We start from the raw sequence: 226,634 nt of genomic DNA on the forward strand, positions 1-226,634 counted from the left end.
GTGGCCGCGGTGACCCTGACCGGCAGCGAGCGTGCCGGCCGTTCCATCGCCGCCAACGCCGGTGGGCAGTTGAAGAAGTGCGTGATGGAACTGGGCGGCAGCGATGCCTTCGTGGTGCTGGACGACGCCGACCTGGACGCCACCGTGACCGCGGCGGTGAAGTCGCGCTTCGACAACGCCGGGCAGACTTGCATCGCGGCCAAGCGCTTCGTGGTGGTGGAGGCGATCGCCGATGAGTTCGTGCGCCGCTTCGTTGCCGCCGCCGCCGAGCGGCGCCTCGGCGATCCGCAAGACGAGGCGACCACGCTGGCACCGATGGCGCGCCAGGACCTGCGCGACGAACTGCACAAGCAGGTGCAGGCCAGCATCGCCAAGGGCGCCAAGCCGCTGCTGGGGTGCGAACCCGAGCGTGGCAGCCACGCCGGTTACCCGGCGTCGATCCTCGACCACGTGGCGGCAGGCATGCCGGCCTACGACGAGGAACTGTTCGGGCCGGTCGCGGCGATCCTGCGCGTGGCCGACGAGGCGGAGGCCGTGCGCGTGGCCAACGACACCACCTTCGGCCTCGGCGGCAGCGTGTGGACCGCCGACCGCGCCCGCGGCGAACGCGTGGCCTGCCAACTCGAATGCGGCGCCGCCTTCGTCAACGCCATCGTCAAGAGCGACGTGCGCCTCCCGTTCGGCGGCATCAAGCGCTCCGGCTTCGGACGCGAACTGGCCGAGCACGGCATCCACGAGTTCATGAACATCAAATCGGTGTATGTGGCTTGAGGGCGGGGATTCGGGAGTTGGGATTGGGGATTCGCAAATGCGGATCCCCTCCGCTGATGCATCCCTTGCAACCCAGGCGTTAAACCGTCAGGCGCAGCGCACCGCTTCAACGAATCCCCACTTCCCACTCCCCAATCCTGGCTTCACAGCCATCTTGCCCGCTTGAACGCCACATACAGCGCCACACACACCGCGGCGACACCGCCGACCATCAGCGGGTAGGCCCACGGCCAGTCCAGTTCCGGCATCTGCTTGAAGTTCATGCCGTACCAACTGGTGATCAGGGTCGGGGCGGCGAGCAGGGCAGCCCAGGCGCCGAGGCGCTTGACCGTCTCGCCTTGCGCCAGGGTGACCAGCGACAGGTTCACGCTCAGCGCGGTGCCGAGCATCTCGCGCAGGGTGTCGATGGCGTCGTTGGTGCGCACCGCGTGGTCGAGCACGTCGCGCACGTACAGCCGCACTTCCTCGGCGATCAGCGGGCCGGGGTGGCGCTTGAGGTGCGCCAGCACGTCCTGCAGCGGCGCCACGCCCAGGCGCATCTGGTTGAGCTCGCGCTTGAGTTCGTACAGCCGGATCGCGGTGTCGCGGCGGTACGCCTCGGCGAAGATGTCGGCCTCCAGCCGCTCCAGGCTCTGCCGGAAGGCGTCCAGGATCGGCTGGTAGTTGTCCACCACGTAGTCCAGCACCGCGTACAGCGCGTACGACGGGCCCAGTTGCATCAGCGAGGCCTCGCGTTCCAGCCGCTCGCGCACCGGCGCATAGGGCAGCGAGGCGCCGTGGCGCACGGTCAGCAGGAAGCGCTCGCCGAGGAAGGCGTGGGTCTCGCCATAGACGATGCGCTCGTCGATCACCTGCGCGGTGTGCACCGCCAGGAACAGCGAATTGCCGAAGGCCTCGACCTTGGGCCGCTGGTGCGCCTTGCGGGTGTCCTCGATCGCCAGTTCGTGCAGTTGGAATTCTTCCTTGAGCTGCTGCAGCACCGCGTCGCCGGGCTCGTACATGCCGACCCAGACAAAGCCGTCGTCGTGGCCGGCCAGCACGTCGCTGATCTGCTCCAGGGCGATGTCGTGGCGACGGCCGTGGCCGTCGTAGTGCACGCAGTTGATGACGCAGGCGGGATTGGCGGGCGCGGAGGCCATGGCGGGATCGGGTTCGGCAGAGGCGCGCGGGGCGAGGTGGTTGGACGGTATCAGGGCCGCGGGCGAGGGCGGGTGAGCGCCCAGGCCAGCGCCGCGTGCACCGGCAGCAACAGCGCGATCCATTGCAGGTTGAATTGCGGCTGCAGCATCGACAGCCAGTGGATCAGCAGCGCGGCGCCGGCCAGGGCCACCACCAGCCACAGCAGCACGTCGAACCAGCGTCCGGGGCGGCGCCCGCGCAGGATCGCCAGCCCGCCGACCAGCAGCGGCAGGCACAGCGGATCCAGCAACAGCAGGTTGCGGTTGCCCCAGGCGGCGCGATGCTCGCTGAAGCCCCACAGATACAGCAGGACCGCACCGCCCAGCGCGCACAGCAGCCAGAACGGCAGCGCCAGCGCGGCCAGCCAGCGCGGCCGGCGGCCCAGCGCGAGCACGCCCGCCGCCGCGGCCAGCCCGACCAGCAGCCAAGGCCACCAGTGCCGCAGCTGTTCCGGCGGTTCCGGCGGCAGCCGCTGCGGCAGCAATTGCTGGCGCGCCTGCACCAGCGGGCGGCCGGCGCTGTTGCGCACCTCGTTCAGGCTCTCGGCCAGGCGCATCGGCACGAAGGCCTCTTCCCAACGCGACAGCGGCTTGTCGGCGTACGGGCCCAGGCCCAGGTCGAAGCCCAGCCACATCCACGGCGCCGGCGAGGCCAGGCGCACCGATTCGCTGCGATAGGTGTTGCCGCGCGAACGGCCGGACAGTTGCGCGTGCAGCGCCCCGCCCATGGCCCGGTCCAGCGCGTCGCGGACCATCGTCGCGCAGTTGGCGGTGTAGTAGTCGTAGCGGTAGCGCGCGTTCTCCGGGCGCGCACGCCAGGCCAGCGCCTGCTGCAGCGCGCGCGCCTGCGCCGGCGCCAGGTCCAGCCACTGGATATCCACGCCGCGGCCGGCTTCGCGGTACTGCTCCAGGTCCTCCTGCAGCGGCAGCGCGACCAGGTAGTAGCGCATGTCGCCGGCGGCGAAGCGGCCGACGAAACCGGGTTCGCTGGGGTCGAAGAAGCCGAAGTTGTACGAGGTGGCCTGGCCCGTGCGCGGGTCGAGCACCACGATGGCGTCATGGCCGAAGCGCTCGAAGAACACTTCGCCTGGCTGCATCGTGGCCACGCCGATGCGCGGCGCCGGGTCGCTGGCGTCGGCTGCGGCCGTCGCGGCCCCTGGGGGCGGCGTGGGCGTCGGCGCGGCGGCCAGCGGCGGCGGAGCCGCCGGATCCGCGGACGGGGTCTGCGCGAAGGCCAACCCGGCCCACAGCGCCAGCAGCATCCCCAGCCAGCACGCCGCGCTGGCGCGCGGCACGGTGCGCGCGCTCAAGCGCCGTCCTGCGCGGCGGGCGGCAGGATGGTGACGTGGAAGGCCTGCACCCGGCGCGCGTCGGCCCGCGCCACGCGGAATGCGAACCGCCCCAGGGTGAGTTCCTCGCCGGTCTCGGGCAGGTGGCCGATCGCCTCGGTGACCAGTCCGCCGACGGTGTCGTAGTCGTCGTCCGGGAAGTCGGCGCCGAAGCGCTCGTTGAAATCCTCGATCGGGGTCAGCGCGTCCACCACGTACTGGCCGTCGGCCTGCGCGGCGATCAGCGAGGCCTCGTCCTCGGCGTCGTCATGCTCGTCGTCGATGTCGCCGACGATCTGTTCCAGCACGTCCTCGATGGTGACCAGGCCGGCCACGCCCCCGTACTCGTCGACCACGATCGCCATGTGGTTGCGCGAGAGGCGGAACTCCTTGAGCAGGACGTTGAGCTTCTTCGATTCGGGAATCAGCACCGCCGGGCGCAGCAGTTCGCGCACCGTGCCCGGACCGTGGTCGGCGACCACGCCGCGCAGCAGGTCCTTGGCCAGCAGGATGCCGAGGATGTCGTCCTTGTTCTCGCCGTGCACCGGGAAGCGCGAATGGCCGGATTCGACCACCTGTTTCATCAGGTCGAGGAAGCGCGCCTCCACCGACAGCGACACCATCTGTGCGCGCGACACCATCACGTCGCCGACGGTGAGTTCGGAGACCGACAGCGCGCCCTCCATCATGCGCAGCGTGTCGGCGGCGATCAGGCCATCGTGCTGCGCGTCGCGCAGCACCTCGACCAGATCGTCGCGGGTGTGCGGGTCGCCGGAGAACACCGAGGTCAGGCGTTCCAGCCAGCCGCGGCGCTTTTCGTGGGATTCCGGGGAGGAGCTACTCGGTCCGTCTTCTGACATGTTCTGTGGGTAGGCGCCCGGTCGAACGGGCGGTAACGGCAAGTCTAACAGGGCGGTCGCGACAGCATCGCGACGCCGGCCGCAGGCCGTCGACGGCCTGCCGGTCCGGGTTCAGCCGCCCTTGGGCGGCGTGTGCAGCACGTCCGGCGCCGGCGGCGCGCCCGGCTCCTCGGGCAGGTCCAGGCTGTAGCTGCAGCCGGCCAGGGTCTTGCCCGGGTGCGATTTCACCGTGGACACGCTGAGGATGATCGACTCGATCATCGGCTCGCCGGTCTTGGGGTCGCGCACGTCGCGGCTGAGCACTTCGCGGCCGAACATGGCCTTGTCCGGGGTGTCCACCGCCGCTTCCAGGTTCAGGCGCTTGGCCAGCGGCCGCGGGTCGGGCAGGTCCAGGATCGCCATCACGCTGGCGCCGGAAAAGGCGATGCGCTCGCTGCTGTAGCCGAACACCTGGATCGGCCGGGTCAGCGCGTATTCGGTCATGAACAGGTTGGACTGCGGCAGCGGCCGCCAGCCGTGCGCCACCGCCTTCAGCGGATCGGCCAGCAGCGGCGCCAGCGCGGTGAAGTCGGCCACGTGCTGGCGGCATTCCAGCAGCGCCGGCAGGTCGATGGCCGCAGTGGCGGCAGGTGCTGCAGCGGGCGGCGCGGGTGGAGCGGGTGGCGTCGCGATGGCCGCCGCCGGAGCGGCGCAGGCCAGCGCGAGCAGGACGAGCGAGGGACGGATCAACGCACGGAACCTCGAAGGAAAGCGGACTGCGGCGATCGCCGCGCGGCCACGTTACCGCCCGCGCCTGCGCTTGACCAGCACGGGGAGGTGGGCGGCACACCGAGCCCCTCTCCCCCCGGGAGAGGGGTTGGGGTGAGGGTCGGTCGTGGCAGAGGGCGTGGGATCTCGGATCAGCGCTCGCCGGCGTAGGGATCGGAGACGCCGAGGTCGGCGAGGATCTCGCGTTCCAGTTGCTCCATCGCCTCGGCCTCCTTGTCGTCCTCGTGGTCCCAGCCGAGCAGGTGCAGCACGCCGTGCACGGTCAGGTGCGCGTAGTGCGCGTTGAGCGGCTTGTCCTGTTCGGCGGCTTCGCGTGCCACGACCGGCGCGCAGATCACCAGGTCGCCGAGCAGCGGCAGCTTGACGCCTTTCGGCAGCCCCTCGGGCAGTTCCGCCGGGAAGCTGAGCACGTTGGTGGCGTAGTCCTTGCCGCGGTAGTGCAGATTCAGGGCGCGGCCTTCGCGGTCGTCGACCAGGCGGATCGCCAGGTCGGCCTCGCGGATGCGGCCCTTCAGCGCCGCGGCGACCCATTTGCGGAAACTCGTCGCCGCCGGCAGTCCGGCACGGGGCAGGGCGTAGCTGACGCCGACATCGAGGCGGACGGGACCTTTGGTCATGGCAGACGGCCGAGTACAGCGGTGGGGGACACAGTATCGCGCGTGCGGCGGCTCAGGGCGACCTTGCATCGTCGGCGCTGAGGCGGGCTTGCCTCGCACCAGCGTTCCCGCATGCGCGGCGCAACCGAACCGCACAGGTGGTCGGTGTGCGCGGTGTGCGGCTCAGGTCACGCAGGCGACCAGGAACAGCAACGGGGTCTTTTCGTCGTCGACGCGGTAGGCCACGCTGCCCATCGGGCCTCGCTGGCACTGCGGGTTGTCGCGCCGGATCTCCACCGTGGCGGCGAAGCGTGCCGAGGCCGGGAGCCATACCGCAGCCTGGCCGTGTGCGAGCAGGTCGCCGACCAGGTAAAGGCTGTCCGCCGGCACCTGCTTGTAGGCCAGCGCATTGCAGCCGAAGCGGTCGCGCGTCGCGCCGGTGGCGTCGGCCGCATCGAGCAGCGCCTGCGCCCGGGTGCCGGCGATCCACGCCAGGCGCCGCGCTTCGTCGTCGTGCGGCGCGGTCGGCGCGGCGCGGGCGATGGCTGCCGCGCGTTCGAGGACGTCGCGCGGCAGGCCGATGACGGCGCTGTCCTGCACGATCGACACGCACGGCGCGGTCAGCGATTGCGCCAGGGCGACGCGGTGTGGCGCCGGATCCTGCGCTGGCGTCCGCTCGGGCGTGTGGCCGCCGGCACTGCCGGCGACGCCGAGCAGCGTTCCCAGCAGCGCCGGCCATGTGCGGATCACGCCGACGGGCCGCTGGCACGGTCGACGACGTCGCGCTTCTCGTAGGCGTTCACGATGCGCGCCACCAGCGGATGCCGGACCACGTCGCGCGCCTCGAAGAAGGTGAAGCTGACCCCGTCCACCTCGTGCAGCACCTCGATGGCATCGCGCAGGCCGGACTTGACGTGCTTGGGCAGGTCGATCTGGGTCAGGTCGCCGGTGACCACGGCGGTGCTGCCGAAGCCGAGGCGGGTCAGGAACATCTTCATCTGCTCGATGGTCGTGTTCTGCGCTTCGTCCAGGATCACGTAGGCGTCGTTGAGAGTGCGTCCGCGCATGTACGCCAGCGGCGCGATCTCGATGACATTCTTCTCCAGCAGCTTGACCACCTTCTCCACGCCCAGCATCTCGTACAGGGCGTCGTACAGCGGGCGCAGGTAGGGGTCGACCTTCTGGCTGAGGTCGCCGGGCAGAAAGCCCAGCTTCTCGCCGGCTTCCACCGCCGGGCGCACCAGGATCAGCCGTTGCACCCGCGATTCGTTCAGCGCTTCCACCGCGCTGGCCACGGCCAGGAAGGTCTTGCCGGTGCCGGCCGGGCCGATGCCGAAGTTGATGTCGTGGGTGGCGATCTGGTGCAGGTACTTGGCCTGGTTGGCGCCGCGGCCGCGCACCGTGCCGCGCTTGACCTTGATCGCCACCTCCTGCGGTTGGTAGGCGCGCTGCGCCACCTGGTCGACATTGGACTGGTTGAGCCGCAGGTGGATTTCCTGGTCGTCGAAGACGACGTGGTCGGCCTCGGCGTACAGCGCCTGCAGCAGCCGCTCGGCCGCCGCCACCGCCTGCTCCGCCCCGGTCACCCGGTACACGTTGCCGCGGTTGGAGATCTCCACGCCCAGGCGCAGTTCGATCTGCCGCAGGTGCGCGTCGAACGGACCGGCCAGGTTGGCCAGGCGTTCGGTGTCGGCGGGATCCAGGGTGAAGTCGCGTTGCGCAGGGGTGGTCATGGCGGGCGCACGCCGCCAGCGGCAGCGTCGAAAACGAGGGGCGCAAAGGGTAGCGCGCAGCGCGTAGCCGGGCCAGTGAAGGGCGCGCGGCGACGGCGTCGGCGTGTGCACGCGGGCGCGATCGAATGCGCCCTGCGGGCCTGTGAGCACCCCGCCGCGACCCGCACGACGCGGCGATGGCAACGTTGTCCACAACGGATGTGGATCGATTATCCGAAAGCCTGTGGACAACCGAGCGAACGCCTTGCGACGCAAGGCGCTGCCCTGTGGTGGCGAAAAAAACCGCAGCGATCCGGCCGGCGCATGGCCGAGGCGTGCGGACCTTTTGGAAGGTTGCGGCGGGCCTTATCGCTGCGCACCGTCGCGGCGTGCGGCGCGGGCCTGCATCCACGCGTCCGCGATCGCCCGTGCGCCGGCAGGATCGTCCACCACCAGCACCAGCTGACCGTGGTGATCGCTGTACTGCACGGCGATGTCGATGCCGGCGGCGCCCAGCAGGCCAGTCAGCAGGCCGAGTTGTCCCGGCGTTTCCTGGTCCAGGCGCAGCAGCACCACGGGGCGCTCGGCGGCGACGCGGATGCCGTGCGCCTGCAGCGCGTCGCGCACCGGTGCGGCAGCATCGAACAGGAAGTGCGCGACCGCGTGGCCCTCCACGCGCCATGCGCCGCCGCCTTCGATGCTGATGCCGGCCGCGCCCAGTGCCTGGGCCATCGCCGCCAGTGCGCCGGGGCGATCGTCGAGATGGATCTCCACGTCCTTCATCGCAGCGCCTCCGCCGGCGCCTCGCCGTGCACGACCGTCGCCTCCCAGCGCACCGCCACCGCGCAGCTGTTGGCGATGAAGCACTGCGCGTGCGCCTGTGCGTGCAGCGCGTGCGCGCGGGTCGCATCGCTGTCCGCGGCAATGGTCACCCGCGGCGCCAGCGCCACCTCGCGGAAGCGTCCGCCCCGGCCGGGATGCAGCTCCAGCCAGCCCTGCGCCTGGTCGTCGTAGGCCAGCACCCGGATGCCGGCATGTGCGCACAGCGCCAGGTAGGTGAGCATGTGGCAGGCGGCGAGGGCACCGACGAACAGGTCTTCCGGATTGTGCAGCGCCGGGTCGCCACGGAACGCGGGATCGGCGCTGCCGGGCAGTCGCGGCTTGCCGGGAACCTGCAGGGTGTAGTCGCGGCCGTAGCCGGCGTAGTCGGCGGTGCCGCCGCCGCGGTTGCCGGTCCAGTGCAGCTGCGAAGCGTAGTGGTGGAGCGTGTCGGTCATGGTGCCTGCCTCGTGTGGGAGCAGGCACGGTAGGCGCCAGCGTAGCGCCATGCTTCGTCTAGAATCGAAGCATGAGCGAAGCCACGCCGCTGTCCCGTGTCGCCTTCCTGCTGGGCGACGCCGCGCGCAGCCGCATGCTGGCGGCGTTGATGGGCGGACAGGCACGTACCGCCACGGAACTGGCCCTGGATGGCGGGGTCGCACCGTCCACCGCCAGCCGGCATCTGACGCAGCTGGTCGAGGCCGGCCTGCTCGCGGTGGTGCGCCAAGGCCGGCATCGCTATTTCCGCGTGGCCGATGCGCAGGTTGCCGCGGCGGTCGAGGCGATGATGGGACTCGCGCCGCCACAGACCCGGCGGGTCGGCCCGGCGGATCCCGGCCTGCGCCGGGCGCGGGTGTGCTACGACCATCTTGCCGGCGAGCTGGCGATCCGCTGGCGCCAGCAGATGGAGACGCGCGGGTACCTGCTGTGCAGCGACGGCATGGTCCTGAGCGCGTCGGGCGTGGCCTGGTGCGCGGCGATCGGCATCGACGTGGCGGCCTTGCGCGGCTCCCGGCGGCCGCTGTGCCGGCCGTGCCTGGACTGGAGCGAGCGTCGCGACCACGTCGCCGGCGCGCTGGGCAGTGCCTTGCTCGCGCATCTCCTCGGCACCGGCCTTGCGCGGCGGGTGCCGGATTCGCGGGCCGTGCAGATCGGCGCGCGCGGCGAACGGTTCCTCAGCGCGCTCGACTAAGCCGTGCCCACTCGGGCCGCGGCGTCGTCCTCGGCCAAGTGCAGGCGGCCGCGCAGCGAGTTGCTCAGCGCCTCGGTGATCGTCACATCGACGAACTGGCCGATCAGGCGCGGGTGGCCGGGGAAGTTCACCGAGCGCATGTTCTCGGTTTTGCCGGTCAGCTCGGCCGGGTTCTTCTTCGACGGACCTTCCACCAGCACGGTCTGCACGCTGCCGATCATGCCCTGCGAGATCTGCTGCGCATGCGCGTTGATGTGCGCCTGCAGCCGCGCCAGCCGCGCGTGCTTGACCGCCTCGGGGGTGTCGTCTTCCAGGTCGGCGGCGGGCGTGCCCGGGCGCCGCGAATAGATGAAGGAGAAGCTCTGGTCGAAGCCCACGTCCTCGATCAGCTTCATGGTCTTGTCGAAGTCGGCGTCGCTCTCGCCGGGAAAACCGACGATGAAGTCCGAACTTATCGAGATGTCCGGACGCACCGCGCGCAGCTTGCGGATCTTCTGCTTGAACTCCAGCGCGGTGTAGCCGCGCTTCATCGCGCTGAGGATGCGGTCGCTGCCGGCCTGCACCGGCAGGTGCAGGTAGTTGGCCAGCTGCGGCACGTCGCGGTAGGCCTCCACCAGCGAGTCGCTGAACTCCAGCGGATGCGAGGTGGTGAAGCGGATGCGGCCGATGCCCTCGATCTGCGCGATGCTGCGGATCAGCAGGCCCAGGTCGGCATGTTGCGCTTCCTCGCCGGCCTCGGCGTCGGCGTAGGGGCCGCGGTAGGCGTTGACGTTCTGGCCGAGCAGGTTGATCTCGCGCACGCCCTGCGCGGCCAGTTGCGCCACTTCCACCAGCACGTCCTCGAACGGCCGGCTGATCTCCTCGCCGCGGGTGTAGGGCACTACGCAGAACGAGCAGTACTTGGAGCAGCCTTCCATGATCGACACGAAGGCCGACGGGCCTTCGGCGCGCGGCTCCGGCAGGCGGTCGAACTTCTCGACTTCGGGGAAGCTGATGTCCACCTGCGACTTGCCCGATTCGCGCCGCGCGCGGATCAGCTCCGGCAGCCGGTGCAGGGTCTGCGGGCCGAACACCAGGTCCACGTAGGGCGCGCGCTTGACGATGGCCTCGCCTTCCTGCGACGCCACGCAGCCGCCAACGCCGATGATCACTGGCTTGCCGCCGGCCTTCAGCGCCTTCCAGCGGCCGAGCTGGCTGAACACCTTCTCCTGCGCCTTCTCGCGGATCGAGCAGGTGTTGACCAGGACCACGTCCGCTTCTTCGGGGTTGTCGGTCAGTTCCAGACCTTCGGACGCGGCGAGCACGTCGGCCATCTTGGCCGAGTCGTACTCGTTCATCTGGCAACCGTGGGTCTTGATGTACAGCTTGCCGCGCACCGGCGCGGGTGCGGCGGCGGGGCCGGCGGAGGGCAGGGGATGCAGGACGGTCCCGGGCATGGCGCTTAATCCAGGCGGGTGGAAAGGAAGCCGGCTAGTTTACCCGTGCCGGCGCGCGGGCGCAGGTCTAAGCGTGGCCGACAAACTACTGCGCAGCCGCCAGGCGGGCGCGGACGGTGCCCGGAATCCTCATGTGCCACACGTACACTGCGGTTTCTCCGCGCCGTCCGCACCCACCTGGCAACTGCGCGCGACGTCGTGTCAGCCACGCTTAACTCGCTGCGGCATCCACCGCCAGCGCGCGCTGTACCGCCGGCCGCTCGGCCATCCGCGCGGCGTAGGCGCGGGTCGGCGCCGGCGAATCGAGCAGGCCGAACTGCAGCATCCAGCCCAGCGCGCTGCCCCACAGCACGTCGGCCGCGCTGCAGCGCGCGCCGAGCAGGTAGTCGCCGCGCGCCAGTTGCGCGTCCACCACGGCCAGCACGGTGTCGCAGTCGGCATAGGGCGACATCGCCCGCGGCGGCGGTTCGCGCTTGAGCGCGCGGTCGACCAGCGCCGGTTCGAAGCAGGCGCCGTAGAACGCCAGCCAGCGCAGATAGGGGCCACGCAGCGGGTCGCCGATCGGTGGCGCCAGTCCGGCTTCGGGATACAGGTCGGCCAGGTAGGGGTAGATCGCGCCCTGCTCGGTGACCACCGCGCCGGCGTGCACGATCGCCGGCACCTTGCCCATCGGGTTGATTGCCAGGTACGCCGGCGTCAGTTGCGCCTGCCGCGCGAAGTCGATGCGCTCGATGGCGTAGTCGGCGCCCAATTCCTCGAGCAGGATCAGCACGCCGCGCGAGCGCGACTGCGGATTGTGGAACAACGTGATGTGGCGGTCGGCGGTCATGGGCGGCTCCTGGCTGATCGGTGCGGACAGCCTAGACCCCATTGCGGACAGATCTTGTCCGCAATAGCGTGTGCCGATGTCCTCGCCCGCCGCCCGCCTGTTGCGCCTGATCGCCCTGCTGCAGACGCGCCGGCTGTGGTCCGGCGCCGAGCTGGCCGAGCGGCTGGGCGTGGACCGGCGCAGCCTGCGCCGCGACGTGGAGCGGCTGCGCGCGCTGGGCTATGCGGTGGAGGCGGCGGCCGGGGTGGGCGGCGGCTACCGGCTGGCCGCCGGCGCGCAGATGCTGCCGCTGCTGTTCGAGGAGGACGAGGCGGTGGCGGTCGCGGTGGCGCTGCGCGCCGCCTGCGCCAGCATGGCCGGCCTGGAGGACACCGCGGTGCGGGTACTGGCCAAGCTCGAACCGCTGCTGCCGGCGCGGGTGCGCCAGCGCGCCGAGGCCTTGCAGGGCGCGACCCTGGCGCTGGGCCAGGACCCGCTGCGGCCGGACACGCGGGTGCTGATCGGCGTCGCCAGCGCCTGCCGCGACCGGCGCCTGCTCGGTTTCGCCTACCGCGACCACGGCGGCCGCATCAGCCAACGCCTGGTCGAACCCTTGCGCCTGGTCAACGCCGGGCGCCGCTGGTACCTGCTGGCCTGGGACCGCGATCGCGCCGACTGGCGCACCTTCCGCGCCGAGCGCATCGCCGCACCCTTGCAACTTGGTGCAGCGGTGGCGTTGCGCCTGCCGCCGCAGGACGCGGCGGCCATGGTCGACGCGGCGATCCGCTACAGCCCGCAGGCGCTGGGCTACGCCCTGAGCGTGCGGCTGCGCGGCAGCGCCGCCGACCTCGGCGCACGCATTCCGCTGTGGTGCGGCACCCTGCAGGACGAGGCCGAGGGCCATTGCCGGCTGTCGCTGCTGGCCGACGCGGTGCCGTGGCTGGCCGCGCAGTTGCTGACCATCGGCGTGCCGTTCGCCGACCTGGAGGCCACGCCCGAGGTGCGGGCGGCGCTGTGCGGGGTGCTGAACGCGTTGCTGGAGCAGGTGCCGGCGCCCGTGCCTGCGGAACAGGTGCCTGGACCTGCCGCCGCCTAGGTCGCCATGCCGTCCTGGGGTGGCGCGCACTTGGCAAGCGTCGGGGAAGTTGGGACACTCGCGGCCATGAAGGGGATGCTGTGGCTCCTGGGGCTGGGACTCGCCACGTTGACGGCTGCGCCGGCCAGCGCCGGCACCCTGTACAAGTGCACCGGCAGCGACGGCGTGCCCAGCTACGGCAGCAAGCGCGTGTCCGGCGCCAACTGCAGCGTGATCGGCCGCTACACCCCCGATCGCCGCGCCGCGCGTGCCACACCGGCGCCGGCCAGGGCCGGCACCGAGCGGCCGCCCAGCCGCGGCGTCATCGCCACCGCCGGCACCGTGGCGCCGGCGACCTTGATCAGCGCACCGGTGGCCGCGCCGGCCCCGGTCACCGCCAACGCCGTGCCCAACCGGGTCGCACCGGTGCCGCCCAGCAACAGCGGGGCGCCACGCCGCCTGGTCAGCGGCCAGCTGTACTCGTACATGAAGGACGGCGTGCGCCACTACACCAGTGCGCGCCCGACCCAGGTCGCCAATCTCGGCGCGGTGCGCACCATCCGCTACAGCTTCATGGAGACCTGCTACGCCTGCGCCAACCCCGGGGTCAACTTCGGTGCGGTGCGCCTGAACACCACCGCCTACCAGAGCGAGATCGCCGCGGCCGCACGCGAGTACGGCGTCGACGAGGCCGTGGTGCGCGCCATCATCCATGCCGAATCCGCCTACAACCCGATGGCGCTCAGCCGCGCCGGCGCGCAGGGGCTGATGCAGCTGATGCCGCCGACCGCGCGCCGCTTCGGCGTCAGCGATTCGTATGATGCAGCGCAAAACATTCGCGGCGGCGTGCAGTACCTGGCGTGGCTGCTGAAGCGCTTCAACGGCAATCTCAGTCTGGCCGCGGCTGGCTACAACGCCGGCGAAGGCGCGGTAGACAAACACGGCGGGGTGCCGCCGTACAGCGAGACCCAACGCTACGTGCAACGGGTGGGCGTGCTCGCCGAGCGCTATCGCGGCGTGCTGGCGACCGCGCATTGAGCCTGTCCGCGGCCTTGGCGTGGGCGTTCCGGACTCCATTGTCGACGCGTTAAGGGTTCCGCTACACTGCAGTGGATTCAGTGCGGCTCGACCCCCACCGAGCTGCTGGCAGCCTCACGCTACCCAATCACAGATCGGAGTGCCGGATGGCCAACGATGGGGTCAACGATTCTGTAAATGCAGGACGCCGCCGCTTTCTCACCGCCACCACGTCCGTCGTGGGCGCGGTCGGCGCGGGGTTCGTCGCGGTTCCTTTCATCAAGTCCTGGAATCCGAGCGCAAAGGCCAAGCTGGCCGGCGCGCCGGTCACCGCCGACATCAGTGCGCTGCAGGAAGGCCAGCGCCTGATCCTGGAGTGGCGCGGCCAGCCGATCTGGATCGTCAAGCGCTCCAAGGCGATGCTCGACGCGTTGCCGTCGCTGGACAGCCGGCTCAAGGATCCGGAGTCCACCAACAAGGACCAGCAGCCGGACTATGTGCTGAAGAACCCGGAGTACCGCTCGATCAAGCCCGACGTCTCGGTGCTGGTCGGGCTGTGCACGCACCTGGGCTGCTCGCCGGAAATGGTCGCCGAGATCCGCCCCGAACCCTACGACCCCGACTGGAAGGGCGGCTATTTCTGCCCCTGCCACAAGTCGCGCTTCGACATGTCCGGCCGCGTGTTCCAGGGCGTGCCGGCGCCGATCAACCTGTTGGTGCCGCCGCACCACTACCAGGACGACAACACGCTGGTGATCGGCGTGGATCCGGGCGCATCCGCGAAGGGAGGGGCGTAAGTCATGGCCGACAACATCCTCACCCGCACCGCGGGCAACGTGTTCGACTGGGTCAATGAGCGCGCCCCAGGGCTGATGCCGTTCTACCGCAAGCACGTCAGCGAGTACTACGCGCCCAAGAACTTCAACCTCTGGTACTACTTCGGTTCGCTGGCGCTGGTGGTGCTGGTCAACCAGATCGTCACCGGCATCTTCCTGACGATGCACTACAAGACCAGCGCGGCCGAGGCGTTCAACTCGGTCGAGTACATCATGCGCGACGTCGAGTGGGGCTGGCTGATCCGCTACATGCACTCCACCGGCGCCTCGTTGTTCTTCATCGTGGTGTACCTGCACATGTTCCGCGGGCTGATGTACGGCAGCTACAAGAAGCCGCGCGAGCTGGTGTGGATCCTGGGCATGCTGATCTACCTGGTGCTGATGGCCGAAGCCTTCATGGGCTATGTGCTGCCCTGGGGGCAGATGTCGTTCTGGGGCGCGAAGGTGATCATCTCGCTGTTCGGCGCGATCCCGGTGATCGGCAACGGCCTGACCGAGTGGATCATGGGCGACTACCTGCCGTCCGACGCCACCCTCAACCGCTTCTTCGCTCTGCACGTGATCGCGCTGCCGCTGGTGCTGCTGTTGCTGGTGGTGCTGCACCTGGGCGCGCTGCACGAAGTCGGCTCCAACAATCCCGACGGCGTGGAGATCAAGAAGGGGCCCAAGGGCAATCGCTGGAACGCCAACAAGCCGGCCGACGGCATCCCGTTCCATCCGTACTACACGGTCAAGGACATGGTCGGCGTCGGCTTCCTGCTGATGATCGGCGCCTTCATCATCTTCTTCGCGCCCGGCTTCGGCGGTCTGTTCCTGGAGCACGACAACTTCACCGAGGCCAACCGCCTGGTGACGCCGGAGCACATCAAGCCGGTCTGGTACTACACCCCGTACTACGCGATGTTGCGGGTGGTGCCGAACAAGCTCGGCGGTGTGCTGGTGATGTTCTCGGCGATCGCGATCCTGTTCCTGGTGCCGTGGCTGGACCGTGCCAAGGTCAAGTCGATCCGCTACCGCGGCTGGATCTCGCGGGTGATGCTGGGGGTGCTGGCGGTGTGCTTCGTCTGGCTCGGCGTGATCGGCTCCGGTCCCGGCACCGAGATCATCGAGACCTACATCGGCCGCGTGCTGACCGTGCTGTATTTCGCCTTCTTCCTGACGATGCCGATATGGACCTCGCTGGATCGAACCAAGCCGGTCCCGGAGCGGGTGAGCAGCCATGACTAAGCGCCTGATCGCTGTGCTCGCCGGCTTCGCCTCGGCGCTGCTGCTGTCCGCCTCGGCCATGGCGGCCGAGGGCGGCGCCACCCTGCAGGCCGGCAACGACCTGGGCGACCGCGCCTCGCTGCAACGCGGCGCCAAGCTGTTCATGAACTACTGTTCCGGCTGCCATTCGCTCAAGTACCTGCGCTACCAGCGCATGGCCGAGGATCTGGGGCTGAGCGAGGACGAGGTGATGCACAACCTCAACTTCACCGGCGCCAAGATCGGCGAGCACATCGAGACGGCGATGCCGCACGATGCGGCGGCCAAGTGGTTCGGCAAGGCGCCGCCGGACCTGAGCCTGATCGCCCGCGTGCGCGGCACCGACTGGGTCTACACCTACCTCAAGTCGTTCTACCTCGACCAATCGCGGCCATTGGGCTGGAACAACAAGCTGTTCGCCAACGCCTCCATGCCCAATCCGCTGTGGGACCTGCAGGGCCTGCAGCAGCCGGTCTACGGCAAGGCCGAGCAGCCGGGCGTGGACAAGCCGGTGGAGCGGCTGCAGCTGGCCACGCCGGGCAAGCAGAGCCCGGTCGAGTTCGACCAGACGGTGCGCGACATCAGCAATTTCCTCGAGTACGCCAGCGAGCCGGCGGCGCTCAAGCGGCAGAGCCTGGGCGTGTGGGTGGTGCTGTTCCTGGCGCTGCTGACCTTCCTGGCCTATCTGCTGAAGAAGGAATACTGGAAGGACGTGCATTGAGCGCCGGCCGTTTCGGCCGCGCCCCGGCTGCACCGTTGCTGAGCCGATCCCCTGTTCATCCTATTGGCTTTTGTGAGCGAGGGTTGCACACTCAGGGGCCGTGACGACCGTCCGCAATGTGCGGGCGGCGTCGATGCGGCCGGCGGATTCCGGCCGTCGGAGAGCCTTGAATGGCGGCGAGTTTGCGCATGCGAAATACCTTGACGTTGTTTTCCTCCACGGATGATGTCCTGTGCCACCGCGTCCGCCTGGTGCTCGCGGCCAAGGGCGTGACCTACGATTTCGTGGCGGTGGATCCGCAGAATCCGCCGGAAGACCTGATCGACCTGAATCCCTACCACTCGGTGCCTACGCTGGTGGAGCGCGAGCTGGTGCTGTACGCCGCCTCGGTGGTCAGCGAGTACCTGGACGAGCGCTACCCGCATCCGCCGCTGATGCCGGTCGATCCGCTCTCGCGCGCGCGGCTGCGCCTGGCGATGCTGCGCATCGAGCACGACTGGGTGCCGCAGGTGCAGGCGATCCAGCTCGGCAACAAGGCCCAAGCCGAAGCCGGGCGCAAGCGCCTGAAAGAACTGCTGACCGCCTCGGTACCGCTGTTCAAGGCCAGCAAGTTCTTCCTCAATCCGGAGATGAGCCTGGCCGATTGCGCGATGGCGCCGATCATCTGGCGCCTGCAGGCGCTGGACATCCCGCTGCCGAAGGACGGCAAGGCGATCGAGGATTACGGCAACCGCATCTTCCGCAATCCGGGGTTCATCCGCAGCCTGACCGACCAGGAAAAGAAACTGCGCGACCTGCCGGCATGATGCTGTCCGCCGCGCGGTCCCCGCTGTCTTTGGAACTGTACCGGCGTTGCGCGCCGGCACGTAGAATGGGCGCATGAGCGACGACACTTCCCGCATGACCAGCCATCGCCCGTACCTGCTGCGGGCGCTGGTGGAATGGATCAACGACAACGGCATGACCCCGCACATCCTGGTGGATGCGGGCCTGCCCGGCGTGCAGGTGCCGCCGAGCGCGGTCAAGGACGGGCGGGTGGTGCTGAACATCGCCGAGCGCGCGGTGGTGCGTCTGCAGATCGACAACGACGGGGTCAGCTTCACCGCCCGCTTCGGCGGCGTCAGCTACCCGGTACAGGTGCCGATGGCCGCGGTGCTGGCGGTCTATGCACGCGAGACCGGGCAAGGCATGGCGCTGCCGGACGACATCCACGGCGCCAGCGAGCCGCCGGGCGACGACACCCCGCCACCGCCGCGGCCGGGCGGTTCCGACGACGCCGGTAAGCGTCCGCGCCTGCGCGTGGTCAAGTAAGCAGGCAATGCGCGGCCTCGGTGGCCGCGCGCGGTACCCGCGTCTTAGTGTTTCCGCTATGCGCGCATCGCGCACGGCGTTCTGGCATAGGAGCGGCTTCAGCAGCGACAGCCGTGACCGTTCACGCCCGTCGCGGCTGAAGCCGCTGCTACGACAGGCGGATAGATCCCAGCAGTCGCGGTCCATTTCCAGGTGGCATGGCGAAACGGTTTGCGCGCCGCCTTTGCCGCTGCATGAGAGGCCGCACGTCATCGCTGCGCAGCCGTGGCGCATGGCTCTCAGTCGCGCTGCGCGCGGACGTCCTGCAGGCTGCTCACGCTGGCCACCGACGGCCCGGTGAACGCGATCAGCTGATCGCCGAGCAGCACCAGGCGCCCGCTGTGGCGGTCGGTGCCGTCGTAGGAATAGTCGAAGCGGAAGCTGCGCTCGAAGCCGAGCCAGCCACTGGGCAGGCGCCGCAGGCGCAAGCCGGTGCCATGCACGCTCTGGTCCAGCCATTGCACGTCGGCGGCCTTGCAGGCATTGCGGCCGAGGATTTCGGCGCGTTCGGCGGCGGCACGCGAGGCGTTCCAGAACGCGAACACCGCCGCGCCGGCGATCATCAACAGGATCAGGCTGGGCATGGCGCCACTGTAGCGATGCGCCGGTAGGGGGGCAATCTGGTGTGGGGCTGGGATTCGGGATTCGGGATTGGGGATTGGCAGGTGGGTCGGTGGCTGCCGGGGCGATGCACTGCCGGGGCGATGCCGCGTCAGCGCACCTGCAGGGGTTTCGGGGCACCGAGCCGAAGGGTTTTGGCAACCACCATCCTGCCGAGCAAAGGTTGCACGGCGCGTCGATCGCGCAGGTGCGCATCCGCGCGAATCCTGTTTTGGAGGCGGCGACGTCGTGGTTGGACGCTGCGTCGCAGTTCTAGGATTGTGGCTCGGTCTTGGGCGCGTCTTTGCTGGGCGCGGCGGGTTGTGGTGGAGCAGGCACTGCGGCGGGCGCCAGTGGCGGGGACGGCACGTTCGGGGCGGTGGGCGGTGCTGCAGGCGTGCCGGGTGCCGCGCTTGCTGGAGTCGCGGTCGCCGGCGTGATCGGCACTGCAGCAGGAGCGGTGGGCAGGGTCGGCGGCAGCAGCTGCGCCTGCGGTTGCAGCTTCAGCAGGGCCGACCAGTCCTGGCGGTTGAAGTCGCACAGTTCTTCGTGGCCAGGCGTGCATTCGAGCGCGGCGCCTTCGTCGTTCTGGTCCTGCGCCAGCGGCGCGTCCAGTTGCAGGCGCCCGCTGCGGTCCAGCTTGAGCTTGCGCATGGTCACCGCGTTGAACACGTTGCCGCCGATCAGGTACAGGGTCTGGTCGCCGCCGACGTTGGCCGCGACCACGATGTCGCAATGCGATTCCCAGGGCAGCGGGCGGCCGCGTGCCAGCGCCTCGCGCAGGCCGGCGGCGCCGACCGGCTGCCGGCGGCCGCGCAGGAAGCACAGCAGGTCGCCGGGGGCGGGCTTTTCCTGCTGCGGGTCGGCGAAGCGATAGGGCAGGCCGTCGGCGCCGGCCTGGTAGGCGGCGCGGATGTAGTCGATGTGGCGGATCGAGGTGTGGAAGCCGGCCACGCCGGCGCGCACCATCACGTAGGAGACGAAGGCCGCCGACCAGGGGTTGTCGACGAGGAAGGCGCGGCAGTCGTTCTCCCGGTAGCGCGACCCGTCCAGCTGCTGGCAGCTTTCGGCGCCGTCGAACCGTCCCATCGCGCCCAACGTGCCGCTGTCGCGCCAGTACGCGGCCACGCGCTGCCAGGCTTCGATGCCGTCGTCGGCGAGGTCGGCGCGTTCGGCCTCGGTGACGCGCAGGCCGGCGAGGCGGCCGTCGCGATCGATGAACGGACGCCACCACAGCCGGTGTTCGTTGCAGGCGGTGCGCACGATCGCCACCGCCGCCGGGGTCAGGCCGAAACGCGGCGGCAGATCGCAGACTTCCGCGGCCGCGGCGCGGCCGGCAGGAAACAGGGCGGCGACACACAGCAGCGCGAACCAGGGGCGGAACATCGGCGAACTCGGCGGGCAGGAGGAGCGCGCAGCGTCGCAGAGCGGCGTTGGCGAGGCCGTGAAGTGTAGGGCGCGGCGTGCGGGCCGAGGGCAGGTGGTGGTGTCCCACTGGTGGCGGTGGTGGCCGGCGTAAGGGCGCTACGCAGCGGCCCCCCGTGTCTTGGCCTGCACTGCCCAGCGACGGGCCTCATCCAGCCAGGCTGGAAGCATCGACGTCGGCGCCGTGGGGGCGCCAGGTGGGTCCACCTCCGCCACCGGCATGGGATGGGCCACGCGGCGCCGCTGCGGCGCGGCGTCGTCGCTATTGCGGCGGCGGGCCGAGTTTCAGCGACAGATCCACGGCCTGCACGTGCTTGGTCAGCGCGCCGATGGAGATGCAGTCGACGCCGTCCTCCGCGATCGCGCGCACCGCCTCCAGGTCGACGCCGCCGGAGACTTCCAGCGGGATCGCGCGGTGGAACGGGGCTCCCGCGGCGATCGCCACGGCGGCGCGGCGCTGTTCCGCGGTGAAGTCGTCGATCAGGATGCGGTCGCAGCCGGCCTGCAGTGCCTCGCGCAGTTGCTCCAGGGTTTCCACCTCGACCACCAGCGGCAGCGCCGACCACTGCGCACGCGCGGCGGCCACTGCCGCAGGCAGCGAGCCGGCAGCGTGGATGTGGTTTTCCTTCAGCATCACCGTGTCGTACAGGCCGATGCGGTGGTTGCTGCCGCCGCCGCAGCGCACCGCGTACTTCTGCGCCAGGCGCAGGCCGGGCAGGGTCTTGCGCGTATCCAGGATGCGCGCGCCGGTGCCGGCGACCGCGGCCACGTAGGTGGCGGTGGCGGTAGCGGTGGCCGACAGGGTCTGCAGGAAGTTCAGCGAGGTGCGCTCGGCGCTGACCAGGGCGCGGCTGCGCCCGTGCAGCAGGGCCAGCACGGTGCCGGCGGCCACGTGCTGGCCTTCGGCCACCTGCCAGTCGATCCTGACCTGCGGATCCAGCGCCTGGTGGCAGGCGTCGAACCAAGGGCGGCCGGCGATCACCGCGTCCTGCTTGCACAGCAGGTAGGCGCTGTCGGCGCGGTCGGGCAACAGCGCGGCGGTGACGTCGCCGCTGCCGAGGTCCTCGGCCAGCGCGCGCGCGACGTCGGCGGCGATCAGCTCCGCGGCGGGCGCCTGCGGCGGCGCCGTGTCGCGGCTCATTTGGCCGGGAAGTCGGCGAGCTGGGCGGTGCCGATGGCTTCTTCGGCCAGCAGCACCGGAATGCCGTCGTCGACGCGGAACACCTGCTTGCGGTCGCGGGTGATCAGGGCTTCGCGCAGCGGTTGCGCCTGAGCGCTGCCATCGGCGCGCTGCACGCCGCCGGCGGCGATGGCGCGGTTCAGCGCCTCCAGGCCGCGCGCCTCCAGCAGCGCCAGCGGTTGGCGGGTGTCGGGCGAGCACAGCAGGTCGAGCAGTTTGCGGTCCATCCGGTCTTCGTCTTGCGTGGAAGACGGCTAGAATACGTCTTTAAGGCAGGGGACGGCCATGACCTCCAAGCAAACCGCGCCGCTCGTCGGCATCGTGATGGGTTCCCGCTCCGACTGGGAGACCATGCAGCATGCAGCGCAGAAACTCGATGCGCTGGGCGTGCCCTATGAAGTGAAGGTGGTGTCGGCGCACCGCACCCCCGACGTGTTGTTCTCCTATGCCGAGCAAGCGGCCGGGCGCGGCCTGCGTGCGATCGTGGCCGGTGCCGGCGGCGCTGCGCACCTGCCGGGCATGCTGGCGGCCAAGACCGCGGTGCCGGTGCTGGGCGTGCCGGTGCAGTCCAAGGCCCTCAACGGCATGGACTCGTTGCTGTCGATCGTGCAGATGCCGGCCGGCATCCCCGTGGCCACCTTCGCGATCGGCAACGCCGGCGCGGCCAACGCCGCGCTGTTCGCCGCGGCCATGCTGGCGCACGACCACGCCGAGATCGGCACCGCGCTGGGCGACTTCCGCCAGCGCCAGACCGACGACGTGATGGCCAAGGACGATCCGCGCCAATGACCACCGTCGGCATTCTGGGCGCGGGGCAGTTGGCGCGCATGATGGCGGTGGCCGGTGTGCCGCTGGGCCTGCGCTTCGCGCTGCTGGATCCGGCGGCCGATGCCTGCGCCGGGCAGGTCGCGCCGCTGCGGGTCGGCGACTATGCCGACCAGGCGGCGCTGGCCGCGTTCGCCGACGCGGTCGACGTGGCGACCTTCGATTTCGAGAACGTGCCGGCGGACAGCGCCGCCGCCCTGGCCGGGCAGGTGCCGGTGTTCCCGAGTCCGGATGCGCTGGCCGTGGCGCAGGACCGCCTGGCCGAGAAGACCCTGTTCCGCGAGCTCGGCATCCCGGTGCCGGCGTTCGCTGCGATCGACACCCGCGCCGATCTGGACGCGGCGCTGGCGCAGGTCGGCACGCCATGCATCCTCAAGACCCGCCGGCTCGGCTACGACGGCAAGGGCCAGTTCCGCATCGCCTCCGCCGCCGATGCCGATGCGGCCTGGGAGGCGCTGGGCGCGCAGGCGGCCAGCGTGGGCCTGATCGCCGAGGCGTTCGTGCCGTTCCAGCGCGAGGTCAGCGTGGTGGCGGTGCGTGGCCGCGACGGCGAATTTCGCACCTGGCCGCTGACCGAGAACTGGCACGTGCATGGCGTGCTCTCGGCCAGCCTGGCGCCGGCGCAGGCCGATGCCGCGCTGGAGCAGGCGGCGGTGGCGCACGCGCGCGCCCTGGCCGAGCGCCTGCAGTACGTGGGCGTGTTCGCGCTGGAACTGTTCTGCCGCGACGGCGAACTGCTGGCCAACGAGATGGCCCCGCGCGTGCACAACTCCGGCCACTGGACCATCGAAGGCGCGGAGACCTCGCAGTTCGAGAATCACCTGCGTGCGGTGCTGGGACTGCCGCTCGGGTCCACCCGGATGCGCGGCCATGCCTGCATGCTCAACTGGATCGGTGCGATGCCCGACGCCGCGCCGGTGCTGGCGCAGCCCGGCGGGCATTGGCACGACTACGGCAAGGAGCCGCGCGAGGGCCGCAAGGTCGGCCACGCCACCCTGCGCGAGGACACGCCCGAGGCGCTGGCCCAGGCCCTCCAGGCGGTGGGCGCGCAACTGCAGCGCGACGCCCAGGTCGCCCCGGTGATCGCCGCCCTGCGCGGCCAGCGCTGAACCAGCAGCAGGAGGCCCAGCTCACGCTGGGCCAGGAACCGGTGGCCACTGTCGCCGCTCCTGCCAATCCCCAATCCCGAATCCCGAATCCCGAATCCCGGCTCAACGCAGATTGGACGCCGCGAACTCCCAGTTCACCAGCTTCCAGAACGCCTGCAGATAGCGCGCGCGGTCGCCGGGATAGTCGGTGTAGTAGGCGTGTTCCCAGACGTCGCAGGCCAGCAGCGGCGTGTCGTCGCCGGTCAGCGGCGTGCCGGCGTTGGCGGTGCTGACCACGGCCAGGCTGCCATCCGGACGTTGCACCAGCCAGACCCAGCCCGAGCCGAACACCGCCAGCGCCATGCGTTCGAACTCGGCCTTGAACCGGGCGACGTCGCCGAAGCTCTTGGCCAGGCGCTCGCCGAGCGCGCCGCCGGGTTCGCCGCCGCCGCGCGGGCGCAGGCAGCGCCAGTAGAACTCGTGGTTCCAGACCTCGGCCGCGTCCTGGAACAGCCGGCCCTGGGCGCGCCGCAGCAGGTCCGGCAGCGCCAGTTCCGCCAGGTCGCTGCCGGCCAGCCGCGCATTGAGCCGTTCCACCAGGGCGCGCTGATGCTGGCCGTGGTGTTGTTCCACCGCCGCGGCGGACAGGTGCGGGGCCAGCGAAGCGGCGCCGTAGGGCAGGGGAGCGAGTTCGATGGGCATGGATCCTCGGGCGGTTTCGGGTGCGTGTCGCGGTACTGCCGCGCGCAGGGCTTACACTATGCGGCTACGCGAGAGTCTAGCCGACCGCCAAGGTCGTTCTTTCGCCCCAGCAGGAGAGAACCCGCATGCAGGTGATGGAGCGCATCCAGGCCGACGTCGAACGCCATCCCATCGTGTTGTTCATGAAGGGCACGCCGCAGTACCCGATGTGCGGCTTTTCCAGCCGCGCGTTGCAGGCGCTGCTGGCTGCCGGCGCCGACCGCCTGCACACCGTCAACGTGCTCGACGAGCCGGAGATCCGGGCCAACCTGCCGCGCTACTCGAACTGGCCGACGTTCCCGCAGCTGTTCATCCATGGCGAACTGATCGGCGGCTGCGACATCACCATGGAGCTGTTCGAGTCCGGGGAGCTGCAGCGCATCGTGACCGAGGCCTACCAGTCGTGAGCGCGCCTGCGTCGCCGCAGGCCGGCGCGCTGGCGCAGCGGGTGATTCTGGTCAGCGGCGCCGCCGGCGGGCTCGGCAGCGCCGCGGCGCTGGCCTGCGCGCAGGCCGGGGCCACGGTGGTCCTGCTCGGGCACAAGCCGGCGCGCCTGAACCGGGTCTACGACGCGATCGCCGCGATCGGTGCCGCGCCGCTGCTGTATCCGTTGGACCTGCTCGGCGCCACCCCGGCGGACTACGCGACCCTGGCCGAGCGCCTGCAGGGCGAGCTCGGCCGCCTGGACGGGCTGCTGCACTGCGCCGCGGACTTCGCCGGGCTGACCCCGTTCGAGCATGCCGATCCGGCCCAGTTCGCGCGCGCCCTCCACGTCAACCTGACCGCCGCGGCCTGGCTGACCCAGGCCTGCCTGCCGTTGCTGCGGCAGGCCGAGGATGCTGCGATCGTGTTCGCCGTGGACGATCCGGCGCGGGTCGGCCAGGCCTACTGGGGCGGCTACGGCGCGGCCCAGCATGGCCGCCGCGGCCTGCTGGCGAGCCTGCACGGCGAACTGGCCGCCTCGCGCGTGCGCGTGGCCGGCCTGCAGCCGGGGCCGATGCGCACCGCCTTGCGCGCCCGCGCCTATACCCATCAAGAAGACCTCGACGCGGTCGACCCGGCGCGTTACGCCGGCGCCTGCGTCGAACTGTTGTCGCCCGCCGGCGCCGCGCACCGCGGCGCGATCTGGAATCCCCTGGCATGACCATCCTTTCGGCAGCGCTGCTGCTGTTCCTGATCCTCGACCCGCTGGGCAACATCCCGGTATTCCTCAGCGTGCTCAAGCCGCTGCCGGCGCGGCGCCAGCGCATCGTGCTGGCGCGCGAACTGCTGATCGCGCTGGGCGTGCTGATGGGCTTCCTTTGGGGCGGCAAGTACGCCCTGGAAGTGATGCACCTGCGCCAGGAGTCGGTGGCGATCGCCGGTGGCATCGTGCTGTTCCTGATCGGCATCCGCATGATCTTTCCGCGCCCGGAAGGGCTGATGGGCGAGATCCCCGACGGCGAGCCCTTCATCGTGCCGCTGGCCATCCCGCTGGTGGCCGGCCCCTCCGGCATGGCCGCGGTGATGCTGATGGGCAGCAACGAGCCGACCCGGCTGGGCGAATGGAGCCTGGCGCTGATCCTGGCCTGGCTGGCGACCTCGGCGCTGCTGTTCTCCGGCACCCTGCTGTACAAGCTGCTCGGCATGCGCGTGCTGACCGCGGTCGAGCGGCTGATGGGCATGCTGCTGGTGGCGATCTCGGTGCAGATGTTCCTGGACGGCCTCAGCGCCTACCTGAAGCTGCCGGTCGCCGGCTGAGCCGAGACCTGCTGCGCGGATCCGTGCCGCCGGGGAGGGCGGTATCGAGTGCAGGGACGTGGAGTTTGCAGGGGAGGCCCGGCCGCCCGTTGCCTGGGCGGGGCGGCCGCCTGTCGACCCGGTCTCGCGCCGTTCCCGGCTCACGTCACGACGTCGCCGCGGATGGCTGCCGATGCCCGCCAAAACTGGGATTCGGGTCTTGTGATGTCCGGTGATGCCTGGTTGTCACGGTTTGGCAACAAATGCGCTCTATGGTGTTAAACTCACGTTAACCCTTGCGGGGAATCGGCAAGGGTGACCAGCCCCCCCATTTCGCGGTCGTGCGTCCGTACCCGCACGGCTTGCCACGCGCATTTCGTCAAACTCCATCGAGGCTATTGCAATGATTCAACCCCGTCTGCGGATGTCCAAGCTCACCCTGGGCCTCGTCGCGGCGCTGGCCGCTGCGCCGGTGTTCGCCCAGAGCACCTCCGCCGGTGTCGGCGGTGTGGTGACCCATGGCGGCCAGCCGGTCGCTGGCGCCGAGGTGACCATCACCCACGTCGAGTCGGGCACGGTCAGCCGCGCCACCACCGATGCCGCCGGTCGCTACAACGCGCGCGGCCTGCGCGTCGGCGGTCCGTACAGCATCACCATCACCAAGTCGGGCGACGGCACCAAGACCGAAGACGGTGTGTACCTGAGCGTCAACCAGAACGCCACCATCAACGCCGACCTGACCGGCGACATGGCTGCGCCGACCACGCTGGAAACGGTCAACGCCGTCGCCATCGCCACCGGCTCGGAAGTGTTCAGCGCCACCAAGATGGGCTCGGGCACCAACGTCGGCCGCGAGCAGATCGAAGCGCTGCCGTCGATGAACGGCAACATCCAGGACTACATGCGTCTGGATCCGCGCGTGGCCTTCGTCGATCGCGCCTCGGGCACGATCAGCGCCGGCGGCCTGAACCCGCGCTACAACTCGATCAACATCGACGGCGTCTCGGCCAGCGACACCTTCGGCCTGGAAGGCAACAACATGACCACCCGGCGCCAGCCGGTGTCGATGGAGGCCATCGAAGCCATCGACGTCAACCTGTCCAACTACGACGTCAGCATCGCCAGCGCCGCCGGCGCCACCGTCAACGCGGTGACCAAGTCCGGTACCAACGAGTTCCACGGCTCGGTGTACGGCAGCTATCGCGATGGCGACTGGTTCGGCGACAACCCGGACGGCAGCAAGTTCAACGGCTTCACCAAGGAGAAGACCTACGGCGCGACCTTCGGCGGCCCGATCGTCAAGGACAAGCTGTTCTTCTTCGCCAACTACGAGAAGTTCCAGCAGGACGCGCCGGGCCTGGACCTGGGCAGCACCGCGCTGGGCAAGGCCAACGCCAAGTACGGCATGGCCGACGTGACCCGCGCCCAGCAGATCGCCAAGAACTACGGCTTCGACGCCGGCACCCTGGACAGCGACGGCAACACCGACCTGAAGGAATACGCGCTCAAGCTCGACTGGAACATCAGCGACAACCACCGCGCCAGCTTCCGCTACAGCAAGCTCGACCAGAGCAAGCTGCGCATCAACGGCGCCGGCAGCTCCAGCCAGGCTTCGCTGAGCTCGTACTGGTACCAGCATGAGAAGTCGGTCGAGAGCTACGTCGGCCAGCTGTTCAGCGACTGGTCCGAGAACTTCTCCACCGAGTTCAAGGTGTCCTACCGCGACTACTCCGCGATCCGCGTGGTGCCGACCAACGCGCCGAGCATCGCCGTGTACTTCGACGGCACGGTCGCCAACCCGACCGGCGACGTGCTGTACCTGGGCACCGAGACCAACTCGCAGGGCAACATCCTCACCACCAAGACCTGGAACTACTACGGTGCGGGCACCCTGACCCTGGACAACCACAACCTGAAGTTCGGCGTCGACTACAGCACCAACGACATCTACAACCTGTACGGCCGCAACACCTGGGGCGTGTACACCTTCTTCGGCCTGGACAACTTCGCCAGCGGCCGCTGGAGCTCGTACCAGCTCAACCAGGAGCGTAGCCCGGGTTCGATCGCGGCCGACTACAAGAACAGCAACCTCGGCCTGTTCGTGCAGGACACCTGGTACGTCAACAACAACCTGACCCTGACCCTGGGCCTGCGCGGCGATCGTGCGAGCGTGAGCCCGGATCCGACCTACAACGCTGCGGCGCAGGCCTACTTCGGCTACGACAACAGCAAGATCTTCAACGGCGATTTCCTGATCCAGCCGCGCTTCGGCTTCAACTACACCTTCGACACCGACCGTCCGACCCAGCTGCGCGGTGGCGTGGGCCTGTTCCAGGGCGATGCGCCGCAGGTGTGGATCGGCAACAGCTATTCCAACACCGGCTTCAACTACAACGCCTACAGCTACACCGCCTACAACCCGGCGCTGCCGTTCAGCCCCAACAAGGACACCCAGCCGGTGCCCAACGCCCCGGGCTCGGCGACCCAGGGCGTGAGCTTCGTCGGCAACGACTTCAAGCTGCCGTCGCTGTACAAGGCCAACCTGGCGCTGGATCACGAACTGCCGTGGTACGGCATCGTGGCCTCGGCCGAGTTGCTGGTGACCAAGGTCAAGGACGGCCTGTACTACAAGAGCCTGAACATCGGTCGCGTCAACGGCCCGGGCCAGGATCCGAGCCCGGCCTACTACGGTCCGGACGGCCGCGCGCTGTACTGGAGCCCGTCGCAGACCGGTCGTCCGTGGGCCACCGGCAACAACCGCTACAACCGCAACCAGGCGTATAGCGACGTCTACCTCATCGACAACACCGATAAGGGCAAGACCCAGCAGTTCACCGTGTCGCTGTCCAAGCCGTTCAGCGAAGGCGGCGATTGGTCCTGGAGCCTGGGCTACACCTACACGCACGCCACCGAAGTCGGTTCGCTGACCAGCTCCACCGCCAGCTCGGGTTGGGGCTACCAGTACGCCTTCAACGCCAACTCGGACACCGAGAACACCTCGCGCTACGAGATCAAGGACCGCATCTCCGGCTCGCTGGACTGGAAGCACATGTTCTTCGGCGACTACGAGACCCGCGTGGGCCTGGTCTACGAAGGCCGCAGCGGCCGTCCGTACAGCTACGTGTTCAACGGCGACGCCAACGGCGACGGCCGTTCGACCAACGACCTGTTCTACGTGCCGAAGGGCCCGGGCGACGTGCTGTTCGGCACGCTGAGCAGCACCGGCGCGTTCACCGCCAACCCGGCGCTGCAGCAGCAGTTCTTCGACTGGCTGGCCAAGAACCCGCAGCTGGCCAAGTACGCCGGCAGCTACGCCCCGGCCAACGGCTTCCGTTCCGGCTGGATCAACACCTTCGACGTGCGCATCACCCAGCAGCTGCCGGGCTTCTTCAAGGGCCACAAGTCCGAGGTCTGGCTGGACATCCAGAACGTCGGCAACCTGCTGAACAAGAAGTGGGGCCGGATCTACGACTACGGCTTCTACGCCGACGCCCGCGTCGCCAACCTGCAGGGCATCTACCAGGGCAAGTACGTGTACAACACCCTGTACACCGACCAGCCGACGGCCGCCAATGCCGACGCCGACGGTTTCAACACCGGCGTGTCGCAGTGGTCGCTGCAGTTGGGCTTCCGCTATCAGTTCTGATCGCGGCGCAAGCTAGCTGAAGCGTTGGAAACGGCCGGGGCGACCCGGCCGTTTTCTTTTTGCGGGGGCTGACGTTAAAGTCGCCGGCTGACGACACCGACAAGACATTCGATATGACGACCAGCAATACGGCGGCGCGGGCGCTGCCGGTAGTGGATGCGCGGATCTACCCGCGCGGCGGCCTGGACATCCTCTCGCGCGTGGAAGTGGCGCGGCTGCGCGATGCCTCCAGCGGCGGTCTGCACGAACTGCTGCGGCGTTGCGCGCTGGCGGTGCTGACCAGCGGCAGCGCGTCCGACGACCCGCGCGCTGCGCGCGATCTGTATCCGGACTTCGACATCCAGGTGGTGCAGCGCGATCGCGGCGTGCGCATCGACCTGCTCAACGCGCCGGCGATGGCCTTCGTCGACGGCGAGATCATCAACGGCGTGGCCGAGCTGCTGTTCGCCGTGGTTCGCGACCTGGCCTACATGGCCATCGAACTCGGTCCCGAGTCGACCACCGATCTGCAGTCCAGCGAAGGCATCACCAACGCGGTGTTCGGGCAGTTGCGCAACGCGCGCATCCTGCAGCCGACCGATCCCAAGCTGGTGGTGTGCTGGGGCGGCCATTCGATCTCGCGCGACGAGTACCTGTACACCAAGCAGGTCGGCTACGAGCTGGGCCTGCGTGGCCTGGACATCTGCACCGGCTGCGGCCCGGGCGCGATGAAGGGGCCGATGAAGGGCGCCACCATCGCCCATGCCAAGCAGCGCAAGCACGACAACCGCTACATCGGCGTGACCGAGCCGGGCATCATCGCGGCCGAGTCGCCGAACCCGATCGTCAACCACCTGGTGATCATGCCGGACATCGAGAAGCGCCTGGAGGCCTTCGTCCGCATCGGCCACGGCATCATCGTGTTCCCCGGCGGCGTCGGCACCGCCGAAGAGATCCTGTACCTGCTCGGCATCCTGCTGCGCGAGGAGAACCGCGACCTGCCGTTCCCGCTGATCCTCACCGGCCCGACCATCGCCGCGCCGTACTTCGAGCAGATCGACCGCTTCCTGCGCCTGACCCTGGGCGAAGCGGCGACCTCGCGCTACGAGATCGTGGTCGGCGATCCGGTGGCGGTGGCGCGCAAGATGGCCGCCGGCATCCAGCAGGTGCGCACGCACCGCAAGGAGCAGAAGGACGCGTTCTACTTCAACTGGTCGGTGGATATTCCGCTGGAGTACCAGCGTCCGTTCGAGCCGACCCACGAGGCGATGGCCGCGCTGGATCTGCACCATGGGCGGCCGCCGCATGCGCTGGCCGCGGACCTGCGCCGTGCCTTCTCCGGCATCGTCGCCGGCAACGTCAAGGAAGACGGCATGCGCCGCATCGAGCAGCAAGGCCCGTTCGAGATCCATGGCGATGCGGACATGATGCAGGCCCTGGACGAACTGCTGCGCGCCTTCGTCGAGCAGCGCCGCATGAAGATCTCCGGCGAGTACCGGCCCTGCTACCGGGTCATGGCCTGAGCTCGATCCGGATCGTCGCGACGAACCAGGCGCCGTCGCTGCCGGTGTGCAGCGAGGCGCCTTCCAGGCTGTCCAGGCGCGTGCGCAGGGCCGACAGGCCCACACGGTGGCCGCGGCCGATGTGCGGCGCCAGGCCGCCCACCGGCACCGCGTTGCGCACGCGGATCTCCATGGCGCCGTGGCGTGCGTCGACGGCGACGCCGATCTCGCCGCCCTCGGCGCTGCATTCGATGCCGTGGTGCACGGCGTTCTCCAGCAGCGGTTGCAGCGACAGCCGCGGTATCCGGACCGGGACCGGTGTCTCGGGCACGTCCCAGTGCACGCGCAGGCGCGGGCCGAAGCGGATCGCCTCGATGTCCAGGTAACGCCTGGCCAGGTCGATCTCGTCCTGCAGGTCGACCAGGTCGGGCGCGGCCAGTGCGGCGCGGAACAGATCCGACAGGTCCATCAGCAACTGCTCGACCTGCTGCGGCTGCCGGTGCACCAGCATCACCGCGGTGTTGAGCGTGTTGAACAGGAAGTGCGGCTGCACGCGCGCGGTCAGCGCGTCGATCTCGGCCTGCTTGGCGCGCTCGACCAGTTGCTTGATGCGCACATGGTTGTGCAGCGCGGCCATGCCGAGCAGGCCGATCAGCAGGGCGATCCCGGACAACTGCAGCGACAGTGCCAGCCATGCGCCGCTGGAGAGCTGCCAGTAGTCGCCGAAGGCATACAGGATCACCCCGCTGATCAGCCAGGTCAGCGCCTGCATCAGGCCCAAGGTGGCCACGGTGATGGACAGGAAGCCGCATCCGGCCAGCGCCCGGCGCAACAGCAGCAGGCTGGCCAGGGTCAGCAGCGCGACCCACTGGATGCCCAGCGACGCCAGCCCGAAGTAGACCCAGCGGCTCCCGGCCATGCCCACGCCCGGGACCGGGGTCAGGGCCAGGATGGCGGCGATGCATTCGCCGGCCATCACGATCCAGATCAGGGTCGAGGGTTGCTTGAGGACCTGCAACTGGTCGTTGGAGTAGGCGGAGGCGGGCATCGGGGACGGAAGGCGGTGGGGCAGGGCCGAGGTGCATCATGCCGGCTGGCGCGGTGCCGCGCACGGCCCGTCCACTCCCCCATATCCGCCATCCGTCGGCAACGGCTGGCGCGGCGGCGCTCCGGCCGCTAGCGTGGCCGGCGGGAGAATCTGGGGAAGGAGATGGCGGTGCCTTGCGAGCGTGGTCTTGCCGAGCGGACGCAGCGTGGCTTCACGCTGGTGGAGTTGATGGTCACCGTGGCGGTGCTGGCCATCATCATGGCGCTGGCGGTGCCCAGCTTCACCGGCCTGATCCGCAGCAACCGGCTGACCGGCGCTGCCAACGAACTGATTGCCGCAGTGCAGTTGACGCGCTCGGAGGCGGTACGCCTGAACGGCGGCGTCAGCCTGTGCCGCAGCGACGACGGCGCCACCTGCGCCAGTGGCGGCAACTGGACCCGCTACCTGACCGTCGCCCGCGACGGCACCGTGCTGCGCAGCACGACCCTGCGCACCGGTCTGGTCGTCACCAGCGCCACCCTGGACGCGCTGGGCGACAAGCTGACCTTCGGCGCGGACGGCATCGCGCGCAACAGCAGCGGCACGCCGCTTTTGGGGGGCATCGTGGTCTGCATGGCGGTCACCAACCCCTCCAACAACGTCCGGACCGTCAAACTGATGGGCGGCAGCCGCGCCCAGGTCACCTCGACATCCGACGGCGGCAGATGCACCACCACCGGTTAACTCGGTTCCGGCAAGCGGAGACACCATGAAGCGGTTCCAGAGCGGCAGACACATGGCCGGCGTCACCCTCATCGAGGTGATGATCTCGGTGTTGATCCTGGGAGTGGGGATGCTGGGCGTGGCGGCGATGCAGACCACGGCGCTGCGCAACAACCAGAGCGCGCTGCAGCGCAGCCAGATCGTCATGCAGACCTACACGATCCTCGATGCGATGCGGGCCAACCGCAGCGCGGCGATGCTGGGGGCCTACAACACCGGCAGCATGCTGTGCACGGCGCCGGCGGCAGGCGATCTGGTGGCGAGCGACAAGGCTGTCTGGCTCAGTGGGTTGAAGACGGCGATCGGTGGCGACCCAGCCACGACATGTGGCTCCATCGCCTGCAACGACGGCAATTGCACGATCACCGTGCAATGGGACGACAGCCGCGGAGTGAACTCCAGTGGTAACGGCAACACGAGCGGCAGCGCGACCCAGACCCTGATCACGACGGCCCAACTGTGAAACTACGTATCGCGCTTACGCCATCACGGCGCCAATCCGGCTTCAACCTGATCGAACTGATGATCTCGATGCTGCTCGGCCTGCTGGTGGTGGGTGCTGCGATCGGCATCTTTCTCTCCAACCGCCAGACCTATGCGGCCACCGAGGGCTTGAGCCGGATCCAGGAGTCGGCCCGGACCGGATTCGAGATGATGGCGCAGGACATCCGCGAGGCCGGCGGCAATCCCTGCGATTCCGGATTGCCTGTCGCGAACGTGCTGAACAATCCCACGGCGAGCTGGTGGATGAACTGGGCGCTGCCGCTGACCGGTTACGAGAACAGCAACCCGTCCGGCCTCACCGTCACGACAGGCACCGACGCGATCCAGATCCTCTCCGCGGGTACCGGCGGCGCCACCGTGACCGCGCACAACCCCGCCAACCAGACGCTGACGCTCAATGCGGCGGCACCGGACCTGCACAGCAACGCGGTCATGCTGCTGTGCGACCGCCAGCAACTGGCGGTGCTGCAGGTGAACAGCGTATCCGGCACCACCGCCAGTTACGCGAGCGGCGGCCTCAATACCTGCACGCGGCTCGGACGCCTGCCGGGCGTGTGCGTTGCCGGCTCGAACAATTACACCTACGAGATCAACTCCATCCTGACCGAAGTGCGCGCGGTGCGGTGGTATGTCGCGGCCAGCAGCGGAGGAACAGGGGGTACGTCCCTGTATCAGGAAGTGGTCTTGCCGGGCGGCACGAGTCAGAAGAACGAAATCGCCGACGGCGTCACTGGCCTGCAGTTCAAGTATCTGTCCACCGGCGGCACCGCCTATGCCGATGCCAGCGCCGTGGGCAACTGGGCCAACGTGATCGCGGTGCAGATCAACATGACCGTCAGCGCCAACACGGCCGCCGGTGCAAACGCGCAGCCGGTGACGCGGACTTTCAGCACGATCGTGAGCATCAGGAACCGGAACCCGTGAACACGTCGCCATCGCCCCGCCGGCAGGCCGGCATTTCGCTCATCGTCGTCCTGCTGCTGTTGCTGGTGATGACCCTACTGGGGCTTGCCGTCTTGCGCGGCACGCTGCTGCAGGAGCGCATGTCCTCCAACATGTACGACCGGAGCCTGGGGTTCCAGGCCGCCGAAGGTGCCCTGCGCGATGCGGAGAAGGCCATCCAGAACGCCGCCAAGTCCGGCAACACCATCGGTTTCAATTGTTCGTCGGGAACGACCGTGTGCCCGGCCGTCCCCACCAACACGTATACCGGCAATGCTTCCAGTGGCTGCGCGCTGGGCACCCAGGAGTGCTGGGTGGACGGCACGGTGACGCCGACGGGCCAGGCCGTGCCGGCCCAGTACTACATCCAGTATCTGGGCCAGCGCACCAGCGAGGATCAGCTGGGTCTGGGGTCGAGCATCAATCAGAACCAGTACGGCGGCACCGGCGGCACCTCGCTGGAGCACTACTACCGCGTCATCGCGCGCAGCGGCAACCCGGCCGCGTCCAACGGTCGGGCCATCGTCGTGCTGCAGACCAACGTCACCGTCAAGTAAGGATCCCTCTATGACCAGTCGAGCGAAGAAGACGACGTACCGGGATTGGCTCCTTGCCGTGGTGGCCGGTGTGTTCATCGGTACCGTTGGCGGAGCCGGCGCCGACGTGGACGTTTCGCAGTCGCCGCTGTATGTGGGCAGCGACGTGCCGGGCAACCTGACCTTCGTGCCGTCGGTGGAATTCCCCACGGTGATCAGCAAGGCAAACCTGTCCGATACCTATTCGGCGACGAGCAGGTTCGTCGGCTATTTCGATTCCGAGAAGTGCTACAGATACCACTACAGTGACACGGAGAGCGATCGTTATTTCTATCCGGTCAGCATGCTGGGCAACAATCCGGGCAGCTATGCCTGCACCGGCGCGGGCGTGTGGGCGGGCAACTTCCTCAACTGGGCCGCAACCCAGACCATCGATCCGTTCCGCTCGGCGCTGACCGGCGGCTATCGTTCGCGCGACACGACGAGCGAGACGTTGCTGGAAAAAGCGGTTGCCGACCGCGTGGCGACCAGCAATTTCCCGCGTCGTTCGATCAGCAACAACGCGACGTTGATCGCGGGAGGGACCGGTGCGCAGTGGCAGAATTTCAACATGCGCATCGACGGGCTGGGCAACCAGATGTTCTTTGCCAACGGCAATCTGGTCGATCCTTCCTCGAATCAGCAGATTGCCTACGATCCAAGCAAGCATTCCTTGAATGGCAGCTTTCTCAGGCCGGACGGTTCCCCTTGCACCACGATTTTGAACCTGGGCTGTGTCCGCGATACGACGTTGACCTTCCAGGTCTCGGTGCGAGTCAAGGTCTGCGATGCCAGCCTCGGAACCGCCTACCTGGAAGATAACTGCGTCGCTTATCCCAGCGGGTACTACAAGCCGGAAGGCCTGATCCAGCAGTACTCCAAGCGAATCCGCTACAGCATTTTTGGCTACAAGAACGTCGACATCCAGCAGGGTGCCGGTGCCGACAGCGGCATTCTGCGCGCCAAGCAGAAGTTCGTCGGCCCGTTTACCTACAATCCCGACGAGGGGCGCCTGGCCAATGCGGCGAGCGAATGGGATCCGCAGACCGGCGTCATCTATCAGAATCCGGATACAGCCGATGCCGCCGCGACGTCGGCGATGATCGGAACCGATCCGAATTATCAGATCGTCAACAGCGGCGTCATCAATTACCTCAACAAGTTCGGCCAGCTCAAGACCGGCAAGAACGTCAAGTCGTACGACGACGTCAGCGAGCTGTACTACGCCGCGATCCGCTACTTCAAGCACCAGGGCAATATCGCCGCCTACTCGGCGCTGAGCGGAAGTGCGCAAACCAGGTACCAGCAGGCCGACGGTTTCCCGGTCATCACCAATTGGAACGATCCGATCTCCTATCGGTGCCAGGTCAACGTGATCCTCGGGATCGGCGATACCAACACGCATTACGACAAGAATCTGCCGGGCAACGGCAGCAATCTCGGTGGCGAGCCGAGCAAGCCGCAGGAAGTGACGAACGATACCTCGGTCGACGTACTTGCGCGCATGCGCCAGATCTGGCGCAAGGAAGGCTTCAACGCGACCGATGCGGCGAATCGGGCGACCGCCAGTTCGTTCAACGGTAACGGCAATTCCGCATACATCGCGGCGCTCGCCTACGACGCGCATACCAAGGATCTGCGCCCCGACAATGCCAGCGACGGCTTGCCTGGTAAGCAGACGTTGTCCACGCATTGGGTCGACGTGGTGGAGTATGGCGATTACAAGTCGCCGAACACCAATCAGTACTGGTTGACCACGAAGTACGGCGGTTTCCGGGTGCCGGAAGGCTACGACCCGGAGACCAACATCAACGCCCTGGCGGACTCCACTTGGTGGGACGGCAGTTCCTACGTCAACGGCAATACCGGCTACAAGAAGCCGGACAATTACTACCTTGCCGCCGACGCGGAAAAGATGGTGGCCAGCCTGCGCCAGGCGTTCGAGCGCATTCTGGAGGAGATGAAGGGCTCTGCAGCGTCTCTGGCGAGCAACACCACCAAGCTCGAGGCCGGGGCGCGGACGTACCAGTCGGTGTTCTATAGCGGTACCTGGCGTGGCGATGTGGTGGCGTACGACGTCAATCAGACCACCGGCGCACTGACGCAGGCGTGGAGCGCCAGCGCACAGTTCCCGGCCTGGGATACCCGGACGATCAAGTTCGTCAACTCGAATGGGAATCTGGACAATTTTGCCTACGGCAGGCTCTCCGGAACGCCGTTGTCGTCCGCGACGCAGAACCAGATCAATTACCTGCGCGGCGATCGCTCGCAGGAGAAGGCCAACGGTGGCGTCCTGCGTACCCGTACCGGCATCCTGGGCGACATCGTCAACTCGCAGCCGGTCTATGTGGGAGCACCCAACCCGCGGCTGTACACGACGGCGACGTTCAACGGCGCCAGCACTTATGCCTCCTTCGCCGCAGCCAAGTCCACGCGTACGCCGATGATCTATGTCGGCGCCAATGACGGCATGCTGCATGGGTTCGATGCCGGCACCGGTGCGGAGAAGTTCGCCTTCGTGCCGAGAGCAGCGATGACCGGACTGCTCAACTACACCGATCCGAATTACGAGCACCGCTATTACGTGGACGGCGAACTCACCGTGTCGGACGTCTACTCCGGGGGCAGCTGGCGCTCGGTACTGATCGGCACCATGGGGCGGGGCGGCAAGGGCATGTTCGCGCTGGATGTCACCGACCCCAACAACATCACGTTGCTGTGGGACAAGACCTCCACGACCACCGACCTGGTCGGACTGGGCAACAATCTCGGCAAGCCGATCATCGGGCAACTCGCCAACGGCCAGTGGTACGTCATGCTCGGCAACGGCCCCAACAGCAGCGGCGATTCGGCCGATCTCATCCTGGTGAACGCCATCACCGGTGCGTCCAGCCGTATCCAGACGGGGTCTAGCGGCAACAATGGCCTGTCCGGTGTGCTGGCCTGGTCGTCCAACAACGATTTCATCGTCGATCGCCTGTATGCCGGCGATCTCAACGGGAATGTCTGGCGATTCAACATGACCGGCGCGAGCGGTACCGCGAGCAGGCTGTTCTCCGCCAGCTATGGAGCCAAGGCGCAGCCGATCACCGCCGCGCCCACGGCGGCGAAGGACCCGGCGACGGGCCTGACCTGGGTGTTCTTCGGGACCGGCAAGTACCTGTCCAGCGGCGATCTGGGCAACAAGGACGTGCAGAGCTGGTACGGGCTGATCGACCGCGGCAGCACCATTCCTTCCAGTCGCGCCACTCTGAACAAGGTCAACATCCTGCAGGAAGGCACCGTCAACGGCTTTGCCGTGCGGGTGATCGAGGACAAGCCCAGCGCCGGGCAGGATGGCTGGTACATGGACCTGCTATCGCCTCCCGGCACGCCGCAGGGCGAGCGCATGGTGGTCTCCAACTTCTTCCAGGGCACGGCGCTGATCGGCACCACGCGTATTCCGGATTCGGGCGATGTGTGCAGCCCCAGCGGCAAGGGCTTTGTGATGGCGATCAATCCGTTCACCGGCGGCCGGCTGTCGCAATCCTTCTTCGACCTGGACGGCAGCGGCGGATCCAGCACCGGCGATACACTCAATGGCACCCCTGTCTCCGGCATCGGCCTGGACAGCAGCCCCAATAGTCCGATCTTCATCGGCAACCAGATGCAGATCGCATTGGACAATGCGAGTACGACCACGCTCGGCACCAACAGCAGCGCGCTCAGCATGAAGCGCGTGTCCTGGCGCGAACTTCTGAGGAACAATTGATGCGATCCCTGTCCTTCCCGGCCCGCCAGCAGCGCGGTTTCACCCTCATTGAACTGATGATCGTCGTGGCGATCGTGGGTGTTCTCGCGGCGATCGCGTTCGCCAGTTACGAGTCTCACGTCATCAAGGCGCGTCGCTCGGCTGCGTCGGTCTGCCTGCAGCAGGGCGTGCAGCTCATCGAGCGGTATTACACGACCAACATGTCGTATGCCAATGTGCCGCTGCCTACATGTTCGAGCGATGCGGTGCAGTTCTACGATCTTTCGTTCAGCGTCACTCCTACTGCGAACGCGTTCAAGTTGACGGCGACGCCTCGCACGGGCAGCCCGCAGGCCAAGGACACCCAGTGCGGCGCGCTCAGCATCGACCAGAAGGGCGCGCGAACCACATCCACCGGCGCGGGCGAGGGCACGTGCTGGTGAGGTCGGACGCGTGGGCGCAGCGGTAGTCGGAAAAGTGCACTCTTCACCCCTTGCGATTGTCATGAGGCCTCTATACAATGCGCCTCCCCGCCCGAATAGCTCAGCCGGTTAGAGCACTTGACTGTTAATCAGGGGGTCGTTGGTTCGAGTCCAACTTCGGGCGCCAAATCCGCATAGGCCGCGAGCAATCGCGGCCTTTGCTTTTGCGCGTCAGTCAGGGATCCGGCAGGGCATGGGTTCGGTCGCCTTTCGTGCGCGGATGCGTCCGGTGTTGTTCACCACCACCGCCGCGCGCAGCCGGCCCCGCTCGCAGATGCTGACGGTCAGATTGCTGCCGGCGCTGCGTCCGTCGGGCAGGAAGCGGATCGAGGGCCGGCCGCGATTGGAGCGCAGCACCAGGGTGCCGGCCTTCGGTGCGCTGCCTTCGCTGAGGATGCTGTCCGGCGTGGTGGGTTGGCCTAGCCGTTCCGGGTCGCGGAACACCAGCCAGCCGTGGCTCCAGTCGCTGTCGCTGCGGCAACTGCCGTCGCCGTTGGACGGACAGGCGCTGACTGGGACGCCGGAACTGATGGCGCTGCTGCGCGCCAGGGCGAAGTGCGCGCTGAGCTGGTGGGTCGCCGCCGTCAGGCGCTGGTTCGCCAGCAGCTCCCGAAATGCCGGCAGGCCCAAGCCGGCGACCAGGCAGATCACCACCATCACGATCATTGCCTCGAGCAATGTGTAGCCTTTCGGCGCAGCGTTCCGCATGTCCGTCGTCTCCCGGTGCGAGGTCGCCAGTCTCGCGGCGGGGCGGCAGGGCTTGAATGAGGGGGTTGTGCGTTCCCATGTAGGAAATCTCCCCGGCGCGGGGTCGGCCGACATTGTCGGCCTCGCTCTTCACCTTGAGGCTTGTGCATGTCCGACCGTTTCCAACTCGTATCGCCGTATTCGCCGGCCGGCGACCAGCCGCAGGCGATCGAGAAGCTGGTGGCCGGCTTCGAGGCCGGACTGGCCAAGCAGACCCTGCTTGGCGTGACCGGATCGGGCAAGACCTACACCATCGCCAACGTGGTCCAGGCGATCCAGAAGCCGACCCTGGTGATGGCGCCGAACAAGACCCTGGCGGCCCAGCTGTACGGCGAGTTCAAGGCGTTCTTCCCCAACAACGCGGTGGAATACTTCGTCAGCTACTACGACTATTACCAGCCCGAGGCCTATGTGCCGTCCTCGGACACCTTCATCGAGAAGGACAGTTCGATCAACGAGCACATCGAGCAGATGCGCCTGGCCGCGACCAAGACCCTGTTGTCGCGGCGCGACGCGCTGGTGGTGGCCACGGTCTCGGCCATCTATGGCCTCGGCGCCCCGGAGGACTACCTGTCGCTGCGGCTGATCCTGTCGATCGGCGAGCACGTGGAGCAGCGCCAGCTGATCCGCCACCTGACCGATCTGCAGTACACCCGCAACGAGTATGAGCTGCACCGCGGCAGCTTCCGCGTGCGCGGCGAGGTCATCGACGTGTTCCCGGCCGAATCCGACAGCGAAGCCCTGCGCATCGAACTGTTCGACGGCGACGTGGAGCAGCTGACCCTGTTCGATCCGCTGACCGGCGAGACCCTGCGCAAGCTGCAGCGCTACACCATCTACCCCAAGACCCACTACGCCACCACCCGCGAGCGCACCCTCAGCGCGGTGGACACGATCAAGCTGGAACTGAAGGACCGGCTCGAGCAGCTGTATGCGCAGAACAAGCTGGTCGAGGCGCAGCGGCTGGCGCAGCGCACCCAGTTCGACCTGGAGATGATGGCCGAAGTCGGCTTCTGCAACGGCATCGAGAACTACTCGCGGCATCTCACCGGCAAGGCGCCGGGCGAGCCGCCGCCGACCCTGTTCGACTACCTGCCGCCGGACGCCCTGCTGGTGGTGGACGAGTCGCACGTCACCGTGCCGCAGATCGGCGCGATGTACAAAGGCGACCGTTCGCGCAAGGAGACCCTGGTGGAGTTCGGCTTCCGCCTGCCGTCGGCGCTGGACAACCGGCCGCTGCGCTTCGAGGAATGGGAGGCGCGCTCGCCGCGCAGCATCTACGTGTCGGCCACGCCGGGCCCCTACGAGTTGCGCGAGTCCGCCGGAGAGATCACCGAACTGGTGGTGCGCCCGACCGGCCTGATCGACCCGGAAGTGGAGATCCGCCCGGTGGCCACCCAGGTCGACGACCTGCTGTCGGAGATCAACCTGCGCGTGGCCGATGGCGATCGCGTGCTGGTCACCACGCTGACCAAGCGCATGGCCGAGAACCTCACCGAGTACCTGGGCGAGCACGGGGTGAAGGTGCGCTACCTGCACTCGGACATCGATACGGTCGAGCGCGTGGAGATCATCCGCGACCTGCGCCTGGGCAAGTTCGACGTGCTGGTCGGCATCAACCTGCTGCGCGAGGGCCTGGACATGCCCGAGGTCTCGCTGGTCGCGATCCTGGACGCCGACAAGGAGGGCTTCCTGCGCTCCACCGGCTCGCTGATCCAGACCATCGGCCGCGCCGCGCGCAACCTGCGCGGCAAGGCCATCCTGTATGCGGACAAGATGACGCGTTCGATGCAGGCCGCGATCGACGAGACCGGGCGCCGCCGCGAGAAGCAGGTGGAATACAACCTGGCGCACGGGATCACCCCGAAGTCGGTGGCGCGCCCGATCGTGGATATCCTGGAAGGCGCGCGCGACGACGTGACTGAGGCCAAGTCCGGCAAGGGCAAAGGCAAGGGCAAGGCGCGCCGGGTGGCGGAAGAGCCGGCCGATTACCGGACGCTGGCGCCGGCGGAGATCGCCGCGCGGCTCAAGGCCCTGGAGCAGGAGATGTACCAGCACGCGCGCGATCTGGAGTTCGAGGACGCGGCACGGGTGCGCGACCAGATCAAGAAGCTGCGCGATGCCAGCCTGGTCGGCTAGGCAGGCCGCCGCGGCGGCCGATAACGCGGTGGGTATTGTTCTTGTCTGTCAGGTGGGCTAAGATTCGCGCCCCTGCAGCGGTGTGCCGCGGCAGAGAAGGGCGGTTAGCTCAGCGGTAGAGCACTACCTTGACATGGTAGGGGTCACAGGTTCGAACCCTGTACCGCCCACCACGACGCGAAGAGGCGTGCGTGGAAACGACGAAGCCGGCGGAAGCCGGCTTTTTTGTGTCTGCGCTGCGGCTGCCGACGGCGCCCCGCAGCACGTCGCTGGCCGCGCGGCCACGCTTGCTTTAGCATCCGAGCGGACGATCAGGCGAGGAGGCCAGGCGCATGGTGGAATACCATCATACGGTGCAAGTCAAAGGACGCTACCAGCTCGTGGCGTTGACCCGGGAGCCGGAATACAGCCCGGCCAACGTGGTGGGCTATACGGTCACCACCGACGGCGGTGCGCGCGTTGATCCGCACGACATGTCCTGGGACGAGGCACGGGTCTTCCTGGATACCCTGGTCGAGCGCGATCGGGACGCGGTGAGCGCAGAAAAGAAGCCGTCGCGGCACAAGCCGAGCACGCGGCAGCGCCGCTAGAACGCGTCATACGGGTCGAGGCAGGTGCGAGCCCGCCTGGACGACCGGGCGAGGCGGGCCGGTGCCATGGGGTTCGCCATCGGGTCATCGTGCTGGGGGTGTGCTGCGTGCCTGCCGTGCGCCGTCTTCGGCCGCCGCGGCTGCAGGCACCCATCTCGTCGCGCGGACCGCCGACGCGGCCCGTCGCAAAGCGCGGAACTCGCTCTAGAATATTCGCCAGGATGGATCAGGGAGGATAGGGCTTGTCGAATCGTAAACTCGTTGCGGCGGCGCTCGTCGTCGTGCTCACGGCCGTCTGCGGCTACTTCCTGTCCGGCTACCTGGTCCTGCTGCTGCTGAAGCTGGACACGCGCATGTTCGGGCTGGGCACCTACTACCAGTACGTGCACGCCATCGGCTTGCCGGAAGTGGCCCCCTACGTCGGCAAGATCAAGTGGGCCGGCTACCTCGGCTTTGGCTTGCCCGGCCTCGTGGCGCTGCTGATCCTGGTGCTGATGTTCAAGCCGGCCAAGCGCAGCCTGCATGGCGACGCGCGCTTCGCCGGCGCGGCCGACCTGTCCAAGCACGGGCTGTTCAAGACCAGCGGCGACGGCATCGTGGTCGGCAAGTTCCGCGGCAAGCTGGTGCGCCTCAGCGGCCAGCAGTTCGTGATCCTGGCGGCTCCGACCCGCTCGGGCAAGGGCGTCGGCGTGGTCATTCCGAACCTGCTCGAGTACCAGGAATCGGTGGTGGTCCTGGACATCAAGCAGGAGAACTTCGATCTGACCAGCGGCTGGCGCGCCAGCCAGGGCCAGGAGGTGTTCCTGTTCAATCCCTTCGCCGAGGACCGCCGCACGCATCGCTGGAATCCGCTCAGCTACGTCTCCGACGACCCGGCGTTCCGCGTCTCGGACCTGATGAGCATCGCCGCCATGCTGTACCCGGACGGTTCCGACGACCAGAAGTTCTGGGTCAGCCAGGCGCGCAACGCGTTCATGGCGTTCTCGCTGTACCTGTTCGAGAACTGGGACGACGAGCGCAACATCGGCTTCCCCGGCGGTCTCGGCACGCCGACGCTGGGCGCGATCTACCGCCTGTCTTCCGGCGACGGCACCGACCTGAAGAAGTACCTGAAGTCGCTATCGGAGCGGCGCTTCCTCAGCGGCAACGCCAAGTCGGCATTCTCCAACCTGCTGTCGCAGGCGGACGAGACCTTCGCCTCGATCATGGGCACGCTCAAGGAGCCGCTCAATGCCTGGATCAACCCGGTGCTGGACGCGGCCACCAGCGACAACGACTTCCTGCTGAACGACCTGCGCAAGAAGAAGATGACCATCTACATCGGCATCCAGCCCAACAAGCTGGCCGAGAGCCGCCTGATCATCAACCTGTTCTTCAGCCAGATCATCAACCTCAACACCAAGGAGCTGCCCAAGAGCAATCCGGCATTGAAGTACCAGTGTCTGCTGTTGATGGACGAGTTCACCGCGATCGGCAAGGTCGACATCATCGCCTCGGCAGTGTCATATATGGCCGGCTACAATGTTCGCCTTCTGCCGATCATCCAGAGCATGGCGCAGCTCGATGCCACCTATGGCAAGGACATCTCGCGGACCATCATCACGAATCATGCACTGCAGATTCTCTACGCTCCGCGCGAGCAGCAGGATGCCAACGATTACTCCGAGATGCTCGGCTACACCACCTTCCGCAAGAAGAACGTCACGCGCGGCAAGGATGTGACCCGGAGCGTGTCGGAGGAGAAGCGAGCGCTGATGCTGCCGCAAGAGTTGAAGGCGATGGGGAACGATCAGGAAGTGTTCTTGTACGAGGGCATTCCGCATCCGGTGAAGTGCGACAAGATCAAGTACTACAAGGATCGCCACTTCACCGCGCGGCTGCGTCCGAAAGTCGACATTCCGACGCTGTCGGTCTAAAAATGTGACGAAAAACACCTATTTTTTGGGCTTATTTATCAATTGAACGTTTTTTTGCCAAATGCTTGACGTGAGCATGCCCCTGCGGCACATTCTCGCGAGTATGGCGGTGCGTTGGTAACAGAACAGGAACAGGGGCGTGGGTCGAACAGGCGCACGTAAGGGGTGACATGGAAGGTTTGCTGTCAAATTCCGTTTTCTTCGGCGCTGAGCGCGCGGCTTCGGACGTTTTCCGTCGCCTGCCGCGGATCCGCGCCCGCGCCGTTCCCGGTGCCTTTCTTCTCGCGACGCGCGTGTCGCGTCGTGGCGTCGAACTTCGCCATCCAGCAGTGGGCCGCCTGCGCGCCGCCCGCTCTCAATACGTTTCCGCAATTCAGAGGCTCGCGTGAAAAGAACGCATATGTTTCGGCTGATCGCTACGTTGAGTGCCGTCGCGCTGTTGAGCGCCTGCGCAACCAGGCCGGCGCCCGACTTCCGTGGCAAGTGGAAGCCGGTCAATCGTTTCTCCGAGTCGACCATGGAGATCCCGCTGTACTCGTCGTACGTGTACCAGGCGATCCCGATGGACGGCACGCTGAAGACGATGCTCGAGCGCTGGGCCAAGGACTCGAACATGCAGTTGTCCTACGGCATCCAGTCCGACTACACGCTGTACGCTCCGGTCGCCAAGATCAACACCACCAGCATCCAGCAGGCGGTCGCCGAACTGAGCGTGGTCTATGCGCAGGAGGGGCTGAGCGTGACGGCCGCGGGCAATCGCATCCTGGTGCAGCCTTCGTCGTCGGTGAGTGGTGCGCCGGCGGCCAGCAGCAGCGCGAAGTGACGTCACCGTCGGCGTGCACGCTGTACGCCGGCAGCCACATTACGAAACCTGGTGAAGTCTGATGTTCGGTAAAAAGCCGGTCGAAAGCGAAAACGTCAACAAAGCGGTAGCGAAGGCGGTCAATTACGAAATCAGCATTGCTGATCTGGCGCGCCGCAGCGAGCGCCGTGCGTGGTGGGTCGCGTTCGGCGCCATCATCATGTGCCTGCTGCTTGGCGGCGGGTATTACTACATGCTGCCGTTGAAGGAGAAAGTGCCGTATCTGGTGATGGCGGATGCGTACACCGGCAATTCCACGATCTCGGTGCTGCGCAACAGCGGCGATGTGCAGAGTGTCACCAACAGCGAAGCCTTGGCCAGGAGCAATGTGGCGCGCTTCATCACCGCGCGTGAGTCCTACGACTCGGAGATGATGGGGCTCAATGATTGGAATACGGTGTTCTCGATGGCGCCGCGTAATACCTCGGTAGGGGCCGAGTATTTCAATCTGCACGCGCCCAACAATCCGTCGGCGCCGTACTACACCTACGGCAAGGCACGCTCGATTCGGGTCAAGATCCTGAGCATCTCGCTGCTCGGTGGCGGCGGCAAGCCCTATAACGGTGCCAACGTGCGCTTCCAGCGCAGCATCTACGACAAGAAGACCGGGCAGTCCACGCTGCTCGACAACAAGTTCGCCATCATGGGCTTCCGTTACAACAGCAACCTGGCCATGGAAGACGAACTGCGGGTGCAGAATCCGCTCGGGTTCCAGGTGACCGATTACCGCGTCGACAACGACTACTCGGCCATGCCGGTTCCGCCGTCGTCCGCCGTGCAGACGCCTGCCGTTGGCGCGGTTCAGCAGCCGGCAGCCGCGCAGACGCCGGGAGTTGCAGGACAAGTGCCGATGCAGCAGATGCAGGGCCAGCCGATGGCGCCGGGCGCTGGCGGCACGATGCCGGTTCCGCAGCAGGCGCCGATGGCCAACCCGGGCGGCGCCCCGGTCTATCCAGGAGCGCAGCCCGCTACTGCGCCTCCTGCACCCAACGTTGCACCTCAGCACAATGGTAATGGAGCGAACGTTCGATGAGTTTCCTGACGAAAACCGGTGCGGCGCATACCGCGTTGCTGGCTCTGGGCCTGTTCGCGCCGATCGCGTCGGCCCAGGTGGTCCAGCAGTACGAGTACGAGCCTGACAAGATCTATCAGGTGCGTACCGGCCTGGGCATCACCACCCAGATCGAACTGAGCCCGAACGAGAAGATCCTCGATTACAGCACCGGTTTCACCAGTGGCTGGGAACTCAGCCGTCGCGAGAACGTCTTCTATCTGAAGCCGAAGAACGTCGACGTCGACACCAACATGATGATCCGCACCGCCACCCATTCCTACATCCTGGAATTGAAGGTGGTGGCTACGGATTGGCAGCGGCTGGAGCAGGCCAAGCAGGCCGGCGTCCAGTACAAGGTGACCTTCACCTATCCGAAGGACACCAGCTTTGCCGCCGCGAGCGATGAGGTGAAGGATCAGTCGCAGCTCGACACGCGCCTGACCAAAGATCGTCATTACTACTTCGACTACGACTATTCCACGCGCTCCAAGCAAATGTGGATCGTGCCGAGCAGCGTCTACGACGATGGCAAGTTCACCTATATCAAAATGGATCTGACGCGTTTCCCGACAGGCAATTTCCCGGCCGTGTTCGGCCGCGAGAAGGAAAGCGATGAGGATTTCCTGGTCAACACCACAGTCGAGGGCAACACCCTGATTGTCCACGGGACCTATCCCTTCCTGGTCATCCGCCACGGCAAGAATGTTGTCGGCTTGCGTAGGAACAAGCAAAAGTGAACTCGAATCTACCTCCGTCTGACGAAAACTACGGCCGCGATAACGGTCAGCCGCGCAATCCGAATGCGGACGATGCGCAGCGCGAGAATCCCTATTTCGCGCGCCAGCAACAGACTGCCGATCCGGATCTGGACGCCAATGAGCCGGTGCTGCGTTCCAGCGACCTGAAGAAGCTCAATCGCAAGGCGCTGGTGTTCCTGGCCGGTATCGCCGCGCTGCTGATCCTGGCGATCTTCTGGCTGGTGAGCGGCAGCAGCACGCCCGAGCCCGCGCCGAAGCCGCGTCAGGAAGCGGTGGTCGCGCCTGCGTTGCCGCAGACCGCGGCGCCGCCGCCGGTGCAGCCGGCCGAACCGGTGCCGCTGGCCGAGCAGCCGAGCCTGCCGCCGTTGCCGCCGATGCCGACCGATCCCGATGCGCAGCTGCAGTCGGCGCCGCGGCAGGAGCGTGGGCCGTCCTTGTTGGAGCGGCGCATGGCTGGCCTGCAGCAGGACGCCGGTGGCGGCCAGGGCTTTGGCGGCATGCTGCCGGGGCAGGAGCAGGGCGGTGCACCGCAGCAGCAGGATCAGGAGACCTCGGCCAAGCCGATCGCCAACCCGGACGGTCTGCTGGTGCGTGGTACCTACATCCGCTGCGTGCTGGAAACCCGGATCATCACCGATTTCCCGGGCTTCACCTCCTGCATCATCACCGAGCCGGTCTACTCCATCAACGGCCGCCGCCTGCTGCTGCCCAAGGGATCGAAGATCCTCGGCCAGTACGGTTCCGCGGAGCCGACCGGCCCGCGCATGCAGGTGGTCTGGGATCGCATCACCACCCCGACCGGCATCGATGTCACCCTGGTCGGTCCTGGTGTCGACAACCTCGGCAGCGCCGGCCATCCGGGCCAGTACAACGCGCACTGGGCGAGCCGGATCTCGTCCGCGCTGATGATCAGCATGCTCAGCGATGCCTTCAAGTGGGCGGCGGCCGAGCACGGCCCGAAGACCACGACCACCGGCCTCAACTCCGGCATCGTCACCGAGCAGCCGTTCGAGAGCAACACGGCGCAGTCCATCCAGCGTCTGGCCGACCAGGCACTGGATCGCCGGCGTCCCGCCACCGTGACCATCAACCAGGGCACCATCGTGAACGTCTACGTGGCCAAGGACGTCGACTTCACGGCCGTGTTGCCGCGTTGACCGAGAACGAGACAGCGACGTGACGTTCGACGACTCCCCGACCGCGCAGATCTCCACGGATTTCCTGGATTACCAGTACTCGGTGCTGGGCATCCTGGAATACCTGAACTCGCCGGAAGTGACGGAAATCTGCATCAACCGTCCCGGCGAGTTGTACCTGGAGACCCTGCGCGGCTGGCAGCGGATGGACATTCCGTCGCTGACCTTCGACCGCGCGCGACAGTTCTGCACGGCGGTGGTCAACGAGAGCAATACCGGCCAGCGCATCACCGATGCCGATCCGGTGGTGTCGCTGACCTTTCCCACCGGGCAGCGCGCGCAGTTCGTGATCCCGCCGGCGTGCGACGCCGGCAAGGTGTCGATCACCATCCGACTGCCGTCCAAGCACACCAAGACACTGGAGCAGTACAAGGAAGACGGTTTCTTCCAGGAGATCCTGGAAGTGCAATCGGGACTCAGCGAGCAGGACCGCGAACTGCTCGAGCTGCGGCGGCAGCGGGATTACGCTGAATTCTTCAAGAAGGCGGTGCTGTTCAAGAAGAACATCGTCGTCGCCGGCGCCACCGGTAGCGGCAAGACCACCTTCATGAAGTCGCTGGTGAATCACATCCCGCACGAAGAGCGGCTGGTGACGATCGAGGACGCACGCGAACTCTTCATCAGTCAGCCCAATTCCGTGCATTTGCTCTATTCGAAAGGTGGACAAAGCACGAGCAACGTGACCGCGAAGAGTTGCATGGAAGCCTGCCTGCGCATGAAGCCCGACCGCATCATCCTGGCCGAGCTGCGCGGCGACGAATCGTTCTACTTCATTCGCAACTGCGCCTCCGGTCATCCGGGTTCCATCACCAGTTGCCATGCTGGCAGCATCGGGCAGACCTGGGACCAGCTGGCGCTGATGGTCAAGGCCTCGGCCGAAGGCTCGGGCCTGGAGTTCGCCGTCATCAAGCGCTTGCTGATGATGACCATCGACATCGTTGTCCATATCAAATCGCACGCGGGCCGGCGCTATATCACCGGTATCGATTTCGATCCGGAGCGCACGCATTCGGGTGGAGGGTGAATATGTTCATTGAAGTGATAAGGCGAAAATCCGCCGATTGACTTTGAATTTTTCTTCCAACACGATTGATTTGCGACATCTGCGGCGTTCTGGGCGGTTGCCACGATGCCGATGCATAAAGGAGTAACCACGGCATGTTGCCAGGCATGGAACTACTGAGCTGTCCCGAAATGGCGGTTCCGGCTGAAGTCATGCAGCACGTTGTGCGCGTTGAGTCGTCGCACAATCCGTTCGCGATCGGGGTGGTCGGTGGGCGCCTGGTGCGCCAGCCGCAGAACCTGTCCGAGGCCGTCGCCACGGCGCGGATGCTGGAGGAGAAGGGCTACAATTTTTCCCTCGGCCTGGGGCAGGTCAATCGCTACAACCTCATCAAGTACGGTCTGGATACCTACGAAAAGGCGTTCAAGACCTGTCCGAATCTGCAGGCCGCGTCCAAAATCCTGGCCGAGTGCTACAGCCGGTCCGGTGGCAACTGGGGCAAGTCGTTCAGTTGCTACTACTCCGGCAACTTCGAGACCGGGTATCGGCACGGCTACGTGCAGAAGGTCTATGCGTCGATCAACCAGGGCAGGGCGCTTGCCGTGTCCACCGCGGGTGCGATTCCGGTGATCCCGGCGGGCGGCGTGCGGCGCATGGTCACCGATTCGGCGAAGGCCGCGGCGGTGCGCGAAGTCGATTCGATCGTGTCGCGGCGTATCGACTCAGTGGCCGATCGACTTGCCAACGGGCTCGCTGCGCAAGGCCAGATGCCGGTGCGTCCCCAGGCTGCCGTTGCGGCGCCGGCGCCGCAGACAGCTGGCGCAGTGGCGGCCGCGGCGGCACAGCCGATAGCGGCAGACGCTGATCTCTATGTGATACGACCTACAGGCGCCGGCAAAGGAGTGGCGGTTCCTGCAGGTGGCGGAGCGCCCCCAGCTCCGCACGTTGCCGCACACGCGCCGCAGGCCGTGGCGGGAGCGGCCGTTCCTGGCACAAGTACGCCGCCGCCGACGTCTGGCGACGGGGCCTTCGTATTCTAGCCAGATGCAGTAGCGCTGCCATGCAAGTGGCTTTTTGATCACCCCCTGTTTTCCAGTCAAGGAGATACTCACGATGTTCAAGAACAATCAGTTGAAGTCGAACGCCAAGGTCGTCGGTAAGGCGGCGCTGCAGGCGGCGTTGTTCACCGTGGCCCTGCTCGCGTCCAGCTTCGCGATGGCGCAGGACTATGCCGGTGCCGACCAGAAGGTGTGCGGCTTCCTCGGCAAGACCAACAACATCCTGAACATGGCCTCGGTCGTCGTGGTGACCATTGCGGTCGTCTTCGCCGGCTACCAGATCGCGTTCGCACACAAGCGCGTTGCCGAAGTGGCGCCGGTGCTGCTGGGTGGCGTGCTGATCGGCGCGGCGGGTCAGCTGGCCAAGATGCTGATCGGCGACACCGGTCAGGCCGAGTGCAAGGCCACCGCGGCGGCTCAGATGATCCAGCACGTCCTGCACTATGCATAAGAACGTACTTTTCCGGGGCTGCACCCGACCGGCGATGTTTTTCGGGGTGCCGTACATCCCGTTCTTCATCGGCGCGGGCGGCGGCTTCCTGATGGGTATCTATTTCAATATGTGGCTGCTGGCGCTCATTCCGGTCATCGTCTTCGTCATGCAGCAGATGACCAAGCGGGACGAGATGATCTTCCGCATGCTCGGATTGCGCTGGATGATGAGGATGCGCGTGCGCAACCTGCAGCGTTATTCCGGCATGTGGGTGTTCTCGCCGAATGAGTACAGGAAAGAGGTGCCGGGCGCCAAGCGCTAGCTTGGAACCGGGCACCGGGTCTCGGCCCCATGCACGACGCTGATGTCGTGCATGGGGTTGTTCGGTTTTTCGTGTCGGCGCGTTGCAGCTACGAGCGCGGTCGGCGGTTCCCGGTGCATGCGCACCGGGCCTTGGCAAGACGAAACGGATTCTGAGTTATTCCCTTATGTTCATCCCGGATACTTCGATCAGCGAGTTCATCTCCATCTCCACGCACGTGGCGCCGTCCGTGCTGAAGACGACGGGAGGAGATTTCATGCTGGTCTGGCACTTGGGCGGGCTTCCGTTCGTGGGCCGCGAAGAGTGGGAGATCGAACACCGGCACAACACCTTCAATCGCATGCTGCAGACGCTGCGCGCCCCCGATTTCGCCAACGTGGCGTTCTGGGTGCACGACGTGCGCCGCCGCCGCCGCATCAAGACCTCCGGCAAGTTCAAGCAGGCGTTCAACCAGGACCTGTCGGACCAGTACTACGGCACCTTGTCCTCGCAGAAGATCATGCAGAACGAGCTGTACATGACCATGATCTATCGCCCCGTGGTAACGGGTAAGCGTCTCATGGACAAGTCGTCTAGCATTCCGCAGCTGCAGTCCGAGCAGGATCAGGCGATCGCCAAGGTGCTCGAACTCGCCGGCAACGTCGAAGCCGTGCTGAAGGACTATTCGCCCTACCGGTTGAGCATGTACGAGGCCAGCAATGGCGTGGTGTTCTCCGAGGCGCTGGAGTTCTTCGGCTATCTGATCAACCGCATCGACGAGCCCGTGCCTGTGCTGCAGGCGCCGGTGCCCGCCTATCTGCCGGTCAGCAAGCACATGTTCGCCAACAAGACCGGCGACTTCGTGATCAAGACGCCCGAGGGCATCAATCACTTCGGTGCCATTCTGAACATCAAGGAATACACCGACGGAACCTATCCCGGCATTCTCAATGGCTTGAAGTATCTCGACTTCGAGTACGTGGTGACCCACTCCTTCAGCCCGATGGGCCGGCACGATGCGCTGAAGGTGCTCGACCGCACCAAGGGCATGATGGTGTCCTCCGGCGACAAGGCGGTGAGCCAGATCCACGAGCTGGACCTGGCGATGGACCAGCTGTCGTCGGGCAATTTCGTGCTGGGCGAGTACCACTTCACCATCGCCGTCTACGCCGATACCCAGGAAAAGCTCGCGCAGCAGGTGGCCACCACGCGGGCGGAGCTGTCCAATGCCGGTTTCGTCTCGACCAAGGAGGATCTGGCGGTCGCGTCCTCCTTCTATGCCCAGTTGCCAGGCAACTGGCGCTACCGCACGCGGATCGCCAGTGTCAGCTCGCTGAACTTCCTTGGCCTGTCGCCGCTGCACAACTTCGCCCAGGGCAAGCGCGAGAACAATCCGTGGGGCGAGTGCGTCACCACCTTGCAGACCACCAACGGCCAGCCGTACTACTTCAATTTCCACGCTACGCATCCGGCGGAGAACTCGCTGGGCGAAAAGGCGATCGCCAACACCATGGTGATCGGCAAGTCGGGTACCGGTAAGACCGCGCTGATCAATTTCCTGCTCAGCCAGGTGCAGAAGTTCGATCCGATCCCGACCATCTTCTTCTTCGACAAGGACCGAGGTGCCGAGATCTTCGTGCGTGCCTGTGGCGGCAACTACCTGGCGCTGGAGAACGGCAAGCCCACCGGCTTCAACCCGTTCCAGTGCGAGCGCACCGAAGCGAACGTGCAGTTCCTGGCCGACCTCATCAAGGTGCTGGCCGGCAAAGTCGAGTACACCTCGCGCGAGGAGGAGGACATCTTCCGCGGCGTGGAAGGCATGCTGGATACGCCGATGCATCTGCGCAGCATGACCAATTTCCGCAAGAGCCTGCCCAACATGGGCGACGACGGCCTGTATGCGCGCATGCGCAAGTGGACCGCCGGCAACTCGCATGGCTGGGTGTTCGACAATCCGGTCGATACGATCGACCTGGAAAAGGCCAGCATCATCGGCTTCGACTACACCGACGTCATCGACAACCCGGAAGTGCGCGTTCCGGTCATCAACTACCTGCTGCACCGGCTGGAGGCCCTGATCGACGGCCGGCCGCTGATCTACGTGATGGACGAGTTCTGGAAGATCCTCGACGGCAAGGGTGGCCTGAAGGAGTTCGCCAAGAACAAGCAGAAGACCATCCGAAAGCAGAACGGCTTGGGCATCTTCGCCACCCAGAGCCCGGAAGATGCGCTTGCCAGCGACATCTCCGCGGCGCTGGTCGAACAGACCGCGACCATGATCCTGCTGCCCAATCCCAACGCCAGCAAGGAAGACTACATGGACGGCCTCAAGCTCACCGAGGCCGAGTACCAAGTCGTTGTCAGCCTGGACGAGCGCTCGCGCTGCTTCCTGGTCAAGCAGGGCCACGGGTCGTCGGTGTGCCAGCTCAATCTGCGCGGCATGGACGATGCGCTGTCGGTGATCTCCGCGTCGACCGACAACATCGAGATCATGCACGAGGTGCTGGAGCGCAAGGCCAAGGAGCATGGCGTCGCGCCAGACGATCTGACGCCCGAACAGTGGTTGAGCGAGTTCTATGCACGGCGCAAGGGTTCCGGAAAATCGGGCCCGGCGAGGTCGGTGTCTTCGGATAATCGGGGGGCGGCGGCGGTCAGCTGACTGCCTCGCCCAAGTCACGCATGGCGATGTTTCTACAAGATCTGTGTTGAGGTGTTTATGGACAAGACGATGAAATCCTCCAATCGCGTTCGCAACGCTGCCGCTGCAGTTGTTCTTTGCATGCTGCTGCCCGCCACTGCGTTTGCTCAGTGGAAGGTGATCGATAAAGATCAGATCAGAGAGAATGAAAGAAATACGAAGACCTTGGACGAGAAGCTCAACAAGATCCGCGGTGACAACGAGATCGGTAAGGCGGAGAAGCAAAGGTCCAGTGGCGAAGAGGTTGAAAAGCCCAAGGAGAAGCTGGTCAAGGTCGACGACAATTACGGCGTCTCTGATTGCGCGGCCAAGACTTCGGGGACGCCCGTCTCGCAGGAGCAGCAGCAGACCTGTGAATTGATCCAGCGCACGCGCAATTCGCAGTTCAACTACATGGTGGCGATGTACGACATCACCGAGAAGCGATTGCAGCGCCTGCGCGATTTGGAAGACCAGCGCTCAAAAATCGCCTCGAACCAGATCGGCTTGCTGGAAGACAACACCAACAAGCTGATCGCGCTACGCGCGCTGATGGACATCGATCGCCAGCAGACCGAGGCGGCGATGTTCGCCTACGAAAAGCGCCTGTCGTATCTGACGCAGGTGCAATCCGCCGGCGCCTGGGCTGCGATGAACGGCAAGAAGGCGCCTTCGGCCACGACGACGGGCGGCGGCGGTTTGTTCGAAGGGTTCTCGGGGTTGGGCGATTTCGCGAGCAAGTTGGTCGGTGGCGCAGTGATGGGCGGAGCCTTGCAACTCGCCAAGACAAAGCGGCCCGATGGCCTCAAGCAATTGAGTATCGAAGATTAACCACGCTGCCCGATTCATAGAACGGAATCGATCAGCAAAAAGCAGCTCAGCGATGAGCGTCGGCGTTACGGAGCGGTCATGGGATTTCTCGATAGTTTCAGCAACTACGCGTTTTTTACGCTCATCAACAACTTTCTGCGCGATGAGATCGACTATTTCCAATGGTCGCTGCTGATCCGCATGTCATGGTGGGTCACCGTGACGGCGATGAGCGCGTTGACGCTGTGGATCCTGTTGAAGGGCTATCGAGTCGCAACCGGGCAGTCGCGCGAATCGGCCATGGAACTGGTGGTGACTTCGCTACGCGCCGCGTTGATCATCGGCGTGGCGATGAGCATGGTGTCCGCTGCCAGGCCGGGCGCGACAGCAGGTGATGCGGCGATGGACGGGCTCTACTGGAGGCTGACCGACGGGCTCAGCAGTGCGATCGTGAAGACCGTGACTGGCAGCTCCGAGAGTCCCTACGCCGCGATCGATAAGAATCTCGCGCTGATGCAGGTGGCCATGACCAGCATCGACCAGATCAATACCGCTGGCGACGCCGAGCGTGAAAAGGAGAAGGATCGCGCGCGCCTCTTCACGGGTCTAGGCATGGCCGGGCCTGGCGTTGTGGGTGGATCGCTGTTGCTGCTGAACAAGCTGGCCATGGCGCTGTTCATCGGCTTTGGGCCCTTGTTCATCCTGTGCCTGCTATTTGATGTCACCAAGTCCCTGTTCCAGAAGTGGCTGATGTACGGGATCGGGACGGTCTTCTCGCTGGCGGTCCTGAGCTTCACCGTTGGTCTCGCAACGAAGGTGATTGCGGCAGTTGGTGCTGGCTTCCTCGCCACCTGGGCTGCGTCGAACGGGACGGGCGAAGGCGTCAGCAGTATGGCGTTGCAACAAGGAGGAATCGGCTTGGTGTTGAGCACGCTGATCATTACGGCACCGCCGATGGCGGCTGCATTCTTCCAGGGTACGCTGGGTCAGTTCTCGCCGTATTCGGGCTTGGGACAGGTTGGTAGGGATCCGGCTTCCGGGCGGCCTTATACGCCCCAGGCGCCTGCAACCAATAGTAACGTAAGTACTAACGCGACAACTTCTACAGTGAATACAATGAATAGAGGCGCTGAACCTGCAACTCAGGTGGCACAGCCTGGTAGTCGCGGTGCTTACGATAATAGAGTGTGAGGACTTTTATGAGGCTCTTTTCTGCTGTTTTCTTATTTCTCCTGGCGTTATCTGGGAGCTGCTTTGCCCAGACTCGATGTCCAGGTGGGGTTCAAGCAGGTAGTGCCCAATGTCTTCCTGATGAGGATTCTGCTCCAGCTCGTCCCACCGGTGAATGGATTAAAACCTGGGGTGCGATAGTGATGTCTGACGCAGGTCAGGAAGGATGGAGTTCTGTTGGGAAGTTTAGTAAAGATGATGCTGTCCAAGACGCTTTGGATAAATGTCATGCGGTGGGAGTGAGTGATTGCTCTGTCAAAATGACATATTTTAACCAGTGTGTCGCTATAGCGAATCCAGCTGAGGGCGTCGGAAGTAGTATCATTGCGGCGAAAGATGAAAAGGAAGCTGGTGAGCTGGCATCCGAGGCGTGTAGTAAGAGAGTTGGATCTAAATGTTTTGTTAAATTCACTGAGTGCACGAAACCTTTCTTTAAGAAGTATTGAATTTTATCTTGCACCGCAGAGTGGCCATGTGTGGCGGTAGAAGCGCCTGCTGAACGTTTTACAGGCCGAGGATCGGCTGTCGTAAGTAGTCAAGGGTTACGACTGATGCTCCCGGGTGGCGCATAATTTCGGTACTGAATTTTCAATAATTGGAGTCGATTTGCTCAGGCTCTATTCCAGTGAGTGTGCTGAATGCATATAAAATTTTCTGGTGAGTGATGGGTGGTTTTATAATTTCAAGCGCTGTTGGATTTCTTGGTTGGATTTTAGTATGAGAGTCGGTGCAAGGTTTTAGCGTCATTTTTCTAGTGCTCTCCTTGTGCTGAATACGTATGCAGGCATGACTCACATTCCTGCATCAACGCTACTCTAACGCAGCGTTTCGCGTGCCCGTCGCACGCGCAATCTCTGCCCGAAGGGGGGCGTTGCATGTCTCAGGCTCCATGGTGGCGCGGTGCCGTCATCTATCAGATCTATCCGCGTAGTTTCCTCGACGCCAACGGCGACGGTATCGGCGACCTGCCCGGCATCGTGCGCAAGCTGGACTACATCGCGGCATTGGGCGTCGATGCGATCTGGATCTCGCCGTTCTTCAAGTCGCCGATGGCCGATTTCGGCTACGACATCGCCGATTACCGCGAGGTCGATCCGCTGTTCGGCACCATGGCCGACTTCGATGCGCTGCTGGCCAAGGCGCATGCGCTGGGCCTGAAGGTGATGATCGACCAGGTGCTCAGCCATACCTCGGTGGAGCACGACTGGTTCAAGGAGAGCCGGCAGAGTTGCGACAATCCCAAGGCCGACTGGTACGTGTGGGCCGATGCACGCGAGGATGGGACGCCGCCCAACAACTGGCTGTCGATCTTCGGCGGTGTGGCGTGGCAGTGGGAGCCGCGCCGCGGGCAGTACTACCTGCATAACTTCCTGGCCTCGCAGCCGGATCTGAACTTCCACAATCCGCAGGTGCAGCAGGCGACGCTGGACAACGTGGAGTTCTGGCTGGCGCGCGGCGTGGACGGCTTCCGGCTGGATGCGATCAATTTCTGCTTCCACGATCCGCAGTTGCGCGACAACCCGCCCAAGCCGCCGGAAAAGCGCGTCGGTCGCGGCTTCAGCCCGGACAATCCGTATGCGTTCCAGTACCACTACTACAACAACACGCAGGCGGAGAATCTTCCGTTCCTGCAGAAGCTGCGCAGCTTGCTCGACCGCTATCCGGGGACGGTGAGCCTCGGCGAGATCTCGTCGGAAGATTCGTTGGCGACCACGGCCGAATACACGCGCGCCGGTCATCTGCACATGGGCTACAGCTTCGAACTGCTGACCGACGATTTCAGCGCTGCCTACATCCGCGAGACGGTCTCGCGCCTGGAAGCGGCGATGACCGAAGGCTGGCCGTGCTGGGCGATTTCCAATCACGACGTGCAACGCGCGGTGACGCGCTGGGGGCAGGGCGCCGAGACACCCGCCTTCGCGCGCCTGCTGATCGCGATGCTGTGCTCGCTACGAGGCTCGGTCTGCCTCTACCAGGGCGAAGAACTGGGCCTGGGCGAGGCCGAGGTACCGTTCGAGGCCTTGCAGGATCCCTATGGCATCGCGTTCTGGCCGAACTTCAAGGGCCGCGATGGATGCCGGACGCCGCTGCCTTGGGACGCCGGCGAGCAGGCCGGCTTCAGCAGCGGTACGCCCTGGCTGCCGGTTGCACCGGCGCACCGCGCGCAATCGGTGGCGGCGCAGGAGGCCGATCCGCAGTCGGTCCTGCATGCGATCCGCCGGTTCCTGGCCTGGCGCAAGCGCCATCCGGCGCTGCGCGGGGGCGAGATCGTGTTCCACGAGACGGCCGAGCCCGTGCTGATGTTCGAGCGTCGCCACGCCGCGCAAACCTTGCTGCTGGCGTTCAACTTATCTGCCGAGGCCGTTGACGTGGCGGTGCCAGAGGGCGCTTGGCAAGCGCTCGAGGTACCGGGCGTGGAGCATGGGGCGATCGGCGATCGCCTGCGTTTGCCTGGCTACGCGATGGTGTGCCTGCAGGGCGCGTGAGCGCGCGCCGAGCGCTGTCGAGGGACATGCCGCATCGCGCGCGATGCGGTTGCCACATCGCAAGGAATGACGAGCGATCAACCGATGGCCTGCCGTGCCTCGCGCCGGATGAGGCCGTATGTGCGCGGAGATGATGCTGGCGTCCGAGTAAGCGGCACTGATCGATCCGCAGGGCCAGCACCCGGGAGTGGCACATCGCGGTGGCCGCGATCCTGGCAATTGCAGCGCCGGGGCACCAGTGCACGCGCCGTCGCCGATAGCAGCGACTTCCGGGAAACTGGAGCCCGTTCGGGAAACCGGCCTCGCTCGTCCCCACGACAGGCAGTTCCATTCCCCCGCGTTGCCCGGCGCCGGCAGTCAACGCGAATCCGTCATTATCGCTACGCCGGCGAGCCACGCAGCGCCGTCACGACGTTTGCGCGCCGCTCCGATCCGAGATGCCACCTTTCCTCACCGCGCGAACGGTTGCGCGCTCCTGTGGCCTTCTGGCTGCAAGCCTGCGTTGACGATGGCGGTGTCGACTTCGACCCGCCGGCCTAGCGCCGCCTCGTCACGGTCCCGCCTCTCGGGGTGATACCAGGCCGGTCGGTCCGCAGTGCCGAATCGGATCACTGGCATGGCGCTTCCCGGCACACGGGAAGGTCGATATGTGCCCTACGGGCCGCTCAGCTTTATCTCACTCGGCAAAAAGGCCCCACTCGGCTGCGCGATCCTCCGTTCAACCGAATGCATCTTGGCGTCGCGCTAGTCGACACCACCGCAGCCGGCACCCGCCCCAAGAAAAACGCCCGCCGGGTGCGCTGGCGGGCGTCGGTTGCAGCCGCTACGCGGGCCTCAGAACTTGTAGTTCACGCCCAGCATGTAGGTGCGTCCCCATTCGACGTATTCCAGCGGGCGGTCCTTGGTGCCGGCGTACGTGCGGTAGGGCGAGTTGGTCAGGTTGCTCGCCTGCAGCAGCAGGCTCAACCCGGCCAGGGTGCTGCCGTCGGCGAAGGTGTAGCTGACCTGTGCATCGGTGACGTTTTCGCCGACCACGTAGCGCAGCGTGCGGTTGCCGTTGAAGTTGCCAATCTCGCCGATGAAGTCCGAACGCCGCCGCTGGCTGACCCGGGCCTCGAAGCCATTGCGCTCGTAGTAGGCCGTGAAGTTGTACACGTGCTTGGACAGGCCGGGCAGGCTGATCGGATCCGAGCCGACGCTGGAGGCGCTTTCGGGATCGAGGATCTTGATGTCGCTGTCGTTGAAGGTCGCGCTGGCCTGCACGCCGAAGCCGCGCAGGCTGTCGGTGAACATGTCCAGCGGCAGCGAGGCGGTCAGCTCCAGGCCGCGCAGGGTGCCGCCCTTGCCGTTCTGTGGCGAGGAGAAGGTGCCGGTGGTCTGCACCGGTACGCTCATGCCCGGCGGGCGCACATAGCTGGCGAGCAGGGCGGAAAAGTCGTAGTCGTCGCGCGACTGCGTATAGATGTAGCTCTTCAGGTCCTTGTAGAACACCGCGGCCGCCACGTAGGCCTTTTCGCCGAAGTATTTTTCGTACGACAGGTCCAGCGCGTTGGCGCGCCACGGGTCGAGCAGGGGATTGCCGCCGCTGCCGCCGGGCTTGCCGGTGGAGGTGTCGACGCCGAAGTCCAGGCCCGCGCGCATCTGGTCCACGCGTGGCCGCGCCACCTGCTTGGCTGCGGCGAAGCGCAGGGTCTGCTGGTGCGGGAACAGGAAGGCCAGGTTGAGACTCGGCAACCAGTCGTTGTAGGTCTTGCCCGCGTCGATCGGCAGCACGTTCTGGCCTGCCGGCCGGGACTGGTCGAAGTAGCTGGACTGCGAGCTCTGGTCCGCATGCTGCAGTTGCACGCCGATGTTGCCGCGCACCCCGACCTCGCCGATGTCGGTATTGATGTTGGCGCGGACCCAGGCCGTGGTGATCTTCTCCTGCACGGTCCACGACTTCGGGATCAGATAGTCCAGGTTGGTGACCGGATTGAAGGTCATGTAGCGCGCGACCGCCGCCGGCACGTTCCAGGCGGGGATGTTGCCGATGCCGGCGAAGCCCAGGTTGACGGGGTCGTACTGCAGGTCGCTGGCGATGCTGGTGTCGCCCTGCGCGCCGAGCAGGATGTTGCCCTCGGCCTGGGTCTTCTGCTTGCGCCGGTCGGCGTAGTTCACGCCCACGTCGATGTCCGAGAACCAGGTCAGCGCTTGCGGCGCCGGCAGAGTCGCCGCCAGGCGGCCGCCCTTCAGACGGTCCTCGACCTCCGGCACCTTGCCGTAGCCGGAACCGTAGATGGTGTTGGTCAGGAACAGGTCGTTCGGATTGGAGTAGTCGCGGCCGGGCGTGATCTGCGAGAAGCCGTTTGGATGGACGGTGATACCGATCGAATCGAACTGCGGTCGTGGGATCAGCTGCAGATTATTTTCGAGGTTTAGTTCGTCCCGGGTGGCCTTGGAATAGTTCAGGTCTGCCACCAGCCTGACGCTCCCCAGATTGAACTCGTTGTTCCAGCCGAACGCGTCGATCTTGTCCTTGCGCTTGTTGTACATGCCGCGGACAAGTGGATAGGCATTGTTGATGGTGCCACCGGTGAATGTACCGTCCGCGTTACGGCTGACATTCGTGAATATTGGGAGAATGGCAGCAGGATTGTTTGGATCCTCGCCATTGCCGCTCAGACTGAGTTCGAACTGATTGGCGGTGTCGATCTGCTCGGCTTCGGTATGGAACGCGTCGAAGGTGCTGGTCCAACTGCTGGATGGGCGGAACTGCACGGTCGCCATCACGCCGTCGCGTTTGTTATTGCCCGTCCGGCGCAATGCTTTGATGCCGTCTGAGAAGAAGGTGCCTTGCGGAACACCTCGGCGCGCGCCCTTGTCTGTATTTTCGGTGCTCCACGGCTCATACAGGCCGACCTGGTTCTCCTGGATCGGCATGTCGCTGTGGGCATAGCCGATCGAGAAGCCCAGGGTGTTGTCCAGGAACTGGTCGATGTAGCTGGCGCTGAAGCGGTTGCCGAAGGCGTCGACATCGGCGGCCTTGCCGAGCGAGCTCTTCTGCAGGCGGCCGCTGATCGCGATCACCCGGTCCGGGAAGCTCAGCGGGCGCACGGTCTGCATGTCGATGGTGCCGGACAGGCCCTGGCCGACCAGGCCGGCATCGGGCGTCTTGTACACGGTCACGCCGTTGACCAGCTCCGAGGGGTACTGGTCGAACTCGACGCTGCGGTTGTCGCCGGTGCTGACCACTTCGCGGCCGTTGAGCAGGGTGGTGGCGAAATCGGGCGACAGGCCGCGCACGCTGATCACCTGGGCACGGCCGGCGACGCGCTGCGCGGCCAGGCCGGGCAGGCGGCCGAGGGATTCGGCAATGCTTACGTCCGGCAGCTTGCCGATGTCTTCGGCCGAGATCGCCTCGACGATGGACGTCGAGTCCTGCTTGATCGCGATGGCGTTCTCGATGCCGCGGCGAATGCCGGTCACCTGGACCTTGTCCAGTTCGGTGACCGGATTGGCGGACGTGGTGGCGGTGGTATCGGACTGTGCAGCCGCCAGCATTGGCGTCATCGCGACGGCCAGCGCCAGCGTCAGCGCGTTGCGCTTGTGGTTCAACATTTTCCCCTCCCAGGCAATGTTGTCTTGCGAATGTCTGAACCGGCGAGGCGGCCGGATGTGCGTGTCGCGCAGCCGCAGGGCGGTGTCGCGGTTGCGCTGTATGGTAGACACGCGGCTTGGTTGCGAACGCCCGCTGCATACGTATTCACTGGCGTGCATCGCATTGGAAGCGCTTTCAGGATCGCAATGTCGTGCGCCGGGCGCTATGCCGGTGCCGACCGGCACGTGCATGCGTTGTGCAGCCGATGTCGCCATCGCACACGCGCGAATGCCGTGCGGCAGGCGATGCCGCGATGCATGCAGGCGTAAGCCTGGCCCGGTGTGACCGAGCGGGACGATAACGCCTGGCCGACGCCAATGCCGATGTCGCGCGCTCCGACGCTGCCGGTTCGTGTGCGATGGGCCGGTGCCGGGTGCAGCAGGAGGTGACCAGGCATCGGGCGCCGCCGCCGGTGTGTTGCCGGCGGCAGCTTGTGCAAAGGGAGTGCGCTAGCGTGACGTGGCCGTCCCGGCGGAGGAGGCCGGCGCCGGATCCAGCGGGACGAAACGGATCGCCTGGCCGCCGCCGGGCGCCAGCTTCACCTGCAGTTGATCGGCGCTGGTGACGACGCGCTGCTCGCGCACGAAGTCGAACGGGTTGCGCTGGTAGTCGGCGGCGTCGCCGTCGCGGTAGATCTCGGCACGGTAGCGCACGCCCGGCTCGAGGAAGCCCAGCGCGATCGGCAGCACGCGGCCGTGTTCGTCGGTGATGCTGCCCAGGAACCAGTCGCGGCTATGGCGATCCTTGCGCACGATGGTGACGTAATCGCCGATCTCGCCGTCGAGCACGTGGCTGTCGTCCCAGTCCACCGCCACGTCCTCGATGAAGCGGAAGGCGTCGCGGTGCTGCAGATAGTGCTCGGGCAGGTCGGCGGCCATCTGGATCGGGCTGTACAGGGTCACGTACAGCGCCAGTTGCCGCGCCAGCGTGCTCGGAATCGCGCGTCCGCCGCGGCCCTTCAGGCTGAGGATGCCGGGCGTGTAGTCCATCGGACCGGCCAGCATCCGCGTGAACACCAGATCGACTTCGTGTTCCGGCGGGTTCGGCGGCTCGCCCCAGGCGTTGTACTCCATCCCGCGCGCGCCTTCACGCGAAAGCCAGTTCGGATAGGTGCGGCGCAGGCCGGTGTCCTTGATCGGCTCGTGGGCATTGACCGAGAGGTGGCGCTTGGCCGCCTCCTGCACCACCTTCAGATGATGCCGGGCCATGAACTGGCCGTCGTGCCATTCGCGCCACCGCGGGCCGCCGGCCGGATTGCGCCGGTCGACCTGGCCGTCGTCGCAGACGTAGCCGGTCTTGAACGTGTCCACACCCAGCCGCGCATAGAGGTCCAGCGCCGCATCGAGCTGGTCTTCGTAGTGCTCCACCGCGCAGCCGGTCTCGTGGTGGCCGATCAGATGCACGCCCTTCTTTGCCGCGTAGGCGCTGAGGGCTTCGATGTCGAAGTCCGCGGTGGGGCGGGTGAAGTCGAAGTCGTATCCGTTGCCGACCCAGTTGCCGTCCCAGCCGGGGTTCCAGCCTTCCACCAGGACGCCGCGGAAGCCATGCGCCGCGGCGAAATCGATGTAGCGGCGGGCATTGGCGGTGGTGGCGGCATGCCTGGGGCCGCGCGCCCAGGTTTCCTGGTTCAGATGCATCGACCACCACACGCCCAGGTACTTGGCCGGGTGCACCCAGTTCACGTCGCCCAGCGCGTTGGGTTCGTTGAGGTTGAGGATGAGGTTGGAGTCGACCAGGCCGCCGGCGGTGTCGCTGATCTGCAGCGTCCGCCACGGCGTGTCGAAGGGCAGGGTGCGGCGGACCTTCCAGCCTTCCGCCGACGGCGACAGCTGCGCATGCAGGCGCTGGCCCTCGCCGCGGCGCAGCCACATGCCGGCGTAGTCGACCAGGGCGGCTTCGTGGATGGCCAGGTGCAGGCCATCCTGGCTGCGCAGGGTGAACGGCGTGTGCGCCAGCGGCACCTCGCGCAGCGGCGTGCGCCGGTGCAGGTACTCGTAGTGGATGGGCGCGCCGGCGGGAATCCACCAGGCGGTGGCCTCTGGGACGATGTCGAACTCGGTCAGTTCCTCGTCGACGATGGCTTCCTGCATGCCGGCCTGTCGCGGGAAGCTGTAGCGGAAGCCGAGCCCGTCGTCGTAGACGCGGAACACCACCGCGAAGCGGCGCTGGCGGCCGCCGCGCTCGCCCAGCTCCACGCGCAACTCGTTGTAGTGATTGCGCACGTAGCGACGCTCGCCCCAGGGCTGTTCCCAGGTCTCTTCGACGCTGCGGCTGCGCTGGTCCAGCACGGCCAGGTCGCGGTCCAGGCCGCCGTCGCGCAACTGGAAGCCCAGCCGCGAGTCGCCGATCACGGGTTCGCCCAGGCGCAGCACGCGGTAGCTGGGGCGGCCGTCGTCCAGTTGCAGCGAGACCTGCAGGACCTTGTCCGGCGAATCGACGCTGGCCACGGTCTGCGGCGCGGCGTGCAGCTGTGGTGCGGCGCACAACAGTACGCCCGCCAGCAGCGAAGCCACGCGCAGCGTCGGACGCAGTTGCGACAAAACGTGAAGCGGCAGCGGCATCTCCCCTCCCAAGGCGACCGTGGCACCACCACGACTATAGCCAGGCGTTCCCTTGCAGCCCGCGGCCTGCGCGATGAATACGTATGCAACTGCACGCGCTGCGGTGCCGCCCGTCTACCATGTCCGCAGCGCCCCGCGATGCGGAGGCGGCGACCGTAGCGCCGGCATGCCGGCCTGCGCTTCCACCATGCAGGCAAAGAGGGAGGGAGGTCGATCGGTGCGAGCCGGTCTGCCGCTTCGATGCTGAAGATGATCTGCTTGGCCGCCACCTTGGGTGCTGCGGCGTCGGCGTCTGCTGGACAGACGTCATTGCAATGGCGTGGCCAGACCGCGCAGGCCGAGGCCAGGGCCGACGGCGGGTTCGTGCTGCACGCGGCGCAGAGCACGCGCACGGTGCCGGCACAGCCACTGCGCAGCGAGACCGACAGTCCGCTGTTCGACGCGCTGTTCGCGCTGGCGCAGCAGGAGTTGCGCGACGATCAGGTGCAGGCAATCCGCGACCCGGCGTTCGATCACGGCAAGCCGTTGTCGTGCGATTGCTACCAGACCGGCGAGCGCTGGCCCTACGTGTGGACCCGCGACGTCAGCTATGCCGCGGACCTGGCCCTGGCGCGGCTGGATCCGGAGCGCACGCGGCGCTCGCTGCGCTTCAAGCTGTCGCCGATGCGTGGCGCCGATGCGCTGCCGGGGCTGTTCGTGGCGCAGGACACCGGCTCCGGCGGCAGTTGGCCGGTGAGCAGCGATCGCGTGGTGTGGTTCCTGGCCGCGCGGCACCTGCTGGACGAACCGGGCTTCGCCGCCGACACCCGCGCCGCGCTTGCCGCCACGCTGGCGCAGGACCGCGCGTTCGCATTCGACCCGCGCATCGGGCTGTACCGTGGCGAAACCTCGTTCCTGGACTGGCGCGAGCAGACCTATCCGGCCTGGACCCGCGAGGACGTCGGCTTCATCGCCAGCTCCTTCGCGCTGTCGACCAACGTGCTGCACTACCAGGCGCTGCGCCTGGGCGAGCGCCTGGCCCGGGAGCAGGGCGACACGCAGGCGGCCACGCGTTACGCCGGTTGGGCCGATGCGCTGCGCCAGGCGATCGCGCAGCGCTTCTGGCGCGAGGACCGCGGCACCTACGTCAGCTACATCGGCACGGCCGAGCACCCGGTGCGCTACGAACGCTACGATCTGCTGGGCCTGTCGCTGGCGGTGCTGGCCGACGTGCTGCCGCCCGAGCGCGCGCGCCAGGCGCTGGCGCGCTATCCCGCGGTGGAGGCGGGCAGCCCGGTGGTGTGGCCGCAGCAGCGCGAGGTGCCGATCTACCACAACCGGGCGATCTGGCCGTTCGTCAGCGCCTATGCGCTACGCGCGGCGCGGCACGCCGACGACAGTGCGCGCATCGACCTGGAAGTGCGCTCGCTGCTGCGCGGTGCCGCGCTGGCCGGCTCGAACATGGAGAACTACGAGTTCCTGAGCCAGGCCGCGCATGTCGACGACGGTCCGCGCAGCGGCCCGGTGGTCAATTCGCCCCGGCAACTCTGGTCGGTGGCCGGCTACCTGGCGATGGTGATCGAGGGTGTGTTCGGCGTGGAGGACGACGGCCGCGTGCTGCCCAAGCTGCCCACCAGCCTGGTGCCGCTGCTGTTCGGCGAGCGCCAGGAAATCGCGCTGCAGTTGCAGGACCGGCGCATCGTGTTGCGGCGGCCGGCGCAGCTGCAGGGCGATCTGCTGATTGCCGGCAAGACCCGGCGTCAGGACGGCGTGACCACCGTCAACCTGGTGCCGCGCCACAGCGGCAGCGCACCCCTGCACATGCTGACGGCCGCCGATGCCTTCGCGCCGCTGGCGCCGCCGGCGCCGCAGCTGCGGCGCGAGGCGCAGGGCTGGCGCGTGCAGGCGGCCGCAGACACGGTGCTGTATGTCGATGGGCAGCCGCGCGCGGGCAGCGCCGACGGCGCGTTGCTGCCGCTGGTCGCGCACGTGCAATGCCTGAGCCTGACCCGGCGCGGGACGCGCTGGGAGTCGCTGCACAGTCCCACCGTCTGCGTCGGCGACGTCGCGCGCGTGGAAGGTGCCGACGCCTGGACGTGGACGGCGCCGCGCGATGGCGCGTACCGGTTGAGCCTGCGCTACGTCAATGCGCATGGCCCGATCAACACCGGTGTCACCGCGGCGGTCAAGCGCCTGCAGGTGCAGTGCGGCGCGGCGCCACCGCAGACGCAGCCGCTGGTGATGCCGCACAGCGTGGGCGAGCAGACCTCCACCGCCGCCGTGTTCACGCTGCAGGCCGGGCAGCGCTGCCACGCACGGCTGGTGCCGGCGGCGAACATGAGTGCGCTGCAGCATTTCGCGCGCTACACCGGAGGGCAGGGCGGCGCCGATGGCGTGGTCAATGCCGCCGACGTCGCCGCATTGTTGATCGCGCCGATCGGCGCTGCCGGAGGTCGCCCATGAGGGACGTGGCCCGCGCCAAGCCGGCGCTGTCGTTCTGGCAGATCTGGAACATGTGCTTCGGCTTCCTGGGCATCCAGTTCGGCTTCGCGCTGCAGAACGCCAACGCCAGCCGCATCTTTCAGACCCTGGGCGCCGACATGGATCAGGTGCCGGGGCTGTGGATCGCCGCACCGCTGACCGGCCTGATCGTTCAGCCCATCGTCGGCTACCTGTCCGACCGCACCTGGAACCGCTTCGGCCGGCGTCGGCCGTACTTCATGGTCGGCGCGCTGTTCACCACGCTCGCCTTGCTGGTGATGCCGAACTCGCCGGCGCTGTGGGTGGCGGCCGGGACGCTGTGGGTGCTGGACGCCTCGATCAACATCTCGATGGAGCCGTTCCGCGCGTTCGTCGGCGACCAGCTGCCGCCGCGCCAGCGCGCCAGCGGCTATGCGATGCAGAGCTTTTTCATCGGCGTCGGCGCGGTGGTGGCGAGCATGCTGCCGTGGCTGCTGGCGCATTGGGGCGTGAGCAACACCGCCGCCCCCGGCGAGGTGCCGGCGACGGTGCGCTACGCGTTCTATCTCGGCGGCGCGGTGTTGTTCCTGTCCATCGGCTGGACCGTGCTGCGCACCCGCGAGTATCCGCCCGAGGACCTGCACGGCTTCGACGACGCCGCCGCGGCGGCCACCGCGACGCAGCCGTGCCGTGCCGATGGCGCCGCGGCGCTGTGGTGCGCGGTGGGCATCGCCGGGGCGGCGGCCATCGCCTTCAGCGACGGCGATCGCATGCTGTACGTGCTGGCCGGGCTGTGTCTCGGCTACGGCGTGCTGCAGGGCATGGCACCGCGCCTGCGCCGTGGGCACATGCTGGCGTCCATCGTCTGCGATCTGCAGACCATGCCGCAGGCGATGCGGCGCCTGGCCTGGGTGCAGTTCTTCTCCTGGTTCGCCCTGTTCGCGATGTGGATCTACACCACCGCCGCGGTCACCCAGACCCACTACGGCACCCACGACGCGACCTCGGCCGCGTACAACGACGGGGCAAATTGGGTCGGCGTGCTGTTCGCCGCCTACAACGGCTTCGCCGCACTGGCCGCGATCGCCATTCCGCTGCTGGTGCGCGCCTGCGGGCTGCGCATGAGCCATCTGCTCAACCTGTGCCTGGGGGCGGCCGGCCTGCTGTCGTTCCTGTGGATCCGCGATCCGCAGTGGCTGCTGTTGTCCATGGTCGGCGTGGGCTTCGCCTGGGCCTCGATCCTGTCGCTGCCCTACGCCTTGCTATCGGACAGCGTGCCGGCGGCGAAGATGGGCGTGTACATGGGCATCTTCAATTTCTTCATCGTGATCCCGCAGTTGGTCGCGGTCAGCGTGCTGGGCTTCGTGCTCACGCACTGGCTTGGCGGCCGGCCGCTGTACGCGCTGGCGATCGGCGGCGGCAGCCTGCTGGTGGCGGCGCTGTGCGTGCTGTGGGTGCCGTCGGATTCGGGAGCGAATGCATGATTGATCGGATGTCGCTGTTGGCGCTGGCCCTGCTGGGTGCTTGCGCTGCGTCGGTGCAGGCCCAGGCCCAGGCGCCGGCGCAGGAGGAGTTCTACGGCACGCTGGAACCGTTCGCCAGCGAGGCGGTGTACTTCGTGGTCACAGATCGCTTCGTCAACGGCGACCCGGGCAACGATCATCGCGACCAGGGCGGCGCGCATCGCACCTTCGACATCCCGATCCCGGCGCCGCCCGGCGAGAGCGACAACATCGGCTACCTCGGCGGCGACTTCAAGGGCGTGGTCGACAACGCCGGCTACATCCGCGACCTGGGGTTCGGCGCGGTGTGGATCACCCCGATCGTCGACAACCCGGACGAGGCCTTCACCGGCGGCAAGCCGATCACCTGGGGCAGCTCGCTGAGCGACCGCGGCAAGACCGGCTACCACGGCTACTGGGGCGTCAACTTCTACAAGCTCGACGAGCATCTGCCGAGCCCGGGCCTGGATTTCGCCGGCTTCACTCAGGCGATGCACGCGCAGCAGCTGAAGGTGGTGCTGGACATCGTCGGCAACCACGGCTCGCCGGCCTGGACCATGCCCAAGCGCCAGCCGATGTTCGGTCAGGTGTTCGACCGCAACGGCAAGCTCATCGCCGATCACCAGAACCTGCCGCCGTCCAGGCTCGACCCGGCGCACAACCCGCTGCACGCGTTCTACAACACCGGCGGCAACCTGGCGCAGTTATCCGATTTCAACGAGCGCAACCCGGCGGTGATGGAGTATCTGGTCGGTGCCTACTCGCAATGGCTGGGGCAGGGCGCCGACGCGTTCCGCATCGACACCATCGGCTGGATGCCGGACAGTTTCTGGCACGAGTTCGTGCGCCGCATCCGCGCGCAGCGCCCGGGCATGTTCATGTTCGGCGAGGACTTTGACTACAACGCGCACAAGATCGCCGGCCACACCTGGGCCGGCAACGCCGGCGTCAGCGTGCTGGATTTCCCGCTCAAGCAGGCGCTGGCGGCAACGTTCGGCCACGCCCAGCGCGGCTACGAGACGCTGCAGCCGGCGCTGTACCTGGAGCGCGGCCCGTACGCCAATCCGTACGAACTGATGACCTTCTACGACAACCACGACATGGCGCGGCTGGACGCCAGCGACGCCGGTTTCATCGACGCGCACAACTGGCTGTTCACCGCGCGCGGCATCCCGGTGATCTACTACGGCTCGGAGACCGGCTTCATGCGCGGCCGCGCCGAGCATGCCGGCAACCGCAACTACTTCGGCCAGGAGCGGGTGGATGCCGCCCCGTCCAGTCCGATCTTTGCGCCGCTGCGGCGCATCGCCACGCTGCGCCAGCGCAGCCCGGCGCTGCAGCGCGGCCTGCAGCTCAACCTGCAGTTGTCCGGTGACCAAGCGGTGTTCTACCGGGTGTTCCAGCACGCGGGCAGCACCCAGACCGCGCTGGTGCTGCTGAACAAGAGCGACACGCCACGCACGCTGGAGGTGCGCCGCTACCTGCAGCCCGGCACCTGGCACGACGGCTGCGACGGCAGCGCCACCGAGGTGACCGATGCGTTGCGCGCCGAGGTGCCGGCACACGGCGTGCGCGTGTTCCTGTCCGATGCGCCGATCGTGCGCCCGGACCTGCGCGCGCGGCTGCGCTGGTTGATGGCGGCCAAGGACGGCGTCGCGCCGACGCCCTGAGCGCAGCGGAAGGCGCTGTGTCGCCGCGCGGGCCTGTGGGGGGGCGCGAGGTGCGGTGAGCGCGGCTGCGTCAGGTCGCCGGTGTCCTGGGCCGATCCCGGGCGGATGCGTTGCCGCGACCCGGATCGGCCCGTCAGCTGCGCAGCGAGGAGCCGCGCAGCGCCAGCGTGACCGGCAGGGTGCGGCTGCTCACCGGCTGCCCGGCGATCTGCGCCAGCAGCGTGTCGACCAACACCGCACCGGCCAGCTTGGTGTCCTGCTGCACCGTCGACAGCGCCGGATCGACGCTGGCGGCCACCGGGATATCGTCGAAGCCGGCCAGGGCCACGTCCTCGGGCACGCGCAGGCCGTGCTCGCGCAAGGCCTTCAACGCGCCGATCGCGATCAGGTCGCTGGCGGCGAACAGCGCATCGAAGCGCTCGCCGCGGCCGAGCAGGGCCAGGGCCGCCTCGTAGCCGGACTGCTCGGTGGTGATCGCATCGACCTGGAGTGCCGGCGTGGCGTCGGCGCCGGCCGCGCGCAGCGCCTGCAGATGGCCGCGGTAGCGTTCCAGGAATTCGGGGTAATGGTTGGAGGCGTCGCCGAGAAAGGCGATGCGGCGGCGGCCCTGCGCCAGCAGATGCGCGGTGATGTCGTGGCCGCCCTGGAAGTTGTCGCTGCCGATCGACACTCCCGGCTGCCCGGGCAGCACCGCGCCCCAGCGCACGAAATGGGTGCCCTGGTCGACCAGGTGCTGCAGCCGCTGCTGCGCCTGCAGGTAGTCGCCGTAGCCGAGCAGGATCAGCCCGTCGGCCTTCTGGCTGTCGCCGTAGTCGGCGCGCCAGTTGTCCGACAGTTGCTGGAACGACACCAGCAGGTCGTAGCCGTGACGGGCGCAGGCGCGGGTGATCGACCCCAGCATCGAGTGGAAGAACGGGTTGATCAGCGAGTCGTCGGTGGTCGGGTCTTCGAAGAACAGCAGCGCCAGGGTGCCGGCATTGCGCAGGCGCAGGCTGGAGGCGTGCTTGTCGACCTTGTAGTTCAGCTCGCGCGCGATCGCCAGGATCTTGCGCCGGGTCTGCTCGTTGACGGCCGGGCTGCCGCGCAGGGCGCGCGAGACGGTGGGTTGCGACACGCCTGCCAGGTAGGCGATGTCCAGCGATGTGGCCTTGCCTTTGATGACGGCGCGTCCGATGCGGAGAAAGCGAACGCCCAGCATGCCACGGCGGCCGCTGCAGCTCTTGCTGCGGCGCAGCGAGATTGCAGGCGCGCCAACGACGCCGGCGGTGTCCGGGAACGGCCCGTCACAGGCTGCGCGCCAGCCTTGCCCGTGACCAATCGGTCGCTTTTGGTTTACTATCTGCCCACTATCTAAGCCGGACATGGTGGCCCGCGGCGACGCCGGCCGAGCGTGCGACATGAGCACTACCACCGCCCTCGCGTGAGTTCCCGCCCAAGGCTGTCCGAGCAGGCGCCCTTGTGGCGCCTTCTTTCTGTCCCGCGCTCAGTCGCGACTGCCACCACGGTGGCGTGGACGCCGTCCTCCCGTTTCCCTTTCCGCCGACTCCCATGATCACGATCACGCTCCCCGACGGCAGCCGCCGCGAATTCGAACATCCCGTCAGCCCCATGGACGTGGCCCAGTCCATCGGTCCCGGCCTGGCCAAGGCCACCATCGCCGGCCAGGTCGACGGCCGCCTGGTCGACGCCTGCGACGTCATCGACCACGACGCCAGCCTGCGCCTGATCACCGCCAAGGACGCCGAGGGCGTGGAGATCATCCGCCACTCCTGCGCGCACCTGGTCGGCCACGCGGTCAAGCAGCTGTATCCCGAGGTCAAGATGGTGATCGGCCCGGTCATCGCCGAGGGCTTCTACTACGACATCTACAGCGAGCGCCCGTTCACCCCCGAGGACCTGGCGGCGATCGAGAAGCGCATGCAGGAACTGATCGCGCAGGACTACGACGTGATCAAGAAGGTCACCCCGCGCGCCGAGGTGATCGAACTGTTCAAGCAGCGCGGCGAGGACTACAAGCTGCGCCTGATCGAGGACATGCCCGACGACGTCACCGCGATGGGCCTGTACTACCACCAGGAATACGTGGACATGTGCCGCGGTCCGCACGTGCCCAACACGCGCTTCCTCAAGGCCTTCAAGCTGACCCGCATCTCCGGCGCCTACTGGCGCGGCGACGCCAAGAACGAGCAGCTGCAGCGCATCTACGGCACCGCCTGGGCCGACAAGAAGCAGCTCGAGGCCTACATCCTGCGCATGGAGGAGGCCGACAAGCGCGACCACCGCAAGATCGGCAAGCAGCAGGACCTGTTCCACCTGCAGGAAGAGGGCCCGGGCCTGGTGTTCTGGCACCCCAAGGGCTGGTCGATCTGGCAGGTGGTCGAGCAGTACATGCGCAAGGTCTACCGCGACAGCGGCTACGGCGAGGTGCGCTGCCCGCAGATCCTGGACGTGTCGCTGTGGCAGAAGTCCGGCCACTGGGACAACTACCAGGACAACATGTTCTTCACCGAGTCGGAGAAGCGCACCTACGCGGTCAGGCCGATGAACTGCCCGGGCCACGTGCAGGTGTTCAACCAGGGCCTGCACAGCTACCGCGACCTGCCGATCCGCTACGGCGAGTTCGGCGCCTGCCACCGCAACGAGCCGTCCGGCGCGCTGCACGGCATCCTGCGCGTGCGCGGCTTCACCCAGGACGACGGCCACATCTTCTGCACCGAGCAGCAGATCGAGGCCGAGGTCACCGCCTTCCACCAGCAGGCGCTGAAGGTGTACGGCGACTTCGGCTTCGACGACATCCAGATCAAGATCGCCTTGCGCCCGGAAAAGCGCCTCGGCGACGACGCCACCTGGGACAAGGCCGAGGCCGCGCTGCGCGCCGCGCTCGGCGCCTGCGGGGTGGAGTGGCAGGAACTGCCGGGCGAGGGCGCCTTCTACGGCCCGAAGATCGAGTACCACCTGAAGGACGCGATCGGCCGCACCTGGCAGCTCGGCACCATGCAGGTGGACTTCATGATGCCCGGCCGCCTCGGCGCCGAGTACGTGGACGAGCACAGCCAGAAGAAGCATCCGGTGATGCTGCACCGGGCCATCGTCGGCTCGATGGAGCGCTTCATCGGCATCCTGATCGAGCACCATGCCGGCATGTTCCCGGCCTGGCTGGCGCCGGTGCAGGCCGTGGTCATGAACATCACCGATGCTCAGGCAGACTATGTAGACAACGTGCGGAAACTCCTTGCAAATCAAGGCTTCCGCATCGAGGCCGATTTGCGGAACGAAAAAATCGGCTATAAGATTCGCGAACACACGCTGCAGCGGGTGCCGTACCTGTTGGTGGCGGGCGACCGCGAGACGGAAAACGGCGCGATTGCGGTCCGCACGCGATCGGGGGAGGATCTGGGCACCATGTCGGTCGCCGCCTTCGCCGAACGGCTGCGCGCCGAGCAGTTGGCGTGACACCACCCTGGCGCGGACGGAGCCTCCGTCCGCGCCAGTCCGATTCCCCTGGGAGATTGCAACATCAGTACCCCTGACAACAAACAGAACCGCAAGAACCAAGAGATCCGCGTGCCGCGCGTGCGCGTGATCGGCGCAGACGGCGAGATGGTCGGCGTGTTGAGCCGCGACGAAGCGCTGGCGATGGCCGAGGAAGACGGTCTGGATCTGGTCGAGATCCAGCCGCAGGCCGACCCGCCGGTCTGCAAGATCATGGACTTCGGCAAGTTCAAGTTCGAGCAGCAGAAGAAGGCCAACGAAGCCAAGAAGAAGACCAAGCAAGTCGAGATCAAGGAAATCAAGTTCCGTCCGGTCACGGACGAGGGCGATTACCAGATCAAGCTGCGCAACATGCGTCGCTTCCTCGAAGAGGGCGACAAGGTCAAGGTCAACATCCGTTTCCGCGGTCGCGAGATGAGCCATCAGGAGCTCGGTCGCGAAATGGCCGCGCGGATCGAGGCCGATCTGGGCGAGGACATCGTCATTGAATCGCGCCCGCGCCTGGAAGGCCGGCAGATGGTGATGATGATCGCGCCGAAGAAGCGCTGATCCGCGGAGCGCAGCCCAGGATCGCGCCCCGCCGCTGGTGGGGGCGCGGTTTCCCGGCACCTGTGCCCCAGTCCCTTCTGACCTCCGAGCGCAGCGCTGCTGCGCCGTCGCGGCGTGGCCACGCGTTGCGCAGCCTTGCCGACTCCCGGCGCGCAATCGCCAGTCGAACTGCATGATTTGCAAGGCATTCCAAGCCCTGGCATAATGCGCGGCCCAGTTCATCGGGTTTGCCGCTCCCGCGGCAACAGGACCCGCCCGGATCCTCATCGGATCAAGGGCTTACAAGCCGGTAAGGGCACGGACGGAAAGTGTGGCGCAGCCACCGCCCTGACCAGTGACAAAACACCATCAAGGACATTGCAATGCCCAAGATCAAGACCAACCGGGCGGCGGCCAAGCGTTTCCGCAAGACCGCCTCCGGCAAGTACAAGGCCGGCCACGCCAACCGTAGCCACATCCTCACCAAGAAAGCGACCAAGCGGAAGCGCAACCTGCGGCAGACGAACCACGTCCGTGCCGAGGACGCAGGCCGTCTGGACCGTATGCTTCCCTACCTCTGAGGACTGAACCATGGCTCGAGTCAAGCGTGGCGTCCAGGCGCGCCGTCGTCACAAGAAAGTTCTGAACCTCGCCAAGGGTTACTACAACGCCCGTCGCAAGGTCTTCCGCGTCGCCAAGCAGGCGGTGATCAAGGCGCAGCAGTACGCCTACATCGGCCGCAAGCAGAAGAAGCGCAATTTCCGTTCGCTGTGGATCACCCGCATCAACGCGGCGGCCCGCATCAACGGCATGAGCTACAGCCGCTTCATGAACGGCCTGCTCAAGGCCGGCATCACCCTCGACCGCAAGGTGCTGGCGGACATCGCCGTGCACGACGCGCAGGGCTTTGCCGCCCTGGCGGAGAAGGCGAAGGGCGCGCTGGCGGCATAAGTGCGAGTCCCCGCAGAAACCCGCACGTCCATGTGCGGGGTTTCGGTGGGAGCAATCGCAGGCATGCAGGGGGAAGGGCGCAAGTCCTTCCCCTTTTGCGTTTTTGGGCGTCCCGATGCGGGATGCCTGCCGGGTAGGTGTGAGGTCCCGCATCGGCGGGACACGGTGGCCGCGGTTCGGCCGGAGCAGTGAGGCGCGAGTGCAATGAGTGAGATCGATTCCCTGAGCGGGCAGGCGCTGGCGGACATCGCCGCGGCGCAGAGCCCGGAGGCGCTGGAGCAACTGCGGGTCGCGCTGCTCGGCAAGAGCGGCAGCATCACCGCCCAGCTCAAGCAGCTCGGCGCGCTGGCGCCGGAGCAGCGCAAGCTGGCCGGCGAGGCGATCAACCGCGCGCGCGACACGGTGTCCGCCGCGCTGGCCGAGCGCCGTACGCTGCTGGAGACTGCGGCGCTGGACGCACGCCTGGCCGAGGAGCGCATCGACGTGACCCTGCCGGGGCGGCGCGGCGAACGTGGTGGGCTGCACCCGGTCACCCGCACCCTGGAACGCATCACCGAGATCTTCGCGCGGCTGGGCTACGAACTGTCCGACGGCCCCGAGATCGAGGACGACTGGCACAACTTCGAGGCGTTGAATTTCCCGCCGCATCACCCGGCGCGGGCGATGCACGACACCTTCTATTTCGGCGACGGCCGCCTGCTGCGCACCCACACCTCGGGCGTACAGGTGCGCTACATGGGGGAGCATGCGCCGCCGCTGCGCATGATCGCCGCCGGCAAGGTCTACCGCAGCGACAGCGACCAGACCCATTCGCCGATGTTCCACCAGGTCGAAGGCCTGCTGGTCGACGAGCACGCGACCTTCGCCGACCTCAAGGGCACCCTGGCCGAGTTCGTGCGCGCGTTCTTCGAGCGCGATTTCCAGATGCGCTTCCGCCCCAGCTACTTCCCGTTCGTCGAGCCCGGTGCCGAGGTCGACATCGCCTGGCAGCAGCCCGACGGCAGCACCCGCTGGCTGGAAGTGCTGGGCTGCGGCATGGTCCACCCGAACGTGCTGCGCAACGTCGGCATCGACCCCGAGCGCTACACCGGCTTCGCCTTCGGCATGGGCGTGGAGCGCTTCGCGATGCTGCGCTACGGCGTCAACGACCTGCGCGCCTTCTTCGAGAACGACGTGCGGTTCCTGCGGCAGTTTGCTTGAGGGCGGGGATTCGGGATTGGCGATTCGCGAAAGCGGGTCCACGCTGCTCCCGGATCTCGCTTGACCCGCTCTTACGAATCCCCAATCCCGAATTCCCAATCCCGGCTCCCCAATGAAATTCAGCGAAAACTGGCTGCGCAGCCACGTTCCGACCCAGGCCTCGCGTGAGCAGCTCACCGCGACCCTGACTGCCATCGGCCTGGAGGTCGAAGACGTCGTGCCGCTCGGCGACGGCCTGCAGCAGGTGGTGGTGGCGCGGATCCTCGAGGCGGCGCCGCATCCCGAGGCCGACCGGCTGCAGGTGTGCCGGGTCGATGCCGGGCAGGGCGAGCTGCTGCAGATCGTCTGCGGCGCGCCCAACGCGCGCGCTGGACTGGTCGCGCCGCTGGCGCTGGTCGGTGCCCAGGTCGGCGGCATCGCGATCAAGCCGGCCAAGCTGCGTGGGGTCGAGTCCAACGGCATGCTGTGCTCGGCCAAGGAACTGGGCCTGGACAGCGACGCGTCCGGCCTGTTCGAACTGCCCGACGATGCGCCGATCGGCCAGGCGCTGACCGAATACCTGGGCCTGCCCGATGCCAGCATCGAGATCAAGCTCACCCCCAACCGCGCCGATTGCTTCGGCGTGCGCGGCATCGCCTACGACGTGGCCGCGGCCTGCGGCAGCGACGTGCTGCCGCTGGTAGTGACGCCGGCCGCGGTGGGCAGCGAGCGCACGCTGCCGGTGACGCTGGAGGCGGGCGCCGATGCGCCGCGTTACTGCGGCCGCGTGGTCGAGGACCTGGATCCGGCGGCGAAGACGCCGCTGTGGATGGCCGAGCGCCTGCGCCGCAGCGGGGTGCGTCCGGTGTCGCTGCTGGTGGACATCACCCAGTACGTGATGCTGGAACTGGGCCAGCCGATGCATGCCTTCGACCTGGAGACGTTGCAGGGGCCGGTCGGCGTGCGCCACGCACGCGCCGGCGAGACCCTGACCCTGCTCGATGGCCGCGAGGCGGCGCTGGATCCGGGCTTCCTGCTGGTCACCGACGCCGATCGGCCGGTGGCGCTGGCCGGGCTGATGGGCGGCCACGCCACCCGCGTCACCGAAACCACCCGCCACGTATTCCTGGAGGCCGCGCATTTCGCGCCGGCGGCGATCATGGGCCGCGGGCGCAAGCTCGGCCTGCACACCGATGCCGGCCACCGCTTCGAGCGCGGCGTGGACCCGGCGCTGCCGCGGCACGCGCTGGAACTGGCGACGCGACTGGTGCTGGAACTGGCCGGCGGACGTGCCGGTCCGGTGGTCGAGGCCGAGTTGCCGGCGTTCCTGCCGACGCCGGCGCCGATCGCGCTGCGCCGCGCCCGCATCCTGCGCGTGCTCGGCATCGAGATCGCCGATGCCGGCGTGGAGCGCATCCTGCGCGCGCTGGGCATGGAGGTGGTCGCCTCGGCCGATGGCTGGCAGGTCACCGCGCCGAGCCGCCGCTTCGATATCGCCATCGAAGAGGACCTGATCGAGGAACTGGCGCGCATCCACGGCTACGACCGCCTGCCGACCACCTTGCCCGGCGGCACCACGCGCATCGCCATGGACAGCGAGACCCAGCTGGACGAGCGCAGCGTGCGCCGGCAGCTGCTGGCCCGCGACCTGCTGGAAACCATCAACTACGCCTTCGTCGATGTCGCGCTGCTGGACCAGTGGGGCTTGCACGACGGACGCGTGGCGCTGGCCAATCCGCTCAGCGCCGAACTGGCGGTGATGCGTCCGTCGCTGTTGCCGGGACTGGTGGCCGCGCTGGGCCGCAACGCCGCGCGCCAGGCCGGGCGCGTGCGCCTGTTCGAGTTGGGCAAGGTGTTCGCCGCGGCGGCGGACGCCGGCGCCGCGCCGATCGAGACCCAGCGGGTGGCGGCCGCGGTGTGCGGTGATGCCGATGCCCTGCAGTGGGGCCTGCCGGCGCGCAAGGTCGATTTCCACGACCTCAAGGGCGACCTGGAGGCCCTGGCGGCCGCTTCCGGCGCGCGTCTGGACTACCGTGCGTCGACGCATCCGTTCGCGCATCCGACCCGGTCGGCCGACGTCTACCGCGACGACGTGCGAATCGGCTGGATCGGCCAGCTGCACCCGCGGCTGCTGCAGGCGATGCAGATCGACGTCGACGTGCTGGCCTTCGAGCTGGACCTGGCGCCGCTGGCCGCGCGCGCCCTGCCGCGTGCCGCCGAACTGTCGCGGTTCCCGTCGGTGCGCCGCGACCTGGCCTTCGTGGTGCCGGAAGCAGTGAGCTGGGCGGCGCTGGCGCGCAGCGTGCGCGCGACGGTGGGGCCCTTGCTGCGCGAGGTGGTGCTGTTCGACCGCTACGTCGGCGCGGGGGTCGAGGCTGGTTGCAAGAGTCTCGCTATGGGCTTGATTTTGCAGGACAACACGCGCACTCTGACAGACCGCGACGTGGAGGCGGTGGTCGCCGATGCGGTGGCCGCGCTGGCGCGGGAACACGACGCGCGGATGCGTGGTTGAGAAGGACAGGGGATAGCAGGGCAATGGCGTTGACCAAAGCGGAAATGGCCGAGCGGTTGTTCGACGAAGTCGGGCTGAACAAGCGCGAGGCCAAGGAGTTCGTCGATGCGTTCTTCGACGTGCTGCGCGATGCGCTCGAGCAGGGGCGGCAGGTGAAGCTGTCAGGTTTCGGCAACTTCGACCTGCGCCGCAAGAACCAACGGCCCGGCCGCAATCCCAAGACCGGCGAAGAGATCCCCATTTCCGCGCGGACGGTGGTGACCTTCCGCCCCGGACAGAAGCTCAAGGAGCGAGTGGAGGCATATGCTGGACCCGGGCAGTAACCGCGAACTTCCGCCGATTCCGGCCAAGCGCTACTTCACCATCGGTGAGGTCAGCGAGTTGTGCGACGTCAAGCCGCACGTGCTGCGCTATTGGGAGACCGAATTCCCCAGCCTGGAACCGGTCAAGCGCCGCGGCAACCGACGCTACTACCAACGCCACGACGTGCTGATGGTGCGGCAGATCCGCAGCCTGCTGTACGAACAGGGCTATACGATCGGCGGCGCGCGACTGCGCCTGGAAGGCGAGGGCGCCCGCCAGGAATCGGCGCTGAGCAACCAGATCATCAAGCAGGTGCGGCAGGAGCTGGAAGAAGTCCTGCAGTTGCTGCGGCGCTGAGTGGCGGCGTCGCTGCCGCTAGGAATGGCCGCCGCAAACCCGCTATAATCGCCAGCTCGCTGCAAGGCGAGACCGCCATGACGGCGGAGACGCAACACACCGGGGTATAGCGCAGCCTGGTAGCGCACTAGTCTGGGGGACTAGTGGTCGTCGGTTCGAATCCGGCTACCCCGACCATCTTTCGAAGGCCCATGTCCGCGACATGGGCCTTTTTGTTTTTGGGCCGCGCTGGATGGCCGGCGGCCGCGCGGCCGGTGAACGGGCAGGCGGATTAGGCGCGAATGCCTGATTCGTGCCGGCGTCGCCACACAGGGCGATCTGTAACATCCGGTCGGCGGCCGAGCGCGTCGCCGTAGACAAAATCCGCGGCAGTGCGCCATTCCGGCGCGCGGGTATCGGCTTGCCGGAGCGCAAAGCCGCGCCAGAACTGGGAGCGACGCAGCGTCAATGCATTGACATTGATCACGTTAACATCACGTCGATGGAACGTTCACGGATGCTTGCTAGGCTGAATCACTGGACATGTAGTTGAACCCTGCTGTTACTGCGTCAAAAAAATGTCGGGTAACGCCTTGGTGACGGCAGATGGCTGTGCCATAGTGCGTTGCAACACGAAGCTTCGCTGTTGGCCAGGGCCATTCGTCCCGGGCAGGAATTGACACCGTGATCATCCTCCGGCCGGGACGGAACCCTGGCCGGCTGGGCGAGTGCGGCGCTTCGAAAACCAATCGACAGAGGGCATCAGCATCGCGCATGGGTAAACTCTCCGTGACCTTCCATTGGGCGCTGGCCCTTTTCTGCCTGGCGCTGCTGTCGGCATGCAACAGCGGGCCGGCAATGCGGTCGGATCTGCCGCCAGGCGATCCGCTTGCCGCGTCCATGGGCAAGCCGGAATACCTGCTTGGCCCGGGCGACCTGCTCACGGTCAAGGTGTTCCAGGTCGACGACCTGGAGCGCCAGGTGCGGGTGGACAATGAGGGCCGCATCTCGCTGCCGCTGATCGGCGACGTCAAGGCGGCCGGCTCCAGCGTCAACGCCCTGCAGAAGGAGATCGCCGATCGCTACCGCAACGGCTATCTGCAGAACCCGCAGGTGTCGGTGCTGGTCGACGAGTTCACCGGCAACCGGGTCACGGTCACCGGCGCGGTCAGCGAGCCGGGCATCTATCCCATCCAGGGCTCGGCGCTGACCCTGCAGCAGGCGCTGGCGCTGGGCAAGGGCGTCAGCGATGTGGCCAGCCGCGGCAACGTGGTGGTGTTCCGCACCGTCGGCGGACAGAAGATGCTGGCGCGTTTCGATCTGCGCGATATCCAGAAGGGCGCCGCGCCCGACCCGGCGATCTACGGCGGCGACATCGTGGTGGTGTACCGCTCCGATGCGCTAGTGCTGCTGCGTACCGTGGTGCAACTGACCCCGTTCGTGATGGTCTGGAGGGCCTACCGATGAGCGCCTCCACCTTGCCTCCCGCCTCCGCGCCGCATGCGCGTCCCGTGGGTGCCCCGCTGAGCCCGGCCGACATCGGCCTGCTGGATTACTGGAATGCGCTGTACCGGCAGCGTTGGCTGATCGTCGGCATCACCGGCGCCGTGGTGCTGCTGGCGCTGCTGGTGATCCTGCTGATGACGCCCAAGTACCGCGCCACCAGCGTGCTGCAGATCGAGCGCGAATCGCTCAACGTCGCCAACGTCGCCAACCTGATGCCGGTGGAATCGCCGCAGGATCGCGATTTCTACCAGACCCAGTACGAACTGCTCGGCAGCCGTTCGCTGGCGCGGCAGGTGATCCGCGAGGCCAAGCTGACCGAGGCCCCGGCGTTCAAGCCGCTGGTCGACGAAGCCCTGGAGAAGCTGCAGGACAACGGCGACGGGCGTGCGCCGACGCCGCAGGCACGTGCCGCGGCGGCCGAGAATGCGCTGGTCGGCCCGGTGCTGGATGCCTTGACCATCGAGCCGGTCCGCGACTCGCGCCTGGTGCGGATCAACTTCGATTCGCCCGACCGCGTGCTGGCCACGCGCGTGGCCAACACCTACGCCAAGATGTTCATCGCCTCGACCCAGGAACGCCGCCTGCAGGCGTCCTCGTTCGCCGCGCGCTACCTGTCCGAACGCCTGGCGCAGCTGCGCGACAAGGTCGAGGAGTCGGAGAAGAACGCGGTCGACTATTCCAGCCAGGAACAGATCGTGTCGATGGGCGAGGACAAGCCGTCGCTGCCGACGCAGAACATGAGCGAACTGAATGTGCGCCTGGCCGCGGCGCAGGACGCGCGGATCAAGGCCGAGGCGGCCTGGCGCCAGGCCGGCATCGGCGACGGCATGGGCCTGCCGCAGGTGGTCAGCAGTCCGCTGATCCAGAGCCTGCGCACCGAACAGGCCAAGCTGACCGCCGACTACCAGCAGAAGCTGGCCACGTTCCAGCCCGGCTACCCGGAAATGCAGCGCCTGCAGAACCAGATCGCCGAGACCAAGCGGCAGATCGCCAACGAGATCGCCAATATCCGCAGCGCGCTGAAGAACGACTACGAGGCGGCGCGGCAGCAGGAGACGCTGCTCAGCGACCGCATCGCGGCCCTGAAGAACGACGAACTGGACCTGCAGACCCGCAGCATCCGCTACACCATGCTGCGCCGCGAGGCCGATACCAACCGCCAGCTCTACGACGCGCTGCTGCAGCGCTACAAGGAGATCGGCGTGGTCGGCAACGTGGGCACCAACAACATTTCGATCGTCGACCGCGCCGATGTGCCGGGCAAGCCGAGTTCGCCGAAGAAGCTGCTCGGCCTGGCGCTGGCCTTCGTGTTCGGCCTGTTCCTGGCGGTGGCGGTGGCGCTGGTGCGCTACTTCATCCGCGAAGCCGAAGCCGCGGCGGCGGCCTCGGCATGAGATGCCGCAGCGCCATGGCGCGCCGCACCGCGCAATGCGCGAGCGCGTGCCGCAACGCACACGCCGGCATCGGTTCGACGCACAGTCTTCAGTGAGGTGATCCGTGGTTCAGCTAGGCAATGAGGTGCTCCATTATTTTCCAGCGCGGTTGTACGAAGACGTTCTTCTGTTGAAGTAGTCACGGGCTGCCGTGGACCTGGGGTCGGCGAGGGAGGCGCCGCAGCGGTCCACAGGCAGGCGAAATCGAGGCCCGGCGGCGTCGCATGTTCCCCCGCATGCCGATCGACCGGGTTTGGATAGGAATCCCGATCATGCTTTTGGCAGACCTGAGTAGCGCCACCTATACGACCTCCTCGCCGCGCATGCTGTCCAAGTACGCGGCCGCGGCAGACATCCTGTTGCGCGTGTCCGACCTGACCGTCATGGTCGGCGGCGCCTTGCTGACCCACCGGTTGCTGTTCGGCACCTGGATGCCGGAACCGGCGTACCGGGTGGCGATCGGCACCACGCTGCTGTACGCGGTGATCTGCTTCGCGCTGTTCCCGCTGTACCGCAGCTGGCGCGGGCGTGGCCTGCTGCGCGAGATGGTGGTGCTGAGCCTGGCCTGCGGCGGCGTGTTCGCGCTGTTCGCGGTGCACGCCTTCGTGGTGCAGTTCGGCCAGCAGGTCTCGCGGCTGTGGATCGGCACCTGGTTCGTCACCAGCCTGGCCACGCTGCTGCTCTCGCGCACGGTGGTGCGCGGCGTACTCAACCGGCTGCGCTCCGAAGGCGTGGACGTGCAGCGGGTGGTGGTGGTGGGCCTGCGCCATCCGGTGGTGAAGATCCACAACTACCTGAGCCGCAACCCCTGGGTGGGCATGCAGGTGGTGGGCTATTTCAGCAGCGACTACGACCTGTCGGTGGCCGACCATCCGCAGAGGCTGCAGTGCCTGGGCGAGGGCACCGCGGACGCGCTGATCGACTACCTCGACCACCACCAGGTCGAGCAGGTTTGGATCTCGCTGCCGCTGGGCGAGCGCGACCACATCAAGCAGCTGCTGCAGCGCATGGACCGCTATCCGATCCAGGTCCGGCTGATCCCGGATCTGTTCGACTTCGGCATGCTCAACCAGTCCGGCGACCAGATCGGCAACGTGCCGGTGATCAACCTGCGCCAGGGCGGGGTGGACCGAAACACCTACTTCGTGGTCGCCAAGGCGTTGCAGGACAAGCTGGTGGCCCTGGCCGCGCTGGCCGTGCTGTGGCCGCTGATGCTGGCGATCGCGGTGGGCGTGAAGCTGAGCTCGCCGGGCCCGGTGTTCTTCCGCCAGCGCCGTCACGGCCTGGGCGGGCGCGAGTTCTACATGTACAAGTTCCGCTCCATGCGCGTGCAGCAGGAGCCCAGTGATGTGGTGGTGCAGGCCACGCGCGGCGACAGCCGGGTGACCCGCTTCGGCGCGTTCCTGCGCCGCACCAGCCTGGACGAGTTGCCGCAGCTGTTCAACGTGCTCGGCGGCAGCATGTCGGTGGTGGGGCCGCGTCCGCACGCGGCGCAGCACAACACCCACTACGAGAAGCTGATCAACCACTACATGCAGCGGCATTACGTCAAGCCGGGCATCACCGGCTGGGCGCAGGTCAACGGCTTCCGCGGCGAGACGCCGGAGCTGCGCACGATGAAGAAGCGCATCCAGTACGACCTGGACTACATCCGTCGCTGGTCGTTGTGGCTGGACACGCGGATCATCGTGCTGACCGCGTTCAAGGTGCTCGGGCAGAAGACCGCTTACTGATGCGCCCGATGCGTCTTCCTCCCGCCGACCGTGAGCAGCGCCGGCGTCGCCCCCGCGTCGCCGTCGTTCCTGCCCTGCCTGCGCCGAATGGCGTCGCGTGCCGCACGCCGGCGCCACGCCTGGCGCCGGTCCACCGCAGGGGCGGCGCGCACTGCGCCGCCATCGCAGCGAGGTATGCATGCTGAGTGCGCCGGCCATGCCGCTGCGTGAGCAGCGCCGCAACCTGCTGATCGAGCTGGTGCTGCTGTTCGCCATCGGCTACAACTTCGTGCTGGCGGTGATCAACGCCAAGGTGTTCCGGGTCAGCCCGGCGATGACCTATGCAGTGGAACTGGCGGTCTACGCCGCCTGCTTCCTGCTCGGCCTGCGCGCGCTGGACCGCAAGCGCATGGCGATGGTGTTCACCGGGATCGCCTTGCTGGCGCTGCTGATGCTGGTGCGCCTGTTCATGGCCTGGTCGCTGGATCCGAAGTTCTTCCGCGATGCCTTGATTCCGTTCGCCTTCCTGTTGCTCGGCGCGGCCTATACCGGCTCGTTGCCGCGCATGTTCGTGCGCATGGCGCTGCTGGTGTCGCTGGTGGCGGTGTTCGAACTGGCCCTGCCCAAGGTCTACGGCGACGTGGTCAACCCCAAGAGCTATTTCGTCAATGCGCGCGGCGCCAGCGCGTCGAGCTTCTGGAACCAGGACAGCAATCTGTTCGTCAGCGCGACACGCCCGGGCGCACGCAACTTCCTGCCGTCGTCGAACCTGCCACGCGCCTCCTCGGTGTTCATCGAGCCGGTGACGATGGGCAACTTCATCATCTTCTTCACCGCCATCCTGCTGACCTTCTGGCGCTGGATGCGGCCGTGGGCGATCGTCGCGTCGGTGGCGATGATCGGCTTCCTGATCGTGGCCTCGGACGGACGCCTGGCCGCCGGCACCTGCGTGATGATGGCGCTGCTGAGCCCGTTGCTGTTGCGCATGGACCAGCGCCTGGGCTTTTTGATCTTCTTCGCGGTGATGGGCGGTGCGTGGCTGCTGGTGTGGGCCTCGGGCATCCAGAGCTACGAGGACACCACGCTGGGGCGGGTGTTCTTCACCGTCGATTCGATCCGCAGGATGAGCGCCGATGCGTGGATGGGGCTGGACATGGACCAGCCGTACCGCTACTTCGACAGCGGCATCGCCTACTTCATCTCCTCGCAGTCGGTGTTGCTGGTGCTGGCGTTCCTGCTGGCCTATTCGTTCGCGATGCTGATGCGCACCATCGAAGGGCAGTTGTTCAAGAACCTGCTGATCTTTGCGTTCTCGCTGAGCCTGCTGGTCTCCAACGGCTACTTCTCGATCAAGACCGCGGCGCTGTGGTGGTTCGTGTGCGGTTGCCTGTGGCAGATGACACCGCGCCTGCGCGATGCGCCGGCGCTGCCCGCGGCACCGACGGCGCCGGCCGCACGCATGCCGGCGGTGCCGGCATGAGCGCGCCCGCCACGGCTGTTTCCGCGTCCGTGCCGGCGCAGGCGCGCAGCGCACGCACGGGGGCGCCGCGCGATGCACGCATCGATGCGGCCAAGGCGCTGGCGATCCTGCTGGTGGTGTTCGGCCATGCCAAGGGCATTCCGCATGCCTACGTGATCCTCGCCTACAGCTTCCACGTGCCGATGTTCTTCCTGTTGTCGGGCTGGGTCGGCGAGGCCTTCGGCAATCGCCCACTGACACTGGCCACGGTCGGCAAGCTGGCGCGCAGCCTGCTGCTGCCTTACGTGGCGTTCTTCTTCGTCGCCTACGCGTACTGGATGCTGACCCGGCATATCGGCAGCAAGGCGCAACTGTGGGGCGACCGACCCTGGTGGGAGCCGCTGCTGGGCCTGGTCAGCGGCATCGGCCCCAAGCTCTACGTCATGCCGGCGCTGTGGTTCCTGCCGGCGCTGTTCGTGACCACGCTGGCGTACCTGGCCCTGCGCCGGACGCTGTCGGTGCCGGCCCTGGCCGGGCTGTCGCTGCCGCTGGCCTGGGGCTGGGCCTGCTGGTTTCCGGGGCAGGACATGCGCCTGCCGTTCTCGCTGGACGTGTTGCCGGTGGCGCTGTGCTTCTTCGCGATCGGCGCGCTGGCGGCGACGCGGGCGTACTGGTGGCCGGCGCGGCCGGGCGGCAATGCGCTGGCGGCGGTGCTGCTGGGTGCGGCCTGGTTCGCGATCGCCTGGCACAACGGCCGCGTCGACGTGAACATGCTCAAGTTCGGCGATTCCCCGCTGGGCTTCCTCGCCGCCAGCCTGCTCGGCAGCGCCATGGCACTGTGCGTCGCCGGGCTGGTGCAGCACTGGGCCTGGCTGCAGTGGATCGGACGCAACACCTTGCTGATTCTGTGCACGCACACCTTGCTGTTCTCGGTGATGGCCGGCGTGGCCGCCCGCACCGGCCTGGTCCGCGGCGATGCCTGGGGACCGGCCTGGGCGGTGTCGGTGAGCGTGCTGGCGGTGCTGGCCAGCGTCCCGATACGCGCGGTGCTGGTGCGGATCGCGCCGTGGATGATCGGTGTGCGCCGCAGCGCGGCCGCAGGAGCGACGGCATGAAGGTGGTGCATGTGGTGCGCCAGTTCCATCCATCGGTGGGCGGCATGGAGGAGGTGGTGCTGAATATCGCGCGTCGCCATCTGCAGCAGGGCCAGGACCAGGTCGAGGTGGTGAGCCTGGAGCGGGTGTTCACCGATCCGCAGCAGCGCCTGGCTCCGCGCGACACGCACCAGGGCGTGCCGATCGTGCGCTTGCCGTATCGCGGCTCCTCGCGCTATCCGCTGGCGCCGTCGGTGCTGGCGGCGGTGCGCGGCGCCGATCTGCTGCACGTGCACGGCATCGATTTCTTCTACGACTTCCTGGCCCTGACCCGGCCGCTGCACCGTGTGCCGATGATCGTGTCCACCCATGGCGGTTTCTTCCACACCACCTACGCCTCGCGCCTGAAGATGCTCTGGTTCAAGACCCTCACCCGCGCCTCGGCGCTCGCCTACGCACGGGTGGTGGCGACCAGCGAGAACGATGGCCGGCTGTTCTCGCAGGTGGTCGCGCCGCAGCGGCTGCGGGTGATCGAGAACGGGGTGGACGTGGACAAGTTCGCCGGGCAGGGCAGCGCCACGCCCGGGCGCACGCTGATCTACTTCGGGCGCTGGTCCGTCAACAAGGGCCTGCTGGAGACCCTGGATTTGGTACGCGTGCTGGCCGCGCAGGACCCGGCCTGGCAACTCATTGTGGCCGGGCGCGAATACGACTTCAGCGTGGCCGACCTGCAGCAGGCGATCGCCGAGCGCGGCCTGCAGCAGCGGGTACGCCTGCAGGTGGCGCCGACCCAGGCGCAACTGGCGCAGTTGCTCGGCAGTGCGCAGTACTTCGTGTGCCTGTCGCGGCACGAGGGCTTCGGCCTGGCCGCGGTGGAAGCGATGAGTGCCGGGCTGCTGCCGATTCTCAGCGACATCCCGCCGTTCGCGCGCCTGCACCGCGAGTCGGGGCAGGGCGTGCTGGTCGACCCGGTCGACCCGCAGGCGGCCGCGGCCACGGTGCGCGCCTTTGCCGCCGGCACCGACGCGGATTTCGCCGCGCAGCGCGACGCGGCGATGGCCTATGCGCATCGCTACGACTGGGACCGCGTGGTCGGCGCCTATCTGGACGAGTACGACTTGGCGCTGGCCGGCGCGGGGGGCGGCCGATGAGCGGCGAGCGCCAGCGCCACGGCGCGGTGCAGCAGGCCGCGTCGACAGTCACCGTGCTGCTGTCCACCGAGCGCCCGACCGCGACCACCAATCCCTACCTCACCCAGCTCTACGCGGCGCTGCCGCCGCAGGTGCAACTGCGCTTCTTCTCCATGCGCGCGGCGCTGCTGTCGCGCTACGACGTGCTGCACCTGCATTGGCCGGAGTACCTGCTGCGGCATCGCACCGCGCTCGGCACGCTGGCCAAGCAGGTCTGCATCGCCCTGTTGCTGTTGCGCCTGCGCCTGGCCGGGGTGCCGCTGGTGCGCACCCTGCACAACGTGGCGCCGCACGAGGACAAGGGCTGGCGCGAACGCCTGCTGCTGCGCTGGATCGACCGCCAGACCGCGCGCTGGATCCGCATCAACGCGACCACGCCCGCGCGCGCGCCGGCCACCGACACCATCCTGCACGGCCACTACCGCGACTGGTACGCGCCGCTGCCGCAACCGCCGCGCGTGCCCGGGCGCCTGCTGCATTTCGGGCTGTTGCGCCCGTACAAGGGCGTGGAGACGCTGATCGCGACCCTGCAGGCGCTGCCCGATCCGCAGCTCAGCCTGCGCATCGCCGGCAATCCGATCGACGCGCAGATCCGCGGCGTGGTCGAGCGCGCCTGTGCCGAGGATCCGCGTATCAGCGCACGGCTGCAGTATGTGGAGGACGCGGTGCTGGCGCAGGAGATCGGCGAGGCCGAACTGGTGGTGCTGCCGTACCGGCAGATGCACAACTCCGGCACCCTGCTGCTGGCGCTGTCGCTGGCGCGTCCGGTGCTGGCGCCGTGGAGCGAGGCCAATGCCGCCATCGCCGACGAAGTCGGCGCGCAGTGGGTGCAGCTGTACCGCGGCGAGCTGGATGCGGCGCAACTGGCGCAGGCCCTGGCGCAGGCGCAGCAGTTGCCGGCCGATGCCGTGCCGGATCTGTCGCGGCGCGACTGGAACGGCATCGGCCTGCAACACTACCGCAGCTATCTGCAGGCCCTGACCGCAGGCGGCGGGGAGGGCGCATGAGCAGCGCCGAGACCCCGCGGCCAGCGGCGCCGCAACCCGGGCTGGGCGCGCGCGCGGCCGGCGGTGCGGCGGTGACCATGGCCGGGCAACTGGCCAAGATGGTGGTGCAGTTCGGCGGCATCGTGCTGCTGGCGCGGCTGCTGACGCCCTACGACTATGGCCTGATGGCGATGGTGACGGCGATCGTCGGCATGGCCGAGATCCTGCGCGACTTCGGCCTGTCCTCGGCGGCGATCCAGGCCAAGCACGTCAGCCGCGAGCAGCGCGACAACCTGTTCTGGATCAACAGCGGCATCGGCCTGCTGTTGGCGATCGTGGTGTTCCTGTCTTCGTCGTGGATCGCGCACTTCTACCGCGAGCCGGCCTTGCTCGGCATTTCCCAGGCGCTGGCGGTGACCTTCCTGCTCAACGGCATGACCACGCAGTACCGCGCACACCTCAGCCGCGGGCTGCGTTTCGGCCAGGTCTCGCTGAGCGACGTCGGCGCGCAGGTGCTGGGCCTGCTGGCCGGCGTCGGCGTGGCCCTGGCCGGTTACGGTTACTGGGCGCTGGTCTGGCAACAGGTGGTGCAGGCGCTGGTCAACCTGCTGATCGCCGGCGCCTGCGCGCGCTGGCTGCCGCGCGGCTACCGGCGCGACGCGCCGATGCGCACCTTCCTGAGCTTCGGCTGGAACCTGATGGCGGCGCAGTTGCTCGGCTACGCCAGCCGCAATGTCGGCCAGGTGATCATCGGCCATCGCATCGGCGCCGAAGCGCTGGGCCTGTACAACCGCGCGTTCCAGCTGCTGATGATGCCGCTGAACCAGATCAACGCACCGGCCACCTCGGTGGCGCTGCCCGTGCTGTCGCAGTTGCAGGACGACCCGCCGCGCTTCGGCAACTTCCTGCTGCACGGGCAGACGGTGATGGTGCACCTGATCGTGGCGCTGTTTTCCTTCGCCTGCGCGCTGGCGATGCCGCTGATCGTGCTGGTGCTGGGCGAACAGTGGCGGCCGGCCGTGCCGCTGTTCCAGGTGCTGACCCTCGGCGGCATCTTCCAGACCGCGTCCTACGCCACCTACTGGGTGTTCCTGGCGCTGGGCCTGATGCGCCAGCAGCTGGTGTATTCGGTGGTGGGGCGGGTGATGCTGATCGCCTGCATCTTCGCCGGCTCGCTGTGGGGCGTGATGGGCGTGACCGTGGGCTATACGTTGGGCCTGCTGGTGATGTGGCCGCTGTCGGTGATCTGGATCGCGCGCATCGCGCCGCAGATTCCCGCCTGGGAGCTGTTCAACAACGCCTTGCGCGCGGTGCTCGGCTACGGCGTCTGCGGCGTTGTCGCCTATTTCGCCGCGCAGTACTGGGGCGGTGCGTCGTTGTGGCTGCAGCTGATCGTCGGCGCGGCGGCGATGGCGCTGTCCTGCCTGCTGGTGTTCGCGCTGTGGCCGGCGTTCCGCCGCGACGTGCTGGCGATCCTGCAGATGCGCACGCTGCTGCGCCAGGCACGGAGCAAGCGATGAGCGAGGTGCGCCAGCGTGTTCTTCTTCTTCCATCCCGCATAGGAGCGACGGCATGAGCGACTCTTCCGCAGCGACGCTGTCCGCGTCTGCGCCGGCCGCGGCCGCCAGCGGCCGTGCACCCTGCTACCTGGTGCTGTCGGCGCACGATTACCGCACGCCACGCCGCGCCAACATCCACTTCATCGCCGACGAGCTGGCCAAGCGCGGTCCCACGCGCTTCTTCTCGTTGCGCTACAGCCTGCTGTCGCGACTCAAGGGCGACCTGCGCCTGCCGCTGGACGCCAGCGCCAACCAGGTGGTCCGCCACAACGGCGTGGACTGCTATCTGTGGCGCGCGCCGCTGCATCCGTTCAACACCCGTCGACGCTGGCTGCGGCCGCTGGAAGACCTGATGTTCAAACTGTATGCGGCCTGGGCGCCGGCCACGCTGATCCGCTGGATCCGCGAGGCCGACGTGATCGTGTTCGAGAGCGGCATCGCGGTGGCGTTCATCGCGCTGGCGGCGCGGATCAATCCGACCGCGCGCAAGGTGTATCGCGCCTCCGATGGCTTGAGCACGATCAACGTCGCCGACTACATCGAACGCGAGTTCGACCGCGTGGCGCCGAGCCTGGACGTGATCGCACTGGTGTCGCCGGCGATGGCCGAGGAGGTCGCCAGCCGCCACAACGTGTACCACGTCGGCCACGGCGTGGACCACGACCTGCACACGCTCGGCGACCCGTCGCCGTACGGCGAGGGCATCCATGCGGTGGCGGTGGGCTCGATGCTGTTCGATCCCGCGTTCTTCGTCGCCGCCAGCCGCGCCTTCCCGCAGGTCACTTTCCACGTGATCGGTTCGGGCATGGGCCGCGCGCCGGGCTATGGCGACAACGTGGTGGTGTACGGCGAGATGAAGCACGCCGAGACCATCCGCTACATCAAGCACGCCCGCTTCGGCATCGCGCCGTACGCGTCCGAGCAGGTGCCGGCCTACCTGGCCGACAGCTCGATGAAGCTGCTGCAGTACGACTTCTTCGGCCTGCCGGCGGTGTGCCCGAATGCCGTGGTCGGCCGCTATCCGTCGCGCTTCGGCTACACCCCGGGCGACGAGGCGTCCATCGTCGCCGCCATCGGGCAGGCGCTGCAGGCGCCGCACGTGCGCCATCGCCAGTGCCTGAGCTGGTCCGACACCACCGACCGGGTCCTGGACCCGGCCGCCTATCCGGAGACACGTCTGTTCGCCGACGGCGCGGTCTGAGCACACGCCGTCGGCGTGTTCGCCGTACCCCCCGCGCAACCAAGGAGGACCGATGTCCACTCTGCAAAAATGGATCGATTACGAAGAGCGCCGGGCGCTGTTCTGGTGGAAGCCGAAGAATGGCGAGATCAACGTCGGCGATCATCTTTCCAAGATCATCGTCTCCAACGTGCTCGGCCAGCGCGACCGCACCCTGCTGGACAAACGCGACAAGCGTCGGCGGCTGATCGCGATCGGCTCGGTGCTGCACTTCGCCCGCGATGGCGACACGGTCTGGGGCAGCGGCGTCAACGGCAAGATCCCCGCCGAGCGCCACAGCTTCCGCCAGCTCGACGTGCGCGCTGTGCGCGGACCCAAGACCCGCGCCTTCCTGCGCGAGCGCGGCCTGCAGGTGCCGGAGGTGTACGGCGACCCGGGCCTGCTGATGCCGCTGTTCTTCCCGCGCGAGGCGCTGGCGCCGGCGCCGGCGCGGCGGCCGTTCCTGGTGGTGCCGCATTTCAACGAACCGGTGGAGAAATACGCCGGCTACAAGGATCATCTGGTGCTGCCGAACCGGCAGCCCGCCACCTTCGTGCGGCAACTGCTCGGCGCCGACTTGATCGTGTCCAGTTCCCTGCACGGGCTGATCCTGGCCGAAGCCTACGGCGTGCCCTCGGTGTACCTGGACTGGGGCAACGGCGAGGACCGCTTCAAGTACGACGATTACTATCACGGCACCGGCCGCAGCCGCTGGCATGCCGGGCACACGGTGGAGGAATGCGTGGCCCTGGGCGGCAACACGGTGTTCGACCTGGCCGCGGTGCAGCGCGGCCTGCTGGAGAGTTTTCCGCATGACCTCTGGTGAGCGCGCGCCGGGCGAGGTGCTGGCACTGGGCGGCTATCCGATCCTGCGCAGCACCGAAGCCGATTTCGTCGCCAGCTTGCTGCAGGCGCTGGCGCGCGGCGAGCGCCGCCAGGTGTTCTTCGCCAACACCAACTTCGTGGTGCAGTGCCAGGCCCTGCGCGAGCGTCTGGCCGCGCCGGGCGTGTGCGTCGTCAACGACGGCATCGGCATGGACCTGGGTGCGCTGCTGGTGCACGGCCGCCGCTTCGCCGGCAATCTCAATGGCACCGACCTGATTCCGGCGCTCTGCCAGCAGAGTCCGCGTCCGCTGCGGTTCTTCCTGCTCGGCGGCCGCCCTGGCGTGGCCGAGGCCGCGGCGCAGACCTTGCGGCAGACGCTGGGGCAGCAGGTGGTCGGCACCTGCGACGGCTATGCCGAGTTCGCCGCGGCCGGCACGGGCCTGGCCGCACGCATCAACGCCAGCGGCGCCGACGTGCTGCTGGTGGCGTTCGGCAATCCGCTGCAGGAGCGCTGGCTGCTGCAGCAGGCGGGGCAGCTGCAGGTGCCTTTGGCATTCGGTGTGGGTGCGCTGCTGGACTTCCTGTCCGGCACCGCCAAGCGCGCGCCGGCCTGGGTGCGTCGGCTGCGCCTGGAATGGATCTACCGCCTGCTGCGCGAGCCGCGGCGCCTGCTCAAGCGCTACAGCTGGGACCTGCTGGTGTTCTTCGCCCTGTGCCTGCGCCACGGCCGGCGCCTGGCTCCTGCGGCGACCGCACGCGACTCGCTGCCGTTGGCCTGACCGCGGCCGGCGCCGGCCGCGCGGATTGCAGTGCCTGACATGCGCGCGGCCACACCGCGGGATTAGACTGGGCGCATGTCCAGCGCCGCCGCCTTCCGAATTGCCGCCCTGGTGCGCGACCTGTCGCTGCTGCCGCACCCGGAAGGCGGGCGCTATGCGCGCGTGCATACCTCGGCCCTGATGGTGCAGCACGAACAGACGCTGCGCCCGGCCTGCACCGCGATCCGCTTCCTGCTGGAGCGCGGCGAGATCAGCCGCTGGCACCGCATCGATGCCGACGAGACCTGGCAGTGGGAAGAGGGCGGTGCGCTGGAACTGCTCGGCTTCGATCCGCACCACGGCCTGCAGCGCTACCGGCTCGATGCCAGCGAGCGCGGCGGCATGCCCTCGGTGGTGATTGCGGCCGGCACCTGGCAGGCGGCGCGGCCGCTGGCCGACTATTGCCTGGTGCGCTGCATGGTGGCGCCGGGCTTCCTGTGGGAGCGCTTCGAGTTGCTGGCCGACAGCGATCCGCTGGCCGCGCATCTGCCCAGACTGGACGGCTAATGCCGCCGCGATCGGCGGGGGGCAGGGCAGACACGCTGCCCGCGAAAACCAGACGGCGATGCGTCGCGCACCGGTTGCGGACGCTGTTGTGCCTGGCGGCCACGTTGCTGGCGGTCGTGGTGCCGGCGGCGCAGGCGCAGACCGCAATGCCGGCCGCGCCGCCACCACCGCGCGCGACCGCGCCAACCAGCCCACCGGTGGTCGACCTGGAGGCGGTGCTGGTGAGCGGGCGCCAGCCCGGCCCGGGGCTGTGGCAGGTCCGCCGCGGCGACCATGTGCTGTGGATCCTCGGCACGGTGTCGCCGCTGCCCAGGCGCATGCAGTGGGAATCGGCCGAGGTGGAGCGGGTGATCGCCCAATCCCAGCAGGTGATCGCGGCGCCGACCGTCACCCTGGACTCCGGCCTGGGCATGTTCCGCAGCCTGATGCTGCTGCCGTCCCTGCTGAAGGCGCGGCGCAACCCGGACGACCGCACGCTGCAGCAGGTGCTGCCGCCGAACCTTTATGCGCGCTGGTTGCCGCTGAAGGCGCGCTACCTGGGCCGCGACGGCAGCGTGGAGCGCTGGCGACCGGTGTTCGCCGCGCAGGAACTGTATGAAGCGGCGATACGCAGATCCGGCCTGAGCCTGGGCAGCGTCGTGCAGCCGGTGATCGAACGTGCGGCCAAGCGCGCCAAGGTGCCGGTCGTGCCGGTGGTGGTGGAGGTCCAGGTGCCCGATGCCAAGCGCGCGCTGCAGGAATTCCGGGCGACCGCGTTGAACGACAGCGCGTGCTTCGCGCGCACTTTGCAGGTCATCGATCGCGACCTGGAGACGATGCGCCAGCGCGCCAACGCCTGGTCCGAAGGTGATCTGGACACGCTGGCCACGTTGCCCGCCAACGATCAGTACCGGATCTGTCTGGACGCGGTCAGCGAAGCGGCGATCGCACGCAAGTTGGGGCTGGGCGATGTGCGCGAGCGGGCCATGGCGGCGTGGTTGCAGGCGGCCGAGCGGGCGTTGGTGCAGAACCGCTCCAGTTTCGCGGTATTGCCGATGCAGACTCTGCAGGCGCCTGGCGGCCCCTTGGATCGGTTGCGTGCCCGCGGTGACGAGGTGATCGCACCCTAGCCGGTGCGCGGCTGTCGTGACCGGACCATGCGGCCGCTGGCGCGTCCGGATCCGCGCAGCGGCGCAAGCAGGCAGGCACGGCACGCAGCGGCGTGCGGTGCCGGTGACCGCGGCGCTCAGCCCGCCGCGGTGCGCGGTGTGCTGGCGTTCGTGCCCAGCTGCGGCCAGCGCTTGAGCACCGCGGCGCGGATGCCGGCGGCGTCGATGCCGGCTTCGGCCAGCAGCTGCTCGCGGCTGGCGTGGTGCTGGAACGCGTCGGGCAGGCCCAGGTGCAGCACCGGGCGCAGCACGCCTTCGGCGTTGAGCAGTTCGGCCACGCCGGAGCCGGCACCGCCGGCCACCACGTTGTCCTCGACCGTCACGAAACCCTCGTGGCTCTGCGCAAGCTCCAGCAGCAAGGCGCGGTCCAGCGGCTTGACGAAGCGCATGTTGACCACGCTCAGGCCGAGCTCGCGGCCGACCTGTTCGGCCGCCGCCAGGGTCGCGCCGAACGCCAGCAGCGCCACGGTGCGGCCCTGCGCGCGCAGCTGGGCCTTGCCGATCGGCAAGGGCTCCAGCGTGGTGCCCGGGGCGACCCCGGGGCCGGTGCCGCGCGGGTAGCGCACCGCGGCCGGACCGGGATGGCGCAGGCCGGTGCTGAGCAGTTGCCGGCACTCGGCTTCGTCGGCCGGCGCCATCACCACCAGGTGCGGCACGCAGCGCAGGAAGCTCAGGTCCAGGTTGCCGGCGTGGGTGGCGCCGTCCGGGCCGACCACGCCGCCGCGGTCGATCGCGAACAGCACGTCGAGCTGCTGCACCGCCACGTCGTGGACCAACTGGTCGTAGCCGCGCTGCAGGAACGTCGAATAGATCGCCACCACCGGCTTGGCGCCGTGCACGGCCATGCCCGCGGCCAGGGTCACCGCATGCTGCTCGGCGATGGCCACGTCGAAGTAGCGCTGCGGGTACTCCTTGCTGAAGCGCACCAGGCCCGAACCTTCGCGCATCGCCGGGGTGATCGCCAGCAGCGCCGGCTCGGCCGCGGCCATGTCGCAGATCCAGTCGCCGAACACGTCGGTGTACGTCGGGGCCTTGGCGCCCGGCTTGGCCACCAGGCCCTTGCTCGGGTCGAACGGGCCCACCGCGTGGTAGCCGATCTGGTCGCCTTCGGCCAGTTCGTAGCCCTTGCCCTTGGTGGTGATGACGTGCAGCAACTGCGGACCCTTCAGGGTCTTGAGCGTCTTCAGCGCGCCCAGCAGCGCCGGCAGGTCGTGGCCGTCGATCGGGCCGGTGTAGTGGAAGCCCATTTCCTCGAACAGCGTGGACGGCACGAACATGCCCTTCCAGTGCTCTTCCCAGCGCCGCACGAAGCGCGCGGTGGGGTTGCTCTTCTTGTCGCCGAGGATCTTCTTGCCGCCCTCGCGGATGGCGTTGAGGGTCTTGCTGCCGCTCATCCGCCCCAGCATCTTGGTGACCCCGCCGACCGCTTCGGAAATCGACATGCGGTTGTCGTTGAGGATCACCAGCAGGTTCGGTTCCGGGTCCATGCCGCCGGCGTGGTTCAGCGCCTCGTAGGCCATGCCGGCGGTCATCGCGCCGTCGCCGATCACCGCCACCACCTTGCGCTCGTCGCCCATGCGCTGCAGCGCCACCGCCATGCCCAGCGCCGCCGAGATCGAGGTGGAGGAGTGGCCGACGCCGAAGGTGTCGTACTCGCTTTCCTCGCGCTTGGGGAATGGCGCCACGCCGTCGGCCTGCTTGACCGTGTGGATGCGGTCGCGGCGCCCGGTGAGGATCTTGTGCGGATAGGTCTGGTGGCCCACGTCCCACACCAGTTGGTCGACCGGCGTGTCGTACAGGTAGTGCAGGGCCACGGTGAGTTCGATCACGCCCAGCCCGGCGCCGAAATGGCCGCCGCTCTTGCCGACGCACTCGATCAGAAAGGCGCGCAGTTCCTCGGCGATGGCCGGCAGCTCCGATTCATCGAAGCGACGCAGTTCTTCGGGGACCTGGATGCGCGAGAGGCGCGGATAGCGGGTGGGGTCGATCATCGGAATGGAGGTTCAGCGGACCTGTCATTTTCCTCTCCATTCCGGGCACGCGCAATCAACCCGTTCAGTCGCGGGCGCAGGGATGGCCTGTTTCCGCCGGGGTGCGGCAATCCGTCGCAGCGGGTGTGACGGCGGCGTGAGGCCGCGCGCTACAACGACAGCTTCGAGCGCTTGGGCAACTGCGCCTTCAGGAACGACATCTGGTCGGCCAGGATGTTGCGGTTGGACAGGATCAGGTGCTCGATCCAGCTCGGCCGATACGGCACCGCCAGCAGCGGCATCGACGCCTGCTGCGGGGTGCGGTTGCCCTTGCGCGAATTGCAGTGGAAGCACGCGGTGACCACGTTCTCCCAGATGTCGCGGCCGCCCTTGGACACCGGCAGCACGTGGTCGCGGGTCAGTTGCGGGCGGCTGAACTGCTGGCCGCAGTACAGGCACAGCTGCGCGTCGCGGGCGAACAGCGCGGTATTGGTCAGGGTCGGGGTGGGATCGAGCGCACGCGCATGCGCGTGGCCGCGCGCGGCGATGATCGGATGCAGTTCCAGCACGCTGCGCTCGCCGCTGGCGCGACAGATGCCGCCATGGATGTGCAGGCACGGCTCGCCGAGGGTCCAGGCGACCGCGCCGCGCGCGTATAGGCAAGCGGCGTCCTGCCAGTTGATCCAGTCCAGCACGCGGCCGTGCGCGTCCAGCGACAGCAGCCGGACCGAAGGCAGGTGGGAAGGGGACGCCGCGGGCGACGGGACCGCGGCCGAGGCGCCGCAGGCCCCGGTATCGATCAGACCAAGCGTTGTTGTGTCTGTCTCCATCGGGAAAACAGCTTATACCCGATTGGTGACGGTTTGTGTATCGGCCGCCACCGGCGGTGCCGCCCCGGCACGGCGCGCGTGCCGGGGCGGCCTGCGCGGACGCAGGCGTGCGGACTCAGAACTGCGCGTCGGCCAGCGCCATCAGCGGCTCGGCGCCGCTGTCGATGGCCGCGGCGTGGGTCAGCGTGCGCGGCAGCAGGCGGGCGTAGTAGAAGCGCGCGGTCTCGCGCTTGGACTGCTTGAACGCCTCGCCGTGCGCCGAGGCCTCGGCCGCGGCGACGCTGCGCGCCCACCAGTAGGCCAGCACCACGTAGCCGGAATAGAACACGTAGTCGTAGCTGGCCGCGCCCAGTTCCTCGGGATTGCCGGCGGCGCGCTGCAGGATGCGCTTGGTCAGCGCCGCCCACTCGGCGGCCTTCTCGCGCAGCGGGGCGATGAACTCGGCCACGGCCGGGTTGTCGGCGTGCTCGGTCAGGAACGCCTCGATCTGCGCCAGGAACAGCTTCAGCCCGGCGCCCTGGCTGGACGCGGTCTTGCGCCCGATCAGGTCCAGCGCCTGGATGCCGGTGGTGCCTTCGTAGAGGGTGGTGATGCGCGCGTCGCGGGCCAACTGCTCCATGCCGTGTTCGTGGATGTAGCCGTGGCCGCCGAAGCACTGCAGCGCGTGGTAGGTGTTCTCCACCGCCCACTCGGTCTGGCAGGCCTTGGAGATCGGGGTGAGGAAGCTGACCAGCACGTCGGCCTGCTCGCGCTCGGCCGGGTCCTGCGCGCTGTGCGCGATGTCGATCAGGGTCGCGGCGTGCAGCGCCAGCAGGCGGCTGCCTTCGGTCAGCGCCTTCACCGTCAGCAGCATGCGGCGCACGTCCGGATGCACCAGGATCGGATCGGCCGGCTTCTCCGGCAGCTTGGCACCGCTGAGCGAACGCGACTGCAGGCGCTCGCGGGCGTAGCGCAGCGCGTTCTGGTAGGCGCGCTCGGACAGGCCGATGCCCTGCAGGCCGACGCCCAGGCGCGCGGTGTTCATCATGGTGAACATGGCCTGCAGGCCCTTGTGCGGCTGCCCGACCAAGTAACCCTGCGCGCCGTCGAAGTTCATCACGCAGGTGGACGAGCCGTGGATGCCCATCTTGTGCTCCAGCGAGCCGCAGCGCAGTGCGTTGCGCGCGCCGACGCTGCCGTCGCGGGCGACCTTGAACTTCGGCACCACCAGCAGCGAGATGCCCTTGGCGCCGGCCGGCGCGTCCGGCAGCCGCGCCAGCACCAGGTGCACGATGTTGTCGGTGAAGTCGTGCTCGCCTGCGGTGATGAAGATCTTGGTGCCGCTGACCGACCAGCTGCCGTCGGCGTTGGGTTCGGCGCGGGTCTTGAGCAGGCCCAGGTCGGTGCCGCAATGCGGCTCGGTCAGGCACATGGTGCCGGTCCAGCGGCCGTCCACCAGCGGCTTCAGGAACACCTCCTGCTGCCACGCCTCGCCGTGCTGCTTGAGCGCCTCGACCGCGCCGTGCGACAGCAGCGGGAAGTTGCCCCAGGCCAGGTTGGCGGCATTGACCATCTCGTTGAGCGGCACGCCCAGGGTGTGCGGCAGACCCTGGCCGCCGAACTCGGTAGCGGCGGTCAGGCCGGTCCAGCCGCCCTCGGCGAACTGCTGGTAGGCCTCGCGGAAGCCGGGGGCGGTGGTGACCGCGCCGGTGGCCTTGTCCAGGGTGCAGCCGTGCTCGTCGCCGACCCGGTTCAGCGGCGCCAGCACCGTGCCGGTGAAGCGCGCGGCTTCCTCCAGCACCGCGTCGATCAGTTCGGCGTTGGCGTCGGCGTGGCCCAGACGGGCGAACAGCGCCTCCACCTGCAGCACGTCGTGCAGCGCGAAGCGGAGATCGGTCAACGGGGCTTGATAGGTGCTCATGCGATCGCTCGTGGCTAGGGCCGCGGCGCGGCCGAGGGCGCCAGGATACTATGGCGTATGGAGTGTGCGCAGCCGCGGCGACGGCGCGGGCGCGCGGCGCCGTTCAGTCGAGCAGGCCGTGGCGCACCGCGTAGCGCACCAGTTCGGCGGTATTGCGCATGCCCAGCTTGTTGAGCACGCGGAACCGGTGGTTCTCGGCGGTCTTGACGCTGATCTGCAGCACCCGCGCGATCTCCTTGGTGGTGCGGCCCTCCACGATCAGGTGGAACACCTCGCGCTCGCGCGCGGTCAGGCCGCGGTAGGGGTCGGGCGGCAGCGCCTGCGGCTGCTGCATCTGCGTCACCAGCGCCTGCGCCGCCTGCGGCGAGAAGTGGCCGCGGCCGGCGTGCAGGTTGCGCACCGCGGCGATCAGGTCGGCGCTGGCGCTGTCCTTGAGCAGGTAGCCGGAGGCGCCGGCGCGCACCGCGTGCAGCACGTACTCGTGTTCCTCGTGCATGGTCAGCACCAGGATCCGCGCCAGCGGCACGGTCTCGCACAGCCGCCGCACCACGTCGATGCCGTTGAGCCGCGGCATGGAGATGTCCACGATCGCCACGTCCGGGCTGGTCGCCTCGGCCTTGGCCAGCGCCTCGATGCCGTCGGCGGCCTGCGCCACCACCTGGATGCCGTCGATCGCGTCGAGCACGGCGACCAGGCTTTCGCGCACCAGGGTGTGGTCGTCGGCGATGAGGACGCGGATCGGGACGTTCATGCCGGTGCGCGTCCGTTGCGCGCATTGGCGCAGGCGGCCACCGCCCGCGACGATGCTGATCGCGTCTGAAGGGCCGCGCGGGCGCGGAACTGGGGCAGGGCGATGACCTTCAATCGGCCTCCAGCGGGACCCGGATCTGCACGCAGCAGCCCTCGCCCGGCGACGATTGCAGGCGGATGCTGCCGCCGCTCAGGCGCAGGCGTTCGCGCAGGCCGCTCAGGCCGCTGCCGCCGGCCACCAGTGCCTGCTGCGGATCGCAGCCGCGGCCGTCGTCGAGCACCTGCAGCTGCGCCCAGCCGTCGCGGGCGACCAGCCGCAGCAGCACCGACTGCGCACCCGAGTGCTTCAGCGCATTGGTCAGCGCCTCTTGCGCGCTGCGGAACAGCAGGGTCTGCAGCGCTTCGTCCAGCGCCGGCAGCGGGCCGATCTCGACCGTCACCGGGGTGGCGCCGGCAGCGGACTGGCTGCGGCCCAGCCAGCCCAGGGCCGCTTCCAGTCCGAGGTCGTCGAGGATCGGCGGGCGCAGCAGCCGCGACATCTGCCGGGTGTCTTCCAGCGCCTGCGTGCATAGGTGGATGGCGTCCTCCAGCGGCGCACGCAGCGCCGCGTCGGCCGCGCCGAGCGCCGCGCCCAGTTGCGCCAGACGGTGCTTGAGCACGGTGAGGTTCTGGCCGACGCCGTCGTGCAGCTCGCGCGCCAGGCGCCGGCGCTCGTCTTCCTGGACCTTGACCACGGCGCGGCCGAGGCGGCGGAACTCGCGCTCGTTGGCCTCCAGGCGCTGCAGCAGCAGGCGGTAGCGTTCGGCGGCCGCAACGTCGTTCATGGCGTGGCGCCCGCGCGTGCGACAGATGACCCCTCGGCGGCCTGCGCCGCCGCGCGGCGCGCGCGTTGCGCGGCGGCGTGATCGCCGATCGCCTCCAGGCGCTGCGCGGCCTGCGTGTGCAGGGCGGCGGCGAACAGCGGGCTGCCACGCAGCAGCAGGGCCTGCGCCTGCGCGTAGCGCGCCGCCACCTGGTCGGCCGCGCCGTAGCGCAGCGCCTGCTGCAGATAGCGCAGGCGCAGCCCGGCATGGCCCAGGCGCGCGATGTCGCCCTCCAGCGCGGCCAGGGCGGGTTCGTCGTGCGCCGCCTGCACCTGCACCTGCAGTTGCAGCAGACGGGCGCCGCTGGCGCGCGCCAGCGCCTCGGCCTGGCGCAGCGACGCGGCGGCCGCGGCGGCGTTGCCGTCGCGCTCGTCCAGTTGCGCCTGCAGCAGCGCGGCACTGGCGCGCTGTTCGCTGGACACCGAAGCGGGCGCTTGCCGCTGCACCTGCTGCAGCGCCAGCCGCGCCTGCGCCGGGTCGTCCAGCGCCAGCCACAGCTGCGCGCGCAACAGGGCGATGTCGGTCTGGCCGCGCTGGTCGCGGCTCTGCTGGAACAGCCGCTGCGCCTGGTCCAGTTCGGTCAGCGCCACCGCGCGCTGGCCTTGCCAGAATGCCAGTTCGGCCAGGTTGCGCCGGCTCACCGCCACTTCCTCGAGCATCTGGTGGCGCTCGGCCTCGCGCAGCGCCTGGTTCAGCAAGGTCTGCGCCTGCGCCCAATGGCCGCGCCCGGTGGCCAGCAGGCCCAGGTTCTGCGCGGTGCGCACGCGGCCGGTGGCGTCGTTGAGGTCGGCATAGGCGCGCGCGGCCTGTTCCCAGAACGCCTGCGCGCTGTCCAGGTCGCCCAGTTGGAAGTGCGCGAAGCCGATGTTGTTGAGCGTCTCGGCGACCCCGTGCGCATCGCCGAGCGCGCGCCAGGCCGTCAGCGCGCCGCGGAACGCCTGCAGTGCCTGCGGATAGTCGCCGCGCTCTTCGGCCAGCAGGCCGAGTTCGTTGGCGGCGGCGGCCTGGCCGTCGCGATCGCCCAGTTCGGAGTACAGCGCCTGCGCCTGGCGCAGCTGCTGTTCGGCCTCGGCGAAGGCGCCGCCGATGCTCAGCGTGCCGGCCAGGTTGCGCAGGCTGGTGGCGACGCCACGGCGATTGCCGACCTGCCGGCGCAGCTCCACGGCGCGCAGGTACTGGGCCTGCGCCTGCTGCGCCAGGCCGAGGCGGCCATAGCCCACGCCCAGCGCGTTCACGGTTTCCGCCTCGCCATAGAGGTCGCGGCCGCGGCGGAACAGCAGTTGCGCGCGCAGCAGGTCGTCGTCCACCGCGGTGGCGGCGTTGCCGCTGAGGATCGCCAGCTTGCCCAGCGCCAGCCATAGCCGCGGGTCGTCCGGATCGCGCTGCGCCAACGCGCGCAGGCGATCGCGTGCCACGTCCAGGTGGCCGGCCTGCGCCTGGACGCGCGCGAACTGCAGTTGCACCACGCTGTCGTCGGGCCGCGCCGTGGCCAAGGCCTGCCAGGCGCGGTCGGCGGCGGCGAGATCGTCCTCGGCTTCCAGCCGCAGCGCCGCCAGCAGCGCCTGGGTGCGCGGCCGCGCCGGCGCCGAGGCGACGCGCGCGCTCAACGCCTCGCGTGCCTTCTGGTCCTCGCCGATGGCTTGCGCCGCGACCACCTCGGCCAGGCGCAACGGCGCAGACTGCGGTGCCTGCACACTGGCCGCGGCGAACTGCTGCAGCGCCTGCGCGCTGTCGTCGCGCTGCTGCGCCGCCAGGCCGCGCGCATACGCCTGCAACGCGGCGGGTGCGGGCAGGTCGTCGGGCAGGGTGGCGCCGTCGGCGAGCAGCGCCCTGGACGCGATCGGCAACCAGGCGACGTAGGCCGCGGCCGGATCGTCGGCGGTCGGTCCGTCGATGTGTTGCGCCGCGCCGCTGGCCGGATGCAGCAGCGCCTGCAGGCGCCAGCCGCTGCCCTGGCGTTGCAGGCTCGGCTGCAGCACGCGCTGTGCCGAGGCGAGCCGGCGCAGCGCCGCCACGTCCAGCGGCGCCTGGCCGGTGGGGTCGTATTGGCGCAAAGCCTGGCGCGTGCGGTCGGTGTCGACCACGGTCAGCGTTTCGCCAAGGCTGCCGCGCAGCCAGGCCCCCAGCGCCAGGCGTTGTTCGGCGCTGTCCGGGTCGCCGGCCAGCGGCAGCACCAGCAGGCGCGGCAGCGGTTGCACGGCCGCCACCGGCGCCGGCGCGCTGGCGCGTTGCGCCTGCCATTGCCAGACGCCGGCACCGAGCAGGGCGGCGCCCGCCAGGGTCGCGGCCAGGCCCAGGCCGAGCCGGCGCCAGCGCCGGCGGTCGTGCGGCAGTTGCCGGCGCTCGATCGCCGCGATCACCTCGCCGGCGTGCTGCAGCCGGTCGCGCGGCTGCGGGCGCAGCAGCCGCTGCAGCAGCCGCACCAGCCAGGCCGGCACGTCCGCGCGCAGCCGGTCCACCGGCGGCGGCTCGCGCAGCATGCGCTGGGCCAGGGTCTCGGACAGGGTGCCGCCGGCGAAGGGCACCTGTCCGGCGAGCAGTTCGTACAGGATCAGGCCGAGGGCGTAGAGGTCGCTGCGCGGATCGAGCGCATCGCCGCGCGCCTGTTCGGGCGACAGGTAGGCGGGCGTACCGATGACGTTGCCCAGGGTCGCGCCGAGGCCGCTGCTGGCCATCGAACAGGCCACGCCGAAGTCGCTGATCAGCGCATCGCCGTCCCGCCGCAGCAGGATGTTGGCCGGCTTGAGATCGCGATGCACGACGCCGCGCGCATGCGCCGCCTGCAGGCCGCGGGCGATGTCGCCGGCGATGCGCAGGGCGATGTCGACGTCCAGCCGCTCTTCGCGCTGCAGCCGCGCGTCCAGCGATTCGCCGTCCACGTAGTCCATGCTGATCAGCCAGCGCCCGGCGTGTTCGGCCAGGTCGTGGATGCGCACCACGTGGGGGCTGGACACCTGCCGCGCCAGCAACAGCTCCTGGCGGAACCGGGCGAAGGCCTGCGGCCGCTGCGCCAGCTCCGGGCGCAGCAGCTTGACCGCTACGTCGACGCCCAGCGCCTGGTCGTGGGCCAGATACACCAGGCCCATGCCGCCGATGCCGAGCAGGCGTTCGATACGGAAGCGGCCGGCCAGCACCTCGCCAGGACGCAGGCTTTCCTGCGCGTACAGGCCGGTGGCGGTGGCCGCGTCGCTCATACCGGCCCCGGCGCCGCGCCGGTCTCGCGCAGCGCCTGGCGCGCGGCGATCCACAGCGCGGCGCGTTCGCAGAACGCCTCGAGCAGCTCCATGTCCAGCGCGCCGATGGCGCTGCCGGCGCGGCGGCTGTCGGCATAGATCGCGCCGAGCACCCGCATGCCGTCGCGCAGCGGCAGGCACAGCATGGTGCGCAGGCCGGCGGCGCAGACCGAGGCACGTTCGGCGAGCCAGGGCACGCCGCCGATGTCGTGGGCCACGGTGGTCTGGCCGTGCTGCACGGCGCGTCGCAGCGCACCCTCGCTGCCGGCGAGCCCGTGCTGCAGCGGGAGCGGCCCGGTGCCGTGGCTGGCCGCGATGCGCTGGCCGTGGGCGTCGGCCAGGACCAGCACACCGCGCTCGGCCTGGGCCAGTTCGACCACCGCGTCCAGGCTGGCGCCGAGCAGGTCGTCGAGTCTGCCGACCTGGGCCAGTTCCTGGGTGAGTGCGGTGGCGCGGTCGCAGCGGGCACGCTGGCGGCGCTCGGCCAGTTCCGCATCGGCTGCGCTGAGCGGGGCGAATTCGGCGTAGATGTCGCCGAAGCGCAGCCAGGTCGCCGTGTCCAGGGCAACAGGCGCGGCCACGCGCACCCCGTCGCGGAAGCTGCCGTTCTTGCTGCCCAGATCGTGCAACTGCCAGTGGCCGTCGGCCTGCGGCTGCAGCCGTGCGTGCCAACGCGACACCGAGGGGTGTTCCAGCGCCAGCGCATTGTCCGCCGCGCGGCCGATCGCCAGGGGCTGCCCGGCGGCGAGCAGCAGCGTCGGCGCCGGGGCGTCGGGCAGGTAGGCGGTCAGGCGCGCGGGCATCGCGGGATGTCCTCCGTCGCGGTGCGCGTGACCAATCCTGCAGCGCTCAAGGCGCGTAGAGGCGTTGGTAGTCGATGGAGAAGCGCAGCGTGGCCGCGCCGGCCAGCAGTTCGCCGGCGGGGTTGCCTTCGCTCATGCCGGCGTTCCAGGTCTGCGCGATGCCCTGGCCGGCACGCGCCGACACCTGCTCGCGGAATCCGTCCAGCGCCATCGTGGCGGCGCTGTAGTCGGCGTTGGCCAGCGCGCTCTGCACGCTGTTCAACATGGTCGCCAGCGGCGTCGCCTCGCTGGCGGGCAACTGCGCCACCAGCGCCTGCAGGCGGCTCAGCTTGGCGGCCACCACGGTAGCGGTCGGGCGCAGGTCGTGGATCACGATGAACTGCGAGAAGCCACCGGTGGTGCCGCGGGCGCGGACGCTGCCGGGCGCGATCTCATCGGTGATGTCGCGGAACTCGCCGCCTACCGGAGACTTGAACAGACGCAGCGTGCTGTCGGCGGTGTAGGCCAGCGCGTGCGTGTGCAGTTCCACATGCACCACGCGGCGGAACGTCAGGCCGCCGCTCGGCGGCGGCGTCACCGTGATCAGCAGCGGCAACTGCGATGGCACCTGGCCGGCTCGCGTGCCGGGCAGCCGCGGCAGCAAGGCAGTGACCTGGGCCGGGGTCAGCAGTTCCGCGCTCAGACCCAGGCTGCCCGGGTTGAGGTCGCTGGCGCTGTCGAATTCCAGCGTGACCTCGGCCAGCGGATGCGGACCGGCACCGATCGCCGCCGTCGCCACATTGCCGCTCACGTCCACCTGCACCGGCAGCGCTTGCGCGGCGAGCCCGCCGGACGCGGCCACGGTGCAGAACAGCAGGCAAACCCTTGCGAACATCATGTGCATCTGAAACCCCCTGTTGCATGTGCCGGCACCGCGCACCGCACCCGCGTTCCGCCCGCGACGCGGCGAGGCAGCGGCCTACGTCCCGATCATACCGCTCCGTACGGGCGATGCACGCCGCCCTGAGTGTTTCCACCCACGTCCGCTAGGGGCGATCCCGGATAGGCGCCACCGTGCCGCCGCGGCAGGCTGCAGTCACCCGCCCGTCCCGGGCCCACTCACCGGAGATTCCAGATGCCCATCCGTCGTCCCGCACTCGCCATCGGCATTTGCGCCGTTCTTGCCAGCGGCGTCTTCGCCGGCGGCAAGGCCGAAGCCGCCGCGCATCTGGACAGCCTGCTCGAGTCCAAGCTGGCCAGCACGCCGCTGACCGACGAACTGCAAATCGTCATCACCTACAAGCAATCCAGGCCGGTGTCGGCGGCGCAGCTGACCGTGTTGCACGACCTGGGCATCACCCGCGGCGTCAGCATGCAGACCCTGCCGATCGCCGGCGCGCTGGCCACGCCCGAAGAGATCCTGGCGCTGGCCGGGCGCGACGACGTCGCCTCGATCTACTACAACGCGCCGCTACGCTACTTCAACCAGGACGCGCGCCAGGCGACCGGGGTCGACCGCGCGCAGAGCAACCCGGGCGATTTCGGCCGCACCGTGCCGTACACCGGCCGCGGCGTCGGCGTGCTGATCAACGACTCGGGCATCGACGCCACGCATCGCGACCTGGCCTACGGCGACCGGGTGGTGCAGAACGTGCTGGCCAACACCAACCTGCACAATCTGGATTCGATGCTGCCGGTCACCTATCTGGAAGGCGTGCCGAATACCGACGCCGGCTCCGGTCACGGCACCCACTGCGCCGGCACGGTCGGCGGCAACGGCGCGCAGTCCGGCGGCAAGTACCGCGGCGTGGCCACCGGCGCCAGCCTGGTCGGCTACGGTTCCAGCGGCGTGCTGCTGATCCTGGACGCGGTCGGCGGCCTGGACTATGCGGCCTCGCACCAGAACAGCTTCAAGGATCCGATCCGCGTCGTCAGCAACTCCTGGGGCAGCTCCGGCAAGTTCGACCCGGCCGACCCGGTCAACGTGGCCACCTACGAGCTGTACAAGCGCGGCATCGTCAGCGTGTTCGCCGCCGGCAACGACGGTCCCAAGGAGGATACCCACAATCCGTACGCGCAGGCGCCGTGGGTGATCTCCGTCGCCGCCGGCAACGTCGACGGCACGCTGGCGGACTTCTCCTCGCGCGGCAAGGCCGGCGAGCGCGATACCTTCACCACCGCCGATGGCAAGAGCTGGACCCATATCAACGAGCCCAGCATCACCGCGCCGGGCGTGGACATCATCTCCACCCGTGCCTCCACCGGCCTGTTGCCGCCGCTGGCCGCGCAGACCGACGCCAAGCTGATCGCCCCGGCGCAACTGCCGTTCTACACCACCATGAGCGGCACCTCGATGGCCACGCCGCATGTAGCGGGTGTGGTGGCGCTGGTGCTGGAGGCCAATCCGAACCTGACCCCGGACCAGGTCAAGGACCTGATCGAGCGCACCGCCACGCCGATGGCGGGACGTGCGTCCTGGGAAGTGGGCGCGGGCTATCTCAACGCCTACTCGGCGCTGCGCGAGGCCAGCAAGAAGTGACCCGCGCGGGCGGACGCCCACGTCCGCCCGAGACGCCGCAGGCGCAGTCGACACGCGGTGTCGGCGCTTGCGATGCACTCAGGACGCGGTCGTTCTACTACGCAGTGAAGCGCCATCGAGCTGACCGACGTCGTTGATGTTTTCGCGTTTGCTTTCGATCACGCTCTCGCCGTTCGACAGCGTGGCCGGCAGCCTCCGCGACCCCCGTGCCGGGACGTGCGGGGTTCCACCGCTTCCCGGAATGGCGTCCGGAAAGCGGATGGGCCCCGCACGTCCCGCATTTTGTTTCGACGGCATGGCGCGCCGAAAGCATCGCGCCGGCACGCCGCTGCCGGATCCCGTCTTCTCGCTAGCGATGTCCGCCGCCTGGAACACGTTCTGTTCCGCTCCGGGCGCGATGCCGTTGGAATGGGATGACGCGCCACGGCTGCGCCACAGGCGTACCGGGAACGCCCGTCGCGGCTGATCCCCAAAAAGAACAAACGCCACTCCTATGCATGAGCCTTTCTCATGATCAGAGAGGCCTCGCGCAGGTGTCGCATCACTCCCGCCGCGGATGCACGCTGACCGTGGCGGTCATGCCGGCCGCGAGCAGGGTGCCCTGCGGCACGCTGGCCGGATCGATGCGGATGCGCACCGGCACGCGCTGCGCCAGGCGGATCCAGTTGAAGGTGGGGCTGACGTCGGCCAGCAGCGAGGTGCCGGTGGGGTTGTCGCTGTCGGCGATGCCGCGCGCAATGCCCTCGACCTGGCCGTGCAGCATCAGTCCGCCGCTCATCAGGCGGATGTCGGCGCGGTCGCCGACGTGCACCCGCGGCAGCTTGGTTTCTTCGAAGTAGCCGTAGACCCACATCGCGTCGTCGCGCACCAGCGCCAGGCGCGCGCCGCCGGCCTGGGCGTAGTCGCCGACGCGCACCTCCAGGTTGGTGATGTAGCCGTCGGCGGTGGCGCGGACCTGGGTGCGCTGCAGATCCAGTTCTGCCAGATCGAGCGCGGCCTGTGCCTGTTCCACCGACGCCACCGCCTGCGCCTGCGCCGCAGTGGCCTGGCCGCGCAGCGCCGCGCTGCGATGCACGTCGGCCTGCGCCGAACGCGCGGTGGCTTCGGCGTCCGAGCGCGCCTCGGCGGAGATCACCGCGGCGGCGCGTGCACGCCGTTCGGCCTGGGCGCGGCGCATCTGGAATTCGGCCTCGCTGGCCGCCTGGGTGGCCGCCGCCGCCGACAGGCTGGCCCCGGCGGCGCGTGCCTGCGCCTGCGCGACCGCAAGGTTGGCGCGGGCCTTTTCCAGGGCCAGTTCATAGCGCTTGCGGTCCACGCTGAACAACAGGTCGCCGCGCTTGACGTGCTGGTTGTCGCGCACCGCCACCGCATCGACCAGCCCGGAGACGTCCGGCGCGATGCGCACCACTTCCGCGCGGACGCGACCGTCGCGGGTCCAGGGCGAGAGCATGTAATGGCGCCACAGCGCATGCGCCAGCAGGGCGGCGACCAGCACCACGATGGCGGTCAGGGCGAAACGGATCAGGGCAGGGGTCTTCATGGCGGGACTCACGGAAGAAGGAGCAGGCCGAGTGCGGCGAACGCGCCCACGTAGATGGCCAGACGGAATAGAGAGGGGTGCCAGGCGTAGCGGTACAGGCCGGCGCGACCGGCGACCGCGTCCAGTGCCCAGGCGACCAGCAGCAGGGCCAGCCCCAGCACCAGCAGGCCAGGCACGTACACCCCGGCGATCGAGAGTTCAGCGGGCAGCAGCATCGTCGGCTCCTGGCGTGGCGGTGGTCGGCGCCGGCGTGTCGGCCAGCGCGGCGAGAACAGAATCGGCGTCGAGCAGTGCGCCGCGCAGCAACAACAGGTGCTCGCGGGTGGGCTTCCAGCGCAGCGGTACCGCGCCCTCCACCTGGCTGGCGGCCAACGCTGCCTCCACCCGCTGCAGAGCCTGGCGGTGCCGCTGCGGGCCGGGATCCAGATACAGGTCGGCCAGCGCCTGCACCGCGGCGTCCACCGCGGCGGCCAGCGCCGGCGGCAGCGTGCCTTCGGCGGCATCGCGGCGCAGTTCGACCAGGGTGCGCCCGGTTTCGTGCACCGACAGCGCCCAGCCGAGCAGGTCGCGCAGTTCGTCGCTGCCGGGCGGGGTGTGCGCGACGATCTGCTGGAACAGGTCGCGGTTGACGCTCTCCAGGCGCAGCGCCAGCCCCGGCAGCGGCGCACGCGCCGCCAGTGTGGTCTGCCGCCGCAGCCGCTCGAGCAGGCGCCGGCGCTGCCAGCGCGTGCCGATCACCGGCGGCACGAATACGAATGTCGCGCTCACCGCCAGCGTGCCCAGCAGCAACGGCACCACGCTGTTGAAGGTGGCCGCGGCGTTGAAGCTGGGGGTCGGCTGGACCGCCAGGATCGAGATGAAGGCCAGGTTGGCGCCGGTGGCGAAGCCGTACAGCGCGGGTTTCGAGGCCAGATACAGGGTCAAGAGCAGGAACGGCAAGGTGCCCGCGACGAACAGGCCATAGCCGTCCATCTGCGGCAGCACCAGCAACTGGCAGATCACGCCCAGCACGATGCCGAACACGAACCCGTTGAACAGCGAGCGCGCGGCAGCCGGCGCATTGGCGCTGGACGACAGGATCGCGCTCAGTGCCACCGCCTGGAACACTGCAGTGGCGCCGCTGATCCAGCCGGCCTGGATCCACAGCCAGCACATCGTCGCCACCAGCAGCGCGCTACGCAGCGCGGTCAGTGCGGCGGCGGCGTAGTCGTTGCCGCGCACGAACACCGCGGTGTCGCCGCTGCCGTCCTGCGGCGTGCGCCACTGCTGCGGCGCGACCAGGGTCGCCTCGGTGGCGACGTAGTCATGCAGGTCGGTGAAGAAGCGTCGCAGCAGCGAGACGCCGGTGTCGAACGCCTCATGTTGCCGGACGGCCAGCGGTGCGCGCGCCTCGGCGGCACGCGTCGCCAGTGCATCGCGGCATGCGGCCAGCTTGCGAGCCGTCGCGGCGGCACCCTCGCGCCCGCCACGGTCGCTGAGCGCGGCCTTCAGCGGCCGGTACAGGCCGATCAACGCTTCGGCCACGTCCGCACTGCCGCTGCGCAGCAGCCGGTTGATGTAGTGATGCAGCGCCTGAAAACTGGTCGACACCGCCATGAAGCGCTGGTTGAGCAGGCGCAGGCGGCCGCTGCGTACCCGCGCTTCCGGATCCTCGAACACCACGGAACTGCGCAGATCCTCGATGGTCACCGCGTCACGCACGAAACGCAGGTGCGCCTGCTCCATCGCTTCGCGCGGCAGTTGGCCGCCGGTGGCGTCGCGGACGAAATCCAGGAAGCCGTCTGAAGCGCGGCGCACGGTGTCGCGCAGGGTCTGGCGCAGCCGGCTGGGAAACACCACGTCGCTGACGATGCCGGTCACCAGCAGGCCCAGCACCACTTCGGTCACCCGCGCCACCACCAGATTGAACACGTTCTGCGGCTGGTTCACCGCCGGCAGCGCGATCAGCGCCACCGTATAGCCGGACAGCACGAAGGCATAGGCCTTGAAGTTGCGGTACAGCAGGGCGCCGCCGGTGCACGCGCCGATCCACAGCGACAGCACCAGCACGAACAGCACCGGCTCCTGCGGGAACAGCGCCACCATCGTCAGCGCGGCGACGCTGCCGATCAGCGTGCCCAGTATCCGGTAGAAGCCCTTCGCGAAGACCATGCCGGTCTGCCGGTGCATCACCACCACCACGGTGATCATCGCGGTCATCGGCGAGGCCAGGTCCAGGCGCAGTGCGATCCAGCCGGCCAGATAGATCGACAGCAAGGTGCGCAGCACGAACAGCCAGGCGTCGCCTTCGCCGCGCAGGGCGTCGGCCAGCAGGGTGCGCAGGCCCGGCGCGGCTTCGGCAGCGGCGGCAGCGTTGGGCTGCGGCGCGCTCATGCCGCGTCCTCGACGCCGCGCAGCAAGGCCTTCAGCAGCGTCTGCAACTGCGCCATCGCCGCCGGATCCAGATGCTGGACATAGGCGTCCAGTTGGGCGCACAGGGCGGGGATCAGCGCTTCGATCAGGCGCTCGCCCGCGTCGGTCAGGCGCAGCAGCAGCATGCGCCGGTCCGCGGCGCTCGGCATGCGCTGGATCAGCCCCTTGTCGACCAACTGCGTGGTGAGCCGGGTGATGTTGGCCGACTTCTCGCCGGCCGCGTCGCTGAGCTGGGACGGGTTCAAGGTCCCGTCCGGGCTGGCGTCGATCATCATCAAGACGTTGTATTCGGCGTAGCTCAGGCCGTAGGGCCGCAGCAGGTCGTTGCTCTGGTCCAGGCTCACCTTGTGCAGCAACTTGATCAGCCGCAGCAGCAGCGCCGCTTCGCGCGGAAAGGGCGGATGCTTGCGCGCGGTCACGTCCAGGCGCTGCTCGGTAGAGGCGAAACGGCTCATGACCGACTCGGGTTCTTGTACATATGTAGATAATACATTTATGTACTAATTTTGCGGTAATGCCGGCTGAACGTGGCTTGGGTAGGTCAGATAGGAAAACGCGCACGGGCGTGCGGCGCGAGGGTGTGCCTAGCGTGCCGAGGCGCAGGTCGAGGAGGTGCCTGTGTCCGGTGAAGCACAGGTCGACGCGCAGGCGTGGCCTGCGCTCGGACGCCGGGGCGGCGCGCTCAAGACGTCCGGAGTGAGGTGGCGCCTCAGCGCCACCGCAGCGTCAGCGCAGCACGCCGTCCAGGCCCGGTGCGGGCGAGAGCATGTTGCGGGTGTCGATGTCGAAGCTGCGCTGCTTCTTGTCTTCCGGCGTCGCGGCGATGCTGCCCTTGAGGGTGTACTCCAGGCTGCGGCGGCCGGCCAGCGCGTCGGCCACGGCCATGCGCGCGCTCGAGCTGGGCCGCAGCGCGACGCTCACCACATCCGCCGTCTCCGGCCCGATCGAGATCGCGGGAGCGGCCTGCAGGCTGCCGGCGGCTTCGCCGCCGACGCCCAGATCCAGGCGCAGGGTGTCGTAGCGCATCGGGATGCTGCTGTAGTTCTGCAGGCGCAGTTCCACCTTCCAGCTGCCGTCCATGTTGACCGTCAGCTGTTGCACGCTGGCGGCCGGGTCGGACACGCGCCGCACCATCCCGTCGCCGCAGGCGGCGAGCAGCGCAGTGCACAACACGAGCAAGCCGAGGCGGAGCGGGTGACGCATGAGCGGAATCCACGGAAGGAAGACCGGCGAAGACTACACCACCCCCTTGTCCGCCGTGGCAGGCCGAGGACATGGCATTCGCACGGGCGGCTGCCGCGCCGGGGCTGATGGGGCTGTTGGGCAGGCGTTTGCCGCACGCAAGCCGCAGGCGGCGCTGGCCAGCGATCCCGGCGGGTGGCGGCGTCGTGGCGCAATGGGGGGGGGAGCCGCTGTCCATGCTTCGGGTCATGCCGCGCGCCCGCCACCGGCGTGACGTTCGCCGCGATGGCTAGCGGCGCCGTCTGCCGATCGTCCGATTCCCCGCAGCCTGCGAGCGCGCCGGTTCGTTCGCACCCTGATGCTTGCGCGGTCCATCTTTCGACGTGACAGGTCGGTGCCCGGGCGGTGTCCACGGCGATCCGGCCGGCGGCCATCACCAAGGCGTCCCTGCCGTACGCCGGCCGGATGCCGCGGACGCATCCAGCATTGCGTTGCCGCGGGTCGGGCGCCGTCGGTGCAGGCCGCGGCGGTCGGTAGGAAAATTCTGCAACATTGCGCTTGCCCAATCCCGATCGCCTCGCTATGATGCGCGTCCTCGCACCGGTCCTGCCGCGTTGCGCAGTGGCCGAGTAGCTCAGTTGGTAGAGCAGGGGATTGAAAATCCCCGTGTCGGCGGTTCGATTCCGTCCTCGGCCACCATCTTTATCAAGGCTCTACAGCGATGTAGGGCCTTTCTTTTTTCCGACTTGCACCAGTTTTTGAACCACGCGCGTGGCGGCTCGGCGTGTCGGGTTCGCACGCATGTGCCCTGGGTCGTGCCGACCTCTCGCGCTATGCAGACTTCCGCATGCGTGCCCAGGGTTTGACGGCCGCCCCGACCGGTTGCGCGTGAAGAACGTGTGTCCAAGATTGTAGACAAATGCGTCCGTGTCACGGTTTTTCGAGATATTCCGCTCAATCGAAGGCGTTGCCTGTCGTAATCATAGGCATGGGCAATCGGGGGCACCGGCCAATGACCAGCGGATTCGGACGGAAATGCGGCGGCATGGCGCTGCTGTGGGCCATGGCTGGCGCCGCGATGGCGGCCCCCGACCAGGGAGAGCATGCGGGCGAACAAGGCGGTTCCGGCGCCGAGGCGCCTTACATTGAACACGTCGGCTCCGAGTGCGTGATGGTCAACACCTACCTGCAGCGACGCGACGGCGTGGTCGAGCGCGTCGTGCTGCGCGAGCCGGTGCAATGCGCCGGCCAGCCAGACCAGCGCTCCATGGCCGACCTGCGCAACTGACCGGCCACGCCATCGCCGCCGGCGTTCGGCGCCGCGCTTTACATCGCTGCGCAGCTCCTGCATAAGCTGCTGCTTCCCGTCCATCGGAACCTGCGCATGCGTCTTTCGCCGATCGCGCTGCTGTTGCTGGCGTGCCTGTTGTGTCTCGCATCGCCGCTGCGCGCCGCGCAGCCGGTGAGCTCGGTTGCCGAGTTCGATCTGGGCCGCTATGCCGGGCAATGGCATGAGATTGCGCACCTGCCGGTGTCCTTCCAGAAGAAATGCGTCGGCGACGTCACTGCGGCCTACGTGCTGCGCGACGACGGCCAGATCGGCGTGCGCAATGCTTGCCGCACTGCCAGCGGCGACCTGCTGGCGGCCGAGGGCGTGGCGCGGCGCGTGGAGGGCCATCCCGGGCGGCTGCAGGTGCGCTTCGCGCCGGACTGGCTGGGCTGGGTGCCGTTTGTATGGGCCGATTACTGGGTGATCGCGCTGGATCCGGACTATCAATGGGCGCTGATCGGCGAACCGGGGCGCAAATACCTGTGGGTGCTGTCGCGCTCGCCACGCATGCAGCGCAGCGTGTTCGAAGCGATCAAGGCCAAGGCGGTGGCGATGGGCTACGACCTCGACCCGCTGCTGGTGGTCGCGCCGCTGGATTGAGTGCAGCGCCGCCGCGTGGTGCCTGACGTGCAGGCGGTGCCGCTTGGGCGGTAGCAGGTGCTGACGAACACATGTTCGTAGGGTGATCCCGCACGCGGCGCGGCAACTCGGGCGAGCGAACAGGGGCTGCCTCTCCCCGGGCGACACGCGGTGTCCTGGAGCCACGCGTTGGGGCCTGTTTGGCAACAGCAGTGCGCATGCCACCGCAGCGCCGGACGGGCCATTGCCTGCGCCCCGCGCTACGGCTGCCGCTTGTCAGCCGGGAAACGCCGCCAGCGCCGCCGCCAGCAATGCCGCGCTGTCGCCGTCGCGCAGGGTCTGCAGCGCGCTGCGACCATCGGCGAGGCGCACCTCCCGCAGCCACTGCGACAGCGTCCCCAGGTCGCTGCCGCAGCCGTTCCAGGCCACGCAGATGGTTTCGCCGACATTGTGCAGGTCGGTATTGCTCAAGTACGCCAGGGTGCCGTCGTGCGCCAGCCAGGCGAGCGCGCGCTGCGCGTCCTCCGGGGCGCCGTAGGCGGCGCCGTCGATCAGCGACAGCAGATCGCTGCTGTCGGCGCGGCGCTCGGCCCGGCGCCGTTCGGCGCGGCGCATGCCCTGCAGGATCGCCTTGATCCTGTCTTCGTGGAGGCTGTCGGTCATGGGGGCGAGGACGGTGGGCGTGGAGGGATCACTCTGCGCGCTCGGCACGCAGTTGCAGTTCGCCGTCGGCCAGGCGCGCGCGCAGCCGATCGCCGGGCGCGACCTGCGCCGCCGAGCGCACCACGCTGCCGTCGTCGGCGCGGGTCAGGATGCTGTAGCCGCGCGCCACGGTGGCCAACGGGCTGACCGTCTCCAGGGCGCGCGCCAATGCGCGCAGGCGCTGCGCATCGGCCTGCAGCTGCCGCGCCATCGCCGCCTGCGGGCGGCGGCCCAGCGCCAGCAGGCGCACGCGCAGCATCGCCAGCCGACGCTGCGGTTGCGAGGCGCGCAGCACTGCGGCGGCATGGCGCAACTGGGCGTGGCGGCGTTCCTGCTGCTGCCGCCACACCGTCGCCAGCCGGCGCCCGATGTCGTGCTGGCGGCGTTGCAGCAGGTGCAGGCGCGCTTGCGGACTCTGCGCCTGCAGGCGCAGCAGGGCGCGGTCGGCGCGTTGCTGCGCTTGTCGCAGCCGGTGCTGCTGCCAGCGCAGCAGTGCGGCGTGCTGGGCACCCAGGCGCGCGCCGAGATCGCGCTGGTCGGGCACCAGCAATTCGGCGGCGACCGATGGGGTGGGCGCACGCAGGTCGGCGGCGAAATCGGCCAGGGTCACGTCGGTTTCGTGGCCGACAGCCGACACCACCGGGGTGATCGCCGCGGCGATGGTGCGTGCCAGGTGTTCGTCGTTGAACGCCCACAGGTCCTCCAGCGAGCCGCCGCCGCGGGTCAGCAGGATCGCGTCGTAGCGGCCGCTGGCATCGGCCTGGCGCAGCAGGGCGGCGATCTGCGCCGCGGCGCTGTCGCCCTGGACCAGGCTCGGCAGGATGTCCACCTGCAGCAGCGGCATGCGCCGGCCCAGCACGCTCAGCACGTCGCGCACGGCGGCGCCGCTGGGCGAGGTGATGACCGCCAGGCGGCGCACGAAGCCGGGCAGGGCGCGTTTGCGTTCGTTGGCGAACAGGCCTTCGGCGGCGAGCCGCGCCTTGAGGTCCTCGAACGCGCGGCGCAGCGCGCCTTCGCCGGCTTCCTCCAGATGGTCCAGCACCAGTTGGTAGTCGCCGCGCGCCTCGTACAGGGTCAGGCGCCCGCGCGCCAGCACCCGCAGGCCTTCGCGCGGCACGAACCGCAGCCACTGGCTCTTGGGCTTGAACATCGCGCAGCGCACCTGCGCGCGCGCGTCCTTCAAGGTGAAGTACAGGTGGCCGGACGAGGGCCGGGTGACGTTGCCCAGTTCGCCCTCCACCCAGGCCAGCGGGAACGTGCTCTCCAGCAGGTCGCGGGCCAGCGTGTTGAGCTGGCTGGGGCTGAGGATCTGGTCGGCGCGATCGGGCATGCGGGCAGTGCAGGGCGTACGGGCGCCTATCCTCGCACGTCCGCTTTCGGCGCTGGTGATGCCGGCGCCGCCGCCCCACGGGTCGGCGCCTGCGCATGTTGCGCCAGCGCCCACTGCACGTGCTCGCGCACCAGCGGCGAGGAGTGCTGCGCGCGCGCACCGAGCGCGGCCAGCACCTGCGGGGTGGTCGGCGCATTGCCCAGCGCCACCGCCAGATTGCGCAGCCAGCGTTCATGGCCGCTGCGGCGGATCGCGCTGCCTTCGGTACGGCGCAGGAACTCGTCTTCCTCCCAGGCGAACAGCTGCGCCAGCGTGGCCTTGTCCAGGTCGTTGCGCGCGCGGAAGTCGGGCTCGTCGCTGCGCTTGGCGAACTTGTTCCAGGGGCAGATCAGCTGGCAGTCGTCGCAGCCGAAGATGCGGTTGCCGATCGCCGGGCGCAGGTCTTCCGGAATCGCGCCGTCGTGCTCGATGGTCAGGTAGGCGATGCAGCGGCGCGCATCCAGCCGGTACGGCGCGACGATCGCCTGGGTCGGGCAGACGTCGATGCAGCGCGTGCAAGTGCCGCAGTGCGCGCTGGCCGGCGGGTCGATCGGCAGCGGCAGATCGACGTAGATCTCGCCGAGGAAGAACCAGGAGCCGCCGTTGCGGTCGATCAGGCAGGTGTGCTTGCCGATCCAGCCCAGGCCGGCGTCGCGCGCCAGGGCGCGTTCGAGCACCGGCGCCGAATCGACGAACACGCGGTGGCCGAACGGGCCGATCTCGTCCTGGATGCGCTCGGCCAGTTTCTGCAGGCGGTTGCGCATCAGCTTGTGGTAGTCGCGGCCCAGTGCGTAGCGCGCGACGTAGGCGCGCTCGCCGTCGCGCAGCGTGTCCCAGGCCGCGTCGTCGTCGTTGCGGCCATAGTCCAGGCCCACCGAGATCACCCGCAGCGTGCCCGGAATCAGCTCCGCCGGGCGCGAACGCTTATCGCCGTGCTGGGCCATCCAGTGCATCGTGCCGTACAGGCCCTGTTGCAGCCAGTCGCGCAGATGCGCCTCGTCCTGCTGCAGCTCGATCCCGGCGATGCCGCAACGCTGGAAGCCGAACGTCCGCGCCAGCACGCGGATGCGCGCGGCGGCGGCGTGGGGGTCGGCGATGTCGAGACGGGCGGACATCGCGCAAGTATAGAATCCCGTGCATGTACGACTGCTTCGATCTCTACGCCACCGCGGCCGCGCGCCGCATCGATGCGCAGGCCACCGCGCTGCTCGGCGGCGACGGCTACACGCTGATGCAGCGCGCCGGCCAGGCCGCGTGGCAGACGCTGTTGCAGCGCTGGCCGCAGGCGCAGCGCATCCTGGTGGCCTGCGGCAGCGGCAACAACGGTGGCGATGGCTACGTGCTGGCGCGGCTGGCGCATCGCGCCGGGCGCCAGGTGCGGGTGCTGCAGTTGCCGGGGCGCGGGCCGCAATCGCCGCTGGCGCAGCGCGCCTGCACCGACTACATCGGTGTCGGCGGGCGTATCGAGGAGTTCGACGCGGCATTGGCGCCGGCCGACGTGGTGGTGGATGCGCTGCTCGGCATCGGGCTCAATCGCGCGCCGGATGCCGAGCTGGCGGCGTTGCTCGGTGCTCTGGGCGGGCTCGATGCGCCGGTGCTGGCGCTGGATGTGCCCAGCGGCGTGGATGCCGAGACCGGCAGCGTGCCCGGCGCGGTGTTGTCGGCGACGCTGACGTTGCAGTTCATCGTCGCCCACGCCGGCTTGCATACCGGTCCGGCCCTGAACCATGTCGGCGAGCGCGCGCTGGCGACCCTGGAGGTGCCTGCCGCCGCGTTCGCCGATTGCGCGCCGCGTGCGCAGGCCTGGACCGGCGGCGCCCTGCGCAGCCGTCTGGCGCCGCGTCGGCAGGACAGCCACAAGGGCGATTCCGGCCATGTGCTGTGCGTCGGCGGCAATCTCGGCAGCGGTGGTGCGGTGATGCTCAGCGCCGAGTCGGCCCTGCGCAGCGGCGCCGGCCTGGTCAGCGTGGCGACCCGCAGCCAGCACGTGGCGCCGCTGCTGGCGCGCTGCCCGGAGGCGATGGCGCATGCGGTCGACGATGCGACGGCGCTGGCGCCGTTGCTGCGCAAGGCCAGCGTCGTCGCGCTCGGTCCCGGGCTCGGCCAGGACGCCTGGGCACAGGCGCTATGGCAAGCGGTGCTGGCCGACGAAGCCCGTGCGCTGGTGCTGGACGCCGATGCATTGAACCTGCTCGCGCAGGCGCCGCGACCGGTCCCGCAGGCGGTGCTGACGCCACATCCGGGCGAGGCCGGGCGCCTGCTCGGCCTCGCGACCGCCGAGGTGCAGCGCGATCGCTTTGCGGCCGCCGCGGCATTGGCCGAGCGCTACCAGGCCGCGGTGGTGCTGAAGGGAGCCGGCAGCCTGGTCGCCGCGCCTGGGCAAACGCCGCGGGTGATCGCCGCTGGCAATCCCGGCATGGCGGTCGGCGGCATGGGCGATCTGTTGACCGGGGTGGTCGCCGCGCTGCGCGCACAAGGCCTGCCGGCGTTCGAGGCGGCCAGCGTCGGCGCCCTGCTGCATGCCGGTGCCGGCGACCACGCGGCCGCCGCGGGCCAGCGCGGGCTGCTGCCCACCGATCTGTTGCCGGCGCTGCGGCGCCTGTCCAATCCGGAATCCACCCCATGAGCCTCACCTTGTTCCTGCCCGACAGCGAGGCCACCGAACGCCTCGGCCGCGCGTTGGCCGCCACCCGCCCGGCGCAGGCCTCGGTGCATCTGCACGGGGATCTGGGCGCCGGCAAATCGACCCTGGCGCGGGCGCTGCTGCGCGCGCTCGGCGTGCAGGGCGCGATCCGCAGCCCCACCTACACCCTGGTCGAGCGCTACCCGGTGGCCGATGGCGAGGCCTGGCACCTGGATCTGTACCGCATCGGCGCGGCCGGCGAACTGGATTTCCTGGGGCTGGACGAGGGCGGGGCCACGCTGTGGCTGGTGGAATGGCCCGAGCGCGGCGGCGACGTGCTGGCCCCTGCCGATCTGGACGTGCGGCTGGCGGTGCGTGGCGAGGGGCGCAGCGTGGCCCTGCAGGCGCGTACCGACGCGGGTGCCGCCTGGCTGGCGAGGGTGGCCGAACAGGCCGACTTGCAGGGACTTTTTGCCGGCTGACGCTAGAAAGTGAAGGCAGGTTATGGATTATTAAGGGAAAACCGCTTGCCTTTGGCTCCCGGCGATGTTTGAATCGCGTTATGCGCCCGGGGACCCGTTTTTTCGCCAGTTTCGCCGCTGCCGCAGGCTGGTGCCTGGCGGCGCAGACGGCGTTCGCCGGGCAGGTGCAGTCGGTCTCGCTCGATAACGGTGCCACCGGCACCCGCGCCGAGATCCGCCTGCAGGGCAGTGGCGGCTTCAGCACGCTGTCGCTGGCCAATCCCAACCGTCTGGTTGTGGATCTTCCCGATTCCTCCGCCGCCAAGGGCCTGAAGCTGCCGGCCGGCGGCGGTGTGGTGAGCGCGGTGCGTACCGGGCATCCGGTGCCGGGTACCTTGCGCATCGTGTTCGATCTGAGCAGTTCGGTGGTGGCGTTCAAGCCGCAGATGCAGACCGTCGGCGGCAGTTCGGTGCTGGTGATCGAGTGGCCGGGCGAGGCGCCAGCGGGCAGGGCGGTGGCTGGCGAGGCGCCGGCAGCCGCGACCCCGGTGCCTCAGGCCGCGCCCGTCCCCGCGCCAAAGCCGGCGGTGGATGCGCGGGCCGAAGCGGCGCGCGCGACCGCGGCGCTGACCTCGTCGGTGGTGCAGCGTGCCAGCCAACCCGCGCCGGCCCCGGTGCCGCCGCCCGTGACGAGCACGCCCGCGCCGACCGTGGTGGCGTCCGCGCCGAGCGCTGTCGCGGTGGTGCCCGGCCGTCCCGCGCCTGGCGTCGTGCCGCCGCCGGCCCCCACGGCAGTCGCGCCGCCGGCGAATGAGCCCTCCGAGCGGGACGATGCGGACGACGACGCAGCGGTGGCCGCGGCCGCCGAGGCGCGCCCGGTGATGCCGAGCGCGGCGTCGCGGGTGAAGATGGCGCCGGGCATGCGTCCGCTGATCGTGGCCATCGATCCCGGCCACGGCGGCCAGGATCCGGGCGCCAGCGGCCCGACCGGCAAGCACGAGAAGGACGTGACCCTGGCGATCGGCCGCGAACTGGCGCGCCAGATCAATGCCACGCCGGGCATGAAGGCCTACATGACCCGCACCACGGACGTGTTCATTCCCTTGCCGATGCGTGCGCAGAAGGCGCGTGCGGCCAAGGCCGACATCTTCATCTCGATCCACGCCGACGCCGCCGAGAACCGCAGCGCGACCGGTTCCTCGGTGTACGTGCTGTCGACCAAGGGCGCGTCGTCGCAACGCGCGCGCTGGCTGGCGGACAAGGAAAACGCCGCCGACCTGATCGGTGGCGTGCGCCTGCAGAAGACCGACAGCACCCTGGCCAACGTGTTGCTGGACCTGGCCCAGAGCGGCCACATGAAGGCCTCCGAAGACGCGGCCGGGCATGTGCTCGGCGGGCTGAAGCGGATCGGCAACAACCACAAGCCCGAGATCGAGCGCGCCAACTTCGCGGTGCTGCGCACCTCGGACATGCCGGCGATGCTGGTCGAGACCGCCTTCATCTCCAACCCGGACGAAGAACGCCGGCTGACCGATCCGGCCTACCAGCGCCGCATCGCCGGCGCCGTGCTCGATGGCGTCAGCACCTTCTTTACCCGGCAGCCGCCGCCGGGCACGCTGTTCGCCGCGCGCGCGCAGGCCGAGGCGGAAGCGGCCAGCACCGTGGCCGGCGGGAGCCGCTGAGGCGCTATCATTCACGGCTGATCCTCGATGACGGCGTCCGCGCCGCAAGCCGTGCCGATGTCCTTTCCCTGCTGTCGTTTTCGTCCCGTCGCCAAGACCGCTGCGCGCCCGCGCGTGCTGAGCGCGACGACAGCATGAGCATCCGTCAGCTGCCCGAGATCCTGATCAATCAGATCGCCGCCGGCGAAGTCGTCGAGCGTCCGGCCTCGGTGGTCAAGGAACTGGTGGAGAACGCGCTGGACGCGGGCGCGCACCGCGTCGACATCGACCTGGAAGAGGGCGGCGTGCGCCTGATCCGCATCCGCGACGACGGCGGCGGCATTGCGCCGGAGGAACTGCCACTGGCGGTGTCGCGGCATGCGACCAGCAAGATCGCCTCGCTGGACGACCTGGAATCGGTGGGGACGCTGGGTTTTCGCGGCGAGGCGCTGCCGTCGATCGCTTCGGTCAGCCGCTTCACCCTGGCCTCGCGCCGTGCCGGCGACGAACACGGCGCCGCCCTGCAGGTCGACGGCGGCAAGGTCGGCGAGGTGCAGCCGCGGGCGTTGCCGCAGGGCACGCTGGTCGAGGTACGCGAGCTGTTCTACAACGTGCCGGCGCGGCGCAAGTTCCTGCGCGCCGAGCGCACCGAACTGGGCCACATCGAGGAGTGGCTGCGTTCGCTGGCGCTGGCGCGGCCGGACGTGGAGCTGCGCGTCTCGCACAACGGCAAGCCGTCGCGGCGCTACAAGCCCGGCGATCTGTATTCGGATGCGCGCCTGGGCGAGACCCTGGGCGAGGACTTCGCAAAGCAGGCGTTGCGGGTGGACCACAGTGGCGCCGGCCTGCGCCTGCATGGCTGGATCGCACAGCCGCATTACTCGCGTGCCAGTGCCGACCAGCAGTACCTCTACGTCAATGGCCGCTCGGTACGCGATCGCAGCGTCGCCCATGCGGTGAAGATGGCCTACGGCGACGTGCTGTTCCATGGCCGCCAGCCGGCCTATGTGCTGTTCCTGGAGCTGGAACCCGCGCGGGTCGATGTCAACGTGCATCCGGCCAAGCACGAGGTGCGCTTTCGCGACGCACGGCTGATCCACGATTTCGTCTACCGCACGCTGCAGGATGCGCTGGCGCAGACCCGCGCCGGCAGCCTGCCCGGCACGCTCGGCGCTGACGCGGCGGCAGCCGTGCCGGCCGCGGGCACCGCTGGCTGGGCGCCCACAGGCATGCCGAGTGGCGGCGGTGGCGCGAGCGGCGGCGCGCCGGGCTATGGCTACGGCGCGCAGTGGCGTCCGGCGCAATCGCCGCTGGGCTTGCGCGTGGAAGAAGCGCCGGCCGCGTATGCGGCGCTGTACGCGCCTGCCGCGGAGGCGGGAAGCGCCGCCGGCCTGCCGCGGCAGACCCAGGACCCGGCCGGCGGCCTGCCGCCGACCGCCGCCGACAGCGGCGTGCCGCCGCTCGGCTACGCCATCGCGCAGTTGCACGGCATCTACATCCTGGCCGAGAACGCCGACGGCCTGATCGTGGTCGACATGCACGCCGCGCACGAACGCATCGGCTACGAGCGCTTGAAGACCGCACACGACGGCATCGGCCTGCACGCGCAGCCGCTGCTGGTGCCGATCACCCTGGCGGTCGGCGAGCGCGATGCCGATACCGCCGAACGCGAGGCGGAGACGCTGGCCGCGCTCGGCTTCGAGGTCACCCGCAGTGGGCCGCAATCGCTGCACGTGCGCAGCATTCCGGCCTTGCTGGCACAGGCCGAGCCCGAGGCCTTGCTGCGCGACGTGCTCACCGACCTGCGCGAACATGGCCACAGCGGCCGCGTCGCCGGCGCGCGCGACGCGCTGCTGTCGACCATGGCCTGCCACGGCGCGGTACGCGCCAACCGCCGCCTCACCGTGCCGGAAATGAACGCCTTGCTGCGCGACATGGAAGCCACCGAGCGCTCCGGACAATGCAATCATGGGCGTCCGACCTGGGCGCGGTTCACCCTGGGCGAGATCGATCGTTGGTTCTTGCGGGGGCGATGATGGACAAGCGGGTGTGGACGACGGCGCTGTTGGCGGCGCTGGTCGCCTTGAGTGGGTGCGGCAAGCAGGCGCCGGCGCCGGCCGCGCCGAAGGCGATGGACGCGCAGTTCGTGTCTGAAGAACAGGCCTGGCGCGCGCAGCGCCAGCGCGAGCTGCAAGCGCCGGACGGCTGGACCAGCCTGGTCGGCCTGCACTGGCTGGAATTGAAAGACCACTACATCGGCAGCGGCCCGGACAGTGGTATCCGCCTGGCGGTGGGGCCGGCGCGGATGGCGCTGGTGTCGCAAGTGCAACGCGCGGTGTACCTGACCCCGGAGCGTGGCGCCGGCCTCAGCGTCGCCGGTGCGCCGGTGCAGGGGCGGATTCGTCTGTACAGCGACCACGATCCGCAGCCGACGGTGGTCGACTTCGACGACGGCAAGGGCAAACTCAGCCTGATCGAGCGCGGCGGCCGCTACGCGCTGCGGGTCAAGCACGCCGATGCGCCGACCCGGCTCAGTTTCACTGGCGTGCCGTACTGGCCGCTGGCCGAATCCTGGCGGGTGTATGGGCGCTTCGTACCCAATCCGCCGGGCACGACCCTGCCCATCGTCGACATCATCGGCGTCACCACGCCGTCGCCCAATCCCGGCGCGCTGGAATTCGAGCGCGGCGGCAAGCGCTACCGCCTGCAGGCGATCGGCGAACCCGGCCAGCCGCTGTTCGTGGTGTTCGCCGACCGCACCAGCGGCCACGGCAGCTACCCGGCCGGGCGCTTCCTGGACGTGGACCCACCCGCGACCGATGGCAGCGTGGTGCTGGATTTCAACCGTGCCTACGACCCGCCATGCGCGTTCACCCCATTTGCCACCTGCCCGCTGCCGCCGCCGGAGAACCGCCTCGACCTGGCGGTGGACGCCGGCGAGAAGGCCTACGCCGCCGCCCATTGAACCGAGGATGCCGATGACCCCATTCCCGCGCCCGTTGCGCCGCCTGCTGCTGGGGCTGTCGTTGTGCCTGGCGCTGCCGGCACTGGCCCGCACGCCGCCGCCGGTGGCCGCGACGCCTGTCGCACCCGCCGCCGCTGCGCCAGCCGTGGCGCCGCCCACGCCGTTGTTGTGGAAGGTCAGCGGCCCGCGCGGCACGCTGTACCTGCTGGGCTCGTTCCACATGCTCAAGGCGGAGGACTATCCGCTGGCGCGCGAGGTCGATACGGCCTATGCGGCGTCGCCGCGGTTGCTGTTCGAACTGGCGCCGAAGGACGTGGACGCGCCGCAACTGGGCGCGCAGATGCTGCAGGCCGCGCAGCGCCACGACGGCAAGCGGCTGCAGGACGACCTGGACCCGGCGACGTGGGAGCGGCTGCGCCGCTACGCCGCCGGCCACGGCCTGCCGCTGGCGCAGATGAGCGGCTTCGAACCATGGTTCGTCGGCCTCAGCATCAGCATCGCCGACATGAAGGCGCAGGGCCTGCAGGCCGATGCCGGGCTGGACCGCCACTTCATGACCCTGGCCCTGCAGGACGGCAAGACCGCCGAGGGCCTGGAGACCGCGCAGGCGCAGATCGACCTGCTCGACGGCATGGACCCGGTGGAGCAGAAGCAGATGCTGATCGAGGCGCTGGGCGACGCCGAGCAGGGCGCGGCGCAGACCCTGCGCCTGCACGATGCCTGGCGCCGCGGCGACGAACGCCAGCTGTGGCAGGAGATCGGCGCGCAGATGAAGCGCGACTACCCGCGGCTGTACCAGCGCATCGACGTGGAGCGCAACCAGGCCTGGCTGCCGCGCCTGGAGCAGCGCCTGAAGGACGGCGGCGGCGACACCCTGGTGGTGGTCGGGGCGCTGCACCTGCTGGGGCCGGACGGCGTGGTCGACGGCCTGCGCGCGCGTGGCTACAAGGTCGAGCGGATCTGCGCGAGCTGCAAGCCGGCGAGGTCGCGCTGAGTCAAACGCGCGTCCCACGCCTATCAGCGTGCGGCCGTACCTTCGTCCGCCCCTGCGGGGCACCTTCTCCCGATGGGAGAAGGGAGAGCAAGCCCCTCTCCCACCGGGAGAGGGGTTGGGGTGAGGGTAGGGCGCGAAGCGTCCCGCCGAATCGAATCCGCTAGGCTCCGCCCGACCCTCATCCGCCCCTGCGGGGCACCTTCTCCCGATGGGAGAAGGGAGAGCACGCCCCTCTCCCACCGGGAGAGGGGTTGGGGTGAGGGTAGGGCGCGAAGCGCTCCGCTGAACCCCGCCCCTGCTCGCAGACCTCAGCGAGGGCGCGACTTCGGGGCGGCGCCGGCCGGCGGTTCGCCGGGCTTGCTGGTGCCGGCGGTCGGGCGGCCGAAGCCGGCGCCGAGGTTGCGCTGGAACTCCTGCCACAGTTCCAGATTCCGCTCGGTGAGCTGGTTCATCATGGTCCACGGGGTCTGCCCCAGCAGATTGCCCATCTGCTGGCGGAACTGCTGCTGCTGGTCGAGGAACACCTGCATGCTTCGCTCCAGGTAGTTGCCCATGAAGCCCTGCAGCGAGTCGCCGTAGAAGCGGATGATCTGGCTCAGCAACTGCGTGGACAGCATCGGTTCGCCGTCCTGTTCCTGGTCGGCGATGATCTGCAGCAGCACGGCGCGGCTAAGGTCTTCGCCAGTCTTGGCGTCGCGGACTTCGAATTCCTCGCCGTCGATGATCAGCTGGCGGACGTCTTCGATGGTGATGTAACTGGAGATCTCGGTGTCGTAGAGGCGGCGATTGGGATACTTCTTGATGATGCGAATCTCAGCCATGAAGCGGTCGCTCTGTGACGGTAGACGCGCAGCATGGCGCAGCGCAGCAGGGCTTGCAACCGCCGTTCCTGCCTGAACACGCGGGTGCAGCATAAAAATCATGCTGCGCAGCATTTGCAGCCAGCGAGGGCCGCGCCCCTGCGCTGGCTGCAGATGGACGGTAGCGTTACCTCGCGCCCAGGACCGCCGGCTGACCGGTTCAGCCGCTCACCACCCCATGTGGTGGCCGCCGTTGATGTCCAGGTTCGAGCCGGTGATCCATGCCGCTTCCTCGGCGACCAGGAAGGCCACCGCGTAGGCGATCTCCTCCGGCTTGCCGAGGCGCCCGGTGGGAATGTCGGCGGCGATCTTGGCGCGGACTTCCTCCGGCACCGCCATCACCATGTCGGTGGCGACGTAGCCCGGCGAGACCGTGTTGACGGTGATGCCGTAGCTGGCGTTCTCGCGTGCCAGCGAAATGGTGAAGCCGTGCATGCCGGCCTTGGCCGCGGCGTAGTTGGCCTGGCCGTACTGGCCCTTGAGGCCGTTGATCGAACTGATCTGGATGACCCGGCCCCAGCGCTGCTGGCGCATGCCCTCGATCACCGGGCGGGTGACGTTGAACACCGAGTTGAGGTTGGTGTTGATGACCTCGTGCCATTGCTCGGCGGTCATCTTGTGGAAGGTGGTGTCGCGGGTGATGCCGGCGTTGTTGACCAGGATCTCGACCGGGCCGAGCTGGCGTTCGACCTCGCGGACCAGGGCCTGCGCATGTTCGGGCGAGGCGACGTCGCCGGGAACGATGGCCACGTCATGGCCGCGCTCGCGCATGCGTTGCTGCCAGGCCAGGGCCTTGGCCTGGTCGCGGTAGTTGCTGGCCACACGGTGGCCCTGCGCGGCCAGCCGCTCGCAGATCGCGGTTCCGATGCCGCCGGTGCCGCCGGTGACCAGCGCAACGCGTGATGTCATGGATGTCGCTCCGGATGAAGAAAAGGAAAGTGGGGGCCGCACCGCGGCCGAGGGTCCGATTCTAGTCAGCCTCAGTGTCGCTGGGGATAGCGGCCGCCACCTGCGCCGCATCGTCCACCCCTCGGTCCTGCACGGACAGGCGCGCCGGGTCGAAGGCGCGCAGCGCCGCGGCCAACAGCGCCGGCACCGAACCGGCGCCCGCCAACGCCGCCGGCGGCTGGCCCAGCGTCGCCCAGGCCAGGCGCAGCGCCGGCAGCGGGTCGGCATCGTCCAGCGGCAGCGCCGCGTGCGATTTCGACAGCTTGCGGCCGTCGGCGCCGAGCAGCAGCGGCAGGTGCAGGTAGCGCGGCGTCGGCAGGCCCAGTGCGCGCTGCAGCAGGATCTGCCGCGGTGTGGAGTCGAGCAGGTCGGCGCCGCGCACCACGTCGGTGACGCCTTGCGCGGCATCGTCGACCACCACCGCCAACTGGTAGGCCCAGCAGCCGTCGGCGCGCAGCAGCACCACATCGCCGACCTCGGCATGGACGTCCTGGGTCAGCCGGCCGCGCAGGGCGTCGTCGAAGGTGACCACGCTGGCCGCGCCGGGCGGCACGCGCAGGCGGATGGCCGGCTGCGCGCGCGGCGCGCTGGCGACGCAGGCATGGTGCACGCCGCCTTGCGCCGCCAGGTCGCTGCGGCTGCAACTGCAGGGGAAGGCGAGGCCGGCCTGCAGCAGTCGCTGCGCCGCGTCGCGGTACACCGGGTCGCGCTCGCTCTGCCGCAGCACCGGCCCGTCGGCCTCCAGGCCGCAGGCGCGCAGGCTGGCCAGTTGCCGCGCGGCGGCGCCGGGCACGCTGCGCGGGCGGTCCACGTCCTCGATGCGCAGCAGCCATTCGCCACCGGCGTGACGCGCGAGCAGCCAGCTGCCGAAGGCGGCGAGCAGGGATCCCAGGTGCAGCGGGCCGGTGGGCGAGGGCGCAAAGCGGCCGCGGTAGGGGGGTGGAGACATGGACAAGCTGAATCCTCGGTCAGGTACGTGCTTGAATTCAAGCGGCCGACACCGCAGATTCGAGCCAATCCCGACCATTTAATCAGTGCGGAGCCCACGCTCACATGTTCAATCGCATCGTCCTGTTCCTCATCACCAACCTGGCGGTGCTGGTCCTGGCCGGCATTGTCATGTCCGTGTTCGGGGTCAACCCGAACCAGATGGGCGGCCTGCTGGTGATGGCCGCGATCTTCGGCTTCGGCGGCTCGCTGGTCTCGCTGCTGCTGTCCAAGTTCATGGCCAAGCGCGCCACCGGCGCGCAGGTCATCACCGAGCCGCGCAACCACACCGAGCGCTGGTTGCTGCAGACCGTCCAGCGCCAGGCGCAGGCCGCCGGCATCGGCATGCCCGAGGTCGCCGTGTATGACGGCCCGGAGATCAACGCTTTCGCCACGGGCGCCAACCGCAACAACGCCCTGGTCGCGGTCTCCGCGGGTTTGCTGCAGAACATGACCGAGGACGAGGCCGAGGCGGTGCTGGGCCACGAGATCAGCCATATCGCCAACGGCGACATGGTGACCATGGCGTTGCTGCAGGGTGTGCTCAACACCTTCGTGATCGTGCTGGCGCGTGTGGTCGGCGGCGTGGTCGACAGCTATCTGTCGGGCAGCCGCGACGGCCGCCGCGGCCTGGCCTACTACGCGATCGTGATGGTGCTGGAACTGGTGTTCGGCCTGTTCGCGACCATGATCGCGATGTGGTTCTCGCGCTACCGCGAGTTCCGCGCCGACGCCGGCGGCGCCAGCCTGGCCGGCCGCGCCAAGATGATCGCCGCGCTGCAGCGACTGGAGCTCAACCACGGGCAGAGCACCTTGCCGGCGCAGGTGCAGGCGTTCGGCATCGCCGGCGGCCTGGGGCAGGGCCTGCGCAAGTTGTTCATGAGTCACCCGCCGTTGGCCGAGCGCATCGCCACCCTGCGCGCCGCGCAGGTCAACGCAACTGTGAGCTGATCCACCGTGGGATCGAGACGCCGACCGGCGAAGCCGGTCGGCGCTTTGCGAATCCCCACTCCCCAATCCCGAATCCCGGCCCTTCAGGCAAAATCGAAATTCATCCCCGGCCCGGCCAGGCCGACGAACTCGCCCTGCACGTAATCGACGCCGGCACTGAACAGCAGGCTCATCGAGGTCGCGTCGGAGACGAACTCGGCGATGGTGCGGATGCTTGCCGACTGCGCGCGTGCGGTGATCTCGCGGATCTTGTCCTGGTGTTCGCGGGTCTGGGTCAGGTCCTGGGTGAAGCCGCGGTCCAGTTTCAGGAACGAGGGCTGGAAGTGCGCCAGCAGCTGGAACGAGTCCAGGCCGGAGCCGAACTGTTCCAGCCCGACCTTGCAGCCCAATGCGGTCGCGTCGGCCAGGAACTGCTGTGCATTGCGCAGGTGGGTGAACACCTTGGCTTCCGGCGTCTGCAGCCACAGGCGGTCGCCGGGCACGCCGTGCGTCTCCAGTTCGCGCCGGATCAGGTCGACCATCTGCGTGTCGGCGAAGGCCTCCGGGCTGACCTTGACCAGCAGGCTGGTGGCGTGGCCGGCGCGTTGGCGTTCGCCGATCACGGCAATCGCGCGGGCCACCACCCAGCGGTCGATCTCGGCGGTCAGGCCATGCTCGGCGGCGATGCCGAGGAAGGTCGACGGGCCGATCAACTCGTCGTTGCGCTCCAGGCGCAGGTAGGCCTCGTACAACTCGTGCTGGTCGCCCTGCAGGTTCAGCACCGGCTGGTAGTGCAGCAGGAAGCCGTCGCCGGCCAGCGCCTCGCGCAGGTGCTGCACCCAGCGCTGCACGCGCTCTTCCTCGAGCCGGTCGGCCGCGCCGGGATCGAAGATCTTGCAGGCATTGCCGCCGAGTTCGACGGTGGCCTGCACGTTCTCGCTGGCGCGGGCCAGGACCTGGCCGACGCTGGCGATCTTCTCGCCGATCTGCACGCCGCCGATGCTGACGGTGACCGTGGCCGAGCGCTCGCCGACGCTGAACACGTGGCTGGCGTAGGCCTGCAGCAGGCGCTCGGCCAGCGCCGCGGTGCGCGCGTAGTCGCCTTCCAGCAACAGCGCGAAGTTGTGCTCGCCGAAGCGCGCCGCCTGCACGTCGCCGTCGATGGCCGCGGCCAGGTGCTGGGCCAGCGCCGCGACCAGCGTGTCGGCCGAGTCCAGGCCGATGTCGGCCAGCAGCCGCGCGTAATGATCCGGCTCGACCAGCAGGAAGCCGTACTGGCCTTCGCCGCGGCCGACCTGGGCCACCGCCGTTTCCAGTGCCAGCATGAAGGTCGGGCGGTTGAGCAGGCCGGTGACCTGGTCGCGCTGGCGCAGGTCCTCGACCTCGCGCGCCAGCTCCGGGTCGAACTCCTCGCGGCGGCGGAACACCACCTGCACGCAGGCCTCGCCCTCGTAGCTGGCGGTGGCGAACTCCATCGTCGCCGGAAAGCTGTCGCCTTCCAGGGTGCGCGCGTCCACCTGGTACTGCGCCGGCGGTGGCTCGCCCTTGCTGAGCGACTTCAGCAATTGCTTGAAGCCTTCCACGTGTTGCGGGGCGACCATGTCCAGCAGCGACACGCCTTCGACGTCGTCGAACGTGTCGAACCCGAACATCTCCAAATAGGCGTCGTTGGCACGGATGTGCATGCCTTCGTGGATGTAGGCGATCGGGTCGCGCGAGGAGGCGATCAGCGCGTCGCAGCGGCGCTCGGTCTCGCGCATCTGCGCCTCGATCCGGCGCAGCCCGCGCCGCGCCTGCAGATCGGCCCAGGTGGTACGGACCACCGCCAGCAGGTGCTCGGGGCGCTGCCGCAGCGCGATCGCGCGCGCGCCGCCGGCCACGGCCTCCAGCCATTCTTCCTCGTCGATGCGTTCGGCCAGCACGATGACCGGGATGTCCTTGCCGCTGGCCGCGACCCTTTGCAGCACCTGCGGCAGGGGGATCGACTGGGCCTGCGCGCTGAGCACCAGGTCGATCGGCTGGGCGGCCAGCATCGCCCCCAACTCCTCGGCGTGCTGCGGCCGCGACGGGCGCACGGCGATGCCGCTGTTGCGCAGGCTGCTGACGATCGCCTCGGCGTCTTCGCCGCTGTCGTCGACGATCATCAGGCGGAGGGTGATGTCTTTGCCTGTGTGCATGAAGCCTCCCGGGGACGGGGTTTAATACACGATGGCCGCTGCGGCGTCCATGGATGAGGGGCCGGGATTGGGGATTCGGGATTGGGGATTGGCAGTCAAGCGGAGATTCGGGATTAGGGATTGGGGATTCGCTAAGGCTTGCTCCGCTTGTGCTGGTCGGCTTTGGGGGATTCGGGACCCTTCAGCCGTCATGAACCGCCTTGGCGAATCCCGAATCCCTAATCCCCGCGGCGGTCACGCCGCCATGCCTGCCGCATGGCCCGAGGCCCAGGCCCACTGGAAGTTGTAGCCGCCCAGCCAGCCGGTGACGTCGAGCACTTCGCCGACGAAGTACAGGCCAGGCACGCGCCGCGATTCCATGGTCGAGGACGACACCTGATCGGTGTCCACGCCGCCCAGGGTGACTTCGGCGGTGCGGTAGCCCTCGGTGCCGCTGGCCACCAATGGCCAGGCGCCGAGCAGTTCGGCGGCGGCGCGCAACTGCGGCTCGTCCAGTTGGCGTACCGGCTTGTCCGGCAGCCACACCTCGCATAGCCGCTGCGCGAAGCGGCGCGGCAGCGCCTCGCCCAGCACCGTGCGCAGTTCGGCGGAGCCGCGCAGGCGTTTCTGTTCGCGCAGCCAGGCCGCGGCGTCCTGCCCCGGCAGCAGGTCCAGCCGCAGGTCGTCGCCCGGCTGCCAGTAGGAGGAGATCTGCAGGATCGCCGGGCCGCTGACCCCGCGGTGGGTGACCAGCATGAAGTTCCGGAAGCTTGCGCCGTTGCACCTGGCCTCCACCGGCAAGGCCAGGCCCGAGAGGTCGTGCAGGCGTTCCTGATGCTTGCCGCTCAGGGTCAGCGGCACCAAGCCGGCTCGGGTCGGCAGCAGCGCATGGCCGAACTGCCGCGCCAGCTCGTAGCCGAAGCCGCTGGCGCCGAGGCTGGGAATGGACAGGCCGCCGGTCGCCACCACCAGCGAATCCGCATGCACCGGGCCGTCGTCGGTGTCCAGGCGGAAGCCCTCGCTGCCGCGCTCCACCGCGCGAACGCTGCAGCTGGTGCGCACCGTCACCGCGGCCGCGGCGCACTCGTCCACCAGCATGCGCACGATCTGCTTGGAGGAGATGTCGCAGAACAGCTGCCCCAGTTCCTTCTCGTGATAGGCGATGCCGTGGCGTTCGACCAGGTCGATGAAGTCGGTGGGGCGGTAGCGGGCCAGCGCCGACTTGCAGAAGTGCGGGTTGGCCGACAGGAAGTTGCCCGGTCCGGTGCCGGTATTGGTGAAGTTGCAGCGGCCGCCGCCGGACATCAGGATCTTCTTGCCGACCTTGTTGGCATGGTCGATCACCCGCACCCGCCGCCCGCGCTGGCCGGCGGCGATCGCGCACATCAGCCCGGCGGCGCCGGCGCCGATCACCACGACGTCGGTGCGGAGGGGGACGGTCCCGGCGCTCATGTCGCGACTTTGCGCACCGTGGGCACGAACACGACGCTGCCGTTGTCGCCCAGCCACTGCACTTCGCCGTCCTGGATCATCACGTCGAAGCGCATGCTGCGCTGGATCAGCTCGGCCGCGGCGGCGACCGCGTCGGCCGGCAGGTCGATCACCTGCACCTGCTTGAGCTTGCCCAGCGCCGAGGCGTTCTTGTCCCACCAGATGTCGGCGGCGCGACCGCCGTAGTTGGCGACCACCACCGAGCGCGCCCGGCCGCAGGCCTTGCGCACCCGCGATTCGTCGGGCTGACCGACCTCGATCCATTGCTCGATGGCGCCGGTATAGTCCATCCGCCACAGGTCGGGCTCGTCGTCGCTGCTCAGGCCCTTGCCGAACAGCAGACGCTCCTCGGCGTACAGGGCGAAAGTCAGCAGGCGTGCCATCAGCCGCTGGTCGGTCTCGGACGGGTGTTGCGCAAGGGTCAGGGAATGGGCGGCGTAGTAGCCGCGGTCCATGTCGGAAATCTGCAGCTCCGCCTTGCGGAGAGTGGCGGTGAGGGCCATGCGGCTACCGGGATCGAGGGCGCAATAGGATACGGTGTGCGGCGGCACCGGGCCTGGACCGTGCGTGGGACGCAGGAGATCGGTGCCGGGCGCGGGCTTCGCCGAGGCGAGCGGGGTGCCAATCGGCTGACGCGGACGCATTCTGCAGGTCGCGGGGTCATCCGCCGTTGCCCGGTACGCGGGCGGATTTGCGCAGTTTCCGCGGATCGGCAGGCGGATCGGCCGCGCTGGTGCTAACTTTAGGGTTGGGTTCAGCTTCCTTGTGGTGGATCCCGGTTTGTCTACACAAACATGTCGCTTTTTGACCGCGACCCGCGTATGGTGACCCCACTGTGTTTGCTAGAGTCACCGTGAATCGTGGCTTGGTGCAGTAGATCTCGCGATCCACTTCATCGTTCCGCTCGCTTTACTAACGCCTGCAACTCAGTCTCGGCCTCGATTTCCGATGGCTGCGATTTCTTCAATTCAATGTTTCAGGAGTTAGCAATGTCTGATCGTCAGAACGGTACCGTGAAGTGGTTCAACGATGCCAAGGGCTTCGGCTTCATCACCCCGGAAAGCGGCCCGGACCTGTTCGTGCACTTCCGTGCCATTCAGGGCACCGGCTTCAAGTCGCTGCAGGAAGGCCAGAAGGTGACCTTCGTCGCCGTGCAGGGCCAGAAGGGTATGCAGGCTGACCAGGTGCAGGCCGTCTAAGGACGCCCGCCACCGCAAGGTTGCCAGACGCCGGAAGCGCAAGCTTCCGGCGTTTTTGTTTGGGCGATCGCTTGTCTCGGGCATCGGTCGCGTCGCCTGCGGCGGCACCGCGGCCATGTCGCAGGCGCAGCGGCGATACGCCTGCATGCGCGGGTTCACACCTGCATCCGGCTACCATGGCCGCCCCGAGTTCCGGAGCCGTCGCCATGATCACCGTGCATCACCTCAACCAGTCCAGGTCGCAGCGCGTGCTGTGGTTGCTGGAGGAACTGGCGCTGCCGTACCAGGTGGTCAAGTACCAGCGCGATCCCAAGACCATGCTGGCGCCGCCGGAACTGCGCGCCATCCATCCGCTCGGCAAGTCGCCGGTGCTGGTGGACGACGGCCATGTCCTGGCCGAGTCCGGGGCCATCCTGGACTATCTGGTGGATCGCTACGACACCGGCTGCACGCTGTCGCCGGCGCCGCAGCCGCTGGATTCGCCGGAGCGCCTGCGTTACCGCTACTGGATGCACTACGCCGAGGGCTCGGCGATGCCGCCGCTGCTGATGAGCCTGGTGTTCGGGCGGATCCGCTCGGCGAAGATGCCGTTCTTCGCCCGGCCGATCGCCAAGGCCATCGTCGACAAGGCGATGCGTGGCTTCGTCGGGCCGCAGGTGCGCCTGCACCTGGACTGGATGGAGCGCGAGCTGGCCGAGACCGGCTGGTTCGCCGGCGACCGCTTCACCGCCGCGGACGTGCAGATGAGCTTCCCGGTGCAGGCCGCGGCGGCGCGGATCGGCCTGCAAACGCATCCGAACCTGGCCGGGTTCGTGCAGCGGATCGAGCAGCGTCCCGCCTACCAGCGCGCGCTGCAGCAGGGCGGCCCGTTCGAGTTGCTCGGCAGCGCGGACTGAGCCTGACGTGCGTCGGTCGCGGTGCTGGCCGGGTCAGGGCGCGGCGGGACGCGCCGGGCAGGCGCGCACGAAGGCGATGCTGTCGGCCATGACCGGCAGCGCCGGGTCGTCCTTGCGCAGCGCCAGCACCAGGCGCATGTGGCCGACGCCGGGATAGGTCTTCAGCTCCGCCGGCACCCCGACGCGTTGCAGCGCGGCCTGCAGCGACTGGCTGTTGTGCGGCTCCACCACCGTGTCGGCGTCGCCGTGCAGCAGCAGCGCCGGCGGCTCGTCGCCGTCGACGAAGTTCACCGGTTGCGAGCGCCGCTGCTGCGCCGGGTCCTGGCCGAACATGCCGATCAGGTCCGGGTCGGTCAGCGGCAGGAAGTCGTAGGGGCCGGCCAGCCCGACCAGGCCGCACAGCTGCCGCGGCGACAGGCCTTGCGCCTGCAGCCAGTGGCCATCGGTGGCCAGCAGTGCGGCGATGTGCGCGCCGGCGGAGTGGCCCATCAGCACCAGCCGTTGCGGATCGCCGCCGTAGTCGACGGCATGCCGCTGGCTCCAGGCCACCGCGGTGGCGGCGTCGCGCATGAAGCCGTCCAGGGTCACCTGCGGATACTTGCGGTAGTCCGGCACGATCGCGACCACGCCGTGCCGCGCCAGCGCTTCGCCGGCCCAGCGGTAGCTCTGGCGGTTGCCGGTCTTCCAGGTGCCGCCGTGAAAGAACACCACCACCGGCGCGTGCTGCACCCCGGCCGGGCGGTACACGTCCAGCGCCAGGCCGTGCGCGGCGTCGTAGACGATCCCGCGCTGTTCGCTGAGGCCGTGCCGCGAGGAACTGGCGTTGAGGCCGCCGAAGAACAGGCTGCTGCAAGCCGAGACCAGCAGCGAGGACAGGGCGATCAGGGCATTGCGGGGCCAGCGGGGCGGAGACGGACGGTCGGACATGGGCGATCCCGGAGAGGAGCGCGGAGCATGCCCGATGCGGGTGTCGGCGGCGAGTGGAGGTGGGGCGGGGATTCGGGAGTGGGGAGTGGTAAAAGCGGTGGGGTTGCAGCACTTGCGGTGGGACTTCGCGGCGGTCGGACCGTCACCCCAACCCCTCTCCCTTGGGGAGAGGGGCTCGGAATGCGCGCGGGGCACAGGGCATGCACCGTATGCTCACTCTTCGGCCTTTCCAATGCAGGCTGCGACTTCTAGGCTGTGCCCCATGTCTTCCTTGCGTTTCGACAATCGTTTCGTCGCCGAGCTGCCCGGCGACCCGGAAACCGGGCCACGGCGCCGCGAGGTGCTGGGGGCGCTGTGGTCGCCGGTCGAGCCGACGCCGGTGGCGGCGCCGCGGTTGCTGGCGTATTCGCCGGAGGTGGCGGCCTCGCTCGGGCTGTCCGAGCAGGAGGTGCGGTCGCCGCAGTTCGCCGCGGTGTTCGCCGGCAATGCGCGCTATCCGGGCATGCAGCCCTATGCGGCCAACTACGGTGGCCACCAGTTCGGGCACTGGGCCGGGCAGCTTGGCGACGGCCGTGCGATCTCGCTGGGCGAGGCCCTGGGCGTGGACGGGCGGCGCTGGGAGTTGCAGCTCAAGGGCGCCGGGCCCACGCCGTATTCGCGCGGCGCCGATGGCCGTGCAGTGCTGCGTTCCTCGATCCGCGAGTTCCTGTGCAGCGAGGCCATGCACCACCTGGGCGTGCCGACCACGCGTGCGCTGAGCCTGGTCGGCACCGGCGAGACAGTGGTGCGCGACATGTTCTACGACGGCCATCCGCGTGCCGAGCCGGGCGCGGTGGTGTGCCGGGTGGCGCCCTCGTTCGTGCGCTTCGGCAGTTTCGAACTGCCCGCCGCGCGCGGCGACATCGCGTTGCTGCGGCGCCTGGCCGACCTGGTGATCACACGCGATTTCCCGGAGCTGCAAGGCGCCGGTGGCGCGCGCGATGCCGCCTGGTTCGCCGACATCTGCGCGCGCACCGCGCGCATGGTCGCGCACTGGATGCGGGTCGGCTTCGTGCACGGGGTGATGAACACCGACAACATGTCGATCCTGGGGCTGACCATCGATTACGGCCCCTACGGCTGGATCGACGACTACGATCCGGAGTGGACTCCCAATACCACCGATGCGCAGGGGCGCCGCTACCGCTTCGGCACCCAGCCGCAGGTCGCGTACTGGAACCTGGGACGCCTGGCGCAGGCGCTGGCGCCGCTGTTCGACGACGTCGCGCCGCTGCACGACGGGCTGGAGCGGTTCCGCGCCGACTATGCGCAGGCCGAGCGCGACAACATCGCGGCCAAGCTCGGCCTGCAGGAGTGCGTCGACGCAGACGTGGCGCTGATGCGCGACCTGCTGGACCTGCTGCAGCAGGGCGAGGTCGACATGACCCTGTGGTTCCGCGGACTGAGCGCGTTGCCGCTGCAGCCGTGGACGCCGACGCAGGCGCTGGCGGCGCTGGGCGAGGCGTTCTACGACCCCGCCAAGCGGGCGGCGCAGGCGCCGGCGTTCGAGGCCTGGCTGGCGCGCTATGCGCAGCGGCTGCAGCAGGATCCGTTGCCTGCCGCCGTGCGCGTGGAGAAGATGCGGGCGGCCAATCCGCGCTATGTGCTGCGCAACTACCTGGCGCAGCAGGCGATCGATCGGGCCGAACAGGGCGACACCGGCGGCATCGACGAACTGCTCGAGGTGATGCGGCATCCCTATGACGAGCAGCCAGGGCACGAGGCCTTCGCGGCGAAGCGTCCGGACTGGGCGCGCACCCGGGCCGGTTGTTCGATGCTGTCGTGCAGTTCCTGAGCGGGACCGGCGCGTGCGCTCAGGGCGGCGTCGCACCGCGGTAGCGCCAGGCGGCCAGGAAGGTCGCCACCACTTCCTCCGCCAGCGCCTGCTGGGTGGCCGCGTCCGGCGCCTGCCCATTGAGCATCGCGCCGGGGTACGCGTAGCCGAAGGTGGCGCCGATGAAGGCGGTGGCGGCGAGGAAGGGCGTGTCGACCTGCACGTCGCCACGTGCGTGCAGGGCCTGCAGCAAGGCGCCCAGGCGCTCGCGCAGGCGGCCGGCGCGGCGTTGGTGCAGCGACTGCAGCAAGTCCGGCATCTGCGCGCTGGCCTGCACCAGCAGGCGATGCAGGCGCAGGGCGTCGGGCGCGTACAGGTGCGCCGGCACGGTCACCGCGATCTGCCGCAGGGTCGCGGGCAGATCCTGCGCGGTGGCGCTGCCGATGTTCTCGAAGCGTGCCTGCAGTTCCTCGTTCAAGGCTTCGAATACCTGCATCAACAGCTCGGCCTTGCTGGAAAAATGGTTGTACAGGCTTTGCCGGGTCAACCCGGCCTGGCTGGCGATCTGTTCCAGCGACACCTCCAGCCCATGCTCCAGCAGCAGCGTGCGCGCCGCCGCCAGCAGGCGCGGTCGCGCCAGCGCCGGCCGGCCACGCGGCCGCGCAGGCGTGACCGATGCCGACGACGCGGGCGTCGTGGCCGCTGACTGCCCCTCCTTGCCGCGAAGGGTTGTGCCTCCCTTCATGTTTGTTTTTTTGTCTTTGAGTAAATTAAATGATCCTCCTCGTCGTCCCCAGGATCAAGCGCATGTCCGCGCCTCTCGTCCAGCGCCGCTGCGCGCTGCCGTTGCTGCTGTCCGCCGTCGTGCTCGCGTTCGCCGGCTGCAAGGGCGGAGGCACGGCCCCGACGCCGGCCGCGAAGACGGTGGAGGTGGTGACCCTGCAGCCGCAGCCCGTGCCGTTGAGCGTGGAGCTGGCCGGGCGCACCGTCGCGTCGGAAGAATCGGAGGTGCGGCCGCAGGTCAGCGGCATCCTGCGCCAGCGGCTGTTTGAGGAGGGCGCCACCGTGCGCGCCGGGCAGCCGCTGTTCCAGATCGAGCCCACCCTGTACCAGGCCGCGGCCAATCAGGCGCAGGCCAATCTGGCCACCGCCGAGGCCACGCTCGCCGCGGCCACGTTGCGTGCCGAGCGCTACCGCACCCTCGGCAAGACCCAACTGGCCGCGCAGCAGGATGTGGACGATGCACAGGCCGCCTACAAGCAGGCGCTGGCCAGTCGCGACGCGCAACGCGCGGCGCTGGACACCGCCCGCACGCAGCTGCGCTTCGCCACGGTGCTGGCGCCGATCGGCGGGCGCATCGGCCGCGCGCGGGTGACGCCGGGCGCGCTGGTCACCGCCAACCAGACCGACGCCATCGCCAAGATCCAGCAACTGGATCCGATGAACGTGGACATCACCCAGTCCGGCAACCAGTTCCTGGCGCTGCGCCGGGCGATCGCCGCCGGCGGCGTGCAGCCGGCCAGCACACAGGTGCGGCTGACGCTGTCCGACGGCACCGAGTACCCGTTGCCGGGCACGCTGGAATTCGCCGACCTCGACGTGGAGGAGACCACCGGCGCGGTGACCCTGCGCGCGCGTTTCCCCAATCCCGATGCGCAACTGCTGCCGGGCATGTACGTGCGCGCGCTGGTCGGGCAGGGCGTGCGCCAGCAGGCGCTGCTGGTGCCGCAGGCCGCGGTGGACCGCACCCCCCGCGGCGAGGCGGTGGCCTGGGTGGTGGGCGCCGACAACGTGGTGCGCCAGCGCGAGTTCACCACGTTGCGCGCGGTCGGCGACCAATGGCTGGTCGGCACTGGCCTCAAGCCCGGCGAGCGGGTGGTGGTCGCGGGCCGGCAAGGCCTCAGCGACGGCGCCAAGGTGACGGTGAAGACCGCCGCCGCGGCCGCGCCTGCCGCCAGCCGGGGCTGAGCCGGCATGCTGCCGCGTTTCTTCATCCACCGCCCGATCTTCGCCTGGGTCCTGGCGATCTGCATCATGGCCGCCGGCGCCATCGCCGTGTTCACCCTGCCGATCGAGCAGTACCCGGACATCGCGCCGCCCTCGGTCAACGTCACCGCGACCTACAACGGCGCTTCGGCGCAGACCGTGGAGGACAGCGTCACCCAGGTGATCGAACAGCAGATCAAGGGCATCGACCACCTGCTGTACTTCTCCTCGACCAGTTCCTCGTCCGGGCAGGCGCGGATCAGCATCACCTTCGACCAGGCGGCCAATCCCGACATCGCCCAGGTGCAGGTGCAGAACGCGGTCAACCAGGCGCTCAACCGCCTGCCGCAGGAAGTGCAGCAGCAGGGCGTGACCGTGGCCAAGTCGCAGGGCGACAGCCTGATGGCCGTGGCGATCTACGACCGCACCGACCGCATGGACAACGTCGACATCTCCGACTACCTGGTCAGCACCCTGCAGGACCCGATCAGCCGCATCAACGGCGTCGGCGAGATCAACGTGTTCGGCGCGCAGTACGCGATGCGGGTGTGGCTGGACCCGCACAAGCTCACTGCCTATCAGCTCATGCCGGGCGACGTGCGCAGCGCGATCCTGGCGCAGAACACCCAGGTCACTGCCGGCGAACTCGGCGCGTTGCCCACCGGTGCCGAGCAGGAACTCAACGCCACGGTCACCGCGCAGTCGCGGCTGCAGACCCCCGAGCAGTTCCGGCAGATCATCCTGGCCACGCGCGCGGACGGTTCCAGCGTGCGCCTGGGCGACGTGGCGCGGGTGGAGATCGGCGCGGAGAACTACCAGAACAACGCCACGCTCAACGGCCACCCGGCCTCCGGCTTCTCGGTGACGCTGTCGGCCGGCGCCAATGCGATCGCCACCTCCGACGCGATCCACGCCACCATCGAACGGCTCAAGCCGACCTTCCCGCCGGGCCTGGACGTGGCCTATCCGCGCGACAGCACGCCGTTCGTGCGGATCTCGATCGAGAACGTGGTGCACACCCTGGCCGAGGCGATCGTGCTGGTGGTGGTGGTGATGTTCCTGTTCCTGCAGAACGCCCGCGCCACGCTGATCCCGGCGATCACCGTGCCGGTGGTGCTGCTGGGCACCTTCGGCATCCTCGCCGCGGCCGGCTTCACCATCAACACGCTGACCCTGTTCGCGATGGTGCTGGCGATCGGTCTGCTGGTCGACGACGCCATCGTGGTGGTGGAGAACGTCGAGCGGATCATGCACGAGGAGCATCTGCCGCCGCGCGAGGCCACCGAGCGCTCGATGGGCGAGATCACCGGCGCGCTGGTCGGCATCACCGTGGTGCTGGGCGCGGTGTTCCTGCCGATGGCGTTCTTCGGCGGCTCCACCGGCATCATCTACCGGCAGTTCTCGATCACCATCGCCTCGGCCATGGCGCTGTCGGCGCTGGTCGCGCTGACCCTGACCCCGGCGCTGTGCGCGACCCTGCTCAAGCCGGTGGAGCAGGAGCGCAAGCTTGGCCGGTTCTTCCAATGGTTCAACCGCAGCGTCGAGCGCGGCCAGCAGGCCTACCAGCGCCGCCTCGGCACCGTGCTGCAGCGGCCGCGGCGCTGGCTGGCGCTGTATGCGCTGGTGGTGCTGGCGATGGTCGTGCTGTACATGCGCATGCCCACCGGCTTCCTGCCGGTGGAGGACCAGGGCCAGGTGCAGATCCAGTTCACCACCCCGGAAGGCACGCCGCTGGCCAAGACCCAGGCCCTGGGCAAGCGCATCAGCGACTACTTCATGACCCACGAGAAGGCGAACCTGACCGCGATCTTCATGGTGGTGGGCCGCAACAACGCCGGCACCGGGCAGAACGCCGGCCAGGCGTTCGTAGCGCTCAAGCCGTGGGGCGAGCGCAACCGCGACAACACCGCGCAGGCCATCATCGACCGCGCCAACGCGCATTTCCGCGGCGTCGGCGACGCCAAGATCAGCGTGCTGTCGCCGCCGGCGGTGCGTGGCCTGGGCCAGTCCAGCGGCTTCGAACTGTGGATCCGCGACAGCGATGGCGCCGGCCGCGCGGCGCTGCTGAAGGCGCAGCAGCAGGTGCTCAAGGCCGCCGGCGACGATCCGCAGCTGACCGCGGTGCGGCTCAACGGCCTGGGCGACAAGGCGCAGCTGCAGGTGGACATCGACCATGCGCAGGCCAGCGCGCTGGGGCTGGCGCAGAGCGACATCAACGCGACCCTGGCCACCGCCTGGGGCGGCAGCTACGTCAACGACTTCATCGACCGCGGCCGGGTCAAGCGCGTGTACGTGCAGGGCGATGCACCGTACCGCGCGCTGCCGGAGGATATCGCGCAGTGGTACGTGCGCGGCAGCGGCGGGCAGATGGCGCCGTTCGCCAGTTTCGCCAGCACCCACTGGACCCGCGGCCCGCAGCTGCAGCAGCGCTTCAACGGCCTGCCGGCGGCGCAGATCCAGGGCGGCGCGGCGGCCGGCAGCAGTTCCGGCGAGGCGATGCAGCGGATGCAGGCGCTGGTGGCCAAGCAGGAGGGCTTCGATCTGCAGTGGAGCGGGCTGTCCTACCAGGAGCAGTTGTCCAGCAACCAGACGCTGTGGCTGTACACCGCCTCGATCCTGTTCATTTTCCTGTGCCTGGCGGCGCTGTACGAGAGCTGGTCGATCCCGGTGGCGGTGCTGCTGGTGATCCCGCTGGGCGTGGTCGGCACGGTGCTGGCGACCACGCTGGCCCGCTTCGTCAACGACATCTATTTCCAGGTCGGCCTGTTGACCACGATCGGCCTGTCGGCGAAGAACGCGATCCTGATCGTCGAGTTCGCCGAAGCGCGGCAGCGCGCCGGCATGCCGTTGCTGGAGGCGACGCTGGAAGGCGCGCGGCTGCGCCTGCGGCCGATCGTGATGACCTCGCTGGCGTTCGTGGCCGGCGTGCTGCCGCTGGCGCTGTCCACCGGCGCCGGTGCCTCCAGCCGCCGCGAGATCGGCGTCTGCGTGATCGGCGGCATGGTCACCGGCACCGTGCTGGCGGTGCTGCTGGTGCCGCTGTTCTTCGTGCTGGTGCGGCGTGCGCTGCGGCGCAGCCCGGCGGATGCGGCAAGGCCGGCGCACAGCGGGTAGGATGGCACGCCCTCACTGGATCGTCCCGGCTCGCCGGGACGCGCGACCATGACCGATACCGTTGCCGAACCCCTGTCCTGGGCCACCCGAATCCGCGATGTGCCGGACTTTCCCAAGCCCGGCGTCCTGTTCAAGGACATCACCCCGCTGCTCGCCGACGGGCCGGATTTCGCCTCCGCCCTGGATGCGCTGGCCCAGCCCTGGCGCGGCACCCCGCTGGACGCGGTGCTGGGCATCGAGGCGCGCGGCTTCATTCTCGGCGCGCCGCTGGCGCACGAACTGCGCACCGGGTTCGTGCCGGTGCGCAAGCCCGGCAAGCTGCCGGCGCAGACCCTGGCCCAGGACTATGGCCTGGAGTACGGCCGCGATCGCATCGAGATCCATGCCGATGCACTGCAGCCGGGCATGCGCGTGCTGCTGGTCGACGACGTCCTCGCCACCGGCGGCACCTTGCTGGCGGCGCTGGCGCTGGCGCAGCGGATGGGCGCCGAAGTGGTCGCGGCGACGGTGCTGGTGGAACTGGCCGGGCTCGGCGCGCGGGCGCGCTGGCCCGCGGACATTCCGCTCACCGCGCCGCTGCGCTACTGACGCCGACGCTGGCGCGGCGCTGGGCGAGGCCGTGATCGGTCGCGCCGGCGCCGGCAGCCGGCTCAATATGGGTAGATCACATCCTCCAGCGCCGGGTCGGCATGCGCGGCGGCATGGCTCAGCTGGCCATCGAACGGACCGACCTTGCAGATCCGCCCGTCGTCGGCGAACACCAGCTGCAGACCGTGTTCCTGTTCCCAGTCGCAATTGCATTCCAGGCTGATGCGCAGGCGGCCGTCGCGGTGGCGGTCGACATACGCCTCGCTGCCGAACTGCACGTGCGCCCACACCTCGGCAGGGCCGGCGATCTCCGGCGACGGCCATCCGTACTTGGCGCACAGCGCCTGCGTGTGCCGGTAGTAGGCGAACACGTGCGGCGCCGCCGCGGCGAACACCGCGGCGTCGAGCTGCAGGAACGTCTCGATGGCCGAAGCTGCGTCCGCTGGCACCTCGCCAGCGTCGCAATCCTCCAGCACGAAACAGCAGGTGTCGTGCATCCACGGCACCGGCACCGCCTCGCTCCAGAGGTTGCCGTCCTCGTCCGGGCGCAGCGACGCCAGGATCTGCGCCGTCGTGCTCACAGCTTGGCGACGCGGAACCGGCGGCCCTTGATCTTGCCGGCCTGCAGCTGCGCCAGCGCCTTGCCGGCGTGGGCGCGGGCGATGGCGACGTAGGAGCGGGTGGGGTAGATGGCGATCTTGCCGATCGCCGCGCCGGACAGCCCGGCATCGCCGGTCAGCGCGCCGAGGATGTCGCCGGGGCGCAGCTTGTCGGTCTTGCCGCCGTCGATACGCAGGGTGACCATCGCCGCCTGCGGCAACTGCGCCGGCCGTGCGGTGGCCAGCGGCGCGCGCGACCAGCGCAGCGGCTGGCCCTGTTCGGTCTCCAGCGCCTGCGCGCGCGCGCTCTCGCGCGGCGCCACCAGGCTCAGGGCCAGGCCGTGCTTGCCGGCGCGCGCAGTGCGGCCGATGCGGTGGCGGTAGGTCTCGCTGTCGGTCGGCAGTTCGTAGTTGATCACCGCCGCCAGGTCTTCCACGTCCAGCCCGCGCGCGGCCACGTCGCTGGCGACCAGCACGTTGCAGCTGCGGTTGACGAAGCGCACCAGTACCTCGTCGCGGTCGCGCTGCTCCATGTCGCCATGCAGCGCCAGCGCGGAGAAACCGAACTGCTGCAGCGAGCCGGCGACCTCGTCGACCTCCTTGCGGGTATTGCAGAACACCACGCTGGACTCGGGCGTGAAGCGCAGCAGCAGGCCGGCCACCGCCTTCTGCCGGTAGGTGGGATCGACCTCGAAGAACTGCTGGTCGATCTCCGGCGCGCTGTCGGCGCCTTCGACGGTGATCTCCGCCGGTTCCTTCAACAGGTCGCGCGCCAGCGCACGAATCGCCTCGGGGAAGGTGGCCGAGAACAGCAGGCTCTGCCGGTGCTTGTCGCAGCGGCTGGCGATCTCGCGGATCGGCTCCTCGAAGCCCATGTCGAGCATGCGGTCGGCCTCGTCCAGTACCAGCGTGCGCACCCCGCCAAGATGCAGCGCCCGCTTGCGCGCCAGCTCCTGGATGCGGCCGGGCGTGCCGACCACCACCTGCGGGTCGTGTGCCTCCAGCGAGGCCAGCTGCGGCGCCAGCGGCATGCCGCCGGTCAGCACCACCAGTTTCATGTTGGGAATGCCGGTGGCGAGCTTGCGCAACTGCTTGCCGACCTGGTCGGCCAGTTCGCGGGTCGGGCACAGCACCAGCGCCTGCGCGCGGCTCAGCGCCGGATCCAGCTTGTGCAGCAGGCCCAGGCCGAACGCGGCGGTCTTGCCGCTGCCGGTGGGCGCCTGCACGATCGCATCGCGTCCGGCCAGGATCGGCGGCAGGCTCTGCGCCTGCACCGGGGTCATGCTGGTGTAGCCGAGTGCATCGATGCCGGGCGCGAGCGCCGGGGAGAGGGAGAGGGTGGCGAAATCGGTCATGCGGCATTTTAGCTGGTGGGGCCGGGACTCGGGACCCGGGACCCGGGACCCGGAGCGTCAACAGCAAAAGGGCATCTCGACTCGCACGACGCGCCGCTTTTTGCTTTCCGGGTCCCGGGTCCCGGGTCCCGTACAATACGGCATGCCTCTTATCACTCTGCAGAACCTCGACTACAGCGTCGGCGGCCCCTTGTTGCTGGAAAAGACCGACCTGACGATCGAGCCGGGCGAACGCATCGCCCTGATCGGTCGCAACGGCGCCGGCAAATCCACGTTGATGAAACTGATCGCCGGCGAGCTCAAGCCCGATGACGGCGAGGTCCGGGTCCAGCAGGGCGTGCGCATCGCGCGGCTGGAACAGGAGGTGCCGCACGGCGCTGCCGGCAGTGTGTTCGACGTGGTCGCCGACGGCCTGGGCGCGCTTGGCCATTGGCTGGCCGAGTTCCACCGGCTCAGCCATGCCGCCGAGTTCGACGGCGATGCGCTGGGCGCGGTGCAGTCGAAGATCGATGCGGCCGATGGCTGGGCCCTGGATCAGCGGGTCAACGAGACCCTGACCCGCCTCGAGCTGGACGGCGACGCCGAATTCGCGCGGCTGTCCGGCGGCATGAAGCGCCGCGTGCTGCTGGCGCGGGCGCTGGTGTCGTCGCCGGACCTGCTGCTGCTGGACGAACCGACCAACCACCTGGACATCGAGGCCATCGACTGGCTGGAAGGCTTCCTCAAGGGCTGGAACGGCAGCGTGGTGTTCGTCACCCACGACCGGCGCTTCCTGCGTGCCCTGGCCACGCGCATCGTCGAGATCGACCGTGGCCAGGTCAGCAGCTGGCCGGGCGACTGGGCCAACTACGAGCGCCGTCGCGAGGAGCGGCTCAATGCGCAGGCGCAGGAAAACGCGCGCTTCGACAAGCTGCTGGCGCAGGAAGAAGTGTGGATCCGCCAGGGCATCAAGGCGCGGCGCACCCGCGACGAGGGCCGGGTGCGGCGATTGGAAGCGATGCGCCGCGAGCGCACCCAGCGCCGCGAACTCGGCGGCAACGTGCGCATGGAGGCCGCGCAGGGCGAATCCTCCGGCAAGAAGGTGATCGAGGCCAAGGACCTGGGTTTCGCCTTCGGCGCGCGCAGCATGGTGCGCGATTTTTCCACCACCATCCTGCGCGGCGACCGCATCGGCCTGATCGGCCCCAACGGCAGCGGCAAGACCACGCTGCTGAAGCTGCTGCTGGGCGAACTGACCCCGGACCAGGGCGAAGTGCGCGCCGGCACCAATCTGCAGGTGGCGTATTTCGACCAGTACCGCGCCACCCTGCGCGAGGACTGGAGCGCGATCGAGAACGTGGCCGAGGGCCGCGACTTCATCGAGGTCAACGGCAAGCGCAAGCACGTGCATGCCTACCTGCAGGATTTCCTGTTCACCCCGGAACGCGCGCGCGCGCCGATCACCCGCCTGTCCGGCGGCGAGCGCAACCGCCTGCTGCTGGCGCGGCTGTTCGCGCAGCCGTCCAACCTGCTGGTGATGGACGAACCGACCAACGACCTGGACGTGGAAACCCTGGAGCTGCTGGAAGAACTGCTCGGCGACTACAGCGGCACCTTGTTGCTGGTCAGCCATGACCGCGACTTCATCGACAACGTGGTGACCTCGACCATGGTCATGGAAGGCGACGGCCGCATCGGCGAATACGTCGGCGGCTACAGCGACTGGGTACGCCAGCGCCCGGCGGCGCCGGCCAGCGCGATGGCGGTGGCCAAGGCTTCGGCCACCGCCGCGGCGACCACGCCGGTGGCGGCGGCTGCGGCGCCCGCGTCCGCACCGGCCAAGCGCAAGCTCAGCTACAAGGACGCGCGCGAACTGGAGCAGTTGCCGGCGCGGATCGAAACGCTGGAACAGCAGGTCGCGGCGCTGACCGAGGCGATGACCGACCCGGCGTTCTACCAGCGCGACGCGGCGGCGGTGAACGCGCACACGCAGGCGCTCAGCCAGGCGCAGGCGGATCTGGATGCGGCGTATGCGCGCTGGAGCGAACTGGACGGCTGAAAGGCCGGGACCCGAGACCCGGAACGGCAGCCGCCACAGCTAGGCGGCTCCGGCTGGAGCGCCGCGTGTGCGCTCGTCGTAGGAGCGGCTTCAGCCGCGACGGGCGTTCCCGGTGAATGCAGTCGCGGCTGACGCCGCTCTTACACGATGTGCGCGCAGGCTCGCGTCCACGGATGTGCCTGTGCCACCAATAGTGAGCGATGGCATCAGTTCGCACGCCGGTCGCGATGGCGATCGCTCCGACGGCCGGTCGCGGCTGAAGCCGCTCCTACGCATTGCGCTCAGTCGGACTCCGCAGGCGCTTCCGGTTCCTCGCTGCCACCCACGAACGCGACGAAGCTGACGCCGTCCTGCGCCCACTCGCGGGCGACGTCGTCGAGGATCTCCAGCAGCACGTCGAATGCCGGCTGCGCCACGCTCTGCAACTGTCCGGCGTCCTCCAGCAGCAGCGCATAGCCGCGCGGCGAGGGCAGCCAGGACAGGTCGCGCAGGCCGTCGGTGAGCGCGTCCCAGTTGCGGCCGAAGCCGGGCGGAAAGTCCAGTTGCGCGGCCAGCCGCATCAGCAGCATGGCCTTGCCGGTGCAGCCGTGCAGGTCGATCCGGCACAGCCGCAGGCCGGCGTCGCGGGCCAGCGCGGCGACGCTGTCCAGGTCGCGGTTGGCCACGCGGTAGACGCCGGAAGCGGCCGGCTCGGCCAAATTCAGTGCGAACGGGAAGCCGCTCACGGCGCCGGCCTCGCACCGCCCACCTGGAAGCTGCGGAAACTGTCGTAGTGATCGTCGCTGTAGTACCAGACCTGCGGCGGCGCGCCGCCGGTGACGATGCGGCGCGCGCCGCGATGCGACAGGCCTGGGGTATCGACGGTGTATTCACGGTAGTAGCCGCGCGGTTGCGCCGGCAGCCGGTTCTCGCGGTTGCCGAACACGCTGCCATCCTGGCGATGCGGGAACGGCCCGCCGCGCAGGATCAGCGCCACCGTGGCGCGTGCCTCGGGCGGCAGGAACGCCGGCAGGTCGGGCGATGCCGCGTCGGCTGCGGGCGCGGATCTGCCGGGCGCGGTGTAGGGCGCCTGTGCGGCCGCGTCGAGCGAGGGCGCGAACTGCTGGTGCGGCGGATGCTGCAGCCCGCGGATGCCCCTCAGCCCGCCCACCAGCAACACGATGGCGGCGATCAACAGCACGGGCTTGCGCATGGACTCTCCTGCAGGAACGGCAGCGGCGCGCGGCATGGCGCCATCGCGCACAGTATGGGCCGGCCTGCCTGTTCCGGCTCTAAACGCCGCCGGTCATGCCGGTGACGCAGGCGATTCACATCCGACTAACCGGGGCGTGGGGCATGGTAGGCGCCGATTCGCAAGGCCGGCCGGCACCGCCACCGCGGGATGGGACGATGTTTCCCCGGCCGCGCCCTTGGTAAGGCCGCCGACCGTCCCTACCATTGCTCACGCAACGCTCGTCCTTTCGACGGCGAAAGTCCAGGAGAACCGCATGGCCTACACCCTCCCCAAGTTGCCCTACGCCTACGACGCGCTGGAACCGCATATCGATGCGCAGACGATGGAGATCCATCACACCAAGCATCACCAGACCTACATCAACAACGTCAACGCCGCGCTGGAAGGCACCGAGTACGCCGATCTGCCGATCGAGGCGCTGGTGTCCAAGTTGAAGTCGCTGCCGGAGAACCTGCAGGGTCCGGTGCGCAACAACGGCGGCGGCCATGCCAACCACTCGCTGTTCTGGACGGTGATGGCGCCCAACGCCGGCGGCGCCCCCAGCGGCGACGTCGCCAAGGCCATCGACAGCGAACTGGGCGGCTTCGACAAGTTCAAGGACGCCTTCACCAAGGCCGCGCTGACCCGCTTCGGCAGCGGCTGGGCCTGGCTCAGCGTCACCCCCGACAAGAAGCTGGTGGTCGAGAGCACCGCCAACCAGGACAGCCCGCTGTTCGAGGGCAACACGCCGATCCTGGGCCTGGACGTGTGGGAACACGCCTACTACCTGAAGTACCAGAACCGCCGTCCGGACTACATCGGTGCGTTCTTCAACGTGGTCGACTGGAAGGAAGTGGAGCGCCGCTACCACGCCGCGATCGGCTGATCGCGCGCCAGCATCGCGAAATGAAAAAGGCCGGGTTCGCCCGGCCTTTTTTGTGTGGATGCCAGACAGATGCGCTGGAGGTGCGGACGGGGTGTGGCTGCGAGGCAAAGAAAGGCAGCTTGGTGCGTTGCCTTCGCGCGCGTGCGCAGGCTGCTTCGCAGCGGTGGCGGTCTGCGCCGCATCGGTGACCGCTTGTGTTGCTGCGTCGAAAAGGCCACTTGTAGGAGCGGCGTCAGCCGCGACCGGCGTTACCGGGAATGCCCGTCGCGGCTGAAGCCGCTCCTACAACAGATGCAGCGATGCGTGACGAACGCATGGCATCAGTGGTGCCCGATCGCTCCGGGCCGATGCCATGTCGATGCCGGTCCATCCCATCCGGCGCATCGCACGGCCGTGATCGCACGGCGCAGGAACGCGCCCAGCCTGCCGTCCGCTACGGCGCCGGTTGTAGCGATGTCGGTATCTGGTCGAGCGGCTGCAGCACCATCAGCAGGCCGCGCGTACCGGCTGCGGGCAGCTCCGGCGCCGGCGCGAACAGGCGTGCGCCGTGCACGGGACGGAAGTGGCCGCGTTCGAAGAACACATGGTCGGCGGCCGCCGCCGTGCCGGGTGCACGCGCACGCACGTCGATGCGGTTGCGCGCCGCCTCGCCGCGCACGCTGGCGTCCTCGAAGCGGGCCGCCAGCGGCGCCAGGGCGGGCGCGCGCGCGGCGGCAAAGAATCCGCCGGCCAGCACCGACGGCACGTCCTCGGCGGTGGCATCGATCCATGCCATCAGATCCTCCGCCTGTTCGCGACGGCTGGCGCCACCGTCGCGCGCGGCGTGCAGGCGGGTGAAGTACAGGTTCACCGGCTGCCCATGCAGATCCACCCGCACCAGGCCGGCCACGCTGTAGTCCTCCAGCGGATGCAGCAGGGTCTCGGCTTCCTCCAGCACCGGCAGGCGGGTCAGCAGCGCATTGCCGCGGCGTTGCGGCCGGCTCGGCGGATCGGGGCTGATGAAATGGCAGTGGTAGCCCAGGCGCGCGGCCAGCCATTGCGCCTGGTTCGGCAGCTCCGGCGTCTGCAGTACCTCCTGCAGCGCGACGGCGTCGGGATGCAGGCGCTGCAGGGCTTCGACGATCCGCTCGCGGCGCGCGCTCCAGTCGTCGCCGTCCTGCGCCTGGCGTGGATCGCCGGCGAGGGTGAGGGTGACCACGGTGAGGGGAGGGCCCGGCGTTGCAGAGACCGCGGGCGCCGCATCCGCCGCCACGTGCGCCTGTGCCAATGCGGCCACGGCCAGCAACAGCCAGCCGGTGCGATGCCATCGGAAGACGCGGGGAGTCATGCGGGCGATGCTACGGTGCAGGGTCTCAGGGTTGCGTATACAGCCCGTGGTGCTGCGGCAGCCGCCACACAATCGCTGCGGCGCAGGTGGCACTCGCGCATATCGCCCCGCCTCCGGCGCGCAGGCGCGGAGGCGGGGCGGGAGGCGGGACGCGGCGTCGGCGCCGCGGCCCTTGCTCAGTGCTGCAGCACGCCGTCCTGCAGATGCAGCGGCGCGCGCGCCTCCACCTGCGTCGCCGAACGGCCCAGCAACAACTCGTAGTCGCCGGCGGCGATATGCCAGTGGCGCTTCTTCGGGTCGTAGTCGGCCAGGGTCTTGGGCTCGGCGACGATGCTGACGTGGCGGCTCTCGCCCGGCTTGAGCATCACCTTGTCCCAGCCGACCAGGCGGATCGGGGTGTGGTGGCCCTGCGGCAGGCGCAGGTACAGCTGCGGCACGTCGGCGCCTTCGCGATCACCGGTGTTGCGCACGTCGAAGCTGGCGACGACGCGGCTACCGTCGGCCTGCACCTTGAAGTTGGCGTAGGCGAACGTGGTGTAGGACAGGCCATAGCCGAACGGATACACCGGCTCCAGGCCGCGCGCGGCGAACCAGCGGTAGCCGACGTTGGCGCCTTCGATGGTGTAGTCGACGCTGCTGCCCGGCGGTTGCGCCGGCTTGAAGCCCAGGCCGGGAATCGACGGCCGCGGCAGTTGCGACACGTCGCGCAGCCAGGTCACCGGCAGGCGCCCGGACGGGTTGACCTCGCCCAGCAGCAGCCGCGCCAGGCCTTCGCCGCCGCGGATGCCCGGGTACCAGGCCTCCAGCACCGCCGGCACCTGCTGCAGCCACGGCATCGCCACCGGGCCGTTGGTCTCCAGCACCACCACCGTCTTCGGGTTGGCCTTGGCCACGCCGGCGATCAGCGCGTCCTGCTTGTCGGGCAGCGCGATATCCGGCAGGTCCACCGACTCGGCCGACCACTGCGTGGCGAACACGATGGCCACGTCGGCCTCGCGCGCGAGCTTGGCCGCCGCCGCCGGATCGTCGCCGCTGGCGTAGTCGATCTGCGCGTCGGGCAGGGCCTTGCGCAAGGCCTGCAGCGGCGAGGACGGATGGAACATCACCGGGCCCGGCCAGGTGGTCGGGGCGATGCCCGGCACCGCGTTGCCGCCGTTGACGGTGACGCCGACCATCGACGAACCGCCGCCGCCGATCACGCCCTTGTCGGCATGCCCGCCGATCACCGCGATACGGCGCAGGTTGCGCGACAGCGGCAGCAGCTTGCCTTCGTTGCGCAACAGCACCGTGCCTTCCTCGACCACGCGCTGCGCGGCCAGGCCGCCGGCGGCATCGTCGATCGGCTGGTGCTGCGGCGGGTTGTCGAAACTGCCGGTGGCGATGAAGGCGCGCAGGATGCGCTTGACCATGTCGTCCAGGCGCGCCTGCGGCACGGTACCGGCGGCCACCGCCATGCGCAGCGGCTGGTCGAAGTACACCGCCTTGTCGAACACTTCGCCGGCCGACTGCTGGTCCAGGCCGGCCAGCGCCGCCTTGGAGCCGCTGTGCACGCCGCCCCAGTCGGACATCACGTAGCCGGGAAACTTCCACTCCTGCTTCAGCACCTGGTTGAGCAGGTAGTCGTGCTCGCAGCCGTACACGCCGTTGATGCGGTTGTAGGAGCACATCACCGAGCCGGGCTGGCCGATCTTCAGCGCCAGCTCGAAGGCCAGCAGGTCCGACTCGTGCATGGCCTGCTCGCCGATGTCGGCGCTGTGGGTGTTGCGCCCGGTCTCCAGGTCGTTCATCGCGAAGTGCTTCATGGTCGAGACCACGTGCTGGCTCTGCACGCCGCGGATCGATTCGCCGACCAGCACGCCGGCCAGCAGCGGATCCTCGCCGGCGTACTCGAAGTTGCGGCCGTTGCGCGGGTCGCGCTGCAGGTTGACGCTGCCGGCCAGCAGCACGTTGAAGCCCTGCTGCCAGGCCTCGCGGCCCATGGTGGCGCCACCGGCGAAGGCCAGTTCGCGGTTCCAGGTGGCGGCGGTGGCAGGACCGGACGGCATAGCGGTGGCGTGGTCGCCAGGGCGGATGTTGCCGGGGTTGGTCACGCCGACGCCGGCATCGGCCAACTGCTGCGCAGGAATGCCCAGGCGTTCGACCGCCGGCACATAGCCGGCCGATCCGACCGCGCCAGGCGGCCGCGGGCCGCCGTCCTTGCCCAGGCCGAAGTAGCTGTGCAGCATCTGGAACTTCTCGTCCGGGGTCATTGCCTGCACCAACAACGTGGCGCGCCGGTCCGGCGACAGGCTGCGATCGTTCCACGGGCGCTGCGCAGCGGCGCTGGCGTGCGGCGCGGAGGCTGCGCGCGCGGCGGTCGCCGGCGGCGCGGCGGAGGCGGGCGCGGCCAGCGCGAGGGTCAGGCAAAGGGATCCTGTAAACGTTTTCATATCGGGGCGAACAGCCTCTCTAAGCAGATGAAGGGAAGGCGCATCGGGGGGAGTCGGGGGGAGAGCGGAACCGCGCGTCAGGACGGGGCTTCGTCGCTGCGCATGACCGGGTACAGGCGGTAGCGCTCGTCCCAGGAACTGTGGCGGCGGTAGAAGAACTCCAGCCGCGCCTGCGGATCCTTGGCGAAGGCCGCGTCGTGTTCGAGCTTGTCCTCGAACTCCGCCTTGAGCGCGGGGTCGCTGGCCAGCATCTGCCGCGCCACGTCCTCGGCGACGTAGTCTTCCATGTATTCGGCACGCTCGAACGCGCTGTTGAACTCGCCCCATTGCAGCAGCGAATCCGGCGCCTGCGGTTCCAGCAGCGCCATCAGCAGCCGCGCCTTGGGCTGGGCGATCGGCACGAACAGCGCACCTGCACCGACCGCGCGGGTCTCCGCTTTCCAGGCGCCGGTGACGCTGAGCCGCTGGTGGCTTTCGGACGAGCGGGCGGCGAAGTCGGCGGTCTCGGCACGGAAGGTCTGCACCGGCAGGGTGGCGTCGTGCTCCAGGGTGCGGAAGGCGATGCCGTGCTGGCGCAGCTTGGCGCCGACCAGGGCGGCCTGCGCCGCCGGCACCACGTAACCGGCGCGCGGCGCGGCGACTTCGACGCTGGGTACGACCTCATCGCGCAGCGGCACTCGCCAGAGTTGCGGGGTGCGTTCGTCATAGCGGGTCATCAGCGCGCCGGAGACCGGGGAGGGCGTGCGCGTGTAGGCGTAGCCGCGGAAGTCCACCAGGTGCGAGGCGTCGGTGGTGCGGTAATCCAACGCCACCGTCTTACCGCCCAGCGCTTGCGCGCGCGCGTCGGCGGCCAGTGCGTCGGCGCGCCATTGCGCGCCGTGCCGCGCCACCTGCTGCAGCACCGAGACGATGGTGTTGCGGGTGATGCGCACGCGCTCGGGGTAGCGCTTCCACGAGTGCGTTTCCACCAGCATGCCGAAGCGGTTGCGCAGTTGGAAATAGCCGTGCGAGAAGCGTGGCGTCGGCACGCCGTCCTCGAAGCCGGAGGTCGGGTCGTCGTTGACCACGAACGAGGGGTAGTAGGGCAATGGCAGCGAGCCCTGCCGCTTGAGGTCGGCGAGCACGCCGTCGCGCAGGCGCAGGCCGTCGCCGCGCAGCGCGGTGTCGCCGGCGTGCAGCGGTTCCACCTGGATCGACACATCGTGCTCGAACTGCGCGCCATCGGTGACGTGCAGGTCCACGTACAGCAGCGGATCCCACTGCTCGACCAGGCGCAGCATCGCCTGCATCTCCGGCGCATCGGCCTTGACGTAGTCGCGGTTGAGGTTGAGGTTCTGCGCGGTGGTGCGCCAGCCCATCTGCTCGGGGCCGCGCTGGTTGGGCCGGTTCCAGGCGCCGAAGCGCTCGTGCCCGTCGACGTTGAACACCGGCACGAACAGCCACACCTGCTTGTCCAGCGCGCCGCGTGCGGCCTGGCCGTCGAGCAACTGGCGCAGTGCCAGGAAGCCGGCGTCCTTGCCATCGATCTCGCCGGCGTGGATGCCGCCCTGGATCAGCACCACCGGCAGCTTGCGCGCCTGTGCAGCCGCGGGATCCAGCGCGCCCGAGGTGGACACCGCCAGCGCCTTCATCGGCCGGCCTTCCGGCGTGGTGCCGACGTCGAAGCAGCGCACCGCTTGCGGATAGCGCTGCGCGAACGCATCGCACAGGGCGATGGTCTCGGCGTAGCGGCCGGTGCGCGCGAACCCGCTGCGCTCGGCCTCGGTGGACAGGCCCGCCTCGCTGGCCAGCGACGGCATGCTGCACAGCAGCATCGGCAACAGCAGGGAGGCCAGCCTGGCTCGGATCATTTCGGCACCGTCTCGGGACAGACCCCCATGATGCGGGCAGCGCGCCGATTGCGAAAGCACCCTAGGGCATGTCGCCCATTCCCGAGCATGCCGCGCCGCGATTGCGCGTGCCTGTGGCAGGGAAGAGCGAGGACGTGGACGTGCGTCCACGCCCGAGCGACGACGCGGCCACGGGCACGCGCAATCGCGGCCCTTCGGGTTGGGCCTGGCAGGCGCGCGGCCGGCGCCGCGCGGCTTGACCTGACGGCCAGTCAGGCGCTGCGCCACGCAACGCCGGCCGCGCGCCTGCCAGACCCAACGCGGCATCCTCGGGAATGGGCGACACGCCCTAGCGGTTCGATTCGCCGGAACGATCGGGTAACCTTCTGAAAATTTTGCCTGGACGAGGGCCCGTGAGCAGCCAAGCCACCACGAGACACGCCGCATGAGCGCGGCGCAAGAGCGCGCCACTGCGCGCATGCCGCGGCAGATTCCGTACATCATCGGCAACGAGGCCTGCGAGCGCTTCAGCTTCTACGGGATGCGCAACATCCTGGTGCAGTTCCTGATCACCTCGCTGCTGCTGCAGGAAGTGACCGCGCCCGGCCGCGAGGCCGAGGCCAAGCACATCATGCACAGCTTCATGATCGGCGTGTACTTCTTCCCGCTGCTCGGCGGCTGGTTGGCCGACCGCTTCTTCGGCAAGTACAGCACCATCCTCTGGTTCAGTCTCATCTACTGCGCGGGGCATCTATGCCTGGCGCTGTTCGAAGGCCATCGCACCGGCTTCTTCCTCGGCCTGGGCCTGATCGCGCTCGGCGCGGGCGGGATCAAGCCGCTGGTGGCCTCGTTCATGGGCGACCAGTTCGACCAGGGCAACAAGCACCTGGCCAAGGTGGTGTTCGACGCCTTCTACTGGATCATCAACTTCGGCTCGCTGTTCGCCTCGCTGCTGATTCCGCTGGCGCTGAAGAACCTGGGTCCGGCGTGGGCGTTCGGCATTCCCGGTATCCTGATGCTGGTGGCGACCCTGGTGTTCTGGGCCGGGCGCCACCGCTACGTGCGCGTGCCGCTGCCGCCCAAGGATCCGCACGGCTTCGCCCAGGTGGTGCGCACCGCGCTGCTGCGGCAGGCGCCGGGGCAGGGGCGTCCCGGACTGGCCCTGGCCGGCGTGGCGGTGCTGCTGGCGCTGGGCACGTTCGCGCTGGTACCGACGCTGGGCCTGGTGATCTGCCTGTGCCTGGCGTTGGTGCTGTTGCTGGCCGGCATCGGCGGCGGCACCTGGTGGCAACTGGAACGCGCCCGCGCGGTGCATCCGGACGCCGCAGTGGACGGCGTGCGCGCGGTGCTGCGGGTGCTGGTGGTGTTCGCGCTGGTCACCCCGTTCTTCTCGCTGTTCGACCAGAAGGCCTCGACCTGGGTGCTGCAGGGCCAGCAGATGCAGATGCCCGACTGGTTCAGCGCCTCGCAGATGCAGGCACTGAATCCGGCGCTGGTGATGCTGCTGATCCCGTTCAACAACCTGGTGCTGTACCCGCTGCTGCGCCGGCGCGGCTACGAGCCGACCGCGTTGCGGCGAATGACCGCCGGCATCGCCTTCAGCGGCCTGGCCTGGATCGTGGTCGGCAGCCTGCAGGTGATGATGGACGGTGGCGACGCCTTGTCCATCGCCTGGCAGATCCTGCCGTATGCGCTGCTGACCTTCGGCGAAGTGCTGGTCTCGGCGACCGGCCTGGAGTTCGCCTACAGCCAGGCGCCGCAGTCGATGAAGGGCGTGGTGATGAGTTTCTGGAACCTCACCACCACCGTCGGCAACCTGTGGGTACTGCTGTCCAACGCGGCGGTGCGCAATGACCGCGTCACCGCTCACATCGGCAGCACCGGGCTCAGCGAGACCGCGTTCCTGATGTTCTTCTTCGCCGCCTTCGCGTTCGTCGCCGCACTGCTGTTCGGGCTGTACGCGCGCCGCTACCGCATGGTCGACCACTACCGCCCCGCCTGAGACCCCGCATGCCCTCCGTCACCCCCGTCAACCTGATCCTGATCGTCCTCACCGTGCTGGTGTCGTGGGCGGCGTTCAACAACCGCCGGCTGCTCGACCGGCTGATCCTGTGGCCGCCGGCGATCGACCGCCACAAGCAGTACGACCGGCTGGTGACCTACGGCTTCATCCACGCCGATTTCCCGCACCTGCTGTTCAACATGGTCACGCTGTACTTCTTCGGCGGCCCGATCGAGGTGCTGATGGAGCGGATGACCGGCAACATGCTGGTGTACCCGCTGTTCTACCTGTCGGCGCTGGTGGTCTCGATCCTGCCCAGCTACCTGAAGAACCAGAAGAACCCCAACTACATGAGCCTGGGCGCGTCCGGCGCGGTGTCGGCGGTGCTGTTCGCCTTCATCCTGATGGCGCCGTGGACCGGGATCTTCTTCTTCTTCATCCCGATTCCGATCCCGGCGATCCTGTATGCCGTGTTCTATGTCGGCTACAGCATCTGGATGGACCGCCGCGGCGGCGACAACGTCAACCACAGCGCGCACCTGGCCGGCGCCGCGTTCGGCGTGATGTTCCTGCTGATCATGGAGCCGTCGGTGCTGCAGCACTTCTTGGGCGAGCTGGCGAACCCGCGCTTCGGCCGCGGGTGATGTGCTGCGCGGCGGCGCCTGCGCGAACGTGCGGCGCCGCGCGTTCGACCGGGTCGGGTTCGAGGCGTTGAGGTGGATGCTGGCGCTTCGCTGCGGCCGCGGATGACCGCCACTGCATTGCGCATGGGTTGGCTGCGGCGGCCCGTGTGGCCGCCGTTGGCGCTCAGCGGGTCTGTTGCCCGCGCAGCTGCACCTTGGCGCTGCCGATAGCGGCGTTCTCGTAGGTGCGCTTGAGGCGCTGGTAGACCTCGTCGTCGAGCTGCTGGAACTCGCCGCCCTGGTGGTCGCCGCTGACCGACAGTTGGAACAGCCCTTCCAGCAGGGAGGCGTTATGGTCGCCCTGGTCGTATTTGCTCTCGTTCTCGCTCATGCGCGTGGCTCCCTGTTGGATCGCTGCGTAATGGGAAGTGCAACTCCCATGCCAGGTTTTCGGCCTGTCCTGGCGGTATCGGCCGCGCGCGGCACGACTTGAGCGGCGGGCGGCTGACCCGCCGCGTCGGTGGCATGACGCGTTGGGGCAGATGCTTCACATGGCCGCGGCACGCGGCAGAGGACACTGCGTCTCCGCGCCACGTCCATTTCCGCATGTCCGCAGCCAACGTCCCGATCGCGCACGATCCGCAGCAGCGCCGCTTCACCCTGGAGGTCGACGGCCACCGCGCCGAACTCGACTACGTGCTGGAGCAGGGGCGCATGGTCATCACCCACACCGGGGTGCAGACGCCGATCGGCGGGCGCGGCCTGGCGGCGCGGCTGGTGACCGCCGCCCTGGACCACGCGCAGGCGCAAGGCTTGAAGGTGGTGCCGGCGTGCTCGTACGCGGCGGTGTTCATCCAGCGGCATCCGCACTACGCCGCCCTGCTCGGTTGAGCGCGCGGCATCGCAACGGCGCGATAATGCGCGCACTTCCACAAAAATCGCAGGAACAGGGGCAGTCGACGTGAGCAGGGCAGAGACGATGGGCAACGGGCGGATGGCATGGACGGCGCTGGCGGTCGCGGCGGCGCTGGCAGTGGCCGGCTGCAAGCGCGAGGAACCGGCCGCCGCACCGGCGCCCGCCGCGGCACCGGCGCAGAGCGAGGCGGCCACGCCGGCGCCATCGGAGCAGGCGCAGACCGCACCGCCGGAACTCAAGGACATCGTCGAACACAGCCCCAGCTATGTGGTCGGTATCACTTTCCCGCCGTCGATCAACCGTTACCCGGGGCTGGCCGACGCGGCCAACCGCTATGCGCAGAACGCGCGCAGCGAACTGATGGAAGCGGTCGACGGGCTCGGCAACGATCGCCCGCGCGCGCCCTACGAACTCTCGTTGCAGTTCGAGATGCTGCTGGAGCGTCCGGACCTGGTGGCGTTGAGCGCCGATGGCAGCCGCTACACCGGCGGTGCGCACGGCGAGCCGCTGGTGGCGCGCTGGGTATGGCTGCCGCAGCAGCAGCGCATGCTCACCGCCGAGACGCTGATCCCGGATGCGACGCACTGGAAGCAGGTGGCCGCCTATGTCGCCGCGCAACTGCGCCAGGCCGTGCAGACGCGGGTCGATGCCGAGCAGGTGCCGCCGGAGGATCAGGAGGAGCAGGTGCGCAGCGCCAGCAAGATGATCGCCGAAGGCACCGAGCCGCAGGCCAGCAACTTCAGCCAGTTCCAGCCGCTGGTCGATGCGGCGGGCAAGATCACCGCGCTGCGCTTCGTGTTCCCGCCGTACCAGGTCGGGCCATACGCCGATGGCACGCAGACCGTGGACGTGCCGGCCAGCGTGCTGCGCGAACTGGTGGCGCCGGAGTACGCACCACTGTTCGCCGCCTGAGCGTTCGCCGGCGCGCCGCTGCGCGTCGGCGTGTGCCTCCGGTGCATGGCGTCGACAGCGCGCGGGAACGCAACCCATCCCCTCGTCGGCGCGCGGCGCAATGGGTAGGATTGACGGCTACCCCACTTGCAATCGATGTCTCATGGGCAGTTTCGATCAGACCGAGCGACGTGTGGCGCACACCTGCGCGCGCTATCCGGCCTTCCCACGCGAACCCGCCGTCCTGGTCCGGCTGGTCAAGCATCTGTACAAGCGCGTGCATGCCAACGCCAGCGGCGTGCTCAAGGACTACGGCATCAGCCCGCCGGAGTACGAGATCCTGATGATGCTGTACGGCACGCCCGAGCAGCGCATCACCCCCACCGAGGTGGCCGAGGCCGCTGGCGAGAAGCCGGCCAACATCACCCGTCTCACCGACAGCCTGTGCAGCAAGGGGCTGCTGTCGCGCACCGCCAGTCCGGACGACCGTCGCAAGGTCGCGCTGACCCTGCAGCCGGCCGGCATCGCCCTGATCGAGCGCCTGCTGCCGGACGTTTGCACATTCCTGGATACCGAGACCGCGGCGCTGGATGCCGGCGAGCAGCAACAGTTGGAGATGCTGCTGAAGAAGATGCTGGCCGGCATCGACGGCCTCGACGCTGCCGCCGAGTCGATGACCTAGGCGCCGCCGCACAGGGCGCGCGTTTCCCGTCCCGCAGCCTCTTCTGTACCGCATGGGTGCCGGCTGCCTGGACGCCGGGGTTCCGCTGGACCGCGGCGCGCAGCGGGATCGAGCAACAAACGCAGCGTGCGCGCATGGCGGCGCAGCGGGCGGCGGCGCGTGGCGCGGCCACTGCGGACGGCGCGGCGCGGACCACCGCGCTGCGGTGAACGAGGGCCGGACGACGGCGCTGTCTGGAAGCGGCAATGTCACTGACGCGGCCAGTCGTGGCGCCTCGCATCGCGCGGGCACGCGTGGCGGGTCGGTGTCGGGCCAGGCCGGTGCGGGCGGCAAGGGCGGTGCGCAGGCCGACAACGGGCAGGCGTAGGGGCAGTCCGGCGGCGCGGCCTTGCCGGGCGCGAGCGTCAACGCCTCCAGCGACGGCCAGCACGGCGTGGCCGCGCGCGACGCAGCACGCGTCGCCATCAGGATTGCGGACAACAAACACCACGCCCGGCGAGCCGGGCGTGGTGCGTGAAGCGGTTGGTCCGGTGTATGTTGCCGCGCTGTCGCCGCAACCGGGCCACGGCACGGCCGCATGGGCCGTGCCGTGGCACGCCTCAGTGGGCGCTCGGCGTGGCGGCAGGCGCGGCGTTGAGGCCGCGTTTCTCCAGCAAGGGCTCGATCTGCGGGGCGTGCCCGGCGAAGTCCTGGAACAGCTGCATCGCATCCACGCTGCCGCCGCGCGAGAGCAGCGTCTTGCGGAAGCGGTCGCCGTTGGCGCGGCTCAGCCCGCCGTGCTGCTTGAACCACTGCTGGGTATTGGCGTCCAGCACCTCGGACCAGATGTAGGCGTAGTAGCCGGCCGCGTAGCCGCCCATGATGTGGCTGAAGTACGGCGTGCGGTAGCGCGGCGGCACCGGCGCATAGGCGATGCCGTCGGCGGCCAGCGCCTTGGCCTCGAAGTCCATCACGCCCGATGCCGGCGGCACCTGACCGGGGCTGAGCTGGTGCCAGCGCTGATCCAGCATGGCCGCGCCCAGGTACTCGGTGGTGGCGAAGCCCTGGTTGAACTTGGCGGTGGCCACCACCTTGTCCAGCAGCGCCTGCGGCATCGGCGCGCCGCTCTGGTAGTGCTTGGCGTAGTGCTTGAGGATGGCCGGATCGTCGGCCCACATCTCGTTGACCTGCGAGGGGAACTCGACGAAGTCGCGCGGCACGCTGGTGCCGGAGAAGTAGGGGTACTTCACGTTCGAGAACATGCCGTGCAGCGCATGGCCGAACTCGTGGAACGCGGTGGTGACCTCGTCCCAGGTCAGCAGGGTCGGTTGCCCGGCCGGCGGCTTGGGGATGTTGAGGTGGTTGGCGACCACCGGCTTGTCGCCGGTCAGTGCCGACTGCGACACGTAGGAACTCATCCAGGCGCCGCCGCGCTTGGATTCGCGCGCGTACATGTCGGCGATGAAGATCGCCAACTGGCTGCCGTCGGCGTCGAACACGTCGTAGACCAGCACGTCGTCGCGGTAGGTCGGCAGGTCGGTACGCTGCTTGAAGGTCAGCCCGTACTCCTGGTTGGCGGCGTAGAACACGCCGTTTTCCAGCACGTTCTTCAGTTCGAAGTAGGGCTTGAGCTGCGCCTCGTCGAAGTCGTACTTGGCCTGGCGCACCTTCTCGGTGTAGTAGGCCCAGTCCCAGGCTTCGAGCTTGAAGCTCGGCTTGCCGGCGGCCTTCTGCTCCTGGTCGATCATCGCCTGCAGGTCGGCGGCTTCGCGCTTGGCGTTGGCCACCGCGGCCGGGGCCAGCTTGCCGAGCATGGCGTTGACCGCTTCGGGGGTCTTGGCGGTCTGGGTTTCCAGCGAGTAGGTGGCGTGGTTCGGGTAGCCCAGCAACTTGGCGCGGTCGGCGCGCAGGGTCATGATCCGCGACACCAGCGCGGTGTTGTCGTACGGGCCGCCATGGCTGCCGCGCGACACCGAGGCTTCGTAGATCTTCTGCCGCAGAGCGCGGTCCTTGAGCTGCGCCAGCGGCGGCTGGCCGGTGGTGTTGAGCAGGGCGATCACGTACTTGCCGTCGAGCTTGCGCGCCTTGGCCGCTTCGGCGGCTGCGGCGATCTGCGCGTCGGACAGGCCGTCGAGCTGCTTGACGTCGTCCACCACCACTGCCGCCGCGTTCACTTCGGCCAGCACGTTCTGGCTGAACTTGGTGCCCAACTCGGCCAGTTCAGCGTTCATCGCCTTGAGCTTGGCCTTGTCGGCGTCGTTGAGCTTGGCGCCGTCGCGGACGAAGTCGCTGTGGTACTTCTCGATCAGGCGCACGCCTTCCGCGTCCAGGCCGAGCTGGTTGCGGGTGTCGTACAGGGTCTGGATGCGGGCGAACAGCTTGGGATTGAGCGCGATCGCATCGCGGTGCGCGGCCAGCTTGCCGGCGTACTCGGCCTGCAGTTTCTTGCGCGTGTCGTTGGTGTCGGCACCGACCAGGTTGAAGAATACGGTGGTGGCGCGATCCAGGATCTGCCCGCTCTTCTCCATCGCCACGATGGTGTTGTCGAAGGTCGGCTTGGCGGTCTGATCGGCGATGGCCTGCACTTCCTTCAGCTGCTGCGCCATGCCGGCGTCGAACGCAGGCGCGAAATCGCTGTCCTTGATCTTGTCGAACTGCGGGTAGTGCAGCGGCAGCGGGCTTTCGGCGAAGAACGGGTTGGCCTGCGTGGCCGCCGTGGCGGCGGTGGGCGTGGTGGCCGGAGCGGCGTAGGCGGGCATGGCGAGTCCGAGCGTGGCGGCGAGGGCAAGGGCGAGGCGAGAGGTCATCAAGCGGTATCCGCAATCATGGTGATCGGGCAGGCTACCCCAGGCCGGCAGGCGTGACCCGTGACGAAAGCCATGGGAGCGCTGCAGCATCTGCGCGTATTTCTTGGGGCTTTGCGGCATCTGGCGTGAACGTTGATGCAGTACGCTCTCCAGCATGCTGTGCCGGTGCAGGCACGTGTGGGTGGTGCGTTGGCAGCGTGTTGTCTTCCTCCGCGCGGATGACGCGGGCGCGCGCGTGTGGCTTGCCTGCTGGCGACGTCTGCGGCCACCGCGTAGCATCGCGTCGACCCAGCGCCGCAGCGGCGCGCCGCGCCACGAGGATCCATGGACACGCCGACCACCGCCTACGCCTTCACCGCGACCACGCTGGACGGGCAGGCGCAGCCGCTCGCCGAGTACGCCGGCAAGGTGTTGCTGATCGTGAACGTCGCTTCCAAGTGCGGCTTCACGCCGCAGTACGCCGGGCTGCAGGCGCTGTGGCAGCGCTATCGCGATCGCGGCTTGGTGGTGCTGGGTTTTCCCTGCGATCAGTTCGGCCATCAGGAACCGGGCGATGCCGCGGAAATCCGCCAGTTCTGTTCGCTCAGCTACGACGTCGATTTCCCGATGTTCGCCAAGGTGCAGGTCAACGGCGAAGGCGCGCATCCGCTGTGGCGCTGGCTCAAGCAACAAAAATCCGGGCTGCTCGGCATCGCCGCGATCAAGTGGAATTTCAGCAAGTTCCTGGTCGGCCGCGACGGTCAGGTGCTGGCGCGTTATGCACCGACCGACAAGCCGGAAGCGCTGGCCGACGAGATCGAGCGGGCGCTGGGCTGACGATTCGCCGGCGAGCTCCCGGCCTGGTCCCGAATGCCGGGGTGCTTGCTCTTGTGGGAGGGACTTCCGTCCCGACGCCTTTGACTCGAACGCGTCGGGACTGAAGTCCCTCCCACACACGATTTCGCCATTATTTCGCTTTGATCTGTTGCCGTGTCGCTTATGCCGGTAGCAGCGGCTTCAGCCGCGATGCGCTTTATCGGTAACGCCTGTCGCGGCTGAAGCCGCTCCTACGACCGGAAAAGTGCAGCCCCCGTCACTTCTCGACAAATGCGCGCTCGAACACGTAGTGCCCCGGCGAACCGATGCGCGGCGAGGCGACGAAGCCGCGGGCGTCCAGGGTGTGGCGCAGGTCGGCCAGCATCTGCGGGCTGCCGCAGATCATCGCGCGGTCGTGTTCCGGATTCAGCGGCGGCAGGCCCAGGGTGCGCTGCATTTCGCCGCTCTCGAGCAACTCGGTGAGACGGCCGCGGTTGCGGAAATCCTCGCGGGTCACCGCCGGGTAGTACAGCAGCTTCTCGCGGATGGTCTCGCCGAGGAACTCGTGCTGCGGCAGTTCCTTCTCGAAATAGTCGCGGTAGGCCAGGTCCTTCTCGAAGCGCACGCCGTGGGTGAGGATCACCTTGTCGAAGCGCTCGTAGGTTTCCGGGTCCTTGATCACCGACAGCCACGGCGCCAGGCCGGTGCCGGTGCCCAGCAGGTACAGGTGGCGGCCCGGGTGCAGGTCGCTGATCAGCAGGGTGCCGGTGGGCTTCTTGCCGACCAGCACCGAATCGCCGGGCTTGATGTGCTGCAGGCGCGAGGTCAGCGGGCCGTCCGGCACCTTGATGCTGAAGAACTCCAGTTGCTCTTCCCAGTTGGCGCTGGCGATGGAGTAGGCGCGCAGCAGCGGCCGCGTCTCCGTCTCCAGGCCGATCATCACGAACTGGCCGTTGTCGAAGCGGAAGCCGTCGTTGCGGGTGGTGGTGAAGCTGAAGTAGTCCTCGGTCCAGTGGCGGACATCGAGCACCGTTTCGGGGCCAAAAGCGGAAGACATGCCGTTGATCGTGATGGGGAAGGAACGGCGGCCATTCTACCCCATGCGGGTTCAAATGAGATCAACTCTCATTTGTGGCGCCGTGCCGATCCTGGCGAAGCGGCTCACTTCTCGAACGAGACCTCGTAGGACAGGTACAGCGGCGCCTGCGGCGGCGCCAGCAGCGGGCGCTGGCGCAGGAAACGCTCCAGGCACAGCGCGAGCGGGGTGGTCCCGTTGCGCCAGCTGGCGCCGACGCTGCCGTCGGCCTGCACCTGCACCACCACGGTGAACGGCGAGGTGTCCGGGCGCGGCGTGGCGCAACTGGCCACGCCCTCGTCCAGCGCCGCGCGCTGCAGGGTCTGCAGGCGTTCCTCCATCGCCGCAGGCAGGCTGGCCTCGTCGCGGTTGGCCAGGGCCTTGGCCGCGGCGTAGTCGGAGGGCGCCGGCGTGTCCGCGGCGGGAGCGGCGGCGGCCGGGACGGCGAGGGCGGCGGCGAACAGACAGGGCAGGGTGCGGAGCATGGCGGCGTCGGAAGGGGGCGGACCAGGCTCAACGATACCCAGCGGCCTGCAATTCGAACAGTTCCGCGTAGCGGCCGCCCTGGGCCATCAGTTCGTCGTGGGTGCCGCTGGCCTCGATCCGGCCGTCGGCCAGGACCAGGATGCGGTCGGCCATGCGCACGCTGGAGAAACGGTGCGAGATCAGCACCGCGGTGCGGTTGTCGGACAGCTCCTTGAAGCGCTGGAACACCTCGAACTCGCTGCGCGCGTCCAGCGCGGCGGTCGGCTCGTCGAGGATCATCACCTGTGCGTCGCGCATGTAGGCGCGGGCGATGGCGATCTTCTGCCACTGCCCGCCGGACAGGTCCACGCCGGTCTTGAAGCGGCGCCCGATCACCTGCGCGTAGCCCTGCGGCAGGCCGTCGATCAGCTCGGCGGCCATCGCCCGCTGCGCGGCGGCGCGGATCCGCGGGGTGTCGTCCAGCGCGTCGACCTGGCCGACGCCGATGTTCTCGCCGGCGCTGAAGTGGTAGCGCACGAAGTCCTGGAAGATCACCCCGAGGTTGGCGCGCAGGTCGTCCAGGTCGTAGTCGCGCAGGTCGCGGCCGTCGAGCAGGATGCGGCCCTCGTCCGGGTCGTACAGGCGTGCCAGCAGCTTGACCAGGGTGGTCTTGCCGGCGCCGTTCTCGCCGACCAGGGCCAGCACTTCGCCGGCGCGCAGGGCGAAGTCCAGGTGCCGCACCGCCCACTGCTCGGCGTCCGGGTAGCGGAAGCCGACGTTCTCGAACACGAAGCCCTGCACGATCGGTCGCGGCACCGGCACCGCGCCGGGGCGGGTGCGGATCTCCGGGACGATGCGGAAGAACGAGTACAGGTCGTCCAGGTACAGTGCCTGCCCGGCCACCTGCGAAAAGCCAATCAGCAGCCCTTCCAGCAACTGCCGCAGGCGCAGGAAGCTGCCGGCCAGGAAGGTCAGGTCGCCGATGCTGAAGTCGCCGCGCACGGTGCGCCAGGCGATGTAGCCGTAGGCACCGTAGTAGCCCAGCGTGCCCAGCGCCGCCAGCAGCGTGCCCCACAGCATGCGCTTGCGCGCCAGCGCGCGGTTGGCCTGGAAGTAGCGGTCGGCGAGGGCGCGGTAGCGCGCGATCAGGAAGTTGTGCAGGTTGAAGATCTTCACTTCCTTGGCGGTCTCGACGCTGGCGCCGAGCTGGCGCAGGTAGTCGAGCTGGCGGCGCTCGGCCGTCCACTGGAAGTTGAGCGAGTAGCCCAGCGCGTTGAAGTGCGCCTCGCCGATGAAGGCCGGCACCAGCGCCACCGCCAGCAGGGCGATGAGCCACGGCGCGTAGACCAGCAGGCCGACCGCGAAGCTGACCACGGTGATCGCGTCCTGCACCTGGCCGAACAACTGGCTCATCAGGTTCATGCGGCCCATGGTCTGGCGCCGCGCGCGGTCCAGCCGGTCCTGCTGTTCTGGGTCCTCGAAATCCTCCAGGTCCAGTTGCGCGGCGTGCTCCATCAACTGCACGCTGGTGGTGTTGTTGAACAGCTCCGACAGCAGCGTGTCGGCATAGCTGACCAGCCGCCCGAGCAGGTCCGAGGCGATCGCCAGCGCCAGTTCCAGGGCCAGCAGTTCCAGCAGCCGGTTCAGGCGGCCACTGGCCAGGGCCTGGCCCAGCGCGTCGAAGCCGGGCGATTGCCCGACCAGGTGGATCGCCTCGTCGATGATCAGCTTGCCGACGTACAGCGAGGCCACCGGCAGCAGCGCGCGGATCACGCGCAAGCCGATGCTGCTGAGGGTCAGCCAGCGGCTGGTCTGCCAGATCTGGCGCAGGAACGGCGGCAGGTTGCGCATCGCGTCGAAGCGCTCGCGCAGGCTCGGGCCGGTGCGGGGCGCGGTGCGGGCGCCGCCATGAGAAGGGGAAGAAGATGCCATCGGCGCATTGTGCCGGGGGCGGGTGTGGGCGGGGAGTGTGGGCTGCGCCGGGTCAGAGGCTGCACAGGGGCTGACGCCGGTGGCTGGCGCGCGACCTCATAAGGCGAGGCGTCGGTTAGTCTCGTCGATGTCCCGCCGAGGCCGTTGCCATGTCCGATCCCGTCGCGCCTGCCGTCGCCCGCCTGGGGGCGCATCTGCCGTCGCGGCGCGAGCTGCTCGGTTGCACGGTCTTGGTCCTGTTCGCCACCGCGCTGCTGTGGTGGGGCAACGCCGCCGCCATGGTGGTATTGACACTGTCGTATCTGGTCTTCGCGATCGGCTACAGCCTGTCTCGCTTGTTCGGCGGCCGCGGCGGCATCGATCTCGGTCAGTTGTGGCGCGAGGTGCTCGATGCGGTGCTCGGTCTGTGCTGATGGGGTGTTGGTGGTGGTCGCTCTGCTTGGCGCGACGGCCGTGGCATGCATTGTCCCGTACCCTCACCCCAACCCCTCTCCCGGTAGGAGAGGGGCTGATTCTGCGGCTCACGGGAGCCTCTCGGCTTATTCGTCCAGCCGCAGCGTCAGGCACTTGGCGGCGCCGCCGGCCTTGAGGAATTCGTCCAGCGGGGTCTGTACCGCGCGGTAGCCGATCGCGGCCAGGGCGGCACACAGTTCGGGCGAGGCGCGGTTGAGCAGCAGGGTGTCGTCCAGGTCCACCGCGTTGCAGGCGAAGGCGAGGGCGTCGGCCTCGCTGACGACGATGCGCTGCGATGCGGGGATGTGCTGGGCGATCGCCTGCTGCGCGGCGGCGTCGAACGCGGCCGGGTAGTACAGCAGGTAGCCGTCGCGCAGCGGGCAGAAGCAGGTGTCCAGGTGATAGAAGCGCGCGTCGGTCAGGCGCAGCGGCACCACCTCGATGTCCAGCAGGTCGGTCAGTTCGTGCGCCGCGGCCAGGTCGCTGCGGTGGCCGTGGCCCATCCACAGCCGGTGCGCGCCGCGGTCCAGCAGCGCATCGCCGGCGCCTTCGAAATACACCTGTTCCGGCAGTTCGCGAATGCGCAGGCCGGCCTGGCGGCACCAGGCGGTGAACAGGGCTTCCTCGCCACGGCGCTCGGCGTGGCGGAAGCGGCTGGGCACGAAGCAGTCGCCGAGCACCAGGCCGGCGTTGGCGCTGAACACCATGTCCGGCAGGCCCGGCGCGGCAGCAATGCACTCGACGCGGGCACCTGCCGCCTCGGCGGCGGCCACCAGCGCGTTCCACTGCGCCTGCGCGCGCTCGCGGCTGGCGGCGTGCACGTTGCCTTCCATCCAGGGGTTGATCACGTAGTCCACCGCGAAGTGCTGCGGCGCGCACATCAGCAGGCGGTGGCGGTCGCTGACGCTGGCGCGGGACTGCGGTTCGGGGGAAGCGAGGGCCAGGTCGGCCTCATCGGTCAGGCCGACAGCAAGGACGTTCTCGATCATGCGCGCGCTCCGCGTCGGGGATGCGCGCCACGCTAGCGGCGCCGTGTTGCGAGGACATGTCGGTGGGCGTGTTGCGGGATGATCAGCCATTCGGCTGCTGAAAAGCCGGGGATTCGGGATTGGGGATTCGTGCAAGCAGAGCCGCGCGCTCTGTTGGTCTGCCTGGCATTGGCGCGTGGGTAGTGTCCAGGGGCGAGCACTCGGGATTAGGGAAGCGGCACGCATGCTTGTCGACTGCGCGATCCTGCACCCCAATCCCCAATCCCCAATCCCCAATCCCGGCGCGCAGCGTCTTTAGGGCAGTGCCGGCTGCAAGCCCACGCCCAACCGATTCCAGGCGTTGATCACCGCCACCGCCATGCTCAGTGCGCTGATCCCGGCCGGGTCGAACTGCGCCGCGAGTGCGTCATAGACGGACTGCGCCGGCGCGCCCGCGGGCAGCGTGGTCAGCGCCTCGGCCCAGTCCAGCGCGGCGCGCTCGCGGGCGTCGAAGAAGCGGCTGTCGCGCCAGGCGGCGAGGGTGTCGAGCTTGCGCGGTTCGGTGCCGGCGCGGCGCAGCGCGGTGGCATGCATGTCGATGCAGTAGGCGCAGCCGTTGAGTTGGGAGACGCGCAGGAACACCAGTTCGGTGAGGGCGCTGCCGAGCGGGCCGCCGTGGACCTGCTGGCTGGCGCCGAGCAGGGCGCGGTACGCCTCGGGTTCGTGGCGGGTGTAGTCGATACGGTGGAAGTGCATGGCGGTTCGCCCATGGCGGCCACCATGGCCGCCTTCCCCTCCAGGACGCGGCGGGGCGCGCCGGCGTGACAGCGCCGCGCAGTTCAGTCGTCGGCGCCAGGCGGGGCCGTCGGCACCGGCAGCTTGTCCGGGTTCATCAGGGTCAGCACCTCGGCGATGCGCTCGCCGTCGATCACCAGCACGGTCGCCGAATGCAGCCGCGGCCCCAGGAAGCGCAGGATCGCCGGTTCGCCGTTGACCGTGCCGATCCGCGCCTGCAGGCCCAGGTTGCGCCGCGCCACGGCGCAGTACAGCCGGCCGATGCGCTCGGCGCCGTGCAGCGGGCGCAGGCTGGCGGTGACCTTGCCGCCGCCGTCGGAGCGCAACTGTGCGTCGGCATGCAGCAAGGCGGCGATGGCGGCGCGGTCGCCGCGCTGCGAGGCGTGCAGGAAGCGCTCCAATAACTGGCGATGACGCTCGGGCGTGACCGCGAAGCGCGCCTGGCCCTGGCCGAGCCGCTCGCGCGCCCGGTGCACCAGTTGCCGGCAGCCGGCCTCGCTGCGCTCCAGGGCGCGGCCGATCTGCGCGTAGTCGTAGTCGAACGCCTCCTTCAGCAGGAAGGCGGCGCGCTCGTGCGGGCCGAGCCGCTCCAGCAACGCCAGGAAGGCCAGCGAGACCTGTTCGGCGCGGTCATGGCGCTCGGCCGGGTCGGCGGCGTCGGCGATCTCCAGCGGCTCGGGCAGCCACGGGCCAACGTAGTGGGCGCGGGCGCTGCGCGCCGCGCGCAGGCGGTCCAGGCCGAGGCGGGTGGTGGCGGTCACCAGCCAGGCTTCGGGGTCGCGGATCGCGCCGCGGTCGCTGGCCTGCCAGCGCAGCCAGGCATCCTGCACGGTGTCCTCGGCGTCGGCGCGGCTGCCGAGCAGGCGGTAGGCCAGGCCGAACAGCCGGGGGCGGTGGGATTCGAAGGTCGGATCGTGGGTCATGACGACCAGGACGGAACAGGGCGTGCCGGCGTGACAGCGGGCGGGGCCGCCACTTTGCCCTAAAATGGGCGGGTTTCCCCCCGCCAGCCGCAGAGCCAGCCGTGACCTCGATCAAGCAGGAAGACCTCATCCAGTCCGTCGCCGACGCGCTGCAGTACATCAGCTACTACCACCCGGTCGACTACATCAAGAACCTGTCCGCGGCCTACGAGCGCGAGCAGTCGCCGGCGGCCAAGGACGCCATCGCGCAGATCCTGATCAATTCGCGCATGTGCGCCGAGGGCCACCGGCCGATCTGCCAGGACACCGGCATCGTCACCGTATTCCTCGAGATCGGCATGAACGTGCGCTGGGACGACGCCACCATGGGCGTGGAGGACATGGTCAACGAGGGCGTGCGCCGCGCCTACAACCATCCGGACAACAAGCTGCGCGCTTCGGTGCTGGCCGACCCTGCCGGCAAGCGCCAGAACACCAAGGACAACACCCCGGCCGTGGTCAACGTGAAGGTCGTCCCCGGCGACACGGTGGACGTCATCGTCGCGGCCAAGGGCGGCGGCTCCGAGGCCAAGAGCAAGTTCGCCATGCTCAATCCCTCCGACTCCATCGTCGACTGGGTGCTCAAGACCGTGCCGACCATGGGCGCCGGCTGGTGCCCGCCGGGCATGCTCGGCATCGGCATCGGCGGCACCGCCGAGAAGGCGATGCTGCTGGCCAAGGAAGCGCTGATGGAGCCGATCGACATCGTGGACCTGCAGGCCCGCGGCGCGTCCAACCGTGCCGAGGAACTGCGCCTGGAACTGTACGAGAAGGTCAACGCGCTGGGCATCGGCGCGCAGGGCCTGGGGGGCCTGACCACGGTGCTGGACATCAAGGTCAAGGATTACCCGACCCACGCCGCCAACCTGCCGGTGGCGATGATCCCCAACTGCGCGGCCACCCGCCATGCGCACTTCACCCTGGACGGCAGCGGCGCGGTGATGCTGGATCCGCCCTCGCTGGAAGACTGGCCCAAGCTCACCTACAACCCGACCAACGCGCGCCGGGTGAACCTGGACACCATCACCCGCGAGGACGTGGCCAGCTTCAAGCCGGGCGAAACGATCCTGCTCAACGGCAAGCTGCTGACCGGCCGCGACGCCGCGCACAAGCGCATGATCGACATGCTCAACCGCGGCGAGACGCTGCCGGTGGACTTCACCAACCGCTTCATCTACTACGTCGGTCCGGTCGATCCGGTACGCGACGAAGTGGTCGGCCCGGCCGGCCCCACCACCGCCACGCGCATGGACAAGTTCACCCGGCAGATGCTGGAGCAGACCGGCCTGCTGGGCATGGTCGGCAAGTCCGAGCGCGGCGATGCGGCGATCGCCGCGATCCGCGACAACAAGGCCGTGTACCTGATGGCGGTCGGCGGCTCGGCCTATCTGGTGTCCAAGGCGATCAAGGCCAGCAAGGTGCTGGCGTTCGAAGACCTGGGCATGGAGGCGATCTACGAATTCGAGGTCAAGGACATGCCGGTGACCGTGGCGGTCGACGCCAGCGGCGAGTCGGTGCACAAGACCGGCCCGCGCGAGTGGCAGGCGCGCATCGGCAAGATCCCGGTGGTGGTCGAGGCCTGATCGGCGGCAGCGCGAACGCCGGCGTGGATGCCGGCGTTGTGCGTGGCGCTGGCGGCGCGCCGGCGTCGCGGCAATAATCGGCGCTGGTTCGCCTCCGGGGAAAGCGTCGTGTCCATCGTGCTTTACGGCTCGCCCAGTACCGCCTCGTTCGTCGTGCACTGGTTGCTGATCGAACTGCAGGTCGATTTCGAACTGCGCATGCTCGATTTCGACCGCCAGGAGCAGAAAAGTCCCGAGTATCTGGCGCTCAACCCGCAGGGACGCGTGCCGACCCTGGTGCTGGACGGACAGGTGCTGACCGAATCGGTCGCCATCGCCATGCACCTGGCCGACCTCTATCCGCATGCCGGCCTGGCGCCGCCGCCCGGCACGCCCGAGCGCGCGGCCTACTACCGCTGGATGCTGTTCGGCGCCTACACCCTGATGCCGGCCTACCGCGATTGGTTCTATCCCGACGAACCGGCCGGCGCCGACAACGCCGAGCACGTGCGCGCCAACGCCCGCGCGTTCCTGGAAAAGGCCTGGGACGAGGTGGCGACCCACTTGGAGCAGGGCGGCCCCTACCTGCTCGGCGAGCACTGCAGCGCCGCCGACTTCGTGCTGGTCATGCTGATGCGCTGGTCGCGCAACATGCCGCGGCCCACCGACACCTGGCCGGGGCTGAAGGCGCTGGCCGACAGGATGAAGGCGCGCCCGGCGTTCCACGAAGCCTATCGGCGGGAGGGCATTACCGATTGGATGTGAGTGGCAGCGCGCAGGCGCCGCGTCGGAGGTCAGCGGCCGCGGCGTTGTCTGGCGTCGGTGACCGTGTCTTCCCTGCCGTCTTTCAAGGACGACGCGCAGGCGCTCGCGGACGCTGCACGAACGGGTGCTTTTTCCTGGCCTGCGCCCTGGAATCGAACCAAGGACGCATGGATCGAAGGCAGGCGCGCTGACCGTTCGCGTGGTGTGCCTCGCGCATGGAAGCGCTGAGCGGCGCATGGCATCGCCGTCCTGCGTCACGTTGTCGCACCTGCCACGGCGGCCGATGCATTGCCGTTGCTGCCGCCTAGAATGGCGCCGTGTCCGTCCTCCGTGCTCCCGCCCGACTGCGCCGCCTGATGCGCTGGCCCGCCTTGCTGGCCGCGCTGTTGCTGGTGGTCGCGCCGGTGGCCAGCCGCCTCCTCGAGATGGCGGCGCTGCCGGTGCCGCTATGCACCTCGACCGGATTGCAGGCCGATGTGGACGTGCCGCCGCAGCACGGCGCCCTCCATGTCGGCCACGAAGACGCGTCGGGTGTGCAGCGCGACCATGGCCTGGCGCACGCCGCCTGCGACTACTGCCTGCTCGCCGCACGGCTGTTGCCGTGGCTGGCGATCGTTCTGCTGCTGGCCGCTGCGCTGCCCGCGCCTGCAGCCGCGACGCCATTGCGCCATCGCATCCACGCTGCCGTGCGCTGGCGCGCGCACGCCGCACGCGCACCGCCACTCAATCTCCAGAACGCTCTCCTGTTTCCGGTGCGCTAGGCGCGCCGGCGCCGTTCCTTTCTGGAGTCCAATCCATGTCCCACTTCCTGCCGTCGCCCACGCGGGCGGCGTTGTCGTGCTGCATCCTCGCCAGTCTGTTTCCTGCGTTCGGCCATGCCGAGACGCCCGACGCCACCACCCTCGACCGGATGCAGGTGACCGCTACCGCCCCGGTCGCGCCGCTGACCTGGACGGTGGATCCGAAGTTGCCGCGGCAGCCGGTGCCGGCCAGCGACGGCGCCGACTACCTGAAGACCGTGCCCGGCTTCGCCGCGATCCGCAACGGCGGCACCAACGGCGATCCGGTGCTGCGCGGCATGTTCGGCTCGCGGCTCAACGTGCTCAGCAACGACGGCACCCTGGTCGGGGCGTGCCCGGCGCGCATGGACAACCCCTTGTCCTACATCGCCCCGGAAACCTTCGATCGGCTCACCATCGTCAAGGGCCCGCAGACCGTGCGCTGGGGACCCGGCGCCTCCGCCGGCACCGTGCGCTTCGAGCGCGACACCCCGCACTACGCCGGGCCGACGCTGGAGGGCGAGGCCAGTGCGCTGGTCGGCTCCTGGAACCGCAACGACCAGAACCTGGACCTGCGCGGCGGCAACCGCAGCGGCTACGCACGCGTGGACGCCAACCGCTCCGAGTCCGGCGACTACCGCGACGGCGACGGTGCGGTGGTGCCCTCGCGCTGGCGCAAATGGAATGCCGATGCCGCGGTCGGCTGGACCCCGGATCCGGACACCGTGCTGGAGTTCTCCGCCGGTAGCGGCGATGGCCTGGCGCGCTACGCCGGGCGCAGCATGGACGGCACCCAGTTCCGCCGCACCAGCTACGCCGCGCGCTTCGAGCGCACCGACCTGCCCGGCGCCTGGGAGGCGCTGCGCGCCAACGCCTACGTCAACGATGCCGACCACGTCATGGACAACTACACGTTGCGCCGGCCCAATCCGCAGTCGGCGATGCCGATGCCGATGGCTTCCAACGTCGACCGGCGCACCCGCGGCGGGCGCGTGGAGTCGGAGTGGCGCTGGGACCAGATCGTGGTCCAGGCCGGCTTCGACACCCAGCAAAGCCGCCACCGCGACCGCAGCGCCAGCGGCGAGGGCGCGTACCGGAGCGTGCCGTGGCGCACCGACGCGCGCTTCGACAATCTTGGCGCGTTCACTGAAGCCACCTTCGGCGCCGGCACGGCGCAACGCTGGATCGCCGGCCTGCGCCTGGATCGCGCCCAGGTCGAGGACACCCGCCGCAGCGTCGGCATGATGGGCATGCCCAATCCCACCGCCGGACAGACGCGCCGCGAAGACCTGGGCAGCGGCTTCCTGCGCGTGGAGCGCACCCTCTCGGCCGACACGGTCTGGTATGCCGGCCTCGGCCGCAGCGCGCGCATGCCCGACTACTGGGAACTGTTTTCCGCCGACATGGGCCCGAGCGGCGCGGCCAATGCCTTCGCCGGCCTGCGCCCCGAGCGCACCACCCAGCTCGATCTCGGCCTGCAGTACCGCGGCGCGACCGTGCAGAGCTGGGTCTCCGCCTACGCCGGGCGGGTGCAGGACTTCATCCTGTTCACCTATGCCGAGGGCGGGATGATGGGCACCACCACCCGCGTCGACAACGTCGATGCGCGCATCGCCGGCGCCGAGGCAGGCGTGGATTGGCAGCCGCTGCGCGGCCTGACCCTCGGCGGCACGCTGGCCTATGCCTGGGGCAAGAATCGCAGCGACGGCACGCCATTGCCGCAGATGCCGCCGCTGGAATCGCGGCTGCAGGTGCAGTGGGAAGGGCAACGCTGGTCGGCCGGGGCGCTGCTGCGCGCGGTCGCGCGGCAGGGTCGGGTGGCGTTGGACCAGGGCAACGTGGTCGGCCGCGACCTCGGCCGCAGCGCCGGTTTCGCCACGCTGGGGCTGAGCGGCGGCTACCGGGTCAGCGAGGGGCTGCGGCTGAGCGCCGGCATCGACAACGTGTTCGACCGGCGCTACAGCGAACATCTCAACCTGGCCGGCAGTGCCGATTTCGGCTTCCCGGCCGACCCGGTGCGCATCGCCGAACCGGGCCGCAACCTGTGGCTGAAGGGCAACTACCGGTTCTGAGCGACCGGCGCACGCGACGCCCAGGCGGGCGTCGCGTGCGTCGCTCAGGCGTGGCCGATCAGAACCACTCCAGCAGCGAGATGCCCACGCCGACGTAGGTGGCGCGGTGGTTGTAGTCGATCATGCTCTCGCCGTAGCCATCGAACACCTGCACATGGCCGCGCAGCAGGTTGCTGATCGGGAAGCCCCAGTCCAGCTGCACCGCGCCGTGCGAACGGTCGCCGCCGCGCAGCGAGTGCCGCGCCATCAGCGCCACCTCGTGGCCGTTGCGGTTGTAGATCAGGGTCGCGTCGCCGCGGCCCATGTAGTCCTCGATGTCCGGGTTGTTGTCCTGCTTGCGGCTCTCCGGGATGCGGTACCAGGGGCGCAGCACCAGTGCCCAGTTGTCGCGGTCCAGGCCGATGTTGAGCATCGCCCGGTTCCAGCTGCGCGACAGCGGATCGCTGCGGCCGTTGGACTGGTGGGTCAACTGGATGCCGGTCATCCGTCCCTTCCAGCCGAACAGGCTGTAGTTGTTGCGGAACACCAGCATCACTTCCGGCTCGTAGTTGGTCTCGCGGAACGGCCGCGACTGCTCCGAGTTGTAGACCTGCCAGCGCGAGCTCTGGGTGTAGCCGCCCCACAGGTCGCCGTTGTCGCCGAAGATGTTCTCCACGATCTTGGTCTTGAAGCTCAGCTGGAACTTCGCCTCCACGCTGTCCAGCGGCTCGGCGGTGGTCACCGTGTTGGCGGGGTTCGGCGAGGACGGCAGTTCGTTCTTCTTGCTGGTCCAGAACGCCGGCAGCAGGTACACCGGCTTGTAGGCGCGCAACTGGAAGGTGCCCAGCTTGGAGTCCTTGGCCAGTTCCCAGCGGCTGTCCAGCAGCGAGCCCTTGCCGGCATTGGCGATGGTGCTGTCGTAGCGATCCTCCTTGAAGATCGCCGCGGCCCGCTGGCGGGTGCGTTCGGCGACGCCGGCGTCCTCCGGCAGGGTCGCGTCCAGTTTCTGCTTCTGGCGTTCGCTGGCGGCCTGCGCCGCAGCGTCCGCGGCCTGCGGGTCGGCGGTCCGGCGCGACAGTGCCTGGTCGTAGCAGGCCAGGCGGGCGGCATCGCTGGAGATGGCCACGCAGGCTTCCGGCGAGGCAGGGGTGGGCAGGACTTCCTGCGCGTGCGCAAGCGGCACGGCCGCGATCGACAGCAGTAACAGGGGGCGGACCTGGCGGTGGGACATGCGGTTCTCGCTGCAACGGGCGGCGCGGGCGGGTGGTGCGCTGCCGGGGTGAATGGCCGGCAGCGAAAATACAGGAAGTGACGACAACAGGGTCATCACACGTTCATGCTGTCGCCGCGACGCGGTCTTCAGGCGTGCTGCGTCAAAGCAGCCAGGCCACCGCGAACAGCGCCAGCATCGCCAGCGCCAGGCCGAGCTTGGCAGCGGTGCCCAGCACGATCCCCAGCCAGGTGCCGGCCCCGACCCGCGTCGCCTGCCGCAGTTCGCGGCCGTGCCAGTACTCCCCGACCAGGGCGCCGACGAAGGGGCCGACGAACAGCCCGATCGGCATGAAGAACATGCCGGCGATCCCGCCCAGCACCGACCCCCACAGCGCCTTGCGGCTGGCGCCGACGCGCTGCGCGCCGAACGCGGTGGCCAGCAGGTCGACCAGCAGCGACAGTGCGGTGAGCACGCCGAGCACGGTCAGCGTCGGCCAGCCCACGCGCTGGAAGCCGTCTGCCCAGGCCGCCAGCAGCAGCCCGGCGAACATCAGCGGCGTCCCCGGCAGGGCCGGCAGCACCACCCCCGCCAGCCCGACCAACACCAGCAGTCCGGCACACAGGTAATAGATGAACGCAGGGTCCACGTGGCTCACCGCGGGGGAGGTTTGGGGGTTGACAGATGGGGTCTTTTTGCGGATTGCATTTTCATTTTGACCGGGGTAAGTTGCAGCCGCTGCGTTTGCAAAGGTCACCGTGAATCGTGGCCTGATGCGGTAGATCCATCGATCCGCTACATCGTTATACCTCGCTTCCTCCTTGCAACCAGCCGCCGCACCCCCGGCGTACCCACCCCTGAGACGTGTTCCAAGGAGTAAGTCCATCATGAACGGCAATCGCGAAAACGGCACCGTGAAGTGGTTCAACGATGCCAAGGGTTTCGGTTTCATCAGCCGCGAGAACGGCGAAGACGTGTTCGTGCACTTCCGCGCCATCCAGACCCAAGGCTTCAAGAGCCTGAAGGAAGGCCAGAAGGTCAGCTTCACCGTGGTGCAGGGTCAGAAGGGCCTGCAGGCCGACGCGGTGCAGCCGCTCTGAGTCGCCGCCGCGCGCCGCGGTGCGCCGCGCGCAGCAAAAAGGCCCGCAATGCGGGCCTTTTTGCGTGTCAGGCAATGCCGCCGGCGCGGATCAGCGCGGCACCACGCGCCCGTTGACCACGCGCACGTAGGTGTTCTCGCGCACGCCGGCCAGGTCGCGCTGGTTGACCACGATCACCCGCCCGTCGTCCATCTGCACGTGCACGTCGTAGGTGTCGCTGGTGACGTTCTTCTGGATCTGGTTGCCGGCCAGCGCGCCGGCCGCCGCGCCGGCCACCGCCGACACGTTCTGGTTGCCCTTGCTGCCGCCGGTGTGGTCGGAAATCTCGTGGCCGGCGACCGCGCCGACGATGCCGCCCAGGATCGCGCCCGTGGCCGACGGCGCAGTGCGGCCCGACGGCACGGTGTCGATGCGGGTGACGATGCCGCAGTCGGCGCAGCGGGTCTGGGTGTAACCGCCGCGCGCCGGCTGGCTGTAGCCGCCGCCGTAACCGCCGCCATAGCCGGGGGACGTGGCGCAGCCTGCCAGCGCCAGGGTCGCCACGGCCGCGGTGGCCATCAGTTGAATCTTCATGGGTGCTCTCCTCGACAGACAGTGTGTGGAGCGCGGCGGCAGCGCCGCGTTCGCACGCATCCTGTCCACCCCTGCGTGAATGCAACGCCAACCCTGGCAGGCGCCGTTCAGCCTCGCCGCGGCCGGCGTCAGCGGCAATTCATGCAAGCGTGCGAGGGCGCGTTCGGCACACAGCGCGTCGGCAGCTCAGCGCTATGCGCGATGGCACGTCCGTGGAAACGCGGATCGTATCGGCATCGATCCGCGCGATTGCATGCCGCCAGACAGGCTGGACGTTCTTCCTGTCTCGCTGCACGTTCAGCGGAAATCGCGGTGGCAGGCGTCGCAGCGTTCGTCGATCTGCTGGCGGGCCTGCGCCAGCGCGGCGCAGTCGGCCGGCGGCGGCGCCAGTGCCGCGTCGACGCCGGCGCGCAAGGCATCGGCATGCTCGCGAAAGCGGCTGTCGTCGGTCAGGTCGGGGAAGGCCGTGTCCAGTTCGTCGCCGAGCAGGCGCAAGGTGCGCAGGCGCGCCTGCGGACCGGCGCCACTGCATTGCCGGTGCGCGGTGTCGCGTTCGAGCAACGCCAGTTGCTTGCCCATGACCTGCATCAGGCTGCGCGGGAACGGATCCTGCCGCGCCTGCACCGCGCGCAGCGCCATCACCGTCAGCACCAGGCCGAGCAGCAGCCCGGCCAGCAACACGAACAGATAGCGGGAAGCGGAGGTGGGCGCAGGCGGCTTGGCCATCGGAGCAGGCGCAGCGGGATGGAGTCCCGATGGTACGCCTGCGGCAACGCGTCGCGCACGAGCGCCCAGACCGCTGCGGGGAACGCCTATCCCCAATCCCGAATCCCGAATCCCGGCCTAAAATAGGCGGATGAATGAACAATGGCGCGAGCGTTTCGCCGGCATCGACCGGCTCTACGGGCAAGGCACGATCGGGCGGCTGGCGCAGTGCCGGGTGGCGGTGGTGGGCATGGGCGGGGTCGGCTCCTGGGTGGTGGAGGCACTGGCGCGCTCGGCGGTCGGACATCTGACCCTGATCGACGCCGACGACATCTGCGTGTCCAACACCAACCGGCAGCTGCCGGCGCTGGCCGGGCAGTACGGTCGCAACAAGGCCGTGGCCATGGCCGAGCGCTGCGTGGCGATCAATCCGCAGATCGAGGCGGTCGCGGTCGAGGCCTTCCTGACCCCGACCAACATCGCCGAACTGCTCGATGCCGGCTTCGACCTGGTGATCGACGCCTGTGACAGCTTCCGGGTCAAGGTCGAGACCATCGCCTGGTGCCGGCGGCGCAAGCTGCCGCTGCTGACGGTGGGCTCGGCCGGCGGACGCACCGATCCGACCCTGGTGCGGATCCGCGACGTGTCGCGGACCGAGCACGACGCGATGCTGGCGCTGATCCGCAAGAAGCTGCGCAGCGAATTCAACTTCCCCAAGAACCCGCAGCGCTATTTCGGCGTGCCGGCCGTGTACTCGCTGGAAAACGTGCGCTACCCGCAGGCCGACGGCAGCGTCTGCGGACTGCGGCCGGCGCTGGGGCCGGATGCGGCCTTGAACCTGGACTGTGGCGCCGGCTTGGGCGCGGCCACCCACATCACCGGTGCGTTCGCCTTCGCCGCGGTCGGCAAGGCCCTGGAGATGCTGTTGAAGCGCGCCGCGGCGCGCGAGGCCGCGGCCGCCTAGCGCGTGGCGGCTGGTGGTGGCGCAGCGTTCGCCAGGTTGCGCTCGGTGCCGGCCTGCAGCGTGGCCAGCCGTTCCAGGTCCTGCGCCGGCTGCGGCCGGCCGAACAGGAAGCCCTGGAAGTGCCGGCAGCCCATCGCCGAGAGCATCTCGCACTGCTGCGCCTCCTCGATGCCTTCGGCGAGCGCGACCATGCCCATCACCTCGGAAATCTCCACGATCTTGGCCAGCAGGCGCCGCGAGGACTCGTCGGCCTTGGCGTCGTTGACGAACTGCCGGTCGATCTTGAGCTTGGTGACGGGGAGCGTCCTGAGCATCGCCAGCGACGAGAAGCCGGTGCCGAAGTCGTCCAGTGCCCAGCCGATGCCGAACGTCTTGAGCTCGTGCATCTTGGCGCGGACCCCGGCGGTGTCCACATACAGCGCCGACTCGGTCAGCTCGAATTCCAGCGATGCCGGCGCCACGCCCTCGCTGGTGATCACCTGCTTCACCGAGGCCACGAAGTTGGGATCGAGCAACTGCACCGGGCTGACGTTCACCGCCACCACCAGCGCACGCAGGTCCGGTTCCAGCGACCAGCGCCGCAGCGTGCGGCAGACCTGGCGCAGCACTTCCAGTCCCACTTCGCGAATCAATTGGCTCTCTTCGGCCAGCGGGATGAACTTGTCCGGGGTCAGTAGCTTGCCGCTGGGGTGCCGCCAGCGCACCAGCGCCTCGGCCCCGAGCATGTGGCCGTTCGCGTTGACCTGCGGCTGGTACAGCACCTCGATCTCGCTGTTGCCGACCGCACGCGCCAATTCCCGCTCCAGCGAAATGCGCGCGTTCACGTCGTTGCGGTAGATGTGCAGGATCGCCGCCAGCAAGCCGGCCGCGCACGCCATGTTGGAGATCGCGCCGAGCCGGCGCATCCCCAGTGGTGGCGAGGACGCCGGCGCCAGCCAGTCCAGTTCGCCCGAGCCGAACGCGACAAAGGCGCCCAGGCAGGCCAGCGGGAACACCAGCGCGCGGTAGCGGCGGCTGCGGTCGAACACGAACAGTGCGCCGGCCGCCAGCGGCAGGAAGAAGGTGTGCACCGAGCGCGGCACCGTGCCGATCGGCGCGTCGATGATCGAGATGACCAGCACCACGACGAAGATGCCGTGCGCCACCAGCGACAGCGAGGCTTCGTCGCAATGGCGGCGGCGGCCCAGCGCCAGCAGGCCCACGGCGGTCAGTCCGACGAAGGCGAACGCCAACTCCGGCCGGCCGTAATACAGGTAGCACACGGTCCATAGGGCGCCGAGCGTGGTGCACGAGACCCCGGCCAGGGTCAGGGTGCTGCGCATCTTGCGGCTGCGATTGCTGTCGCGGAATTTCAGGGAGACCCAGCTTTCGCCGTTGGAGGCGGGTTTTTCCGAACTCGTGCCGCTCTTCATCGTCGCAGCGCCCGCGTGCGCGCCGTCGTCGTTCGCGCCGGAGCGGCAGCGGAGGACGACGCGATCGCATGCATGCGCCGCGCGCCGTGGAGAAGCGGGTAGGGAATGCGGCTTGCCGGTTGTTTCACGCCAGGAGGATCCCGATCTGCCAGAACGCGCGCCATCGAGCCGGCCGCCAAGCCTTTGCTGAGAGCGAACGGATTCACACTCCGGTGCCTGGCGGACAAAGGAGCCGCTCGCCGTTTCAGCGCGGTGCACAGTAGCAGAAGCAAGTGCGCCGAAACGCGGTCGAAAGGCAGTCATCCACCTGCCCAGTTCACAGTTTCGTGCGAAAGCCGTTTCGACAGGCGAGGTGTCACGCCGATCGCCTTGCCGTCGCGCCGTGCGTGGCCGGCGTGTAGCGGCTGTACCTGCGTCAATGCGTCAGTAAGCGACGTGCAGTGTCGGAATTGCGGTGCGCAGGGACGCGCCGCGTCAGGTGGTGACAGGCGTCGCGGCGCGCGTATCGGGCAGGCCGAACAGGCGTCGTGCGTTGGCCGTGGTCTGCGCGGCGATGGCCGCGGCAGGTGCGTCGCGCAGCGCGGCGATGGTGTCCAGCACCGTGCGCAGTCGCGCCGGTTCGTTGCGCTGCCCGCGGATCGCCGCATCGGGCTGGTCCGGCGCATCGGTTTCCAGCAGCAGTTGCTCCAGGGGCACCGTGGCGGCGAGCCGGCGCAGGCGCTGCGCCCGTTCGTAGGTGACCGGCCCGCCGAGGCCGATCAGGAAATCCAGCGAACGCAACTGCGCGGCCTGTTCGGCGCTGCCGGCGAAACTGTGCACCACGCCACGCACGCCGCCGACCTTGCGGATCGCCAGGATCACCGCGTCCACCGCACGCCGCGCATGCACGATCACCGGCAGGTCGAACGCTCGTGCCAGTTGCAGTTGCCCGACGAAATACCGCTGCTGCTCGGCTTCGTCCAACCCTTCGACGAAGAAGTCCAGGCCGCATTCGCCGATGGCGCAGGGGCGCTCGCGTTCGATCCATTGGCCGAGCAAGGGCAGGTGCTCGGGGCGGTGCTGGTCCAGGAACAGCGGATGCAGGCCGTACGCCGGATACAGGCCGGGCGCAGCCGCGCACACCGCGCGCAGTTTGGGCCAGGAGGCCGCAGTGACCGCCGGCACCACCTGCGCCTGCACACCGGCCGCCTGCGCGCGCGCGACCACCGCGGCGCGGTCCGGATCGAACTCCTCCGCATCCAGGTGACAGTGGCTGTCGATCAACTGCATCGGCGCTCAGCGGCGCACGCGCCGCGCGGTGGAAGCCAGCGGCTCGGTGGCCGGCGCCGGCGTGCGGCTCTTCCAGTTCGCCAGCAGCAGGGTGCCCAGGCCGAACACGATCTCGTCGATGAAGGGCACCGGATCGGGCAGCAGCACGCTCAGCACGAACAGCCCGGCGGTGATCTTGAACAGCGTCGGGTAGCGCAATTTGCCCGCCCAGCGCAGCAGCGGGTACACGATCGGATTGGGCACGGCACGTCCTCCGGGAAGCGGTGGAAACGCTAACAGCCTCGATATGGCGACGTTCTGGCGGCGTTACCAGTCGCGGCGCCGACGCATTGCTGAATAGGGAGCGGATTGGTTCAGCTTCCGCATGGTAATCACAGCACCGTAGACAACGCGGTCAGCCCGCAGGAGAGCACACATGAAAAGCACTACGACAACCGTTCTGGTCGCGGCTGGCGCCTTGCTGGTCGGCGGCGTCGCCACCGCGGCCTTCATGAACAATCGCGACAAACCGGTGGACGTCGTCAACAGCGACGTGCGCCCGGCCCTGGACAATACGCGCGGCGACAGCGCGCTGGACAACAGCGTCGGCGGCAAGCTCGACTACGCCGACGTGGTGCGGGTCGATCCGATCACCCAGAAGCAGCAGCGCTATGCCGAGGTGATCGGCACCGAGCCGCTGCGCGAGACCTCCACCACCACCACGCCGCGCCAGGTCTGCAACGACGTGGTGGTGCAGGAGCGCCTGCCGGAGCGCGACGGCAACGTCGGCGGCACCGTGGTCGGTGCGCTGGTCGGCGGCCTGCTCGGCAACCAGGTCGGCCACGGCAATGGCCGCAAGGCCGCGACCGCGGCCGGCGCGGTGGCCGGCGGCTTCATCGGCAACCGCATCGACCGGAACCACGTCGGCGGCCGCGTGGTCGACCGCACCGAGCGCCAGTGCCACACCGAGAACAGCACCGCGCAGTCCTCGACCATCACCGGCTACAACGTGACCTACCGCAACGACGACGGCACCACCGGCACCATGCGCATGGACAGCAAGCCGGGCAGCCGCATCGCCATGGGCACGCAGGACGTGGTCAAGGGTTACGACGTGACCTACCGCTACGACGGCCAGGAAAAGACCGTGCGCATGGACGACCGCCCGAACAGCGACCGCCTACCCGTGCTGGACGGCCGCCTGGTCACCCAGACCGCCTCGGCCGGCGACAGCGCCGTCAGCCAGCGCTGAGTCGCACCCACGCTGCACCTCCCTCCGAAGGCCGGCGCTTGCGCCGGCCTTCGTCTGTCTGCGGGCGGCAGCGCGGGCGGGGCCGATACAATGCGGCTTTCGCCGTGGACACCCGCCATGCCCTTGCCTTGCGACGACCTGTTCAACGTAGCCGCGCTGCTCAGCGAGGAGGAACGCGCGATCCAGCAGGCGGTGGCGCGCTTCGTCGATGCCAGGGTGCTGCCGGTGATCGGCGACGCCTTCGACCAGGCGCGGTTCCCGCGCGAACTGGTGCCGGAACTGGCGCAGTTGGGATTGCTCGGTGCCAGCCTGCCGTCCGGGCAGGGCGGTGGCGGCCTCAACGCGGTCTGCTACGGCCTGATCTGCCAGGAACTGGAGCGCGGCGACAGCGGACTGCGCAGCTTCGTCAGCGTGCAGTCCTCGCTGTGCATGTACCCGATCCACGCCTACGGCAGCGACGCGCAACGCCAGCGCTGGCTGCCGGCGATGGCCGCCGGCACCGCGATCGGCTGCTTCGGCCTGACCGAGGCGCAGGGCGGCTCCGACCCGGCGGCGATGCAGACCCGCGCGGTGCGCGACGGCGATGGCTGGCGCCTGAGCGGCAGCAAGATGTGGATCACCAACGGCAGCATCGGCGACGTGGCGATCGTGTGGGCGCAGACCGAGGACGGCATCCAGGGCTTCCTGGTCGAGGCCGGCACCCCGGGCTTCGGCACCCAGGACATCACCCACAAGATGAGCCTGCGCGCCTCGGTGACCTCGGCGCTGTTCTTCGACGACGTACGCCTGCCCGACAGCCAGCGCCTGCCCGGCGTGCGCGGGCTGAAGGGGCCGCTGGGCTGCCTGACCCAGGCCCGCTACGGCATCAGTTGGGGCGCGATCGGCGCGGCCATCGCCTGCCTGCGCGAGGCGCTGGCCTACGCCGGCGAGCGCATGCTGTTCGGGCGGCCGCTGGCGGCGACCCAGAGCGCGCAGATCAAGCTCGCCGACATGGCGCGGCGCATCGCCGCCGCGCAGTTGCTGGCGCTGCAGCTGGGCCGGCTCAAGGACGCAGGCGTGTTGCAGCCGGCGCAGGTGTCGCTGGCCAAGTGGAACAACGTGCGCATGGCCCTGGACATCGCCCGCGAATGCCGCGACCTGCTCGGCGGCGCCGGCATCACCACCGACTACGGCGCGATCCGCCATGCGCTGAACCTGGAATCGGTGATCACCTACGAAGGCACCGAAACCGTGCACCAGTTGGTGGTCGGTCGCGAGCTGACCGGCATCAATGCGTTTTGAATCCATGTCCCGCGCGCGGCGCGGGCCCGTTTTGCAGGAGAACCGACGATGAGTGTCTTCGATGTGCGCGTGGAAACCGAGCGCCTGTTGCTGCGCCCACCGATCGCCGAGGATTTCGCGGCGTTCTGCGCGTTTTCCGCCGATGCACAGACCATGCATCACCTCGGCGGCGTGCAGGCGCCGTCGGTCGTCTGGCGCGGCCTGGCGACGATGGTCGGCAGCTGGCAGTTGCAGGGATTTGCGATGTTCTCGGTGATCGAGAAGCGCAGCGGGCAGTGGATCGGCCGGGTCGGCCCCTGGCAGCCGCACGGCTGGCCGGGCACGGAGGTCGGTTGGGGTATCGCGCGTGCGTACTGGGGCCATGGCTATGCACCGGAGGCGGCCGCGGCGTCGATCGACTGGGCGTTCGCGCAGTTGGGTTGGAGCGAGGTGATCCACGTGATCGCGCCGGACAACGCCAACTCCAAGGCGGTGGCGGGCAAGCTCGGATCGCGCTATCTGCGTCCCGGACAATTGCCGGAGCCGCTGCCGCAGGAGCCGATCGAGGTCTGGGGACAGTCGCGCGCGCAATGGCAGGCGCGGCGCTGACCCGCGGCCGCGGCGGAGCGTCGTCGGGGGGGGCGAGGCACCGCTCTTGCGCATCCCCATTCCCGACTCCTCAATCCCGACCCTTCAGCAAGCAAGGAGCGATGCATGGCAGCCGAACGTGTCCCCCTGACCGTGTACGGCATGGCGCTGTCCGGCAATTGCTACAAGGTGCGGCTGTTGCTGGAGCAACTGGGCTGCGCCTACCGCTGGGTCGAGATTGACAGCGCCAACGGCCAGACCCGCACCCCGGCGTTCCTGGCCAAGAATCCCAACGGCAAGGTGCCGCTGCTGGAGCGCGAGGACGGGCGCGTGCTCGCCGAATCCAACGCCATCCTGTGCTGGCTGGCCGAGGGCACCGGCCATCTGCCCGCCGATCCCTGGCAGCGGGCGCAGGCGCTGAGCTGGCTGTTCTTCGAGCAGTACAGCCACGAACCCTACGTTGCGGTGGCGCGCTTCGTCTGCGGTTGGACGCCGCCCGACTCGCCGCGCCGCGCCGAACTGCCGCGCCTGCGCGAGGGGGCGACGCGGGCGCTGGCGGTGATGGAACAGCACCTGCAGACGCAGGCCTGGTTCACCGGCCCGGCCTACGGCATTGCCGACATCGCGCTGTTCGCCTACACCCACTGCGCCGGCGACGCCGGCATCGTGCTGGCGCACTATCCGGCGCTGTGCGACTGGCTGCAGCGGGTCCGCGCCACGCCGGGCTTCGTGGCGCTGCCGCCGCTGCCGGACGAGGTGCGCGCGCGCCTGGCGCCGGCGGGGACGGCCGTGGCGTTCACCTGACTGCCGCGCGCCGGCGGCTAGCCTGAAGATTCATTCAGTCGGGAGCTACGCCATGAGCCAGTACCGCATCGCCGTGTTCGTCGGCAGCCTGCGCAAGGAATCGTTCAACCGGCGCCTGGCGCACGCGCTGGAGCGACTCGCCGGCGACCGTGCGCGCTTCGAATACGTCGAGATCGGCGACCTGCCGCTGTACAACCAGGACCACGACCACGACTATCCGGAGCAGGGCCGACGCCTGAAGACGCAGGTCAGCGGCGCCGATGCGGTGCTGTTCGTCACCCCGGAATACAACCGCTCCATCCCCGGCGTGCTCAAGAATGCCATCGACCTGGGCTCGCGGCCGTACGGCGAGAGCGCCTTCGCCGGCAAGCCGGCGGCGGTGTGCGGGACCTCGCCCGGGGCGATCGGCAGCGCCCTGGCGCAGCAGCACCTGCGCAATGTGCTGGCCTACCTGGACATGCCGGTGCTGGGCCAGCCGGAGATCTTTTTGCAGTTCAAGGAGGGCCTGATCGCCGAGGACGGCGCCATCGACGACGAGCGCACCCGCAAGTTCCTCGCCGGTTTCGTGGACAAGTTCATCGCCTGGATCGACGAACTGCAGGCCTGAGCAGTGCCGGGGTGCGCCGGCGGTAGCGCCGGGAGCAGGGGCCTTGCGTGGCGGGGCGTCGGCGAGGTTCTCAACCGCTTGTCCCCAGACTTGTCCCCAGCGTTGGCGAGCGATGCTGATACACGCGTCGCCACCGGCCGGCGCCTCGCCCTAGCCCCAACCGGGCGCGGCGACTAAAATCGGTGCCCGGGCCGCGGTGAGGCCGCGCCCGGCGTCCGCGCCCACAGAGAAGACCCAGCCTATGTCCGCCCGTCCCGGCTACCGCGGCGATCGCAAAAGCGAGCGCAGCGAACGCAGCGAGCCGCGTCTCGACCAGTTGCGCGTGCCGCCGCACTCGATCGAGGCCGAACAGGCCGTGCTCGGCGGCCTGATGCTGGCGCCGGAGGCCTACGACCGGGTCAACGACCAGCTCACCGACAAGGATTTCTACCGGCGCGATCACCAGTTGATCTACCGTGCGATCCGCGAGCTGGCCGAGAAGGGGCGTCCGTTCGACGCGGTGACCCTGGGCGAGTGGTTCGAGTCGCAGGGCAAGCTGGAGATGGTCGGCGACGGCGCCTACCTGATCGAACTGGCCAGCACCACGCCCTCGGCCGCCAACATCGCCGCCTACGCGGAAATCGTGCGCGACAAGGCGGTGCTGCGGCAGCTGATCGAGGTCGGCACCACCATCGTCAACGACGGCTTCCAGCCGGAAGGGCGCGAGAGCGCCGAGTTGCTGGCGTCGGCGGAAAAGGCCGTGTTCCAGATCGCCGAGGCCGGCGCGCGCGGGCGCAGCGACTTCGTGGCGATGCCGGGCGCGTTGAAGGATGCGTTCGAGGAGCTGCGCAACCGCTTCGAGAATGGCGGCAACATCACCGGCCTGCCGACCGGCTACAACGACTTCGACGCGATGACCGCCGGCCTGCAGCCGACCGACCTGATCATCCTCGCCGCGCGTCCGGCGATGGGCAAGACCACCTTCGCGCTGAACATCGCCGAGTACGCGGCGATCAAGTCGAAGAAGGCGGTGGCGGTGTTCTCGATGGAAATGTCGGCCTCGCAGCTGGCGATGCGCTTGATCTCCTCCAACGGCCGCATCAACGCGCAGCGTCTGCGTACCGGCCAGCTCGAGGACGAGGACTGGGCGCGGGTCACCGGCGCGATCAAGATGCTCAAGGAGACCAAGATCTTCATCGACGACACGCCGGGCGTGTCGCCGGAAGTGCTGCGCTCCAAGGCGCGCCGGCTCAAGCGCGAGCACGACCTGGGCCTGATCGTGATCGACTACCTGCAGCTGATGTCGGTGCCCGGCAACAGCGAGAACCGCGCCACCGAGATCTCGGAGATCTCGCGTTCGCTCAAGGGCCTGGCCAAGGAACTGGGGGTGCCGGTGATCGCGCTGTCGCAGCTCAACCGCTCGCTGGAAACGCGTACCGACAAGCGTCCGGTGATGGCCGACCTGCGCGAATCCGGCGCCATCGAGCAGGACGCGGACATGATCGTGTTCATCTACCGCGACGACTACTACAACAAGGAAAATTCGCCGGACAAGGGCCTGGCCGAAATCATCATCGGCAAGCACCGCGGCGGCCCGACCGGATCGTGCAAGCTGAAGTTCTTCGGCGAATACACCCGCTTCGACAACCTCGCCCACGATTCGGTGGGCGCGTTCGAGTAAGCCGCCGCCCGCATGCGCGGGCAACGGCGGTGACCGGCGCGGCGTCCGCAACGCTGCGGACGCCGGCCGCGCGGCGCGACGATCAGTAGGGAATCTCGATCTCGGCGTTGCTGGTGACGTCGTAGGTGTTGGCGCCGTACTCGGCATGGTGGGTGCAGACCACGGTGATCTTGCGGTAGATCCCATAGACGAAGTTCGACGCGAAGTGCACGTCGACCAGGGCACCGTTGCCTTCCTCGTCGTAGTCGGTGGTGTAGCCGTTGCCGTACGGGTCGTAGGCGTTGCAGCGCACGTTGATGTAGCGGGCGTCGACGCGGTCGTTGTTGGCGTTGGCGAAGCGCGAGTAGGCGCGGATCTTCAGGCGCTTGCCGCCGGCCGGGCGGTTGTCGGACTCGTAGCCCTGGTTCTGGATCACGCCCTGCAGCGTGTAGACCGGCGTGCTGCCGCCGCCGCTGCCCGGCGGCTGGTAGCCACAGGAGCCCGGGCCTTCCTCGATGTCGGTACTGCAGGCCATCGCGAGCGGGGCGGCGAGGCTCAGCGCGAGGGTGAGGGCGGCTTTTGCGATGCGCTTGTCCATGGGTCTTGCTCTCCTGAGGTCATTGCGGATGTCGGCGATGGGCATGGCCGCGTTGCGCCGGTCGCTGCCCGCGGCGCGTCGCGTCCTGCAGATGCAGGTCCGGACGCGGCGGCTCGGGGCGCACGCAGCTGCGCTCGCCGGCCGTGGTGGCCGTGAGATCGCAGAGGCGATGGCGGATGTCCCCAAGCGCGCGAGACGGCCGTGGCCGTGTCGTACGCGGTGCAGCGAAAGCACGGATGACGTCCTTCCCCGGAACGTCATCCAACAGCAGCGGTCGCGGCGCCGCTTCGACATGACGGCGCCCGCCTCGGCGTTATAGCAGGGCCGGCGAGGCCCACGTGCGCGACGCACGGCGATGTCTACGAATCAGTCCGTGGCTGCACGCGCGGCATACGACCCGCATCGCCAGGCGCGTGCGGCGCGTCGCCGCATGCTCACCTGGCCGCTGCACCCGATCCGTATCATGGCGCGTCCTTCGCTGCGTCCCCTCGCATGAGCTACGCCATCGTCTGGTTCCGGCGCGACCTGCGCCTGCACGATCAACCCGCCCTGCAGGCCGCGCTGGATGCCGGGCATACGCCGGTGCCGGTCTACCTGCACAGCCCGGAAGACGAAGGCGCCTGGGCCGCGGGTGCGGCCTCGCGCAGCTGGCTGCAGCGCTCGCTGGCGGCGCTGGACGCGCAACTGCGCGAACGCGGCTCGCGCCTGATCCTGCGCCAGGGCCCGGCCGAGACCGCGTTGCGCCAGGTGATCGCCGACTGCGGCGCGGTGGCGGTGTACTGGAATCGCCGCTACGAGCCGGCCACGCAACCGCGCGATGCGCGGCTCAAGCGCGCGTTGCGCGAACAGGGCCTGGAGGTGCACAGCCACAACAGCGCGCTGCTGTTCGAACCCTGGCAACTGGCGACGCAGCAGGGCGGTCCGTACAAGGTGTTCACCCCGTTCTGGCGCAGCGCGCTGAGCCACTGGCAGGTGCCGGCGCTGCAGCCTGCGCCGAAGACGCTGCCGCCGCCGCCCGCGGGCCTGCAAAGCCTGCCGCTGGAGCGGCTCGGCCTGGCGCCGGCGCTGGATTGGGACCGCGGCTTCTGGGAGGTCTGGCAGCCGGGCGAGGCGGGCGCGCACGAGGCGCTGGACGTGTTCGTCGACGGCGCGCTGCGCGACTACCTCGATGGCCGCGACCGCCCGGACCAGGTCGGCACCTCGCGGCTGTCGCCGCACCTGCATTTCGGCGAGATCGCACCGTGGCACATCGTCGCCACGCTCGAACGCCATCGCCGCGCCGCCACCGCTGCGGCCATCGACGGCTACATCCGCCAGCTCGGCTGGCGCGATTTCGCCCACCACCTGCTGCACCATTTCCCCGACACGCCCGAACGCAACCTCAATCCGCGCTTCGAGCGCTTTCGCTGGGCCAAACCCGACCCCGCGCAGTTGCACGCCTGGCAGCGCGGACGCACCGGCGTGCCGATCGTCGACGCTGGCCTGCGCGAGCTGTGGCACACCGGCTGGATGCACAACCGCGTGCGCATGATCGTCGCCAGCTACCTGTGCAAGCACCTGCGCGTGCACTGGTCCGAAGGCGCGCGCTGGTTCTGGGACACCCTGGTCGACGCCGACCTGGCCAACAACACGCTGGGCTGGCAGTGGGTGGCCGGCACCGGCGCCGATGCCGCGCCGTATTTCCGCGTGTTCAATCCGGTGACCCAGGCGCAGAAGTTCGACCCGAAGAGCGACTACATCGCGCGCTGGGTGCCGGAACTGGCGGCGCTGCCGGTGGCCGACCGCTTCGCCCCGTGGCAGGCGCCGCAGCGGCTGGCGCGCGCTGCACCGCAGTATCCGCGGCAGCCGATCGCGGACCTGGCGGCGGGCCGCGATGCGGCGCTGGCCGCCTACCGCGAGACCGCCGCCGGCTGAGCGCCGCGCCGCAACGGCGGCGTGCGCAGGTGCCTGGGCGCGCGATTGACGCCCTTCGCCGACGCATGATTCACTCCGGGCTCGGACAGGAGCCCGCATGGCCACCAGCTCAGCTCGCCGCAAGCCGCAGCGCGAACCGATGTCGCGCGTGGACACCGCCTGGTTGCGGATGGACCGGCCGACCAATCCGATGATGATCACCGGCGTGCTGATGTTCGACGAGCCGCTGACCCTACCTGCGCTCAAGCAACTGGTGCGCAAGCGCTTCCTGGCCTTCCCGCGGTTCCTGCAGAAGCCGGTGGAGACCGCTACCGGCGCGTACTGGCAGCGCGACGACGATTTCGATCTGGACTGGCACGTGCGCCTGTCGGCCTTGCCGGGGCGTGGGCAGAAGAAGGCGCTGGAGCGCTTCGCCGGGCAGATGGCGTCCACGCCCTTGGACAAGACCAAGCCGCTGTGGCAGTTCCACCTGATCGAACGCTACGAAGGCGGCTCGGCGCTGGTGGCGCGGATCCACCACAGCTACGCCGACGGCATCGCCCTGGTGCAGGTGCTGCTGTCGCTGACCGATACCCAACGTACGCCGGAGCCGTCGGCGCAGCTCGGCCGCGCCTGGCTCAAGGACGACGGCAAGGAGGTGGTGCGCCGGGTCGGCGCGGTGGACCGCTACCTCAAGCTCGGCGGGCGCATGCTCGACAAGGGCCGGGCGATGGCGCAGGACCCGAACCTGCCGCAGATGCTGGCGCGCGAAGGCGGGCTGATCGGCCGCGAACTGGTCAATGCCTTGCTGCTGGCCGACGATCCGCCGACATTGCTGCGCGGGCGCCTCGGCGTCAGCAAGCGCGTGGCCTGGGCCGAGCCGCTGGACCTGGACGAGGTCAAGGCGGTCGGCCGCGCCTGCGATTGCACGGTCAACGACGTGCTGATGGCGACCATGGCCGGCGCCTTGCGCGACTACATGCTCGAGCGCGGCGAACGCCTGGACGGGGTGACCCTGCGTGCCACCGTGCCGGTCAACCTGCGCCCGCTGGAGCATGCGCGCAAGCTCGGCAACCACTTCGGCCTGGTGTTCCTGGACCTGCCGGTGGGCGAGGCCAATCCGGTGCGGCGCCTGCAGTGCGTGGCCCAATCGATGCAGCAGCTCAAGCAGTCGCGCCAGGCGATGGTGGTGTTCGGCCTGCTGGCGGCCGTGGGCATGGCCCCGGCGGCGCTGCAGTCGGCGGCGCTGGACCTGTTCAGCCGCAAGGCCACCACCGTGGCGACCAACGTGCCGGGGCCGCAGCAACCGCTGTACCTGGCCGGCAGCCGCGTGCGCGAGATGATGTTCTGGGTGCCGCAGACCGGGTCGATCGGCGTCGGCGTGTCGATCATGAGCTACAACCATCGCGTGCATTTCGGCCTGATCGGCGATGCGCGGCTGATTCCCGATCCGGACGCGGTGATGCGGCGGGTCGGCGCCGAATTCGAGAAGCTGCTGTACCTGGCGCTGATGAGCGACTGGGAGCAGCCGCTGCGCGCCGCCGACGCCGAGACCCTGCTGCCGTCTTCCTGAACCGGGCGCATCGCACGCCGGGTTGCGTTCATCCGCGCCTCGCGTGGCGCTGTTTATGCTGCGGCCACGTCAAACCAGGTTCGGAGAGAACATGATGAAAACGACCACCCTTCGCGGCGTGTCCGTGGCCCTGGCCAGTGCGCTGGTGTTGTCCGCCTGCGCCACCGGCGGCTCCTACGTTCAGCGCGACCAGTACGGCAACCCCACCGAGCAGCAGAACCGCACCGGCCGCGGCGCGCTGATCGGCACCGCGGTCGGCGTGGCCGCCGGCCTGCTCAGCGGCAGCAGCGCCACCGAGCGCCGCCAGCACGCGATGATCGGCGCCGGCATCGGCGCGCTTAGCGGCGCGGCGATCGGCAATTATCAGGATCGGCAGGAGCGCGCGCTGCGCGAGCGCACCGCCAACACCGGCATCGACGTGCGCCGCGACGGCGACAACATCACCCTCAACCTGCCCGACGGCATCACCTTCGACTTCAACCAGTCCACGCTCAAGCCGCAGTTCTATTCGGCGCTCAACGGCGTGGCCCAGACCCTGGGCGAATACAACCAGACCATGATCGAAGTGGTCGGCCACACCGACAGCATCGGCAGCGATGCGGTCAACCAGCGCCTGTCCGAACAGCGCGCGTCCTCGGTGGCCGCATACCTGACCGCACAGGGCGTGCAGCCCGAGCGCATCCAGACCCTGGGCGCCGGCAAGAAGTATCCGATTGCCGACAACAGCACCGAGGCCGGCCGCGCGCAGAACCGTCGCGTCGAGATCCGCGTGGTGCCGCTGCGCGCCTCGGCCGGCTGACCGATCCGCCGACCGCAACGACGAACGGGCCGCATTGCGGCCCGTTCGCGTTTCTGGCGTGCCGATGCGACGCGCCGCGCGCGGCGCGGCTCAGACCAGCGCCGCGTCCTCTTCGTCCTCGGCTTCCGCGTCCAGCGCCGCATCCGCAGGAACTGGTGCGGGAGAGGTGGCGATGCGCGGCACGTTGCCCAACGACTGCGTGTTCATCGCCACGCCGCTGCACAGGGTGAACTCGGCGCCGTCCTCGGCCTGCTGCGTGGCCAGCTTGGCCGGGCACTGCGCCATCATGTAGCTGACGTCGAAGTTGAGCTTGTCGACCAGGAAGTCGACGAAGGCGCGCACCTTCGGCGAGAGCATGCGCCCGCCCGGGAACACCGCGTTGAAGTCCAGGTCCGGCCCGACCCAGCCGCCGAGCACGCGCCGCGCCTTGCCGGCTTCGATCAGCGGCTTGATCGTCGCATCGCTGGCCAGCACCAGGCCTTCGCCGCAGACCAGGCCGCCGATCAGCGCCGCCGAGTCGTTGGCCAGCAGGATTGGCTGGACCAGGAACTCGCCGCTCTGCTTGCCATTGCGCAGCGGCCAGCACAGCCTGTTGCCGCCGTTGCGGCCGGTACTCAGCGCCAGCGTGCGGTGGTGCTGCAGGTCGTCCGGATGCAGCGGCTCGCCATGGCGTTCGATGTAGTAGGGGCTGGCGAAGACCTGGGTGCGGAAGGTGGCGAGCTTGCGCGCGACCATGGTCGAATCCGGCAGCGTGCCCATGTGCAGGGCCACGTCCACGCCTTCGGCGATCGGATCGACCTTGTCGCTGGTCATGATCATCTCCAGGCGCACTTCCGGGTGCTGGCGGTGGAACTCGCCCAGGATCGGCGCCACCCAGGAGATGCCGGCCGAGTAGGGCACGCTGAAGCGCAGCCAGCCGCGCGGGCCGGCCTGCAACTGGCCCACCGCGCTCTCGGCTTCCTCCAGTTCGCGGGCGATGCGCTGGCAATGCTCGTGGTAGACCGCGCCGGCCTCGGTCAGCCCGAGCCGGCGCGTGGTCCGGTGCAGCAGGCGCGCGCCCAGCCGCGCCTCCAGGTCCTGCACCTTGCGGCTGACGGTGGTCTTGGGCAGGCCGAGGGCATTGGCCGCGGCGATGAAGCTGCCTTGCTCGACCACCTTGACGAAGATCAGGGTGTCGTTCAGATCGTGGCTCATGGCGGTTCCTTGAGGTGGAGACGATTGGACCGGTAGCGGGACGATTATTCCCCTTAATTCGGACTAATCAAGTGCGGCTTTGGCGCCTAATTTGTCCGCATTCGCCATCACCGACGGTCTTTGCCCATGTCGATGCGCACCCTGTTCCAGTTTTTCGCCTGCCCCGATCGCCAGCTGCGGCGCCGTTCTGCGCCCGCGGCATCGGCGCAATCCCCTTATCCGAAAGCGTTTCGCGAGTTCACGCCGCCGCCGCGGCGCCAGGGCGGCAGCAGTTTGCGCCTGGGCGCGTCCGGCAACGACCGGCTGGGCCGCATCGCGATTGTCCCGTCGGCGGGAGGAAAAGTCCCGTGAGCGGGATGTTGGCCCCCGAGGTCCTAGTCCTCGGCGGCAGCGGCACGGTCGGGCAGGGCGTGGTGCAGGCGCTGCTGGAGGCGGGCAGCCCGGTGCTGGCGGTGGCCCGCGACCGCGCCCGGCTCGCGGCGCTGCGCGATCGTCACCGCGACGAGCCCGGCCTGGACGTGCTGTGCGGTTCGGTTGCCACCGACGCGGCCGCCGCGGCGTTGGTGGGCGAGGTCGCGCAGCGGCCGCGGCCGTTGGCCGCGGTGGTCGCCGCTTTGGGCAGTCCGCTGCGCCCCGGGCGCCTGCTGGAGCGGCCGCTGAGCGCGCTGCGCAAGCGCCTGGATGCCGACCTGCTGCCGCACCTGGCCGCGGCCCGGCATCTGCTGCCGCTGCTGGCCGAGCATCCGCGCGGCGGCCGCTACGTCCTGTTGGGTAGTCCCTGCGCGCTGCGCGCCTGGTCCGGGCATGGCGACAGTTCGGTGGCGTCAGCGGCGATCCGCATGCTCGCCCAGGTGCTGCACGAGGAAGCCAAGCCGCTGGGCGTGCACGTGCACCTGCTGTCGCTGTCCGAGCCGGTGTGCCGCAGCGACGACGCCATCGGCGATTGCCCGGACTGGTTCACCACCCTCGGTGTTGGCCGCGCCGTGGTCCACCTGCTTGCCGATCCGCAGCGGCCGGACCGCGCGCTGGTCGAAATCGATCGCCGCCATGTCGCGCGTCCGCGCAGCGCGCTGCTCAACGCCTTGCCGTTTTCCTTCTCCACCCACGAGGTCTCTCCATGAATCCGATTCCGATGCCGTCGCGCCTGCTGCCGGGCGCCCTGCGCCCGCTGGCGGTGGCGCTGCTGGTCGCCACGCTCGCCGCCTGCGGCAGCCAGGCCAACGAACAGGGCGCGCCGCCGCCGCCGAGCGTGGGCGTGGCGCCCGCGCTGCAGAAGCAGATCAGTCAGTGGGACGAGTTCAGCGGCCGTGTCGAGGCGGTCGAACACGTGGACCTGCGCCCGCGCGTGTCCGGCTACATCGACAAGGTCAACTACGTCGAAGGGCAGGAGGTGAAGAAGGGCGATGTGCTGTTCACCATCGACGCGCGCAGCTATCGCGCCGAACTGGCCCGCGCCGAGGCCGACCTGGCGCGCGCACGCACCCAGGCCAAGCTCAGCGCCAGCGAGGCTGCGCGTGCCAAGACCCTGTCCGAACAGCAGGCCATCTCCACCGAGAGCTGGGAACAGCGGCGCGCCGCCGCCGAGCAGGCACAGGCCGACGTGCTGGCCGCGCAGGCGGCAGTGGACAGCGCACGCCTCAACCTGGAATGGACCCAGGTGCGCGCGCCGATCGACGGCCGCGCCGGCCGCGCGATGGTCACTGCCGGCAACCTGGTCAGCGCCGGCGACAGCGCCAGCGTGCTGACCACGCTGGTGTCGCTGGACAAGGTGCACGTGTACTTCGACGCCGACGAAGGCACCTTCCTGCGCTATGCGCAGATGGCGCGCGACGGCCAGCGCCCGAGCGAGCGCGACGGTGGCCTGCCGGTGCAGGTCGGCCTGGTCGGCGAGGACGGCTATCCGCATGCCGGCAAGGTCGATTTCCTCGACAACCAGCTGGTGCGCAGCACTGGCACCATCCACGTGCGCGCGCTGCTGGACAACGCCGACCGCCGCTTCACCCCGGGCCTGTTCGCGCGGGTGCGGCTGCTCGGCAGCGGCCGCTTCGACGCGGTGCTGATCGACGACCGCGCGGTGCTCACCGACCAGGACCGCAAGTACGTCTACGTGGTCGACAAGGACGGCAAGGCGCAGCGGCGCGACGTGCAGCTCGGCCGCAGCGCCGAGGGCCTGCGCATCGTGCAGAGCGGCCTGTCCGCCGGCGACAAGGTCATCGTCGACGGCGTGCAGAAGGTGTTCATGCCCGGCATGCCGGTGCAGGCCAAGCCCATCGCGCCGACCACGTCCCCGACCGCACCGCGCCAGGCCGTCGCCCTCGACTGAGTCGCGGGCGTCGACGCATCACCGGCCGAGTCGTGCCGGCCGTACCCGCCGGGCCCGCAACGGCCCGGCGTCGCCACCGGCATGCCTGCGTCCGCGCCCGGCCCCCCGTTTCATCCGTTTCCAGGACCACCACCCATGGACTTTTCCAGATTCTTCATCGACCGGCCGATCTTCGCCGCCGTGCTGTCGATCGTCATTTTCGCCGCGGGCCTGATCGCCATCCCGCTGCTGCCCATCGGCGAGTACCCGGATGTGGTGCCGCCCTCGGTGGTGGTGCGCACGGTGTATCCGGGCGCCAACCCCAAGGTCATCGCCGAGACCGTCGCCACGCCGCTGGAGGAAGCGATCAATGGCGTGGAGAACATGATGTATATCAAGTCGGTCGCCGGCTCCGACGGCGTGCTGCAGATGACCGTGACCTTCCGCCCGGGCACCGATCCGGACGATGCCGCGGTCAAGGTGCAGAACCGCGTGGCGCAGGCACAGGCGCGCCTGCCCGAGGACGTGCGCCGGCAGGGCGTGACCACGCAGAAGCAGTCGCCCACCTTCCTGATGGTGGTGCACCTGACCTCGCCCAAGGGCAAGTACGACACCCTGTACCTGCGCAACTACGCGCGCCTGCACGTCAAGGACGCGCTGGCGCGGATCCAGGGCGTGGGCGATGCGCAGGTGTTCGGCGGCGGCGACTACGCGATGCGCGCCTGGCTGGACCCGGAGCGGGTGGCCGCGCGCGGACTCACCGCCAGCGACGTGGTTGCGGCGATGCGCGAGCAGAACGTGCAGGTCTCCGCCGGCCAGCTCGGCGCCGAGCCCATGCCCGAGAGCAAGTTCCTGACCCTGATCAACGCGCAGGGCCGCCTGCGCACCGAACAGGAGTTCGGCGACATCGTGCTCAAGGTCGGCGCCGACGGGCAAACCGTGCGCCTGTCCGACGTCGCGCGCCTGCAACTGGGAGCCGGCGACTACACCCTGCGCGCGCAGCTGGACGGCAAGAACGCGGTCGGCATCGGCATCTTCCAGGCGCCGGGCGCCAACGCGCTGCAGATCCGCGATCAGGTCATCGCCAAGATGGACGAACTGACCAAGCAGTTCCCGGACGACGTGAAGTATGAGGCGGTGTACGACACCACCATCTTCGTGCGCGACTCGATCAGCGCGGTGGTCCACACCCTGCTGGAGGCGGTGCTGCTGGTGGTGCTGGTGGTGATCCTGTTCCTGCAGACCTGGCGTGCCTCGATCATCCCGCTGATCGCGGTGCCGGTGTCGGTGGTCGGCACCTTCGCCGCGCTGTACCTGCTGGGCTTCTCGATCAACACGCTGACCCTGTTCGGGCTGGTGCTGGCAATCGGCATCGTGGTCGACGATGCGATCGTGGTGGTGGAGAACGTGGAGCGCAACATCGAGGAGGGGCTGACCCCGCTGGCGGCCGCGCACCAGGCCATGCGCGAGGTGTCCGGCCCGATCATCGCGATCGCGCTGGTGCTGTGCGCGGTGTTCGTGCCGATGGCGTTCCTGTCCGGGGTGACCGGGCAGTTCTACAAGCAGTTCGCGGTGACCATCGCCATCTCCACGGTGATTTCGGCGATCAATTCGCTGACCCTGTCGCCGGCGCTGGCCGCGCGCCTGCTGCAAGGCCACGACGCACCCAAGGACCGCCTGTCGCGCGGCATGGAGCGGCTGTTCGGCGGCTGGCTGTTCCGTCCGTTCAACCGCTTCTTCCATCGCAGTTCCGACCGCTACCAGGGCGCGGTGTCGCGCATCCTCGGCCGCCGCGGCGCGGTGTTCGCGGTGTACGTGGCACTGCTGCTGGTCACCGGACTGATGTTCAAGGCGGTGCCGGGCGGCTTCATCCCGACCCAGGACAAGATGTATCTGATCGCCGGCGTCAAGCTGCCGGAAGGCGCGTCGATCGAGCGCACCGACGCGATGCTGCGCAAGGTCGCCACCATCGCCATGCAGACCGACGGCGTGGCCCATGCGATCTCGTTCCCGGGCCTCAACGCGCTGCAGTTCACCAACACGCCCAACACCGGTGTGGTGTTCCTGCCGCTGAAGCCGTTCGCCGAGCGCCACCGCAGCGCGCTGGAAATCAATGCCGAGATCAACCAGCGCATCGCGCAGCTGGGCGAGGGCATGTCGTTCGCCTTCATGCCGCCGCCGATCCTCGGCCTGGGCAACGGCAACGGCTACCAGTTGTTCATCGAGGACCGCGCCAACCTCGGCTACGGTGCGCTGCAGAACGCGGTCAGTGCCATGCAGGGTGCGGTGGCGCAGACCCCGGGCATGAGCTTCCCGATCGGTACCTACCAGGCCAACGTGCCGCAGCTCGACGCCGAAGTCGACCGGGTCAAGGCCAAGGCCCAGGGCGTGGCCCTGACCGATCTGTTCGATACCTTGCAGACCTACCTGGGCTCGACCTACGTCAACGACTTCAACCAGTTCGGCCGCACCTGGCAGGTGATCGCCCAGGCCGATGCGCCGTTCCGCGAGAGCGTGGAGGACATCGCCCGGCTGCGCACCCGCAACGCCCAGGGCGAGATGGTGCCGATCGGCTCGATGGTGACGATCAAGCAGACCTACGGCCCGGACCCGGTGCTGCGCTACAACGGCTATCCGGCCGCCGACCTGGCCGGCGAAGCGGATGCGCGATCGCTGTCCTCGGCCGAGGCGATGGCCAAGATCACCCAGATCGCCAAGCAGGTGCTGCCCAACGGCATGGAGATCGAGTGGACCGACCTGAGCTACCAGCAGGCCACCCAGGGCAATGCGGCGCTGGTGGTGTTCCCGCTGGCGGTGCTGCTGGCGTTCCTGGTGCTGGCCGCGTTGTACGAGAGCTGGACGCTGCCGCTGGCGGTGATCCTGATCGTGCCGATGACCCTGCTGTCGGCGTTGTTCGGGGTGTGGTTGAGCGGCGGCGACAACAACGTGTTCGTGCAGGTCGGCCTGGTAGTGCTGATGGGCCTGGCGTGCAAGAACGCGATCCTGATCGTCGAGTTCGCCCGCGAGCTGGAGCTGCAGGGCAAGGGCATCGTCGAATCGGCGCTGCAGGCCTGCCGCCTGCGCCTGCGCCCGATCGTGATGACTTCCATCGCCTTCATCGCCGGCACCGTGCCGCTGGTGTTCTCGCATGGCGCGGGCGCGGAAGTGCGCTCTGCCACCGGCATCACCGTGTTCGCCGGCATGCTGGGCGTGACCCTGTTCGGTCTGTTCCTCACCCCCGTGTTCTATGTCGCCCTGCGCAAGCTGGCCGGGCGACCGCTGGTCTCGCATGCGCCGGCCCACGCCGACGCGCCGGCGCACGGCTGATCCTTTTCCCCTTCTTCTCAGGAGTTTCGCAATGAACGCAGCACACAAGATCGCCCTGGTCACCGGCGCCACCCGCGGCATCGGCCTGCATACCGTGCGGCAACTGGCCGAGGCCGGCGTGCACACCCTGCTGGCCGGGCGCGATGCCACCCGCGCCAGCGCCGCGGCCCTGGAACTGCAGGGCGAGGGCCTGCCGGTCGAGCCGCTGACCCTGGACGTCACCGACGCCGCCAGCATCGCCGCGGCGGTGGAGACGGTGCGCGCACGCCACGGCCGGCTGGACATCCTGGTCAACAACGCCGGCATCCTGCGCGACGACCTGCGCCTGAGCGTGTCGCAGCAGTCGCTGGAGTCCTGGCGCGAGACCTTCGACACCAACCTGTTCGGCCTGATCGCGGTCACCCAGGCGTTCCTGCCGCTGCTGCGGGAAGCGCCGGCCGCGCGCATCGTCAACGTCTCCAGCCTGCTCGGCTCGCTGACGCTGCACAGCCAGCCGGGCTCGCCGATCTACGACTTCAAGGTACCGGCGTACAACGTGTCCAAGAGCGCGGTGAATGCCTGGACCATCCAGTTGGCCTACGAACTGCGCGAGACCCCGATCAAGGTCAACACCATCCACCCCGGCTACGTGAAGACCGACATGAACGCGGGCGAGGGCGAGCTGGAGGTGGCCGACGGCGCGCGCAGCAGCGTGATGATGGCGCTGCTCGATGCCGATGGCCCCACCGGCAGCTACACCCATGTCGGACAGGTGCTGCCATGGTGATCCGGCCCGCACTTGGCGCGCTGGCGTTGGCGCTGCTCAGCGCCTGCGCCAGCGTCGGCCCCGACTATCACGCACCGGCGCAGCCGGCGGTGACGCTGCAGGGCGCGGCGTCGCCGGTGTTCGCAACGGATTCGCCGGTCGCGTCCTGGTGGGCGCAGTTCGACGATCCGGTGCTGGAGCAACTGGTACACGACGGTCTGGTCGCCAACCTGGACCTGCGCATCGCCCTGGCGCGTGTGCACGAGGCACGCGCCGTCTTCGCCGAGCAGCGCCTGGACCAGGCGCCGCACGTGACCGCCGGCGGCGACTACACCCGCGGCAAGGCGCCGGACGCCGATGCCGGCGGCGCGCGCGTGCTGACCGAGAGCTACAGGCTCGGCTTCGATGCCGGCTGGGAGCTGGACCTGTTCGGGCGCCAGCGCCGTGCCAGCGAGGCCGCGCGTGCGGATCTGGAGGCCGAACAGGCCGGCTTGGCCGACGCCCAGGTCACCGTGGCCGCGGAGGTGGCGCGCAACTACTTCGCCCTGCGCGGCACGCAGAAGCGCATCGCCCTGGCGCGCACCACGCTGGACAACCTGCGCGATACCCAGCGGCTGACCGAGACCCGCTGGCGGCTGGGCGCGGGCAGCGAACTGGACGTGCAGAGCAGTCGCGCACGGCTGAAGGCGATCGAGGCCGATATCCCGCTGTTGGAAGTCGACGCCGCGCAGGCGCGGCACCGGCTGGCGGTGCTGCTGGGCAAGCCGCCAGGCGCGCTCGATGCGCTGCTGGCGCCGCAGCCGACCCCGGCTTACGCGCGGGCCCTGCCGCTAGGCGACACCACGCAGTTGCTGCGCCGGCGTCCCGACGTGCGCAGCGCCGAACGTCGCCTGGCGGCAGCGACTGCGCGGGTCGGCGTGGCCACCGCCGACCTGTTCCCGCGGATCAGCCTGTCCGGCTTCGTCGGCTTCCTGTCTGGCGATGCCGGTGCCCTGCTGCACGGCCGCAGCAAGGCCTGGTCGCTGACCCCGTCGATCCAGTGGGCGGCATTCGACATGGGCAGCGTGCGGGCGCGCCTGCGCGCGAGCGAAGCGCAGGCCGACGGCGCCGCCGCCGACTACGAGAAGGCGGTGCTCGGCGCGCTGGAGGACACCGAGAACGCCTTGACCGCCTACGCCCACGAACAGGCACGGCTGGCGATCGTGGCCGAACAGACGCAGGCCGCGCAGCGCGCCGAGGCGCTGGCGCAAATCCGCTACCGCGAAGGCTCGGAGGATTTCCTGACCCTGCTCGATGCGCAGCGCACGCAACTCACCGCCGAGGCCGACCTGGCCGACGCCGAAGCGGCGGTGAACATCGGCGTGGTGCGGGTGTACAAGGCGCTGGGCGGCTGGGGCCAAGATGCGGGCACGGACGCCGGCAGCAGGGACGTTGCGACCACCGCGGGGGCGGCGTCTGCGGTGCAGTCGCGTTGAGTTGTAGGCCGCAAAGGCCGCGGTGCTGGCCGCCTGCACGCACCGTGGCCTTCTCGGCACCTCACTTCATCTGCTTTTTGTCAGCATCAGGCCGATGCGGGGTTTCCTGTAGGAGCGGCTTCAGCCGCGACGGGCGTTCCCGGTGTAGCCTGTCGCGGCTGAAAGCCGCTCCTACGGAGGCTGGTGACGGCTGCCGGACCGGATCGCGCCGCGTCTGCTGCCGGTGCCCGCCGCTCAGTCCTGCGCCACGTCCTCGGCGATCACGTAGCGGTCGCGTCCGTTGTTCTTGGCCTGGTACAGCGCGGTGTCGGCGCGCGAGAACCAGTCGTGCCATTGCGCTTCGTCGCACAGCATCGCCGCGCCCAGCGACACGGTGATGGTGCCGTTGGGGCCGCGCAGCGCCGTGCGCGCGGCATCGTGCAGGCGCCTGGCGAAGGCCGACAGTTCGGTCGCGGACTGCAGCCGCGCCACCACCACGAACTCCTCGCCGCCGAACCGGAACACCTCGTCCGGCGCGCGCACCTGCGCGCGCAGCAACGTGGCCAGGTCGACCAGCACCCGATCGCCCTCGGCATGGCCGTAGAGGTTGTTGACCTCCTTGAAGTGATCGATGTCGAGCACGATCAACCCATGCCGGCGGGTCGCCCGGCGTGGATCGGCCACCCGTTGCGACAGGCTGCGCTCGAGCATGCGGCGGTTCGGCAGCCCGGTCAGCGAGTCGTGCGAGGCCAGCTGCTCCAGTTGCACGCGATCGCCCTCCAGCCGCAACGCCAGCATATAGCCCAGCCCGGTGATCAGCAGCGACACCGCCAGCATCGAGAAGAAATGCTCGGCACCCAGCGTGCTCGGGGTGACCACCAGCAGCACCGCGATCAGGGTCGCGTTGCAGGCCAAGGCGACATTGCGCGTGACCGCGAAGAAGTTGCTCATCATCACCAGGTACAGCCACGGCACCGCGGCATGGCGCAGCACATGGCAGGCCAGGGCGCTGCCCAGCAGCCAGCTCAGCGACAGCAACGGATCCATGCGGCCGTCGCTGCGATGCAGGGCCAGCCAGGTCGCCAGGGCGGCCAAGCCGGCCAGGGCGGCGCCGGCCAGCGCGGTGAACGGCGCGCCGATCGCGATCTGGTAGAGCGCGAACAGCAGCAGCACCCCGGCCGTGGAGGGGCCGAGAACCTTGATGATGCCGAGCCGGAAGTGCCGGCGCAGGGTCAAGCCCGCGCTCACGGAGAGGCGCTCCGGCACGGCGCACGATCATGGCGGGCGGGTGGACTGGGGCGGGCGACGAACATGGCGACGTCAGGATGGCGGAGGAATGTTGCGATGACATAGGCAAGTTCCATGCCTGAAGCTCTTCTGTGGTGCGCATCCCGATGCTGAACACGGGACACTGGAATTGCCGACACCTTGCGCGCCGCGACGGCATCGCATTGACGCAGCGACCGGCGTCGCGCCGAGCGCCCGCGCCACGCGCCGGCTGGGTCTGGTTGCGGCGGCTAGGGCAGGGCCGCGCAAAGACGCGCGCCCCTGCTGCCTTCTGCCTCTGGCAGAAGGTTGCGCGCGGCGCCGGATGAGGGGCGGGCAAGGTCAGCCGCGCTGCGCAAGGCGTACCCGCGGTCGCGTCAAAACGGCGATGCGCAAATCGATGTGCGAAGCCGCCGCGGCGCCGCCGCGCATGCGGCCCGGTGGCGTTGCCGGCGCGGGCGGGATCAGCGCGCTGGCTCGCCAGGGATGGGCTAGGCTTCGCTACCGTCGATGGCCTTGAGCCCCTTCTGGCTCAGCGCGAGATCGCCGTCCTCGCCTTGCGCCGCATAGTCCTCGCGCACCGCCCAGGTCGCCTCTGCCTCGCTGACCGGCTTGGTGGCGTGGATGTCCTGCAGGATGCGCAGTTGTTCCTGGGTCAATGGCATGGCAAGTAGTCCGAATGAGGGAGGGTAGCCTCACCGTACAGGCCGGCGGTGACGGGCATGTCGGTGCGTCACTGCGGTGGCGAGATTGCTTGCATTGTCGTGGTGGCGCGATCGCGGCAATCCGCGAACTCGCGTGCGCCATCTCCTCTCATCGCGCGGCCACGACGCTGCCGACATCATTCCGCAACGCCTCGAGGACGCCGGCGTAACGGGTGCCCACGCATGATGCGCCTACCAGCTGTGCGGCCGGGGCGATGCCTGGGGCTGCTTCAAGGATGCAGGCATCCGCGGCTGGACCACTTTCTTCGCGCACCGGCAGGCATCCCACCTGCCGGTGCGTTTGCGTTTTGCGTTTCGCGCAGCGCGGTCGAAGTGCGCGGCTCGCTACCGACCTCTACAGCGCACGGGCAGCATCTCGGATCTGAGGCACGTCCCGCACTGGCGAGGTCCATTGCCGCCGACTTTGCCGCGGGTTTGGATGCCTGCCATCTGCGAACCGATGGGGGCCGTGCAATGGACCCGGAGTCGTGTTGCCGACCTAGCTGCTCAGTGGGTTGAAGACCGCTTCGACGCGGTGCCCATCCGGGTCGACCACGAAGGCAGCGTAGTAGGCATCTCCGTAGTCATGGCGGAGGCCGGGTGCGCCATTGTCGTGACCGCCGGCCTGCAGTGCGGCGCGGTGGAACGCGTCCACCTGCAACTGCGTTGCCGCGGCGAACGCCAGATGGAAGCCGGGTCCCGGCGCTGTGGCGTGGTCATGCAGTTTTAGGCAGAACAGATCGTCGCTGCCCTCGGCGATGCCATATCCAATCGCGGTCTCGTCTTCGAACACGCGCAGGTAGCCCAACGGCCGCAGCGCGGCATCGTAGAACGCGCCTGCCACGGCAAGATCGCGGACGCCAAACGAAACATGGTGGAGCATCGTGCTACCCGTGCGAAGCGTTGGGGAATTGCGGGGTGCGGGCACCGCCAGTCGCGCGGTGGCGCGTCCCAAGCACCGAACGCGGGACAATAAAAAACCCCTGACGAATCAGGGGTTTCGAATGGTGGAGGTGGGCGGAATCGAACCGCCGTCCGAAGGCACTCCATCCCCGGCACTACATGCTTAGCTCATCGTTGGATCTCATCCCGGAACAGCACGATGTGCGAAGCGCATCCCGGGACCAGCCTGCTTGATTTAGCCAATGGCTGACAGGCAGCCACCACCGGCGATTCCGTGATAATGACCCTACGTCGCGAGCACGGACACAAGCGATTTCGGGGCTAGGCCTTAAGCGGCCAGTGCGTAGTTGTCGTCGTTGGCAACTATAAGTTTGCGGCTGGATTTACGAGGAAAGCTGCCCCCTCGGCATGCGCCAAGCGATTTTGCAACCCCCGTCGAAACCAGTGCACCCCCGGGGACAACGTCAAACGCTGACACCGCACAGTGTAGGGATCGGGGAGGGCAGTCACAAGTCTTGCGACAGACCGCGCTTAAGCTGGCTTCACTGCGGTGCTGGCCCTGCGGCGCCGCGGTCCCCCCAGCATGGAGCAACGCAATGGCAAGCAGACAGCCGCGTGGCCGCAGCAGCGGGTCCGCGCCGAAGGCACCCGTCACGTCCTCTGGGTCCACGCCGGGCAAGCCGCCGGCGACATCCGCCGCCAAGCCGAGAGCGGCAGCGCGCAAGACGACAGCCGGTGGCGCGCGTGCTGCCAAGGCGCCCAAGGCGGCGACACCGGCACCGACAGCGACGGAGGCACCCGCATCGGCACGGGCCGCTGCACCGTCCCGACCCAACGTCGCGGCTCCCAGCGTCAGCAGACCAGCCTCGGCGATGCCCGCCGCCACGCCACCGGCCGGCACCGCGTTGCGGCGCAAGGCCACCGGCGAAGGCTCGCTGGCGCAGGGGCGGGCACGCACGGTCGTCTACATCCACGGCATTGGCAACAAGCCGCCGGCCGAGGTGCTGCGTTGCCAGTGGGACCGTGCCTTGTTCGGCCGCGCCATGGGCGAGCGCACGCGCATGGCCTACTGGGTCAATCGCGAACGCTATCCGTCGCCGGAACCGGGCGATTGCCAGGATCAGGATCGCGGCCCGGTGTTGAACCAGGCCGAGCAGCGCGTGCTGAGTGCACTGGGCGTGGCCCCGCAACTGGCCGATCTGCGCCAGCTCGCCGATACCTTGGCCGGCAGCGAGGTCGAGCGCGCACGGCTGCAGCAGCTGCTGGATGAAGTGGAGGCGGCGGCGCCGGCGCCAGCGACGGCAACCGCCGACGTGCAGGCGCAAGGCGTGGTCGACGTGCTCAACCGCGCGTTGCTCAAGCTGATCTCCGCGGCGCTGCTGCAGGACGTGCACGACTTCTTCTTCGTGCCGGCGCGACGCACGCAGATGCGCGAGAGCCTGCTGCAGCGCATCCGCGCCGGCGGCGGCCCGTTCGTGGTGATCGCGCACAGCCAGGGCTCGCTGATCGCCTACGACGTGCTGCGGGAGCTGCAGCCGCAGGATTGCGAGGTCTCGCTGCTGCTCACGCTCGGCTCGCCGCTGGGCCTGCCGGTGGTGCGCAGCATGTTCAAGGAGTGGACCGGCACGCCGACGCTGCCGTTCCCGCCCTGCGTGGCGCGCTGGGTCAATGTCGCCGAGCGGCGCGACCCGGTGGCCCTGGACGACGATCTCAGCGACGACATCGGCGATGCCGACGGGCGCTTCCAGAACATCGCCGGGTCGAAGATCAACCCGGATTGGCAGCACAACCCACATTCGGCCGCCGGCTACCTGTCCATCCCCGACGTGCGGGCCGAGGTGCGGCGCGCGGTGGGGGTGGGCTTCGACCAGCCGATCGCGCATCCGGTGCTGATCAAGGATCTGTCCGACCAGTTGGAGGCGCGCGCGCCGGACTATCGGCACGAGGTGCTGATCGAACTCGAACGATTGTCCGATGCCGGCGATGCGGCGCAGCGCAAGCATGCGCTGATCGCGGCGCTGCGCGCGCTGACCCAGGCCTCCACCGGGCTGCAGGGCGAGGCGCTGGATGCGCAGATCGAACTGGAGGACACCCTGCAGCGCTACGTGTCGGCGCGGCTGACCCGGTTCGAGATCGAAAGCCTGCGCGAGCGCTATCGCGACCTCAACCTCAAGCGTTTGTGGCGCGATGCGGGCAAGCGTGCGCTGATCTACCAGTCGCGCAGCACGATCCAGGTGGATGCGGCGCAGGTGGCCTATCGCGCGCTCGGCGCCGGCATCGGCTGGGCGGTGCTGGACAGCGGCATCGCCGCGGCGCATCCGCATTTCCACGTCGCCGGGCAGCCGCCGACCGTGCTTGCCCAATGGGACTGCACCCAGCGCGGACGCCCACGCGCGCTGCGCCCGGGCGAGGCCGGTTTCGATGCGCTCGACGGCAACGGCCACGGCACCCACGTGGCCGGCATCATCGCCGGGCAATGCGAGGCGCCGCTGCCGGGCGTGCCGGCCACCGCGCCGCTGCAGTTCGCCGGCATGGCACCGTTGGCGCGGCTCTACGGATTGAAGGTGCTGGACGACGACGGCAACGGCCGCGACTCGTGGATCATCAAGGGCGTGCAGCAGGTGGCCGAACTCAACGAGCGCGCCGGCGAACTGGTGGTGCACGGGGTCAACCTGAGCCTGGGCGGCTACTTCGACGCCGAGAGCTACGGCTGCGGCTTCACCCCGCTGTGCAACGAACTGCGCCGGCTGTGGCGGCAGGGCGTGGTGGTGGTGATCGCGGCCGGCAACGACGGCCTGGCCTGGCTGATGCAGGGCGATGGCGAGGCCTATCCGCTGAACCTGGACCTGAGCATCGGCGACCCGGCCAACCTGGAGGAATCGCTGGCGGTGGGCTCGGTGCACAAGAGCAGCCCGCACAGCTACGGCATTTCGTATTTCTCCTCGCGCGGCCCCACGGCCGATGGACGCTACAAGCCCGACCTGGTCGCGCCGGGCGAAAAGATCCTGTCGGCCCACCACGGCTATGCGGTCGCGGATCCGGGCACCTGGATGGTGGAGATGAGCGGCACCAGCATGGCTGCGGCGCATGTGTCGGGGCTGATTGCCGCCTTCCTGTCGGTGCGCCGCGAGTTCATCGGCGCCCCGGATCGGGTCAAGCAGCTGGTGCTGGCGCAGTGCCTGGACCTGCAGCGCGATCGCTACATGCAGGGCAGCGGATTGCCGAGCTTGATGCGGATGCTTGGTGGGACGTGAGCGGGGCGGGGATGATCAGCCATTCGGCTGCTGAAAAGCCGGGGAATCGGGAGTGGGGAGTCGCAACAGCAGTTCCCTCGGCGGCACGGTCTCCCTTGTAGGAGCGGCTTCAGCCGCGACGCGCTGAGGTTTGGACTCGGGATTCGGGATTCGGGATTGGGGGATCACAACGGCGGTTGCCAGGCCGCATCGTTTTCATCGGGGAATCTGCTTTCGCCACGACGGGTGAATGCCAACGTTTCCGGATGAGGGCATGAAGCGGGTTGGCGCGTCTTCTGCCACCGGCGCGCCCGAATCGCGTCGAGATTCCGACTTCATCGCGTCGCAGCTGAAGCCGCTCCCACAAGGGCGTTGATACGCCAAAGAGGGTTTGCGACTGCCGAAATTTCGGCATTGCTGCGCTGCGCTGCGCGTGCAACTGAGCGCGTGCGCCGTGACGTGGCTTTCGCGAATCCCGACTCCCGGCCCGACCGCGTCGCGGCTGAAGCAGCTCCTACACAAAAGGCGAGGCGGGCAAGAGCGCTGAGACGGGCACGGGAGACTCGCCCTTGCGAATCGCACTCCCCAATCCCCTGCTTTTCAGCAGCCAGATGGCTGATCATCCCGGCTCCTCAGGTGCGGCTGAGCTGGTGCTCCGGGGAACGGCCTCTCGACTCCCCAATCCCCAATCCCGGCACCGCGTCGCGGCTGAAGCCGTTCCTACAGAAAAAGGCTAAGCGGGTAGGAAAGCTGAAGCGGGCAGGGGACCCGCCCCTGCGAATCCCCAATCCCGAATCCCAAATCCCCGCCCTCACGCATTCTTGTTGTGCCGGCGCATGATCCGTTGCTTGTCGCGGGCCCAGTCGCGGTCCTTGGCCGCGTTGCGCTTGTCGTGGTCCTGCTTGCCCTTGGCCAGCGCGATCTCGAGCTTGATCTTGTTCTTGCTCCAGTACATCGCGGTGGGCACGAGGGTGTAGCCGTCGCGCTCGACGCGGCCGATCAGCTTGTCGATCTCGTTCCGGTGCAGCAGCAGCTTGCGCGTGCGCCGGTCGTCGGCGACCACATGGGTGGAGGCCTGGATCAACGGGGTGATCTGCGCGCCGAACAGGAACAGCTCGCCCTGGCGCACGAAGGCGTAGCTCTCACCGATGTTGGCGCGGCCGGCGCGGATCGACTTCACCTCCCAGCCCTGCAGGGCCAGGCCGGCCTCGTAGCGGTCCTCCAGGTGGTATTCGTGGCGCGCGCGCTTGTTCAGGGCGATGGTCTTGTTGGCCGTCGCGCCGTTTGCTTTATCCTTGACGGGTTTCTTGCTCATCTTGCTATTGTCTCCGATTCGGGGCCTCCCGAACGTCTTGGTCCCACTTCCCGTCCGAATGCCTATCATCCGCCGCAGCGCTCTGGTCGAACACGCCGCAACGCGCATGTTCGATCTGGTCAACGACGTCGCCGCCTATCCGCGCCGGTTCGCCTGGTGCGATGCGGCCCATATCCTCGAGCAGAACGACCGCGTCCTGGTGGCACGGCTGGACCTGGGGCTGGGCTCGTTCCGCACCTGGTTCACCACCGAGAACAGCCTGCAGCGCCCGGATCGCATCGATATGCAGCTGCGCGACGGCCCGTTCAAGCGCCTGCAGGGGCAGTGGACCTTCCAGGGCTTCAACGAACACGCCAGCAAGGTCAGCCTGATGCTCGACTTCGAGCCGGCCTCGCGGCTGCTGGGGCCGGCGCTGGCGCTGGGCTTCCAGAGCCTGGCCGACCGCATGGTCAACGACTTCGTGCGCGTGGCCGACCGGGAACAGGCCTAGCCGCCATGCAGATCGAGGTGGTGCTGGCCTGGCCGGAGCGCTTCGTGTCGAAGCGGCTGGACCTGCCGGAGGGCGCGACGGTTGCCGATGCGCTGGCGGCCGCCGCATTGCCCGAGGCGACGCCCGACATGGCCTGCGCGGTGTATGGCGACATCGCCGCACCGACCCGGCTGCTGCAGGAGGGCGATCGGGTGGAACTGCTCAGGCCGCTGCTGATCGATCCCAAGGACGCCAGGCGCCGTCGCGCCAAGCCGCGCTGAGCGGCCAGGCCCCACGTGGCCGCTGGCTCATTCGCCGCGGCGCTGCTTCTTCTTGTCCTTGGCCAGGTTGCGGCCGAACTGGCGCACGCTGTTCTTGGCCAGCTCTTCGTCCTGATCCGGGAAATAGTCGCCTTCCCAGCGGGTGACCATGTCGTTGTCGAAGAACACCACGAAGTTCTTGATCTCGGTATGGCCCAGGCGATCGACACGCTCGGTGGAGGTGTAGTCCCAGCGCTGCGCGTGGAACGGATCCGGAATCGAGGGGCTGCCGAGCAGCGCGCTGACCTGCTGCTTGCTCTGTCCGACCTTGAGCTGCTCCACGGCCGACGGCTTGATCAGATTGCCCTGGTAGATGGGCTGCTTGTAAATGATGCCGCAGCCAGCGGTGGACAGGGCAACAGCGGCGACCAGCAGGAGATTGCGCATCGGGGACATGGCTGAATGAAATCGCGTCGATGATACACTCCCGGCGACCGCCGCGACCCATTCCCAGGCAGCTGGCGATAAACCAGCTATGAACGGAGACGCCATGGAATCCCACGATCTGCGCAAAGTCGGCCTGAAGGTCACGCACCCCCGGATGCGCATCCTCGAGCTGCTGGAGCAGAAATCGGCGCGGCACCACATGACCGCCGAGGAGATCTATCGGCAGTTGCTGGACCACGGCGACGAGATCGGCCTGGCCACGGTGTACCGGGTGCTGACCCAGTTCGAGGCGGCCGGGCTGGTGCTCAAGCACAACTTCGAGGGCGGCCAGGCGGTGTACGAACTGGACCGCGGCGGCCACCACGATCACATGGTGGACGTGGATACCGGCAAGATCATCGAGTTCGAAAGCGCGGAAATCGAGGAACTGCAGCGCAAGATCGCTGCCGATCACGGCTATGAGCTGGAAGAGCACTCCCTGGTGCTTTACGTGCGCAGCAAGCGGCCGAGCGGCAAGAAGGGTTGAGTTCCGCCGCCGGGTGAACCCGGTCCGCGTGTGGCCCCTCCTTGTGCGCCAGATGCGCGAGGGCTTCGCCACGGACCCTCACCCCAACCCCTCTCCCGGCAGGAGAGGGGCTACTGCTTCTCCCTTCTCCCATCGGGAGAAGGTGCCCCGCAGGGGCGGATGAGGGTGCGGGGGTGCCGCGTGGATCACGTCAGCGGGTCGCTCCGCGCCTAACCCTCACCCCAACCCCTCTCCCGGCGGGAGAGGGGCTTGTTGATGCGCGCGGCTTAGCTGCATTGGCGGCTGGGGCTGTGCCGCTTTGTGATCCGATCCAGATCGCCCATGTGGGGCAGTTTGGCCCAGCGGTGCAGCCGCGTGCGATGGCCGCCGCTCAGCCGGCGCTGAGCAGCAGCCGCTTGGCCGCGGCGCGGGCTTCCTTGCTGACCTCGACGCCGCCCAGCATCCGCGCCAGTTCTTCCTCGCGCTGGCGCGGGGCCAGCAGTTCCACCGAGCTCTGGGTCATGCCCTCGACCGGTGCCTTGCTGACCCGGTAGTGGGCGTGGCCCTGGGCGGCGACCTGCGGCAGGTGGGTCACGCACAGCACCTGGCGCTGCTCGCCGAGCGCGCGCAACTTCTTGCCGACGATGTCGGCGACGGCGCCGCCGATGCCCGAGTCCACTTCGTCGAAGACCATGGTCGGCACCGCGTCCAGGCCCAGCGCGGCGACCTCGATCGCCAGCGAGATGCGCGACAGTTCGCCGCCGGAGGCGACCTTGCGTAGGGCGCGGGGCGGCTGCCCGGCATTGGCGGCGACCAGGAACTCGACCCGCTCGGCGCCAGCCGGGTCCGGCCGTTCGGTGTCGTGCGGCTCGAGCTGGATCAGGAAGCGGCCGCCGCCCATGCCCAGTTCGCCGATCAGGGCGGTGGTATCGCGCGACAGCGCCTGCGCGCCGCGGTCGCGGGTGGCGGTCAGGGCGGCCGCGGCGTCGCGCCAGGCCTGGGTGGCCTGGGCGATCTCGGCGTCGAGCACGTCCAGCCGCTCGCCGGCGCCGCGCAGGCTCTCCACCTCGGCCAACAGGGCGTCGCGGTGCCCGGCCAGCGCGTCCACGCCGATCCGGTGCTTGCGGGCCAGGTCGTGCAGGCGGCCGAGCTTGCGTTCCATGTCCTCGAACTGCGCCGGGTCGGCGTCCAGGTCGTCGCGGACCCGGTCGATCAGCGCCAGCGCTTCCTCCAGCTGGATGCCGGCGCTGTCGATCAGCGCCTGCACCTCGGCCAGGCGCGGGTCGTACTCGCCGACCTTGCCGAGTTCGTGGCGGGTCTGCTGCAACAGGTCCAGCACCGCCGGCGCCTCGTCGCCGTTGAGCCGCTGCGCCGCGCCCTCGCAGGCACCGATCAGCGCGGCGGCGTGGGCCTGGCGGCGATGGTTGGCGTCCAGGGAAGCGATCGCCGCCGGGTCCAGGTCCTCGCGCTGCAGTTCGGCCAACTGATGCTGCAGGAAGCCGATGCGGTCGCTGACATCGCCCTGCGCCAGCAGGGCCTCGCGCTCGCTGAGCAGGCCCTGCCAGCGGGCCGCGGCGGCGCGCACCGCGGCGCGTTCGGCCTCGTTGCGGGCATAGGCGTCCAGCAGGCCGAGCTGGCTGCCGCGCGAGAGCAGGGCCTGGTGTTCGTGCTGGCCGTGGATCTCGACCAGGTGGCCGGCCAGTTCGGCCAGTTGCGACAGGGTCACCGGGCGCCCGTTGATCCAGGCGCGGGAGCCGCCGTCGGCGCGGATCACCCGGCGCAGCTGGCACTGGTCCTCGTCGTCGAGTTCGTTCTCGCGCAGCCAGGCGCGGGCCTGGGCGGGGGCGACGAACTCGGCCGACAGTTCGGCGCGGTCGGCGCCGTGGCGGACCACGCCGCTGTCGGCGCGCAGCCCGGACAGGAAGCCGAGCGCGTCCACCATCAGCGACTTGCCGGCGCCGGTTTCGCCGGACACCACGGTCATGCCGGGGCCGAATTCCAGTTCGGTGCCGCGTACGACGGCGAAATCCTTGATCGAGAGATGTCTGAGCATGGGGTCTGCATCCGGAGCCGCGCAACGCTAGCATGCGCGGGTAGGTGGGCCAATGACTTGCCAAGCCGGCGTGCAGACATTATCTAAGGACCAGTCTCACGGGTTGATTCCATGCGCGCTTCCCCGGTCCATTCCAGCCTCGATCCGCGTGCCCGGCAGCTGCTGCGCACGCTGATCTCGCGCTACATCCGCGACGGCGAGCCGGTCGGCTCGCAGACCCTGGCCCGGCACGCCGGGCTGGACGTGAGCCCGGCGACGATCCGCAACATCCTGGCCGACCTGGAGGACGCCGGGCTGCTCAGCTCGCCGCACACCTCGGCCGGGCGCGTGCCCACCGCCACCGGCTACCGGGTGTTCGTCGACAGCCTGGTGCAGATGCGCCCACCGGCCGAGGGCGAGGTGGCGCGGTTGCGCGCGGAGATGGCCAATGCCGCCGGCACCCAGGCGCTGCTCGGCAGCGCCTCGGAACTGCTGTCGGCCATGACCCACTTCGTCGGCGTGGTCAGCGCGCCCAAGCGCGAGCAGTTCGCGTTCCGGCACATCGACTTCGTGCCGCTGGACGCGCGGCGGGTGCTGGCGATCCTGGTGTTCGCCGACAACGAGGTGCAGAACCGGGTGATCGAGCCGCGCAAGGCCTACGAGCCGGCCGAGCTGGAGCGGGTGGCCAACTATCTGAACCGGCATTTCGCCGGGCGTGCGCTGGCCGACATCCGCGCCAGCCTGCTGCGCGACCTGCGCCATGCGCGCGACGAGATGGAGCAACTGCTGGCGCACAGCGTCGAGCTGGCCGAGCAGGCGCTGGCCCCGGCCGGCGACGACATGGTGCTGGCCGGGCAGACCAAGCTGATGGGCGTGCAGGACCTCTCGGACCTGGAGCGGTTGCGCGAACTGTTCGAGGTCTTCGCCAGCAAGCGCGAGATCCTGCAACTGCTCGAGCGCACCATCCGCGCGCCCGGCGTGCGCATCTTCATCGGCGAGGAGACCGGCATGGTGCCGCTGGAGAGCGTGTCGCTGGTGACCGCCCCGTACATGGCCGGCGGCCAGGTCTTGGGCGTGCTGGGCGTGATCGGTCCCAAGCGCATGGACTACGACCGGGTCATCCCGCTGGTGCAGACCGCCGCCGATGTCCTGGGCGCCCGCCTGGACCCGTCCCCGCCCGGCGACCGCTAGGGCGCCGCAGCGCTATTCGCCCGCCGGCCGTCCACGCAAATCCCCACTCCCGACTCCCCCATCCCCTGATTCACTTGAATCCGCCGGCGCCGCCCACATAGGTGGTCCGGTAAGGCGGGACGCACCCCGCCAGGGACACGGACATGACGCAAGAGCACCCCGAATTCGATTCCGAACACCTGACCGAGGCGCAGCAGCCCTCGACCGATCCGCTGCAGGCGGAAGTGGAGACGCTGCGCAGCGAACTGGCCCTGGTCAAGGCCGACGCCCTGCGCGAGCGGGCCGACCTGGAGAACCAGCGCAAGCGCATCGCCCGCGACGTGGAGCAGGCGCGCAAGTTCGCCAACGAACGCCTGCTCGGCGATTTGTTGCCGGTGTTCGACAGTCTGGACGCGGGGTTGACCGCCGCCGGCAGCGAGCCCAGCCCGCTGCGCGATGGCCTGGAACTGACCTACAAGCAGTTGCTCAAGGTCGCCGCCGACAACGGCCTGACCCTGCTCGACCCGACCGGCGAGCCGTTCAACCCGGAGCATCACCAGGCGATCAGCCAGGCCGAGGCCGAAGGCGTTCCCCCGGGTCACGTGATCCAGGTGTTCCAGAAGGGCTACCTGCTCAACGAGCGCCTGCTGCGGCCCGCGCTGGTGGTGGTGGCCAAGCACGACTGAGCGCGCCGGCCGCCCGCGCCTGAACCCGGCGCGGCGGCCGTGGAACGCTAATTTGCGGCGATGGCTTGAATGACCTGCAGCCATCCCTATATCCGAACCAGATCCCGGCACTGGCCGGCTACACGACCTTTCAGGAGTCATTGCAATGGGCAAGATCATCGGCATCGACCTGGGCACGACCAATTCGTGCGTGGCGATCATGGACGGCGGCAAGGCCCGCGTCATCGAGAATTCCGAGGGTGACCGCACCACGCCTTCGATCGTCGCCTACACCAAGGATGGCGAAGTACTGGTGGGCGCCTCGGCCAAGCGCCAGGCCGTCACCAACCCCAAGAACACCTTCTACGCGGTCAAGCGCCTGATCGGCCGCAAGTTCACCGACGCCGAAGTGCAGAAGGACATCGGCCTGGTGCCGTACAGCATCGTCCAGCACGACAACGGCGACGCCTGGGTGGCCACCGCCGACGGGCGCAAGCTGGCCTCGCAGGAAATCTCCGCGCAGGTGCTGGAGAAGATGAAGAAGACCGCCGAGGCGTTCCTGGGCGAGACCGTCACCGAGGCGGTCATCACCGTGCCGGCGTACTTCAACGACAGCCAGCGCCAGGCGACCAAGGACGCCGGCCGCATCGCCGGGCTGGACGTCAAGCGCATCATCAACGAGCCGACCGCCGCGGCGCTGGCCTACGGCCTGGACAAGGGCCAGGGCGGCGACCGCAAGATCGCGGTGTACGACCTGGGCGGCGGCACCTTCGATGTGTCGATCATCGAGATCGCCAACGTCGACGGCGAGAAGCAGTTCGAAGTGCTGGCCACCAACGGCGACACTTTCCTGGGCGGTGAAGACTTCGACAAGCGCGTCATCGACTACCTCGTCGAAGAATTCAACAAGGACCAGGGCATCGACCTGCGCAAGGATCCGCTGGCGCTGCAACGCCTGAAGGACGCCGCCGAGCGCGCCAAGATCGAGCTGTCGTCCTCGCAGCAGACCGAAGTCAACCTGCCGTACGTCACCGCCGACGCGTCGGGCCCGAAGCACCTCAACATCAAGCTGACCCGGGCCAAGCTCGAGGCGCTGGTGGAGGACCTGGTCAAGCGCACCATCGATCCGTGCCGCACCGCGCTGAACGACGCCGGCCTGCGCGCCAGCGACATCACCGAGGTGATCCTGGTCGGTGGCCAGACCCGCATGCCGAAGGTGCAGCAGGCGGTGGCCGAGTTCTTCGGCAAGGAGCCGCGCAAGGACGTCAACCCCGACGAGGCCGTGGCGCTGGGCGCCGCGATCCAGGGCGGCGTGCTGGCCGGCGACGTCAAGGACGTGCTGCTGCTCGACGTGACTCCGCTGAGCCTGGGCATCGAGACCCTGGGCGGCGTGTTCACCAAGATCATCGAGAAGAACACCACCATCCCGACCAAGGCCTCGCAGGTGTTCTCCACCGCCGAGGACAACCAGTCGGCGGTGACCGTGCACGTGCTGCAGGGCGAGCGCGAGCAGGCCCGCTACAACAAGTCGCTGGCCAAGTTCGACCTGTCCGGCATCGAGCCGGCGCCGCGCGGCCTGCCGCAGGTGGAGGTGTCCTTCGACATCGACGCCAACGGCATCCTGCACGTGTCGGCCAAGGACAAGAAGACCAACAAGGAGCAGAAGGTCGAGATCAAGGCAGGTTCCGGCCTGTCGGACGACGAGATCCAGCGGATGGTCGCCGACGCGGAAGCCAACCGCGAGGAAGACAAGAAGTTCCACGAGCTGGTACAGGCGCGCAACCAGGCCGACGGCCTGATCCACGCCACCCGCAGCGCGATCACTGAGCACGGCAGCAAGGTCGGCGGCGACGTGATCGGCAAGGTCGAGTCGGCGCTGGCGGATCTGGAAACCGCGATGAAGGGCGACGACAAGGGCCAGATCGAGGCCAAGACCAAGGCGCTGGAAGAGGCCGGTCAGTCGCTGTACGCGGCCGCGGCAGCGGGCGAGCAGCAGCCGGGCGGCAACGCCGGCGGTGCGCATGCGTCCTCGGCCCCGTCCGACGACGTGGTGGACGCCGAGTTCACCGAAGTCAAGGACGACAAGAAGTAAGCCGGGATTGGGGATTGGGGATTGGAGATGCGCAAGGCGCGTTGCCTTGCGGTCTCCGCCCCCGATCCCTGTCCATCCAGTTTGCAAGAGCGGAAGAGCCGAGGCTCTCCGCTTTTGCATTGAACGAATCCCGACTCCCGAATCTCGAATCCCCGCCCCATGAGCAAACGCGACTATTACGAGGTGCTGGGTGTGGCCCGCACCGCCAGCGACGACGAGCTGAAGAAGGCCTATCGCCGTTGCGCGATGAAGTACCACCCGGACCGCAATCCCGGCGACCAAGCCGCCGAGGCCGCGTTCAAGGAATGCAAGGAAGCCTATGAGGTGCTCTCCGACGGCAATCGCCGGCGCATGTACGACGCGCACGGCCATGCCGCGTTCGAGCACGGCATGGGTGGGATGGGCGGCGGCCCTGGCGGTCCGGACATGGGCGACATCTTCGGCGACATCTTCGGCAACATCTTCGGTGGTGCCGGTGGTGGTGGTGGACGTGCGCCGCGGCGTGGTGCCGATATCGGCTACGTGCTGGAGCTGGACCTGGAAGAAGCGGTGGCCGGCATCGAGCGCCGCATCGAGATTCCGACGCTGAGCGAATGCGAGCACTGCCACGGCAGCGGCTCGGAGGACGGCAAGGTCGAGACCTGCGTCACCTGCCACGGGCGCGGCCAGGTGCGTATCCAGCGCGGCATCTTCGCCATGCAGCAGACCTGTCCGCATTGCGCCGGCCGCGGCCAGATCGTGCAGAACCCGTGCGGCGTCTGCCACGGCGCCGGGCGTGTGGAAGAGACCAAGGTGCTGTCGGTGAAGATTCCCGCCGGCGTCGACAACGGCGACCGCATCCGCCTGTCGGGTGAGGGCGAGGCCGGTCCGGCCGGTACGCCGCCAGGCGATCTGTATGTGGAAGTGCGGGTGCGCGAGCATCCGATCTTCCAACGCGACGGCGACGATCTGCATTGCGAGGTGCCGATCCGCATCTCGCAGGCGGCGCTGGGCGACACCGTGCGCGTGGCCACTCTCGGCGGCGAGGCGGAAATCCGCATTCCGGCCGAAACCCAGACCGGCAAGCTGTTCCGCCTGCGCGGCAAGGGCGTGCGCTCGGTGCGCAGCCGCAGCGAGGGCGACCTGTATTGCCGGGTGGTGGTGGAGACGCCGATCAACCTCACCGCCGACCAGCGCAAGCTGCTGGAGCAGTTCGAGTCCACCTTCACCGGCGAGGACGCGCGCAAGCATTCGCCGAAGTCGGCGACCTTCATCGATGGGGTGAAGGGGTTCTGGGATCGGATGACGTCGTAAGGCCGGGATTGGGGATTCGGGATGACCGGTCTGCGGCTGTTGGAAGCCCGGATTGGGAATCCGGGATTCGGGATGACCAGCCCGGGGCTGTTGAAACCGGGGGTCGGGATTTTCCCAGCGTTTCTGGCCGCTGCCAGGCTTTTTGTGGGAGGGGCTTCAGCCCCGACGCTTACTGTCAGACGCGTCGCGGCTGAAGCCGCTCCTACAGCGGACCGTGTTGCTGGAATGTTTCGCCCGCTGCGTGCAGCGAAGGTATCAAGGTTTGCGATTCCGGATGCGTGGCCGTTTTTTCGCATCCTGACTCCCTGTTGTGTAGGAGCGGCTTCAGCCGCGACGCTTTCTCGTCGGAGCGCCGCAGCTGAGGCCGTTGTTGCTGAAAGCCCCCGCAACACCGCGCATGCACGCGCCGCTGAGCGTCCTTGCGCCGGCGCTACACTACGGCGATGAACGCTTCCGCCGACAGCAACGCCGCAAATCATCTCATCCATGGCCGCCGCCAACGGCCCGACGGGCCGGTGCCGGTCGACGTCATCTCCGTGCAGTCGCAGCTCGTCTACGGCCACGCCGGCAATAGCGCGGCGGTGCCGCCGATGCGCGCGCTGGGCCTGCGCGTGGCCGAGATCCCTACGACGTTGCTGAGCAATGCGCCGTTCTACGCCACGTTGCGCGGCAAGGTGCTGCCCTCGGACTGGTTCGCCGACCTGCTGCTCGGCGCCAGCGAACGCGGCCTGCCGCAACGCGCGCGCATGCTGGTGTCCGGCTACTTCGGCAGCGTCGGCAACGGCGCCGCCTTCGCCGACTGGCTCGACGCCACGCTGCCGCAGTGCCCGACGCTGCGCTACTGCCTGGACCCGGTGATCGGCGATACGCATACCGGTCCTTACGTGGAACCAGGCCTGGAAGCGATCTTCGCCGAGCGCCTGTTGCCGCATGCGTGGCTGGTGACGCCGAACGCCTTCGAACTCGGCCGCCTGACCGGCATGCCGGCGCTGGCCCAGGACGAGGCGATCGCCGCCGCGCGCGTGTTGCTGGCGCGCGGCCCGGAGTGGGTGCTCGCCCACAGTGTCGGCGGCGATGCCGGGCAACTGGTGACGCTGGCGGTGAGCCGCGAGGCGGTCTACCGCTGGTGCTCGCCATTGCTGCCGGTGGACGTGGCCGGCACCGGCGATGTGCTGATGGCGCTGCTGGTGGCCTTCCTGCTGCGTGGCGACAGCTTCGAGGCGGCGATCGGCCGCGCCATCGCCGGCGTGCATGCGGCGCTGGAGGCGACCCTGGCGGCGGACGTGGAAGAGCTGGACGTGCTGGCGGCGGCGCCGGCCGCGCTGGCCACGCCGCTGCGCTTCGTCGCCGAGCGCCTGGCGTGAGCCTGCGCCCGGTCGTCGGCATCGTCGGCAGCGCCGGCGCCTACGGCCGCTGGCTGAGCCGCTTCTTCCGCGAGCGCATGCAGTTGGAGGTGGTCGGCCATGATCCGGCCGACCCGCAGTCGCTGGCGCCGGAGGCACTGCTGCAGCAGGCGCAGGTGCTGATCTTCTCCGCCCCGATCCGGCACACGCCGGCGTTGATCGGCGCGTACGTGCAGCGCGCCGGCGGCCGCGAGCGCGGCCAGTTGTGGCTGGACGTCACCTCGGTCAAGGCCGAGCCGGTGGCGGCGATGCTAGCCTCGCAGGCGGAGGTGGCCGGCCTGCACCCGATGACCGCGCCGCCGAAGTCGCCGACGCTCAAGGGCCGCGTGCTGGTGGTGTGCGAAGCGCGGGTGACGCAGTGGCAGCCCTGGCTGCAGCAGCTGTACGCGGCGCTGGAAGGCGAGTGCGTGCGCACCACGCCCGAGCACCACGACCGGGTGATGGCGCTGGTACAGGCGATGGTCCACGCCACCCATCTGGCCCAGGCCGGAGTGCTGCGCGAGCATGCGCCGGCACTGGGGCCGCTGCAGGCCCTGCTGCCGTACCGCTCGGCCTCTTTCGAGTTGGACACAGCGATCATCGCGCGCATCCTGGCCCTGAATCCGGCCATCTACGAAGACATCCAGTTCGGCAATCCGCATGTCGGCGACGTGCTCGATGGGCTGATCGCACAACTGTCGCGGCTGCGTGCGCAGGTCGGCCGTGGCGACGATGCGGCGCGCGCGCAGTTCCGCGCCGAGTTCCTCGACGCCAACCGGCAGGCGCTGGGCGAGGCGGCGATCGCCCAGGGCAACTACAGCTACGAGCGGGTGGGTTACCTGCTGGCCGATCTGACCGAGCAGTCCACCCTCAGCGTGTATCTGCCGGAAGACCGCGCCGGCTCGCTGCGCGCGCTGTTGCACGTGTTCGAGCGCCACGGCGTCAACCTGGCCTCGATCCATTCCTCGCGCACGCAGGCGGGCGAGCTGCATTTCCGGCTCGGCTTCGATCCGGCCAGCGATGCTGCAGCGGTGCGTGCCGCGGCGGCGGAAATCGATGCCAGCGGGATCGGGCGGGTGCTGGCGGGTTGAGTGGCGCGGCGCTTGCCGATTGCGTGGTTTCTCGGGTTCGTGGTCGCGGCTGCAGCCGCTCCTACCCAAGCATAAAGACCCTTGCAGGAGCGGCTTCAGCCGCGACCGTACAGCCTTAAACCCCAAGGGATCACCCGACGGACAACCACCGCAATTCATCCACAGCGCATGTGGATGGTCGCTGCACAAACATGTGGATAACCGTTGGCGCGCCTTGCGTGGCAAGCCTGTCAAGAGGTGTGGCGAAAAATTGACCAGCCCGCCGCCAGCGCGCCGAACGCCAGCGGAGGTGACGGTGCCGAGCTGCGAGACTCGGCCTTCGTGTCGCTAGACCGCAGTCAAGGTCAACTCGCCGCCGGTGGTGACGAATTGCTGGCCCCTGCGGATCAGCTTGCGGCCGTCGGCCAGTTCGTAGCGCAATCCGCTGTCCGCGTGCGGATCGTGCTGCGCCTGCTGCTGGCGCGGCGCATCGTCCTGGAACTCGGTGATCAGATAGGCCTCGCCGTCGGGACCGAGGGCAGGCAATTGGCGAAAGGACATCGGGAGCCTCCTGTCGAACGCTGCATCGAATGCGGGACGCCGGCACGGCAGCCGCGACATGCGCGGCCCGCGGCAGACGCGGATCGACCGTAGTCCCGCCGCCGTTAGCGCGGCGTGCTCAGTCGATGAACTGCAGGCGAGCGAGTTCGGCGTACAGCCCCCCCTGCGCCAGCAGCTCGGCGTGGGTGCCCTGGGCGACGATGCGGCCGTGGTCCATCACCACGATGCGGTCGGCCTTGAGCACGGTGGCCAGGCGGTGCGCGATCACCAGGGTGGTGCGCCCGGCCATCAGCCGCTCCAGCGCCTGCTGCACGGCGTTTTCGCTCTGCGCGTCCAGGGCGCTGGTGGCCTCGTCCAGCAGCAGGATCGGAGCGTCCTTGAGCAGGGCGCGGGCGATGGCGATGCGCTGCTGCTGGCCGCCGGACAGGCGCGCGCCGCGCTCGCCCAGTTCGCTGGCGTAGCCGTCGGGCAGCTGGCGCAGGAATGCGTCGGCTTCGGCGGCGCGCGCCGCAGCCTCGACCTCGGCCTCGCTGGCCTCGAGCCGGCCGTAACGGATGTTGTCGGCGGCGCTGGCGGCGAACAGGGTCGGGTGCTGCGGCACCAGTCCGATCGCTGAGCGCAGCTGCGACGGGTCGAGCGTGCGCAGGTCCAGGCCATCCACCTGCACGCTGCCGGACTGCGGATCGTGGAAGCGCATCAGCAGCGCCAGCACCGTGCTCTTGCCGGCGCCGGAGGGACCGACCAGGGCCACGCTCTCGCCGGGCCGCACATGCAGGTCGAAGCCGTCCAGCGCCGGGTGATCGGGGCGCTGCGGGTAGCGGAAGCTGACGTGGTCGAAACGCACCTCGCCGCGCAACGGCTGCGGCAATGCACGCGGCTGCGCCGGCGCGACCACCTCGGGACGTTCCTGGAACAGCTCGGCGATACGGCCCATGCCGCCGGCCGCGCGCTGCAGATCGTTCCAGACCTCGGCCAGCGAAGCGACCGAGCCGCCGCCGAACATCGCGTACAGCACGAACTGGCCGAGCGCGCCGGCGCTGAGTTCGCCGGCAGCGACCTCGTGCGCGCCGGACCACAGCACCAGCACGATGGCGCCGAAGATCAGCACGATGGCCGCGGCGGTGATCAGCGCCTGCGCGCCGACCCGGCGCCGCGCCACCGCCACGGTCTGCGCCAGCGCCTCGCCGAAGCGGCCGCGTTCGTAGCCTTCGCGCGCATATGCCTGCACCGTGCGCACCGCGCCCAGGGTCTCGGCCGCCAGGGTGTTGGCGTCGGCGACGCGGTCCTGGCTGGCGCGCGAGATCTTCTGCAGGCGGCGCGCACCGAGCACGATCGGCAGCACCGCCAGCGGGATGCCGAGCAGGGTGTAGGCGGCCAGGTGCGGGCTGGTCACGCACAGCATCACCACGCTGCCGATCGCGGTGACCGTGCTGCGCAGGGCCACCGACATGGTGCTGCCGATGACCCCGCGCAGCAGTTCGCTGTCGGCGGACAGGCGCGAGACCAGTTCGCCGCTGCGGTTGCGGTCGTGGAAACCGGCATGCAGGCCGATCAGATGCGTATACAGACGTTCGCGCAGGTCGGCGACGACTTTCTCGCCAAGCAGGGACACGAAGTAGAAGCGCGTGGCGGTGGCCACCGCCAGCACCACCGCGACCGCGAACAGCAGGGCGAAGGACTGGTTGATGCGGCTGCTGTCGCTGAAACCGTGGTCGATCATCTGCCGCACCGCCACCGGCAGGCTCAACGTGGCGCTGGAGGAGATCGCCAGCGCCACCAGCCAGGCGATCAGCAGGCCGCGACGGCGACGCACGAACGGCCACAGGGTGCGCAGGCTGCCGAGTCTGCGCAGCGACTTGGCCTGGTCGGCCGGCGGGGTGTTCATGCGGGGGCGGGTTCCGAACAGCGGACCCGATTGCGAGTGGCGTCGCGCAGGCGGGTTTTCAAGGCGTCGACGCGATCGCGGGGCAGGCGCAGCTGCAGTTCGGCGCCGCCGGCATCGAAGCGTTCATCGAGTTTCTCCGCGGCACAGGCGCTCAGCGCGGCATGCACCGCGCCTAGATCGTCGAAGCCGCAGTGCAGGGTCAACAGGCTCAACGCGAGCAGCGGTTGCCGTGGCGCCAGGCGCAGGCATTCGGCCGCGGTCCCGCCGTAGGCGCGGACCAGGCCGCCGGCGCCGAGCTTGATGCCGCCGTACCAGCGCGTGACCACCACCACCACGCGATCGAAGCCCTGGCCGTCGATCGCCGCCAGGATCGGGCGGCCGGCGGTGCCGGCGGGTTCGCCGTCGTCGCTGGAGCGGTACTCGTCGCCGTGGCGATACGCCCAGCAATTGTGGGTGGCGTCGGCCACCGCGACCTGCTGCACGAACGCCAGTGCCGCGCCGGCGTCGGCGATCGGCGCAGCGTGGGCCACGAAGCGGCTGTGCTTGATCTCCACGCTGTGGCTGACGGGGTGCGGGAGCGTATCGGGCATCGGCGGCAATTGTAGACGAGGCACGCCCCCGGCCTGCCGCGCAGGCGCCGGCATCGCGCGGCTCAGTCGTGCAGCAGCGTGCGCAGGTCTGCGGGCACCGCGCGGTGCGGGTGGGTGCGCTGGAAGCGCAGCAGGCTGGCGCGGGCGGCGCCCAGGTCGCCGCTGTCGCGGCGCTCGCGGATCCGCTGCAGCCAGCGCTGCGGGGGCAGTTGCGCGTCGGCATCCGCTGCGGCCTCCACGGCGGCTTCCACGGCGCCGGCAGCGGGCGGGGACTGCGGCGATGCGGTAGCCGGATCGGCGGTCGACGTCGAAGGACGCAGCGAGAGCGCCTTCGACGACTCGCCCGCGGCGGCCTGCGCGCGTGTGGGGGCCGCCAACGTGGCCTGGCGGGCGGTGTCGGTGGGGGCGCTGCGCGGCAAGGCGTCCTGCGTCGTCGCCGCGCGCGCCGGCGCGCGCAAGGCCATCGCGGCCGGTGCGGCCTGCTGCTCGGCGGCGGGCGCGTTGCTGTCGGCCACGATGGGCGGCGGTGGCGGGGCTGGCGGCGCGGCGGGCGCCATCAGCGTCGGTGGCATGGGAGGGGCCAGGCGCTTTGCGGGCGCCGGTCTGCGCGCCTGTGCCTCCGGCGTGCGCTCCGCCAGCGGCGCGGCAGGCGCCTGCGCTGCCATGCGCGCCGAAGCCGCAGGCGCGGGCGCTGCGGTCTCGGAGGTTGTTGGCGCGGCGGCCGCCTGGGCCGGCTCCGCGGAGGAGGGGGCCGGCGATGCGGCGGGCGCAGGCGCGGCGTCGGGAGCGGGAGCGACTGCCGGGGCAGGCGCCACCGCCGGTGCGGGTGCCGGTGCCGAGGGCACCGGTGGGCGTGCGCGCCAGGCGATGCCGGCCACCAGCACCAGCGAGGCGGCCAGGCCGAGCCAGGTCGGCCAGCGCGATCGCGACGCGGCTGGAGCGGGGCGCGCTGCGGGGGCGTGGGCCGTCGCCTTTCCGGCAGGCGCGGGTGGCGGCACCGGCAGCGACGTGGCGGCTTGCGCCCGCGCCCGCTCCGCGGCGCTGCTGGGGTAGTCCGCGATCTCGGTGGCACCCGGCGCGACCGCCGCGCGCGCGGCGGCCAGGATCGCCGCATCCAGCGCCGGCGGCGGCAGCGCCTGCCGGCCCTGGCGCAGGCGTTCGGCGAGCGCGCGCTCTTCCGGGGTCAGCGGTTCGTCGGCGCTCATCCGCCCAGCCTCGCGCGCAGTTTGTCCATCGCATAGCGCAGCCGCGACTTGACCGTTTCGCGGCCGACGCCGGTAATCTGCCCGATCTCGTCCAGGCTCAATTCCTGCTCCAGGCGCAGCAGCAGCACGTCGCGTTGCTCCTCGGGAAGCGCATCCAGGGCCAGCTGCAGCTGGCGCCGTTGTTCGAAGGCGGACAACTGCCGCTCCGGGGTGTCGGGGTCCTGCACGCGGGCGGTGCGCAGGTCGGCGTCGGCCGGCGCCGGCGGACGATGCTTGGCCGCGCGCCAGTGGTCGCCGAGCCGATTGTGGGCGATGCGCAGCAGCCAGGTGGTGAATGCGGCCTGCGGCTGCCAGTCCAGGCGCGCGGCGATGACACGCTGCCACACGTCCTGGAACAGTTCTTCGGCCAGTGCCCGATCGCGCAGCTGTCGCAGCAGGTACTGGTACAGGCGTCCGCGGTGGCGCAGGTACAAGGTCTCGAACGCGCGCGCGTCGCCGGCCGCGTAGGCCAGCATCAGGGCTTCGTCGCTCGCTTCGACCGGGGCGTCCACGGCGGCAAGCCTAAGCGTTCGCCGGGCCGGCGCATAGTCGGGAGGCGGGGGCCCGGAGGAGGGCGGCGAGGGCGGAAGTTCGGACAACATGGGGAGACAAACGCCCATCTCGCCACTTCGGGGTCGAGCCGGCGTCGATCGGCGCATGCAACGGGTATGCTGATGGTGAAGGGCGAGCGTGGAGCAGTTCCGGGGGGCCCTGCAGGAGTTGTCGTCGATGCTGTTCAATTCGTCCACCACCGTCCGCGAAGACCCAGCCGGCGGCCATGCCCCCGCGCGCACGGCGCAGGCCTTGTGCGGCCTGCTGCCGCCCGGCAGCGCCGTGGCGCTCGGCTGCGGCGACGGCGTGGTCGGGCGCCTGCAGGGCGCCAGCGCACAGGCGCCGGCCTGGCTGCAGGCGCTGGTCGCCGAGGCGCTGGCCGGCACCGCGCCGCTGCCGTCGACGGTGCCGGCGCTGCTGCACGTGCACCGCACCGCCGAAGGCGCCTGCGTGGCGATCGGCGCGGAAGTGGCGCAGCCCCTGGACGCCGCGCAACGCGCGGCCTGGTGCGACGCCGCGGTCGCGTTCGGCCTCAACCTGCTCGACACCGAGCGCATGCGCGCACGCATCGAGGGCCTGGAAAAATCCAAGCAGCTGCAGCAGGCGCTGTACGAGATCGCCGACCTGGCCGGCGCCGATCTGGAAATGAGCCAGATGCTGCAGCGCGTGCACGCCGTGCTGGAATCGCTGATGTACGCGGAGAAC

The 226,634-nt window shown here is 68.9% G+C and carries 200 protein-coding genes, 4 tRNA genes and 2 other RNA genes (2 of these 206 cut by a window edge); 123 read left to right on the forward strand and 83 right to left on the reverse strand.

All coding sequences use genetic code 11. The annotated features are described in order from the left end of the window. Positions 1-771 carry the 3' portion of an NAD-dependent succinate-semialdehyde dehydrogenase gene (locus tag FHR56_RS03005; protein WP_160945892.1) on the forward strand. 594 nt of this gene lie to the left of the window's left edge, so 771 of the gene's 1,365 nt are visible here — the last part of the coding sequence; its start codon lies beyond the left edge, outside the window; its stop codon occupies positions 769-771. 143 nt (positions 772-914) lie between these two features. On the opposite strand, the gene FHR56_RS03010 is transcribed toward FHR56_RS03005, so the two are convergent. The 9 genes from FHR56_RS03010 to FHR56_RS03050 all read right to left on the reverse strand — a co-directional run bounded on the left by FHR56_RS03010 (position 915) and on the right by FHR56_RS03050 (position 8,490). Then, entirely contained in the window at positions 915-1,910 is a 996-nt protein-coding gene (locus FHR56_RS03010; RefSeq protein ID WP_160945893.1) for a magnesium and cobalt transport protein CorA, read from the reverse strand. Positions 1,911-1,960: 50 nt separating this feature from the next. Further along, positions 1,961-3,259: a DUF4105 domain-containing protein gene (locus tag FHR56_RS03015; RefSeq protein WP_237473051.1), complete on the reverse strand. Its 1,299-nt coding sequence runs from the start codon at positions 3,257-3,259 to the stop codon at positions 1,961-1,963. Then, positions 3,256-4,137 (reverse strand): transporter associated domain-containing protein, encoded by an 882-nt coding sequence (locus tag FHR56_RS03020; RefSeq protein ID WP_160945894.1) that lies wholly within the window; start codon positions 4,135-4,137, stop codon positions 3,256-3,258. Before FHR56_RS03020 ends, FHR56_RS03015 begins: the two co-directional genes overlap by 4 nt. 111 nt (positions 4,138-4,248) lie before the next feature. Then, positions 4,249-4,809, reverse strand: a complete 561-nt coding sequence (locus FHR56_RS03025) for a hypothetical protein (protein WP_160946058.1) — start codon at positions 4,807-4,809, stop codon at positions 4,249-4,251. A gap of 227 nt (positions 4,810-5,036) precedes the next feature. Next, a complete protein-coding gene (ybeY, locus tag FHR56_RS03030) occupies positions 5,037-5,522 on the reverse strand; it encodes an rRNA maturation RNase YbeY (protein ID WP_019798395.1) in 486 nt (161 codons plus the stop codon). A 162-nt stretch (positions 5,523-5,684) separates the two neighbouring features. Next, positions 5,685-6,251, reverse strand: a complete 567-nt coding sequence (locus FHR56_RS03035) for a hypothetical protein (protein WP_160945895.1) — start codon at positions 6,249-6,251, stop codon at positions 5,685-5,687. Further along, positions 6,248-7,234, reverse strand: coding sequence for a PhoH family protein (locus tag FHR56_RS03040; protein WP_160945896.1), 987 nt, complete (start codon positions 7,232-7,234; stop codon positions 6,248-6,250). Before FHR56_RS03040 ends, FHR56_RS03035 begins: the two co-directional genes overlap by 4 nt. 345 nt (positions 7,235-7,579) lie before the next feature. Continuing rightward, entirely contained in the window at positions 7,580-7,996 is a 417-nt protein-coding gene (locus FHR56_RS03045; RefSeq protein WP_160945897.1) for an ACT domain-containing protein, read from the reverse strand. Next, positions 7,993-8,490: an OsmC family protein gene (locus tag FHR56_RS03050; RefSeq protein WP_160945898.1), complete on the reverse strand. Its 498-nt coding sequence runs from the start codon at positions 8,488-8,490 to the stop codon at positions 7,993-7,995. The genes FHR56_RS03045 and FHR56_RS03050 overlap by 4 nt, the downstream gene beginning before the upstream one ends. Positions 8,491-8,561: 71 nt before the next feature. On the opposite strand from FHR56_RS03050, the gene FHR56_RS03055 reads away from it, so the two are divergent. Continuing rightward, the gene (locus tag FHR56_RS03055; RefSeq protein ID WP_160945899.1) at positions 8,562-9,224 is read left to right on the forward strand and encodes a winged helix-turn-helix domain-containing protein; all 663 of its coding nucleotides are present in this window, start codon (positions 8,562-8,564) and stop codon (positions 9,222-9,224) included. Here the strand turns inward: FHR56_RS03055 and miaB are convergent. Next, complete coding sequence (gene miaB, locus FHR56_RS03060) at positions 9,221-10,660, reverse strand: tRNA (N6-isopentenyl adenosine(37)-C2)-methylthiotransferase MiaB (protein WP_160945900.1); 1,440 nt, start codon at positions 10,658-10,660, stop codon at positions 9,221-9,223. The two genes, FHR56_RS03055 and miaB, sit on opposite strands and share 4 nt — an antisense overlap. A gap of 131 nt (positions 10,661-10,791) precedes the next feature. Here miaB and FHR56_RS03065 point away from each other — a divergent pair. Next, positions 10,792-10,867: non-coding RNA, sX9 sRNA (locus tag FHR56_RS03065), on the forward strand. A 4-nt stretch (positions 10,868-10,871) separates the two neighbouring features. On the opposite strand, the gene FHR56_RS03070 is transcribed toward FHR56_RS03065, so the two are convergent. Further along, positions 10,872-11,489 carry a glutathione S-transferase family protein gene (locus FHR56_RS03070; RefSeq protein WP_160945901.1) on the reverse strand — a complete coding sequence of 206 codons (618 nt, stop codon included), beginning with the start codon at positions 11,487-11,489 and terminating at the stop codon, positions 10,872-10,874. 76 nt (positions 11,490-11,565) lie between these two features. On the opposite strand from FHR56_RS03070, the gene FHR56_RS03075 reads away from it, so the two are divergent. From FHR56_RS03075 to FHR56_RS03105, 7 genes are all read left to right on the forward strand, one after another. Further along, a complete protein-coding gene (locus FHR56_RS03075) occupies positions 11,566-12,564 on the forward strand; it encodes a WYL domain-containing protein (RefSeq protein ID WP_160945902.1) in 999 nt (332 codons plus the stop codon). Positions 12,565-12,630: 66 nt separating this feature from the next. Next, positions 12,631-13,581, forward strand: coding sequence for a lytic transglycosylase domain-containing protein (locus FHR56_RS03080; protein ID WP_160945903.1), 951 nt, complete (start codon positions 12,631-12,633; stop codon positions 13,579-13,581). 146 nt (positions 13,582-13,727) lie between these two features. After that, positions 13,728-14,357, forward strand: coding sequence for a ubiquinol-cytochrome c reductase iron-sulfur subunit (gene petA, locus FHR56_RS03085; RefSeq protein WP_160945904.1), 630 nt, complete (start codon positions 13,728-13,730; stop codon positions 14,355-14,357). A gap of 3 nt (positions 14,358-14,360) precedes the next feature. Then, positions 14,361-15,623 carry a cytochrome bc complex cytochrome b subunit gene (locus tag FHR56_RS03090; protein ID WP_019796224.1) on the forward strand — a complete coding sequence of 421 codons (1,263 nt, stop codon included), beginning with the start codon at positions 14,361-14,363 and terminating at the stop codon, positions 15,621-15,623. Then, on the forward strand, positions 15,616-16,362 hold the full coding sequence (locus FHR56_RS03095) for a cytochrome c1 (RefSeq protein ID WP_160945905.1): 747 nt from the start codon (positions 15,616-15,618) through the stop codon (positions 16,360-16,362). The genes FHR56_RS03090 and FHR56_RS03095 overlap by 8 nt, the downstream gene beginning before the upstream one ends. 170 nt (positions 16,363-16,532) lie before the next feature. Next, on the forward strand, positions 16,533-17,168 hold the full coding sequence (locus FHR56_RS03100; RefSeq protein WP_010342124.1) for a glutathione S-transferase N-terminal domain-containing protein: 636 nt from the start codon (positions 16,533-16,535) through the stop codon (positions 17,166-17,168). Between the two features lie 73 nt (positions 17,169-17,241). Continuing rightward, on the forward strand, positions 17,242-17,673 hold the full coding sequence (locus tag FHR56_RS03105) for a ClpXP protease specificity-enhancing factor (protein ID WP_160945906.1): 432 nt from the start codon (positions 17,242-17,244) through the stop codon (positions 17,671-17,673). A gap of 278 nt (positions 17,674-17,951) precedes the next feature. On the opposite strand, the gene FHR56_RS03110 is transcribed toward FHR56_RS03105, so the two are convergent. The 4 genes from FHR56_RS03110 to FHR56_RS03125 all read right to left on the reverse strand — a co-directional run bounded on the left by FHR56_RS03110 (position 17,952) and on the right by FHR56_RS03125 (position 21,144). Beyond that, complete coding sequence (locus FHR56_RS03110) at positions 17,952-18,296, reverse strand: DUF3301 domain-containing protein (protein ID WP_019797482.1); 345 nt, start codon at positions 18,294-18,296, stop codon at positions 17,952-17,954. A gap of 289 nt (positions 18,297-18,585) precedes the next feature. Beyond that, positions 18,586-19,698: a DUF2272 domain-containing protein gene (locus tag FHR56_RS03115; protein WP_160945907.1), complete on the reverse strand. Its 1,113-nt coding sequence runs from the start codon at positions 19,696-19,698 to the stop codon at positions 18,586-18,588. A gap of 301 nt (positions 19,699-19,999) precedes the next feature. After that, entirely contained in the window at positions 20,000-20,878 is an 879-nt protein-coding gene (nadC, locus tag FHR56_RS03120) for a carboxylating nicotinate-nucleotide diphosphorylase (RefSeq protein WP_160945908.1), read from the reverse strand. Then, positions 20,875-21,144 (reverse strand): Trm112 family protein, encoded by a 270-nt coding sequence (locus FHR56_RS03125; RefSeq protein ID WP_010342118.1) that lies wholly within the window; start codon positions 21,142-21,144, stop codon positions 20,875-20,877. Before FHR56_RS03125 ends, nadC begins: the two co-directional genes overlap by 4 nt. A gap of 58 nt (positions 21,145-21,202) precedes the next feature. Here FHR56_RS03125 and purE point away from each other — a divergent pair, with 58 nt between their 5' ends. Both purE and FHR56_RS03135 read left to right on the forward strand, forming a co-directional pair. Further along, positions 21,203-21,706 (forward strand): 5-(carboxyamino)imidazole ribonucleotide mutase, encoded by a 504-nt coding sequence (gene purE / locus FHR56_RS03130; RefSeq protein ID WP_010342117.1) that lies wholly within the window; start codon positions 21,203-21,205, stop codon positions 21,704-21,706. Continuing rightward, complete coding sequence (locus FHR56_RS03135; protein ID WP_160945909.1) at positions 21,703-22,851, forward strand: 5-(carboxyamino)imidazole ribonucleotide synthase; 1,149 nt, start codon at positions 21,703-21,705, stop codon at positions 22,849-22,851. The genes purE and FHR56_RS03135 overlap by 4 nt, the downstream gene beginning before the upstream one ends. Before the next feature lie 102 nt (positions 22,852-22,953). On the opposite strand, the gene FHR56_RS03140 is transcribed toward FHR56_RS03135, so the two are convergent. Further along, positions 22,954-23,532, reverse strand: a complete 579-nt coding sequence (locus FHR56_RS03140) for a Fe-Mn family superoxide dismutase (RefSeq protein WP_160945910.1) — start codon at positions 23,530-23,532, stop codon at positions 22,954-22,956. A 125-nt stretch (positions 23,533-23,657) separates the two neighbouring features. On the opposite strand from FHR56_RS03140, the gene grxD reads away from it, so the two are divergent. The 5 genes from grxD to ppnN all read left to right on the forward strand — a co-directional run bounded on the left by grxD (position 23,658) and on the right by ppnN (position 30,438). Beyond that, positions 23,658-23,978, forward strand: a complete 321-nt coding sequence (gene grxD, locus FHR56_RS03145) for a Grx4 family monothiol glutaredoxin (protein WP_010342114.1) — start codon at positions 23,658-23,660, stop codon at positions 23,976-23,978. Beyond that, positions 23,975-24,715: an SDR family NAD(P)-dependent oxidoreductase gene (locus FHR56_RS03150; RefSeq protein WP_160945911.1), complete on the forward strand. Its 741-nt coding sequence runs from the start codon at positions 23,975-23,977 to the stop codon at positions 24,713-24,715. The genes grxD and FHR56_RS03150 overlap by 4 nt, the downstream gene beginning before the upstream one ends. Then, complete coding sequence (locus FHR56_RS03155) at positions 24,712-25,311, forward strand: MarC family protein (RefSeq protein ID WP_048489899.1); 600 nt, start codon at positions 24,712-24,714, stop codon at positions 25,309-25,311. Before FHR56_RS03150 ends, FHR56_RS03155 begins: the two co-directional genes overlap by 4 nt. 403 nt (positions 25,312-25,714) lie before the next feature. Continuing rightward, on the forward strand, positions 25,715-28,936 hold the full coding sequence (locus tag FHR56_RS03160; RefSeq protein WP_160946059.1) for a TonB-dependent receptor: 3,222 nt from the start codon (positions 25,715-25,717) through the stop codon (positions 28,934-28,936). 113 nt (positions 28,937-29,049) lie between these two features. Continuing rightward, positions 29,050-30,438, forward strand: coding sequence for a nucleotide 5'-monophosphate nucleosidase PpnN (ppnN, locus tag FHR56_RS03165; RefSeq protein ID WP_160945912.1), 1,389 nt, complete (start codon positions 29,050-29,052; stop codon positions 30,436-30,438). On the opposite strand, the gene FHR56_RS03170 is transcribed toward ppnN, so the two are convergent. Continuing rightward, entirely contained in the window at positions 30,428-31,465 is a 1,038-nt protein-coding gene (locus FHR56_RS03170) for a histidine kinase (protein WP_160945913.1), read from the reverse strand. The genes ppnN and FHR56_RS03170 overlap by 11 nt on opposite strands. 228 nt (positions 31,466-31,693) lie before the next feature. On the opposite strand from FHR56_RS03170, the gene FHR56_RS03175 reads away from it, so the two are divergent. The 7 genes from FHR56_RS03175 to FHR56_RS03205 all read left to right on the forward strand — a co-directional run bounded on the left by FHR56_RS03175 (position 31,694) and on the right by FHR56_RS03205 (position 38,587). Then, on the forward strand, positions 31,694-32,188 hold the full coding sequence (locus FHR56_RS03175) for a GspH/FimT family pseudopilin (RefSeq protein WP_237473062.1): 495 nt from the start codon (positions 31,694-31,696) through the stop codon (positions 32,186-32,188). Positions 32,189-32,213: 25 nt separating this feature from the next. Continuing rightward, on the forward strand, positions 32,214-32,690 hold the full coding sequence (gene pilV / locus FHR56_RS03180; RefSeq protein ID WP_160945915.1) for a type IV pilus modification protein PilV: 477 nt from the start codon (positions 32,214-32,216) through the stop codon (positions 32,688-32,690). Further along, complete coding sequence (locus tag FHR56_RS03185; protein ID WP_160945916.1) at positions 32,687-33,655, forward strand: PilW family protein; 969 nt, start codon at positions 32,687-32,689, stop codon at positions 33,653-33,655. The genes pilV and FHR56_RS03185 overlap by 4 nt, the downstream gene beginning before the upstream one ends. Beyond that, positions 33,652-34,230 carry a PilX N-terminal domain-containing pilus assembly protein gene (locus FHR56_RS03190; RefSeq protein ID WP_160945917.1) on the forward strand — a complete coding sequence of 193 codons (579 nt, stop codon included), beginning with the start codon at positions 33,652-33,654 and terminating at the stop codon, positions 34,228-34,230. The genes FHR56_RS03185 and FHR56_RS03190 overlap by 4 nt, the downstream gene beginning before the upstream one ends. Before the next feature lie 10 nt (positions 34,231-34,240). Then, a complete protein-coding gene (locus tag FHR56_RS03195; protein ID WP_160945918.1) occupies positions 34,241-37,999 on the forward strand; it encodes a pilus assembly protein in 3,759 nt (1,252 codons plus the stop codon). Then, positions 37,999-38,421 (forward strand): type IV pilin protein, encoded by a 423-nt coding sequence (locus tag FHR56_RS03200; protein ID WP_019796051.1) that lies wholly within the window; start codon positions 37,999-38,001, stop codon positions 38,419-38,421. The genes FHR56_RS03195 and FHR56_RS03200 overlap by 1 nt, the downstream gene beginning before the upstream one ends. 89 nt (positions 38,422-38,510) lie before the next feature. Beyond that, positions 38,511-38,587 (forward strand) — tRNA-Asn (locus tag FHR56_RS03205). A 44-nt stretch (positions 38,588-38,631) separates the two neighbouring features. On the opposite strand, the gene FHR56_RS03210 is transcribed toward FHR56_RS03205, so the two are convergent. Further along, the gene (locus FHR56_RS03210) at positions 38,632-39,138 is read right to left on the reverse strand and encodes a GspH/FimT family pseudopilin (protein ID WP_260400237.1); all 507 of its coding nucleotides are present in this window, start codon (positions 39,136-39,138) and stop codon (positions 38,632-38,634) included. Positions 39,139-39,315: 177 nt separating this feature from the next. On the opposite strand from FHR56_RS03210, the gene uvrB reads away from it, so the two are divergent. The 4 genes from uvrB (at position 39,316) to FHR56_RS03230 (ending at position 43,852) form a co-directional block, all read left to right on the forward strand. Next, positions 39,316-41,346, forward strand: coding sequence for an excinuclease ABC subunit UvrB (uvrB, locus tag FHR56_RS03215; protein WP_160945920.1), 2,031 nt, complete (start codon positions 39,316-39,318; stop codon positions 41,344-41,346). Positions 41,347-41,444: 98 nt separating this feature from the next. Then, positions 41,445-41,519, forward strand: a tRNA-Val gene (locus FHR56_RS03220). A gap of 159 nt (positions 41,520-41,678) precedes the next feature. Next, positions 41,679-41,936 carry a hypothetical protein gene (locus tag FHR56_RS03225; protein WP_019796050.1) on the forward strand — a complete coding sequence of 86 codons (258 nt, stop codon included), beginning with the start codon at positions 41,679-41,681 and terminating at the stop codon, positions 41,934-41,936. Positions 41,937-42,178: 242 nt separating this feature from the next. Further along, entirely contained in the window at positions 42,179-43,852 is a 1,674-nt protein-coding gene (locus FHR56_RS03230) for a type IV secretory system conjugative DNA transfer family protein (RefSeq protein ID WP_160945921.1), read from the forward strand. 185 nt (positions 43,853-44,037) lie between these two features. Here the strand turns inward: FHR56_RS03230 and FHR56_RS03235 are convergent, their stop codons facing one another. After that, positions 44,038-44,175 (reverse strand): hypothetical protein, encoded by a 138-nt coding sequence (locus FHR56_RS03235; RefSeq protein WP_160945922.1) that lies wholly within the window; start codon positions 44,173-44,175, stop codon positions 44,038-44,040. A gap of 77 nt (positions 44,176-44,252) precedes the next feature. Between FHR56_RS03235 and FHR56_RS03240 the strand changes: the two genes are divergently transcribed. The 12 genes from FHR56_RS03240 (at position 44,253) to FHR56_RS03300 (ending at position 57,720) form a co-directional block, all read left to right on the forward strand. Then, a complete protein-coding gene (locus FHR56_RS03240; RefSeq protein WP_019796048.1) occupies positions 44,253-44,675 on the forward strand; it encodes a hypothetical protein in 423 nt (140 codons plus the stop codon). A gap of 61 nt (positions 44,676-44,736) precedes the next feature. Next, positions 44,737-45,747 carry a VirB8/TrbF family protein gene (locus FHR56_RS03245; protein ID WP_160945923.1) on the forward strand — a complete coding sequence of 337 codons (1,011 nt, stop codon included), beginning with the start codon at positions 44,737-44,739 and terminating at the stop codon, positions 45,745-45,747. Next, a complete protein-coding gene (locus FHR56_RS03250; protein WP_019796046.1) occupies positions 45,744-46,505 on the forward strand; it encodes a TrbG/VirB9 family P-type conjugative transfer protein in 762 nt (253 codons plus the stop codon). The genes FHR56_RS03245 and FHR56_RS03250 overlap by 4 nt, the downstream gene beginning before the upstream one ends. Continuing rightward, the gene (locus tag FHR56_RS03255) at positions 46,502-47,683 is read left to right on the forward strand and encodes a TrbI/VirB10 family protein (protein ID WP_160945924.1); all 1,182 of its coding nucleotides are present in this window, start codon (positions 46,502-46,504) and stop codon (positions 47,681-47,683) included. The genes FHR56_RS03250 and FHR56_RS03255 overlap by 4 nt, the downstream gene beginning before the upstream one ends. 19 nt (positions 47,684-47,702) lie before the next feature. Further along, positions 47,703-48,746, forward strand: a complete 1,044-nt coding sequence (virB11, locus tag FHR56_RS03260; protein WP_160945925.1) for a P-type DNA transfer ATPase VirB11 — start codon at positions 47,703-47,705, stop codon at positions 48,744-48,746. Between the two features lie 146 nt (positions 48,747-48,892). Continuing rightward, positions 48,893-49,765: a lytic transglycosylase domain-containing protein gene (locus FHR56_RS03265; RefSeq protein ID WP_184502402.1), complete on the forward strand. Its 873-nt coding sequence runs from the start codon at positions 48,893-48,895 to the stop codon at positions 49,763-49,765. Between the two features lie 73 nt (positions 49,766-49,838). Further along, positions 49,839-50,234 (forward strand): TrbC/VirB2 family protein, encoded by a 396-nt coding sequence (locus tag FHR56_RS03270; RefSeq protein ID WP_160945926.1) that lies wholly within the window; start codon positions 49,839-49,841, stop codon positions 50,232-50,234. Then, on the forward strand, positions 50,227-50,538 hold the full coding sequence (locus tag FHR56_RS03275) for a VirB3 family type IV secretion system protein (protein ID WP_081613218.1): 312 nt from the start codon (positions 50,227-50,229) through the stop codon (positions 50,536-50,538). The genes FHR56_RS03270 and FHR56_RS03275 overlap by 8 nt, the downstream gene beginning before the upstream one ends. A gap of 166 nt (positions 50,539-50,704) precedes the next feature. Beyond that, positions 50,705-53,176 carry a VirB4 family type IV secretion/conjugal transfer ATPase gene (locus tag FHR56_RS03280; RefSeq protein ID WP_160945927.1) on the forward strand — a complete coding sequence of 824 codons (2,472 nt, stop codon included), beginning with the start codon at positions 50,705-50,707 and terminating at the stop codon, positions 53,174-53,176. Positions 53,177-53,296: 120 nt separating this feature from the next. After that, entirely contained in the window at positions 53,297-54,025 is a 729-nt protein-coding gene (locus FHR56_RS03285; protein WP_019797768.1) for a hypothetical protein, read from the forward strand. A 78-nt stretch (positions 54,026-54,103) separates the two neighbouring features. Then, positions 54,104-55,195, forward strand: coding sequence for a type IV secretion system protein (locus FHR56_RS03290; RefSeq protein ID WP_019797769.1), 1,092 nt, complete (start codon positions 54,104-54,106; stop codon positions 55,193-55,195). 914 nt (positions 55,196-56,109) lie between these two features. Then, positions 56,110-57,720, forward strand: coding sequence for an alpha-amylase family glycosyl hydrolase (locus tag FHR56_RS03300; protein ID WP_160945929.1), 1,611 nt, complete (start codon positions 56,110-56,112; stop codon positions 57,718-57,720). Between the two features lie 834 nt (positions 57,721-58,554). On the opposite strand, the gene FHR56_RS03305 is transcribed toward FHR56_RS03300, so the two are convergent. Next, on the reverse strand, positions 58,555-61,317 hold the full coding sequence (locus FHR56_RS03305; protein WP_160945930.1) for a TonB-dependent receptor: 2,763 nt from the start codon (positions 61,315-61,317) through the stop codon (positions 58,555-58,557). A gap of 489 nt (positions 61,318-61,806) precedes the next feature. Further along, positions 61,807-63,918, reverse strand: a complete 2,112-nt coding sequence (locus FHR56_RS03310; protein ID WP_160945931.1) for a glycoside hydrolase family 97 protein — start codon at positions 63,916-63,918, stop codon at positions 61,807-61,809. Positions 63,919-64,158: 240 nt separating this feature from the next. Here FHR56_RS03310 and FHR56_RS03315 point away from each other — a divergent pair, with 240 nt between their 5' ends. Genes FHR56_RS03315 through FHR56_RS03325 form a run of 3 tightly spaced genes read left to right on the forward strand, consistent with a single transcriptional unit; the run spans position 64,159 to position 69,529 of the window. Beyond that, a complete protein-coding gene (locus tag FHR56_RS03315) occupies positions 64,159-66,360 on the forward strand; it encodes a Six-hairpin glycosidase-like protein (protein ID WP_237473053.1) in 2,202 nt (733 codons plus the stop codon). Beyond that, positions 66,357-67,841 carry an MFS transporter gene (locus tag FHR56_RS03320; protein ID WP_160945933.1) on the forward strand — a complete coding sequence of 495 codons (1,485 nt, stop codon included), beginning with the start codon at positions 66,357-66,359 and terminating at the stop codon, positions 67,839-67,841. Before FHR56_RS03315 ends, FHR56_RS03320 begins: the two co-directional genes overlap by 4 nt. Next, positions 67,838-69,529 carry an alpha-amylase family glycosyl hydrolase gene (locus FHR56_RS03325; RefSeq protein WP_160945934.1) on the forward strand — a complete coding sequence of 564 codons (1,692 nt, stop codon included), beginning with the start codon at positions 67,838-67,840 and terminating at the stop codon, positions 69,527-69,529. The genes FHR56_RS03320 and FHR56_RS03325 overlap by 4 nt, the downstream gene beginning before the upstream one ends. A 133-nt stretch (positions 69,530-69,662) precedes the next feature. Here the strand turns inward: FHR56_RS03325 and FHR56_RS03330 are convergent, their stop codons facing one another. Next, on the reverse strand, positions 69,663-70,727 hold the full coding sequence (locus tag FHR56_RS03330) for a LacI family DNA-binding transcriptional regulator (protein WP_160945935.1): 1,065 nt from the start codon (positions 70,725-70,727) through the stop codon (positions 69,663-69,665). A gap of 350 nt (positions 70,728-71,077) precedes the next feature. On the opposite strand from FHR56_RS03330, the gene thrS reads away from it, so the two are divergent. The 22 genes from thrS to FHR56_RS03440 all read left to right on the forward strand — a co-directional run bounded on the left by thrS (position 71,078) and on the right by FHR56_RS03440 (position 94,247). Continuing rightward, positions 71,078-72,982, forward strand: a complete 1,905-nt coding sequence (gene thrS / locus FHR56_RS03335; RefSeq protein WP_160945936.1) for a threonine--tRNA ligase — start codon at positions 71,078-71,080, stop codon at positions 72,980-72,982. A gap of 63 nt (positions 72,983-73,045) precedes the next feature. Continuing rightward, entirely contained in the window at positions 73,046-73,570 is a 525-nt protein-coding gene (gene infC, locus FHR56_RS03340; protein WP_230596011.1) for a translation initiation factor IF-3, read from the forward strand. A gap of 362 nt (positions 73,571-73,932) precedes the next feature. After that, entirely contained in the window at positions 73,933-74,130 is a 198-nt protein-coding gene (gene rpmI, locus FHR56_RS03345; RefSeq protein WP_010342861.1) for a 50S ribosomal protein L35, read from the forward strand. 10 nt (positions 74,131-74,140) lie between these two features. Beyond that, positions 74,141-74,500 (forward strand): 50S ribosomal protein L20, encoded by a 360-nt coding sequence (gene rplT / locus FHR56_RS03350; protein WP_010342859.1) that lies wholly within the window; start codon positions 74,141-74,143, stop codon positions 74,498-74,500. Between the two features lie 204 nt (positions 74,501-74,704). Further along, positions 74,705-75,700, forward strand: coding sequence for a phenylalanine--tRNA ligase subunit alpha (pheS, locus tag FHR56_RS03355; protein ID WP_048489929.1), 996 nt, complete (start codon positions 74,705-74,707; stop codon positions 75,698-75,700). Positions 75,701-75,812: 112 nt separating this feature from the next. Continuing rightward, a complete protein-coding gene (pheT, locus tag FHR56_RS03360) occupies positions 75,813-78,191 on the forward strand; it encodes a phenylalanine--tRNA ligase subunit beta (protein WP_160945937.1) in 2,379 nt (792 codons plus the stop codon). 23 nt (positions 78,192-78,214) lie between these two features. After that, positions 78,215-78,514 (forward strand): integration host factor subunit alpha, encoded by a 300-nt coding sequence (locus FHR56_RS03365; protein ID WP_003466661.1) that lies wholly within the window; start codon positions 78,215-78,217, stop codon positions 78,512-78,514. Continuing rightward, the gene (locus FHR56_RS03370; protein ID WP_009597860.1) at positions 78,495-78,851 is read left to right on the forward strand and encodes a MerR family transcriptional regulator; all 357 of its coding nucleotides are present in this window, start codon (positions 78,495-78,497) and stop codon (positions 78,849-78,851) included. Before FHR56_RS03365 ends, FHR56_RS03370 begins: the two co-directional genes overlap by 20 nt. Before the next feature lie 100 nt (positions 78,852-78,951). Continuing rightward, positions 78,952-79,028, forward strand: a tRNA-Pro gene (locus FHR56_RS03375). 576 nt (positions 79,029-79,604) lie between these two features. Next, on the forward strand, positions 79,605-80,297 hold the full coding sequence (locus FHR56_RS03380; protein WP_160945938.1) for a polysaccharide biosynthesis/export family protein: 693 nt from the start codon (positions 79,605-79,607) through the stop codon (positions 80,295-80,297). Continuing rightward, positions 80,294-81,730 carry a GumC family protein gene (locus FHR56_RS03385; protein WP_160945939.1) on the forward strand — a complete coding sequence of 479 codons (1,437 nt, stop codon included), beginning with the start codon at positions 80,294-80,296 and terminating at the stop codon, positions 81,728-81,730. Before FHR56_RS03380 ends, FHR56_RS03385 begins: the two co-directional genes overlap by 4 nt. Before the next feature lie 311 nt (positions 81,731-82,041). After that, positions 82,042-83,502, forward strand: a complete 1,461-nt coding sequence (locus tag FHR56_RS03390) for an undecaprenyl-phosphate glucose phosphotransferase (RefSeq protein ID WP_160945940.1) — start codon at positions 82,042-82,044, stop codon at positions 83,500-83,502. 178 nt (positions 83,503-83,680) lie between these two features. Beyond that, a complete protein-coding gene (locus tag FHR56_RS03395) occupies positions 83,681-84,961 on the forward strand; it encodes a polysaccharide biosynthesis protein GumE (RefSeq protein WP_160945941.1) in 1,281 nt (426 codons plus the stop codon). Then, positions 84,958-86,055, forward strand: a complete 1,098-nt coding sequence (locus tag FHR56_RS03400) for an acyltransferase family protein (protein WP_160945942.1) — start codon at positions 84,958-84,960, stop codon at positions 86,053-86,055. Before FHR56_RS03395 ends, FHR56_RS03400 begins: the two co-directional genes overlap by 4 nt. After that, complete coding sequence (locus tag FHR56_RS03405) at positions 86,052-87,185, forward strand: glycosyltransferase family 4 protein (protein WP_160945943.1); 1,134 nt, start codon at positions 86,052-86,054, stop codon at positions 87,183-87,185. Before FHR56_RS03400 ends, FHR56_RS03405 begins: the two co-directional genes overlap by 4 nt. After that, positions 87,182-88,231, forward strand: coding sequence for a GDP-mannose--glycolipid 4-beta-D-mannosyltransferase (locus tag FHR56_RS03410; protein WP_160945944.1), 1,050 nt, complete (start codon positions 87,182-87,184; stop codon positions 88,229-88,231). The genes FHR56_RS03405 and FHR56_RS03410 overlap by 4 nt, the downstream gene beginning before the upstream one ends. Further along, positions 88,228-89,730 carry a lipopolysaccharide biosynthesis protein gene (locus FHR56_RS03415; protein WP_160945945.1) on the forward strand — a complete coding sequence of 501 codons (1,503 nt, stop codon included), beginning with the start codon at positions 88,228-88,230 and terminating at the stop codon, positions 89,728-89,730. Before FHR56_RS03410 ends, FHR56_RS03415 begins: the two co-directional genes overlap by 4 nt. A gap of 52 nt (positions 89,731-89,782) precedes the next feature. Continuing rightward, positions 89,783-90,970, forward strand: coding sequence for a glycosyltransferase (locus tag FHR56_RS03420; protein WP_160945946.1), 1,188 nt, complete (start codon positions 89,783-89,785; stop codon positions 90,968-90,970). Positions 90,971-91,022: 52 nt separating this feature from the next. Next, a complete protein-coding gene (locus FHR56_RS03425; protein WP_160945947.1) occupies positions 91,023-91,814 on the forward strand; it encodes a polysaccharide pyruvyl transferase family protein in 792 nt (263 codons plus the stop codon). Next, complete coding sequence (locus FHR56_RS03430; protein ID WP_160945948.1) at positions 91,801-92,592, forward strand: WecB/TagA/CpsF family glycosyltransferase; 792 nt, start codon at positions 91,801-91,803, stop codon at positions 92,590-92,592. Before FHR56_RS03425 ends, FHR56_RS03430 begins: the two co-directional genes overlap by 14 nt. 75 nt (positions 92,593-92,667) lie before the next feature. Next, the gene (locus tag FHR56_RS03435) at positions 92,668-93,138 is read left to right on the forward strand and encodes a cupin domain-containing protein (RefSeq protein WP_160945949.1); all 471 of its coding nucleotides are present in this window, start codon (positions 92,668-92,670) and stop codon (positions 93,136-93,138) included. A 74-nt stretch (positions 93,139-93,212) separates the two neighbouring features. Further along, positions 93,213-94,247 carry a TraB/GumN family protein gene (locus FHR56_RS03440; protein ID WP_237473054.1) on the forward strand — a complete coding sequence of 345 codons (1,035 nt, stop codon included), beginning with the start codon at positions 93,213-93,215 and terminating at the stop codon, positions 94,245-94,247. A 116-nt stretch (positions 94,248-94,363) separates the two neighbouring features. On the opposite strand, the gene dxs is transcribed toward FHR56_RS03440, so the two are convergent. From dxs to FHR56_RS03480, 8 genes are all read right to left on the reverse strand, one after another. Then, complete coding sequence (gene dxs, locus FHR56_RS03445; protein WP_160945951.1) at positions 94,364-96,277, reverse strand: 1-deoxy-D-xylulose-5-phosphate synthase; 1,914 nt, start codon at positions 96,275-96,277, stop codon at positions 94,364-94,366. A 149-nt stretch (positions 96,278-96,426) separates the two neighbouring features. Next, a complete protein-coding gene (locus FHR56_RS03450) occupies positions 96,427-97,086 on the reverse strand; it encodes an HNH endonuclease (protein ID WP_026143548.1) in 660 nt (219 codons plus the stop codon). Positions 97,087-97,201: 115 nt separating this feature from the next. Further along, positions 97,202-98,986, reverse strand: coding sequence for an acyl-CoA dehydrogenase C-terminal domain-containing protein (locus FHR56_RS03455; RefSeq protein ID WP_160945952.1), 1,785 nt, complete (start codon positions 98,984-98,986; stop codon positions 97,202-97,204). 103 nt (positions 98,987-99,089) lie between these two features. Continuing rightward, on the reverse strand, positions 99,090-99,737 hold the full coding sequence (locus FHR56_RS03460) for a response regulator transcription factor (protein ID WP_160945953.1): 648 nt from the start codon (positions 99,735-99,737) through the stop codon (positions 99,090-99,092). A 109-nt stretch (positions 99,738-99,846) separates the two neighbouring features. Continuing rightward, positions 99,847-100,560 (reverse strand): sensor histidine kinase, encoded by a 714-nt coding sequence (locus FHR56_RS03465; protein ID WP_160945954.1) that lies wholly within the window; start codon positions 100,558-100,560, stop codon positions 99,847-99,849. Beyond that, a complete protein-coding gene (locus FHR56_RS03470) occupies positions 100,557-103,793 on the reverse strand; it encodes a serine/threonine-protein kinase (protein WP_160945955.1) in 3,237 nt (1,078 codons plus the stop codon). The genes FHR56_RS03465 and FHR56_RS03470 overlap by 4 nt, the downstream gene beginning before the upstream one ends. After that, positions 103,790-104,635, reverse strand: a complete 846-nt coding sequence (locus tag FHR56_RS03475) for a GAF domain-containing protein (protein WP_160945956.1) — start codon at positions 104,633-104,635, stop codon at positions 103,790-103,792. The genes FHR56_RS03470 and FHR56_RS03475 overlap by 4 nt, the downstream gene beginning before the upstream one ends. A 46-nt stretch (positions 104,636-104,681) precedes the next feature. Then, complete coding sequence (locus FHR56_RS03480) at positions 104,682-105,509, reverse strand: DUF6689 family protein (protein ID WP_237473055.1); 828 nt, start codon at positions 105,507-105,509, stop codon at positions 104,682-104,684. Positions 105,510-105,749: 240 nt separating this feature from the next. Here FHR56_RS03480 and FHR56_RS03485 point away from each other — a divergent pair, with 240 nt between their 5' ends. Beyond that, positions 105,750-107,153 (forward strand): S8 family serine peptidase, encoded by a 1,404-nt coding sequence (locus tag FHR56_RS03485; protein WP_160945958.1) that lies wholly within the window; start codon positions 105,750-105,752, stop codon positions 107,151-107,153. Between the two features lie 78 nt (positions 107,154-107,231). Here FHR56_RS03485 and FHR56_RS03490 read toward each other — a convergent pair whose 3' ends face one another. The 6 genes from FHR56_RS03490 to FHR56_RS03515 all read right to left on the reverse strand — a co-directional run bounded on the left by FHR56_RS03490 (position 107,232) and on the right by FHR56_RS03515 (position 112,308). After that, positions 107,232-107,642 (reverse strand): hypothetical protein, encoded by a 411-nt coding sequence (locus FHR56_RS03490; protein WP_160945959.1) that lies wholly within the window; start codon positions 107,640-107,642, stop codon positions 107,232-107,234. Between the two features lie 52 nt (positions 107,643-107,694). After that, positions 107,695-108,693 carry an HlyD family secretion protein gene (locus tag FHR56_RS03495; protein ID WP_160945960.1) on the reverse strand — a complete coding sequence of 333 codons (999 nt, stop codon included), beginning with the start codon at positions 108,691-108,693 and terminating at the stop codon, positions 107,695-107,697. Between the two features lie 8 nt (positions 108,694-108,701). Beyond that, entirely contained in the window at positions 108,702-108,908 is a 207-nt protein-coding gene (locus FHR56_RS03500) for a DUF1656 domain-containing protein (protein WP_017916033.1), read from the reverse strand. Beyond that, positions 108,892-111,066 carry an FUSC family protein gene (locus FHR56_RS03505; protein WP_160945961.1) on the reverse strand — a complete coding sequence of 725 codons (2,175 nt, stop codon included), beginning with the start codon at positions 111,064-111,066 and terminating at the stop codon, positions 108,892-108,894. Before FHR56_RS03505 ends, FHR56_RS03500 begins: the two co-directional genes overlap by 17 nt. Further along, positions 111,063-111,560 carry a MarR family transcriptional regulator gene (locus FHR56_RS03510; protein WP_019797268.1) on the reverse strand — a complete coding sequence of 166 codons (498 nt, stop codon included), beginning with the start codon at positions 111,558-111,560 and terminating at the stop codon, positions 111,063-111,065. Before FHR56_RS03510 ends, FHR56_RS03505 begins: the two co-directional genes overlap by 4 nt. A 271-nt stretch (positions 111,561-111,831) precedes the next feature. Continuing rightward, the gene (locus FHR56_RS03515; RefSeq protein WP_160945962.1) at positions 111,832-112,308 is read right to left on the reverse strand and encodes an LEA type 2 family protein; all 477 of its coding nucleotides are present in this window, start codon (positions 112,306-112,308) and stop codon (positions 111,832-111,834) included. 602 nt (positions 112,309-112,910) lie between these two features. Between FHR56_RS03515 and FHR56_RS03520 the strand changes: the two genes are divergently transcribed. The 3 genes from FHR56_RS03520 (at position 112,911) to FHR56_RS03530 (ending at position 114,217) form a co-directional block, all read left to right on the forward strand. After that, positions 112,911-112,986, forward strand: a tRNA-Phe gene (locus tag FHR56_RS03520). A gap of 346 nt (positions 112,987-113,332) precedes the next feature. Beyond that, on the forward strand, positions 113,333-113,575 hold the full coding sequence (locus FHR56_RS03525) for a hypothetical protein (protein WP_160945963.1): 243 nt from the start codon (positions 113,333-113,335) through the stop codon (positions 113,573-113,575). 96 nt (positions 113,576-113,671) lie between these two features. After that, positions 113,672-114,217, forward strand: coding sequence for a lipocalin family protein (locus FHR56_RS03530; RefSeq protein WP_160945964.1), 546 nt, complete (start codon positions 113,672-113,674; stop codon positions 114,215-114,217). Positions 114,218-114,472: 255 nt separating this feature from the next. Here FHR56_RS03530 and FHR56_RS03535 read toward each other — a convergent pair whose 3' ends face one another. The 3 genes from FHR56_RS03535 to queG are packed head-to-tail and all read right to left on the reverse strand — an operon-like array spanning position 114,473 to position 117,382. After that, positions 114,473-114,859 carry a hypothetical protein gene (locus FHR56_RS03535; protein ID WP_160945965.1) on the reverse strand — a complete coding sequence of 129 codons (387 nt, stop codon included), beginning with the start codon at positions 114,857-114,859 and terminating at the stop codon, positions 114,473-114,475. Between the two features lie 28 nt (positions 114,860-114,887). Beyond that, complete coding sequence (xseA, locus tag FHR56_RS03540; protein ID WP_160945966.1) at positions 114,888-116,228, reverse strand: exodeoxyribonuclease VII large subunit; 1,341 nt, start codon at positions 116,226-116,228, stop codon at positions 114,888-114,890. A 26-nt stretch (positions 116,229-116,254) separates the two neighbouring features. Further along, complete coding sequence (gene queG, locus FHR56_RS03545; RefSeq protein ID WP_160945967.1) at positions 116,255-117,382, reverse strand: tRNA epoxyqueuosine(34) reductase QueG; 1,128 nt, start codon at positions 117,380-117,382, stop codon at positions 116,255-116,257. Between the two features lie 23 nt (positions 117,383-117,405). Between queG and FHR56_RS03550 the strand changes: the two genes are divergently transcribed. The 6 genes from FHR56_RS03550 to FHR56_RS03575 all read left to right on the forward strand — a co-directional run bounded on the left by FHR56_RS03550 (position 117,406) and on the right by FHR56_RS03575 (position 124,971). Then, positions 117,406-118,893, forward strand: coding sequence for an NAD(P)H-hydrate dehydratase (locus FHR56_RS03550; protein ID WP_160945968.1), 1,488 nt, complete (start codon positions 117,406-117,408; stop codon positions 118,891-118,893). Next, positions 118,890-119,372, forward strand: coding sequence for a tRNA (adenosine(37)-N6)-threonylcarbamoyltransferase complex ATPase subunit type 1 TsaE (tsaE, locus tag FHR56_RS03555; protein WP_160945969.1), 483 nt, complete (start codon positions 118,890-118,892; stop codon positions 119,370-119,372). The genes FHR56_RS03550 and tsaE overlap by 4 nt, the downstream gene beginning before the upstream one ends. An 80-nt stretch (positions 119,373-119,452) precedes the next feature. Continuing rightward, positions 119,453-121,033 carry an N-acetylmuramoyl-L-alanine amidase gene (locus FHR56_RS03560; protein ID WP_160945970.1) on the forward strand — a complete coding sequence of 527 codons (1,581 nt, stop codon included), beginning with the start codon at positions 119,453-119,455 and terminating at the stop codon, positions 121,031-121,033. 134 nt (positions 121,034-121,167) lie between these two features. Further along, the gene (gene mutL, locus FHR56_RS03565) at positions 121,168-123,048 is read left to right on the forward strand and encodes a DNA mismatch repair endonuclease MutL (RefSeq protein ID WP_160945971.1); all 1,881 of its coding nucleotides are present in this window, start codon (positions 121,168-121,170) and stop codon (positions 123,046-123,048) included. After that, positions 123,048-123,977, forward strand: coding sequence for a DUF1684 domain-containing protein (locus FHR56_RS03570; RefSeq protein WP_160946061.1), 930 nt, complete (start codon positions 123,048-123,050; stop codon positions 123,975-123,977). Before mutL ends, FHR56_RS03570 begins: the two co-directional genes overlap by 1 nt. A gap of 13 nt (positions 123,978-123,990) precedes the next feature. Further along, the gene (locus FHR56_RS03575; protein WP_160945972.1) at positions 123,991-124,971 is read left to right on the forward strand and encodes a TraB/GumN family protein; all 981 of its coding nucleotides are present in this window, start codon (positions 123,991-123,993) and stop codon (positions 124,969-124,971) included. 308 nt (positions 124,972-125,279) lie between these two features. On the opposite strand, the gene phaR is transcribed toward FHR56_RS03575, so the two are convergent. The 3 genes from phaR to gluQRS all read right to left on the reverse strand — a co-directional run bounded on the left by phaR (position 125,280) and on the right by gluQRS (position 127,728). Continuing rightward, positions 125,280-125,792 carry a polyhydroxyalkanoate synthesis repressor PhaR gene (gene phaR, locus FHR56_RS03580; protein WP_019797456.1) on the reverse strand — a complete coding sequence of 171 codons (513 nt, stop codon included), beginning with the start codon at positions 125,790-125,792 and terminating at the stop codon, positions 125,280-125,282. A 207-nt stretch (positions 125,793-125,999) separates the two neighbouring features. Continuing rightward, a complete protein-coding gene (locus FHR56_RS03585) occupies positions 126,000-126,740 on the reverse strand; it encodes a beta-ketoacyl-ACP reductase (RefSeq protein ID WP_160945973.1) in 741 nt (246 codons plus the stop codon). Between the two features lie 61 nt (positions 126,741-126,801). After that, positions 126,802-127,728, reverse strand: a complete 927-nt coding sequence (gene gluQRS / locus FHR56_RS03590; protein ID WP_160945974.1) for a tRNA glutamyl-Q(34) synthetase GluQRS — start codon at positions 127,726-127,728, stop codon at positions 126,802-126,804. A 104-nt stretch (positions 127,729-127,832) separates the two neighbouring features. On the opposite strand from gluQRS, the gene htpX reads away from it, so the two are divergent. Further along, positions 127,833-128,717 carry a protease HtpX gene (gene htpX / locus FHR56_RS03595; protein WP_160945975.1) on the forward strand — a complete coding sequence of 295 codons (885 nt, stop codon included), beginning with the start codon at positions 127,833-127,835 and terminating at the stop codon, positions 128,715-128,717. Positions 128,718-128,800: 83 nt separating this feature from the next. On the opposite strand, the gene FHR56_RS03600 is transcribed toward htpX, so the two are convergent. The 3 genes from FHR56_RS03600 to FHR56_RS03610 form a co-directional block, all read right to left on the reverse strand. Then, positions 128,801-130,873 carry a GGDEF domain-containing response regulator gene (locus FHR56_RS03600; protein ID WP_160945976.1) on the reverse strand — a complete coding sequence of 691 codons (2,073 nt, stop codon included), beginning with the start codon at positions 130,871-130,873 and terminating at the stop codon, positions 128,801-128,803. A 234-nt stretch (positions 130,874-131,107) separates the two neighbouring features. Beyond that, the gene (locus FHR56_RS03605; RefSeq protein WP_160945977.1) at positions 131,108-132,304 is read right to left on the reverse strand and encodes an NAD(P)/FAD-dependent oxidoreductase; all 1,197 of its coding nucleotides are present in this window, start codon (positions 132,302-132,304) and stop codon (positions 131,108-131,110) included. Then, a complete protein-coding gene (locus FHR56_RS03610; protein ID WP_160945978.1) occupies positions 132,301-132,846 on the reverse strand; it encodes a YaeQ family protein in 546 nt (181 codons plus the stop codon). The genes FHR56_RS03605 and FHR56_RS03610 overlap by 4 nt, the downstream gene beginning before the upstream one ends. A gap of 486 nt (positions 132,847-133,332) precedes the next feature. On the opposite strand from FHR56_RS03610, the gene FHR56_RS03615 reads away from it, so the two are divergent. Next, positions 133,333-133,542 (forward strand): cold-shock protein, encoded by a 210-nt coding sequence (locus tag FHR56_RS03615; RefSeq protein ID WP_019796342.1) that lies wholly within the window; start codon positions 133,333-133,335, stop codon positions 133,540-133,542. Positions 133,543-133,748: 206 nt separating this feature from the next. Then, positions 133,749-134,438, forward strand: coding sequence for a glutathione S-transferase (locus tag FHR56_RS03620; RefSeq protein WP_160945979.1), 690 nt, complete (start codon positions 133,749-133,751; stop codon positions 134,436-134,438). Between the two features lie 33 nt (positions 134,439-134,471). On the opposite strand, the gene FHR56_RS03625 is transcribed toward FHR56_RS03620, so the two are convergent. Then, entirely contained in the window at positions 134,472-135,365 is an 894-nt protein-coding gene (locus tag FHR56_RS03625; RefSeq protein ID WP_160945980.1) for an alpha/beta hydrolase, read from the reverse strand. 262 nt (positions 135,366-135,627) lie between these two features. Here FHR56_RS03625 and FHR56_RS03630 point away from each other — a divergent pair, with 262 nt between their 5' ends. After that, positions 135,628-137,199 carry a YdiU family protein gene (locus tag FHR56_RS03630; RefSeq protein ID WP_160945981.1) on the forward strand — a complete coding sequence of 524 codons (1,572 nt, stop codon included), beginning with the start codon at positions 135,628-135,630 and terminating at the stop codon, positions 137,197-137,199. A gap of 19 nt (positions 137,200-137,218) precedes the next feature. Here the strand turns inward: FHR56_RS03630 and FHR56_RS03635 are convergent, their stop codons facing one another. Further along, complete coding sequence (locus tag FHR56_RS03635) at positions 137,219-137,923, reverse strand: TetR/AcrR family transcriptional regulator (protein ID WP_237473056.1); 705 nt, start codon at positions 137,921-137,923, stop codon at positions 137,219-137,221. A gap of 62 nt (positions 137,924-137,985) precedes the next feature. Between FHR56_RS03635 and FHR56_RS03640 the strand changes: the two genes are divergently transcribed. The 3 genes from FHR56_RS03640 to FHR56_RS03650 are packed head-to-tail and all read left to right on the forward strand — an operon-like array spanning position 137,986 to position 142,866. Continuing rightward, entirely contained in the window at positions 137,986-139,146 is a 1,161-nt protein-coding gene (locus FHR56_RS03640; RefSeq protein WP_160945982.1) for an efflux RND transporter periplasmic adaptor subunit, read from the forward strand. Between the two features lie 6 nt (positions 139,147-139,152). Continuing rightward, on the forward strand, positions 139,153-142,278 hold the full coding sequence (locus FHR56_RS03645; protein WP_160945983.1) for an efflux RND transporter permease subunit: 3,126 nt from the start codon (positions 139,153-139,155) through the stop codon (positions 142,276-142,278). Between the two features lie 48 nt (positions 142,279-142,326). Continuing rightward, complete coding sequence (locus tag FHR56_RS03650; protein WP_160945984.1) at positions 142,327-142,866, forward strand: adenine phosphoribosyltransferase; 540 nt, start codon at positions 142,327-142,329, stop codon at positions 142,864-142,866. A 62-nt stretch (positions 142,867-142,928) separates the two neighbouring features. On the opposite strand, the gene FHR56_RS03655 is transcribed toward FHR56_RS03650, so the two are convergent. Together FHR56_RS03655 and dbpA are read right to left on the reverse strand one after the other, a co-directional pair. Continuing rightward, positions 142,929-143,447: a hypothetical protein gene (locus FHR56_RS03655; protein ID WP_160945985.1), complete on the reverse strand. Its 519-nt coding sequence runs from the start codon at positions 143,445-143,447 to the stop codon at positions 142,929-142,931. Next, complete coding sequence (gene dbpA, locus FHR56_RS03660; protein ID WP_160945986.1) at positions 143,444-144,820, reverse strand: ATP-dependent RNA helicase DbpA; 1,377 nt, start codon at positions 144,818-144,820, stop codon at positions 143,444-143,446. Before dbpA ends, FHR56_RS03655 begins: the two co-directional genes overlap by 4 nt. A gap of 142 nt (positions 144,821-144,962) precedes the next feature. Here dbpA and FHR56_RS03665 point away from each other — a divergent pair, with 142 nt between their 5' ends. Next, a complete protein-coding gene (locus FHR56_RS03665; protein ID WP_160945987.1) occupies positions 144,963-146,858 on the forward strand; it encodes an ATP-binding cassette domain-containing protein in 1,896 nt (631 codons plus the stop codon). 281 nt (positions 146,859-147,139) lie between these two features. Here FHR56_RS03665 and FHR56_RS03670 read toward each other — a convergent pair whose 3' ends face one another. Then, positions 147,140-147,583 (reverse strand): barstar family protein, encoded by a 444-nt coding sequence (locus FHR56_RS03670; protein WP_160945988.1) that lies wholly within the window; start codon positions 147,581-147,583, stop codon positions 147,140-147,142. Then, the gene (locus FHR56_RS03675; RefSeq protein ID WP_160945989.1) at positions 147,580-148,050 is read right to left on the reverse strand and encodes a ribonuclease domain-containing protein; all 471 of its coding nucleotides are present in this window, start codon (positions 148,048-148,050) and stop codon (positions 147,580-147,582) included. Before FHR56_RS03675 ends, FHR56_RS03670 begins: the two co-directional genes overlap by 4 nt. 295 nt (positions 148,051-148,345) lie before the next feature. On the opposite strand from FHR56_RS03675, the gene FHR56_RS03680 reads away from it, so the two are divergent. Continuing rightward, positions 148,346-148,957, forward strand: a complete 612-nt coding sequence (locus FHR56_RS03680; RefSeq protein WP_160945990.1) for a superoxide dismutase — start codon at positions 148,346-148,348, stop codon at positions 148,955-148,957. Between the two features lie 433 nt (positions 148,958-149,390). Here FHR56_RS03680 and FHR56_RS03685 read toward each other — a convergent pair whose 3' ends face one another. The 3 genes from FHR56_RS03685 to FHR56_RS03695 all read right to left on the reverse strand — a co-directional run bounded on the left by FHR56_RS03685 (position 149,391) and on the right by FHR56_RS03695 (position 154,563). Beyond that, a complete protein-coding gene (locus tag FHR56_RS03685; protein WP_160945991.1) occupies positions 149,391-150,284 on the reverse strand; it encodes an endonuclease/exonuclease/phosphatase family protein in 894 nt (297 codons plus the stop codon). A 176-nt stretch (positions 150,285-150,460) separates the two neighbouring features. Then, positions 150,461-152,713: a glycoside hydrolase family 3 C-terminal domain-containing protein gene (locus FHR56_RS03690; protein ID WP_160945992.1), complete on the reverse strand. Its 2,253-nt coding sequence runs from the start codon at positions 152,711-152,713 to the stop codon at positions 150,461-150,463. Positions 152,714-152,790: 77 nt separating this feature from the next. Continuing rightward, positions 152,791-154,563 (reverse strand): M14 family metallopeptidase, encoded by a 1,773-nt coding sequence (locus FHR56_RS03695; protein WP_184502403.1) that lies wholly within the window; start codon positions 154,561-154,563, stop codon positions 152,791-152,793. A gap of 424 nt (positions 154,564-154,987) precedes the next feature. Here FHR56_RS03695 and FHR56_RS03700 point away from each other — a divergent pair, with 424 nt between their 5' ends. Next, positions 154,988-156,544: an oligopeptide:H+ symporter gene (locus tag FHR56_RS03700; RefSeq protein WP_160945994.1), complete on the forward strand. Its 1,557-nt coding sequence runs from the start codon at positions 154,988-154,990 to the stop codon at positions 156,542-156,544. A gap of 8 nt (positions 156,545-156,552) precedes the next feature. Then, entirely contained in the window at positions 156,553-157,188 is a 636-nt protein-coding gene (locus FHR56_RS03705; protein WP_017909504.1) for a rhomboid family intramembrane serine protease, read from the forward strand. Between the two features lie 163 nt (positions 157,189-157,351). Here the strand turns inward: FHR56_RS03705 and FHR56_RS03710 are convergent, their stop codons facing one another. Then, a complete protein-coding gene (locus FHR56_RS03710; protein ID WP_019802552.1) occupies positions 157,352-157,558 on the reverse strand; it encodes a hypothetical protein in 207 nt (68 codons plus the stop codon). 215 nt (positions 157,559-157,773) lie between these two features. Here FHR56_RS03710 and FHR56_RS03715 point away from each other — a divergent pair, with 215 nt between their 5' ends. The 3 genes from FHR56_RS03715 to FHR56_RS03725 all read left to right on the forward strand — a co-directional run bounded on the left by FHR56_RS03715 (position 157,774) and on the right by FHR56_RS03725 (position 159,656). Beyond that, entirely contained in the window at positions 157,774-158,058 is a 285-nt protein-coding gene (locus tag FHR56_RS03715; protein WP_160945995.1) for a GNAT family N-acetyltransferase, read from the forward strand. A gap of 103 nt (positions 158,059-158,161) precedes the next feature. Next, positions 158,162-158,995: a DUF3298 and DUF4163 domain-containing protein gene (locus tag FHR56_RS03720; protein WP_160946063.1), complete on the forward strand. Its 834-nt coding sequence runs from the start codon at positions 158,162-158,164 to the stop codon at positions 158,993-158,995. A gap of 142 nt (positions 158,996-159,137) precedes the next feature. Then, positions 159,138-159,656 (forward strand): MarR family transcriptional regulator, encoded by a 519-nt coding sequence (locus FHR56_RS03725; RefSeq protein ID WP_160945996.1) that lies wholly within the window; start codon positions 159,138-159,140, stop codon positions 159,654-159,656. Positions 159,657-160,255: 599 nt separating this feature from the next. Here FHR56_RS03725 and FHR56_RS03730 read toward each other — a convergent pair. Further along, a complete protein-coding gene (locus FHR56_RS03730) occupies positions 160,256-162,442 on the reverse strand; it encodes a M3 family metallopeptidase (protein WP_160945997.1) in 2,187 nt (728 codons plus the stop codon). 324 nt (positions 162,443-162,766) lie between these two features. On the opposite strand from FHR56_RS03730, the gene FHR56_RS03735 reads away from it, so the two are divergent. Then, on the forward strand, positions 162,767-163,258 hold the full coding sequence (locus tag FHR56_RS03735) for a glutathione peroxidase (RefSeq protein WP_160945998.1): 492 nt from the start codon (positions 162,767-162,769) through the stop codon (positions 163,256-163,258). Positions 163,259-163,514: 256 nt separating this feature from the next. Here FHR56_RS03735 and FHR56_RS03740 read toward each other — a convergent pair whose 3' ends face one another. The 3 genes from FHR56_RS03740 to FHR56_RS03750 all read right to left on the reverse strand — a co-directional run bounded on the left by FHR56_RS03740 (position 163,515) and on the right by FHR56_RS03750 (position 166,709). Then, a complete protein-coding gene (locus tag FHR56_RS03740; RefSeq protein WP_026143480.1) occupies positions 163,515-164,294 on the reverse strand; it encodes a ferredoxin--NADP reductase in 780 nt (259 codons plus the stop codon). A 104-nt stretch (positions 164,295-164,398) separates the two neighbouring features. Next, positions 164,399-164,797, reverse strand: coding sequence for a hypothetical protein (locus FHR56_RS03745; protein WP_160945999.1), 399 nt, complete (start codon positions 164,795-164,797; stop codon positions 164,399-164,401). 28 nt (positions 164,798-164,825) lie between these two features. Continuing rightward, entirely contained in the window at positions 164,826-166,709 is a 1,884-nt protein-coding gene (locus FHR56_RS03750) for an ABC transporter ATP-binding protein (protein ID WP_160946000.1), read from the reverse strand. A 149-nt stretch (positions 166,710-166,858) separates the two neighbouring features. Between FHR56_RS03750 and FHR56_RS03755 the strand changes: the two genes are divergently transcribed. Then, positions 166,859-167,122, forward strand: a complete 264-nt coding sequence (locus tag FHR56_RS03755; RefSeq protein ID WP_160946001.1) for a hypothetical protein — start codon at positions 166,859-166,861, stop codon at positions 167,120-167,122. 126 nt (positions 167,123-167,248) lie between these two features. Here FHR56_RS03755 and FHR56_RS03760 read toward each other — a convergent pair whose 3' ends face one another. The 3 genes from FHR56_RS03760 to FHR56_RS03770 form a co-directional block, all read right to left on the reverse strand. Beyond that, complete coding sequence (locus tag FHR56_RS03760) at positions 167,249-168,151, reverse strand: arginine deiminase-related protein (protein ID WP_160946002.1); 903 nt, start codon at positions 168,149-168,151, stop codon at positions 167,249-167,251. A gap of 294 nt (positions 168,152-168,445) precedes the next feature. Then, positions 168,446-168,886, reverse strand: a complete 441-nt coding sequence (locus FHR56_RS03765) for a carboxymuconolactone decarboxylase family protein (protein WP_160946003.1) — start codon at positions 168,884-168,886, stop codon at positions 168,446-168,448. Positions 168,887-168,969: 83 nt separating this feature from the next. After that, the gene (locus FHR56_RS03770) at positions 168,970-169,848 is read right to left on the reverse strand and encodes an RNA polymerase sigma-70 factor (protein WP_160946004.1); all 879 of its coding nucleotides are present in this window, start codon (positions 169,846-169,848) and stop codon (positions 168,970-168,972) included. Positions 169,849-169,949: 101 nt separating this feature from the next. Here FHR56_RS03770 and FHR56_RS03775 point away from each other — a divergent pair, with 101 nt between their 5' ends. From FHR56_RS03775 to FHR56_RS03790, 4 genes are all read left to right on the forward strand, one after another. Next, the gene (locus FHR56_RS03775; RefSeq protein WP_160946005.1) at positions 169,950-171,470 is read left to right on the forward strand and encodes a fumarate hydratase; all 1,521 of its coding nucleotides are present in this window, start codon (positions 169,950-169,952) and stop codon (positions 171,468-171,470) included. Positions 171,471-171,578: 108 nt separating this feature from the next. After that, positions 171,579-172,214 (forward strand): glutathione S-transferase family protein, encoded by a 636-nt coding sequence (locus FHR56_RS03780; RefSeq protein ID WP_160946006.1) that lies wholly within the window; start codon positions 171,579-171,581, stop codon positions 172,212-172,214. A 371-nt stretch (positions 172,215-172,585) separates the two neighbouring features. Beyond that, positions 172,586-172,975 carry a DUF2946 family protein gene (locus tag FHR56_RS03785; RefSeq protein ID WP_237473057.1) on the forward strand — a complete coding sequence of 130 codons (390 nt, stop codon included), beginning with the start codon at positions 172,586-172,588 and terminating at the stop codon, positions 172,973-172,975. A gap of 35 nt (positions 172,976-173,010) precedes the next feature. Next, positions 173,011-175,065, forward strand: coding sequence for a TonB-dependent copper receptor (locus tag FHR56_RS03790; RefSeq protein ID WP_160946007.1), 2,055 nt, complete (start codon positions 173,011-173,013; stop codon positions 175,063-175,065). A gap of 58 nt (positions 175,066-175,123) precedes the next feature. Here the strand turns inward: FHR56_RS03790 and FHR56_RS03795 are convergent, their stop codons facing one another. Both FHR56_RS03795 and FHR56_RS03800 read right to left on the reverse strand, forming a co-directional pair. Then, positions 175,124-176,275 carry a phospholipase A gene (locus FHR56_RS03795; protein WP_160946008.1) on the reverse strand — a complete coding sequence of 384 codons (1,152 nt, stop codon included), beginning with the start codon at positions 176,273-176,275 and terminating at the stop codon, positions 175,124-175,126. Positions 176,276-176,417: 142 nt separating this feature from the next. Next, positions 176,418-176,903 (reverse strand): DUF456 domain-containing protein, encoded by a 486-nt coding sequence (locus FHR56_RS03800; protein WP_160946009.1) that lies wholly within the window; start codon positions 176,901-176,903, stop codon positions 176,418-176,420. A gap of 235 nt (positions 176,904-177,138) precedes the next feature. Between FHR56_RS03800 and FHR56_RS03805 the strand changes: the two genes are divergently transcribed. Beyond that, positions 177,139-177,354 (forward strand): cold-shock protein, encoded by a 216-nt coding sequence (locus tag FHR56_RS03805; RefSeq protein WP_029562316.1) that lies wholly within the window; start codon positions 177,139-177,141, stop codon positions 177,352-177,354. Positions 177,355-177,444: 90 nt separating this feature from the next. On the opposite strand, the gene FHR56_RS03810 is transcribed toward FHR56_RS03805, so the two are convergent. After that, positions 177,445-177,927, reverse strand: coding sequence for a glycine zipper 2TM domain-containing protein (locus FHR56_RS03810; RefSeq protein WP_017912805.1), 483 nt, complete (start codon positions 177,925-177,927; stop codon positions 177,445-177,447). A gap of 297 nt (positions 177,928-178,224) precedes the next feature. Next, on the reverse strand, positions 178,225-178,653 hold the full coding sequence (locus FHR56_RS03815; protein WP_160946010.1) for a hypothetical protein: 429 nt from the start codon (positions 178,651-178,653) through the stop codon (positions 178,225-178,227). 130 nt (positions 178,654-178,783) lie between these two features. Here FHR56_RS03815 and FHR56_RS03820 point away from each other — a divergent pair, with 130 nt between their 5' ends. After that, positions 178,784-179,596 (forward strand): tRNA threonylcarbamoyladenosine dehydratase, encoded by an 813-nt coding sequence (locus FHR56_RS03820; RefSeq protein ID WP_160946011.1) that lies wholly within the window; start codon positions 178,784-178,786, stop codon positions 179,594-179,596. Here FHR56_RS03820 and FHR56_RS03825 read toward each other — a convergent pair. The 3 genes from FHR56_RS03825 to FHR56_RS03835 all read right to left on the reverse strand — a co-directional run bounded on the left by FHR56_RS03825 (position 179,593) and on the right by FHR56_RS03835 (position 182,520). Further along, positions 179,593-181,008: an EAL domain-containing protein gene (locus tag FHR56_RS03825; protein ID WP_160946012.1), complete on the reverse strand. Its 1,416-nt coding sequence runs from the start codon at positions 181,006-181,008 to the stop codon at positions 179,593-179,595. The two genes, FHR56_RS03820 and FHR56_RS03825, sit on opposite strands and share 4 nt — an antisense overlap. Before the next feature lie 474 nt (positions 181,009-181,482). Next, the gene (locus tag FHR56_RS03830) at positions 181,483-182,277 is read right to left on the reverse strand and encodes a TatD family hydrolase (RefSeq protein ID WP_160946013.1); all 795 of its coding nucleotides are present in this window, start codon (positions 182,275-182,277) and stop codon (positions 181,483-181,485) included. Between the two features lie 6 nt (positions 182,278-182,283). Next, positions 182,284-182,520: a DUF6116 family protein gene (locus FHR56_RS03835; RefSeq protein WP_160946014.1), complete on the reverse strand. Its 237-nt coding sequence runs from the start codon at positions 182,518-182,520 to the stop codon at positions 182,284-182,286. A 172-nt stretch (positions 182,521-182,692) separates the two neighbouring features. Between FHR56_RS03835 and FHR56_RS03840 the strand changes: the two genes are divergently transcribed. From FHR56_RS03840 to FHR56_RS03865, 6 genes are all read left to right on the forward strand, one after another. Then, positions 182,693-183,508 carry a glycine zipper 2TM domain-containing protein gene (locus FHR56_RS03840; RefSeq protein ID WP_160946015.1) on the forward strand — a complete coding sequence of 272 codons (816 nt, stop codon included), beginning with the start codon at positions 182,693-182,695 and terminating at the stop codon, positions 183,506-183,508. Between the two features lie 117 nt (positions 183,509-183,625). Beyond that, a complete protein-coding gene (locus FHR56_RS03845) occupies positions 183,626-184,789 on the forward strand; it encodes an acyl-CoA dehydrogenase family protein (RefSeq protein WP_160946016.1) in 1,164 nt (387 codons plus the stop codon). Between the two features lie 48 nt (positions 184,790-184,837). Next, positions 184,838-185,377 carry a GNAT family N-acetyltransferase gene (locus tag FHR56_RS03850; protein ID WP_160946017.1) on the forward strand — a complete coding sequence of 180 codons (540 nt, stop codon included), beginning with the start codon at positions 184,838-184,840 and terminating at the stop codon, positions 185,375-185,377. Positions 185,378-185,482: 105 nt separating this feature from the next. Next, positions 185,483-186,160: a glutathione S-transferase family protein gene (locus tag FHR56_RS03855; protein ID WP_160946018.1), complete on the forward strand. Its 678-nt coding sequence runs from the start codon at positions 185,483-185,485 to the stop codon at positions 186,158-186,160. Positions 186,161-186,212: 52 nt separating this feature from the next. After that, positions 186,213-186,767 (forward strand): NADPH-dependent FMN reductase, encoded by a 555-nt coding sequence (locus tag FHR56_RS03860; protein ID WP_160946019.1) that lies wholly within the window; start codon positions 186,213-186,215, stop codon positions 186,765-186,767. Positions 186,768-187,008: 241 nt separating this feature from the next. Then, the gene (locus FHR56_RS03865; RefSeq protein ID WP_019798147.1) at positions 187,009-188,427 is read left to right on the forward strand and encodes a replicative DNA helicase; all 1,419 of its coding nucleotides are present in this window, start codon (positions 187,009-187,011) and stop codon (positions 188,425-188,427) included. Between the two features lie 82 nt (positions 188,428-188,509). Here the strand turns inward: FHR56_RS03865 and FHR56_RS03870 are convergent, their stop codons facing one another. Next, positions 188,510-189,004, reverse strand: coding sequence for a hypothetical protein (locus tag FHR56_RS03870; RefSeq protein ID WP_160946020.1), 495 nt, complete (start codon positions 189,002-189,004; stop codon positions 188,510-188,512). 492 nt (positions 189,005-189,496) lie between these two features. On the opposite strand from FHR56_RS03870, the gene FHR56_RS03875 reads away from it, so the two are divergent. The 3 genes from FHR56_RS03875 to FHR56_RS03885 all read left to right on the forward strand — a co-directional run bounded on the left by FHR56_RS03875 (position 189,497) and on the right by FHR56_RS03885 (position 193,269). Then, positions 189,497-190,918: a deoxyribodipyrimidine photo-lyase gene (locus tag FHR56_RS03875; RefSeq protein WP_160946021.1), complete on the forward strand. Its 1,422-nt coding sequence runs from the start codon at positions 189,497-189,499 to the stop codon at positions 190,916-190,918. A gap of 97 nt (positions 190,919-191,015) precedes the next feature. Beyond that, a complete protein-coding gene (locus FHR56_RS03880) occupies positions 191,016-192,470 on the forward strand; it encodes a wax ester/triacylglycerol synthase family O-acyltransferase (protein WP_160946022.1) in 1,455 nt (484 codons plus the stop codon). Positions 192,471-192,561: 91 nt separating this feature from the next. Continuing rightward, positions 192,562-193,269, forward strand: a complete 708-nt coding sequence (locus FHR56_RS03885) for an OmpA family protein (RefSeq protein WP_198526544.1) — start codon at positions 192,562-192,564, stop codon at positions 193,267-193,269. 90 nt (positions 193,270-193,359) lie between these two features. Here FHR56_RS03885 and FHR56_RS03890 read toward each other — a convergent pair whose 3' ends face one another. Beyond that, entirely contained in the window at positions 193,360-194,463 is a 1,104-nt protein-coding gene (locus FHR56_RS03890; RefSeq protein ID WP_160946023.1) for a LysR family transcriptional regulator, read from the reverse strand. Positions 194,464-194,589: 126 nt separating this feature from the next. Here FHR56_RS03890 and FHR56_RS03895 point away from each other — a divergent pair, with 126 nt between their 5' ends. The 6 genes from FHR56_RS03895 to FHR56_RS03920 all read left to right on the forward strand — a co-directional run bounded on the left by FHR56_RS03895 (position 194,590) and on the right by FHR56_RS03920 (position 202,312). Continuing rightward, entirely contained in the window at positions 194,590-194,814 is a 225-nt protein-coding gene (locus FHR56_RS03895; protein WP_160946024.1) for a hypothetical protein, read from the forward strand. Beyond that, the gene (locus FHR56_RS03900; protein WP_184502404.1) at positions 194,811-195,584 is read left to right on the forward strand and encodes an SDR family oxidoreductase; all 774 of its coding nucleotides are present in this window, start codon (positions 194,811-194,813) and stop codon (positions 195,582-195,584) included. The genes FHR56_RS03895 and FHR56_RS03900 overlap by 4 nt, the downstream gene beginning before the upstream one ends. Next, entirely contained in the window at positions 195,581-196,786 is a 1,206-nt protein-coding gene (locus FHR56_RS03905) for an efflux RND transporter periplasmic adaptor subunit (RefSeq protein WP_160946025.1), read from the forward strand. Before FHR56_RS03900 ends, FHR56_RS03905 begins: the two co-directional genes overlap by 4 nt. A gap of 135 nt (positions 196,787-196,921) precedes the next feature. After that, positions 196,922-200,092 (forward strand): multidrug efflux RND transporter permease subunit, encoded by a 3,171-nt coding sequence (locus FHR56_RS03910; RefSeq protein WP_160946026.1) that lies wholly within the window; start codon positions 196,922-196,924, stop codon positions 200,090-200,092. 31 nt (positions 200,093-200,123) lie between these two features. Further along, complete coding sequence (locus FHR56_RS03915; RefSeq protein ID WP_010344281.1) at positions 200,124-200,858, forward strand: SDR family oxidoreductase; 735 nt, start codon at positions 200,124-200,126, stop codon at positions 200,856-200,858. Beyond that, positions 200,852-202,312, forward strand: coding sequence for an efflux transporter outer membrane subunit (locus FHR56_RS03920; protein WP_160946027.1), 1,461 nt, complete (start codon positions 200,852-200,854; stop codon positions 202,310-202,312). The genes FHR56_RS03915 and FHR56_RS03920 overlap by 7 nt, the downstream gene beginning before the upstream one ends. 234 nt (positions 202,313-202,546) lie before the next feature. On the opposite strand, the gene FHR56_RS03925 is transcribed toward FHR56_RS03920, so the two are convergent. The 4 genes from FHR56_RS03925 to ssrA form a co-directional block, all read right to left on the reverse strand. Continuing rightward, the gene (locus FHR56_RS03925; RefSeq protein ID WP_184502405.1) at positions 202,547-203,539 is read right to left on the reverse strand and encodes a GGDEF domain-containing protein; all 993 of its coding nucleotides are present in this window, start codon (positions 203,537-203,539) and stop codon (positions 202,547-202,549) included. Between the two features lie 509 nt (positions 203,540-204,048). Beyond that, complete coding sequence (locus FHR56_RS03930; protein ID WP_184502406.1) at positions 204,049-204,222, reverse strand: hypothetical protein; 174 nt, start codon at positions 204,220-204,222, stop codon at positions 204,049-204,051. Between the two features lie 538 nt (positions 204,223-204,760). Continuing rightward, positions 204,761-205,144, reverse strand: coding sequence for a VOC family protein (locus FHR56_RS03935; protein ID WP_160946066.1), 384 nt, complete (start codon positions 205,142-205,144; stop codon positions 204,761-204,763). Positions 205,145-205,266: 122 nt separating this feature from the next. Continuing rightward, positions 205,267-205,618, reverse strand: a transfer-messenger RNA (tmRNA) gene (gene ssrA, locus FHR56_RS03940). A 550-nt stretch (positions 205,619-206,168) separates the two neighbouring features. On the opposite strand from ssrA, the gene FHR56_RS03945 reads away from it, so the two are divergent. Then, positions 206,169-208,418 carry a S8 family peptidase gene (locus FHR56_RS03945; protein ID WP_160946067.1) on the forward strand — a complete coding sequence of 750 codons (2,250 nt, stop codon included), beginning with the start codon at positions 206,169-206,171 and terminating at the stop codon, positions 208,416-208,418. A 790-nt stretch (positions 208,419-209,208) separates the two neighbouring features. Here FHR56_RS03945 and smpB read toward each other — a convergent pair. Then, positions 209,209-209,712: an SsrA-binding protein SmpB gene (gene smpB, locus FHR56_RS03950; RefSeq protein WP_017908548.1), complete on the reverse strand. Its 504-nt coding sequence runs from the start codon at positions 209,710-209,712 to the stop codon at positions 209,209-209,211. Between the two features lie 58 nt (positions 209,713-209,770). On the opposite strand from smpB, the gene FHR56_RS03955 reads away from it, so the two are divergent. Next, positions 209,771-210,202, forward strand: a complete 432-nt coding sequence (locus FHR56_RS03955) for a ubiquinone-binding protein (RefSeq protein WP_026144297.1) — start codon at positions 209,771-209,773, stop codon at positions 210,200-210,202. A 5-nt stretch (positions 210,203-210,207) separates the two neighbouring features. Continuing rightward, complete coding sequence (locus FHR56_RS03960) at positions 210,208-210,462, forward strand: RnfH family protein (protein WP_160946029.1); 255 nt, start codon at positions 210,208-210,210, stop codon at positions 210,460-210,462. Positions 210,463-210,489: 27 nt separating this feature from the next. On the opposite strand, the gene bamE is transcribed toward FHR56_RS03960, so the two are convergent. Next, a complete protein-coding gene (gene bamE / locus FHR56_RS03965; protein ID WP_019796584.1) occupies positions 210,490-210,888 on the reverse strand; it encodes an outer membrane protein assembly factor BamE in 399 nt (132 codons plus the stop codon). Between the two features lie 103 nt (positions 210,889-210,991). Here bamE and fur point away from each other — a divergent pair, with 103 nt between their 5' ends. Then, on the forward strand, positions 210,992-211,414 hold the full coding sequence (gene fur, locus FHR56_RS03970) for a ferric iron uptake transcriptional regulator (RefSeq protein ID WP_026143876.1): 423 nt from the start codon (positions 210,992-210,994) through the stop codon (positions 211,412-211,414). 370 nt (positions 211,415-211,784) lie between these two features. Here fur and recN read toward each other — a convergent pair whose 3' ends face one another. Then, positions 211,785-213,446, reverse strand: a complete 1,662-nt coding sequence (gene recN, locus FHR56_RS03975; RefSeq protein WP_160946030.1) for a DNA repair protein RecN — start codon at positions 213,444-213,446, stop codon at positions 211,785-211,787. 111 nt (positions 213,447-213,557) lie between these two features. On the opposite strand from recN, the gene hrcA reads away from it, so the two are divergent. The 6 genes from hrcA (at position 213,558) to FHR56_RS04005 (ending at position 221,118) form a co-directional block, all read left to right on the forward strand. After that, positions 213,558-214,616, forward strand: coding sequence for a heat-inducible transcriptional repressor HrcA (hrcA, locus tag FHR56_RS03980; RefSeq protein WP_160946031.1), 1,059 nt, complete (start codon positions 213,558-213,560; stop codon positions 214,614-214,616). A 143-nt stretch (positions 214,617-214,759) separates the two neighbouring features. Further along, positions 214,760-215,281, forward strand: a complete 522-nt coding sequence (gene grpE, locus FHR56_RS03985) for a nucleotide exchange factor GrpE (RefSeq protein WP_019796579.1) — start codon at positions 214,760-214,762, stop codon at positions 215,279-215,281. Positions 215,282-215,426: 145 nt separating this feature from the next. After that, the gene (dnaK, locus tag FHR56_RS03990; RefSeq protein ID WP_019796580.1) at positions 215,427-217,352 is read left to right on the forward strand and encodes a molecular chaperone DnaK; all 1,926 of its coding nucleotides are present in this window, start codon (positions 215,427-215,429) and stop codon (positions 217,350-217,352) included. A 159-nt stretch (positions 217,353-217,511) separates the two neighbouring features. Next, complete coding sequence (gene dnaJ, locus FHR56_RS03995) at positions 217,512-218,645, forward strand: molecular chaperone DnaJ (RefSeq protein ID WP_160946032.1); 1,134 nt, start codon at positions 217,512-217,514, stop codon at positions 218,643-218,645. A 443-nt stretch (positions 218,646-219,088) separates the two neighbouring features. After that, positions 219,089-220,009, forward strand: coding sequence for a pyridoxal kinase (gene pdxY, locus FHR56_RS04000; protein ID WP_160946033.1), 921 nt, complete (start codon positions 219,089-219,091; stop codon positions 220,007-220,009). Continuing rightward, positions 220,006-221,118 (forward strand): prephenate dehydrogenase, encoded by a 1,113-nt coding sequence (locus tag FHR56_RS04005; protein WP_160946034.1) that lies wholly within the window; start codon positions 220,006-220,008, stop codon positions 221,116-221,118. The genes pdxY and FHR56_RS04005 overlap by 4 nt, the downstream gene beginning before the upstream one ends. Positions 221,119-221,445: 327 nt before the next feature. Here FHR56_RS04005 and FHR56_RS04010 read toward each other — a convergent pair whose 3' ends face one another. The 5 genes from FHR56_RS04010 to FHR56_RS04030 form a co-directional block, all read right to left on the reverse strand. After that, positions 221,446-221,658 carry a hypothetical protein gene (locus FHR56_RS04010; RefSeq protein WP_010344257.1) on the reverse strand — a complete coding sequence of 71 codons (213 nt, stop codon included), beginning with the start codon at positions 221,656-221,658 and terminating at the stop codon, positions 221,446-221,448. A 118-nt stretch (positions 221,659-221,776) separates the two neighbouring features. Next, positions 221,777-223,543, reverse strand: a complete 1,767-nt coding sequence (locus FHR56_RS04015; RefSeq protein ID WP_184502407.1) for an ABC transporter transmembrane domain-containing protein — start codon at positions 223,541-223,543, stop codon at positions 221,777-221,779. Then, complete coding sequence (locus tag FHR56_RS04020) at positions 223,540-224,133, reverse strand: YigZ family protein (protein WP_184502408.1); 594 nt, start codon at positions 224,131-224,133, stop codon at positions 223,540-223,542. The genes FHR56_RS04015 and FHR56_RS04020 overlap by 4 nt, the downstream gene beginning before the upstream one ends. 62 nt (positions 224,134-224,195) lie before the next feature. Continuing rightward, the gene (locus FHR56_RS04025; RefSeq protein WP_184502409.1) at positions 224,196-225,338 is read right to left on the reverse strand and encodes a hypothetical protein; all 1,143 of its coding nucleotides are present in this window, start codon (positions 225,336-225,338) and stop codon (positions 224,196-224,198) included. After that, positions 225,335-225,889: an RNA polymerase sigma factor gene (locus FHR56_RS04030; RefSeq protein ID WP_160946038.1), complete on the reverse strand. Its 555-nt coding sequence runs from the start codon at positions 225,887-225,889 to the stop codon at positions 225,335-225,337. Before FHR56_RS04030 ends, FHR56_RS04025 begins: the two co-directional genes overlap by 4 nt. 217 nt (positions 225,890-226,106) lie before the next feature. On the opposite strand from FHR56_RS04030, the gene FHR56_RS04035 reads away from it, so the two are divergent. Next, on the forward strand, positions 226,107-226,634 hold the 5' end (the start) of the coding sequence (locus FHR56_RS04035) for an EAL domain-containing protein (protein WP_184502410.1). It continues 2,358 nt past the right edge of the window; the window shows 528 of its 2,886 coding nt (coding positions 1-528); it begins with the start codon at positions 226,107-226,109; the stop codon falls past the right edge of the window.

Source organism: Xanthomonas sp. F10, from assembly GCF_014206815.1.
In the GTDB taxonomy this organism is placed as follows: domain Bacteria; phylum Pseudomonadota; class Gammaproteobacteria; order Xanthomonadales; family Xanthomonadaceae; genus Xanthomonas_A; species Xanthomonas_A indica.

Excerpts from the sequence above, each read along its gene's own strand:
- FHR56_RS03010 (WP_160945893.1), bottom strand. The coding sequence starts at position 1,910 with ATGGCCTCCGCGCCCGCCAATCCCGCCTGCGTCATCAACTGCGTGCAC.
- FHR56_RS03020 (WP_160945894.1), bottom strand. The coding sequence starts at position 4,137 with ATGTCAGAAGACGGACCGAGTAGCTCCTCCCCGGAATCCCACGAAAAG.
- ybeY (WP_019798395.1), bottom strand. The coding sequence starts at position 5,522 with ATGACCAAAGGTCCCGTCCGCCTCGATGTCGGCGTCAGCTACGCCCTG.
- FHR56_RS03040 (WP_160945896.1), bottom strand. The coding sequence starts at position 7,234 with ATGACCACCCCTGCGCAACGCGACTTCACCCTGGATCCCGCCGACACC.
- FHR56_RS03045 (WP_160945897.1), bottom strand. The coding sequence starts at position 7,996 with ATGAAGGACGTGGAGATCCATCTCGACGATCGCCCCGGCGCACTGGCG.
- FHR56_RS03050 (WP_160945898.1), bottom strand. The coding sequence starts at position 8,490 with ATGACCGACACGCTCCACCACTACGCTTCGCAGCTGCACTGGACCGGC.
- FHR56_RS03055 (WP_160945899.1), top strand. The coding sequence starts at position 8,562 with ATGAGCGAAGCCACGCCGCTGTCCCGTGTCGCCTTCCTGCTGGGCGAC.
- miaB (WP_160945900.1), bottom strand. The coding sequence starts at position 10,660 with ATGCCCGGGACCGTCCTGCATCCCCTGCCCTCCGCCGGCCCCGCCGCC.
- FHR56_RS03070 (WP_160945901.1), bottom strand. The coding sequence starts at position 11,489 with ATGACCGCCGACCGCCACATCACGTTGTTCCACAATCCGCAGTCGCGC.
- FHR56_RS03075 (WP_160945902.1), top strand. The coding sequence starts at position 11,566 with ATGTCCTCGCCCGCCGCCCGCCTGTTGCGCCTGATCGCCCTGCTGCAG.
- FHR56_RS03080 (WP_160945903.1), top strand. The coding sequence starts at position 12,631 with ATGAAGGGGATGCTGTGGCTCCTGGGGCTGGGACTCGCCACGTTGACG.
- petA (WP_160945904.1), top strand. The coding sequence starts at position 13,728 with ATGGCCAACGATGGGGTCAACGATTCTGTAAATGCAGGACGCCGCCGC.
- FHR56_RS03090 (WP_019796224.1), top strand. The coding sequence starts at position 14,361 with ATGGCCGACAACATCCTCACCCGCACCGCGGGCAACGTGTTCGACTGG.
- FHR56_RS03095 (WP_160945905.1), top strand. The coding sequence starts at position 15,616 with ATGACTAAGCGCCTGATCGCTGTGCTCGCCGGCTTCGCCTCGGCGCTG.
- FHR56_RS03100 (WP_010342124.1), top strand. The coding sequence starts at position 16,533 with ATGGCGGCGAGTTTGCGCATGCGAAATACCTTGACGTTGTTTTCCTCC.
- FHR56_RS03105 (WP_160945906.1), top strand. The coding sequence starts at position 17,242 with ATGAGCGACGACACTTCCCGCATGACCAGCCATCGCCCGTACCTGCTG.
- FHR56_RS03110 (WP_019797482.1), bottom strand. The coding sequence starts at position 18,296 with ATGCCCAGCCTGATCCTGTTGATGATCGCCGGCGCGGCGGTGTTCGCG.
- FHR56_RS03115 (WP_160945907.1), bottom strand. The coding sequence starts at position 19,698 with ATGTTCCGCCCCTGGTTCGCGCTGCTGTGTGTCGCCGCCCTGTTTCCT.
- nadC (WP_160945908.1), bottom strand. The coding sequence starts at position 20,878 with ATGAGCCGCGACACGGCGCCGCCGCAGGCGCCCGCCGCGGAGCTGATC.
- FHR56_RS03125 (WP_010342118.1), bottom strand. The coding sequence starts at position 21,144 with ATGGACCGCAAACTGCTCGACCTGCTGTGCTCGCCCGACACCCGCCAA.
- purE (WP_010342117.1), top strand. The coding sequence starts at position 21,203 with ATGACCTCCAAGCAAACCGCGCCGCTCGTCGGCATCGTGATGGGTTCC.
- FHR56_RS03135 (WP_160945909.1), top strand. The coding sequence starts at position 21,703 with ATGACCACCGTCGGCATTCTGGGCGCGGGGCAGTTGGCGCGCATGATG.
- FHR56_RS03140 (WP_160945910.1), bottom strand. The coding sequence starts at position 23,532 with ATGCCCATCGAACTCGCTCCCCTGCCCTACGGCGCCGCTTCGCTGGCC.
- grxD (WP_010342114.1), top strand. The coding sequence starts at position 23,658 with ATGCAGGTGATGGAGCGCATCCAGGCCGACGTCGAACGCCATCCCATC.
- FHR56_RS03155 (WP_048489899.1), top strand. The coding sequence starts at position 24,712 with ATGACCATCCTTTCGGCAGCGCTGCTGCTGTTCCTGATCCTCGACCCG.
- FHR56_RS03160 (WP_160946059.1), top strand. The coding sequence starts at position 25,715 with ATGTCCAAGCTCACCCTGGGCCTCGTCGCGGCGCTGGCCGCTGCGCCG.
- ppnN (WP_160945912.1), top strand. The coding sequence starts at position 29,050 with ATGACGACCAGCAATACGGCGGCGCGGGCGCTGCCGGTAGTGGATGCG.
- FHR56_RS03170 (WP_160945913.1), bottom strand. The coding sequence starts at position 31,465 with ATGCCCGCCTCCGCCTACTCCAACGACCAGTTGCAGGTCCTCAAGCAA.
- FHR56_RS03175 (WP_237473062.1), top strand. The coding sequence starts at position 31,694 with ATGGTCACCGTGGCGGTGCTGGCCATCATCATGGCGCTGGCGGTGCCC.
- pilV (WP_160945915.1), top strand. The coding sequence starts at position 32,214 with ATGAAGCGGTTCCAGAGCGGCAGACACATGGCCGGCGTCACCCTCATC.
- FHR56_RS03195 (WP_160945918.1), top strand. The coding sequence starts at position 34,241 with ATGACCAGTCGAGCGAAGAAGACGACGTACCGGGATTGGCTCCTTGCC.
- FHR56_RS03200 (WP_019796051.1), top strand. The coding sequence starts at position 37,999 with ATGCGATCCCTGTCCTTCCCGGCCCGCCAGCAGCGCGGTTTCACCCTC.
- uvrB (WP_160945920.1), top strand. The coding sequence starts at position 39,316 with ATGTCCGACCGTTTCCAACTCGTATCGCCGTATTCGCCGGCCGGCGAC.
- FHR56_RS03225 (WP_019796050.1), top strand. The coding sequence starts at position 41,679 with ATGGTGGAATACCATCATACGGTGCAAGTCAAAGGACGCTACCAGCTC.
- FHR56_RS03235 (WP_160945922.1), bottom strand. The coding sequence starts at position 44,175 with ATGGCGAAGTTCGACGCCACGACGCGACACGCGCGTCGCGAGAAGAAA.
- FHR56_RS03240 (WP_019796048.1), top strand. The coding sequence starts at position 44,253 with ATGTTTCGGCTGATCGCTACGTTGAGTGCCGTCGCGCTGTTGAGCGCC.
- FHR56_RS03245 (WP_160945923.1), top strand. The coding sequence starts at position 44,737 with ATGTTCGGTAAAAAGCCGGTCGAAAGCGAAAACGTCAACAAAGCGGTA.
- FHR56_RS03250 (WP_019796046.1), top strand. The coding sequence starts at position 45,744 with ATGAGTTTCCTGACGAAAACCGGTGCGGCGCATACCGCGTTGCTGGCT.
- FHR56_RS03265 (WP_184502402.1), top strand. The coding sequence starts at position 48,893 with ATGGAACTACTGAGCTGTCCCGAAATGGCGGTTCCGGCTGAAGTCATG.
- FHR56_RS03270 (WP_160945926.1), top strand. The coding sequence starts at position 49,839 with ATGTTCAAGAACAATCAGTTGAAGTCGAACGCCAAGGTCGTCGGTAAG.
- FHR56_RS03275 (WP_081613218.1), top strand. The coding sequence starts at position 50,227 with ATGCATAAGAACGTACTTTTCCGGGGCTGCACCCGACCGGCGATGTTT.
- FHR56_RS03280 (WP_160945927.1), top strand. The coding sequence starts at position 50,705 with ATGTTCATCCCGGATACTTCGATCAGCGAGTTCATCTCCATCTCCACG.
- FHR56_RS03285 (WP_019797768.1), top strand. The coding sequence starts at position 53,297 with ATGCTGCTGCCCGCCACTGCGTTTGCTCAGTGGAAGGTGATCGATAAA.
- FHR56_RS03290 (WP_019797769.1), top strand. The coding sequence starts at position 54,104 with ATGGGATTTCTCGATAGTTTCAGCAACTACGCGTTTTTTACGCTCATC.
- FHR56_RS03300 (WP_160945929.1), top strand. The coding sequence starts at position 56,110 with ATGTCTCAGGCTCCATGGTGGCGCGGTGCCGTCATCTATCAGATCTAT.
- FHR56_RS03305 (WP_160945930.1), bottom strand. The coding sequence starts at position 61,317 with ATGTTGAACCACAAGCGCAACGCGCTGACGCTGGCGCTGGCCGTCGCG.
- FHR56_RS03310 (WP_160945931.1), bottom strand. The coding sequence starts at position 63,918 with ATGCCGCTGCCGCTTCACGTTTTGTCGCAACTGCGTCCGACGCTGCGC.
- FHR56_RS03315 (WP_237473053.1), top strand. The coding sequence starts at position 64,159 with ATGCTGAAGATGATCTGCTTGGCCGCCACCTTGGGTGCTGCGGCGTCG.
- FHR56_RS03320 (WP_160945933.1), top strand. The coding sequence starts at position 66,357 with ATGAGGGACGTGGCCCGCGCCAAGCCGGCGCTGTCGTTCTGGCAGATC.
- FHR56_RS03325 (WP_160945934.1), top strand. The coding sequence starts at position 67,838 with ATGATTGATCGGATGTCGCTGTTGGCGCTGGCCCTGCTGGGTGCTTGC.
- FHR56_RS03330 (WP_160945935.1), bottom strand. The coding sequence starts at position 70,727 with ATGCTGGGCGTTCGCTTTCTCCGCATCGGACGCGCCGTCATCAAAGGC.
- thrS (WP_160945936.1), top strand. The coding sequence starts at position 71,078 with ATGATCACGATCACGCTCCCCGACGGCAGCCGCCGCGAATTCGAACAT.
- rpmI (WP_010342861.1), top strand. The coding sequence starts at position 73,933 with ATGCCCAAGATCAAGACCAACCGGGCGGCGGCCAAGCGTTTCCGCAAG.
- rplT (WP_010342859.1), top strand. The coding sequence starts at position 74,141 with ATGGCTCGAGTCAAGCGTGGCGTCCAGGCGCGCCGTCGTCACAAGAAA.
- pheS (WP_048489929.1), top strand. The coding sequence starts at position 74,705 with ATGAGTGAGATCGATTCCCTGAGCGGGCAGGCGCTGGCGGACATCGCC.
- pheT (WP_160945937.1), top strand. The coding sequence starts at position 75,813 with ATGAAATTCAGCGAAAACTGGCTGCGCAGCCACGTTCCGACCCAGGCC.
- FHR56_RS03365 (WP_003466661.1), top strand. The coding sequence starts at position 78,215 with ATGGCGTTGACCAAAGCGGAAATGGCCGAGCGGTTGTTCGACGAAGTC.
- FHR56_RS03370 (WP_009597860.1), top strand. The coding sequence starts at position 78,495 with ATGCTGGACCCGGGCAGTAACCGCGAACTTCCGCCGATTCCGGCCAAG.
- FHR56_RS03380 (WP_160945938.1), top strand. The coding sequence starts at position 79,605 with ATGGGTAAACTCTCCGTGACCTTCCATTGGGCGCTGGCCCTTTTCTGC.
- FHR56_RS03385 (WP_160945939.1), top strand. The coding sequence starts at position 80,294 with ATGAGCGCCTCCACCTTGCCTCCCGCCTCCGCGCCGCATGCGCGTCCC.
- FHR56_RS03390 (WP_160945940.1), top strand. The coding sequence starts at position 82,042 with ATGCTTTTGGCAGACCTGAGTAGCGCCACCTATACGACCTCCTCGCCG.
- FHR56_RS03395 (WP_160945941.1), top strand. The coding sequence starts at position 83,681 with ATGCTGAGTGCGCCGGCCATGCCGCTGCGTGAGCAGCGCCGCAACCTG.
- FHR56_RS03400 (WP_160945942.1), top strand. The coding sequence starts at position 84,958 with ATGAGCGCGCCCGCCACGGCTGTTTCCGCGTCCGTGCCGGCGCAGGCG.
- FHR56_RS03405 (WP_160945943.1), top strand. The coding sequence starts at position 86,052 with ATGAAGGTGGTGCATGTGGTGCGCCAGTTCCATCCATCGGTGGGCGGC.
- FHR56_RS03410 (WP_160945944.1), top strand. The coding sequence starts at position 87,182 with ATGAGCGGCGAGCGCCAGCGCCACGGCGCGGTGCAGCAGGCCGCGTCG.
- FHR56_RS03415 (WP_160945945.1), top strand. The coding sequence starts at position 88,228 with ATGAGCAGCGCCGAGACCCCGCGGCCAGCGGCGCCGCAACCCGGGCTG.
- FHR56_RS03420 (WP_160945946.1), top strand. The coding sequence starts at position 89,783 with ATGAGCGACTCTTCCGCAGCGACGCTGTCCGCGTCTGCGCCGGCCGCG.
- FHR56_RS03425 (WP_160945947.1), top strand. The coding sequence starts at position 91,023 with ATGTCCACTCTGCAAAAATGGATCGATTACGAAGAGCGCCGGGCGCTG.
- FHR56_RS03430 (WP_160945948.1), top strand. The coding sequence starts at position 91,801 with ATGACCTCTGGTGAGCGCGCGCCGGGCGAGGTGCTGGCACTGGGCGGC.
- FHR56_RS03435 (WP_160945949.1), top strand. The coding sequence starts at position 92,668 with ATGTCCAGCGCCGCCGCCTTCCGAATTGCCGCCCTGGTGCGCGACCTG.
- dxs (WP_160945951.1), bottom strand. The coding sequence starts at position 96,277 with ATGATCGACCCCACCCGCTATCCGCGCCTCTCGCGCATCCAGGTCCCC.
- FHR56_RS03450 (WP_026143548.1), bottom strand. The coding sequence starts at position 97,086 with ATGGAGACAGACACAACAACGCTTGGTCTGATCGATACCGGGGCCTGC.
- FHR56_RS03455 (WP_160945952.1), bottom strand. The coding sequence starts at position 98,986 with ATGAGCACCTATCAAGCCCCGTTGACCGATCTCCGCTTCGCGCTGCAC.
- FHR56_RS03460 (WP_160945953.1), bottom strand. The coding sequence starts at position 99,737 with ATGAACGTCCCGATCCGCGTCCTCATCGCCGACGACCACACCCTGGTG.
- FHR56_RS03465 (WP_160945954.1), bottom strand. The coding sequence starts at position 100,560 with ATGAACGACGTTGCGGCCGCCGAACGCTACCGCCTGCTGCTGCAGCGC.
- FHR56_RS03470 (WP_160945955.1), bottom strand. The coding sequence starts at position 103,793 with ATGAGCGACGCGGCCACCGCCACCGGCCTGTACGCGCAGGAAAGCCTG.
- FHR56_RS03475 (WP_160945956.1), bottom strand. The coding sequence starts at position 104,635 with ATGCCCGCGCGCCTGACCGCCTACCTGCCCGACGCCCCGGCGCCGACG.
- FHR56_RS03480 (WP_237473055.1), bottom strand. The coding sequence starts at position 105,509 with ATGTTCGCAAGGGTTTGCCTGCTGTTCTGCACCGTGGCCGCGTCCGGC.
- FHR56_RS03485 (WP_160945958.1), top strand. The coding sequence starts at position 105,750 with ATGCCCATCCGTCGTCCCGCACTCGCCATCGGCATTTGCGCCGTTCTT.
- FHR56_RS03495 (WP_160945960.1), bottom strand. The coding sequence starts at position 108,693 with ATGAAGACCCCTGCCCTGATCCGTTTCGCCCTGACCGCCATCGTGGTG.
- FHR56_RS03500 (WP_017916033.1), bottom strand. The coding sequence starts at position 108,908 with ATGCTGCTGCCCGCTGAACTCTCGATCGCCGGGGTGTACGTGCCTGGC.
- FHR56_RS03505 (WP_160945961.1), bottom strand. The coding sequence starts at position 111,066 with ATGAGCGCGCCGCAGCCCAACGCTGCCGCCGCTGCCGAAGCCGCGCCG.
- FHR56_RS03510 (WP_019797268.1), bottom strand. The coding sequence starts at position 111,560 with ATGAGCCGTTTCGCCTCTACCGAGCAGCGCCTGGACGTGACCGCGCGC.
- FHR56_RS03515 (WP_160945962.1), bottom strand. The coding sequence starts at position 112,308 with ATGCGTCACCCGCTCCGCCTCGGCTTGCTCGTGTTGTGCACTGCGCTG.
- FHR56_RS03525 (WP_160945963.1), top strand. The coding sequence starts at position 113,333 with ATGGCGCTGCTGTGGGCCATGGCTGGCGCCGCGATGGCGGCCCCCGAC.
- FHR56_RS03530 (WP_160945964.1), top strand. The coding sequence starts at position 113,672 with ATGCGTCTTTCGCCGATCGCGCTGCTGTTGCTGGCGTGCCTGTTGTGT.
- FHR56_RS03535 (WP_160945965.1), bottom strand. The coding sequence starts at position 114,859 with ATGACCGACAGCCTCCACGAAGACAGGATCAAGGCGATCCTGCAGGGC.
- xseA (WP_160945966.1), bottom strand. The coding sequence starts at position 116,228 with ATGCCCGATCGCGCCGACCAGATCCTCAGCCCCAGCCAGCTCAACACG.
- queG (WP_160945967.1), bottom strand. The coding sequence starts at position 117,382 with ATGTCCGCCCGTCTCGACATCGCCGACCCCCACGCCGCCGCCGCGCGC.
- FHR56_RS03550 (WP_160945968.1), top strand. The coding sequence starts at position 117,406 with ATGTACGACTGCTTCGATCTCTACGCCACCGCGGCCGCGCGCCGCATC.
- tsaE (WP_160945969.1), top strand. The coding sequence starts at position 118,890 with ATGAGCCTCACCTTGTTCCTGCCCGACAGCGAGGCCACCGAACGCCTC.
- FHR56_RS03560 (WP_160945970.1), top strand. The coding sequence starts at position 119,453 with ATGCGCCCGGGGACCCGTTTTTTCGCCAGTTTCGCCGCTGCCGCAGGC.
- mutL (WP_160945971.1), top strand. The coding sequence starts at position 121,168 with ATGAGCATCCGTCAGCTGCCCGAGATCCTGATCAATCAGATCGCCGCC.
- FHR56_RS03570 (WP_160946061.1), top strand. The coding sequence starts at position 123,048 with ATGGACAAGCGGGTGTGGACGACGGCGCTGTTGGCGGCGCTGGTCGCC.
- FHR56_RS03575 (WP_160945972.1), top strand. The coding sequence starts at position 123,991 with ATGACCCCATTCCCGCGCCCGTTGCGCCGCCTGCTGCTGGGGCTGTCG.
- phaR (WP_019797456.1), bottom strand. The coding sequence starts at position 125,792 with ATGGCTGAGATTCGCATCATCAAGAAGTATCCCAATCGCCGCCTCTAC.
- FHR56_RS03585 (WP_160945973.1), bottom strand. The coding sequence starts at position 126,740 with ATGACATCACGCGTTGCGCTGGTCACCGGCGGCACCGGCGGCATCGGA.
- gluQRS (WP_160945974.1), bottom strand. The coding sequence starts at position 127,728 with ATGTCTCCACCCCCCTACCGCGGCCGCTTTGCGCCCTCGCCCACCGGC.
- htpX (WP_160945975.1), top strand. The coding sequence starts at position 127,833 with ATGTTCAATCGCATCGTCCTGTTCCTCATCACCAACCTGGCGGTGCTG.
- FHR56_RS03600 (WP_160945976.1), bottom strand. The coding sequence starts at position 130,873 with ATGCACACAGGCAAAGACATCACCCTCCGCCTGATGATCGTCGACGAC.
- FHR56_RS03605 (WP_160945977.1), bottom strand. The coding sequence starts at position 132,304 with ATGAGCGCCGGGACCGTCCCCCTCCGCACCGACGTCGTGGTGATCGGC.
- FHR56_RS03610 (WP_160945978.1), bottom strand. The coding sequence starts at position 132,846 with ATGGCCCTCACCGCCACTCTCCGCAAGGCGGAGCTGCAGATTTCCGAC.
- FHR56_RS03615 (WP_019796342.1), top strand. The coding sequence starts at position 133,333 with ATGTCTGATCGTCAGAACGGTACCGTGAAGTGGTTCAACGATGCCAAG.
- FHR56_RS03620 (WP_160945979.1), top strand. The coding sequence starts at position 133,749 with ATGATCACCGTGCATCACCTCAACCAGTCCAGGTCGCAGCGCGTGCTG.
- FHR56_RS03625 (WP_160945980.1), bottom strand. The coding sequence starts at position 135,365 with ATGTCCGACCGTCCGTCTCCGCCCCGCTGGCCCCGCAATGCCCTGATC.
- FHR56_RS03630 (WP_160945981.1), top strand. The coding sequence starts at position 135,628 with ATGTCTTCCTTGCGTTTCGACAATCGTTTCGTCGCCGAGCTGCCCGGC.
- FHR56_RS03635 (WP_237473056.1), bottom strand. The coding sequence starts at position 137,923 with ATGAAGGGAGGCACAACCCTTCGCGGCAAGGAGGGGCAGTCAGCGGCC.
- FHR56_RS03640 (WP_160945982.1), top strand. The coding sequence starts at position 137,986 with ATGTCCGCGCCTCTCGTCCAGCGCCGCTGCGCGCTGCCGTTGCTGCTG.
- FHR56_RS03645 (WP_160945983.1), top strand. The coding sequence starts at position 139,153 with ATGCTGCCGCGTTTCTTCATCCACCGCCCGATCTTCGCCTGGGTCCTG.
- FHR56_RS03650 (WP_160945984.1), top strand. The coding sequence starts at position 142,327 with ATGACCGATACCGTTGCCGAACCCCTGTCCTGGGCCACCCGAATCCGC.
- dbpA (WP_160945986.1), bottom strand. The coding sequence starts at position 144,820 with ATGACCGATTTCGCCACCCTCTCCCTCTCCCCGGCGCTCGCGCCCGGC.
- FHR56_RS03665 (WP_160945987.1), top strand. The coding sequence starts at position 144,963 with ATGCCTCTTATCACTCTGCAGAACCTCGACTACAGCGTCGGCGGCCCC.
- FHR56_RS03675 (WP_160945989.1), bottom strand. The coding sequence starts at position 148,050 with ATGCGCAAGCCCGTGCTGTTGATCGCCGCCATCGTGTTGCTGGTGGGC.
- FHR56_RS03680 (WP_160945990.1), top strand. The coding sequence starts at position 148,346 with ATGGCCTACACCCTCCCCAAGTTGCCCTACGCCTACGACGCGCTGGAA.
- FHR56_RS03685 (WP_160945991.1), bottom strand. The coding sequence starts at position 150,284 with ATGACTCCCCGCGTCTTCCGATGGCATCGCACCGGCTGGCTGTTGCTG.
- FHR56_RS03690 (WP_160945992.1), bottom strand. The coding sequence starts at position 152,713 with ATGAAAACGTTTACAGGATCCCTTTGCCTGACCCTCGCGCTGGCCGCG.
- FHR56_RS03695 (WP_184502403.1), bottom strand. The coding sequence starts at position 154,563 with ATGATCCGAGCCAGGCTGGCCTCCCTGCTGTTGCCGATGCTGCTGTGC.
- FHR56_RS03700 (WP_160945994.1), top strand. The coding sequence starts at position 154,988 with ATGAGCGCGGCGCAAGAGCGCGCCACTGCGCGCATGCCGCGGCAGATT.
- FHR56_RS03705 (WP_017909504.1), top strand. The coding sequence starts at position 156,553 with ATGCCCTCCGTCACCCCCGTCAACCTGATCCTGATCGTCCTCACCGTG.
- FHR56_RS03710 (WP_019802552.1), bottom strand. The coding sequence starts at position 157,558 with ATGAGCGAGAACGAGAGCAAATACGACCAGGGCGACCATAACGCCTCC.
- FHR56_RS03715 (WP_160945995.1), top strand. The coding sequence starts at position 157,774 with ATGTCCGCAGCCAACGTCCCGATCGCGCACGATCCGCAGCAGCGCCGC.
- FHR56_RS03720 (WP_160946063.1), top strand. The coding sequence starts at position 158,162 with ATGGCATGGACGGCGCTGGCGGTCGCGGCGGCGCTGGCAGTGGCCGGC.
- FHR56_RS03725 (WP_160945996.1), top strand. The coding sequence starts at position 159,138 with ATGGGCAGTTTCGATCAGACCGAGCGACGTGTGGCGCACACCTGCGCG.
- FHR56_RS03730 (WP_160945997.1), bottom strand. The coding sequence starts at position 162,442 with ATGACCTCTCGCCTCGCCCTTGCCCTCGCCGCCACGCTCGGACTCGCC.
- FHR56_RS03735 (WP_160945998.1), top strand. The coding sequence starts at position 162,767 with ATGGACACGCCGACCACCGCCTACGCCTTCACCGCGACCACGCTGGAC.
- FHR56_RS03740 (WP_026143480.1), bottom strand. The coding sequence starts at position 164,294 with ATGTCTTCCGCTTTTGGCCCCGAAACGGTGCTCGATGTCCGCCACTGG.
- FHR56_RS03745 (WP_160945999.1), bottom strand. The coding sequence starts at position 164,797 with ATGCTCCGCACCCTGCCCTGTCTGTTCGCCGCCGCCCTCGCCGTCCCG.
- FHR56_RS03750 (WP_160946000.1), bottom strand. The coding sequence starts at position 166,709 with ATGGCATCTTCTTCCCCTTCTCATGGCGGCGCCCGCACCGCGCCCCGC.
- FHR56_RS03755 (WP_160946001.1), top strand. The coding sequence starts at position 166,859 with ATGTCCGATCCCGTCGCGCCTGCCGTCGCCCGCCTGGGGGCGCATCTG.
- FHR56_RS03760 (WP_160946002.1), bottom strand. The coding sequence starts at position 168,151 with ATGATCGAGAACGTCCTTGCTGTCGGCCTGACCGATGAGGCCGACCTG.
- FHR56_RS03765 (WP_160946003.1), bottom strand. The coding sequence starts at position 168,886 with ATGCACTTCCACCGTATCGACTACACCCGCCACGAACCCGAGGCGTAC.
- FHR56_RS03770 (WP_160946004.1), bottom strand. The coding sequence starts at position 169,848 with ATGACCCACGATCCGACCTTCGAATCCCACCGCCCCCGGCTGTTCGGC.
- FHR56_RS03790 (WP_160946007.1), top strand. The coding sequence starts at position 173,011 with ATGTCCCACTTCCTGCCGTCGCCCACGCGGGCGGCGTTGTCGTGCTGC.
- FHR56_RS03795 (WP_160946008.1), bottom strand. The coding sequence starts at position 176,275 with ATGTCCCACCGCCAGGTCCGCCCCCTGTTACTGCTGTCGATCGCGGCC.
- FHR56_RS03810 (WP_017912805.1), bottom strand. The coding sequence starts at position 177,927 with ATGAAGATTCAACTGATGGCCACCGCGGCCGTGGCGACCCTGGCGCTG.
- FHR56_RS03815 (WP_160946010.1), bottom strand. The coding sequence starts at position 178,653 with ATGGCCAAGCCGCCTGCGCCCACCTCCGCTTCCCGCTATCTGTTCGTG.
- FHR56_RS03820 (WP_160946011.1), top strand. The coding sequence starts at position 178,784 with ATGAATGAACAATGGCGCGAGCGTTTCGCCGGCATCGACCGGCTCTAC.
- FHR56_RS03825 (WP_160946012.1), bottom strand. The coding sequence starts at position 181,008 with ATGAAGAGCGGCACGAGTTCGGAAAAACCCGCCTCCAACGGCGAAAGC.
- FHR56_RS03830 (WP_160946013.1), bottom strand. The coding sequence starts at position 182,277 with ATGCAGTTGATCGACAGCCACTGTCACCTGGATGCGGAGGAGTTCGAT.
- FHR56_RS03840 (WP_160946015.1), top strand. The coding sequence starts at position 182,693 with ATGAAAAGCACTACGACAACCGTTCTGGTCGCGGCTGGCGCCTTGCTG.
- FHR56_RS03845 (WP_160946016.1), top strand. The coding sequence starts at position 183,626 with ATGCCCTTGCCTTGCGACGACCTGTTCAACGTAGCCGCGCTGCTCAGC.
- FHR56_RS03850 (WP_160946017.1), top strand. The coding sequence starts at position 184,838 with ATGAGTGTCTTCGATGTGCGCGTGGAAACCGAGCGCCTGTTGCTGCGC.
- FHR56_RS03855 (WP_160946018.1), top strand. The coding sequence starts at position 185,483 with ATGGCAGCCGAACGTGTCCCCCTGACCGTGTACGGCATGGCGCTGTCC.
- FHR56_RS03860 (WP_160946019.1), top strand. The coding sequence starts at position 186,213 with ATGAGCCAGTACCGCATCGCCGTGTTCGTCGGCAGCCTGCGCAAGGAA.
- FHR56_RS03865 (WP_019798147.1), top strand. The coding sequence starts at position 187,009 with ATGTCCGCCCGTCCCGGCTACCGCGGCGATCGCAAAAGCGAGCGCAGC.
- FHR56_RS03870 (WP_160946020.1), bottom strand. The coding sequence starts at position 189,004 with ATGGACAAGCGCATCGCAAAAGCCGCCCTCACCCTCGCGCTGAGCCTC.
- FHR56_RS03875 (WP_160946021.1), top strand. The coding sequence starts at position 189,497 with ATGAGCTACGCCATCGTCTGGTTCCGGCGCGACCTGCGCCTGCACGAT.
- FHR56_RS03880 (WP_160946022.1), top strand. The coding sequence starts at position 191,016 with ATGGCCACCAGCTCAGCTCGCCGCAAGCCGCAGCGCGAACCGATGTCG.
- FHR56_RS03885 (WP_198526544.1), top strand. The coding sequence starts at position 192,562 with ATGATGAAAACGACCACCCTTCGCGGCGTGTCCGTGGCCCTGGCCAGT.
- FHR56_RS03890 (WP_160946023.1), bottom strand. The coding sequence starts at position 194,463 with ATGAGCCACGATCTGAACGACACCCTGATCTTCGTCAAGGTGGTCGAG.
- FHR56_RS03895 (WP_160946024.1), top strand. The coding sequence starts at position 194,590 with ATGTCGATGCGCACCCTGTTCCAGTTTTTCGCCTGCCCCGATCGCCAG.
- FHR56_RS03905 (WP_160946025.1), top strand. The coding sequence starts at position 195,581 with ATGAATCCGATTCCGATGCCGTCGCGCCTGCTGCCGGGCGCCCTGCGC.
- FHR56_RS03910 (WP_160946026.1), top strand. The coding sequence starts at position 196,922 with ATGGACTTTTCCAGATTCTTCATCGACCGGCCGATCTTCGCCGCCGTG.
- FHR56_RS03915 (WP_010344281.1), top strand. The coding sequence starts at position 200,124 with ATGAACGCAGCACACAAGATCGCCCTGGTCACCGGCGCCACCCGCGGC.
- FHR56_RS03920 (WP_160946027.1), top strand. The coding sequence starts at position 200,852 with ATGGTGATCCGGCCCGCACTTGGCGCGCTGGCGTTGGCGCTGCTCAGC.
- FHR56_RS03930 (WP_184502406.1), bottom strand. The coding sequence starts at position 204,222 with ATGCCATTGACCCAGGAACAACTGCGCATCCTGCAGGACATCCACGCC.
- FHR56_RS03935 (WP_160946066.1), bottom strand. The coding sequence starts at position 205,144 with ATGCTCCACCATGTTTCGTTTGGCGTCCGCGATCTTGCCGTGGCAGGC.
- smpB (WP_017908548.1), bottom strand. The coding sequence starts at position 209,712 with ATGAGCAAGAAACCCGTCAAGGATAAAGCAAACGGCGCGACGGCCAAC.
- FHR56_RS03955 (WP_026144297.1), top strand. The coding sequence starts at position 209,771 with ATGCCTATCATCCGCCGCAGCGCTCTGGTCGAACACGCCGCAACGCGC.
- FHR56_RS03960 (WP_160946029.1), top strand. The coding sequence starts at position 210,208 with ATGCAGATCGAGGTGGTGCTGGCCTGGCCGGAGCGCTTCGTGTCGAAG.
- bamE (WP_019796584.1), bottom strand. The coding sequence starts at position 210,888 with ATGCGCAATCTCCTGCTGGTCGCCGCTGTTGCCCTGTCCACCGCTGGC.
- fur (WP_026143876.1), top strand. The coding sequence starts at position 210,992 with ATGGAATCCCACGATCTGCGCAAAGTCGGCCTGAAGGTCACGCACCCC.
- recN (WP_160946030.1), bottom strand. The coding sequence starts at position 213,446 with ATGCTCAGACATCTCTCGATCAAGGATTTCGCCGTCGTACGCGGCACC.
- hrcA (WP_160946031.1), top strand. The coding sequence starts at position 213,558 with ATGCGCGCTTCCCCGGTCCATTCCAGCCTCGATCCGCGTGCCCGGCAG.
- grpE (WP_019796579.1), top strand. The coding sequence starts at position 214,760 with ATGACGCAAGAGCACCCCGAATTCGATTCCGAACACCTGACCGAGGCG.
- dnaK (WP_019796580.1), top strand. The coding sequence starts at position 215,427 with ATGGGCAAGATCATCGGCATCGACCTGGGCACGACCAATTCGTGCGTG.
- dnaJ (WP_160946032.1), top strand. The coding sequence starts at position 217,512 with ATGAGCAAACGCGACTATTACGAGGTGCTGGGTGTGGCCCGCACCGCC.
- pdxY (WP_160946033.1), top strand. The coding sequence starts at position 219,089 with ATGAACGCTTCCGCCGACAGCAACGCCGCAAATCATCTCATCCATGGC.
- FHR56_RS04010 (WP_010344257.1), bottom strand. The coding sequence starts at position 221,658 with ATGTCCTTTCGCCAATTGCCTGCCCTCGGTCCCGACGGCGAGGCCTAT.
- FHR56_RS04015 (WP_184502407.1), bottom strand. The coding sequence starts at position 223,543 with ATGAACACCCCGCCGGCCGACCAGGCCAAGTCGCTGCGCAGACTCGGC.
- FHR56_RS04020 (WP_184502408.1), bottom strand. The coding sequence starts at position 224,133 with ATGCCCGATACGCTCCCGCACCCCGTCAGCCACAGCGTGGAGATCAAG.
- FHR56_RS04025 (WP_184502409.1), bottom strand. The coding sequence starts at position 225,338 with ATGAGCGCCGACGAACCGCTGACCCCGGAAGAGCGCGCGCTCGCCGAA.